Here is a 223,637-nt window from a genome sequence, read left to right on the forward strand (position 1 = left end):
GGGCCACCTTCAGCCAGGCCTCGATCGCCTGCGGCCAGCCGCGCGGATCGCCGACCGGATCCCCGTAGGCCATCGCCACCCCGTTGGCCACCCGGTAGAGCACGGCCGCGTCGTAAGCCGCCGACCAGCACGCCGACTTGTCGTGCCGCAGTGCGAAGTAGCCGAGCGAGTCGAGGTCCCCGAACTCGTCCAGCAGCGTGCGCAGCCGCAGTTCGTCCTCCGGCAGCAGGCGGGCCCGGCCGCGCGGCGAGCGGAAGAAGGCCCGCAGCACCTGGAGGAAGAACGCCACGCTGATGACGTTGATCAGCAGGTCGGTCCAGCCGGGAACGCTGATCTCCGGCAGGTCGACCAGCATGGAGACGGTGAAGATCCGCAGTACCGCGTAGCGGAAGCAGGCCGCCCAGTCCGCCGTCGGCGGATGGTCGGTCTGGTGCACCAGCACCGTGCCGAGCCCCGCCGCCACCACCCCGCCGAGCACCAGATAGGCCAGCCCGCGCGCGATGTTGCCGCGCTCCCCGCGCACCCGGCAGACCGGCTCGGCGATCAGCAGGGCGAGCGGCACCGCGGTGGTCAGCCCGGCCGAGGCCCAGTTGAACGGATGCGCCCGGACCTCCGGCACCACCCCCAACGCCAGCCAGTACAAAGCCGCGTTGCCGGTCGACAGCACCAGCGCCACGATCCACGCGGCCCGCTTGCGGCGCCGCAGCATCACCGCGAGCAGCGCGGCCAGTGCCGCCGCCGTGAAGCCCGCGGTCACCAGGAACGGAGTGAAGAAGTCCCCGCTGTTGGCCCGGTGCACCCGGTTGCGGAAGGGGGCGATCAGGCCCGCCACCACGTCGAAGGTGGCCGCCAGCCGCAGGTACCAGACCACCGCCGTGGCACACGGCGAACTCAGCGGGCGCACCCAGCGTTCCAGCCTGGACGGCCCCAGATCCGCGGTGGACGGCCGGGTGGGAAGTGCCTTGCGCACCATCTCGGCGGCCCTGACCTGCGGGCGCTCCAGATGCGGCGCACCGGCCAGCGCGTCGTACAGTCGGGTGCGCACCGCGTCCAGCCGCCGGTGCAACCGGGCGTCCCGCCGTTCCGCGCGGGCCAGTCGGCGCGGCCGGGAGTAGTAGCGCCAACGCGCCCACGGACTGGTCGGCCGGGCCAGCCGGATGGCGCCGATCACCGCCAGCGGCGGCAGCGGCACGCCCAGCAGCCCGGTCCACACCTTGCCCTTGAGCAGGCAGATCACCACGAACACCAGCAACACCGCGACGGTGCTGAGGTTGCTGACGGCCTGTGGGCCGGTGAACCCGGTGAACGGCACCCAGCCGAGCAGCAGCATGACGATCATCGCGACGGTGAGGATCACCGCGTCAACCGACTTGCGGCCCTCCTCGCTCCAGTACACGTCCTCCAGATGCAGCACCAGCGCGAACTCGTCCAGCACCAGGCCGCAGCCGACACCGAAGACGACCGCCAGCACGTTGCGGGCCAGCGACGAGTCCGGGCGGATGGTGAACGCCCCGACGCCGCCGAGCAGCATCATCGCCTGGCCGAACACCACATGGTGGATGTGGAGTCCGCCCGGCGCGACGTTCCCCGGCCACCAGCGCACCCCTCGCCGGATCATCCGCACGCTGAACCGGATGAACACGAACGAGCCGACGAGACCGGTCAGCAGCAGGAACAGCGGCTGCCGCCCGGTCCGTACGATCCGGGAGGTGTAGGCGTGCACCAACCACTGCCACATGGTTCCGTACCATCTCCCGTCCTGCCCGCGCGGCGCGAGCAGGCACCGTACGCCGGGGCCCTCCGGCGCGTCCAACCCGTCCGGTCGGGACTATCTCGTGCCGGTGAGTCGGGCGTACACCACCACGTTGCCGGTGTAGCTGTGGGTCTTCCTGGAGAATCCGCCGCCGCAGGTGATCAGCCGGATCTCGGGGGCCGGGGTGCCGGCGTACACCTTCTCGGTGGGGAAGCCCTCCTTCGCGTACACCTCGATGCCGTAGATGGTGAACACCGCGGTGCGGTGGTCGGCGCGGGCCACCTCGACGGTGTTGCCCTTGTGCAGCGAGCCGAGGTTGTAGAACACCGCGGGGCCCGCCATGGTGTCGACATGCCCGGCCAGCACCGCGGCGCCCAGGGCGCCGGGTTGGGCGCTGCCGGTGTACCAGCCCGCCAGGTTGCGGTCGCTGTCCGGCGGCACCTGAAGTTCGTGGTCGGCGCCGATGCCGAGGTTCATCAGCGGCGCGTCCACGTGGATGGCCGGGATGCGGACCCGCCGCGGCGCGGAGTTCGGCATCGGCGGGACGGTCGGCGTGGAGGAGACGGCGCCGTGCCGCCCCGGTGGCAGGCCGTCGGACGCCTTGGGAGCGGGCGGCTGGCTCGACTGCGATCCGTCGTGCATCAGCCACGCGCCCGCCAGCAGCGCCAGCAGCGCCGCGGCGACGGCCGGTTTCGAAGGGGCGCGACGCGGCTGCCGGCCGGCGGGCTCGGCGGGTCCTGCGGGCTCGAAGTCCTGGGAGCGTTCCATGGCGACCTCCGTGAATGGCTGCCTTGTCGGAATGTTCCAGGGTCCGGTGCGGGAATCCGGCATCTGACCCGTTATCTGACAGAGGATCACACAATCTGCCGAACGGTGCGCGGCGGACATACGTGGAACCCGTACGGAGCACGCCGGACCCGGATTGCTAGCGTGACCTGTGACTTCGATACGCGACCGGGCCCACGGCCCCTCTGACGGCCCGTCGGCCGACGACGCGCCGGACGCGGGTACCGTGCGGCCCCGGCTGTTCGCCGATCTGACGCCGTTGCGGACATCGACCGCGTACCGCCGTCTGTGGTTCGGCAACACGATCTCCTGGATGGGCCAGCAGATGACCGCGCTGGCGGTCTCGCTCCAGGTCTACGCGGTCACCCGGTCCACCTTCTGCGTCGGCCTGGTGGGCCTGTGCTCGCTGGTGCCGCTGGTGGCCTTCGGGCTCTACGGCGGCGCGGTCGCGGACACCGTCGACCGCCGCAAGCTGGGCCTGGCGAGCGCCGGCGGGGCCACCGCGCTGTCCGTCGCGCTGGCGGTGGCGGCGCTGGTGGGCTTCCACCATGTGTGGTTCCTGTACGCGATCGTGGCGGCGCAGGCGATCTGCTTCGCCGTGAACTCCACCGCCCGCAGTTCGATGGTCCCCCGGCTGCTGCCCGCCAGGGCACTGCCCGCGGCCAACGCGTTGCAGTCGCTGACCAGCAATCTCGGCCTGATGGCCGGGCCGTCGCTGGGCGGCCTGATCGTCGGCCTGTGGGGTTACCAGGCCGCGTACCTGATCGACGCGGCGGCCTTCACCGCCTCGCTCTACGCCATGTGGCGGCTGCCCGCCATCCGCCCCGACGGCGGGGGACGGCGCGCCTCGGTGCGTGACGGGCTGCGCTTCCTGGCCACCCGGCCCAATGTGCGGATGACGTTCTTCTCCGATCTGGCGGCCATGGTGCTGGCTCAGCCCCGGGCGCTGTTCCCGGCCGTGGCGGCGCTGTGGTTCGGCGGCGGTGCCCGGACCGTCGGCCTGCTGGTGGCGGCGCCCGCCATCGGCGCGGTGCTCGGCGGGTTGTTCTCCGGCTGGCTCGGCCGGGTCCGTCGGCACGGTCTGGCGATCCTGTGCGCGGTGGCGTCCTGGGGCGCGGCGGTGGCCGTCTTCGGGCTCACCCGGCAACTGTGGCTGGGGATGGTGTTCCTGGCGGTGGCGGGCTGCTCGGACACCGTCTCCATGGTGTTCCGCAGCACGATGTTGCAGGCGGCGACGCCGGACGAGATGCGCGGCCGGCTGCAGGGCGTCTTCGTCGTGGTGGTCGCGGGCGGGCCACGGCTCGGCGACTTCCTCGCCGGTTCCGTCGCCAACCTGGCCTCACCCACCGTGGCGGTGGTCGGTGGCGGCCTCGCCTGCGTGCTGGTGCTCGGCCTACTGGCCCTGCGCTGGCCGGGCTTCGCCCGCTACGACGCCCGAACGCCCCGGGCATAGGGCCGGGTTCGGCGGCGCCACGCCAACTGATCGCCCCGCGTGCCGAGTTCGCCATGGCGCATGAACAGGCGGATTACGGGCAGACGGTCATGGCAACCGCGGCCACTGGCCGTCGCGTCTGTGGGGGTGTGGCCGTATTTCCGTGGCCGCGCGCAACGAAGAGAAGAAGGCAGGGCAGCAACATGGGTATCGTCGGCTGGATCGTACTGGGACTGCTCGCCGGGGCGATAGCCAAGATCCTGCTGCCCGGACGCGATCCGGGCGGCCTCGTGGGTACCACGCTCACCGGTATCGCCGGTGCGTTCCTCGGCGGGTGGCTGTCCGCCAAGTTCCTGCACCGGCCCATTCCGCACCAGTTCTTCGACCTCAAGACCTGGGCGGCCGCCATCGCGGGCTCGCTGATCCTGCTGATCATCTACCGAGTCCTCTTCGGCAACTCCCGCGCACGGCGCTAGCCGCACGAGCCCTACGGGGTTCGGGGGCCTGCCCCCAACAAACGAACGCCGCGGTGGCGGGCGACCCTCATGGCGTGGCCCGGCGGCGCCGGACCCACAGCGGCCCAGCCCGGGGCCGCTCAGGCCTCCAGGCCCAGCATGTGCCGCAGGATGTCCCGCAGGGCCGTCCGCTCCGCGGCGGACAGCTGGGCCAGTGGCTCCCGGGCGAACTCCAGCGAGGAGCGCAGCCGCTCGTACGTCTGCCTGCCTTCCGCCGTCGCCGCGGCCAGCTTGACCCGCCGGTCGGCCGGATCCGGGCGGCGTTCGACCAGGCCGCGGGCCTCCAGGCGGTCCACGATCCCGGTGATGTTCGACGGCTCGCACTTGAGCTGTTCCGCTATCCGCCGCATCGGCAGCGGTTCGAGGGCGAGCAGCCCCAGCACCCGGGCCTGCGCGCCGGTGAGCTGGTGCTTGCTCGCCGCCGCGTCGTACTCCGAGTGGTAGCGGGAGACGACGGTGCCGATGAGGTCGACGACCTCCCGGGTCAGGGGATCGATACGTGCTGCCATGGCACCAGGGTACCCATTTACTTGACAACATGAAATATCCAGGAGCATGGTTTATTCAGAACCTGAACCTTTGCCATGGCGGCCACGCCGTGGCGGAAGGAGAGCACCCTCCATGTCCGCACTGCCCACGACCAGCCGCGAATGGCACCTGACCGCCCGCCCGCAGGGCTGGCCGAAGCCCACCGACTTCGCTCTGCGTGAGAGCGCGATCCCCGCGCTCGCCCCCGGTCAGGTGCTGGTCCGCAACCTCTACATGTCGGTCGACCCGTACATGCGCGGCCGGATGAACGACGTCAAGTCCTACACGCCGCCGTTCCAGCTCGACCAACCGATGGACGGCGGAGCCGTCGGTGTCGTGATCGCCTCCGAGGCCGAGGGCCTCAAGGTCGGCGACCACGTGCTGCACGGGCTCGGTTGGCGTGAGTACGCGGTGCTGGACGCCAAGCACACCACCACCGTCGACCCGGACGCCGCGCCGCTGTCCAAGTACCTCGGCGTCCTGGGCATGCCCGGGCTGACCGCCTACGCCGGACTGCTGCGGGTCGCCGCCTTCAAGGAGGGCGACGCGGTCTTCGTCTCCGGCGCCGCCGGTGCGGTGGGCAGCCTGGTCGGCCAGATCGCCAAGCTCAAGGGCGCCTCCCGGGTCATCGGCTCGGCCGGGTCGGACGAGAAGGTCAAGTCGCTGGTCGAGGAGCACGGCTTCGACGCGGCGTTCAACTACAAGAGCGGCCCGGTCGCCGAGCAGCTCAAGCAGGCCGCTCCGGACGGCATCGACGTGTACTTCGACAACGTCGGCGGCGAGCACCTGGAGGCCGCGATCAGCTCGCTCAACGTGCACGGCCGCGCCGCGATCTGCGGCATGATCGCGCAGTACAACGCGACCGAGCCGCCCGCCGCCCCGCGCAACCTGGCGCTGGTCATCGGCAAGCGACTGCGCCTCGAAGGGCTGCTGGTCGCCGACCACGGCGACCTGAAGGAGCAGTTCATCCAGGAGGTCGGCGGCTGGCTCCGGGAGGGCAAGGTGCACTCCCGGGAAACCGTGGTCAACGGCATCGACAGTGCCGTGGAGGCGTTCCTCGGCCTGCTGCGCGGCGACAACACCGGAAAGATGGTCGTCAAGCTCGCCGACTGACCCGGACGGCCGGGGGGGTGTCGCGCGGCGCCTGCCGCGCTCGCCTAGGCTCAGCACCAGACCGTCGCGACCGTGGGCGCGAGTCGCGGCGCACCACCAGGAGGATATTGCGCATGTCCATCCAGTCCATCGACGTGCTCTACACCGCCGTGGCGACCGCGGAGAACGGCCGGGACGGCCGGGTCTCCAGCGACGACGGCAAGCTTGATGTCGTGGTCAACCCGCCCAAGGAGATGGGCGGCAGCGGCGCCGGGACCAACCCGGAGCAGTTGTTCGCCGCCGGGTACAGCGCCTGCTTCCAGGGCGCGCTCGGCGTGGTCGCCCGCCAGGAGAAGGCGGACATCTCCGGCTCGACGGTGACCGCCAAGGTCGGCATCGGCAAGACCTCGGCGGGCGGCTTCGGCCTCCGGGTCGACATCTCGGCGTCCATTCCGAACGTCGACGCCGAGACCGCCAGGTCGCTGGTGGAGAAGGCGCACCAGGTGTGCCCGTACTCCAACGCTACGCGCGGCAACATCGAGGTGACCCTGTCCGTCGACTGACGGTCAACTCATCGCGCAGGTAAGGGGCGTGCTCCATGGAGCACGCCCCTTACCTGTTCAACCGTGCGCACCACGCCGGCCGGTTACAGGGTTCGCCTCCACACCCCTGCGGCCCCCCGCCCGGGCTCCGCGGCTGCGGCTGTGGCCGGGATCGTCATATCCGTGGCCTTGCGGCCATTGCCGGACGGCCGTGAGCATGGACGGGTGACACAGCGCCGCATCGTCTTCCTCGTCTATCCGGGGTTCCAGGTGTTGGACCTGACGGGGCCGCATGAGGTCTTCGGGCAGGCGGGGGGCTATGCGGTCGAGGTCGTCGCCTCCGGGGAGGGGGCGGTGCGGGCCAGCCACGGGGTCGAGGTCGTGCCCACAGGGACTGTCCAGCGGTGCGGGGGACCGCTGGACACCTTGGTGGTCGTCGGCGGCCCCGGGTACCGGGAGGCCGCTGACGACGCGGTGCTCATCGGCTGGCTGCGGCACGCCGCAGGCCGGGCCCGCCGCGTCGCCTCCGTGTGTACCGGCGCGTTCCCGCTCGCCCGGGCCGGGCTGCTGGACGGACGGCGCGCCGTCACCCACTGGGCGTACTGCGAACCGCTGGCCCGCGAGTACCCGGAAGTGACGGTCGCCCCGGACCACATCTTCGTGCGCGACGGTGACGTATGGACCTCCGCCGGAGTGACCGCCGGCATGGACATGGCGCTCGCCATGGTCGAGGAGGACCACGGGTCCGAGGTCTCCCGGACCATCGCCCGGCGACTGGTGATGTTCGTCCAACGCCCGGGCGGTCAGGCGCAGTTCAGCACCCAGCTCGCCGCGCAGCGGCCGACCCGCGAGCCGCTGCGCGAGCTTCAGGCCTGGGTCGCCGACCATCTCGCCGACGACCTGACGATCCGCGTGCTGGCCGAAAGGGCCGGTATGAGCGAACGCAACTTCACCCGGGTCTTCCGCGCCGAGACCGGCCGCACTCCGGCCGCCTACGTGGAGACCGTGCGGGTCGAGGCGGCCCGCGCGCTGCTGGAGACCACGGACATCACCGTCGACGCGATCGCCAGGGCCTGCGGCTTCGGCGCCGCCGAAACGCTGCACCGACGCTTCAAGCACACCCTCGGCGTCACCCCGAGCCAGTACCGGCAGCACTTCTCCACCGTCCGCTGAACCACCGCACAAGGAGCGCCCATGCGCATCGTCATCCCGGTCTTCGACGGTTTCACCGCACTCGACGCGATCGGCCCGTACGAGGTGCTGCACGGACTGCCGGACGCGCAGGTGGTCTTCGCCGCCGAGCGGCCGGGGCCGGTACGCCCCGACGGGGGCACCCCCGCGCTGCTCGCGGAGGCCGCGCTGGCTGACCTGGACTCCTGCGACGTCCTGCTGGTCCCCGGCGGTCCCGGCGCCCGCCGCCGACTCGACGACGAACCGCTGCTGGAGCAGATCCGCCGGCTGCACGAGCTGGCGCAGTGGACCACCTCGGTGTGCACCGGCTCGCTGCTGCTGGCCGCCGCCGGGCTGCTCAGGGGCCTGGAGGCCACCACCCACTGGAGCGCGGCGGCCGTCCTGGAGTCCTACGGCGCCACGTACACCCCGCGGCGCACCGTCTTCCAGGGCCGGATCGTCACCGCCGCCGGGGTCTCCTCCGGCATCGACATGGCCCTCGCCCTGGTGGAGCGCATCGCGGACCGCACCCACGCCGAGGCGTTGCAGCTGCTCATCGAGTACGACCCGCAGCCGCCGTTCGACGCGGGAGCACCCGACAAGGCGCCGCAGGCCGCCAAGGACCTGCTGGCCGAGTGGCGCCCGTACACCGCTACTCGCTGAACGCCCAGCCGGTCCACCGGTCGACGGCGACGACGACGACCGGTCCCTGCGGCAACCGGCCTTCGTACTGCGGGTACTTGGCGGCCAGCCGCTGGACCGGTTCGGTGCGGTCCTCGCCCTCGGCCAGGACGCGCGCGGTGCCGTCGGCCCGTACCCACCACAGGCGGCGCCACTCCTCCTCGTAGTGGTCCACCAGCAGCGAGACCTGGGGCGTGGCGCGGATGTTGTGCAGCCGCCGCAGGTCCTGGTGGCGCTTGGGCTTGTGGTCGACCGCCATGAACACCGTACGGTCGACCGCGGCGAAGACCGCCGGGACCAGATGCGGGCGGCCCCGCTCGTCGACCGTGGCCAGCCGCAGCACCCTGGCGGCGGCGAACCGGCGCCACGCCTCGTCCTCGGGCAGTCGCATGCCGTGAGGCTACCCGGCCCCGGCACGCCGGATCAGCTCCTGGTCACCCCGGCGTAGCCGAGCCGGGCCAGTCGCGCCTGCCCCTGTGCGCTGGGGTGGAACCAGTCCCAGGTACTCAACTCGCCCGTGCCGAAGGCGTATTGGAAGACCGCGCCGCCGTCGTACCGGCACAGCGGGTACCGTCCGCACACCTCGCCCAGCGCGCTGTTGTACGCCACCACCCTGTCCCGTACCGCCGCGCGTCGGGCCGTGGCGTCGGGACCGGTGTTGACGGCGTCGGCCAGCATCGACGGGCAGATGCCCAGCTTCCATATCTCCCTGCCCACCGGGTTCTGCCGCTCGACGGACCACAGCCGGAGCAGGTCGGGAACGCTGGAGACGTAGACCTCGGTCTTCGGCGAGGTGCGGCGCAGCGCCTCCATCGCCGCGGTGAACTGGTCCCGGAATTCGGCGACCGGCGTCATCCCGTCCATCGAGCGGGCGCAGGCGTCGTTGGCACCCATCAGCACCGTCACCAACTGGGGCCGCTGCCGCGCCGCCTGGGCCATCTGGTCGCGCAGCTCGGCCATTCGCGCACCGGTCCGCGCGAAGTTCCAGGAACCGCCCACGCGGGAGCCCCGCAGCCTTCCGGCCAGGCTGTCCACATCGGAGCGGGTGCCGGTCACCCAGGACACCTCGGGGCAGTCGGCCAGCAGGGAACAGGCGTCGAAGCCACGGGTGATGGAGTCGCCGAGTGCGGCCACCGACTCGGGGTGCGGGTTCCACGCGGGGGGCGGGTGCCCTGGCGGACTGCCGGGCGCGTGCGGCGGTCCCGAGCTGCCCGTTGCGCAGCCGGTGAGCAGCAGGACAGCGGCGGCGAGGACGGCCGTGACACCGCGTCCGGCCCACCGTCCGCGTGTCCTGCCGCGACCTTGGGCCTCTCGCATCGTTGTCCTCTCGGATGACCGGGTGATATCTGTCTGAGCCCGACGGTACGTCACCCTCGAAAGGACAGTGCACGGTAGCTTTTCCCTGACGGTTCTACCGGGCCGAAGTCGGCTCGGTGGCGAAGAGGTGGTCGACAGAGGTTTGGGTGCGAACGATCAGTTCTTGTCCCGTTTGCTAAAAATGGTGCAGAATGTCTGGTGCTGTCGCTATTGCGGAGCCACTGGATCGGGCGTGAGGCCGCTGGGGAAGGCGAACCTCGTCCCACACTGGAGGTCCCGGTGACGACACGTGGAGTTCTTTACGTGCACTCCGCACCCCGCGCGCTGTGCCCGCACGTTGAATGGGCTGTCGCGGGCGTGCTCGGTGTGCGCGTCAGCCTTGACTGGATCCGTCAGCCCGCCGCGCCCGGCACCTGGCGCGCCGAGTTCTCCTGGCATGGCGACCCCGGTACGGCGTCGAAGCTCGCCTCGGCGCTGCGGGGTTGGCATCTGCTGCGCTTCGAGGTGACCGCGGAACCCTGTGCCACCGCCGAGGGCGAGCGGTACAGCAGCACGCCGGAGCTCGGCATCTTCCACGCCGTGACCGGAATGCACGGCGACATCCTCATCCCGGAGGACCGGCTGCGCGCCGCACTGGCCAGGTCGATGCGGGGCGAGGCGGACCTGGAGGGCGAGGTCGCCAGGCTGCTCGGCAAGCCGTGGGACGACGAGTTGGAGCCGTTCCGGTACGCGGGCGAGGGCGCGCCGGTGCGCTGGTTGCACCAGGTGGTCTAACCACCGGGCTATGCCGTTGACCACGCACCGGCTCCAAGCCGTAGCGTGCTCAGCATGGCTGACACGATTTCAGTAGCGGTACTGGGTACCGGCACGATGGGCGCGCCGATGGCGCGCAACCTGCTCAGGGCCGGTCACACCGTACGGGTGTGGAACCGCACCCGCTCGCGCGCGGAGCCGCTCGCCGCGGACGGCGCCTATGTGGCCGACGATCCGGCCGACGCGGTGCGGGGGGTGGACGCCGTCCTGACCATCCTGCTGGACGGCCCCAGCGTCCTCGCCGCGATGCGGGAGGCCGCGCCCGAGCTTCGGCGCGGCGCGGTCTGGTTGCAGTCGAGCACCGTGGGGCCCGCGGCGCTGGCGCCGCTGGCCGAACTGGCGGCGGAGCACGGGGTGTACTTCGTGGACTCCCCGGTACTGGGCACCAAGGCCCCTGCCGAGCAGGGCCAGTTGCAGGTGCTGGCGGCCGGGCCGCAGGCGGCCAGGCCCGTCGCCGACCAGGTCTTCGACGCGATCGGCAGCCGTACGCTCTGGCTCGGCGAGGACGGCGCCGAGGGGGCGGCCAGCAAGCTCAAGCTGGTCTTCAACAACTGGGTGCTCACCGTGATCAACGGCACCGCGGAGACGCTGGCGCTCGCCAAGGGCCTTGGAGTCGACCCCCAGCGCTTCCTGGACGCACTGGAGGGCACCCTGCTGGACTCGGGCTACCTCCGGATGAAGGCCAAGGCCATCCTGAACGAGGACTACACGCCCAGCTTCACCGTCTCGGCGGCCATAAAGGACGCCCGGCTGATCACGGAGGCCGCCGAACAGGCCGGTGTACGGCTGGACTTGGCGCCCGCCGGAGTCGAGCGCCTGCGCCGCGCGGAGGCGCAGGGACACGGCGGCAAGGACGGCGCGGCGTCATACCTGGCGAGCTTCGAGGGCTAGCCGGGGCTGAGGGCACTGGAGGAGAAATCTCTCCCTACGCCAGCAGGCGGTCGAGAGCGCGCCTCGTACGGGCGGGGGCGCGCCGATCGCCGAAGAGTTGGATGGCTTGGTTCAAACCCATGTAGAGCCCGATGAGTTCGAAGGCGAGCTGCCGCGGGTCGGTGTCCCGTGGCAACTCGCCCGCTCGTACCGCGATCCGTAGGTCCACCACCAGGCGCCGCCGCCACATGCTGAACAGCCGGGCGATCGCCTCCCGTACCGGCCCCTCGCGGCCGTCGAACTCCACCGCCACCGTGGTGAACAGACAGCCGCCGGGGAACACCGCCCGCTCCCGCTCCAGATAGGTGATCCACCGCTCGCACACCGCGCGCAGCCGGGTCAGCCCCGGCCTGGCGTCGGCGGCCGGTTCCCACACCGAGGCGGTGAAGATCGCCGACGCCCTTTCCAGCGCGGCCAGTTGCAGCGCCTCCTTGCTGCCGAAGTGACCGAGCAGCCCGGACTTGCTGATGCCGAGGTCAGCGGCGAGCCGCCCGATGGTCAGCCCTTCCAGCCCCTCCAACGAGGCGAGCGCGACGCTGCGCTCCACGATCCGGTCCCGCGTTCTACGGGCTTCGGCGAAGGAATTGCGCGGGCTCATGCCCCTCATGGTATCCACCGCGGCATTTAACTTCCGATCGATCGGTCGCTATAGTCTGCGCAAACGATCACCGAAGCAGGGGGTAGACAACGTGACCGGAACCCGTATCGCCGCACTGGGCCACTACCAGCCCTCCCGCGTCCTCACCAACCACGACCTGGCGAAGATGGTCGACACCAGCGACGAGTGGATCCGCCAGCGCACCGGCATCGTGACGCGGCACATCGCGGATGAGGAGTCGGTCACCGACCTCGCAACGGCGGCCGGAGGCAAGGCCCTGGCCGCGGCAGGGCTGCGGCCCGACGAGATCGGCCTGGTCACCGTCGCCACCTGTAGCGCGATCGACCGCTGCCCGAGCATCGCCGCCCAGGTCGCGGGCCGCCTCGAAGTGCCGGGTGCGGTGGCGTTCGACCTCAACAACGGCTGCGCTGGCTTCGGCACGGCGCTGGCCACCGCCGACCACTCGGTACGGGCGGGCGCGGCCCGGCACGCCCTGGTGATCGGGGCCGAGAAGATGTCCGACGTCACGGACTGGACGGATCGCGGCACCTGCGTGCTGCTCGGCGACGGCGCCGGGGCAGCGGTGGTCAGTCGTGCCGACCGCGACGGCATCGGACCGGTCGTCTGGGGATCCGACCCGAGCCGTCGGGACGCGGTCCGCCTGGACGGCGAGTGGCAGCCGCGGTTCCGGCAGCAGGGCCAGACCGTCTTCCGCTGGGCCACCACCGAGCTGGCGCCACTCGCCCAGGAGGCGTGTCGCCGGGCTGGCTTCAGCCCGGCGGACCTGGTGGGCGTGGTCACCCACCAGGCCAACCTGCGCATCATCGAGGCCGTGGTACGGCAACTGGGCTTGCGGGACGAGGCGGTCGTCGCCCGCGACGTGGTGGAGTCCGGCAACACCTCAGCGGCGTCCGTGCCGTTGGCGCTCTCGAAGCTCGTAGAGCGCGGGGAGATCACCTCGGGTGGCCCCGTCCTCCTGCTCGCCTTCGGCGGCGGGCTGTCCTGGACGGCCCAGGTCGTCATGTGCCCTTGACGCCTTTCGGCGTTGGCCGTTCGGGGTACGGCCGGTTCGGCACCGCCGGACCACGCCGTTGTGGCCGCCCGCCGTCCGCGCCGGACTCTGCTACCGGCCGTGGTCGTTGGCTCGCCGACGCGGCGGCGTCTTCGTGCCAGCCGCCGCGACGGCGATAACCGCCACAGCGGAGAGCGGCGGCGCCGAAGGCGCCTCAGCTGGTGGCGGGAGCCGTGGCTTGGAGGCGTCGACGTCGCCTGAGAGCCCGGCGGCAGCGCTAGAGCGGGATGTTGCCGTGCGCTCCCCGGCGGGCCGGTGCCTCGTGGATGGCCCGCGCGATCGCGGAGCGGGTGGTGTCGGGGGAGACCACCTCGTCCACGACGCCGAGTTCCATCGCCTTGGGAAGGCCGCCCGCCACGATCTCGTGCTCCGCGGCCAGTTCGAGCTCGATCTGTTCCTTCAGCTCGTCGGGGACCTGGGCGAGCCGTCGCCGGTGCAGGATCCGCACCGCCGCCAGCGCGCCCATCACCGCGACCTGGGCCTGCGGCCAGGCCAGCACCCTGGTCGCGCCGAGGGCACGGGCGTTCATCGCGATGTACGCGCCCCCGTACGCCTTGCGGGTGACCAGGGTGACCCGCGGCACCACGCTCTCCCCGAACGCGTGCAGCAGCTTCGCACCACGGCGCACCACGCCGTCCCACTCCTGGCCGACGCCCGGCAGATAGCCGGGCACGTCCACCAGCACCACCAGCGGCACCCCGAACGCGTCACACATCCGCACGAAGCGCGCCGCCTTCTCCGCGGACAGCGAGTCCAGGCAACCGCCGAGCCGCAGCGGGTTGTTGGCGACCACACCGACCGCCTTGCCGCCCAGCCGGCCCAGTGAGGTGACGATGTTCGGCGCCCACTTCGGGTGCAGTTCGGTTCCGGGGGAGTCCAACACCCCGTCCACCAGCGGCCGTACGTCATAGGCGCGCCGCGCGGACTCCGGCAGCAGCCCGCCCAGCTCCCGGTCCTCGACCTGGTCGAGCCGCAACTCGCTCGGGCTGCCCAGGAGTTCGGCCAGCCAGCGGGCCCTGTCCAGCGCGTCCCGCTCGGAGTCGGCGAGCACATGCACCACGCCGGAGCGGCGGCCGTGCGGCTCCGGGCCGCCGAGCCGCGCCATGTCGACGCTCTCCCCGGTGACCGTACGCACCACCTCGGGGCCGGTGACGAAGATCCGGCCGTCCGGCCCCAGGACCACCACATCGGTCAGCGCGGGTCCGTACGCCGCGCCGCCGGCCGCCGGGCCCAGTACCACCGAGATCTGCGGAACCCGACCGGAGGCCAGGATCATCGCGTGGAAGACCCGCCCGACCGCGTCCAGCGAGCCGACGCCCTCCTGGAGCCGGGCGCCGCCCGAGTGGTAGATCCCGATGATCGGGCAGTTCTCGGCCACCGCCCGGTCATAGGCGCGAACCACATGGTCACAGCCCTCGGCGCCCATGGCACCGCCCTGCACGGTCGGGTCGGAGGCGAACGCCACCGCCTTCATCCCGTTGATCGTGCCGATCGCGGTGAGCATGCCCGACTCGTCGTAGGCCGAGACCTCCTGGTAGCCCTCCGGATCCAGCAGGGCCCGCAGACGCAGCCGCGGATTACGCGGATCACTGTCGCGGGCCTCGCTGGCCATCCGTTGGCCTCCTCGGGTCAGGGCGCGGGCGGACCTGGCGTCGCCGCCGGGGCCGCCCGGCCCTGCCGATCAGCTCTTGCGGAACGCCAGGACGACGTTGAGACCGCCGAAGCCGAACGAGTCATTGAGCGCGGCGATGCTGCCCTCCGGCAGGGCCCGCGGCTCAGCGCGCACGATGTCCGCGTCGACCTCGGGGTCGAGGTTGTCCACATTGATCGTCGGCGGAGCCAGACGGTTGTGCAACGCGAGAACGGTGGCCACCGTCTCCACACCGCCCGCACCACCGAGCAGATGGCCGGTCATCGACTTGGTGGCGGAGACCGCCATGTGGTCGACGTCGTCGCCGAAGACGGAACGCAGCGCCCGAAGCTCGCCGACGTCACCCAGCGGCGTCGAGGTGGCGTGCGCGTTGACGTGCACGATCTCCGCGGGCTTCAGGTCGGAGTTGTCCAGCAGGTTGCCGAACGCGTCGGCGATGCCGCGGCCGGTGGGCTCCGGCTGCGCGATGTGGTGGGCGTCGGCCGAGATGCCCTGGCCGATCGCCTCGCAGTACACCCGGGCACCGCGCCTGGCGGCGTGCTCGGCGGACTCCAGGACGACGATGCCCGAGCCCTCGCCCAGCACGAAGCCGTCGCGGGCCACGTCGTAGGGGCGGGAGGCGCCCTGCGGGTCGTCGTTGTTCTTCGACATCGCCATCATGTTGGCGAACGCGGCGATCGGCAGCGGGTGAACCGCCGCCTCCGTGCCGCCCGCCACGACCACGTCGGCGCGGCCGGTGCGGATCATCTCGATGGCGTAGCCGATCGCCTCGGCGCCCGAGGCACAGGCGCTGACCGGGGTGTGGGTACCGGCACGGGCGTTCAGCTCGATGCTGACGTTGGCCGACGGGCTGTTCGGCATCAGCATCGGCACGGTGTGCGGGGACACCTTGCGGAAGCCCTGCTCACGCAGGATGTCGTACTGGCCGAGCAGGGTCGTGACGCCGCCGATGCCGGAGGCCACCACGGTGCCCAGGCGGTCCGGGTCGACGGCGGAGTCGTCACCGGCCTTGCCGGTGAAGCCGGCGTCCGCCCATGCCTCACGCGCCGCGATCAGTGCGAACTGCGCGGAACGGTCCAGCCTGCGGGCGAGCGGCCGGGGCAGGATCTCAGCGGGCTCCACGGCGATCTCCGCCGCGATGCGGACCGGAAGGTCAGCGGCCCACTCCTGCTTCAGGGGCGCCACGCCGGAGCGTCCGGCGAGCAGCGCCTCCCAGGTCGATGCGCTGTCGCCACCCAAGGGTGTGGTTGCGCCGATACCGGTGACGACCACGGTGCGATTGGTCGGGTTCACTGGAATTCTTGTCTCCACGTATCGAGGGTGAAGGCAACGCGGGCGCCACTCCGGGGTGGCGACAGACGCGTCAACCTGCGGTCAATCAGGCCTGGTGGTCCAGGATGTACTTGGCGGCGTCGCCGACCGTCTTGAGGTTCTTCACGTCGTCGTCCGGGATCTTGACGTCGAAGCGCTCCTCGGCCGCGACGACGACCTCGACCATGGACAGCGAGTCGACGTCCAGGTCGTCGGTGAAGGACTTGTCCAGCTGCACGTCCTCGACCGGGATACCGGCGATCTCGTTGACGATCTCGGCGAGACCTTCGACGATCTCTTCCTGAGTGGCGGCCATCTGCGGCGCTCCTTCGATTTTCTACGGTGGTGATGACACGGGCTCGCGGAGTGCGAGACCGCGGGGATCTTGCCTAGGGGAGGGTAACGACAGCGGCTGCGTACACGAGACCCGCCCCGAACCCGATGACGAGTGCGGTGTCGCCGCTCTTGGCCTGGCCGGTCGCCAACAGCCGCTCCATGGCGAGCGGGATGGAGGCCGACGAGGTGTTGCCGGTGGTCTCGATGTCGCGGGCGACCGCGACGTGCTCCGGCAGCTTGAGTGCCTTGATCATCGAGTCGATGATCCGCATGTTGGCCTGGTGCGGGATGAACGCGTCCAGCTCATCCGCGGTGATACCGGCGGCGTCCAGCGCCTCCTGGGCGACCTTGGCCATCTCGTAGACCGCCCAGCGGAAGACCGCCTGGCCCTCCTGGGTGATCGCCGGGAAGCGGATGTCCTCCGGGCTGGCGGCCCGGTAGACGTCCCACGGCAGGGTCTGCTTGATGGTCTCGGCCTTGTCGCCCTCCGAGCCCCAGACCGTCGGGCCGATCGCGGGCACCTCGGACGGGCCCACCACGACCGCGCCCGCGCCGTCGCCGAACAGGAAGGCGGTGGCCCGGTCCTCCTTGTCGGTGAGGTCACTGAGCCGCTCGACGCCGATGACCAGCACGTACTTCGCCGAGCCCTCGGTCACCATGCCCTTGGCCAGCGTCAGCCCGTAGGTGAAGCCCGCGCAGCCCGCGGAGATGTCGAACGCCGGGGGCTTGCCCGCGCCGAGCCGGTGCGCGATCTCGGTGGCGATGGCCGGGGTCTGCTTGAAGTGCGACACCGTGGCGACCAGCACCGCGTCGACGTCCTCGGCGGTCAGACCGGCGTCCGCTATGGCCTTGCCCGCGGCCTCGATCGACATCTCGGCGACGGTCTCCTGCGGGTTCGCCCAGTGCCGGGTGGAGATGCCGGAGCGGGTGCGGATCCACTCGTCGGAGGAGTCGATGTACTTGAGGATCTCCTCGTTCGGCACCACGCGGGTCGGGCGGTAGCCGCCGACGCCGAGGATACGGGCGTACGGCGCGCCCTTGCTCGGCTTGATCTTCGCGGTCATGCTGTGGGGCTCCTCATCGGTTGGCCGATGTCCTGTCGGCTCGTCAGGTTCATTCGGCCGCGGGGTGGATGCGCAGCAGCGGCTGCCCGGGGGCGACCGGGTCGCCGTCCTCGACCAGCCATTCCACGACGGTGCCGCCGTGCTCGGCGGTGACCGCCTGCCGGTCGCGGTTGTTGGCGACGTGCGCCACCGTAGCGCCCGGCTCAAGTACGTCACCGGCCTTGACCGTCCCGGTGTCCACGGTGCCCTTGAACGGGGCCACCGCGAGCCGCCAGGTCGGGCCGTGCTCCAGCGGGTTGCCCGCCGGGTCACCGTGTTCGGCGATGATCTCGCGGGCCGCGTCGATGTCGTCCGGGGTCTTCAGCGCCAGCGTCCTGACGCCCGGCAGCGCCCGCTTGGCCAGCCCGGTGAGGGTGCCGGCGGGGGACACCTCGATCAGCGCGGTGACGCCGAGCGCCTTGAAGGTCTCCATGCACAGGTCCCAGCGGACCGGACCGGCGACCTGCTTGACCATTCGGCGGATGATCTCCGCGCCGCTGTGCACCACCTGGCCGTCGGCGTTGGAGACGTACCTGGTCCGCGGGTCGCGCACCGACACACCCGGCACCAGGGCCTCCAGCGTGGCGACCGCGGGCGCCATGTGGTGGGTGTGGAACGCGCCCGCCACCTGGAGCGGGCGCACCCGGGAGCCCTCGGGCTTGTCCTCGGCGAGCGCCGCGAGCTGCTCCATGGTTCCGGCGGCGACGATCTGGCCGGCGCCGTTCATGTTGGCGGGGGTGAGTCCGTGCGACTCCAGCTTGGCGACCACGTCCTGCGGGTCGCCGCCCAGCACCGCGGACATGCCGGTCTCGGTGACCGAGGCGGCCTGCGCCATGGCCAGGCCGCGCTGCCGTACCAGCACCATGGCGGACTCGGCGGTGATCACGCCGGCACCGGCGGCGGCGGTGATCTCGCCCACGCTGTGCCCGGCGACCGCGCCGACCAGGCGGCGTCCGTCGACCGGGTGCGGGAAGACCGAGAGGGCGGACACCAGTCCGGCGGCCACCAGCAGCGGCTGCGCCACGGCGGTGTCGCGGATCTCGTCCGCGGTGCCCTTGGTGCCGTAGTGCACGAGGTCGAGTCCGGCGACAGCGGACCACCAGTTCAACCGGTCGGCCACGCCCGGGAGTTCGAGCCAGGGACTGAGGAAGCCGGGCGTCTGGGCGCCCTGGCCGGGAGCTACGAGTACGAGCACCTTCACACTCTCTCTCGCGTCGGGTGGTCACCGCCGGTGAGGACAGGGACCAAGAACGGTCAGGCGATTTGTGGGTGTCCCACAAAAACTCAATCCTGGTGATTCACGCTTGAGAGTCGGCCGAGGATGAGGGCGATCCGTAGGGTGAACGCGGAGCGTACATCGGAAGGTGACCATCCCGTGACATCCGTCACACGTCGTAGCCGGTAGCGGACGGTGTTGGGATGAACGAACAACATCCGGGCCGCGCCTTCCAGCGATGACGCCTGTTCCAGGTAGACGCTGAGCGTCTCCAGCAGCGCCGAGCCCGCTTCCTCCAGTGGTCTGTAGATCTCCTCCACCAGTTGTTCACGGGCCGCGGGATCGCCCGCCATCGCCCGCTCCGGCAGCAGGTCGTCCGCGAGCACCGGCCGGGGGGCGTCGGGCCAGGCCGCGCACGCCTTGAGCCCGGCGGCGGCGGCCTGCGCGGAACGGGTGGCGGCCAGCAGGTCGCCCACCACGGGACCGGCCACCACCGGGCCCGCGGCGAACGGGCCGATGAGGTCCTTGGCGGTGCGGATCGGGTCGTCCGAGCCGCCCGCGACGACCACCAGGCGGTGCCCCAGCACCCCGGTCAGCACCTGCAGCTTGGCGTGCCGGGCGGCCCGGCGGATCGCCTCCACCGTCAACTCGCTGTCCCCGTCGGGTGCGGTGCCGAGGACCACGACCACCCGGTCGGGTGAGTTCCAGCCGAGCGCGGCGGCCCGGGACAGCACTCCCTCGTCCGCCTCACCGGACAGCACGGCGTTGACGACCAGCGACTCCAGCCGGGCGTCCCAGGCGCCGCGCGCCTCGGCGGCCTGGGCGTAGACCTGCGCGGTGGCGAACGCGATCTCCCGCGCGTAGACCAGCAGCGCCTCGCGCAGCACGGCCTCGTCGCCGGGGGCGGCGACCTCGTCGATCGCCGCTTCCATCACCTCGATGGTGGTGCGCACCATCTCCACGGTCTGCCGCAGCGAGATCGCCCGGGTCAGCTCGCGCGGCGCGGTACCGAACACATCCGTGCTGATGGCCTGCGGTGCTTCGGGGTGCCGGAACCACTCGGTGAAGGCGGCGATACCGGCCTGGGCGACCAGCCCGATCCAGGAACGGTTCTCCGGCGGCATCGCGCGGTACCACGGCAACTGCTCGTCCATGCGCGCGATCGCCGCGGCCGACAGTCTGCCGGAGGACTGCTCCAGGCGGCGCAGGGTGGCGCTGTGCGGGTGTTCGCTCCGCTGGGACTTCGGGGGTTGCGGGGAATGCGTGGACTCGGGCACGGGACAAGCCTGCCTTATCGCCTCCGGCGAGCGGAAAGCGGTACGCGGCCGGCCATGGGGGCCGGCCGCGGGGGCTTGCGCCCGGGGGCGCGGGGGGTGGCGGCTTGCGCCCGGGGGCGCGGGGAGCGACGGCTTGCGGTCGGGGCGCGGGGGTGGCGGCTTGCGCCCGGGGCGGGCGGGGGTGATGCGGCTTGCGCCGCGGGGGGCGACGGCTCGCGGTGGGGTGCGCTTGCGCGCGGAGCTGCTTGCTGTGCGGGTGCACTTGCGCGCGGGGGTGCTCGGGGTGCGATTGCGGTGCGTTGTGGGGTGCGGCGCCGTTGCGCCTGCGGCGGGCTGTTCCCACCCGCCCACCCCTTTTCGCCTGCGGCGGAGGTGGCGGGGGTCCGGGCGCGTGGATGCGTTACGGCGGTGCGGGTGCGCTCGCGGTGCGGGTGCGCTTACGTGCGGGTGCTCATGCGCGCGGGGTGCACTTGCGCGCGGGTCGCGGTGCGTTGTGGGGTGCGGCGCCGTTGCGCCTGCGGCGGGGTGTTCCTACCCGCTCGCCCCTTTCGCCTGCGGCGGAGGTGGCTGGGGGCCGGGCGCGTGGGTGTGTTACGGCGGCGCGGGGGCTGGGGAGCGCCGCCCGCCGCTCCTTCGGCCTCCTGGGCAGCGACGGAGAGTCACCGGAGGCGGGAAAGGGCGAGCGGGTGGGAACAGCTCGCCGCAGGCGAAGAAGCCCGCCGCAGGAGAGGGGGCGGGAGGGGCGTAGCGTGGGTGGGATGGGAGTGGTTTGGCGGGCGGGGGACCGGTATCCCGGCGGGGATGCCGCCCAGGGGATCGAGACGCGGCACGCGTTCTCCTTCGGGGGGCACTACGACCCGGAGAACGTGTCCTTCGGGCTGCTGCTCGCCTGCAACGAGGAGTACCTCGCCCCCAACGCCGGCTTCCCCCAACACCCGCACCGCGACGTGGAGATCGTCACCTGGGTCATCGAGGGTGAGCTGCGCCACGAGGACGACGCGGGGCACCGCGCCCTCGTCCGCGAGGGCGAGATCCAACGCCTGAGCGCCGGCACGGGCGTCCTGCACAGCGAACGCAACGCCTCCCCGGACAGACCGCTCAGGTTCCTCCAGATGTGGCTGCACCCCGCGGAGTTCGGCGCCCCGCCCGCGTACGAGATCACCCGCGGCCAGGACGTCAGCCCGCTGCGCCAGCCCGGCGCGCTGCTCGGCGTGCGCGCCGGGACCGCCCGGCTACCGGAAGCCCCGTTCGTGTACGTGCACGTCGTGCGCGGTCAACTCCGGCTGGACGGTGAGACGTTGGGGCCCGGGGACTCGGCGCGGATCAGCGACGCGGCCGGGCTCACCGCGTACTGCGACGGCCCGGCCGAGTACCTGGTCTGGGCGATGCACGGTGTGCCGCGCTACGGCTAGCCCAGCTCCGCAAGCACCGCGTCCGTCAGCGCGGGCCACAGCGGGTGCGCCCACTCGCCGAAGTCCCGGTCAGTGAGGCAGACGCACGCCGCGCCCGCGACCGGGTCCACCCACAGAAACGTCCCGGACTGCCCGAAGTGGCCGAACGTGCGTGGCGAGGACGAACCGCCCGTCCAGTGCGGGGACTTGTGGTTCCGGATCTCGAAGCCGAGGCCCCAGTCGTTGGGGTTCTGGTGCCCGTACCCGGGCAGTACACCCTTCAGCCCGGGGAAGGCGCCCGCCGTCGCCGCCGCGTGCGTCTGCGGCGCGATCAGCCGCGGGGTGAGCAACTCGGCGGCGAACCGGACCAGGTCGTCCACCGTGGAGACCGCGCCCCACGCCGGGGAGGCGGTCAGCTCGGTCGCTGCCATGCCCAGCGGCTCCAGCACCGCCTCGCGTAGATAGTCCGCGAACGCGATGTCGGTGGCCTTGGCGATGTGGTCGGCCAGCACCTCGAAGCCCGCGTTGGAGTACAGCCTGCGGGTGCCCGGCGCGGCCAGCACCTGGTGCTCGTTGAAAGCCAGCCCCGAGGCGTGCGCCAGCAGATGCCGTACCGACGAACCCTGCGGGCCCGCGGGCTCGTCCAGCTCGACCGCGCCCTCCTCGATCGCGACCAGTGCCGCGTACGCGGTGAGCGGCTTGGTGACCGAGGCGAGCCGGAAGCGGTGCCCCGTCGGTCCGTACGACCCGGCCACCCGGCCGTCCGCCCGGACCACGGCCGCCGCCGCGGTGGGTACCGGCCAGTTCTCCATCAACCGCAGACTCTCCATGACGGCGAGCGTACTTGCCCAGGCCAACGCCCATCCCAGGGCCCCGAGCGGCCGGGCTTGCCTAGAGTGCACTCAAAGTCTCTAGCGTGGACAACGTCGGGAGATCGAGAGGACGGCAGCCGGAGGGGTGTACGGCATGACGGTCGTGGAAACCGAACGGAACGCGCTGACCAGCTGCTTTGAGGTGATGGCCAGAACCCGCCCGCAGGGCCACGACCGCTACACGATCAGCGAGGTCGTCGCCTACACCGGGATGAGCGCCCACACCCTGCGCTGGTACGAGCGGATCGGCCTGATGCCGCACGTCGACCGCTCACACACCGGGCAGCGCCGCTACACGGACCGTGACCTGGACTGGCTGGATTTCGTCGGCAAGCTGCGGCTGACCGGAATGCCGGTGGCGGACATGGTCCGCTACGCCGAGCTGGTGCGCGAGGGCGACCACACCTACCCCGAGCGCCTGGAGCTGCTGGTGGCGCACCGAGAGGACGTACGCCGCCGGATCACGGAGCTGCGCGACACCCTCGACGTTCTCGACTACAAGATCGACTTGTATGCGGGCGCCACGCCGGCGCCGGAGAGGCACTGAGGTTTCATGAGCATCGAGAAGATCAGCACGGTGGCGCTCGGCACCAACGGCCCGCAGGTCGGTGTCCAGGGCCTCGGCTGCATGGGCATGAGCGAGTTCTACGGGGACACCGACGAGGCCGCGGCGCGGGACGCCCTGGACGCGGCGCTGGAGGCGGGTGTCACGCTGTTCGACACCGCCGACGTATACGGGTCCGGCGCGAACGAGGAGTTCATCGCCCCGTTCGTCAAGGCACACCGGGACGAGATCACCCTGGCCACCAAGTTCGCCATCGTCCGCAAGGCGGACGATCCGCACTACCGCGGCATCCGCAACGACCGGGCGTACGTCCGCGAGGCCGTCGAGGGCAGCCTGCGCCGTCTGGGCGTCGACGTGATCGACCTGTACTACATGCACCGCCGGGATCCGCAGGTGCCGTTGGCCGAATCCGTGGGCGCCATGGCCGAGTTGGTGGCCGAGGGCAAGGTCAGGTACCTGGGTCTGTCCGAGGTGACCGGCGCCGAACTGCGTGAGGCGCACGCGGTGCACCCGATCGCCGCGCTCCAGTCGGAGTGGTCGCTGTTCAGCCGTGACGTGGAGAAGTCCGCGGTGCCCGCCGCCGCCGAGCTGGGTGTGGCGTTGGTACCGTACTCGCCGCTCGGCCGGGGCTTCCTCGCCGGCGCGTTCGCGGACGCCTCGAAGGAGCTGTCCAGCGACGACTTCCGGAAGTTCCAGCCGCGCTTCACCGGCGACAACGCCAAGGCCAACGCCGAGCTGCTGGAGCCGGTGCGCCGGGTGGCCGCCGCCCACGGCGCCACGCTCGGCCAGATCGCGCTGGCCTGGGTGCAGCAGCAGGCTCGGGTGCGGGACCTGGCGGTGGTACCGATCCCGGGCACCCGCAAGCGGTCCAGGGTGCTGGAGAACACCGCCGCCACCCGGATCACGCTCAGTGACGAGGAACTGGCGCTGCTGGAGCCGATCGCGGGCAAGGTCGCGGGTGACCGCTACCCGGACATGTCCTCCACCTCCGCGGCGCGCGAGTAGCCAACCAGCGGAAGGCGGAAGGGTGTCGGGGAAACCCCGACACCCTTCCGCTTCTGCGTGCCGGTCAGGCCGCCGCGGCGCCCGCCCGGCACGAGGTGTCGCTTGTGGCGCAGCTCACCGACTCGTACTCGCCCAACGCTATGCGGGTGAAGTTCTTCAGGCTCTCCGTACCGGAGGCGAAGTACCCGGTGTGCTGCTGGGCGCCCGCCGCGGAGATCACCCGGGCGCCGAACGAACTGGAGACCGGGTCGGTGCCATGGCCGATGCCGGCGACCTCCAGATACGGAACGTCCTGGATCCAGTCGGTGTCGTCCCGCGTCGCCCACACGCGGGCCCGGGTGTGCAGCCCGGCGACATTCTCCGCGCGCATGCCGGGGCTGCCGTAGACGGTGATGTCCGTCACCTTCTGCTGCGGCAGCCGGGAGGCGGCCACCCCGCAGGTCACCGAACCGTAGGAGTGGCAGAACAGCTGGACGCTGGTGTTCTGCGGCAGTGCCCGGACCATGCCGTTGAGCCGGACCGCGCCCGCCTCGGCCATGGTGCCGGTGGAGGCGTCCAGGCCGACGCCCTCCGGCGTCGTGTAGTCCGCCCAGGCGATGACCGCGGTCCGGACCGACGGGTCGGTGGCCCGCTCGGAGTTGTAGAGCGCCTCGGCCATCCCGTCGGGGGTGGAGTACGGCTTGACGGACTTCTCGAACGAGAGGATGTCGGTGTCGACACCGGGCACCACAACGGCGGTGCGCTGTGCCGTCTCCAGGTCGCCGAAGACCTCGGCCACCCGGCCGCGTCCGCTCGGGTCGAACGCGAGGATCTGCCGTCCGGGGTCGTGTAGCGAGCCGAAGCGGTGCGCGAGCTGGAGCGCGGACTGGCGGCCCTCGGCGGTCAGGTCGGTGGCCTTCGAGCGCTTCAGCTGCCACTGCTCGGCCTCGCCCAGCGCCTGCTGGTTGGCCCGGTAGCGCAGTTCGACGGGGGCGCCGTTGAGGTTGCCGACGACCAGCGGATAGCGGTCGGCGAGTTGCCGCGCCTGCGCGTTGCTCAACGAGGCGAAGAACCGGGAGATGGTCGCCGTGCTGGCGGTGTCCGGGTTCGGCAGCCGGCGTCCGGCCACCGAGCCGTGCAGCCACGCGGACACCGCGGCGGCCCGCGGATCCTGCGGTGGCTTCTGGTGGCGCATGGCGGTCCAGCCACTCGTCGCCAGCAGCACGAAGACGACCATCACGGCCAACGCCGCTCTCCCCGGCGAGGTCAGGTCCTGCGCGATGACGCGCAGCCAGTACCAGCCGAGGGATCGAGGGGAGGAGGGAGCGCCGGCGCGCTCGTCGAAGAGATTCACCGGGGGCCACGATAGGAGAAAGACGGGCCCGACCGTGAATACGGTGACTCAGATCACGTTTATATCGGCCACAAGCGGCCGTTAGTGGCACAGGGGTGACAGGGACTCAGCGCGAGTGTGATGCTAAGCACCCGGCGCACGCCACCCGCCGGTGAGTGCCGGGCCGATCGTGTTGATGTGTTCTTCGACACTGCGCCGCATCTGTTCGACGCTGTCGTCGGCGCACTTCCCCCAGTGCCCGGACGCCGCCCGGATCACCCCGCCGAACGCCGCCACCAGCACCCGTGGGCGCAGGTCCAGCACCGGGTCCAGGCCCTCTCGCCGGGCGATCTCGGCGACGAGCCGCTGCTCCATCTCCGCCTGTCCGCGCATCCGTGCGGCCAGCAGCGCGGGGGTGGTCTCGACCACCTGGCACATCCGCATGTACAGGTCGAGCGGCACCACCTCGTGGATCGCGGTGCTGACGTCGTCCCAGGTGCTCAGCACCGCGTTGCGCAGCGCTTCCAACGGCGGCTCCGCGGCCGGGCGTTCGCGCAGCGCGGCCATGAAGTGGCCCTCGATCAGTTCCTCGACGGCGAGCGCCGCGTGCTCCTTGCTCTGGAAGTAGCGGAAGAAGGTGCGCTGCGAGACCTCCACCGACTCGGCGATCTCGTCCACCGTGGTGCCCTCGAACCCGCGGGTGGTGAACAGTTCCATCGCCGCCCGGGTGAGGGCGTCGCGGGTGCGCTGCTTCTTGCGCTCCCGTAGGCCGGAGGCGCCCGGAGCGGGCTGCGCCGTCGCCGTGATTCCTGTCATCCGCGGCCACCTCCTGTTCGTGTTGTGGCAGGTCACCATACCTGCGCCGTATCTGTCAGTTACCGGCAGGTGAACTCGTTTGTCAAATGTCAGCTGCTGACATAATCTCGCGCCCATGAGCCAAGCACCCCTTGTCACTGACCAGCTGGCGGACCAGATACCGCCGCCCAGAAGGTCGCTGCGCGGCCATCCCTGGCTGACCCTGTTCTCGGTCGCCATCGGCGTGATGATGGTGGCGCTGGACGCCACGATCGTCGCGGTCGCCAACCCGGCCATCCAGCAGCACCTCGGGGCCTCGCTCGCCGACGTGCAGTGGATCACCAACGGCTATCTGCTCGCGCTGGCCGTCGCACTGATCACCGCGGGCAAGCTCGGCGACCGGTTCGGCCACCGCCAGACGTTCCTGATCGGCATCACCGGATTCGCCCTCACCTCGGGCCTGATCGGCCTGTCCAGCAGCGTCGCCATGGTGATCGCGCTACGCGTCTTCCAGGGCCTGTTCGGCGCGTTGCTCCAGCCCGCCGCGCTCGGACTGCTGCGAGCCACCTTCCCGGCGGAGAAGCTGAACACCGCCATCGGAATCTGGGGTGCGGTCATCGGCGCCTCCACCGCCGCCGGGCCGATCATCGGCGGCCTGCTGGTGGAGCACGTCAACTGGCAGTCCGTGTTCTTCATCAACGTGCCGGTCGGCGCGATCGCGTTGGCGCTCGGCCTGCTGATCCTCAAGGACATCCGCGCGGAGAAGGCGCCCAAGTCCTTTGACATTCCCGGCATCCTGCTGCTGTCGGCCGGCATGTTCTGCCTGATCTGGGGTCTGATCAAGGCTCCCGCCTGGCACTGGAGCTCGTTGAGCACCTGGGCGTTCATCGGCGGGGCCGTTGTGCTGTTCGCGGTCTTCGCGGTGTGGGAGACCAGGTCCCGCGAACCGCTCATCCCGCTGGGACTGTTCCGCTCGGTGCCGTTGTCAGCGGGCACCGTCCTGATGGTGCTGATGGCGTTCGCCTTCATGGGCGGCCTGTTCTTCGTCACCTTCTACCTGCAGAACGTGCACGGCATGAGCCCGGTGTCCAGCGGCGTCCACCTGCTGCCGCTCACCGCGATGATGATCGTCGCCTCACCGGTGGCCGGTGCGCTGATCACCCGGTTCGGGCCGCGCATCCCGCTGGTCGGCGGCATGCTGTTCACCACCGCCGCCATGATCGGCATGTCCCGGCTGACCGCGGACAGCGGCACCGGCACCACCTCGCTGTGGTTCGCGCTGCTCGGTCTCGGACTCGCGCCGGTCATGGTGGGCGCCACCGAAGTCATCGTCGGCAACGCCCCGTTGGAGCTGTCCGGGGTGGCCGGCGGCCTTCAGCAGGCCGCGATGCAGGTCGGCGGCTCGCTGGGCACCGCCGTGCTCGGCGCGGTGATGGCGGCCAGGGTGGACAACCAGCTGCCGGGCCACTGGGCCGCCGCCGGGCTGCCCGCGCTGCCGCCCGCGCAGGCGAAGCAGGCCGCCGACGCGGTGGCCGTCGGCGTGGCGCCGGTACCGCCGCACGCGCCCGCCCCGCTGGCCGGCACCATCAGCCGCGTCGCACACGACACCTTCGTCTCCGGGATGGGCCTGTCCTTCACGGTGGCCGCGGTCGTCGCGGCGGTTGCCGCGGTGGTGGCCGTGTTCACCAAGCGGGGCTCCAACGCGGACGCCGCCGGCGGCGGGGTGCACATCTGACCGCCGAAGCCCAAAGAGCCCCGGCCAGCCGCCCGTTGAAGGGCGGCTGGCCGGGGCTCTCGCTTACGGGTGACGGTTACGCGTCACCGCCGGCGGCGCCGGGGTCGGCCGCGGCGACGTCGAGCAGCTGGTAGCGGTCGATCGCCTGCTTCAGCGCGGAGCGGTCGATCTTGCCCTCCTTGGCCAGCTCGGTCAGCACGGCGAGTACCACCGACTGCGCGTCGATGTGGAAGAACCGCCGCGCCGCGCCGCGGGTGTCGGCGAAGCCGAAGCCGTCCGCACCCAGCGACTGGTACGTACCCGGCACCCAGCGCGCGATCTGGTCCGGAACCGACCGCATCCAGTCGGACACGGCCACGAACGGACCCTCGGCGCCGGACAGCTTGCTCGTCACGTACGGAACGCGCTGCTCCTCCTCCGGGTGGAGCAGGTTGTGCTCCTCGGCGGCGACCGCGTCGCGGCGCAGCTCGTTCCAGGAGGTGGCGGACCACACGTCGGCCTTGACGTTCCACTCCTCGGCGAGGATCCGCTGCGCCTCGACCGCCCACGGCACCGCCACACCGGACGCCATGATCTGCGCCGGGATCGAACCGCCCTCGGCGGCCTTGTACCGGTACAGGCCCTTGAGGATGCCCTCGGCGTCCACGTTCTCCGGCTCGGCGGGCTGCTGGATCGGCTCGTTGTAGACGGTGAGGTAGTAGAAGACGTCCTCGCTGTCCGGGCCGTACATCCGGCGCAGACCGTCCTTGACGATGTGCGCGATCTCGAAGCCGAAGGCCGGGTCGTACGCGACACACGCCGGGTTGGTCGAGGCCAGCAGCTGCGAGTGGCCGTCGGCGTGCTGCAGACCCTCACCGGTCAGCGTGGTGCGACCGGCGGTCGCACCCAGCACGAAACCGCGAGCGAGCTGGTCGCCCATCTGCCAGAACTGGTCACCGGTGCGCTGGAACCCGAACATCGAGTAGAAGACGTAGACCGGGATCATGTGCTCGCCGTGCGTGGCGTACGCCGAGCCCGCGGCGATCAGCGAGGCGGTGCAGCCAGCCTCGGAGATGCCGTCGTGCAGCATCTGCCCGGTCGGCGACTCCTTGTACGCCAGCAGCAGCTCGCGGTCGACCGACTCGTAGGTCTGGCCCAGCGGGTTGTAGATCTTGGCGGACGGGAACAGCGAGTCCATGCCGAAGGTGCGGTACTCGTCCGGCGCGATCGGCACGAAGCGCTTGCCGATCTCCTTGTCCCGCATCAGGTCCTTGAGCAGTCGGACGAACGCCATGGTGGTGGCGATCGACTGCTGGCCGGAACCCTTCTTGACGGCCGCGTACGCCTTGTCGTCCGGCAGGTTCAGCGGCTTGGCGCGGACCACGCGGGTGGGCACGTAGCCGCCGTTCTCCTTGCGGCGGTCGTGCATGTACTGGATCTCTTCCGAGTTCCGGCCCGGGTGGTAGTACGGCGGCAGGCCGGACTCCAGCTCCTTGTCGGAGATCGGCAGGTGCAGCCGGTCACGGAACCGCTTGAGGTCCTCGACGGTCAGCTTCTTCATCTGGTGGGTCGCGTTGCGGCCCTCGAAGTTCGGGCCGAGGGTCCAGCCCTTGACGGTCTGCGCCAGGATGACGGTCGGCTGGCCCTTGTGCTCCTTGGCCGCCTTGTACGCCGCGTAGATCTTGCGGTGGTCGTGACCGCCACGGCCCAGGTGCAGGATCTGGTCGTCGGTCATGTTCTCGACCATGTTGCGCAGCCGGTGGTCGCCGCCGAAGAAGTGCTCGCGGATGTACGCGCCGGTCTCGGTGGCGTACGTCTGGAACTGGCCGTCCGGCGTCGAGTTGAGCTTGTTGACCAGCACGCCGTCCCGGTCCTGCGCCAGCAGCGGGTCCCAACTGCGGTCCCAGATCAGCTTGATGACGTTCCAGCCCGCGCCGCGGAAGACCGACTCAAGCTCCTGGATGATCTTGCCGTTGCCGCGCACCGGGCCGTCGAGCCGCTGCAGGTTGCAGTTGACGACGAAGGTCAGGTTGTCCAGGCCCTCACGGGCGGCCAGGGACAGCTGGCCGAGCGACTCCGGCTCGTCCATCTCGCCGTCGCCGAGGAACGCCCACACGTGCGAGTCGGCGGTGTCCGCGATGCCGCGCGCCTCCATGTAGCGGTTCATCCGGGCCTGGTAGATCGCGCCGAGCGGGCCGAGGCCCATCGAGACGGTCGGGAACTCCCAGAAGTCCGGCATCAGCCGCGGGTGCGGGTAGCTGGACAGGCCGTACGGGGCCTTGGACTTCTCCTGCCGGAAGGCGTCCAGCTGCTGCTCGGAGAGCCGGTCCAGCATGTAGGCGCGCGCGTAGATACCGGGGGAGGCGTGCCCCTGGAAGAAGATCTGGTCGCCGCCCTTGCCGTCGTCCTTGCCCCGGAAGAAGTGGTTGAAGCCCACGTCGTACAGCGAGGCGGAGGAGGCGAAGGTCGCGATGTGACCGCCGACGCCGATACCGGGGCGCTGGGCGCGTGACACCATGACGGCCGCGTTCCACCGGGTCGCGTTCAGGATCTTGCGCTCGATCTCCTCGTTACCGGGGAAGAACGGCTCGTCCTTGGTCGCGATGGTGTTGATGTAGTCCGTGCTCCGCATCTCCGGCACGGCGACACGCTTCTCGCGAGCGCGCTCGATGAGCCGCAGCATCAGGTAGCGGGCACGCTCACGGCCGCGTTCGTCAATAGCCGCGTCGAGCGAGTCGAGCCATTCCGCCGTCTCCTCGGGATCAAAGTCCGGGACCTGGCTGGGAAGGCCGCCAATGATGATCGGGTTGCGATCGGATCCGGAAGCCACGCTGTTCCTTCGCTACTAGGTAGTGCTCTGCTGTGTCGCGCCGCCTCCATCGTGTACCGCGGCTGGAGATCCGTCATCTCTACTGAGTGGTAACTACCACTTGGTGAGACGGGTCGAGACCCGCGACGGTTGGCGCAGTGGCGCGCGAGCGCCTCCGGTACGAGGCTGGGAGGGGGTACCTCCCATGCCGTTGAGGCCATGGGGGAGGGCGACGGGCGGGCCAAATCGCAACTCTACGCCCAGTCGGGGCGCGGTCGGACACCCGTCCCGGAAGCGGGCTTCCGTTCGGACCGCCCGGCCCCGATGCGACGTCCTAACGTCGCAACCCCGGCAAAACGCCGTGACAGGGGTCACAGACGGCGGTGCGATGTGAGGCGACACGTCAACGTTTGGGCGGGATCGGTAGCTGGGTACTTGCGCGATCCGCCCGCTGCGTGTGGACTACGGCCATCGCCCCGTACACGCGCGGGGCCGACAGACATCCCCAAGTCAGGAGGCAATCCGTGAGCGCGACCGCGGGCCACGCGGAGGAGCGGACCAACCCGGTGAGCCGGTTGGGTTTCGAGCCCGGACAGGTGGTCCTGGAGATCGGCTACGACGACGACGTCGATCACGAGCTCCGTGAGGGCATCGAGGCCATCATCGGACAGGATCTTGTCGACGAGGACTACGACGACGTGGCCGACGCCGTCCTGCTGTGGTTCCGTGACGAGGACGGCGACCTTACGGACGCCCTGGTGGACACCATCGGTCTGATGGACGACGACGGCGGTGTGGTGTGGCTGATGACCCCCAAGACCGGCCGTGACGGCCACGTCGAGCCCAGTGACATCAGCGAGGCGGCGAAGACCGCCGGCCTGTCCCAGGGCAAGAGCATCAGCGCCGCCAAGGACTGGACCGGCAGCCGACTGGTGGCCCCCAAGCGCTGAGCGCCCCGCCACCGCACCACCCACCCCGACGCATCCCGCGCGCCCCCGCCAGCCCACCGCTGCCGGGGGCGCGACGCGTCCCACCGCCCGCCGCCCTCGCCCAGGGCGGCGCCAGGCCCGCCCGTCACCCGCCGCCCTGGGCCAAGGCGCCGCCGGCCCCGATCACCGGCAGTGCGAGACTGTCCGTGCCGCCGCGCCACGAACGGCGCAACGGCACCGGTGAGACGCGCAAGCGAGATCGGAAGGGAAGCATCCATGGCCATTGAGGTCGGCTCCAAGGCCCCCGACTTCGAGCTGAAGAACCAGCACGGCGAGCTGGTCAGGCTCTCCGACTACAAGGGCGACAAGAACGTCGTCCTGCTGTTCTACCCGTTCGCCTTCACCGGCGTGTGCACCGGCGAGCTGTGCGCCCTGCGCGACGAGCTGCCCAAGTTCGTCAACGACGACGTCCAGCTGCTCGCGGTCTCCAACGACTCCCCGTTCAGCCTGCGGGTCTTCGCCGAGCAGGAGGGCCTGGAGTACCCGCTGCTGTCCGACTTCTGGCCGCACGGCGCCGCCAGCCGGGCGTACGGCGTCTTCGACGAGGAGAAGGGCTGCGCCGTGCGCGGCACCTTCATCATCGACAAGGAGGGCGTGGTCCGCTGGACCGTCGTCAACGCGCTGCCGGACGCCCGTGACCTGAACGAGTACACCAAGGCGCTCGCCGAGCTGTGACGTGTTCACGCGGCGTGCTTCGTGGCGCGCCGCGTGAGCGCTCCCCAGCCGGGGAACCGGTCACTAGGATCAGGGCGTTGATCCGGTTGTACGTATACGCACCAACGGGGGCAGCGCGCTCGACGTCCCCTCGGACCATTGGGAGGACTCGTGGGAGTCAGCCTCAGCAAGGGCGGCAACGTCTCGCTGACCAAGGAGGCGCCGAACCTCACGGCGGTGCAGGTCGGACTCGGCTGGGACGCCCGGACGACCACCGGCGCGGACTTCGACCTGGACGCCAGCGCGCTGCTGACGAACGCGTCCGGAAGGGTCCTCACCGACCAGCACTTCGTCTTCTACAACAACCTCAAGAGCCCGGACGGTTCGGTCGAGCACACCGGGGACAACCTCACCGGTGAGGGTGAGGGCGACGACGAGGTCATCAACGTCAACCTGGCGCTGGTGCCGCAGGACGTGGACCGGGTCGTCTTCCCGGTCTCGATCTACGACGCGGAGAACCGCCAGCAGAGCTTCGGCCAGGTGCGCAACGCCTACATACGGGTCGTCAACCAGGCCGACAACCGCGAGTTGGCGCGCTACGACCTGACCGAGGACGCCTCCACCGAGACCGCCATGGTCTTCGGTGAGCTGTACCGCAACAACGGCGAGTGGAAGTTCCGTGCCATCGGCCAGGGTTACGCGTCCGGCCTGCGCGGAATCGCCCAGGACTTCGGCGTCAACGTCTGACGCCACCTCGTCCGGCGCCGCGCACCGTGCCACCGCGGCGCCGGACCCGTGGGGGAACCAGAAGCATCGGGGAGGAACGAACCACATGGGTGTCACGCTCGCCAAGGGGGGCAATGTCTCCCTCAGCAAGGAAGCGCCGAACCTCACACGCGTCATGATCGGCCTCGGCTGGGAGGCCAGGTCGACCACCGGCGCGGACTTCGACCTGGACGCCAGCGCCCTGCTGTGCTCGGGCGGCCGGGTGCTGGGCGACGAGTACTTCGTCTTCTACAACAACCTCAAGAGTCCCGAGGGTTCGGTCGAGCACACCGGCGACGAACTGGTCGGGGGCAGCGGTGGCGACGACGAGACGATAGTCGTGGACCTCACCAAGGTTCCGGACCGCGTCGACAAGGTGGTCTTCCCCGTCTCGATCTACGACGCCGAGGTCCGCTCGCAGGCCTTCGGGCAGGTGCGCAACGCCTACATCCGGGTCGTCAACCAGGCCGACGACCGAGAGTTGGCGCGCTACGACCTGACCGAGGACGCCTCCACGGAGACCGCGATGATCTTCGGTGAGCTCTACCGGTACGGCGGTGAGTGGAAGTTCCGTGCGGTGGGCCAGGGGTACGCATCGGGCCTGCGGGGCATCGCCCTAGACTTTGGGGTCAACGTTTCGTAAAAATGCGTGCAGCCGCCTGCACCGGGACCGCCAAGGATTGGATTGCCAGTGCTCGTCAGAACGTTCGGCTGGTCATTTGCCATAACCGTCGCCGGGCTGGCGTTCGCGGGGATCCTTTGGGGCTGGCAGGGGCTCGCGGTCGTCGCGATTCTGTCGATCCTGGAGATCTCGCTCTCCTTCGACAACGCGGTGATCAACGCGGGAATCCTGCGGAAGATGAACGCCTTCTGGCAGAAGATCTTCCTCACCGTCGGCGTGCTGATCGCCGTCTTCGGCATGCGGCTGGTCTTCCCGGTCGTCGTCGTCGCCATCACCGCCAGGATCGGGCCGATCGAGGCGGTCAGGGTGGCGGTGAACGATCCGAACCGCTACGAGCACCTGGTCACCAGCGCCCATCCGGCGATCGCCGCGTTCGGCGGGGTGTTCCTGCTGATGATCTTCCTGGACTTCCTCTTCGAGGACCGGGACATCCACTGGATGGCCTGGCTGGAGCGGCCGCTCGCCAGGGTCGGCAAGCTGGAGACCCTCCCGGTGATCGTCGCCCTGGTGGCACTGCTGGTCGCCGCGACAACGGTGGCCACCTCGGTCCCGCTGCAGGGCGGCGGTACGGCCGACAAGTCGGCGACGGTGCTGCTGGCCGGGGTCGCCGGACTGGTGACATACCTCGTGGTGGGCGGCGTCTCCGGCTACTTCGAGGGGCGCCTGGAGGAGGACGCCGAAGGCGCCGAGGCTGACGCGGAGGACGGCGAGCCGTCGGCCGCCCCCGCGCGGAAGGGAGCCTCGGCGATCGGCCTGGCCGGTAAGGCCGCGCTCTTCATGTTCCTCTACCTGGAGGTCATCGACGCCTCGTTCTCCTTCGACGGTGTCATCGGGGCGTTCGCCATCACCAACGACATCTTCATGATGGCGCTCGGCCTCGGCATCGGTGCGATGTACATCCGCTCGCTCACCGTCTTCCTGGTGCGCAAGGGCACGTTGGACGACTACGTGTACCTGGAACACGGCGCGCACTACGCGATCGGCGCGCTCGCGGTCATCCTGCTCGTCACCATCGAGCACGAGGTCAACGAGGTCGTCACGGGTCTGGTGGGCGTCGTACTGATCCTCGCCTCGTTCCTGTCGTCCGTGGTACGCAACCGTCGACTCGGGGAAGGCTCCGAACAGTTGGAGGAACAGGCGGAGATCCCCTCGGGGGTCTGAGCCTGGACGTTGGCCACGGCAGGGGAGGGCTACATGGCTGGCGTATGGCAGTTCCTGCGGGGCGGGGACAAGTCACCCCAGTTCGACATGGGGATCGCGCACACGGTCACGCTGACCAAGCGGAACCAGGTCGTCTCGCTCAACCACCAGGGTTCGGCCCACGGCAACCTGCGGGTCAACCTCACCTGGTCGATGCGGACTTCGGACTTCAACGACATGAACCGCGAACGAGGCGGTCTGTTCCGCAAGCCGTTCGGTCTGTTCAGGCCGGAGTTGGTGCAGGCGCAGGGGCCCGCGATGGTCAACGTCGACCTCGACCTTGCCTGTATGTACGAGCTGGCGGACGGCAAGAAGGGGGTCGTCCAGCCGCTGGGCAACTTCCTGGGGTCTTTCAACGAGGCGCCGTACATACAGCTCAGCGGCGACGACCGGTTCGGGTCGGGCTCCGGCGAGACGATATACATCAACCTCGACCACAAGGACCAGTTGCGCAGGCTGCTGGTGTTCGTCTACATCTACGACGGCACCCCGGCCTTCGACCGCACGCACGCGGTCGTCACGCTCTACCCCAGCGCGGGCCCGAGTATCGAGATCGCCCTCACCGAGCGTGCCCCGGAAGCACGTTCCTGCGCGGTGGTGCTGATCGAGAACAACAAGGGCGAACTGACCGTGCGGCGCGAGGTGAAGTACGTCTACGGCTTCCAGTCCGAACTGGACCGGCTCTACGGCTGGGGCCTGCAGTGGGGCCGCGGCTACAAGTCCAAGATCTGAGCCTGGCGGCGCCCAACGGGCCGAGGTCTACCGTCCGTTCTGGAACTGCGGCCCCTGCGGCGGCAACGTGACCGCCGGAACGGTCGGCGCCGCCGCCTGCTGGGCGACGGTGGCCTGCTGCGGATATCCGTACGCCGGATGCGGCGGATAGCCGTAACCGCTCTGCTGCGCGGTGGCGGCAGGCTCAGCGGGTGGTGGGAAGCCATAGCCGCCGGGCTGTTGCGGATAGCCGTAAGGCGTCTGCGGATACCCGTAGCCGCCTGCCTGGGCCGCCGGTTGCTGCGGATAGCCGTAGGCGGGCTGGGAGTTGGGCATGGGCGGCACCAGGGGCGGCAGCGGAACGCTGGGCTCCGCGGACGCCGGGGCGGTCCCCGTACCCGTTGTCGCAGCGGAAGCCTCCGCCGGGGGCGGTGCGGCGGAGGGCGACGCGCCCGTCGGCTCGGGTGCCGCGGGCGCCTGAGCCTCCGCGTCGTCCACCGCGATGCCGAACTCCGTTGCCAGCCCCACCAGCCCGGTGGCGTACCCCTGCCCCAGCGCGCGGAACTTCCAGCCCGTACCGCGCCGGTACAGCTCACCGCAGATCATCGCGGTCTCGCCGCCGGTGTCCGGCGCGATGTCGAAGGCCGCTATGGGCTCCGCGTCCTCTTCCGCCGCGAGGTCGAGGAGCAGCAGCCGCAGCCCGGGAACGCTGCCGAACGTCCCGCCGTCCGCGGAGGCGGCCAGCACCACCCGGTCCACCGAGGGTTCGAGCCCGGCGAGTTCGACATCGACGCTGTCCGTCAGACCGCGCCCGTCGCGCCGCTTGGGGCGGTGCCTCACCAGACCGGACGGATGCCGCGGCTGGTTGTAGAAGACGAAGTCCGCGTCCGAGCGCACCCGTCCGTCGCCGCCCAGCAGCAGCGCCGAGGCGTCCACGTCGGGCACACCCGCGCCCGTGTTCCACCGCAGCACCGCCCGGACCGCGGACGCCTGAAGCGGGACGTTGGACCCCTTCACCATCGCGTGCGTCATACCGGTAATCCTGCCCTCCCGCCCCACGGCCGGACAACGCGGGTGCGTGCCGAACGTGGTTCCGGTGGCCGGTCAGCGATTGATGCGGAGCCGGTCACCTGTTGATGCGAATCTGACACCCGATGGTCAAGACTTTGCCAAGAGCCTGCGTGCGATGATCATCCACGCGCGGCAGGGCGACGATCCGCCAACCACCGCACACCAACTACCCGGGAGCTGTATGCGCCACCTTGGACCCGCCGCGCCACCCGCGCGGAACTCCGCGTTCCGCAACATCTCCGGTGACGAGCCCGCATGAGCACCGCCACCGCCGTCTGGACCGGCCGGTGGACCGCCGACCACCTCGGTGTCACGCTCACCGGCTCACCGGAACTGCCCAGGCTGCTCGGTCTCGCGGTACGGGTGAACGACAAGCGCGCCCACCTGCTGGTCTCCAACGTCCTGGGCAAGTACGTACCGCAGCGCCCGGACATCGTCTACGAGACCGGGCTGGCCCTCGGCCGCCGGGTGCTGGTGCTGCTCGGCGAGCAGAGCGCGTCGCGTGCAGTGGTCCTCGGCTACGCGGAGGCCGCGGCCGGGCTCGGCCAGTGCGTGGCGGACGGCCTCGGGTGCGCACCGTATCTGCACTCGACGCGTCGGCCGGTTCCCTCGGTCCCGCTCGTGGGGCGGTTCGAGGAGGAGCACAGCCACGCCGTACGCCATCTGCTGCTGCCCGCAGATCCGGAACTGCTTGCCGGAGGCGGCCCGTTGGTACTCGTGGACGACGAACTGACCACCGGGAGGACCCTGCTCAACACGGTGCGGGCACTGCACGCCCGCTATCCGCGCGAACGCTACGTGGTGGCCGCGCTGGCCGACCTGCGCGGCCCGCTGGACCGCGCCCGGCTGGAGGGCCACGCCGCCGAACTCGGCGTCCGCCTCGACGTGCTGGCACTCGCCACCGGCGAAGTTCGGCTACCCGCCGATGTGTTGACCCGTGCCGCGCACCTGGTGCGCCGCTACGGCACGGCGCCGCAGAGCACGGCCGCCTGGCCGCCGGGCACCGTGGCGCGCGTCGACCTCGGCTGGCCGCCCGGGCTGCCCGACGGCGGGCGGCACGGCTTCACGCCCCGGCACCGGGCCCTGCTCGAAGCGTCGCTACCAGGCATGGCGAAACGTCTCGGAAGCGCACTGCCGCGCGGTGCGCGCCGCGTACTGGTGCTCGGCTGCGAGGAGTTGATGTACACCCCGCTACAGCTGGCGGCGGCGCTTGACGCCGACGTCGACGGCGTGGAGGTGTACTTCTCGTCCACCACACGCTCCCCGGCACTCGCCGTTGACGACCCCGGCTACCCACTGCACACCCGTATCGCCTTCCCCACGCACGACAACCCGTTGGACGGTGCGGGTGAACGTTATGCCTACAACGTGGCGCCGAGCGCCCACGGTGTGCGACGCTTCGACGCGATCGCCGTCGTCGTGGACTCCGCTGGCGACACCCCTCGCCTGACGGCGCCCGACGGACTGCTGTCCCGGCTCGCAGCCCACACCGACCGGCTGCTGCTCGCCGCCATCCCCTCGTACGTACCCGAACGGCAGAACCACTCCCACCGGCACTCCACCTTCCCACGGAAGCACACCCCCCAACGGCAGGACCGGAACCATGCCCTGTGAACCCCTGCGCGGCCCGGCGTTCTCCAGCTACGCCCCCGACGAGGTCGGCTGGCTGCTCAAGGACCTCTCCGACGTGGCGCTCGAACGGCCGATCGAGGAGCGCGAGGAGGCGGTGCAGAACGGCGCGCACTACGCCGAGTCGCTGCCCGTCGAGTACCAGCCGAGCGCCGAGTACCAGCGGTTGTTCCGCACCGCGCTCGCCCGGTCCGCGGAGCGGATCGCCCGGGCCGTCGGCGTCGTCACCGAGACGGTGCTCAGCGAGCGCTCACCGGCCCCGGTACTGGTCTCACTGGCCCGCGCCGGAACGCCGGTCGGCGTACTGATGCGCCGCTGGGCGCAGCAGGCACACGCTCTGGAGCTGCCGCACTACGCCGTGTCGATCGTGCGCGGCCGGGGCATCGACACCACCGCGCTGCGCTGGATCGCGGAGCGGCATGATCCGACGGACGTGGTCTTCGTCGACGGCTGGACCGGCAAGGGCGCCATCTGCCGTGAACTCGGCGCCGCGCTCGCCGGGTTGCGGCGCTCCGGTTGGCACGAGGAGTTCGATCCGCGGCTCGCGGTGCTCGCCGACCCCGGCCGCTGTGTGGACACCTTCGGCACCCGCGAGGACTTCCTGATCCCCTCGGCCTGTCTGAACTCAACGGTGACGGGGCTGGTCTCACGTACCGTGCTGCGGCCGGACCTGATCGGGCCCGGCCAGTTCCACGGTGCCAAGTTCTACCGGGAGTTGGCGGACGTGGACGCCTCCGGGCTGTTCCTGGACACCGTGACGAAGCGTTTCGGCGATGTGGTGGACACCGTCGTCACCGAGGTCAAGGAGGCGGGCGAGCGGGACCGCACCCCCACCTGGGCGGGCTGGGCCGCGGTCCAGCGGATCAGCGCGGAGTACGGGATCGGCGAGGCCAACCTGGTCAAGCCCGGAGTCGGCGAGGCCACCCGGGTGCTGCTGCGCCGGGTGCCCTGGCGGATCCTGGTACAGCGCGACGCCGGGCCGGAGTTGGACCACATACGGCTGCTGGCCGACCAGCGCGGGGTGCCGGTCGAGGAGGTGGACGACGCGATCGGCCCGTACCGCTGCGTGGGCCTTGTGCACCCGAGGTACACCGCGGGGGCGGTCGGCGCGGACGGCAGGGCGGTGGTGCGCGGATGACGTTCACCCCCGGCGGTACGTTGATCGCGGCCGACCTCGACCGCACCCTCATCTACTCGGCACAGGCGCTCGCCCTCGCCATGCCCGACGACCAGGCGCCGCGGCTGCTGTGCGTGGAGGTGTGCCACGGCAGGCCGCTCAGCTACCTCACCGAGCGCGCCGCGGCGCTGCTGGCGGAGCTGGCCGCCGTCACCGAGTTCGTCCCCGTCACCACCCGCACCCGGCAGCAGTACCGCAGGGTGCATCTGCCGGGCACCGAACCGCGGTTCGCGATCTGCGCCAACGGCGGGCACATCCTGGTCGACGGCCGCACCGATCGGGACTGGCACCACCAGGTGCGGCGCTCACTGGAGTCGGTGTGCGCCTCGCTCGGCGAGGTGCTCGACCAGCTGACGCGGGCCGCCGACCGCGACTGGCTGCACAACGTACGGGTGGCCGAGGACCTGTTCGCCTACCTGGTGGTGGACCGGCAGCGGCTGCCGGAGGGCTGGTTGAAGGAGCTGTCCGGCTGGGCGGAGGCCCGCGGCTGGACCGTCTCGCTCCAGGGGCGCAAGGTCTACGCGGTGCCCAAGCCGCTGACCAAGTCCGCCGCCCTGGCCGAGGTGGTACGGCGCACCGGCGCGGCCCGGGTACTGGCCGCCGGGGACTCGCTGCTCGACACCGACCTGCTGCTCGCCGCCGACAAGGGCTGGCGCCCCGGGCACGGCGAACTCGCCGACGCCGGTTGGCAGGCCGCGCACGTCACCGCCCTCGACGCGGTCGGCGCCGCGGCGGGGGAGGGGATCCTCCGGCGGATGGCGGCGTGGGTGGAGGGCACGGGGTTATAGCACCACGTGGTGTACCCGGGACCTATGGCACCGGGTACACCACGCGGGTGCAGTTGGCCCTGGACCGCTCCACGCGTTCGGCGTTGGACCGCTCGCTGGCCGCGATGAACTCCCGCGCCTGCTCCCGCGTGCGGCCACCGCGCAGATGCCTGCGCAGCAACCGCTCCTCGCGCACCCTGGGCGGAGTGTCCACGTACCACAGCGCGTCCAGCAGTTCGCGCACCTCACACCAGCCCTCGCCGTCGTCGGCGAGGTAGTTGCCCTCGGTGATCACCAGCCGGGCGGTCGGCGGCACGACCAGACCGGCCGCGACCGGCTCCTCCAGCCGACGGTCGAAGTCCGGTACGTAGACCGGGTGTTGCGGTACGTTCCGTAGTCGCCGCAGCAGGTGTACATAGCCGTGGACATCAAAGGTGTCCGGAGCGCCCTTGCGCCCGCGCCGTCCCAGCCGGTCCAACTGCGCGGTGGACAAGTGAAATCCATCCATCGGGACATATCCCACCGAATCCACGCCAAGCCGCTGGGTCGCACCGCGCACCAGCCGCTGGGCCAGCGTCGACTTGCCCGCCGCGGGCGCACCCGCCAGCCCCAACAGCGCCCTGCGGCCTGCCATGCTGGGCACCAGGGCCACCGCCGCATCGATCAAGCTGTCAGAAACGGTCGACATGGCGTAACCCTACGCAACGGTAATCACGAGCGTGAACCACTGAGGAGCGTCTGGTGACCGAGAGCAAGAACCCGCCGCTAACGCCGGAACTCTACGCATACGTGCTGGAGCACAACCCGCCGCTCGACCCGGTCCAGCGCGAGCTGGTCGACTTCACCCACACCCGGTTCGCGGACGACGCCGGCCTGCAGACCGCGCAGGAGCAGGGACCGCTGCTGAGCTTCCTGGTACGGCTGGTCGGCGCCAGGCGGATCGTCGAGGTCGGCACCTTCACCGGCTTCTCCACGCTGTCCATGGCCCTGGCGCTGCCGGAGGACGGCCGGATCATCGCCTGCGACATCTCCGAGGAGTGGACCGCGGTGGGCCGCGAGGCCTGGGCGAAGGCGGGCGTCGCGGACCGCATCGACCTGCGGATCGCCCCCGCGCTTGACACCCTGCGCGCGCTGCCGGACGACGAGCCGTGGATCGACCTGTCGTTCCTCGACGCCGACAAGGAGAACTACCCGCTGTACTGGGAGGAGTTGGTGCGCCGCACCCGGCCCGGCGGTCTGCTGGTGGCGGACAACACCCTGCTGCACGGCTCGGTGGTGACCGACACCAGCAGCGACGGCCGGGCCGCCGCCATGCGGGCCTTCAACGAACTCGTGCTGACCGACGAACGCGTCGAGGCGGTACTGCTCACTGTTGCGGACGGAGTGACGTTGGCCCGGAGGACCGGGGCCTGACCTGCTGGCGCCCGGAGGCGGCCGCCTCGCGCGCCGCCTCCTCACGGGCAGCGCGCTCCGGGTTGCGCAGCCGCCAGTACGGGTTGTCGTGCGGCAGATGGCTGTGCACCCGCCCGTACATCCCGAACGTCATCAGCACCAGCCCGAACACAAAGCTGAACAGCACGTTCGGCATGCGGAACGCCAGGAAGTTGACCTTGGTGTCCAGCACCGCGAGGTTCACGAAGCCGCTGAGCACGAACAGCACGCCCAGCACCATGTTGAGGGTGGACGCGAAGTTGCGGCCGATGACCATCCCCACGAACAGCAGCGCGCCGATCACTATGGACAGCACGCTGAGCGCGCCGTTCGAGCTCAGCCCCGCGACCCGCTGGCCGTGCAGCGAGAAGAACCCGACGTGGTTGAGCAGGCCCAGGATCCCGAAGGCCACCAGCACGAGGCCCATCAGCCCCGCACCGATCCGGTACACCTGGCTGAGCCGGTGATCCACCGGCAGATGATCGTCCAGTTTCATGCCCGGCTCCTTGGGAGGATGCGGTTGCCAGCCCGCGCTCACGCGCCTCTTCCGCGCCGCTCACGCTGGTGCTGACTTCCAGCATCCGCCCATCCGGCCGGTGCGGCCAGCTCAGCCGCAGCAGCCGCCTCCGCAGCAGCCGCCACCCCCGCTACTGGGCGGCGTGGCCGCGGCGGCACCGGTCACCGCGACGGTGGAGAGCAGCTTGACTGTGTCCTCATGCCCGTCCGGGCAGCTCGCGGGTGCGGAGGACTCGGCCATCGGCCGGTTCAACTCGAACGTGGTGCCACAGGCGCGGCAACGGTACTCATAACGAGGCATGCCCGCAGGATAAACGGGTGGGCGGACGGGGAGAACCGCCGTTCAGCGGGCGCATACGAGGCCGAGGGCAAACGGGTGGGCGGGAAGCGAACCCCGCTCAACGGGCGCGGGCCCGCTCCTCACGGATGTTCGCGACGACCCGCTCCGCCACCCGCCGCACGGCGTCCATCTCGGTGAGGAACGCCCAGTAGTCCGGATGCCGCCCGGTGAGCCCCTCGACGGCGCGGTCCAGCCGCTCCACCGCCTCGTCCAGCGGCCGGGCGTGCCTGGGTTCGGGCGTCGTACGCCCCTGCATCACCAGCCGCTGCGCGTCCCGCAGCACGAACCGCGTCCTGTCGATCTCCGCCCGCGGATCCCGGCTGACCTCGTTGAGCCGCCGCAGCCGGTCACCGGCCGCCGCGACCGCCGCGTCGGAGTCGCCCAGCAGCTCCCGCACCGCGCTCAGCGCGGCGGTCGCGTCCGGCCACCGCTGCTCGTCCCGCGCGGCCTGCGCCTCGGCCAGCTTCCGCTCGGCGGCGGCCACCGCGGCCGCCGCCTCGTCCGGCACCTGCTGGAGGTCCTGCCAGCAGGCGACGCTGAACCTGCGGCGCAGCTCGCTCAGCGTGGGCCCGACCTGGGCGGCCCGGGTGGCCAGCGCCTGCGCCCTGGTACGCAGCGAGACCAGCCGCTTGTCGACCTCCGCCGCGCGCTGCGGCAAACGCTCCGCCTCGGCGCGGATCTCCTCGGCGGCCCGGCGGGTGTCATCGGCCCGCCGGATCGTCCCCTGCACGCCGTGCGCCGCCGCGCCCTGGTTGAGCTTGGTCAACTCCGGCCCCAGCGCGGCCAGTCGGGCGGCCAGGTCATCCGCGGCCAGACCCGAGGCGCGTACCGCGTCCAGTGCGTTGGCCGCCGCCAGCAGTGACTGGCGGGCCCGCTCCACGGCGGGCGCCAACCGGGCCAGCTCGTTCTCCGCCCGGGCAAGCACACCGCTCAGACCCTGCGCGAACCGGTCCAGCTCCGCCCGGGTCCTCAGGATGTCGTCCCTGGCCAGCGTGAACGCGTTGCGCGCCCGGGTCGCGGTGGCCAGGTCGAGGTCGACGGCGTCCAGGTCATGCGCGTCCACCGCCGCTATGTACCCGCTGCTGACCTGGTCGATCCGTCGGCCCAGGGACTCGAAGTCGCCGACGGCCTTGCGCCCGGCCGGGCTGCGGTCGACCGCGGTGATCGTCTCGATGGCGATGCGCAGTTCGCGCTGGGCGGTGTCCAACTCGTAGAACGCCTCGGCGGCGGCCTCCTTGGCCGCCTGCGCCTCGGCGCGATGGTTGTCCTCCCCGCGCCGCCACCACGAACGTGCCGTCGTCACATCCCTCTCCCGCTGGTCCGGCCGGGTACCGCGGACATCCTCCCACCCGGGACCGGCGGACACAGCTGCCGGGGCAGCCCAGCCCGCCCCGCGCCCCGCGCCGCAGCCGTTGCCGCTGTGCGCGGCGACCACGTGGCCGCAGGCCGGGTCCTGCGGTAGGTCGATGTGCGCAGGTGGCCCGCGGTGTACGCCGAGGATGGCGGTCGCGTCGAACCACCGCGTCACGCAGCCCCCAGCACCGGGCCTTCGCGCCCTCGGGATGCCCGGCGAGCGCCAGCCCGCCCCCACCATCACCAGCGCCCCAACGGACGCCACGGCCAGCGCGACGCTACGGCTTCGGGTGGACACGGGCTGCTCTCCATGGCTCGCGGGACGACCGCCCCCTCGCACCGATGAACCCGAGCCCCCAACATCGGCTGGCCCGCCCCCAACCCTTGGCTGGGCTTTCCCCGCCCCGTGATTTGTCGACCAGGGGCCAGGACAGGGTAATCTGTCCATCCCGCGCCGGTAGGACGCGAGGGCGCATAGCTCAGCGGTAGAGCGCTGCTCTTACAAAGCAGATGTCGGCGGTTCGAATCCGTCTGTGCCCACCGACTCACTTACACGATGAAGGCCCAGGTCAACCGGCATGTATCCGGAAGCCTGGGCCTTGATCGTTTCCCCTCGCGGGACCGGCGGGGGCCGGGCCGTGCCACTTACGTGCCAGATAGCTTGCCGCGCCCCCGCTTTGCCTGGCGGATCTGCTCGTCTACGTGGTCGGCGATGGCGTGGTCACGGCCGTTGACCAGGTGCTGGTAGATCAGCGCGGCACGCACCGACGAATGCCCCATGCGGTGCATGAGTTCACGGGTCGTGGCGCCACCGGTCGCGGCGAGGGTGTTGCCGGTGTGCCGGAGGTCGTGGAAGTGAACGTCCGACAGACCAGCGGCGCGCAGCGCAGGAAGCCACACCCGGCGGAAGTTGTTCCGACGCAGCCGTCCGCCGCGTTGGCCGACGAAGACCAGCCCGTTCCGGCCCGGTTCGGCGTACAGGTCGAGGTGAGTCGTCAACTCTTCGACCAGCGAGGCAGGAAAAGCCACGGACCGAATACCGGCGTTGCTTTTCGGCGTCTTGATGACCAAGCCCTCTGCCCTTGTCTCCGCTTGAGCCCGTCGCACAGAGATCGTACGGCGCTCCAGATCCACATCGTGACGCTGCAACGCCGCCAGTTCGCCGAATCGCAGGCCCGTGAACGCGGCGAGGAGCACCAGGACGCGGAAGCATGCGGGCACCTTGTCGGCTAGGCGGTAGACCTCCGGCACGGTGAGGTATGGCCGCTCGGCTGTCTTGGCCGCACCGGCACCCTTCACCCGGCACGGGTTGCGCTGGATCAGCCCGTCGTCCACGGCAGTGTTCATGATGGCGCGGAGAATCTGATAAGCCTTCACCACGGTCGTCTCGCCGATCCCTTTGTCGAGCAGTGCGGCACGCCACTGCCTGACGTGCGGCGTGGTGATCTTCGAGATGGGGGAGCGGTCGAAGGCCGGGAGGATGTGGAGCCGCAGGGCACTCTCGTTGCGCTCGCGGGTCGTTGCGGCGTAGCCACGCTCTTTGAGCCACGCCGTGGCGTATTCGCCGAAGGCGATCTCCTCATGTGGGTCCTGCCAGCGCCCCTCCACGATCTCGGCCTCTTTGCGCACAAGCCAGACCTCGGCGTCCCGTTGCGTCGGGAAGGTCTTGTCTGCGTTACGGAGCTGACCGTCCGGGCCCGGATAGCGAGCCTGGAAGCGCCCGGACGGAAGCCGTCGTACTGAGCCGAAGCGACGGCGCTTGCCACGTGCGTTGGGCATCAGGCCACCGCCCCGAAGCGTGCCCGGCTGATCGACACGGGCTGGACGGTGTTCGCTTCGATAAAGGCCCGCAGTGCAGCCTCAGGGATGCGGACGTGCCGACCGACCTTGACGAAGGTGATGCGCCGCTCGGCGATCAGGCGACGCGGGAACCGCTCGGAGGTGCCGAGCAGTTCGGCGACCTGGGCGACGGACAGGTACCGGTCAGCCATGGGTGGGTTCTCCTTCCGTTCCTGGGGAGGGCGCGATCGAAGCGGCGAGCCATTCTTCGCCGGGGGTGAGGCCGGTTCCGGCGAAGGTCCAGTGGGCGAGGACCAGCGTCGTCTCGCCGGTTTCGGCGTCCGTTGGCCGGTTGTCGGTGTCGCAGCGGGCCGTGATGGCTTGGGCGCGTCGCCATTCGGCGCGGGCGGTGCGGAGGGCGCCGAGGGTGGTGGAGTAGCGGCGGGTCTTGGTGGAGAAGTGGCCGCGGAAGCCGAGCATGTGCGCCCAGGCGCGGAGCCGGAGATCCTCCAACTCCCGCCGCCCGCCGAGCGCCCAGGCGGTGCGGATCATGCGTCGGGCGTGGTCGCTGATGGCGAGGCGGGCCAGCTCGGCGAGGAACTTGATCGGCCGATCCAGGGTGCCGGTCGCCGACTCGGCGCCCTTGGTGGCGTACTTGGCGATGTAGGCGGCGACCGCGCGATCGGTCAGCTCGGCTTGGCCGTTGAACTCGGCGCTGCGGATGGTGCGTACGTCGAGTTGGCGGCCGAAGGCGAAGACGTGTTGCCGCCCGTCAAGGACTGGGCCGGTGATGCGTGCGGTGGTAGCGGCGGCGCGGATGGCGTCGGTCAGCAGCTCGGCGGTGGCCCAGGCCGGGGGCGGGGTGGTGCCGCCGTCGGGGCCGTCGAGGCGGATGACGGCGTGGAAGTGGACCAGGCCGCGCCGCTGGTACTCGGCGACCTTCGCGAAGCTGACCCGGGCGTACCGGCGGAAGGCGCGTTGGGTCAGCCCTGCCCGCTTGGCGACCTCACGGCGCAGGTAGATGGAGAAGCGCCGCCACAGCGCACCGGCGTGGGCGTTCCAGAGAACCGCGGCTTCGTAGTCGTACGACTCCGGGTCGAGCGGCGTACCCAACTCCGGCGCGTCGGCAGGGTGGGCGGCTCCGCAGCGGCAGCGGCCGGAGTCCGGGCGGTTGTGGACTGGGCCGAAGCTGGGCGCGGTGAAGGTGGCGAAGACGCGGGGGTGTGTGGCGACTTGCTCAGGGGTGCCCTTGCCTCCGCGCAGTCCGGCGGTGATGAGCTGGTAGGTGTCGCGGCGGTAGACCTCGGCGCAGGCCGGGCAGCGGGTCACGCGGCGGTTGTTGCAGCGGACCAGGAGGTGACCGGCGGGAAGCTGGTCAGAGGCGATGTGGTGGAGGAGTGGGCCGATCTCGCCGGTGGCGGTGTCCAGCGCGTACTCGGAGCGGTGGCCGTCGAGGCGGATCGGGTTGGTGCAGCCGCCCAGGCCGGAGAGCTGGCGTACCAGCGCGGGCATGGTGCCGAGCGAGGCCAGCATGCCGAGTTCCGGCAGCGGGGGCGGGGTGGCCCGGGTGATGATGGTGATCTCCTTTGCGGCTCAGGTCGTGGAGGGGTGGGCTGCCGGGGCGGCGATGCTTGGCGGTATCGGGCCGCCCCGGCAGTTGTTGATCAGCGGTGGCGCGGGGTGCCGAGCAGGGAGCGCAGGACCACGGCGGCGACCGCCACGGACACGGCCCCGATGGCGACAGCGGTCACCAGGGCGGTCAGCACGATGCCGACCAGGACGACGGCGGCGACCGCACCGACGCCGAGCCCGACAACGGAGGCGATCCCGCGGGTCGGAGGCGCCGGGATGTGGGCGCAGGGGCAGGCCGACTCATGACCGTGCACCACGGCGGTTGTCGTGTGGGTGCGCGGCTCGGGAAGTGCGGGGTAGGTGGGTCGGAGCAGCATGGCGCTGGTCCTTTCAGCGGTGGGTGCCGTTGACGACGCCGACGCCCGTGCGGGTGCCGCTGTCGATGGCGGGGGCAAGGAAGGTGTGGGCGAGGTAGAAGCCGAACAGGGCGATCACGACGGCGACCCACAGGCGGATGTTCATGAACTTGATCGCGGCCCAGGCGACGACGCCGAGCACGACGACCAGGGGCAGGCTGACGGTCACTGGGGGCCTTTCAGCGGACGGGGCAGCGGTGGGTACGGGCCGCCAACTCGGCGGCGGCGCGGGAGTCGTAGTCGCAGGAGAAGCCGCAGCGCGGCGCGGTGCAGGCAGCGGTGTGCTTCTCGCGGCCTCGGCTGTCGTAGGCGGTGCCGACCTGGACCGGGCCGATGCAGACGACGTTGCGGAAGCGGCGGTTGGCGGACACGGGAGGACTCCTTTCAGAGCTGGGCGGCGATGGCTTCGGCGAGCGGCGCGGGGACGCCGAGCTGGGCGCGCAGGGTCGGGGTGTCGATGGACCGCCCGGTGCGTTCCTGGTGGGCGGTGGCGAGCTTGCGGGCGTGTTCGACCAGGGCGGCGGGTACCGCGGGCGTGGTCGGTTGGTCGGCCGGTTCCGGCGGTGCCGGAGCGGGAGTGCCGCCGTCCGCCTCGGCGCGAGGAGCCGTTTCTTCCTCGTCGGTCAGGTCCAACTGGGCTGTCAAGGCGGGCGGTTGGATGTGTCGAGGTGTCGTGGCGGTGTGCGCGAGGAGTGTTCCGCCGAGGAAGGCGACCGCGGGCCATCCGGCGACGAGGATGCGCAGCCAGGCCGGGACGGCGCCCAAGTCGAGAAGTCCGGCGGTGGCCACGTTCGCCCCGAGCGAGGCGGCAAGCGCGATCACGAACCAGCACCACCCGGCCGCCTTGGACGAGCCAGTTCGCAGCCGCCGCCAGGCCGCGACGAGTAGCAGGTCGACCGAGACCGGGTAGGCCCAGGCTTTCCAGCCGTTCTGTCCGGCCGCCGAGGCGATGTCGTGCAGGTGCGCGAAGGACAACGCGGCGGCGATGACCGCCTGGACGAGCACCGCGTCAACGCGGGCCAGGTGAGCGCGCATGGCGCGGCCTCCTTCCTGGTTCAGGCATGGCGGGGGTAGGGACGTGGCGTGAGGCGGTCACGCCGACCGTTGGAGGGGGAGGGGGTTAGTCGGTCACCGGTAGCGGCTTGACCAGCGACACCGGGCGGTCAACAGGCTTGACAGGCACGGCGGGCCGGAACGGATCAAGCGCGGGAATGTCCGGCACGAGGTGAGCCGTCTCGGCACACACCGCCGCAGCGTCGCCGAGCGACAGATACGGGGTGCGGATGCGGGACCAGCCGCCGGAGGTATCCCCAGCGACCGCCAGGCCAGGCGACTCGGGCGCGATGGCGCAGGCCGCGCCGACCGCTTCGGGTGCGATGTCGCCGAGCGCCATCTTGGCCGAGGCTTCGTCGTTCACCCGGTGGCAGACCCGACCGGTGAGCTGGGCGCGGAGCATCGTGGCACCCTTGCCCAACTCGGCACCGAACCGCTGACCGCACACCTCCAGGTAGATGCCTGCGGCACGGCCGAGTTGGGCGAGCCGGATGAGCTGGGTGACCATCTCGTCCCGCCGTTCCTCGTCCTTCTTCGTGGCGACCAGGAACAGCTCGGCCACCTCGTCCACCACCAGCACGACCGGTACGGGGCGTTCGGCCTCGGGCAGGCCCCAGATGTCCGAGGTGATCTCCTCATCCGGCGTACCCGGCGCGATGCCCTGCCGCGCCTTGATCAGGTCGTACCGGTCCTCCATCAACTCGACCAGCACCGGCAGCAGTTCAGCCGCCTGCTCCGGATCGGTCGTCAGCGCCGAGAGCCGAGGAGCGAACGGCGCCAACTCCACGCCCCGCTTGCAGTCGATCCCCACCAGCGCCACCGGTTGGGGAGCGAGCCCGGCGACCACGTGCCGCAGGAACATCGACTTGCCCGACAGCGTGGCACCGAGGGTGAGTTGGTGGGGTATCGCGCGGTAGTCCCGCACGAACGCCGTCGCGTCCTCCCGCAGCGCCACCGGCACCTTCAGGAAGCCGCCGCCGGTCTTGCGCGGCATGCGCACTTTCCGCAGCACATCGAACCCGACCAGCCGCAGCTCGACCACGCCCGGCTTGACCACGGTGACGTACACGGCGTGAACGCCCCAGGCGTGCCGCAGCCGTTCGGCCGAGGCCGCCACGTCCGCCGGTTCCTGCCCCGGAGCGAGCCGCAACCTCAGCCGCATCCCGGTCGAGGTCGGCCGGATCATCCCGCGCCGTGGCGGGACGGGCCGCACCTCCCGCCGGGTGGTCGCCTGAACCAGCAGAGCCCGGAGCCTGGACGGCTGGACGGTCAGCCCGCACGCGTCCATGGTCGAGCCGTACGAGCCCAGCAGCTTCGCCGTCGAGACCGGCAGGCCGAGCGTGCACCAGTAGGCGGCCGGGTGCCGGGCCCGGAGGTAGGCAGCCCCGCCACCGAACGCGGCGACCGGACCACCCACCTCCACCAACGTCATCAGATCGGACACGATCAGGCCCCCACCTCAGCCGGGAAGGAAGCCGGAGCCACCACCTCGGCCCGGTAGGCGATCCCGTGCCGCTGCTGACCGTTGAACGTCGACTCCCACGGCCGCGCCACCAGGCCCACGAGCGAGACCGGAGCCCCGACCGCCAGACCCTCGGTGATGCCCCGCTCGGGAACGGTGACCTTGATCAGCGAGGACTCGCCGCCCTCGATGTAGACCACGCCGAGCGTCATCAGCGTCTCGCCGGTGACCGCGTCGGTGGCGATCTCGCCCGACTGCCGGTCCTTGACCTTCTTCTCCGGAGCCTCGGTCAACAGGATCGTCGCCGCCGAGGTCTCCACACGGATGGAACGCACAGAACTACTCCCTTGCGCGCGCCCCTCGTCGTGAGGAGCGCAATTGCTGACGAATGCCTACGCAACGGGAGGTTGACCGCATACGGACTGGGCGCGATACGCTCTAGGAGCGTTGTGCCAACGACGCACCCGGCCTGAGTGGGCTGCCTCCCGCTCAGGCCACATTCATGTCTGTGGCCCTTATCGCTCGCGCCCCGGTGCAGGTCTGCCTTCCTGCTCCGGCGCGTTCGCATGCCCGCATCACCCACTCCGCCGGATGCGGAGGAGTCTGCCGACACTCACCACAGTAAGCCGTACTCCAAGTACTGTCTAGTACTTCATGTACTAGTCCGCACTTCCTGTACGCCCAACTCGCTTGCAAGCGACCGCAACTGATCCGACGGCGGCTGACTCATGGTCAGCAGGTCCGCCACGAGCTGCTTCACACTCGGCATGGCGCGGACCATCTCAGGCGAGAGCTGGCGGGCCTTCAGTAGCGCGGAGACAGCGCTGTCGACCTGCCGACGTTGGGCATGCGCACGCGCGATGTCGATCTGGAACCGTGTCTGTCGCTCGGAGGAGAGCACCGACGCGTCGATGCTCTCCGCGGCCCTGAGAGCCACTCCGGCGTCACCGAGATCGACGGCGACCGAGACCTCATGAAGCCCGACGTTGGTGGGACCGAACTCGGTGTTGTAGTCGTTGCGCCCGGAGCCAACCTGGTCAGCCATGCCCCGGGCGTCCCGCAGGTACGCGTACGCGGCCTCGGCGTCATTCGCCTTGGCTGCGGCTACTGCCCGCTGCAAGGTCAGTGCCCCGCGCAGGGCAACAGCTTCGACCTGCCCGGACTCCGCCAGGGGGCGAAGTGCGTCCGCGGCAGTCCCCGAGGCTTGGGCGGCCTGGTCGAAGTGGCGCGCACCGAGGAAGACGATGGACAGTCGGAACTCGCCGGCTGCCATCAACAACGGATCGTTGGCCCGTTCGGCGGCGACCACCGAGCGGTCAACGGCGATCCAGGCTGCCTCGGGCTCTCCCATGTTTGCCAGGGCGGCACTGCACGTGTGGTACATCGCGGCCAGCAGCCGGAAGAGCTCAGGCCGTTGTTTCTCCGGAGTCGATCGCGCGGCTCCTTCCAGCCTGGGGACCAGCCGTTCCAACAGGTCTGCCAAATCCGCGTACTTGGCCTGGTGCGTCAGTTCCCATGCGCGGTCGACCTCAGACCGAAGCGCAGGCACGTCCGGCGGCTCGTGGTGCCCGAGGATCGCCTTCAGAGAATGGGCGGCGCTCAGCACTAGGCGCAGGCGGCTGGCCCCCGGGGGCTCACCTTCGGCCACCGATGCCACAATCGGCGCTTCCGCCGCCAGTTCCGCCAAAGGCAGCTCGAGGACTTCAGCGACCTTTTCCAACACCGTCATACGGTCGATGCGGCGTACACCCCGCTCTACCTGGGACACCCAGGCTTCGGAACGGTCCAGCAGGCGAGCGAACTCTTTCTGTGAGAGCCCACGGCGCTTGCGGTTGAAGGCGATCTTGCGACCAAGCGCCTTCTCATAGTCAGTGCTCAACGTCCACACCCTTGCCGGACACGAAGTCCAAGCGATCGACCTCGGTTGAGGCAAGGTACTGCTCGCGCGCGGAGAGGAAGGCCTTCACGTAGTCCTTCGACTCGTGAGCTTCGAAGGCGTCCTTGTCCCGGTAGAGCTCGTAGAAGATGCGTTCCAGCGGGCGACCGTCAACCCGGTGCACCGTGTAGATCACCGTCCCGGGCTCGTTCGCGCGGATCTGTTCGCCGGTCCGCGCCACCAAGGAATCGAACTCGGCAGCCGCCGACTCGTCCTTGCACGTGAAGCGCACCATCAGCCCGAACATGCGGTTCCCCTCTCGATCGACGTCTCAGCTCAGCACCACACCTCGGCGTGAACGCTATGCGCCAGGCGACCCGCACGAAAAGTGCGATCCCGCACTCGGAGTACCCGCACACTCGGTACGGTGCTAGTACTAATTGTACGGCTCACTGCGATCCGCGTCAGCAGGACGAGGTAGTTGGCGCAGAAATCCGCAGGTCACCGAGATGGAGGCGGTCCATGCCCACGTACCGACGCACCTTTCCCGGGCGGCCGGAGGAGCTCCGCAATGTCCGCCAGTGGACGCGACACATCCTGAGCGGCAGTCCGCGTGTCGAGGACGCCGCCCTGGTTGTGACCGAGCTCGGTTCCAACGCCCTTCTCCACACCGCGAGCGGCGACGAGCCCGGCACCTTCCGTGTCTCGCTAGCCACGTCTGGCGGAGGCATCACGGTCTCGGTTGCCGACCTCGGAGCCGCGAAGAACGAGCCGAGCGTCCAGGACCCCGCCGAAGAGGACCCCCACGGCCGCGGGCTCGGGCTGGTCGTTGCTCTGGCTCAGCACGTCGACATCGACGGCGACGAGCACGGCCGCACGATCACCGCCTACTTGATGCCAGTGCCAGCTGAGCCGGTGATCGCGTGCTGACTCTCTTCAACTACTGGTGCGAAGCCGTCGCCCACGTAGGGGAGAGCGGAAGCGCCCACCTGCTGAGCACGCAACCGGCCAGCACGCCACGCCTGGCGCTGCGTTGGCTCCGCGGTCGCGTACGGGATGTCGCCGACCAACTCGACTCGGCGCCCGCTCGACCGGCCAGTCACTGGCTCGACGACCAGGTCGAGCACGAACGCGCCTTATCCGCACTAGCCGCAGGTGAGACGTACGCCTTCATCCTCGCCGACGACACCACCCGATACGTCCTGTCAGTCCGCCCTATAGGGACCGCACGATGAAGAACCCCGACCTCAACGTTCGCCGCGGCTACTGGTGCGAGTGCTGGACCACAAGCCCCACAACTGGCAGTGCTCCTGGTCTCTTTGCTTCGTTCGAAGCGGTCACCGCCACACAAGCTGTGCGATGGATCAGGGGGGTCCTACAGACTATTGTGTCGGCCCTTGAACCAGACGCAGCCGATCGAGCCTGGGCCTGGATGACCAGCGGCTACGTGGCTGCCATCGGCGACCTGGAGCGCGCCCAGCCATGCGCCGTCGCCGTCAGCCACGGCAGCACCCGCATCGAGTGGACCGCCCGCCCAGTGCTCTTTGTGGCACTGGCCCACCGCCAGGTTGGACAACTCCCAACCTGCGCAGAACAGTTCTGTGGCCACGTCAGGTGATGCCGCACTCGGCTCGCGTACGGTGAAACGACCAGCCAGCCGAGGGGAACCGAGGATCGTGAGCGCCCAACGCCCGCACTCTGTAAGCGTCGCCGGAGTCGTAGTCGACCACCAGGGCCGGGCTCTGCTCATACAGCGTCGGGACAACGGCCACTGGGAACCACCCGGCGGAGTCCTGGAGGCAGGGGAGACGATCACGGAAGCCCTCCGGCGCGAGGTGCTAGAGGAGACCGGGATCACGATCGAACTCCCGGCAACGCTCACAGGCGTCTACAAGAACATGACCGGCCTGGTGGTCGCCCTGGTCTTCCGATGCAAGGCGATGGGCGGCAGTCTCACGACCGGAGCGGAGACCCGGGCACTGCGCTGGGCCACCCGCGAAGAGGTACGCCAACTCGCCGACGAGGCATACGCGATCCGCGTCCTGGACGCACTCGACGCGGCATCCTCACCCGCCGTGCGTGCGCATGACGGCGTGAAGCTCGCCTAGCACTGGTTCGCCAGCCCCAGGCGCATGGCGAGTAACAACCTTCTCTACGGGTTCAAGGCGGCTCGCTCCGCTCCCCGCGCGCGGCCCGGCCCCCGGCCGGGCCTGCGCTCCTGTCTCCGCCCCGCTCCAGCCCGGCCGGCGCCCGTGCCGCGCGCACAGCGATCAGCCGCTTGCCGCCAGAGAAGGGGTACGTCGTGGCTGGGGCGGTCGGCTCCGCGATTTTAGGCAGCCACTTTGGCGCGAGCCTCGAAGATCACGGCCCCAACGTCGTGCTTTACCGGGCAGGTCCACTACCTGCCCGACGCGCCGCAAGCTTACGGGGCCGTGATCACTCGCGCCAAAGCAGCTCCAGCCCAAAATCGCTACGCCGACCTAGTGCGTCAACCACCCGACCTGCCGCCAAATAGCACGATTGAATGCGCCAGCTCACCACCGCTGCACCACTGAACTTGAGTGGGTGATATCAGGTCATCTGCCTGACAGTTGCAGGGAGGGTCCGGTAGATCTGGGCATTTTGGAATTATTCACGCCAATCCCTCACCCGAATCGCATTCGCGCAAGCCCTCAATTCGACGAGAAATCCAACGATCCAACCGACCAGTGCTATTTTCCGCGGCGACATATTCACCCGTCGGAAGAATTGCCAACTGGCATTTCTGCGTGATGAGCTTTAGGCTTTGCCCGGAGAAAGCGACAAGGCGGGTTTGCAACAAGCGGTTGCACACGTCGTTAAATTCCATGCCGCGAGACTCTAGCCATGACAGTATTTCAGTGTCATCATAACGGACTTCTTTCCCTTCACACAACCGCATGAGCAAAACAAATTCCTCCTTTCCGATAAACTCCGGACACCACTGCTCCGTCACCGGAATCTCGCTTAGCGCTCCATCGCCAAACTCATGCGATCGTACTTGCCAGCCCCTTCTTCCATCGACACGTGCAGCACGAAAGCTCAATAGGGTCCTTCCGACCTCCACCTCAAGATCTTCTCCCCACAATTCACGACCAAATCCATACATTTCATCCAGCCGCGTCCAAACGAACTCCAGTAGCAGCCTCAGTGGATTTGCTGATGTCGAGAAGTAAAATGGCCACCATCCATCGACCAGAGGTGCCATGAATGGCCGCCCATTGGTCTTCACGAGGGAATAGCTACCCGATATGATCAATTGAGGAAAACCCGTCGGGCCGAACCCCTTCTTCCCAATGTTCTGCTCAAGATAGTCGACCATTGACGATCGGAACGCCCGCTCACTCTTGAATCCGTGCATTCCAAGTATGACTCGAATCGCAGACACTTGCTCTAGGAGAAGCGCGTGAAATATAGCCTCCTCTTCGTACGGGAGAGCAGTGGGCCCTTCCACATCCCGAACGATTCTCCCCGTCATCTCGGAAAACGTTCTAGCGGACGGGGCCATGTTGCGATCAGGGTCGTCCAGTTCCTCGTCTTCACTTTGGTAATAAGAGTGCTCGATCGCGCTTACCGTCTTGAGCTGCGCGAACGCATCGCGAAGCTCAGCCGAGTGGAGGTTTTTCTTGACTTCGATGACGGCAATGATATCTTTAACATGCCATACGTACGAGTCGGTGTATGGCAGTTTCTCCCCCTCTCCCCGCACCACCATGCAGTCAAGTTGACCGGATAGGCATCCTCGGCCATCGCGAGCAAATCCGGATACCACCCGCAGCCCCAAGCCATCTGGAAGGGCGCGATTCAATATCTCGGAAGACAATCCCTCATACATGTCTCCAATGGTCGGAGCATGCTTTACGGGAGCATTATCGAGTTTAGGCAACTCATCTCGGAGAATGCCTGAAAGAAGGTCGGCAACTGTGCGAATCACTAGACGTCACCCCCAGCTTGATCTGCTTTACATGCCATCGGAACTGCCTAAGGTCACCCAAGTCGATCTGCGACACTGGTACCACCGTGCCCAAGCCCGGAGCTTATTTATTCACTCGCATCGGCTGCCACAAGAAGCTCTTGGATCAGCTCTTCTTCCGTGAGGATGCACTGCCGATTAAGCAGCGCCCGCACGGTGTGCGTCAAAATGCTCCAGGCTTCCAACCATGGATCGGCACCCTCTCTGGATTTCAGCTCACCCCCATGAGCCACCTTGGAGCGATCTCCGTAAGACCGCTTAGCTCTTTGGAAGAAATCCTGACGGTCTCCCAAAGAGGACTGAAGTTGGGCAAGATACAAAGCCAGGCGAAAGCTTACCTCGGATTGCACCTTAGGGAATATTGATTCGAGCCCAGTCCAGACATGCAAAAGCGACTGCCCGGTATCAGCAACAACCGGGCTGGACATCAGAACCCGCTCAATAAAGCGGCAGACTGGATATCTGCTCCGGAGATTGTTCCAACGGCCAACATCATCAACGACCTGGGCGAGCAAGTCAGGCGTGACTGTGCGAGCGAGTGCTTCCTTGCGGAATGCGGCCCCCGAAGCGTATGGAGCCGGCCACACTTCTACGCAGTCCGTAGCACTAGTGATCCCAGTGCGCATCCCCTCAGGTAGGAGCTCAAGTCCATGGCTAGACTTCCGCGAGCAAATCCCTGCATAGTCATTGATGGAATAGCTGGATACGAGTTGCACTGAGAACGGATGGAAGCCGCGGGCGTACATCACCACATGGAAAGCAAGGATCTTATCCCGTACATCATCGACAGAAGATGCAGAGACCGCAAGTTCCATATTGCAGCTCTTGAGAAGCAGATCTCCCGCCGTGTATGAGATATGCAACTTATGCTTGCTCTGCAGCTCCGCCCAATCGAAAATGCTGACGTCCCACTTCCGTGCTATAAACGCATAGTCGCCAGCCCAGACGGGCTCAGCGAGGTCATGTGGAATCAGCCCCGAAAGCGGCGCGTAATACCTACCCACATGCAGCCCTCCCCCCATCCGCATCGAAGCATTATGCGCCAGCTCAGGGACTCATGTCTGCCGACTTCCGTATTAAGGCTGGGGTGCGCGGGCATCCGTGTCGACCTGGTCCACGGCGACCATGGGACCGGCAGGCTCAGGCGGAGCTGTCCCCATCAACGTGAGCAAGCGTCAGAGATCGTCCCAGACCCGTGCCAGATCGTGCGGGGAACTACGGGGAGCGCCGGGAACGCGATCGGCGGTCAACGGGCGTCGACGCCTTTCCGCCGCAGGTCAGCAAGGTCCCCGCCTCTGCATCACCCAAGCTTCCCAAGCTGAGGGCGCCGTAGTGCAGCCGCACAGTGTGCTGTACAGCAGCCTCCCGCGCACCGGACGATGGCCGAGGTCAGCACCAGAACTCGGGCAGGAGACCGCATGGCTGACATGGAGGCGGCAGTCCGCGCTGTGTCGCGCCGCTCTGACTGCGTGTACTGGGTGCGGGAGTGGCCCGACGAGCCGACCTGGCGGGATCGGCTCCGCCGATGGGTGAACCCCGCGTCCTACCACTTCGACGGGACCGCGATCCCACCGGAACCTTGGGTGGACCGGCCCGCCGGCTACTACGAGCGAACAGGTTGGCGCATCCGAGCGGCCTACGTCCGATCCGACCTCGCTTTCGAGGTCGAGAACGTAGTCTGTGATCTATGTAAGATCGGCTGGGTTGAATCCCCTCACTCGTACGAGGGGTATAAGCGCTATGGCCTCGCGTCAGCCGCTCTCCGGTCCCTGCGCCGTCGGTACCCAGAAGTCCAATGGCACACGGGCGGCGGCCATTTCCGCGAGGCCGAGCCCTTCTGGAGTTCCGTCAGCGTCGGCGTGCCCGGCGGCTACACCCAGCGGCAAAGGTGTCGTCACGTGGAACCGTGGCGAGCACGGTGACCAGGTAACTCGTGATGGCAGTCCGTCTCAGTTTCCGTCTTATTCAGTCCCGTTCACGGTCGTTCAGGCGAGACCCGAAGCCGTCCACGTGCCTTCAGCCAGCCACCCATGAACCCAGGTGAACGCCCCTGCACGCACCCCCACACCCCACCAACACGGTTGGAAATGTTGGGCATGGCAGGTCGTGAGCCGGGGTGTTGAGTTCAGCTACAGGCTGTCGCGCTCGATCAGCGAGCCATCAGGCCCCATTGTGTAGAAGCGCGGCGGACCCATGGCCTCCATGGCCCTTCGCAGCTCTGCTTGCTTCTCGGCGGGATCAGGCCCGTTCGGGTCACGCACGCGAAATCCGTGGAGTTCAATGCGGTCAGCGTCGACGTCGTCGGGCTCCGGGCGGCCCTCCTGGATGAACCCGCAAAGCGCGCGCAGCGCGTCTTCACCGAGGCTCAGTGGGTGGAATGGCAGCGCGTACGGCGCTTGCTGCTCACCAGGCCAGGGAATGACGTCCGCAGGACGGTCACCATTCCAGTAGGGCAGTTCGAAGGGGAGCGGTTCGCCGATGTTCTCGATGATCCCGCTGTCCGGCGACAGGCTTAGGGAGCGAACGAGGCGCCCGTCTTCCCACACGGCGAACGCGAGGCAATCGACCACGCTGTGCATGGCATGCAAGACGAGGCTTCGGCCGACACTTGCCGCAACGAGATGCTCCGGAAGCCGCGACGGGAGGTCGTTCACTACCCGCCGATCGCAGACGATCTCCACGCCCGGCCAGCTGGCTGCGTAGACCATCCCATCCGGGGGGTACACGCCATCTGAAAGATTCGAGCCCGCACTCTCCTCGATCTGCCAGCCCGGGTAGAGACGCTGCATCATCGCGGACGTCCGCGCCAGGTCCGCCGTAGCCACCTGACGCAGTAGTGCCGGCACGTGGCCGTTGGCATACGCGAGCAGTCCCGTCTTGGCTCCCAATGTCCCTCCCCGAAGCACCACGTTCGATAGCGGTCGCACCATAGCCGCCCGCACTGACATCAGGACCGGCTCAGCCGACGCGGAGCGCCGGCCGGCCTACGGGCCGTCCGAGGCAGCTCACCACTACACGACAACAGCCGCCGACGACCACCCGACACCGGCGGCTCACGGCTGCGTGCCAGATCCGTGCCAGAACAGGCGGTCAGCCACGGTCAATGAGGGTGTCCGGGGTGCGGACACCGCGTCGTCGGCCAGATGGCAGTGTGCGCATGGTGACCGGCGAAGACGTCCCACCACAGACCACCAGGCTTACAAAGCAGATGTCGGCGGTTCGAATCCGTCTGTGCCCACCGAGAAGCAGCAGGTAAGTAAGCCCAACGGCCCAGGTCAGAGCAGTAGTTGACCTGGGCCCCACTGTTAGGCCTACCTTCTCCCCAACCTCTGACTACCCTCTCGCGAACCCTCCGTGACCCACCCCGTCTCCCGAATCTCTCCCAGGTGATCATGAAGTAGACGCAGGTCACGGCACACAAACGTGCGCCCCCCTCCGACTCGTCGGGCCGAAGCCGGGGCCAACCAATTCCAAGCCAGACACATCTGGGAGGGACGCTGCGGGGCAGCGTCCGGATTTTGCTACGTAGAAGCCACCGCCACCGTTCGTAGCCTTGCGTTTCCGTGACCGAGATCGCCGACGCGTGAATGGATCATCCGCCCCACCAGCGGATCGCAGACCACCTGCGGCGCCGCATCCGTTTCGGCGAATGGCCAGTTGGTCGACTGCTGCCGTCTTGGCGCGAACTGCAGGCCGCTACACCGTTGGTCAAGGCGCGATCCGCCTCGCGTTCGAGCAGCTCCGTTCGGAGGGACTCGTTACCCTCCGGCCGTGCGCACCCTGACGGACCCGGACGCTGACTGGCCGCACGGCCGCGGCGACGGCCAGTCGGGCACCTGCCGGGCCAGCGCAGATGCTTGCGGGCCGGCTCCAGGTTCCGGAGCGGCGCGCGTCTCACTTGGGAGAGGCGCGAGCTGTTGGATCCGGGTGGCCGTCCCGCGATGGTGGTGACCACCTGGCAGCGGGGCGTGCGGCAACACGACTACGTGGGTGTGCGGTGTGAGGTGTGCCCTCACGCGTTGACTGGCGAGGAGGCGACTCTGCTGGGCCTGGCGCGGGGTACGGTCGCGTTCCGTGTGGAGGGCTGCGCAGTGTCCGCAGTGTGGGCAGGGCGAGCCGAGGTGTGAACCGGGGGCAAGGGGCCATAGCGGCAGTAGCGGTTCGGGGTGGCGTGCTGCGGTGACGATGAGGAAGCCGACGATGGCGCTGGAGGCGAGGGCCAGGCTGCGGCGGACGGTTCGGCGCATGGTGGCCTCCGGCCAACAATCGTGCATTTGGGCATGCCGAAGGCCCCGACCGTCCAGCGGTTCGGGGCCTAGGGGTGGAGCTATGCGGCTACTTGATGGCCCACTGGCCGGTGGAGTTGGACATCCCAGAGTCCGGCGTGTACTGCACGCTGGCGACCTTCGACCCGGACGGAACCTGGAACACGACCCAACCGAGGCCCTTGTCGCCGGGTGCCAGTTTCAGGTCGGAGGTCATCATCGGGCCGTTGGTGATGCTGTTGACGATCGTCGCGGGGAATCGCTGTCCGGACGAGTCGGCGGCTTGGACGCAGTTGTCGGGGCTGTCTGAGTAGGTGTTGCTGCCGCTGTTGACGATCTGGATCTGTGCGGCGACCCAGGTCTTGCCTGGGTCGGGGCTCTCCATGCCGTCGCTGCTGGCGACGTTGGTGGACCACTTCGTGAGGGTGATGGTGAGCTTTTCGCCGGGGTTTTGCCCGGTGAGGGTGAGGGCGTCGCCGACGGTGGCGGTCTTGGCGGGGGTGCTGGGCTTAGCGGGGCTGCTGTTTGTGGCGGCGCCGCTGTAGGGGGTGCTGGTGATGGTGGTGCCGGTGGATCCGCAGGCTGTGAGTGCTGTGGCGAGTGCTGCGATGGTGATGGTGCTGGCGGCGAGGCGACGGCTCATGGGTCCCCCTTGGTGGTTCAGGCTTGAACCACCGATTCTGATGAGGTGTCGGCTACATGCCCGGGACTTGGCTAAGTCATGGCGTCAGCGTGACGGACTGGTGATGGTTCTGTGTTTCCTTAGGAGTGAACCCCGCCGGGCGCCCGCGTGACGGGCAGGGCGGCCCGTCGTGCCACGAGCGGGTCTCGCCAAGCCACGCCGCGGCGCCGCAGCGGGAGCACTGGTGGGGGATCGGCTGCCAACCGGCCTGCCTGACCGGGGCGTCGAGGGAGCGCCATTGTTCGGGGGTGCGGGCAGTCACTCGGACCTCACGTCCCCGCGTTGATGACAAGCACGTCCGTCCTGGGCTGTGGCCGGCACCTCGGAGTGCGGGCCAGGTCTTGAGGTCGTCGTGCCGACGCAGCGCGGAAGCGCCACTGTGGTCAGGTGTCCGGGCGCCGCTAGTCAGATCCCGATCTATGGCCTCCATCAGAACCACCAGGGGGCGCTCCCTTGCTTCCACTTCCGTGATGTCTGTTACTGTCCGGAAAATGATCAATGGGGGGAAGGAAGCGGCTCAGCGCGTTCTGCGACTCAACCGCCAGACCATCAACGTGGGTACGGCCTACCTGGCCGTCGTAACCGTGGCATTGGCCGCGGAAGTACTGCTCGGACTGCGGTATCTGATCGTCAGCTTTATAGCCGCCGGGATGCTCATGCTGATGGTCGGCGGCTACCTGGTGGTGCGCAACAACCTCGCCGCCTCTGAACTGGCGGAGAACTCAGGAGTGGCCGCACGCGCCGGGGCTTGGTTCTCGCTGACTTTCTTGTTTGCCCTGATCGCGATCGGCGGACTCGCCGGAGCCGGGGGTCAAGTACGGGACATCCTCGTCATGCGCTCGCGAACAGTCGCGGTGATCGACTCGTGCGACGGTTCCGGGAAGGGGGCCACCTGCTCCTACCACTGGACCATCGACGGCCGTACCCACAGCACCTACGACAACCGGATCACGGACCGGCCTACCGGCGACCGGGTGCGGGTGTGGTACACCCCGAGCGACCCGTCCTACGTTCTGCCCACCCCAGGAGGCGTCGTCCCCGTTTGGATCCCCAGCGGAACCGCACTCTTCGCGGGGTCCGTTGGGCTGTTCACACACGGGCGTCGAGAGCGCCGCACACGCCGGGAGTATGTCGCGGAAGTCAGTGCCCTGACCGCGTGAAAGAACCGGAGCCCGTGACATGCGAAAGCCCCATGCACGATCCGCGGGGCTGACGGCATCGGGTCAGGCTCGGAGGAAGCCATCTCCGTGAGAGCTGATGTGGGCCTCCAAGGCGCTGAGGGCGCTCTGAGTGGCCTCTGGTGTGCCGGAGTCGCGCCGCTCCGCGTAGTCGGCTGCGCCGAGCTTCCTCAGCAGGTCATTCCCTGCGCGCTGCTGCTGGGTGATGACCAGCCCGATGGGGGCGTTCTCATATCCCGCAAGGTACTTACGTGCCGGAATGTAGTCACCCACTTGTCGAGATCTTGGATGGGGTTTACGGCCGTCTTCTGTCGACGCCCATCCACCCCCGAGTGGGGTCCGCGGCTACATCGTTGGGTGCAGTGCCCCAAATCCCTCTGGCAACAAGCTTGTTCGCGTGTTTTTGTCGATCAAGGGTGAGGTCGGGGGAGAGGTGCATGGGCGCGGCGATTGAGGTGGACCGGCAGGGGGACTGGGTCGGCCGGACGGTGAAGGATCTGATCGCCTGGCTGGCTTGGCGGCCTGTCGCCCGGCCTGGGGACGTCATGATCGGGCACTCCTCCGCACTGCGGACCACTGTGTTCCTCTTGGTCGGTGCCGAGGTGCTGGTCGAAGGCATGATGGACATGTCGGTGATCCCGCCCGCCTTGCGGCCGTTCCACTACCTGTGGATGGCCCTGATGATCGATCTGTCCACCCTCTTCGCCGCGCTGACCAAGCGCAACCCGCATCGGCTCACCTCGGGCGCGCTGCACATCCGGGCCGGGCTGTACGACGAGATCGCCGTGCCGCTCAACACCATTCGTGCCGTTCGGCGGGAGATGCTTTCGGCCAAGGGGCGTGGGGTGCGGCAGGTACCAGACCGGGACGGGGACGTGATGTGCACCGTCGCCGGTTCCGCCGAGATCGCGGTGGATCTCATCGAGCCGATGGACTTGCGGTTGGCGAACGGCTCCCGACTGACTGCGCGGCGCCTCTACTTGGCGGCCGATGCCCCGGGCATCGCCCATCGGGAGCTGGCACACGCGGTGCGCAGGGCCAGCAGCGGATGAACGTGGCGGTGGCGCTTCGCCGTTCGCCGGGGCGTCAGCGGTAGTCCTCCGGGTGGGACTGCATCCAGGTGTTGATCCTGTCGCGGGTGCCGGTCAACAGTGCCTGGTGCTTCCTGAGATTGGGGAAGGAGGAATCGCCAGCCAGGGTCGTCCGCATCTGGTTGACCCATGCGAGGGGTTGTTTGAAGTGGGCGGGGCCCTCGGGACTGGCCTTCATGGAGGCGTCGAGGGCGTTGAGGTTGTCCAGTATTCGCTTCAGGAAGTACTCGCAGTTTCCCTCGGAGGCGGCGCAGCCGGGGTCGCTGTAGGTGGCCTGGAGTACGGCGAAGGCATCGCGGACCTCTGCGACTGGTACTACCGGTGCTGCTGAGGAACCCGTGGGGGATGGGCTAGTGCGGGTAGTGGCTGGGGCGGTGGACGGAGCGCTGGATGCCGTCCCCGCGCCAGAGGGATGGCCCGCTTCGGAGGGCTGGGCCGTACCAGAGGAGCATGCAGTCAGTGCTCCTACCAGGAGCACTGATGGGATCGCGATCCTGATGACTGGGCTGACGTGCATGACCATCCCCCCGGATACCGCTGAAGGGTGTTGATCATAGGTGGGGAGTGCCCGTTGTGTTGGCGGGCCGTGCCCGGTGGGGGTGGCTTAGCGCCAGTGGGCTGGGCGGGCGAGCGTGGGGGGAAGGTTCGTGGTGGCGTCGCCCCTGGCGGCGTTGAGTTGGGGCTGGGTGAGGAAGATGACGCCGTTGAGGTCGGCGCCGTGGAGGTTGGCGTCTCGGAGGTCAGCGCCGATGAGGTCGGCGGTTCTCAGATCGGCGCCGGTCAGGTCGGCGGCTATCAGGTAGGCACCCCGCAGGTTCGCGCCGCGTAGGTCGGCGCCCTTCAGCTGGGCGCCGATCAGGTCCGCGCCGCGGTGGTTCCTCTTGCGGCCGGGGACGTCCGCCCGTACCAGTTCGCTGGTGCGTAGCAGCAGGGCGTTGATGTCGGCGCGGTGTGCCGCGATGTCCAGGTCCGCGAGTTGTTCGGCGCTGTTCCGGGTGAGGCGGTCGGTGTTGTCCAGCGCGCGGCGCAGGTCGGCGTGGATGGGCCGGGTCTGCGGCAGCGTCAGTGCCTCGGTCAAGTACCAGAGCAGTTCATGGAGTTGGCGCATCACCGGGAACACGTCGAACATCTGCCGCGCGGTGTGCGGGGCCTGGCGCCAGTCCTGGCCGCCGAACGTGACCCGGGAGACCTTCTGGCCGGCGCCGAAGCAGTCGAAGACCGTACAGCCGGAGAAGCCCTTGTCGCGTAGGCGGGTGTGGATGCCGCAGCGGAAGTCGGCCTGGAGGTTCGTGCACGGCTGACCGGCGTCCTTGTCGACCGCGAAGTCGGCCGACCTGGCGAAGGGCAGGGCCACGCAGCACAGGGCGAAGCAGTTCGCGCAGTCGGCCTGTAGGTCGGTGGGCCGTGCTACGTGCTGCTGGGTCAAGGCGAGTTCCGTTTCCCGTGGCTCTGGATGCGCTGCATTCTCCCATGCCGCGAGGCGCTCCGACCGGGCGGCCAGACGCCTGACCGACCGGTCAGAGCGGTCGTCGTCAGTGGGCCTCAGCGGGTATCGCTGGTGGCCGGGCTGGTGTCAGGGCGCGGTGATCTCGGTGATCGCGGTCAGCTCGGTCAGGGAGTCGATGCGCCAGTCGGCGGCTGCCGCTTCGGGGGTGTCGGCCCACAAGTGGCCCCAGGGGCCGCGCCGGATGTGGGCGGTGCGTAGGCCCGCGGCCCGGGCGGGGGTGATGTCGACGGCGGGGTAGTCGCCGACGTAGACGGTGCGGTGTGGGGCGCGGCCGGTGAGGGCCATGACGTGGTCGAAGAACTTCCTGTGCGGTTTGGACACGCCCCATTCGCCGGAGGTGGCGATCGCGTCGGCGGGCAGATCGAGGGCGCGGAGCAACTCGGCTGCCCTGGCGGACTGGTTGCCCGCCACGAACACGCCGATCCGCCGCGCTCGCAGGGCGGAGAGGGTGGGACGGACGTCCGGGTAGAGGTCGGTCTCTGCGAGGTGTTCGCCGCGTCCGGCGGCTTCGCGGGCCGCGTACTCGGCGGGCGGGTCGATGCCAGGGCGCAGCAGACGGAGTGCGTCGGCGTTGTCGCGGCCCTGTGCGACGACCGCGCCGATCAGCGCGGAGAGGGTGTGGCGGGGGACGCCCAGCCAGTCCGCCCAGGCGGCCCAGTAGCGGTCGTCGTGGACCAGGGTCTCGCCGATGTCGAAGACGACGGCTTCGATCATGTCGCCCAAGTCTATTGCCTTTCCGGTGGATTTGGGGGTTGGGAGAGGGTGCGGTTGGCCTTTCGGCTTGCGCCGGGATGTGGGTCGTTGGGCTGGGGTGGGCTCGGCGCCGCGGGGCCAGCGCTGTGGGGGCGCTCGCCATTGCGGCGGGGAGAGAGATTCGCGGGTGCGGCGGGGTGGGCGCGCTCGGGTGCGCTCGGGGTCGCGTGGGCTGAGGCGGGCCTGGTGATCGCCGGGCCGCGCCGCGGGACGCTCGCCCCCGCGGTCGGGAGGTTTCGCGGGGGCCGGCAGCCCTCCGTCGCCCCCGCCGCTTCCGGACCCCCTGGGACGTGGGAAAATGGGGTCTTGAGGTGATCCCGGCACGATGCGCACGCTTCTGATCGACAACTACGACTCCTTCACCTACAACCTGGTGCACGGAATCGCCGCCGCTACCGGCCGGGAACCCGTTGTCATCCGCAACGACGATCCGCAATGGCGGATCGAACGGTTGGCGGAGTTCGACTGCGTGGTGATCTCCCCAGGCCCCGGCACCCCGGAGCGCGCGGCGGACTTCGGCATCTGCCGTGAGGTCATCGAGCGGTGCGAGCTGCCGCTGCTCGGCATCTGCCTGGGCCACCAGGGCCTCGCCGCCGGCTTCGGGGGCACCGTCGAGCGCGCCCCGGAACCGCGCCATGGCCGTACCTCGCCGGTGCTGCACACCGGAACCGGCATCTTCGAGGGCATCCCCTCCCCGTTCGAGGTGGTCCGGTACCACTCGCTCACCGTTACCGCGCTCCCGGACGAGCTGGAGGCCGTCGCCCACACCCCGGACGGGGTGCTGATGGGCATCCGGCATCGGCACCGGCCGATGTGGGGCCTGCAGTTCCACCCCGAGTCGATCTGCACCCAGTACGGCGACCGCCTGCTGCGCAACTTCGCGGAACTCGTACGGCGGCACCACGCACCCCGAGCGCTCCCGGTGCCCGCGCCCCGACCGGCGGCCGCCCCGACCGCACCGGCTGGGACCACCACTTACGAACTCCTGGTGGAGTCCATACCCACCCGCTGGGACGACGAGGCCGCCTACGACGTGGTCTTTCGTGATCGGCCGTACGCGTTCTGGCTGGACAGCAGCCGTCCCGACGCCGGAGCCGGACGCTTCTCGATCATGGGCGACGCCTCCGGGCCGCTCGCCCGGGTCGCCACCGCCGATGTGTGGACCGGCACCCTGACCGTGCACTCCAAGGACGGCGAGCACCTGGTCACCGGTGACTTCCTGGACTGGCTCGACCAGGACCTGCGGGCCACGGATCTGGCCACCCCCGACAGCCTGCCGCCGTGCGGCTTCGCGCTGGGCTGGGTCGGCTACCTCGGCTACGAGCTGAAGGCGCAGTGCGGCGGCCGCAAGGCGCACCGCTCGTCCGAGCCCGACGCCGTGATGGTCTTCGCCGACCGTGGCGTGGTCGTGGACCACGCCACCGGCACCACCCATCTGCTGGCCCTCGCCCGGCCCGGCACGCCCGGCCCCGCCCGGGCCTGGCTGGACGAGACCGCCGCGCTGCTCGGCGGGCTGACCGGCCGTACCGCCGTGCCCGTACCGCGGCCCGCCGCGCCGGACGCCGTCCGGCTGCGCCATGACCGGGACCGCTACCTGGAGTTGATCGGCATCGCGCAGGAGGAGATCGCGGCCGGTGAGACGTACGAGGTGTGCCTGACCAACATGGTCGAGGTGGAGGCGGTCGCCGACGCCTGGCAGTCGTACCGGCTGCTGCGGCAGGCGTCACCGGCGCCGTTCGGCGCGCTGTTGCAGTTCGACGGGGTCTCGGTGCTGAGTACTTCGCCGGAACGGTTCCTCAGCGTGACCGCCGACGGGCGCGCCGAGTCCCGTCCGATCAAGGGCACCCGGCCGCGCGGTGCGACCCCCGAGCGGGATGCCGCGCTGCGCCGGGAGTTGGCCACTGACGAGAAGGACCACTCCGAGAACCTGATGATCGTCGACCTGGTCCGCAACGACCTGGGCCGCTGTGCCGAGACCGGTTCGGTGGAGGCGCGCGATCTGTTCGAGGTGGAGACGTACGACACCGTGCACCAACTGGTCAGCACGGTAAGGGCGCGGCTGCGCGCCGACCGCACCGCCGTCGACTGCGTGCGTGCGGCGTTCCCCGGCGGGTCGATGACCGGTGCGCCCAAGATCCGGACCATGCGGATCATCGACCGGCTCGAGGAAGGCCCGCGCGGCGTCTACTCCGGCGCGATCGGCTACTTCTCGCTCACCGGCGCCGCCGACCTGAGCATCGTGATCCGTACCGCCGTGCTCACTCCCGGCCGGATCCGTTACGGCACCGGAGGTGCCATCGTCGCGCTGTCCGATCCCGAGCAGGAGTTCGAGGAGACCGCGGTCAAGGCCGCACCGCTGCTCGCGCTGACCGGCGGTGAGTTTCCGCAGCGCCACATGGCCCGCACCGCTCCGCACGGCCATTCCGACTGACCGCGCCCGGGGGGATGCCCGCCGCGACCGGGCCCGGTGGGACCGCCACTCGCTTAGCCGCGTAAGCACGGCTCCCGTGCGCCACCCGGCGTAGGGTCGGTCACGATCCTGCCCCGGTCATCTCGCGAGGAGGCGTCACCTTGGCCACCCCCAAGATCGCGGACCAGTTCATCTCCGTGCTGCGGCAAGAGGGAGTCGAGCGGATCTACGGCGTGGTGGGGGACAGCCTCAACCCGCTGGTCGACGCGGTCCGCCGCACCGACGGCATCGACTGGGTGCACGTACGCAACGAGGAGGCGGGCGCGTTCGCCGCGGCGGCCGAGGCGCAGATCACCGGGCGGCTCGCGGTGTGCGCGGGATCCTGCGGGCCCGGCAACACCCACCTGGTGCAGGGGCTGTACGACGCCCAGCGCAGTGCCGCCCCGGTGCTGGCCATCGCCTCGCACATCCCGGCCGGGCAGATCGGTACCGGCTACTTCCAGGAGACCCACCCCGAGAAGCTGTTCGCCGACGCCGCCGACTACTGCGAGTTGGTCTCCCAGCCGGAGCAGATGCCGCGCATCCTGCGGATCGCCGTCCAGCACGCGATCGCCACCCCGGGCGTCTCCGTGCTCGTGCTCCCCGGTGACATCGCCGACCGCCCCGCCGCCCATCCCACCGGGCGGCCCTCACCGCCGGCGGCGCCCGGTGTCGTCCACCCCGACGAGACCGCCGTCCGCACGCTGGCCGAGGCACTCAACGAGGCCGACAAGGTGGCCCTGTTCTGCGGGGCCGGGGTGCGCGACTCGCACACCGAGGTGATGCGGCTCGCCGAGGCGGTCAAGGCGCCGGTAGGCCACACGCTGCGCGGCAAGGAGTGGATCCAGTACGACAACCCGTACGACGTCGGCATGATCGGGCTGCTGGGCTACGGCGCCTGCCATGAGGCGCTGCACGAGGCCGATCTGACGCTGATGCTGGGCACCGACTTCCCGTACGACGCGTTCCTGCCGCAGGCGCACACCATCCAGGTCGACCGGGACGCCCGGAAGCTGGGCAAGCGCACCCCGCTGGAACTCGCCGTGCACGGGGATGTCGGGGTCACGCTGCGGGCGGTGCTGCCGTTGCTGGACGCCAAGCGGGACCGGCGCTTCCTCGACGACATGCTGCGCAAGCACGAACGGGCGCTGACCAAGGTGGTCGGCGCCTACACCCGCAACGTGGAAAGCCATCTGCCCATCCATCCCGAGTACCCGGCCAGTCTGCTGGACCAACTCGCCGCCGACGACGCGGTGTTCACCGTGGACACCGGGATGAACAACGTGTGGGCGGCGCGTTATCTGAGCCCCAACGGCCGCCGCCGGGTGATCGGTTCGTTCAGCCACGGCACGATGGCCAACGCGCTGCCGCACGCCATCGGCGCGGCCTTCGCCGATCCCGGACGGCAGATCGTCTCGCTCTCCGGAGACGGCGGGCTGAGCATGCTGCTCGGTGAGTTGATCACCGTGCGACAGCACGATCTGAACATCAAGACCGTGGTCTTCAACAACTCCTCGCTGGGCATGGTGAAGTTGGAGATGATGGTGGACGGGCTGCCGAGCTACCAGACCGACCATCCGCCGGTCGACTACACCAGCATCGCCCGTGGCGTCGGCATCCCGGCGGTGCGCGTGGAGCGGCCGGACGCCGTCCGCGACGCGCTCAGCGAGACACTGGACCGGCCGGGCCCGGCGCTGGTCGAGCTGATCACCGACCCCAACGCGCTGTCCATCCCGTCCCGGATCACCGCGGACCAGGTCAGGGGCTTCGCGCTCTCCGCGGGCCGCACCGTACTGGAGGGCGGGGTCGGCACGATGCTGGAGATGGCCCGCTCCAACCTGCGCAACATTCCCCGCCCCTGAGTACCGGTAACGTTCCCGAGTGGCGAAACAGCAAACGACCAGCACATTCGGGAGCACAGCGCGGTGAAGCGGCACCACGGGCGGAGCAGGTTCTACGGGGCGCTGGCGGGCGCGGTCACCCTGGCCGTGACCGCCGGCGGCTGCGGCGCGGCGCACTCCTCGTCCGACGCGGCACCGCCCTCGGCCGCCGTCGGCACGAGCGCGTCCGGCAGCGCACCGGCCGTGGACACGACGGCATGGCGCAAGTGGGGTCTGCCACCGCTGCCCGCCGCCCCGGAACCGCCCGCCGACAAGCCCGTCAAGCTCTCGGCCACCGGCACCGTTCCGGTGTTCGCGCACATCCCCACCACGCAGAAGGTCGTCTTCGTCACCCTCGACGACGGAGCGGAGAAGGACCCGAAGTTCATCGAGATGATGCGGGACCTGAAGGTGCCGATCACGATGTTCCTGATGAACGACGCCATCAAGGACGGCTACGGGTACTTCAAACCGCTGCAGGAAATGGGTAACCACATCCAGAACCACACCCTGCACCACCCGGTGATGAACACCGTCCCGCTGGCCCGCCAGAAGGAGGAGGTGTGCGGGGACCAGAAGATCCTCACCCACCAGTACGGCACCGCGCCGCTGTTGTTCCGGCCGCCGTACGGCGCGTACAACGCGAACACCAGGGCCGCGGTGGGCGAGTGCGGGCCCCGGGCGATCGTGTGGTGGCGCGAGTCGATGCAGATAAACGACATGCAGTACCAGGCCGGGGACCACAAGCTGCGCCCCGGCGACATCATCCTGGCCCACTTCCGCGGGCCCGGTGAGCTCAAGGGCACCACCATGACCGAGATGTTCGGCAACCTCCTCAAGCGGATCCAGGAACAAGGCTTCGCTGTCGCCCGCCTGGAGGACTACATCCAGGCGCCGTCGGCGTAGTGGCTGTGATGGGTTGTGGCGGTGGCGCGACCGCCGGTGCACGGCGTCGTGGTCGCTCGCCGTCGCGGCGGGGTCTGCTCGCCGCCGCGGCGCGGGTGGGCGTGTGATGCCGCGTTCGGCGCCGGTCCGGGCGGTCAGCCGGCTGACCAGGCTGAGCTGGGTGGACCTGCTGGTGGCCGGGGCGGTACTGGTCGGCCTGTACGTGGTGCTGCGGGTGGGCCGGGGTACGGCGGTGTCGTTCACCCCCAGCCGGACGGCGGCGGTCAGCACCGACCCGGCCAACCTGCCCTACTACGCTGCGCGCAGTCTGCTGCGGATGTTCGCCGCGCTGCTGGTGTCCACCGTCTTCTCGCTGCTGTACGCCCACACCGCGGCCCGCGGCAGGCGACTGCACCGGATCCTGATCCCGGCGCTGGACATCCTGCAGTCGGTACCCGTGCTCGGCTTCCTGACCATCGCCGTCACCGGCTTCACCGCCCTGTTCCCGGGTTCGCTGCTGGGTCTGGAGTGCGCCGCGATCTTCGCGATCTTCACCTCGCAGGCATGGAACATGACGTTCGGCTTCTACCAGTCGCTGATCACCCTGCCGCGTGAACTCGACGAGGTGTCACGGTCGTTGGGCTTCACCCGCTGGATGCGGTTCTGGCGCATCGAGCTGCCGTCCGGTGCCATCGGGCTGGTGTGGAACGGCATGATGAGCTTCGGCGGCGGCTGGTTCTTCCTGGTCGCCTCCGAGGCGATCAGCGTCTCCCACCACAGCTACGCGCTGCCGGGCGTGGGTTCGTACGCCGGGGCGGCGATCGCCGAGGGCGACTTGGGGAAGGTCGGCTGGGCGGTGCTGACCATGACCGTGATGGTGGTCGGCGTCAACTTCTTCTTCTGGCGGCCGCTGACCGCGTGGGCGGAGCGGTTCAAGAACGAGCAGGCGGAGGCCACCGAGGTACAGCGGTCGGTGGTGCTCGACCTGCTGCGCCGCTCGCACTGGCCCCGGCTGCTCGGCCGCGCGCTGGCGCCCGCCGCCCGGGCGGCGGGCCGGGCGGGTCGGGTGTTCGGGGTGGACGACCGCCCGCTGCTGGTACGCCCGGTACGCCGCAGGGCGGGCGACCTGGCCTTCGGGGCCGCCGCCACCGTGGTGATCGGCTGGGGCCTGTTCGACCTCGGCCGCTACCTCCGGCAGCACACCGGGCTGGGGGTGTTCGGCACGCCGCTGCTGCTCGGGCTGGCCACCCTGGGACGGGTGCTGGTGCTGCTGGTGGTGGCCACGGTGGTGTGGGTACCGGTCGGCGTGAAGATCGGCTTCTCTCCCCGACTGGCCCGGATCGCCCAGCCGTTGGTGCAGATCCTCGCCAGCTTCCCGGCCAACTTCCTCTTCCCGCTGGCCACTTGGTTCTTCCTGCGGACCGGGTTGAGCCTGAACGTCGGCGGCATCCTGCTGATGGCGCTGGGCGCCCAGTGGTACATCCTGTTCAACACCATCGCCGGTGCCATGGCCATCCCCACCGATCTGCGCGAGGCGATGGACGACCTCGGGGTGCGCGGCTGGCAGCGCTGGCGGCGGCTGGTCATCCCCGGCATCTTCCCGGCGTACGTCACCGGTGGCGTCACCGCCTCGGGCGGCGCCTGGAACGCCTCCATCGTCTCGGAGGTGGTCAGCTTCGGCGGCAGCACGCTGACCGCGACCGGGCTCGGCGCGTACATCGCGCACGCCACCGCGGCCGGCGACTACCCGCATCTGCTGGCCGGGGTCGCGGTGATGAGCCTGTACGTCGTCGCCCTCAACCGGCTTGTGTGGCGGCGGCTGTACCGGCTGGCGGAGACCCGGTACAGCATGGGGTGATCGGTGACGATGGAGGGGAGCGACACCGTACGTAAGGAGGCCGCGATGGCCGCGCCGAGTGCCTGTGGCGAGATCCTGCTGTCCGCCCGCGGGGTGACCAAGTCCTATGCGGGCGCCGACGGTGAGCTGCCGGTGCTGGCCGGTGTCGACCTGGACGTACGGGACGGCGAGGTGGTGGCGCTGCTGGGCAAGTCGGGTTCCGGCAAGTCCACGCTGCTGCGCTGCCTGGCCGGGCTCATCCCGGTGAGCTCCGGCACCGTCTCCTACCGTGGCAGGCCTCTGACCGGCACCAACCCCGGTACCGCGCTGGTGTTCCAGACGTTCGCGCTGCTGCCCTGGCTGACCGTCCGGCAGAACGTGGAGGTCGGCCTTGAGGCCCGCGGGGTCCCGCCCCGGGAGCGGGCCGAGGCCGCGGTCAAGGCGATCGACCTGATCGGCCTGGACGGCTTCGAGTCGGCGTTCCCCAAGGAGCTGTCCGGCGGCATGCGGCAACGGGTGGGGTTCGCCCGGGCGCTGGTGGTCGAGCCGGACGTGCTGATGATGGACGAGCCGTTCTCCGCCCTCGACGTGCTCACCGCGGAGAACCTGCGCGGTGAGTTGATGGAGCTGTGGGAGTCGGGGCAGTTCCCGACCCGGGCCATCGTGCTGGTGACCCACAACATCGAGGAGGCGGTGCTGATGGCGGACCGGGTCGTCGTCCTCGGCACCCATCCCGGCACCCTGCGGGCCGCGTTCCCGGTGCCGCTTGAGCGGCCCCGCGACCGGCACTCGGCGGCCTTCCAGGAGATGGTCGACACGCTGTACCAGACCATGACCGGGCGGCCGACGGACACGCTGCGGCCGAGGGGCCCGGTGCCCGCGGAGACGGGGGGCGGGCGGCGCACCATCGCCACCGCGCCGCTGCCGCGGGCCAGCGTGGACGGGCTGTCCGGGCTGGCCGAGATCCTCGCCCAGCACGACGGGCGCTGCGATCTGGCGGACCTCGCCGACGACCTGGGACTGGCGGTGGACGATCTGCTGCCGCTGGTCGACGCGTTGGAGGCGCTGGGCATGGCGTTCGTCGAGGACAACGACCTGCTGCTGACGCCGCGCGGGGTGGGGTTCGCGGGCGCCGATGTCCGGCAGTCGAAGAAGATCTTCGCGGAGGCGGTGTGGGATGTGCCGCTGGTGCGGTTGATCGCCACCAGTGTGCGCAAGTCCGCCGGCGGCCTGCTGCGGGACGGGTTCGTCCGGGACCTGCTCGCCCATCACTACACGAGCGAGCAGGTGGCCCAGCAACTGGAGACCGCCACCGACTGGGGCCGGTACGCGGAGCTGTACGAGTACGACGCCGGGCCGCGCCAGTTCGCCCGCGTCGACGGGTGATCCGGGCCTACGTCGGCCTGCGCACCGGGCGCAGGCCCACCGTCCTCGGCCAGCGCAGGGCGCGCGGGGCGGGGGCCGGTTCGGCGGCCGAGTCGGGGCCGGAGTCGCCCGGCCCGGTGCCGGAGTCACCGCTGGAGCCCGCGACCACCACGACCTCCTCCAGCAGCCCCCGGACGTGTTCGCCGGAGACGCGGTAGAAGATCCGGGTGCCGTCCCGGCGGGAGGCCACCAGGCCCGCCGTGCGCAGCTTCGCCAGGTGCTGCGAGACCGCGGCGACGTGGGCGCCGACCAGCTCCGCCAACCTGCCCACCGGCAGTTCCTGTTGGCTGAGCGCCCACAGCAGGCGGAAGCGCGTCGGGTCGGCCACCGCCTTCAGCACCGCGACCGCTTCCTCGACCCCGTCGCCATGCGGTCCGTCCGAACTCCGGCCATCCGATTCCCGTGACGAAGCTTGCGCGTCCATGCAAAGAGGTTAACCGGCCAACCCTGGGCTTCACGCGGCGTGGTGGGCCAGCTCATCGTGCGGATCGTGTGCACCGGCGCCCACGGGCGCGTGGTCGACGTGCACGGTGGCGCCCGTGAGCCTGGGCACCGCGTGGATCATGGCGTGCTCGGCCCGTACCGCGACCGCGTGGGCGGCGACCACGCTGAGTTCGGGGGCGACCACGATGTCGGCCTCGGCGCGCAGGGCGTGCCCGATCCACCGCATCCGGACGGCGCCCACCGCCCGTACCCCCTCGGCCCGGGCCAGTGCGGTCTCGGCCAGGTCGATCAGCGCCGGGTCGACCGAGTCCATCAGTCGCCGGTAGACCTCCCGCGCCGCGTCCCGCAGCACCAGCGCGATCGCCGCCGTGATCAGCAGGCCCACCACCGGGTCGGCCACCGGCCAGCCCAGCGCCGCACCGCCCGCGCCGAGCAGCACCGCGAGCGAGGTGAAGCCGTCGGTGCGGGCGTGCAGCCCGTCGGCGACCAGGGCGGCGGAACCGATCCTGCGCCCGGTGCGCATCCGGTAGCGGGCCACCAGCTCGTTGCCCGCGAAGCCGATCAGCGCCGCCGCCGCGACCGCGCCCGGATGAGACATCGCCCACGGATGGATCAGCCGGTCCACCGCCTGGTACCCGGCGAACAGCGAGGACGCGGCGATGGTCAGCACGATGGCGACGCCTGCCAGGTCCTCGGCGCGCCCGTAGCCGTACGGGTAGCGGCGGTTCGCCGCCCGCCGCCCGAGGACGAAGGCGATGCCGAGCGGTACGGCGGTCAGGGTGTCGGCGGCGTTGTGCACGGTGTCCCCGAGCAGCGCCACCGAGCCGGAGAGGGCCACCACCGCGGCCTGGAGCGCGGCGGTCAGCGCCAGTACCGCCAGGGAGATCCACAGGGTGCGCATCCCCTCGGCGGAGGCCTCCATCGCCTGGTCGACCTTGTCGGTCGTCGCGTGCGAGTGCGGTCGCAGGACATGGCCCACGCGGTGCCGTATGCCGGAGGTGTGGTGGTGATGGTGGCGGTGCTCATGCTCGCTCATGGGCATCTCCCGGGGCACGGTGGTGGACGCGGAGCGGTCCCATGCGCCATTGTGTGCGTATGAGTGCACGCATGCAACTATCAGCTGCGCATGGTTCGCATCCGCGCAACCCGAGCGCCGAGCAACTCACCCACGCCGCCACCGTGCTCGGGCTGCTGGCCGACCGCACCCGGCTGGCGCTGCTGCACTGCCTGTCGCAGGGCGAGGCGGACGTCAGCACACTCACCGCACGCTGCGGCGCCGCCCGTCCCGCGGTGAGCCAGCACCTGGCCAGACTGCGGCTGTCCGGCCTGGTCACCACCCGCAAGGAAGGCCGCCGGGTGATCTACGGGATGCCTGACGGGCACTTGCGGCGACTGGTCACCGAGGCGCTGAACTTCGCCGACCACCAACTCGGCGGAGCCCCTGCGCACGCCTGAGCGGCGTACCGACGCATCGCCGCGGCCTGCGTACACCCACCGGAGTACACACGTCAGCCCCCGGGCGCACGCCCGGCGGCCTGAGGTTCCGTCCGGCGGGGATCGTGCCGCTTGGCGCGGCCGCCTAGCGTGGTGGCGCAGCCGGACCCGTCTGGGGGAGGCGCACGCCGACGAGGAAGCAGCATGATCGAAGCCACCGCACTCACCAAACGCTACGGACCCAAGACCGCGGTCGAGGACCTCAGCTTCCAGGTCAAGCCCGGCGTGGTCACCGGCTTCCTCGGTCCGAACGGCGCCGGGAAGTCCACCACCATGCGAATGCTGCTCGGCCTCGACACCCCCACCTCCGGCAGCGCGCTGGTCAACGGCAGGAGCTACGCCGACCACGCGGCGCCGCTGCACGAGGTCGGCGCCATGCTGGAGGCCCGCGCGATCCACACCGGGCGCACCGCCTTCAACCACCTGCTGGCCCTCGCCGCCACGACCGGCATTCCGCGCTCGCGGGTGGACGAGGTGATCGAACTCGTCGGCCTCGCCGACGTGGCGCGCAAGCGGGCGGGCGGCTTCTCGCTCGGCATGGGCCAGCGACTCGGCATCGCCAGCGCCCTGCTCGGCGACCCGGCGACGGTGATCCTGGACGAGCCGGTCAACGGACTCGACCCCGAGGGTATTCTCTGGATCCGCAACCTGCTGAAGAGTCTCGCGGCCGAGGGGCGGACGGTGTTCGTCTCCTCCCACCTGATGAGCGAGATGGCGCTCACCGCCGAGCACCTGATCATCGTCGGCCGCGGTCGGCTGATCGCCGACACCTCGGTCGAGGAGTTCACCCAGCAGGCGTCCACCAACACCGTACGGGTCCGTACCCCCGACGCCGAGCGGCTGCGCGAGCGGCTGGCCGGGCCCGACGTGACGATCACCAGCGAGGAGGCCGGTGTGCTGACGGTCTCCGGGCTGAGCAGCGAGCAGATCGGCATCACCGCCGCCGAGCACCAGGTGGTGCTGTACGAACTGGCCACCCAGCAGGCCTCGCTGGAAGAGGCCTTCATGGAACTGACCCGGGACGCGGTGGAGTACCAGGCGGTCCCCTCCGCCACCCGCGCCAACGTGACCGAAGGAACCGCAGCATGAGCACCGCCCACCCGTCGCCCACCACCACCCTCAACGGTGGCCCTTCGGGCCTCGGCGCTGACTCCGCCCCCGCGCGCACGGGGAAGGTGACTCTGGGCCGGGTCCTGAACTCGGAGTGGATCAAGTTCCGTTCGCTGCGCTCCACTTACCTCACCCTGCTGATCGCGGTCGCCGCCATGATCGGCATCGCCCTGCTCGCCTGCTGGGCCGCCGCCAACCGCTGGAACCACCTGCCCATGGCCGAGCGGGCCGCCTTCGACGCCGCGGGCCGCAGCATCGACGGCTACGTCTTCGCACAGCTCGCCATCGGCGTGCTCGGGGTACTGGTGATCACCGGGGAGTACTCGACCGGCATGATCCGCGCCACCCTGTCCGCGGTGCCCAAGCGGCTTCCGGTGCTGTGGGCGAAGATGGCGGTGTTCGGCGGGGTGACCCTGGTGCTGGCATCCATCGCCTCGCTGCTGTCCTTCTTCGTCGGACAGTCGATGCTCGCCTCCCAGCACATCCAGACCACGCTGTCGGCGCCCGGTGTGCCCCGGGTGGTCTTCGGCACGGCGATCTACCTCACCCTGGTCGGGCTGTTCGGCGTCGCCATGGGCGCGGTGACCCGGTCCACGCCGGGCGGCATCGCCAGCGTCTTCGGCATGCTGTTCGTGCTGCCGCTGATCCTGCACGCGCTGCCGTCCTCCTGGGTCGACAACATCGGCCCGTACCTGCCGAGCAACGCCGGGCAGGCGCTGACCGTGCTGCACGCCGAACCCCACCAGCTCGCGCCATGGACCGGTGCCGGACTGTTCGCCGGTTACGTGGCCGTGACCGTGGTGATCGCGGCGGTGCTGCTCAAGCGGCGGGATGCGTGACGCGGTACGACCAAGTCCAGGGCCCCGGGGCGGAGTTGCCGCCCTGGGGCTCCGCCCTGCGCACGTTCGCCGGGCGTCACCCGGTGGTGGGCGACGCCCTGCTGACGGCGCTGCTGGCGCTGGTGGCCTCGGCGCCCATGCACCTCATGTTCGGCCGCCATCCGGAGCTGCTGTGCTACCAACTGGCGCTGCTGCTGCCGCTGGCCTGGCGGCGCCGCGCGCCACTCGTGGTCTTCGCCGTGATCTCCGCCGTCGCCCTCGTGCAGTGGCTGTACGCGGGGCGCGTACTGCCCGGCGACGTGGCGCTGCTGGTCGCCCTCTACACGGTGGCCGCGCACTGCCCCCGGCGCCGCACCCTGGCCGCCTCCGGGGTGATCGCGCTGGGCAACCTGCTGGCGGTGGTGCGCTGGTCGAGCCCGGAACGCGGCGCCAAGACGTTCGTCGGGCTGTGCGCGCTGGCCCTGGCCGCCGGGATGATCGGCGCCAACATGCGCAACCGCCGCGCGTACCTGGCCGCGCTGGAGGACCGCGCGGCGCGGCTGGAGCGCGAGCGCGACCAGCGCGCCCAACTCGCGGTGGCGGGCGAACGGGCCCGGATCGCCCGTGAGATGCACGACATCGTCACCCACAGCCTGTCGGTCATGGTGGCGCTCGCCGACGGGGCCGCCTTCGCCGCCACCCGCGCACCGGAGAAGTCCGCCGCGGCCATGGAGCAGGTCTCCGGCACCGGACGGCAGGCGCTCACCGACATGCGCCGCTTCCTCGGCGTGCTGCGCGCCGACGAACCCGACGCGCTGCGCCATCCGCAGCCCGGTATCGGCCAGTTGGACGGGCTGGCCGCCCAGGTCCGCGCGGTGGGGCTGCCGGTGCGGCTGCGGGTCGAAGGCGATGTGGCGTCGGTACCGGCGGCGGCCCAGTTGACCGTGTACCGGCTGGTTCAGGAGGCGCTGACCAACACCCTCAAGCACGCCGCCGCCGGTGCCCGCGCCTCGGTCCGCGTAAGCTGCCCCGGCGACCGGGTGGAGGTCGAGGTCCGCGACGACGGCCACCCCGTGCCGTCTTCCGGGGAGGGCGGGCACGGGATCGACGGGATGCGGGACCGGGTCGCCGCCTACGGCGGACAGGTCGAGGCCGGGCCGCTGCCCGGCGGGGGCTGGCGGGTGGCCGCCTGCCTGAAGCTGGAGGATCCGGAACCGGCGGACGTGGAAGGGGAGTCGTGACGATCGGAGTGCTGCTCGTCGACGACCAGCCGTTGATGCGGGTCGCGTTCAACCTGGTGCTGGAGTCACAGCCCGATCTGGCGGTGCTGGGCGAGGCGGGCGACGGTACGGAGGCGGTGCGGCTGGCCCGGCAACTGCGGCCGGACGTGGTGCTGATGGACGTACGGATGCCCGGCAAGGACGGCATCGAGGCGACCGAGGAGATCATCGCTGCCTGCCCGGACACCCGGGTGCTGATCCTGACCACCTTCGACCTCGACGAGTACGCCTTCGCCGGGCTGCGCGCGGGCGCCTCCGGCTTCCTGATCAAGAACGCGCTGCCGGAGGAACTGCTGGCGGCGATCCGCACCGTCGCCGCCGGTGACGCGGTGGTCTCGCCCCGGGTGACCCGTCGGCTGCTGGAGACCTGCGCGCACCAACTGCCCACGCCGGACGGCCCGGTGGACTCCCGTCTCGACCGACTGACCGCCCGCGAGCTGGAGATCCTCACCGAGGTGGCCAGGGGCAAGTCCAACGCGGAGATCGCCGCGGAGCTCCACCTGGCGGAGGCCACCGTGAAGACCCACCTCAGCCGGGTCCTGGTCAAGCTCGAACTGCGCGACCGGGTGCAGGCGGTGGTCTTCGCCTACGAGACCCGGCTGATCAAGCCGTCCTGAAGCACTTGGACCGAACATCGGACACGCACGGCAGTTGACCCGCTACGGTGTGTGTGCGAAAAGTGTACGAAGCGCTCGGCGGGGAATGGCGGAGCGAGGCGCGGGAGGGCCACATGGACAACACGCGATCGGGCGGCGACGCCGCGGGGCCGCACGACGACGATCCGGACAGTCATCTCGACCGGCTGCTGGCCCGGGCGCACAACGTGGCCGAGTTGGACCCGGCGCTGCTGCGGCGGCTGCGCGGCGCGCTGATGCACTGCGTGGACCTGCACTCGATGCGCTTCTCCAAGGGGCCGACCCGCACCCGCGGCCACCGCACCGTCAAGCACGTCTTCCTGCTGCCGGACGGCGGCAGCGCGACGCTGTGGGAGGTCGAGGACGACACCGGCGACGCCGACGCGGTGGTGCGCGAGTTGTTCACCAGCCAGGCGGCGGTGGAGCAGCGGCTGCGGGAGCGGTTCGCCGACTCCGTCTTCCCCGAATTCGACTTCGGCCAGGGGTGGTTGATCGCGGAGGTCCACTTCGACGTGCGCCGCGAGGGCCCGTACGGCGGTGCGGGTTTCGCCGAGGCGCGCCATGAGTACGCGCAGGACGACTTCCCCGATCCCGGGGGCAGGCCCGCGGATCCGGGGCCGTGGTGAGCTAGGCCTCGATGGAGACCGGGTCCTGCTCGCGCTCCCGGCGGAAGACGTACGCCGCGACGGCGCCCGCCCCGAACAGGGCGATCAGTGAGACCACGGTGGCCAGCCAGGTGGCGCCAAACCACTTGCCGCCCACGTAGCCGAGTCCCACGCCGTAGGCGGCCCAGGCCAGACCGGCCAGCGCGGACCAGGGGAGGAACTCGGCAGGGCGGCGGTGGGCCGCGCCCGCGCCCAGGCTCACCACGGAGCGCCCGGCGGGCGCGAACCGGGCCAGCACCACCAGTGCACCGCCGCCGCGCAGCAGTACCTGGCCCAGCCGCTCCTGCGCTGAGGACAGCCGCCGGGACCGCTCAAGGCGCCGGTCCAGCCAGTCACCGCCGCGGTACGCGAGCCGGTACGCCGCGAGGTCGCCCAGGCAGGACGCGGCGGACGCGCACAGCAGCAGTTCGACGACGTCCTGGAAGTCCTTGGCCCCGTTGGAGCCGGCCGTGCCCGCGGTGGCGGCGGATATCAGCAGCACGCCGCTGGGCAGCACCGGAAGGAAGACATCGAGCAGCACGGAGAGCCCGACCAGCAGGAGCGCCCATGGCGAGTCGACAAGTGAACCCACTCGATCGAGCACCGTCGTTTCTCCTGGTCCGCACGGACTGCCGGGGCGGGCGGTCTGCGCGCCACAGCCGTACAGCGTACGCGCGGGGCTCCGCGGTTGATCGCGCGGGGCGGCGTGACGTTGTTCTCATAAGGGACTCACAGCGACCGCCGGGTCGCCGTGAGTCCCACGCGGTTCGCCCGATCAGGCGGCGGCGACCCCGGCGGTACGCGTCCGCCGGGCGGTGAACAGCGACTCCAGCGCCCAGGCGCCCGGCCCGGTGAAGACGATCAGCAGGAACGCCCAGGAGTACAGCGCGGCGGGCTCGCCGCCGTTCTGCAGCGGCCACAGCGCCACCTTGGCGTGCACGGTGAAGTACGCGTACGCCATCGAGCCGGAGCTGATCAGCGCCGCCACCCGGGTGCCCAGGCCCAGCGCCACCAGCGCGCCGCCGACCAGCTGGATGACCGCGGCGTACCAGTACGGCCAGACGCCGGTGGCCACCGTGCCGCCGTGGGTGCCCGCGGCGCCGCCGAGTATGCCGAACAGGGAGGCGGCGCCGTGGCTGGCGAATATCACGCCGACCACGACCCGGAACAGTGCTAGGACATGGGGCTTGGCGGTCTCGGTGAAGGGCATGGGTTCTCCTGCGGTCGGTGGGGGGACGGAACCGAACAGGGTTCGAGATTAGGCGCTACTAACTAAATACTGCAAGTTTCAAGTATGTTGCCAAGGGGTGATCCGCCATACGGTGGGGCGGTGTTCGCCGCCGCCTCCTCCGCCACCCTGCTCCCCGTGAACAACACACTGGGCGTCGTCTTGGCCGCACTGCTCGTCGCGGCCACCACGGTGGCGTTCTACGCCCGTTTCAGGGATGACCGGGAGAACTATGCGCGCGCCATCGCCCTCGCCGGGCTGCGCGCGGTGGTCCAACTCGCCGCCGTCGCCCTGGTGATCGGCTGGGTGGTCCGCTATCTGCCCGCGCTGCTCGGCTTCGTCCTCGTGATGTACGCGGTCGCGGCCCGCACCGCGGGGCGCCGCATCACCCGCGACCGCACCTGGTGGTGGGCGGCCGCCCCGGTGGCCGCGGGCGCGCTGCCGGTGGTCGCCCTGCTGGTCGTGGTCGGCCTGGTGCCGCTCAAGGGCGTGGCGCTCATCCCCGTCGCCGGAATCCTCATCGGCGGCGCCCTGACCGCCACCGTGCTGGCCGGGCAGCGCGCGCTGGACGAGCTGCGCACCCGGCACGGGGAGGTGGAGGCCGGGTTGGCGATCGGACTGCTGGACCGGGAGGCGCGGCTGGAGATCGCCAGGCCGGCCGCCGCCACCGCGCTCGTCCCCGGACTGGACCAGACCAGGACCGTGGGCTTGGTCACGCTGCCCGGCGCCTTCGTCGGCATGCTCATCGGCGGCGCGTCACCCCTGAAGGCGGGCGTGGTCCAGCTGTTCGTGCTGATCGCGCTGCTCGCCGTGCAGGCGGTGGCGGTGACGGTGGTACTGGAACTGGTGGCCCGCGGTCTGCTCACCCGGGACGGGACCGGCAGGTGACCGGTTAGGCTGGTCCCCAGCAGAAGGGGAGTAGCTCAACGCCGGACCGTCGACATACTGCCGAACCGCGAGGTTTCGGCCGGCGCCCGGAGGCGGGTACGTCAGGTACGTACCGCGCCAGCGAGACCTTCGGCCGCAGTGTCCGACGCTGCCGTGCCGAAGCGACCCCTCTCCCCGAGGAAGCCCGGCGCGGCGCCTGAGTGCCCCAGGAGCCTCCACCCCGTGTTCAGCCTCACCGTCGCCGCGATCGTCTTCGGCGTTATCTTCGTGGCCGAGTTGCCCGACAAGACCGCGCTCGCCAGCCTGATGCTCGGCACCCGCTTCCGGGCGAGCCACGTCTTCTGCGGCATCGCCGCCGCCTTCGCGGTCCATGTGGTGATCGCCATCGCCGCCGGCAGCCTGCTGACGCTGCTGCCGCACCGCTGGGTGCAGGGCGTGGTGGGCCTGCTCTTCCTGGCGGGCGCGGCCATGATCCTCTGGCACAAGGACGAGGACGACGACGAGAGCGTCAACGCGCCCAGGGAACAGGGCTTCTGGCGGGTCGCGGGCAGCGGCTTCATGCTCATCCTGGTCGCCGAGTTCGGCGATCTGACCCAGATCATGACCGCCAACCTGGCCGCCCGCTACGGCAGTCCGCTCTCCGTCGGCGTGGGCGCGGTACTGGCGCTGTGGGCGGTCGCCGGGATCGGCATCGTCGGCGGCCGGGCGCTGATGCGGCGGGTGCCGCTGCCGCTGATCACCAAGGTCGCGGCGGCGGTGATGGTGGTGATGGCCGGGTTCAGCCTCTACGAGGCGATCGCCGGCTGACGTACGGGGGCGGCGGCACACGGACGGGTGTGCCGCCGCCGTTCGGCCGAGATGCGCCGCTCAGCCGATCCAGAGGGCGAAGCCGCCGTCCTCGGCGGCCTCCACCCGTATCTGGTCCAGGGTGTCGATGTGTGCGGTCACGTCCAGCGCGGCGGCCCGCGGCCCCACGCCGACCACCCGCATACCGGCGGCCAGGCCCGCGGTGACGCCCGCTTCCGAGTCCTCGAAGACCACGCAGTCCGCGGGGGCGAATCCCAGTTCGGCCGCGCCCTTGAGGAAGCCCTCGGGGTCGGGCTTGCTGGCGCTCACGCACTCCGCGGTGATCCGCACCCGGGGCATCGGCAGCCCCGCGGCCGTCATCCGGGCCCGGGCCAGGGCCGCGTCGGCGGAGGTCACCAGGGCGTGCGGCAGGTCGCGGAGCGCGGCCAGGAACGCGGGCGCGCCTGCGATCGGCACCACGCCCTCCGTGTCGGCGGTCTCCTGGGCCAGCATCCGGGCGTTGTCCGCGTGGTTCTCGGCCATCGGCCGGTCCGGCAGCAGCACGGCCATCGTCGCGTAGCCCTGGCGGCCGTGCACGACCTTCATCACCTCGGCCGGGTCAAGCCCGTGTTCGTCCGCCCAGCTCCGCCAGCAACGCTCCACCACCGCATCGGAGTTGACCAGCGTGCCGTCCATGTCGAGCAGCGCGGCCTTGAACACACCGATCGTCGTGGACATGCCGCACTCCTGGGGTCGGACGGGACGGGACAAGCGGCCCCGCCCGAAGGTCAGGGGTTGCGGGCGGGGCCACTTTGTTTTCCTACGATACAAAACCAGGTCCGCACCGCCAAACGGCGCAACGCCCATCCCGCAGCAACGGCGGAATCCGTCTGCTGGGCGCGACCCCCGAGGCGCCCGGACGTCAGCCCCCCACACACTTGCGCAGCGCCGCGATCAGCCCGTTGGCCCGGGCGTCACCATGGCCGATCATCCGGTTGGCGACGTAGCCGAAGCCGACGCCGAACTCGTCGTCACCGAAGCCGAACTGGCCGCCGGCCCCGTCGTTGCCGAAGCTGCGCGGGCCGAGCAGCGGGCGGAAGCGTGCGGAGTCCAGCATGAACCCGGTGCCCCAGCGCACCCCGAGGTCCGGGAACCCCGACCACGACACCCCGCCGGTCCGCTCCGCGAGGGCGTCGCTGAGGGTGTCCCGGGTGAGCAGCGGCGCCGCCCCGTCGAGCCCGGTGGCCGCCGCCGCGTACAGCCCGGCCAGGCCGCCGGCCGAGGAGACCGCGCCCGCCCCGGGGAACTCGGCGGTCAGCAGCGCGCGGGAGTTCCAGCCGTGCGGATGGTCGAGCCCGGGGAAGACCAGCGCGCCGTTCACCGTGACCGACCGGACGATCAGCGACTCGGCGTCCGGCATCGGAGGCCGCCCCTGCGCCTCGACGAGTCGGGCCAGCCGGTGCAACTCTCCCTCTGGCAGCCCGATCCAGGTGCGCAGACCCAGCTTGTCGCCGACGGCCTCACGGAAGTACGTGCCGGGGGTGCGGCCGGTGATCCGGCGGATCACCTCGCCGATGATCCAGCCGAAGGCGTGCGCGTGGTACTCGTGGGCGGTGCCGGGCTCCCACAGCGGTTCCTGCTCCTCAAGGGCGCGGATCGCCGGGGTCCACTCGGTGAGTTCCTGGAATGTCAACTTCCGGTCGAACAGCGGGATTCCGGCGCGGTGTGTGAGCACCATGCGCGATGTGATCCGCTCCTTGCCCCCCTGGGCGAACTCCGGCCAGTAGCGGGCCACCGGCGCGTCGAGGTCCAACTTCCCCTGCTGGGCGAGCAGATGGGCGCAGACGCTCACCACACCCTTGGCGCAGGAGAAGACCGGAACCACGGTGTCCCGCTCCCAGGGGCGGCCGGTGCGGTGGTCGGCGGTGCCGCCCCACAGGTCCACCACCTTGCGCCCGCCCACGAACACCGTGACGGCTGCGCCGAGTTCACGCCCTTCGGCGAAGTTGCGGTGGAACTCCTCCGCGACGGCTCCGAAGCCCTCGTCGACCCACCCGTTGTGATCCACCTGACATCCTCTTCCTCGCGCGGGGCGCACAGGCCCTCATCGGCCGTCGGCCCGGCCACGATAGGGACTGCCTCTGCCTGCTTCGAGCGATTTTCCGCAGCTCGGTGGCGCCCTCGGCGAAAACGACAGTGGCCCCACCCGCCGGTCAGGGGAAACGGGTGGAGCCACTTTGTTTCTCAAAGATACAAAAGAGTTCCGCGTCCCGCCAACGGCCCCGGTCAGCGTGGTCCGCTGCCGTTGCGGCCGGGTTCGGAAAGCGCGATCACCGCCGCGGGCGGTGACGGCCTGGGGCGGCGCGGCTCCCGCACGCCCGCGGGCGGTGGTCCGCCCGGTCCGCCGCGCAGTCCGGGCCGCGCCCGGCGGCGGGCCAGCAGCCGGGCCAGCACGAGCAGCGGGAGCACCGGCAGGAAGAGCAGCAGCCACGGCCTTCTGGTTCGGGTCATACGCCCACGGTGTGCCCTGGACCGGCACGAGCGAAAGGGTTACGAGGCCGACTCGGCCAGGTACTGCAACAGCCCGTACGTAAAGTGCGCGACGTGGCGGACGCCGGTCGCCGGGTCGGTGAAGGCGAGCCGCCAGCGTGTGGGCGCGTCGCCCTCCAGCGGCTGGGCGGGCGGGAAGGCGCGCGCCACCTCGTCGACCGTGCAGCACCACGGCGTGAGGTCGGCCGCGGTGCGCGGTACGGGTGCCGGGGCGCCGGGCGCCCGCACCAGCCACTCGTTCCACACCCGGCCGCCCGGGGCCACCATCACCTCGTACCGCAGGTCCGGCCACAGCGGCAGCGGCCACAGCAGCGCGCGGCAGCTCAGATCCCCGATCCGCCGCTCCTCGGCCGCCTCGGGGGCTCCGAGGACGGCCAGGTAGCGGCGCTCGCCGTGCGGGAAGGTACGCGAGCGGACCATCGCCTGCCAGCGGCGGTGCGCCTCACGCAGGTCGGCCCGGGTCGCGCCGAGGGTGCGCAGCGCGTCTTCCACCAGGCCGGGCTGGTGGTCCGCCATGCGCCGCAGCAGAACGAGTTGGAACTGGTCGGGGCCGAAGCCTGGGATTCCCACCCGCCCACCCTCCCACGCCCCGGGACCTCGCCCGGGGCCGCTGCCACGCCCAGCCGGGGGCGCCGCCCGGATCGCGGCGGCTTCGCGCCGCCGGGCTGCGGCGTGGGGGCGCCGCGGCGGGCTTCTCTTCGGGGCGAGCCTCCAAACCACCAGGGTGCCGGTGGCCGCCACGCCCCGGAGCGGCGCCCAACAGGCGGGGTGGGGCCAAGAGCGTGAGGATGGGCAAAGCGCCCGTAGCGATGTGCGAGGAGGCGTCCATGGCGCAGGACGACGCGGCAACCTTCCACGAATCCGCTGCTCGCCCGGCCGAGGGGCCGGGCGAGGGCCAGTCGCGGCGGACCATCCTGGTGGCGATGAGCGCGCTGCTCATGGGCCTGCTGCTCGCCGCGCTCGACCAGACCATCGTCTCCACCGCGCTGCCCACCATCGTCAGCGACCTGGGCGGAATGCGGCACCTGTCCTGGGTGGTCACCGCGTACCTGCTCGCCTCCACCGCCGCCACCCCGCTGTGGGGCAAGCTCGGCGACCAGTACGGGCGCAAGAAGCTGTTCCAGACCGCGATCGTCATCTTCCTGGCAGGGTCCGCGCTGTGCGGACTCGCCCAGAACATGGGCCAGTTGATCAGTTTCCGGGCCCTACAGGGCCTGGGCGGCGGCGGACTGATAGTGCTGTCCATGGCGATCGTCGGCGACATCGTGCCGCCCCGCGACCGCGGTCGCTACCAGGGGCTGTTCGGCGCGGTGTTCGGTGCCAGCAGCGTGCTCGGACCGCTGCTCGGCGGCCTGTTCGTGGACCACCTCACCTGGCGCTGGGTCTTCTACATCAACCTGCCGGTCGGCGTCGTCGCGCTCGCCGTCATCGCCGCCGTGCTGCACATCCCACGGCACCGCGCCAAGCACGTCATCGACTACGCGGGCACCGCCGTCATCGCCGCGGTGGCGACCTGCCTGGTACTGGTCGCCTCACTCGGCGGCACCACCTGGGCCTGGAGTTCGCCGCAGATCATCGGGCTCGCGGTGCTGGGTGCCGTACTGCTGGCGGTCTTCATCGCCATCGAGCGCAAGGCGGCGGAACCCGTACTTCCATTGCGGCTGTTCCGCAGCGGCACGTTCTCGTTGTGCTCGGTCATCGGTTTCGTCATCGGCTTCGCGATGTTCGGCGCCATGACCTTCCTGCCGACGTTCCTCCAGGTCGTGCACGGGGTCAGTCCCACGCTCTCCGGTGTGCACATGCTGCCGATGGTCCTCGGGCTGCTGATCGCGTCCACCGCCTCCGGCCAGATCGTCAGCCGTACCGGCCGGTACAAGGTGTTCCCGATCGCGGGCACCGCCGTGATCGTCGTCGGCCTGCTCCTGCTGCACCGGCTCACCGAGTTCAGCGGCACCCTGACGATGAGCGTGGACTTCTTCGTCTTCGGCTTCGGCCTCGGCCTGGTGATGCAGGTACTGGTGCTGGTGGTGCAGAACGCCGTCGGCTACGAGGACCTGGGCGTGGCCACCTCCGGGGCGACCTTCTTCCGGTCCATCGGCGCGTCGTTCGGCGTGGCGATCTTCGGCACCATCTTCGCCAACGAGCTTGCCAGCAAGCTGGGTTCGGCGCTGGTCGGAAAACCGGTGCCACCCGGCTTCGACCCCAAGCTGCTCCAGTCCGACCCGCACAGCATCGCCGCGCTGCCGCCGAGCACCAGGGCGGCGGTGCTGCACGCGTACTCCGGGGCGATCACCGATGTGTTCCTGTACGCGGTACCGGTGGCGGCGCTGGCCTTCGTACTGGCGTGGTTCCTGAAGGAGCAGCCGCTGCGCGGCTCGGTACGGGCTCCCGACGCCAGCGAGACCTACGCCTCCAACCCGGTCGAGCGGACCTCCCGCGAAGAGGTGGCCCGTGCCCTGTCCGCGCTGGGCACCAAGGAGGGCCGCCGCGACCTCTACCAGAAGATCACCGACCTGGCCGGACTCGATCTGCATCCCGCCTCCAGCTGGCTGCTGTTGCGGATCAACCGCTACGGGTCGGCCGCGCCGCAACTGCTGGCGGAGCGGGCGAGCGTTCCGCCGCACATCGTCTACCAGGCCGCCGCCGAGACGGAGTTGCGGCGGTTCACCCGTCGCGAGGGCCTGGTGCTGGTGCTCACCTCCGAGGGTCGCCGCGCCACGGAACGGCTGGTGGAGGCCCGCACGAAGGTACTGGCCGAACTCCTCGGCGACTGGTGGGATCCCAAGCACACCACGGGTGATCTGCACGATCTGCTCAGTAAGTTGAGCGGGCAGCTGTGTGGCGACGACCGCGACCGGCCTTCGGGCGGCCGGTCGTGGTCGCAGGAACGGGCGTCGTGATCCGAAGAGTTCAGACCGCGGCGGTGAGCAACCCTGACGGTGGAGAGCGACGGTGCCGGACCCACCGCGGTCAGAACCGCCTTACCGCCGGGCGAGCGCCTCCGCCTCCGCCTGAGTGGCGACCGCCGGCGGCGAGCCCGGAAGGGGCTTGCGGGCAGTCTCCGGCATGCAGGCCACCGCGATACCGCCGATGACGGCGGCGGCCATCATGTAGTACGCGGGCATCATCGGGTTGCCGGTCGCACTGATCAGCGCCGTGACCACCAGCGGCGTCGTACCGCCGAACAGCGACACGGAGATGTTGAAGCCGATCGACAGCGCCCCGTACCGGATCCGGGTGGGGAACAACGCGGGCAGCGCCGACGGCATCGCACCGGTGAAGCACACCAGCAGCAGGCCGAGCGCGGCCATGCCGACGTACACCCCCGCCAGGCTGCCCTGCCGGATCAACAGCAGCGCCGGGATGGACAGTACGAGGAAGCCCAGGCAGCCCAGTCCAATGACCGGCCGCCGCCCGAAGCGGTCGGAGAGCCTTCCGGCGAACGGCTGGACCGCCATCATCAGCACCATCACGACCAGCACCACCACAAGCCCGTGGCTGGCGTCGTAGTGCAGCTGCCCGGAGAGGTAGCTGGGCATGTACGACAGCAGCATGTAGTCGGTGACGTTGAACACCAGCACCAGCGCCACGCACAGCAGCATCGCGCGCCACTGGCCCACCAGGATCTCGCGCAACGTGCCCTTGCGCTTGGCTGACTGCTCGACCTGCTTGGCGCGGGCCTGCTGCTCCAACTGCGCGAACGCGGGCGTCTCTTCGAGCCTCAGCCGCAGGTAGAGGCCGATCAGTCCCAGCGGACCGGCGATCAGGAACGGAATCCGCCAGCCCCAGGAGAGCAGTTGGCCATGGCTGAGCAGCCCGGTCAGCACGGCCACCATGCCCGCGCCCGCCACGTAGCCGACCAGCGTGCCGAACTCAAGCCAGCTGCCCAGGAACCCGCGCCGCTTGTCCGGCGAGTACTCGGCGATGAAGGTGGACGCGCCACCGTACTCACCGCCGGTGGAGAAGCCCTGCACCAGCCGGGCGGCGAGCAGCAGCAGCGGCGCGCCGACGCCGATGGTGGCGTAGGACGGGATCAGGCCGATGGCGAAGGTGCCCGCGGCCATCATGATCATGGTGATGGCCAGCACCTTCTGCCGACCGATCCGGTCGCCGAGCGGGCCGAACACCATGCCGCCGACGGGGCGGACGAGGAAGGCCGCGGCGAACGCGCCGAAGGTGGACAGCAACTGCGCCGTGGGACTGCTGGAGGGGAAGAAGACCTCACCGAGGGTGACCGCGATGTAGCTGTAGACACCGAAGTCGAACCACTCCATGGCGTTGCCCAGCGCCGCGGCGCTGACCGCGCGCTTGACCATCCGCTGGTCGACGACGGTGACGTCCGGAGCGCTGCGGGGGCGTGTGGCCGCTTCCGTGCCGGTATATCGGGTGGCCGTGGTCACGCTGACTGCCTGCTTCCTGTCTCGGGGTTCCGAGGCCGGGTGGGACCGCGTGTCTCGGAAATGGCCGGACTTCGACCTTAGACAGTGCTGACAGGACGGTGGGCGAGCCCGCGGACACGGTGATGTTTACGGAAACCCCGCTCCGAACTGCGGAAACACAGAGTCGGCGGACGACTGACTGGTGATCTTTCGGTGAGCTTTGTCACCTCTTTATGTCGGATATGACGGACCTGGGTAGCAGCCAGTTACGTGTACGTGACACGTAGCTCCTTCACCCCGTTGAGCCAGGCGGAGCGCAGCCGTCGCGGTTCGCCGACGAGCCGGATGCCGGGGGAGCTGTCGGCGATGGCGTTGAAGATCAGGTCGATCTCCAGCCGGGCGAGGTTGGCGCCCAGGCAGAAGTGCGGCCCCCCGCCGCCGAAGCCGAGGTGTGGATTGGGGTCGCGGGTGATGTCGAACCGCTCGGGGGTGTCGAACACCTCGGGGTCGTTGTTGGCGGACGAGTAGAAGATGCCCACGCGCTGGCCGCGTTTCACCTCCTGACCGCCGAGCACGGTGTCGTGGGTCGCGGTGCGCTGGAACGACACCACGGGCGTGGCCCAGCGCACGATCTCGTCGGCGGCGGTCTTCGGCCTCTCGCTCTTGTACAGCTCCCACTGCTCGGGGTGGGCCAGCAGGGCGTGCATGCCGTGGGTGATGGCGTTGCGGGTGGTCTCGTTTCCGGCCACCGCCAGCAGCAGTACGAAGAAGCCGAACTCGTCGGTGCCCAGGTTGCCCTCGTCCTCGGCGGCGACCAGTGCGCTGACGATGTCCTTGGCCGGGCACTCCTTGCGGGCGGCGGCCAGGTTCATCGAGTAGGAGATCAGCTCCAGTGCCGAGTCGCGGCCGATCTCCTCGGTGATGGCCAGCTCCGGATCGTCGTAGCCGATCATCTTGTTCGACCAGTCGAAGATCCTGGCCCGGTCCTCCTGCGGTACGCCGATGAGTTCGGCGATGGCCTGGAGCGGCAGCTCCACGGCGATGTCGGTGACGAAGTCGCCGCTGCCCGCCCGAGTGGCCCGGGCGACGATCCGGCGGGCCCGCTCGCGCAGCGCGTCCTCCAGGGCGCGTATCGCGCGGGGGGTGAAGCCGCGCTGGACGATCTGGCGGACCCGGGTGTGCTCCGGCGGGTCCATGTTCAGCATGATCAGTTTCTGGACGTCTATCTGGTCGCGGGTCATCGACTCGTTGAACCGGATGATCGCGGTGTTGAGGTTGGAGGAGAAGGTCTCGGGCCTGGTGGAGACCTCCTTGACGTCCTGGTGCCGGGTGACGACCCAGTAGCCGTCGTCGTCGAAGCCCGCGATGTTGTGCCGCTGGGCGTTCCACCACACCGGTGCGGTGCCGCGCAGTGCGGCGAGTTCCGGCAGTGGAACCCGCTGGTGGTAGAGGTCGGGGTCGGTGAAGTCAAAGCCATCGGGCAGCGCGGGACAGGGCATCGGCGACTCCGTAACTGACGGCTCGTCAGATGGGCTGTAGAAGCTAGTGCCGGCCGCGTCAACTGGCAAGGGATCGCGCGGCATCCGTTACCCGCCATGAGCGCTCGTTGGCCTGCGTCGCCCCTTGCGCACCCGTACCGCGGGTAATACAACTGCGAGGAGAACTAGAACGCGTACTAGTTCCGCCGTGGGTTCCGGGCGCCGGGACGCCCGGAGCCGAGGAGAGGACGAGATTCATGGCCGCTGAACCCGTCATCGTCGAGGCAGTACGCACCCCCATAGGCAAGCGCGGCGGCGCGCTGAGCAACCTCCACCCCGCCTACCTGCTGGGCGAGACCTACCGCGAACTCCTCGCCCGCACCGGTATCCAGCCCGACTGCGTCGAGCAGATCGTCGGCGGAACCGTCACCCACGCCGGGGAGCAGTCGATGAACCCGGCCCGCAACGCCTGGCTGGCGATGGGGCTGCCGTACGAGACGGCGGCCACCACCGTGGACTGCCAGTGCGGCTCGTCCCAGCAGGCCAACCACATCGTCGCCAACATGGTCGCCAGCGGTGTGATCGACGTCGGCATCGGCTGCGGGGTGGAGGCGATGTCCCGGGTCCCGCTGGGCAGCGCCTCCAAGCACGGGCCCGGCAGGCCGTTCCCCGACGAGTGGAACGTCGACCTGCCCAACCAGTTCCAGGCCGCCGAACGCATCGCGAAGAGGCGCGGGTTGAGCCGGGAGCGGGTGGACGCGCTGGGCCTGCTGTCCCAGCGGCGGGCGGCCACGGCCTGGGCGGAGGAGCGCTTCAAGCGTGAGACCTATCCGGTCCAGGTGCCGACGACCGAGGAGGAACAGCTCGCGGGCGGCGGCATGTGGCGGCTGGTCGACCGGGACGAGGGCCTGCGCGACACCAGCGCGGAGGCGCTGGCGGGCCTGAAGCCGGTCATGCCGACCGCGGTGCACACCGCGGGCAACTCCTCGCAGATCTCCGACGGCGCGGCGGCGGTGATGTGGGCCAGCAAGCGGATGGCCCGGGCGCTACGGCTCAGGCCCCGGGCCAGGATCGTGGCTCAGGCCCTGGTCGGCGCCGATCCGCACTTCCACCTCGACGGGCCGATCGACGCCACCCGGGCGGTGCTGGGCAAGGCGGGCATGACGCTGCGGGACATCGACCTGGTCGAGATCAACGAGGCCTTCGCGTCGGTGGTGCTGTCCTGGGCCCAGGTCTTCGACGCCGACATGGACAAGGTCAACGTCAACGGCGGCGCGATCGCCCTGGGCCACCCGGTGGGCGCCACGGGAGCGCGGTTGATCACGACCGCACTCCATGAACTGGAGCGCACGGACCGGGAGTTCGCCCTGATCACCATGTGCGCGGGCGGCGCGCTGGCGGCGGGGACGATCATCCAGCGGTTGTAGGGATTCGGGGCTCGCCCCAAACAAGCCCCTCGCGGCATCTGCCCGCCCCGGCCACCGGCTGTCCGCTCACGGTGACCGGGGCGGAGCCATCGCATGTTCGCGCCCCGCGTCGGCGGGGCTGCCCGGCCTGGGAAGCACGCCCAGGCCGGGTCACTCACCGGCGACCTGTGTCCGAGCGTGGTCCGTGATCTCCCGGATCTCACGCACGGCGCGATCGAGCGCCTCGCGGTCCTCCGCGCCCTGAGCGGCCTGCTCCGCCGCATGGAGCCGCTGGGACGCCCGGGAAGCGTTCGATTTCGATCACGGTCGCCCATTTGAGCTGGAACATGTCGATGGGGCCGAAGCTGTTGTGCTGCGTGGCCATCGTGAAGACCGTGTCACGTTCGGCCGTCATCTCTGGCAGCCGGGAAGGCGCCACCTGGGCGAGGGCGGCTCGGAGGGCCGGGAACGTCTTCTCGGGTCTGGGGATGAGCGGCCCATCAGGCTCGGTAGGGTGCGCCGTCATGCTGTTCTCCCTGGGGTGCCCCCGGGCACCGTGCCCGCTTAGGCGATCAACTGGTCGAGGATTCCCGCCACCTCGGCCGGTCGCAGGAGAAACCCGGCATGGCTGGTGTCCATGGTGTGCACGTCATACGGGTTGTCAGGCGTCATCGCGTCGGCCTCGGCGATCAAACGGTCCTGCATCGCCACCGGAAGTGAACGGTCGCCGGTGAGCCGGATGTACGTGCGGGCGACCCTTCCCCAGGTGTCAGCGTGCCCCCGGGCGTCCGCCATCATCACGGCAAGGGACTCATCGGGCTGCAGGATGTTGAGGAAGGCGCGGAACTGCTCGTCGGTGCCGTCCGCCATAACGGCTGCCTTGAGAGCGGCGAGCAGATCGGGGTCAGCCGTGCGGTAGTTGGCCCGCCCGACGCCGAGTCCGGCCGGGTCGCCCACGTTCAACGCGTAGAGCGGCGCCAACAGGTTGTCGGCGAACTCGGGTTCCTGCATGTACTCGACGGGACTGGACCGCTGTACGCACGACCACGCGGATATGTACACAAGCCTGTCCACCAACTCGGGCACCGTGTTGCCCACTCCCGTGATGGTGGTCCCGCCAAGACTGGCGCCGACCAACACCACGGGCCCGTGCTGGGCGACTCGGCGGACGACATCAACCACCATGTCGACGTTGTCCCGCAGGGTGACCTTGGCCAACGTCGAAGGCTCGGCCGCCCACGCGTCGAGATCCTGCGGGGCCTGGTAGGCCACCGGGTACTGCGCGTCGAAGCCATGGCCCGGCAGATCGACGGCGAAGCTGCGGTGGCCGAGCAACGTGAGCTCCCGCTGGACCGGAGCCCACATGAACGAACTGGAGCCAGACCCGTGGACCAGCACAAACGTAGGACCGGCACGGTGAGTACTCATGATCCGGATCGTAACGATCACGCCGCGCCCCGGCCTCCGATTATTTGGCGGTGACTTGGCCGGGTGACGTCATTGGCGCCCCACTGCCGCCCCAACGATCGACAGCACGCCGTGCACCTCGCGTAGGTGGCGGCGGGCCAGGACCCGGTAGTCCACCTCCTTGCTCGGGTTCCGGTCCGATCGCGCTGTCCGCTCCGCGGTCTTCAGCCGCGTGCACTCCTCGCACGTCTCCTGGTACGGCAGGGCCGGAGTGGTCATCGTGCGACCTCCGCACCGCGCGCCCGGACACCGGCGAACCAACCGGGGATAGGCTCAAGCATGTTGACGCTCCTATGCGGCGTTGCCCACGCCCCGGGACCGTGACGGCGGTCGCCGGGGTCTTCGCGGCTGATGTGCGTTCCGTGATCGGATGCTTCCACAGCGTTTCCCTGTGCGCGTACGCTGAACAGGGGTTAGCTGGTGCCACAGATCAGCTGTCACCAAAGGGAGTTGCCCATGGGCCGTCGTAACGGTGCGGGCGGACCAGCTGCCACGTCCGGCGCCCTCTTCGGGGAAGTGCTGCGGGACGCCCGCGAACGGGCGGGTTGGAGCCAGGGCGATCTGGCCGCGAAGATCCCGTGCGACCGTTCGCTGATCACGCGCGTGGAGGCGGGCACACGCGTACCGCAGGAGGATTTCGCCAAGACGTGTGACGAACTGCTGGGCACCGAGGGTCTGTTACTTCGGCTGTGGCGCCGCATCGACTGGTATCCAACGGTGGAACACCCCGACTGGTTCAAGCGTCGCGCGTCGATGGACGCGGTGGCGGTGGCGCTGCGGGAGTACCAGACCCAGGTCATGCCTGGCTTGTTGCAGACCGATGCCTACGCGCGAGCCCTCTTCGCGCGCGTCGAGCCTGACGAAGAAGTCGTACAGGAACGGGTTACCGCCCGCCTGAGTCGACAGCAGCGCTTCCTCAGCGATGACGGACCGCTTTTCGTGGCGGTGCTCGACGAAAGCTCCATCCGGCGGGAGGTCGGGGGGCCAGCAGTGATGCGAGAGCAGTGCGAACACCTGCTGGCAGTCGGCAAGCGGTCGAACATTCGGATCCAGGTGGCGCCGTTCGGCCTCTTACACCTGCGCCCACCCAACACTTCCATGTCCCTGATCACGCTGCCGGACGGCCATGAGTGGGTGTACTCCGAGTCGTTGGACCGTGGGCACTTCAGTGATGATCCAGCTGTGATCGCCAAGCACGCCCGCACTTACGATCTACTGCGGGCCGACGCACTGTCGGCCCGTGACTCCGCCGCCATGATCAGCGAAGTGATGGAAGGGTATGGCAGGGATGACCAACTACGACCTGACCGCGGCGACTTGGCGCAAGTCCAGCTACAGCGGCGACAACGGCGGCAACTGCATAGAAATAGCCCCCGGTATCCCCGGCGTCGTCCCCGTGCGGGACAGTAAGGATCCGGGCGGTCCGGCCCTGATATTCGGCCTCGACGCATGGTCGGCGTTCGTGGCGGGGCTCAAGGCGGGGGACTTCCGGCCCGCCCGCTGAGGGGTTTTCCCCACCCACCCGCCCCTTTCGCAGGGCACCACAGGAGGGGGTGTGCCGGGGTGTCCCCGCAGGGTGGCGATCGAACTTCCCTGAAAGCCGCGTTACGGGTGCAGGGAGCCACCCGAGGAGTCACCCCGGCGCGCCCCCGACCCCACGCAAACCGTGCGCAACGGCAAGCAAAGGCCGAGGGCAATCGGGTGGGCGGGTGGGAAAAACGCTGAACCCCAAGGGGAGCGATCACCGCCCCGCCCGCCCAGCATCGCTGAACGCCACCGGAGCCTCGAACGCCGCCCGGCGAGTAGCACGCCGCAGCGCCTTCAGTACGGGCGCGCCCAGGGCGAGGGTGAGTACGGCGGTCACCGCCGCCCGTGGCAGGTCCCAACCCATGGACGTCGCAAGGCAGTAGGCGACGAAGTGCGCGAGGTTCTCCGCCAGCGGCGCGCCCGGCAGATAGCCGACCCCCGAGGACAGGCCGCCGATGTACGGCCAGCCCTGGAGGTTCATCACCGTGCCGTAGAGCAGCGAGGACACCACCCCGTACCCCGCCAGCATCACCAACTCGGCTCTCCCGCGCGGACGTTGCCACAGCAGTCCGGAACCCATGCCCACCCAGCCCATGCTGAGCATCTGGAACGGCATCCACGGTCCCACACCGCCGGTCAGCAGCGCGGAGGCGAACATCGACACCGCGCCCAGCACGAAGCCGAAGCCCGGACCGAGAACCCGGCCCGCCAGCACGATCAGGAAGAACATCGGCTCTATGCCCGCCGTCCCCGCGCCCAGCGGGCGCAGCGCCGCGCCCGCCGCCGCGAGCACCCCGAGCATCGCGATCGCCTTGGCGTCCAGCCCGGTGTCGGCGATCGACGCCACCACCACCGCCAGCAGCAGCGGCAGCAGCCCGGCGAACAGCCACGGCGCGTCAGCGCTGTGCGCCAGCCCGGAGCCGGGGTCGGCCAACAGCGGCCAGCCGAACGCCGCGAGACCGACCAGCGACAGCAGTGCGAGCGCCACCGCCGACCGCGGCCCGAGCCGAACCGGCCTGATGTGCTCCGCGCGCCTCATGCCCGCGCCTCGTCCGCCAGCGCCGCCGCGACCTGCGGAACCGTCAGCCACGGTCCCGGCTGGAGGATCTTCGCCACCTGCGGGGCGAAGGCGGGCGAGGAGACCACCACCTGCTCGGTACGGCCGTCGGCGACGACCTCACCGTCGGCGAGGATCACCACCCGGTGCGCCAGCTCCGCCGCCAACTCCACGTCATGCGTGGCCAGTACGATCGCGTGGCCGTCCGCCGCCAGCGCCCGCAGCCGGGTCACCAGCCGGGACTTGGCCGCGTAGTCGAGGCCCCGGGTCGGCTCGTCGAGCAGCAGCAGCGGTGGCCGGGCGGCCAGCACGACGGCCAGCGCCAGCGCCAGCCGCTGGCCCTCGGACAGGTCACGCGGATGCGTCTCGTCCGGTACGCCCGGAAGCAACTCCGTCACCAGCGCCCGGCAGGTGCCCGGCGCGGCGCCCGCGTCCTCGTCGGCGGCCGAGCACTCGGCCGCGACCGTGTCCGCGTACAGCAGATCGCGCGGCTCCTGCGGCACCAGCCCGACCCGCCGCACCAGTTCACGCGGCGCCGTGCGGTGCGGGACCACCCCGCCGACCCGTACCCCGCCGGAGGCGGGCTCGTGCAGACCGGTGAGCGTACCCAACAGGGTGGACTTCCCAGCGCCGTTGCGGCCCATCAGCGCCACCGTCTCACCCGGCCGAACCGTCAGGTCGATCCCGCGCAGCGCCTCGGCCCGGCCGCGCCGCACCGAAAGCCCGGACACCTCGGCGACCGGTGCCGTCTTCTGCGGCGGAACCACCGGCGTCGGCCCGCGGTCCGCCAACCGCTCGCGCAGCGGACGCGCCGCCCGCCGGGCGTCCCGTACCGACAGCGGCAGCGGTGACCAGCCCGCCAGCCTGCCCAAGCCGACGACCGGCGGGAACACCGGAGACGCCGCCATGATCTCGGCCGGATCCCCGATCACCGGGGGCATGCCCGGCTCGGCCAGCAGCACCACCTGGTCCGCGTACTGCACCACCCGCTCCAGCCGGTGCTCGGCGAGCAGCACCGTGGTGCCCAGGTCGTGCACCAGCCGCTGGAGCACGGCCAGCACCTCCTCGGCCGCCGCCGGGTCAAGGGCCGACGTGGGCTCGTCCAGCACCAGCACCTTCGGATGCACGGTGAGCACCGATCCGATCGCCACCCGCTGCCGCTGTCCGCCGGAGAGCGTGGCGATCGGCCGGTCCCGCAGCTCCGCCAGGCCCAGCAGGTCCAGCGTCTCCTCCACCCGCCGCCGCATCACGTCGGACGGCAGCCCCAACGACTCCATCCCGTAGGCGAGTTCGTACTCCACGGTGTCGGTGACGAAGTGCGCCACCGGGTCCTGGCCCACCGTGCCCACCACGTCGGCGAGTTCACGCGGCCGATGGGTGCGGGTGTCCCGGTCCGCCACGGTGACCCGGCCGTGCAGTGTCCCGCCGGTGAAGTGCGGCACCAGGCCGCTGACCGCGCCCAGCAACGTGGACTTGCCCACCCCGGACGGGCCGACCAGCAGGCACAGCTCGCCCTCCGGGACGGTCAGCTCGACGTCCCGCAGCGCGGGCCGCGGCGCGCCCGGATAGCTGACGGAGACGTTGTCGAAGCGGATCACCGCTCGGCTCCCTTCGAGTCGGGCCGCGGGTCGCGGCGCGGCGCCGGTGCCACGACCGCGGGCAGCAGCCCGAGCAACACCGCCGCCGCGGGCCACAACGGCAACGTCGGCGCACTCAGCGGTACCACCGGCGGGTTCAGCGCGGCCGGTTCACTGGCCGCGGCGTGGATCAGCAGTGCGGCGACGGCCACCCCGGAGGCGGTGACCAGCCAGGCCCGGGCGCCCCAGTGGTCCGGCCGGTACCGGGTGCGTACGCTGCGCCGGCCGCCCAGCCACAGCCCGGCCAGCGCCGCCGCGAGGCCCAGCACCAGCACCGGCAGGCCGAAGCCCGCGCCCTGCGCCGCCAGCAGCCCGTACGTTCCCGCGCACACCCCGAGCAGTCCGCCCAGCGTCAGCGCGGCGGTCAACCGCCTTACCCGGGGCGGGACTTCGGCGGTACGACCGTAGCCGCGAGCGTCCATCGCCGCCGCCAGCGCCACCGAGCGCTCCAACGCCCCCTCCAGCACCGGCAGTCCCACCTGGAGCAGCGCCTTGAAGCCCCGGTCGGCGCGACCACGCATCCGCCGTGCGGCGCGCAGCCGTTGCACATCGGCCACCAGGTTCGGGGCGAACGTCATCGCCACCACCACCGCGACCCCCGCCTCGTACAGCGCCGCGGGCAGCGACTTGAGCAGCCGCGCCGGATTGGCCAGCGCGTTCGCCGCGCCCACGCACACCAGCAGGGTGGCCAGCTTCAACCCGTCGCACAGTGCGAACACCACCTGCTCGGCCCGCACCGGACCGCCGAGCCGCACCCCTTGCGCCCAGTGCGGCAACGGGACCTCCGGCAGCCGGAACAGCACATGGGTGCCCGGGATCGGCGAGCCCAGCAGGACCGCGAAAACGACCCGCAACGTCAGCACCAGCAGCCCGAGCTTGAGGAACGCACCGTACGAGCGGGCCCACGGCGCGTCGGTCCGGCGGACCGCCACCACATAGCCCGCCACCGCGACCAGAAGCAGGAGCAGCAGTGGATTGCTGGTGCGCGACGCGGCCGTCGCCAGGCCCAGCGCCCACAGCCACCAGGCGCCCGCGTGCAGCGCGTTGGAGCGGGTCGCCGCGGGCTGCCGCAACCAGCCGCGCGGCCCCGTCACCCGGACCGCCGCCTACGGGACTGCCAGACGGCGCCCGCGCCCAGCGCGACGACCACGGCGACGCCCGCGAACAGGCCGAGTGAGGGGCCGCCGCCCGACGCCTTGGGCCGCGCGGCGGCGGACGGCTCCGGACCGCGCCGCGGACTGGAGCCGACCTGCTCCCCGCAACCCGACTGCGGATAACCGGCGATCGCGCACACCAGCCCCGCCGAGCTGTAGCGCAGCGGCTTGGCCACCGCCGCCAACGCGTCGGCGGCACTGGCGTCCTGCGGCACCTGGGCGCACGCGGTGTGCGCGGGCGGTGGGGTGGCGCCGTTCGGGGCGTCGGCCGCAGTGCCGAAGTCCAGTACCAGCGCGACCCGCTTCATGCCGGGCCTGGTCTCGGTGTGGGCGCAGATCGTGCCGAACTCCGCACCGCCCCGCGGCTTCGCCGCGCTCGCCGAGTCCGCGCTGACCGCGAACCGCCAGCCCTCGACGTCGCCGTCGGACGGCCTGGCCATAGCGGGCCCGGTCCGCGCGTACGACCAGGAGCCGCCGTCACGCTCCCAGAACGACCAGTAACGGTAGCCCTCGGCCTGCGCCGGGGGCGCGGCGAACAGCACCGTCGCCGCCAGCAGCGGCACGGCCAGCACTCTTCGCATCAGACCTGCTTCTTGTTGCGCATGCTGAACGCCCAGCCGATGCCGATGCCCGCGACCAGACCGGCGCCCACGATCCACCACGCCGACGCGCCGCCGCCACCGCTGTCCTTGTGGTCCTCGGAAGCCGAGGGCGACGTGGACTCCTCGGGCCGCGGGCCGGTGTTGACCAGCTGCTGCACGAGGTCGTTGCCCGCGAAGTCGTGCGGGCTGGCGCCGGTCGCGGCGGACGCCAGGATCAGCGAGCCCAGAGCGGCCGGGTCGCCCTTGGCCCACCCGGCGGCGTTCTTCGTCAGCCAGGTGTACGGCTTCTTCGCCGCTTCCAGGTGGTTGCCCGAGGCCAGCGCCAGTACCGCGTCGGCCGTGGTGCCGTAGTCCGGGGTCTTCTGGGTGGAGCCCGGCTGGGCGGTGGTCAGGTGGTCGCCGTTCGCGGAGAGCGTGGTGGCGAGGTACGCGGAGGCGGCGTCGGCGGCGGTGGCCGGATCGTTCGCCTTCTGCGCCGCAGAGCAGTCGAACCCCTTCGGGTCGGTGTTCTTCGCGGGCGCGCCGATCACATACCCCTTGCCGAGCGCCGCGAAGGCCGCGTCCGCGGTCGCCTTGTCGTTGGGGGCGAGCGTGCCGGACTTGTCCGGCTGGTAGGCGAACGCTCCGCGCTGCGCGTCCTGCGCGCCCTTGGTGCCGCAGCCGATCTGGAACGACAACAGCGCGTCGTAGGGCGACTTGCCGCCCCTGGTCACGCTCGCCACGTCCTCGCCGGGGGCGGTCAGCGCACCGATCACCACGGCCGTGGAGTTGGCGTCGCTGGGCGTGCCCGGCTGGTAGCCCCAGCCGCCGTCGCTGTTCTGCATCGACTTCAGCCAGTGCACGGCCTTGCTCACGGTGGTCCCGTGCCCGCCGACCGCCGCCAGCGCCTGGACGGCGACCGCGGTCGAGTTGGTGTCCTCGGTCTTCGGGGCGCACGACGTGTCCGGGTTGGCCCGGTAGGTGGCGAAGCCGCCGTCGGCGCACTGCTGCCCGACCAGCCAGTCCACGGCCTCCTTGGCCGGGGTGACCTTCACCGTGCTCAGCGCCAGCAGCGCGGTGGACTGCCGCCACACCCCGTTGTACGTGGGGTCCGCGCCGCCGTACAGGCCGACGGGCAGGCTGGACGTCGACGGGGACGGCGCCGCCGCGCCGAGGAGCGCGACGGCGGCCAGTGCGGCGGCGCACCGCGCGAGCGCGGCCGGACGCGGCCTGCGTGAGGGGGCCATGAGTCGGTTGCCTTTCGATGAGCGGAGCGCAGCCGGAGCCCGGCGCCGCGCGGGCGGCGCCGGGCTCCGGCTCCGTATACCTCGACGGTGCCGGGGGTCGCGCGCAGCCGCGCCACCACCGGGAGCCGCTCGCGTACGCACGGGCACTCCGGCTGAGCGGACACTCCGTGAGCGTCCGCGTCACGGTTGCGGGTCAGCGCCGGAATTGCACCGGCTTTCCCCGTTCGTACGCGGATGAAATTGTCCCGCCTACTTTACGCGGACCCGAGAGGGGCTCCTCGCCTGGCCGTGGGCTCGCTACGCCGCCGCGTACCTCACCGGGTGGGAACCGGCCACCGGCTCCGCCAAGCCCAACTTGACCAGCCGCCGCAGGTGGGCTTCGGCCTCGGCCACCGCGATGTTGCGCGAGCGGTGCGGAAGCTCGTCCCAGGCGCGGTTCCAGCGCATGCTCTCCGCGAGCTGCCACGGGGTCGACGGCCGAACCGCGAGCAGCGCCCGCAGATCGGCCAGCCGCTCCGCGTGGTGCGCCAGCAACTCCCGTACCCGGTCCGGCGCACCGGCGAAGGCGTGCTGGTGTGCCGGGAGCACCTCGGCCGGGTCAAGCCGTGCGATCCGCTCCAGCGAGTCCAGGTAGTCCCCCAGGGGATCGCTGGCCGTCCCGTCCTCGGGGTCCTCGTACAGTCCGATGTGCGGGGTGATGCCGGGCAGCAGATGGTCGCCGGAGAACAGCCGCCGCCCCTCCTCCAGATGCAGGCAGACGTGGCCGGGCGTGTGCCCCGGCGTCCAGATCGCCCGCAGCCGCCGCCCGGGCGCGTCCACCAGCTCACCGGGCACGATCTGCCGGTCCGGAAGCGCGGGACGCTCCCCGGGCGGTACTCGCCCCCGCCCGGCGGCGCGCGCGGTGCGCAGCGGTACGAGGTGCTCGTCGGGTGCGCCCGCCGCGGCGAGCTTGTCGAGCAGGTAGTCCAGCCACAGTCGCGCCGGGGCCTCGCGGGTCCGCCGTACGACGGCGGTGTCCGCCGGATGCATCGCCAGCCACGCCCCCGACGCCTCCCGCACCCGCCCGGACAGCCCGTGGTGATCGGGATGATGATGGGTGAGCAGCACGCCGTACACCTCGCCGACCGAAGTCCCGCACTCCGCGAGCCCGTTCACCAACGCGTCCCAGGAATCCGGGTCATCCCACCCGGTGTCCACGAGCACCGGCCCGCGATCGGTGTCAAGAAGGTGAACGAGGGTGTACCCCAGCGGATTGTCCGGTATGGGCACCTGGACGCTCCACACCCCACCGCCGTGGTCGGTCACCATGGGTCCCCCCGAGGTCGTCCGCATGGCCCACTATAACTAGAACGGGTTTCAGGGTTCCTCTTCAAGCTCCCCCATTCCCCGGGAAGTTGCAGGGGGGACCTCCCGACCGCGCTCGCCGTGGACTCCTCCGCCCGCAGCTGGTACCAGTACCTGAAAGGCCGTCAGAAAACGCGGAGGCTTCCGGTCATGACCGAGCTGATCGAGCACGGGCAGCTGTTCGTCGGTGGCGAGTTGGTCGAGCCGTTGGGCGCGGGGGTCATCGAAGTGGTCTCGCCGCACAGCGAGCGGATCATCGGGCGGGTGCCGCATGCCTCGCGGGGAGATGTGGATCGCGCGGTGGGCGTGGCGCGGCGGGCGTTCGACGAGGGGGAGTGGCCGCGTACGCCGTTGGCGGAGCGGATCGCGGTGGTGACCCGGATCAAGGACGCGATCACCGCGCGGCACGAGGAGTTCGCCCGGCTCATCAGCGCGCAGAACGGCTCACCGTACTCATGGAGCGTCCTGGCGCAGGCGCTCGGTGCGGTGATGGTGTGGGACGCGGCGATCACCGTCGCCCGTGACTTCCGTTACGAGGAGCGCCGGGCGGGCGTCCTCGGCCCGCTGCTGGTGCGGCGGGAACCCGTCGGCGTGGTCGCCGCCGTCGTACCGTGGAACGTGCCGCAGTTCGTGGCCGCCGCCAAGCTCGGCCCCGCGCTGCTCAGCGGCTGTACGGCGATCCTCAAGCCGTCCCCCGAGTCCCCGCTGGACGCCTACCTGCTGGCGGAGATCGCCGCCGAGGCGGGACTGCCCGAGGGGGTGTTGTCCGTACTTCCGGCCGACCGCGAGGTCAGCGAGTACCTCGTCGGGCACCCCGGCGTCGACAAGGTCTCCTTCACCGGATCCGTCGCCGCGGGCAAGCGGGTGATGGAGGTCGCCGCACGCCATCTCACCCGCGTCACCCTGGAGTTGGGCGGCAAGTCCGCCGCCGTCATCCTGCCCGACGCGGACCTGGAGGCGGCCGTCGCCGGGATCGTGCCCAACGCCTGGATGAACAACGGCCAGGCGTGCGTGGCGCAGACCCGGATCCTGGCGCCCCGAGAGCACTACGACGAGATCGCCGAGCGGCTCGCGGCGGCGGCCGGTGCGCTCGTCGTCGGCGATCCGCTCGACCCGGCCACCCAGGTCGGCCCGCTCGTCGCCCGCCGCCAGCAGCAGCGCTCCTTCGAATACATCGCCCTCGGCCAGCGGGAAGGCGCCAAGGTGCTGACCGGCGGCGGCCGTCCGGCGTCCCAGCAGCACGGCTGGTACGTCGAGCCGACGCTGTTCGGCGAGGTCGGCAACGGCATGCGGATCGCCCGCGAGGAGATCTTCGGGCCGGTCGTCTGCCTGCTGCCGTACACGGACGAGGAAGAGGCGGTACGGATCGCCAACGACTCCGACTACGGCCTGTCCGGCAGCGTCTGGACCTCCGACGTGGCACACGGCATCGACATCGCCCGCCGGGTGCGCACCGGTACGTACTCGGTGAACACGTTCAGCCTCGACATGCTGGGTCCGTTCGGCGGCTACAAGAACTCGGGAGTCGGGCGGGAGTTCGGACCGGAGGGGTACTCGGAGTACCTGGAGCACAAGACGATCCACCTTCCGGCCGGATGGGAGGGGTGAGCGCCGATGGGCGAGCGCTGGCACGTGGCGGTGGACCGCTCGGTGTGCATCGGCTCCGGCCTGTGCGCGGGCACGGCGCCCACCGCGTTCACCCTTGACTCGGCCCGGCAGTCCCATCCGACGGCGACCGAGACCGACGCCGGCGACTCGCTGCTGGCGGCGGCCGAGGGCTGCCCGGTGGAGGCGATCACCGTCACCCGCGCCGGGACGGGGGAGCCGGTCTTCCCGCCGGACGAGTAACCCTGTGTGGGCAGGCCCCACACCGTGCATTCCTCACGGCCGCTTCGTGACAGACGTGACTGTTCCGGCCCTTGGTTCGCATGGAAATCTCAACCCCACGCGGACCAAGGGGGAGCGATGGACAAGCGGTACGAGGTCTTCTGTTCTGGCTGACAGACACTTCTACGAGACCACCGCCCGCCCTGCCACCTCCGGCGCCCGGACCGCCGCCCGCTTCGAGCACCTCAAGCCTGGACTCGGTCACCGAACTCCAGATCAGCCAGGCGCTGGCACACGACGTGCCCGCCCGCACCCGGATGCTGATCGCCCACCGCGCCTCCACCGCGGCCCGCGCGGACCTCGTCGCCTGGCTGGAAGGCGGCAGGCTGCGGGCACTGGCGCCACACCGCGAGCTGTGGCAACTGGCCGAGTACCGGGCCGTGTTCGACGGCTCACCGGCGGAGGGGACGGCCGATGCCGACGGATGAACTGGCCCTGCACGGCCTGCGCTTCCTCCGCGCGCGCTGGCGGGTACTGCTGGCGCTCGCCGGATGGTCGCTGCTGGAGGCGGGCCAGACGTTCCTCGGCGGCTACGCCCTCGCCCGGGCCCTGGACGACGGGTTCCTCGCCCACCGCACGGCGGTCGGGCTGTACTGGCTGGCCGCCGCCGCGGTGGGTATCGCCTTCGGCGCGATCGGCACCGGGCGGTCCTTCCTGGGCGTCGCCGGACTCGCCGAGCCGCTGCGGGACGCCCTGGTGACCCGGGTGGTGAGGGGCAGCCTCCGGGACGCGGCGGCCCAACCGCACCGGGCGGACACCTCGGTGGTCTCCCGGCTCACCCAGCAGGTGGAGATCGCCAGGGACAGCTTCGCGGGACTGGTGATGGTCGCGCGGTCCTTCTTCTTCACGGCACTTGGCGCGCTGATCGGACTGCTCTCCCTCTCCGGCGCGCTGCTGCTCGTGGTGGCCCCGCCGCTGGTGCTGGGGCTGGCGGTGTTCGCGCTGTCGTTGCGCCCGATGGCACGCGGGCAGCGGGCGTTCCTCACCGCCGACGAGGCCCTCGCGGACGCGGTGGGGGAGACCGCGGCAGGACTGCGGGACGTGGTCGCCTGCGGAGCCGAGGACCACGCGGAACAACGGATCCGGTCCCGCGTCGACGCCGAGTACGCGGCGGCCCGGGTACTGGCCCGATGGGGCATGGTGCGGGTCGCGGCACTCGGCGTGGGCGGGCGGCTGCCGGTCCTGCTGTTGCTGGTGGCGGCGCCGTGGCTGCTCGGCCACGGGGTGACCGCGGGCGCGCTGGTCGGCGCTATGACCTATGTGACGCAGTCACTGCTGCCCGCGCTGCAGAGCCTGGTACAGGGCTTTGGCGGCGCGGGGGGCCCGGGTGACGGTGGTGCTGCGGGCGTTGCTCCGGGGCGGTGACGGGCCGGTGCCGGAGGCCCGCCCCGCCGCTGCCAGCGGCGAGGCCCCGGGTGCGGCCGTGGAGTTGAGGGGGGTCAGCTTCGGGTACGGCGCGCCCGGCGGGACGGCTCGTCTCGTCCTCGACGACCTCGACCTCGTCCTTCCGGCGGGATCCCACACTGGCCGTCGTCGGCCCGAGCGGCATCGGCAGGTCGACGCTGGCCGGCCTGATCTCGGGCCTGCTGGAGCCGTGCACCGGTGAGGTGCTGGTGAACGGTGAGGCCGCTGGAGCGAAGGAGTCGCGCGTCCTCATCCCGCAGGAGGCGTACGTCTTCTCCGGCACCGTGCGCGACAACCTCCGCTATCTCTGCCCGGATCCGGTGCCCGACGACACGCTGCCGCAGGCGGCCGAGGCGGTCGGTGCCGCCCAACTCATGAGCCAACTCGGCGGTTTGGACGCACCGCCGACCGCGCTGTCCGCCGGTGAGCGGCAACTGCTGGCGCTGGCCCGCGCGTACGCGTCCCCGGCGCGCCTGATCCTGTTGGACGAGCGACCTGCCACACCTGGACGCGGCGGCCGAGGCGCGCGCCGAGCGGGCCTTCGCGGCACGGCCCGGCGGCACACTGATCGTGATCGCACACCGCATCAGTTCGGCCCGCCGTGCGGACCTGGTGCTGGTGATGGACGGTGCGCGGGCGATGTGCGGCAGCCACCGGGAACTGCTGGACCGCTCGGGGCTCTACCGCGACCTGGTGGGGCACTGGGACGCCGCGGGCGCGCGGTCACAGCCACCCCGCGCCCTGGGATATCCGGATGGCGTCAACGCGGTTGCGGGCACCGGTCTTGCGGTTGATGGCGGCCATGTAGTTCCGCACCGTGCCGTGGCACAGGTGCAGCCTGCGGGCGATCTCGGACACCGAGGCGCCCTCGGCGGCGAGTGACAGCACGCTCAACTCCCGTTTGGTCAACGGGGTGTCGGCGGCGTGGAGCAGGTCGAGGGCGAGTGCGCTGTCGACGAATCGTTCCCCCTGGGCAACCTGCCGGATCGCCCGCAACAGGCTCTCGGGAGCCGCCCTTGTTGACGAACCCCAGGGCGCGGGCCGGTGATGCCCGGCGCAGCAGGCCCGGTCTGCTGGCGGTGGCGAGCACCACTAACGCGGACAGGTCCGGCAGGCCGGGCAGGGTACACGAGCGGGTGGTACCGCTGGTCGTGGTGAGCGCCGTGGAGCCGGGACACTCCACGTCGACCACGCACACATGTGGCGACGACGAGCGGGCCGCGGCTCTGAAGTCCCGCCAGCTGGTCGTGGATACGTCTAGGTCGCCGTCCCGGGCGAGCAGGGCGGCCAGCGCCGACCGCAACAGGTGGGTGTCGGCTGAGACCTTGGGTATGGGATTCGGTCAAGGCGAAGCGCCACCGGCGCGCGCCGTTACCGCACCGTAAGCTCCCCCCCTGGGGTCCACCGCGCGGCCGGAAAGGTGTTCCGTCACTCGCTGGCGGTCAGGTCGATCAGCCGGCACACCGTCTCGATGTCGATCTTCACCTGAGCGATGGACGCCCGCCCGGACAACCAGGTGACCAGCGCCGAGTGCCAGGTGTGCTCGATGACCCGCACGGCGGAGAGCTGTTCGGCGGTCGGCGGACCGGGCAGCCGCATCGCGTCCAGGATGATCGCCGTGGTGAGTCGGGAGACGGTGTCCACCTCGGGGCTGACCGAGCGATCGGCGAAGGTCAGCGCCCTGAGCATGGCGTCGGCCAACTGCGGCTCGCGCTGCAACGCGCGGAACGCCCGCATCAACGTCTCGGCCACCCGTGCGGACGGGGCCTGCGCGGCGGGTGGGCGCTTGCGCAGCGTCTCGTGCATCTGCTGCAACTGGTCCTGCATGGTGGCGACCAGCAGGTGCACCTTGGACGGGAAGTAGCGGTACAGCGTGCCCAGGGCGACCTGGGAGTTCTCGGCGACCTCCCGCATCTGCACGGCGTCGAAGCCGCCACGGCTGGCGAGTTGGGCACTGGCGTGCAGGATGCGGCGACGGCGGGCTTCCTGACGTTCGGTCAGGGGCGGAGAGGCCGGTTTCTGTTCTGTGGCCATTTGTCCCATTCCGTGGAGTCCGTTCGCGAGGCGCGGCGCACTGGGGCGGTGTGCGCATGATGGCAGGATGCCGAGCCGTGGCGCGAATCACCTGATGCGCCCCTGGCGGTCGCACTGGCTGCCGGTAGATTCGGGGTTCGTTGGACGAGCGAGTCTGAAACTTGTTCTAGATTAGCGCGACCGGTTACGCTCCGGCTGAACTGCAGTGAGAAGGGGGCCGTGAGTGACGACTGAGGCCGCTCCGGTGGTCGGGCCTGCATCGCTCGCACCCCCCGCGCGGGACGCTGGCGAAAGGCCGCTGCGCATCGCGCTGCTGACCTACAAGGGCAACCCCTTCTGCGGCGGCCAGGGCGTCTACGTGCGCCATCTCTCCCGTGAGCTGGCCCGCCTCGGCCACACCGTCGAAGTCATCGGCGCCCAGCCGTACCCGGTGCTCGACCAGGCACCGGAACCGGGTCGGCTGACCCTCACCGAACTGCCCAGCCTGGACCTCTACCGGCAGCCCGACCCGTTCCGCACCCCCAGGCGCGACGAGATCCGGGACTGGATCGACGCCCTTGAGGTCGGCACCATGTGGACCGGCGGATTCCCCGAGCCGCTGACCTTCTCGCTGCGCGTACGCCGCCATCTGGCCGGGCGTTGCGGTGAGTTCGACGTCGTACACGACAACCAGACGCTGGGCTACGGCCTGTTGGGCATGGAGCGGATCGGCCTGCCGCTGGTGACCACCATCCACCACCCGATCACCGTCGACCGCCGACTGGAACTGGACGCCGCGCCGAACTGGAAGCGGCGGCTTTCGGTCCGGCGCTGGTACGGGTTCACCCAGATGCAGAAACGTGTCGCCAGGCGGCTGCCGTCGGTGCTGACCGTCTCCGGCTCATCCCGCCACGAGATCATCGAGGACCTCGGGGTCCACGCGGACCGCATCCACGTGGTCCCCATCGGCGCCGACACCCGCCTGTTCTCCCCGGATCCGTCGGTACCGGAGATCCCCGGCCGGATCGTCACCACCTCAAGCGCCGACGTGCCGCTCAAGGGCCTGGTCCATCTGATCGAGGCACTGGCCGTGGTCCGCCGAGAGCACCCGCACGCCCACCTCGTCGTGGTCGGCAAGCGCCCGGAGAAGGGTCCGGTCGCCACCGCCATCGAACGGCACCGGCTGGGCGGCGCCGTGGAGTTCGTCAAGGGCATCAGCGACGCCGAACTGGTGGATCTGGTGCGCGGGGCGCAGATCTCCTGCGTGCCCTCGCTCTACGAGGGCTTCTCACTGCCCGCCGCCGAGGCGATGGCCACCGGCACCCCGCTGGTCGCCACCACCGGCGGTGCCATCCCCGAGGTGGCCGGTCCGGACGGAGAGACCTGCCTCGCCGTACCGCCCGGCGACCCGGAGGCGCTGGCCGGTGCGCTGGCCAGACTGCTGGGCGACGCGCGGCTGCGCGTCCGGCTCGGCGCCGCGGGGCGGGACCGGGTACTGGCCCGGTTCACCTGGGAACAGGCGGCGCGCGGAACCGTGGAGCGCTACCGCGCGGCGATCTCCCAGAGCAGGAGTTCTTCCGGGGCAAGTCCCCGTACGCCCAAGTGAAAGCAGAGTCCTCGTGCTGACCGTCGACTTCTCCCGCTTCCCGCTCGCCCCCGGCGACCGGGTCCTCGACCTCGGATGCGGCGCGGGGCGCCACGCCTTCGAGTGCTACCGGCGCGGCGCCAACGTCGTGGCCCTCGACCGCAACGGTGAGGAGATCCGCGAGGTCGCCAAGTGGTTCGCGGCCATGAAGGAGGCCGGGGAGGCACCGGCGGGCGCCTCGGCCGTCGCCATGGAGGGCGACGCGCTCCAACTGCCTTTCCCCGACGACAGTTTCGATGTCGTCATCATCTCCGAGGTCATGGAGCACATCCCGGACGACAAGGGCGTACTCGCCGAGATGGTACGGGTGCTGCGGCCCGGCGGCCGGATAGCCGTCACCGTGCCGCGCTGGCTGCCGGAGAAGATCTGCTGGGCGCTGTCGGACGCCTACCACGAGGTGGAGGGCGGTCACATCCGCATCTACCGCGGCGACGAACTGCTGGCCAAGATGCGCGAGGCGGGACTGAAACCGTACGGCACCCACCACGCGCACGGACTGCACAGCCCGTACTGGTGGCTCAAGTGCGCGTTCGGCGTGGACAACGACCAGGCACTGCCGGTCAAGGCGTACCACAAGCTGCTTGTCTGGGACATCATGAAGAAACCGCTGGCCACCCGGGTCGCCGAGCAGGCGCTCAACCCGCTGATCGGCAAGAGCTTCGTGGCGTACGCGACCAAGCCGCACGAGCCCGGCGGGGCGACTGTCCGCGACGCGCGCGCGGCTGCCGGTCGGCAGTCGGAGGACGACGGGAACCTTCGCCGCGCGGGCGGAGAAGCGGACGCAAAGGCGCGCGCGTGACGAGTCCCGGGCGCACCGAGCACCTGGTCCTGCCAGGCGTGCTCTCGGCCGAGCAGGCGGCGCAGACGGTGGCCGGGATCCTGGCGGTGCAAAGGCCGGACGGCGCCATACCCTGGTTCACCGGCGGGCACCTGGACCCCTGGGACCACGTCGAGGCCGCCATGGCCCTGGACGCGGCCGGGGAACACGCCAGCGCCGCCGCCGCGTACCGCTGGCTGGCCGACAACCAGAACCCGGACGGCTCCTGGTACGCCGCCTATGTGGACGGCGTACCGACGGACCGCGGCCGGGAGACCAACTTCTGCGCCTACATCGCGGTGGGCGTCTGGCACCACTATCTGACCACCGGCGACGAGGCGTTCGTCGACCAGATGTGGCCGCACCTGTTCGCGGCCGTCGAGTTCGTGCTGGCGCTGCAACTGCCCGGCGGCCAGATAGCGTGGCGGCGCGACGAGGACGGCGGCCACCCCGGCGAGGCGCTGCTCACCGGCTGCTCGTCCGTCTACCAGGCGCTGCGCTGCGCCCTGGCGGTGGCCGAGCTACGCGAAGATCCGCAGCCCGACTGGGAGTTGGCGACCGGGCGGCTGGCGCACGCGATCCGGCACCATCCCGAGCGGTTCTTGGACAAGAGCCACTACTCGATGGACTGGTACTACCCGGTGCTGGGCGGCGCGTTGCGCGGTCCGGCGGCCAAGGAGCGGATAGAGGCCCGCTGGGACGAGTTCGTGGTCCCCGGTCTCGGGGTGCGCTGCGTACTGCCCAACCCCTGGGTGACCGGCGGCGAGAGCGCCGAACTCGCTTTGGCGCTGTGGGCGATGGGGGAGTCCGACCGGGCGGTGGAGATCCTCAGGTCCATCCAGCACCTGCGGGCCGAGGACGGCATGTACTGGACCGGCTACGTCTTCGAGGACTCGGCGGTCTGGCCCGAGGAGAAGACCGCCTGGACCGCGGGGGCGCTGCTGCTGGCTGTCGCCGCGCTCGGCGGGGACGAGGCCACCACCGCCGTCTTCGACGGCGAACGGCTGCCGCTCGGCTTCACCGAGCCCTCGGACGGCTGCTGTTGACGGGTCGGTAGGCTGGCCGCGTACTCGCCTTCCGAGGGCCTTCGAGAACGGGGTAGCGGCATGGCCGAACTGGACCACGACACCTACTGTTCGCACATCGTCGACGAGACCGACCGGCTGCGGGAGGCGCTGCGCGGCGCCGACCTGAGCACCACGGTGCCCACCTGCCCGGAGTGGGACCTGCGCGAGCTGGCCACGCACCTCAGCGGTGCGCACCGGCTCGCGGAGGAGGTGGTGCGCACCCGGGCACTTGAGTACGACATCAAGGAGGCGATCGCCCGCCGGGAGCAGGCACCGGAGGACCCGGCCGAGCTGGACCGCTGGCTCGGCGAGGGCGCCGAGGCACTGGCGAAGGCGCTGCGCGCGGCGGGCCCGGACGTCGAGGTGTGGAGCTGGAGTCCCGTCCAGCGGACCTCCTTCTACGCCCGGCGGATGGCGCTGGAGACGCTGATCCACCGCGCGGACGCCTTCCTCACCGTCGGCCGCCCGTACCAGGCGGACGGCGAGCTGGCGGCCGACGCCGTCGACGAGTTGCTCCAGCTCCTCACCTGGCCGCAAGCCCTGGCGTTCCGGCCGAAGCTGGCCGAACTGCGTGGCGCCGGGGAGACGATCCATCTGCACGCCACCGACACCCCGGCCGAGTTGGCCGCCGAGTGGCTGATCGAGCGGCAGCCGGACGGCGTCGCCTGGCGGCGCGAGCACGGCAAGGGCGACGTGGCACTGCGCGGCCCGCTCACCGAGGTGCTGCTGGCCTTCTACCGGCGGCTGCCGCTGGACGACGAACGTCTCGAAGTACTGGGCGACCAGGCGCTGTTGGAGCACTGGTTGCAACTCACCGCCCTGTGACGCCGTCAGGTGCTCGCGGGACTGGGAGGGTCTAGGAGTTCAGTTCCGCGAGCACCCTCAGCGTCGTCGGATCAGGCGCCGTCACCAGGAGGTCGGTGACCGGACCGCGGCGCCACAACTCCAGGCGCTCGGCGATCCGTTGCCGTGGCCCGACGAGCGAGATCTCGTCGGCGAACGTGTCCGGCACGGCGGCCACCGCCTCTTCGCGCCGCCCGGCGAGGAACAGCTCCTGGATCCGCCGGGCCTGCTCCTCGAACCCCATACGGGCCATCAGATCGGCGTGGAAGTTGCGGGACCTGGCGCCCATGCCGCCGATGTAGAAGCCGAGCGTCAGCTTCACCGCGGCCAGCGCCTCCGCCGGATCGTCGCAGACCTGGGCCCGTACCATCGGCGCCACCATGAACCCCTCGGGCGCCTTCGCCAGCGAGGGCTGGTAGACGTCGGTGCGCAGCGGCGACCAGTACAACGGAAGCCAACCGTCCGCGATCCGCGTGGTCTGTGCGATGTTCTTCGGCCCCTCCGCGCCGAGCAGCACCGGCAGATCGGCGCGGAGCGGATGGGTGACCGACTTCAGCGCCCTGCCGAGTCCCGTACCGTCCGGGCCCTGGTACGGCAGGCCGTGGTAGTCGCCGCGCAGCCGCACGGGCGCGGTGCGGCGCAGCGCTTGGCGGACGACGTCGACGTACTCGCGGGTGGCGGTCAGCGGACTGCGCGGGAACGGGCGGCCGTACCAGCCCTCGACGACCTGCGGCCCGGACAGTCCGAGGCCCAGCATCATCCGGCCGCCGGAGAGGTGGTCCAGGGTGAGCGCGTGCATCGCGGTCGCGGTGGGGGAGCGGGCGGCCATCTGCGCCACCGCCGTGCCCAGTCGGATGCGGGAGGTGTGGGCGGCGATCCAGGTCAGCGGCGTGAAGGCGTCCGAGCCCCAGGACTCGGCGGTCCACACCGAGTGGTAGCCCAGCCGTTCGGCCTCGACGGCGAGGTCGAGATGCCGGGGGTCGGGGCCGCGCCCCCAGTAGCCGAGTGCCAGGCCTAGCCGCATCGCCTTCCCCCTCACCACTTCTGACGCCCCGTCAGAAACGGTACGGTCGGTGCCCGCGCGACGCAACGGCCCCCGCCGAACCGGAAGTTCGACAGGGGCCGCTCTGCGCTGTTCGGCGGAAGCGTTTCAGCCGCGCTGGATGCCCGTGGTGTCCTGGAGCACCCCGCGCCGTCCGTCCTGGGTCTGCGCGACCAGCGCGGCACCGCGCTGGTCCACCGCGAGGTACCAGGTGCCCGGCGTCAGTTCGGCGACCGGGGTCGGCGAACCGTCCTCCGGGTAGATCGGCCGCGGCACCGGCACCGCGAACCAGAACGGTGCGAACTCCACGCCGCCGCCGGACGGTGCCTGAGCGGCCGCCGCGGGCTGACCGCCGCCGAGCGGGGCACCCGGCTGCTGCGACTGGTCGGCGTACGGCTGCTGCCCAGCGGGGTAGCCGTAACCGTGGGACTGCTCCGTACCGTAAGGCTGGCCACCGAAGGGCTGGCCGCCGTAGGGCTGGGCCGGGGCCGGCTTGGGGGCGCTGACCAGGGCGGCCTTCAGCGCCGGGACGCGCGGCGTGACGATGGCGACGGCGGCCATCGCCGCGGTGGCCACGAAGCCGAGGATGGCGCCGATGCCCGGGCTCACGCCCTGGCCGCCGCCCATCAGGGCCCACAGCGCGCTCCACGCGGCGAACACCGCCAGTGCGGTGCCCCACTGGTCCAGGGTGAGCCCCGCGGGCTTGCGGCCCTCGGGCAGGAAGCGGGCGCCGACGATCAGGGCCGCGGCGATTATCCCGGCCAGGAAGATCGACGGAAGCACGGGGAACAGCGACGACTTCCACGCGTTCGGCATCGTGACCTGGCCACACAGGTTGCCGCAGTCGCTTACCGAGAAGAAGTCCAGGAATGACGCGATGAGCAGCAGCGCCGCTGCACCGATCACCGCGCCGTCGCCTCGGGTGAGGGAGCGGATGTTCACGTAGTGGTCCTTTGTCAGTTCGGTGTCGTCGCTGTCGCCGGTACGCGCAGCGCGCTCCGCTCGGCAAGGCGGAGTGCGGGGGGCACCCATGGTACGGGTGTGGCGGCCCGCTGGTCAGCGGGGACGGTTGGCGGACCCTAGCCGCCCGCGCCGGTGCGGCGCAGCACGCGCAGCGAACCGGTCACCGAGACCTCCGTGAACGCCCCCGAATCCAGGGCGCGTTGGTAGACGCGGTACGGAGCCTGGCCGCCGTCGGCCGGGTCGGGGAACACATCGTGGATGACCAGCAGGCCGCCCTGGGCGACGTGCGGGGCCCAGCCCTCGTAGTCCGCGGTGGCGTGCTCGTCGGTGTGGCCACCGTCGATGAAGACCAGGCCGAGCGGGGTCTGCCACAGCGCGGCGACGCGCGGTGACCGGCCGACCACTGCGACCACATGCTCCTCAAGGCCCGCCGCGCGCAGCGTACGGCGGAACGTCGGCAGCGTGTCCATCGCCCCGACCTCCGGGTCGACCAGCTCCGGGTCGTGGTACTCCCAGCCGGGCTGCTGCTCCTCGCTGCCGCGGTGGTGGTCGACGGTCACCGCGGTGAGCCCGGCGTCCCGGGCCGCGGCGGCGAGCAGGATCGTGGAACGGCCGCAGTATGTGCCGATCTCCAGAAGCGGCAGGCCGAGCGGCGCCGCCTCGGTCGCGGCCGCGTACAGGGCCAGGCCCTCGTCGAGAGGCATGAAGCCCTTGGCCGCCTGGAAGGCGGCGATCGTGTCGGGGCCGGGCTGCGAGGGCGCCTGCGGCTGGGTGGCGGTCATGAGGGCCATCGTGCACCATCGCCAGCGGCGCACTTCGGGTGGGTGGCGCCGCCGGCCTGCAGCGCTGTCGTCTCCCGTCCCTTCCGGTTACAGCCAACCGTTGGTGCGCGCGGCGCGTACCGCTTCCATGCGGTTGCGCGTCGAGGTCTTCCCGATCGCCGACGACAGGTAGTTGCGGACGGTGGACGTCGACAGATGGAGCCTGGCCGCGATGTCGGTGACCGTCGCGCCGTCCGCTGCCGCGTTCAGGGCGTCGCGCTCACGGGTGGTGAGCGGGTTGGGGCCCGCGCTGAGCGCGACGGCGGCCAGGGTGGGGTCGACCACCCGTTCTCCGGCGAGCACCCGCCGGATCGCGGCCGCCAGTTCCTCGACAGGGCCGTCCTTGACCAGGAAGCCGCTCGCCCCGGCCTCCATCGCGCGCCGCAGATACCCGGGGCGGCCGAACGTGGTGAGGATCAGCACCTGGCACCGCGGCAGCGCCAGCCGCAGGTCCGCCGCCGCGTCCAGACCGCTGCGGCCCGGCAACTCGATGTCGAGCAGTGCCACGTCGGGGCGCACCTCCCTGGCGGTGGGCACGATGGCGTCCCCGTCCGAGACCTGCGCGACGACCTCGATGTCGTCCTCAAGCCCCAGCAGCAGCGCCAGCGCGCCACGCATCATGCGCTGGTCCTCGGCCAGGAGGACCTTGATGGACTTCGCGGGATGCTGCTCGGTCATGGGCAGATCGTATGGCGGCGGTGCTCATGGCCTCGCGAAGTGGTCCTCCTCCACGGGCAGTTCGGCTGTCAGCTGGAAGCCGCGGCGGGGCGCCGGGCCCGCGCTCAGGGAGCCACCCGCCATGGTGAGGCGCTCGGTCAGGCCCTTCAGGCCGTTGCCCCCGGTCGAGGCGCCGGCGGCCTCGCCGCTGCCGTCGCCGTCGTCGCTGATGCGCAGGACCGCGCGGTCGCCGCCGGTGTCCAGCTCTATCCGGCAGGACGACGCCCGGCTGTGCCGTACGACGTTCGTCACGCCTTCCCGCACCACCCAGCCCATCAGCGCCTCGGTCTGCGGAGGCAGCGGTGGGCCCGACTCATGGACGGTGGCCTGTATGCCGGAGGCGTCCAACGCGGAGCGGGCGCGGTCGAGTTCGGTCGCCAGGCTGCCGTCGCGGTAGCCGGATACCGCCTCCCGTATCTCGGTGAGCGCCTGGCGGCTCACCGACTCGATGTCGGACGCGTGGCTGAGCGCGGCGTCCAGGTCGCGCGGCGCCAGACGGCGCACCGCCTCCGCCTTCACCGCCACCACCGACATGGTGTGACCGAGCAGATCGTGCAGGTCCCGGGAGAAGCGCAGCCGCTCCTGGCTGACCGCGGTCCGGGCCAACTCCTGCCTGGTGGTGCGCAGTTGGGCGATGACCTGGTGGAGTGAGAGGACCGCGGCGGTCACCAGTCCGGACAGGAGGGTTCCGTACGCGGTGCCGGCGGAGTCCCAGAAGTCGCCACTGTGGAACCCGGATATCACCCCGTCGGAGGCGGACAGAGCGACCAGCGCCATGCCCAGTTGTCTGCCGCCCAGCGCCGCCCCGCAGGCCAGCGAGAGCATGATGAACAGCAGAAGCCAGCTGTGCCCGAACGGGATGGCGGTCGCATAGGTGAGCGCGGCGAGCACCAGCAGCAGACAGCGCGATCGCCGCCCGTCCTTGAGGCTCTCGTCGAACGCCGCCCTGACCGCCATCACATAGACCACGGCGAACAGGGCGAGCGCGGGGTAGGCCAGCCAAGCCGGTCCGACCCGGCCGTGCGCCACATCGGCGCCCGGTGCGATCAGCATCGTCAGCCAGGGGACCATAGCGGCGGCGGTGGGCGCCTTGAGCTTCTCTATGTACCTGTCCAGTTCGGCGCCCCGCAGGTGCCGCATCTCATGCGCGTCGAGCAGTCCCTGTTGGCGGTGCTCCCTGCGGCAACGCCATCGCTCCCGGGCGGCCCGAAACCCTTCGCCGGCCCATGTCCACTCATTCCCCCGTGTCCCCGTCATCGTCCTTCGTCCGTTCTGGTCGTGCTGGTCGAATTCCATGATGGAGGTGCGCCGGGCCGCGCGTCATCGGGGGATCGGTTGCCGATCGGCGCCGGAAGGCTGATTGGCGCCTCATCCTCCGGGGCGCCGAAGATCCGCCCATCGGCTGACTGTGCGTCAAGTATTCCCTGTGAAACCGTGATGCGTTATACAGACCCCATCGACTAGAACGCGTTCTACGTGTTGCCAGGCGATGGCCCTGAACGACCCCGGCGCGGCCGACGGTGCGGACGGTCGCGCCGGGGTCCCGACCGACCGTCCGTTTCTCCGGGGCCGCCGCCCCGGACCGCCGTGAGGAGCCGCGCAGATGCCGATCGACGTCGCCCGGGCCACCGCCGCCGAGGCCCGCAGCACCGAACTCACCTGGGGACACAAGGACGTCCAGCTCTACCACCTGGGCATCGGCGCGGGCGTCCCCGCCACGGACGCCGACGAACTGCGGTACACGCTGGAGAGCAGACTGCACGTACTGCCCAGCTTCGCCACCGTCGCGGGCGGCGGTATGGCCGTCGCCGGCGGCATGGCCGCACCCGGCATCGACGTCGACCTGGCCGCCGTGCTGCACGGCGGGCAGAGCGTCGAACTGCACCGGCCGATCCCGGTCAGCGGCAGGGCGGTTCAGCAGTCCAGGGTCGCCGCGGTGTACGACAAGGGGAAGGCCGCCGTCATCGTGCTGCGCTCCGACGCGGCGGACGCGGACGGACCGTTGTGGACCTGCGACACCCAGATCTACGTCCGAGGCGAGGGCGGCTTCGGCGGCGAGCGCGGCCCATCCGTCCGCCTCGACCCGCCGCGACGTGAACCCGACCGGATCGTGGAGCGCACCACCAGGCCGGACCAGGCGCTGCTCTACCGGCTCTCCGGCGACTGGAACCCGCTGCACGCCGACCCGGAGTTCGCCAAGCTGGCGGGATTCGACCGGCCGATCCTGCACGGGCTGTGCTCCTACGGCATCGTGCTCAAGGCCGTGGTGGACACCGTGCTCGGCGGAGAGGTCGCCCGGGTGACCTCCTACGCCACCCGGTTCGCCGGGATCTTCTTCCCCGGCGAGACGCTGCGCATCCGGATGTGGGCTGAGGAGGGGCGCGTCCAGGTGTCGGCCACCGCCGTGGAACGGGAGGACGCCCCGGTGCTCACCGACACCGTCATCCAGCACTCGTAGCGAAGGGACGCGTCATGCGTGCGGCCGTACAACGGGAGATCGGACAGGACAAGCTCGAAGTCGTGGACGACGCCGAGGCGGTGGGATTCGGCCCCGGCAAGGTACGTCTGCGGATCAAGGCCACCGGACTGTGTCACTCCGACCTGTCGGCGATGAACGGCGTGCTGCCGCAGCCCGCCCCGTTCATCCCGGGGCACGAGGGCGCGGGCGAGATCGTGGAGGTCGGCGAGGGCGTCGACCGACTCAAGGCGGGAGACCGGGTGCTTGTCTGCTGGCTGCCCGCCTGCGGCCAGTGCCCGTCGTGCCAGCGCGGCCAGACCCATCTGTGCCTCACCGGGTTCCTCAACGCGGCCACTCCCAACTACCGCTGCGCCTCCGGGGATGTGTTCGGCTTCGCCGGAACCGGCACGTTCGCCGAGGAACTTGTGGTGGACGCCGCGTGCGCGGTACCGATCCCGGACGATGTGCCCTACGAGATCGCCGCGCTCATCGGCTGCGGGGTCACCACCGGAATCGGCGCCGCGCTCAACACCGCGAAGGTGCGGGCCGGTTCGTCGGTCGCCGTGCTCGGCTGCGGTGGCGTCGGCATCTCCGTCATCCAGGGTGCGCGGGCCGCCGGTGCCGCCGAGATCGTCGCCGTCGACCCGGTCGCGGCGCGCCGCGAGGGCGCGGTGCGGTTCGGGGCCACCGAGGCGGTCGGCCCGGAGGAGTTGGCCGACGCCAGGAACCGGCTCACCAGTGGTGAGGGCTTCGACTACGTCTTCGAGGTCGTCGGCCGCTCCGACACCGCCCGTACCGCGTACGAGACCACCCGGCGCGGCGGCACGCTCTGCGTCGTGGGGGCGGGCGCGATGGACGACTTCCTCAAGATCAACATGTTTGAGCTGTTCTTCGACGAGAAGCGCATCCTGCCGTCGCTCTACGGAGGCGGCGATGTGCTGCGCTCCTACCAGCGGGTGATCAGGCTGTGGCGCGCCGGGCGGATCGATCTGGCCGGGTTGATCACCCACCGGGTGCGGTTGGAAGAGGTCAATGAGGCGGTGCGGCAGATGCGCAGCGGTGAGGCGCTCAGGACATCCATCACTGTGTGAGCCGCCCGCCCTGTTCGTCCCGCGCACATCGGAGGTGGAGGTATGGCCGTGTTGAACGGCAGGACCGCGATCGTCACCGGCGCGGGACGCGGTCTCGGCCGCGCCGAGGCACTGGAACTGGCCAGACTGGGCGCGAGGGTCGTGGTCAACGACTTCGGACAGCCCGGCCGGGACGGCACGGGGGAGGCGTCGGCCGCCCCCGCCGACCAGGTCGTGGCCGAGATCGTCGCGGCGGGCGGCGAGGCGGTGGCCCACCACGGCGACGTGGCGGACTTCGAGCAGGCCCGGGAGCTGGTCCAAATAGCCCTGGACACCTACGGATCGCTGGACATCCTGGTCAACAACGCGGGCATCCTGCGCGACCGGATGGTCTTCTCGATGTCCGAGGACGAGTGGGACTCGGTGATCCGGGTCCATCTCAAGGGCCACTTCAACATGGTCCGCTTCGTGGCGGCGCACTGGCGGGAACGCGCCAAGGCCTCCGGTGGCGCGGTGTACGGGCGAATCGTCAACACCTCGTCCGAGGCGTTCGTCGCCGGGTCGGCGGGGCAGCCCAACTACGCCGCCGCGAAGGGCGGGATCATCGGGCTGACGACGTCGAGCGCGCTGGCGCTGCGCAAGTACGGGGTGACGGTCAACGCGATCTGCCCGCGGGCCCGCACGCGGATGACGCGGGACGTGTTCGAGGGGTTCGCGGCTCCAGCGGAAGGGGTGGATCCGCTGGCGCCCGAGCATGTCGCTCCGCTGGTCGGCTATCTGGCCGGGCCCGCCGCGCAGCGGGTCAACGGGCAGGTGCTGGTGGTGCACGGCGGCATGGTCGCCGTACTGGACCGACCGCGCGTCGCCGCGCGGTTCGACACGGGCAAGGAGGTCTTCTCCTACGAGGAACTGGAGGATCTGCTCACGCCGTACTTTGCCGGGAGGGATCCGGAGGAGACGTTCGCGGCCCCCGAGATCTTGGGCCTCAAGCACTCGGTGCGGGGCTAGGCGCTTTTGGGGCGAGCCCCCCGACCCTCAAGGGGCTGAGGGCCCGCCCCAAGCGTCACGCGTCGTGGTCCGGGCGTCGGTGCTTGCCATGAGCCGGGACGGAGTCCTCTTCCACGGGGGCGGCGGAGCCGCGGTGCCGTCCCCCCTCGGCCCCCAGGGCGGCCGCCTGTTGGGCGCGGTCGTCGGTGCTTTCGGTACGGGCTTCGGGCATCAGAACTTTCTCCGTCGGGATCGCTTAAGGAGATGGCGAATTGGGGCGGAAGCGTACACAACACGCTTATCACGGCCGCCCGTTAACCTCGCGCTACCCACCGGTGGCCGGGTCGACACGGCCGTACGGCCCCTGATCAAGTCTAACGGCGGACAAGATCCATCGGCCAAGCCCCCTACCGTACCGCGGCGAGCGGCGCCTGCTGCAGCGGAAGTACCCGGCTGACCGGAGCCGTGGGTGGTGGCTCGCTCGGCTCCGGCCGCGGCGGCCGCGGCAACGGGCTCACCAGTGCCTCGGAGATGATGTCCCGCACCCCGTAGGGCTGATCCGGGCGCGCGAACGGCAGCCGCAGCGTGCCGTTCGCCGACCACCACGCGCACCCGACCAGCCAGCCCGGCGGTGTGGGCAGCGGCCACAGAGTCCGAGCCGACGGCCGCCACAGCACGGCGCGGTTGAGGATCCGCAGCACCACCGCACACGCCTCGGGCATCAGCAACTGCCCCGGCTGGATGGCGAGCGGCTCGATGGCCGCGGTGCGGTCCGGCTCCCGCAGGCAGTCGGGGAACCGCACCGGCCGTCTGCTGTCCAGCACGCCCCAGCCCAACCGGTCGGTGCCCGGCGCGTTGCTGCGGACCAGCAGTAGTTTGCTGTCCGGATCGGCGAGCAGCAGCCGGTCGTCGCTCTCCTCGGTGATCTGCAGCAGCGGACTGACCGTCCCGGTGTCCAGGTCGACCGCGATGGTCTTGGTGCGCCCCTGGTGGGTGCGGTCCAGGGCGAGCATCCGGCCGGTGCGGTCCAGCCAGACCCCGCCGGTGCACCGGCCGTCGATCTCCGCGCGCTGCTCCAGACCCGGCCCGCCGTGCACCAGCCACACGGTGGACCTGCCGTCCGCGTGCACCAGCGCGTAGACGGTGCCGCAGGGCAGCGCGGGCAGCAGCCGTACCGACTCGCCGTGCAGGAAGCCCACCGGCAGCTCACCGGTGCCCGGGCCGGTGGGGTAGATCAGTGCCAGATCGTGCCGGTCGGCGCCGCGGCGGCGGATCAGCACCCGGCCGTCGGGCAGCGGCAGCACCTGGGAGTCCGCCGCCTCCGGCCGCTGCCCGGGCAGTGGCACCGTGTACGGCTCGGGGCCGCTCAGCGTCCAGCGTTCCGGAAACCAGCCGGTGCCGTCCGGGTCCCCGCCCTGGGCGAGGCAGGCGGCGTAAGAGCCGTCCGCCGCGATGTTGAATCCCGAGCGCCGTGTGGTAGCGGACGCCGCTGAGGTCTCTGTGGCGCAGGCCGTCATGTTCCGCGTCACCTCCGGCTCAGAAGCTAGTTTTCGTACTTCCAGCCGAACAACGCGAGTTGAAATGCTTCACACATAAGGGTGGCTGTCTCCCGGTTCGCCGTGGATCGGAAACCGTCGTGTGCTGTGCCCCGTGACCGAGTCCAGGTAAGGTTCCCCTTACCTGCCCGCCGCGCGGTCCGGCGGGCTCGCCGCTCGGCCCGGCGAAGCAGCAGATGAACGGACCCCTCGGGGGATCCGGGGAGCACGGGCGGGAGGTAACCTTCCACCCGTGCCCAAACTGTCCGATGTGATCGACGCCCTCGAAACCCTCTGGCCCCCGCAACGGGCTGAGCAGTGGGACGCCGTGGGCCTGGTCTGCGGGGATCCGGACGCCGAGGTGCGCCGGGTGCTGTTCGCCGTCGACCCGGTCCAGGAGGTCGCCGACGAGGCGGTACGCATGGGAGCCGACCTGCTGGTCACCCACCATCCGCTCTATCTGCGCGGCACCACGACGGTCGCCGCCAGCGGGTTCAAGGGCCGGGTGGTGCACGGTCTGATCAAGAACGATATCGCCCTGCACGTCGCGCACACCAACGCCGACCGGGCCGACCCCGGCGTCTCGGACGCGCTCGCCGCGGCCGTCGGGCTGCGCATCAGCGGGCCGCTGGTGCCCGACCCGGAGGACCCCGCGGGCCGCCGCGGCCTCGGCCGGATCGGCGAGCTGCCGGCGCCGCTGCCGCTGGCCGAGTTCGCCGCCCGGGCCGCCCGTGCGCTCCCTGCCACCGCCACCGGGCTGCGGGTGGCCGGTGACCCGGAACGGCAGATCCGTACCGTCGCGGTGTGCGGCGGCTCCGGTGACAGCCTCTTCGAAGAGGTGCGGCGCGCCGGAGTCGACGCCTACCTCACCGCCGACCTGCGCCACCACCCCGCCTCCGAGGCCCAACAGCACGGCGGGCCCGCGCTGTTGGACGCCGCGCACTGGGCCACCGAGTGGCCCTGGTGCGAGCAGGCCGCCGCGGAGCTGGACGAGATCTCCGACCGGCACGGCTGGGCGCTGCGTACGCATGTGTCGCGCCAGGTCACCGACCCGTGGACGCTCCACGCGCCGAGCACAGACCAACCGTCCCCCATCACTAGCCCAGGAGCTTCCGCTTGAAAGCCGCGCCCGCCGACCAGATCCGACTTCTCGAAGTCCAGGCCCTCGACTCGCGTCTCGGGCAGCTGGACCACAAGCGCAAGAACCTCCCGGAGCACGCCGAGATCGAGCGGCTGAGCGCCGACGCCGCGCAGGTGCGCGACCTGCTGGTGGCCGCCAGGACCGAGGAGAGCGACACCGCTCGCGAGCAGACCAAGGCCGAGCAGGACGTGGACCAGGTGCGCCAGCGCGCCGCCCGCGACCAGCAGCGCCTGGACTCCGGTGCGGTCGCCTCGCCCAAGGATCTGGAGAACCTCCAGCGCGAGATCGCCTCGCTCGCCAAGCGCCAGGGGGACCTGGAGGACGTGGTGCTCGAGGTCATGGAGCGCCGCGAGGCCGCCCAGGCCCGCGCCGCCGAGCTGGAGCAGCGGCTGGCCGCCGTGCAGTCCAAGGTCACCGAGGCGGAGGCGCGCCGCAACAGCACCCTGGAGGAGCTCGACGCCGAGGGCTTCACCGCCGCCAAGGAGCGCGAGGTGATCGCCGGTTCGGTCCCCGACGAGCTGCTCAAGCTCTACGACAAGCTGCGCGGCCAGTTCGGCGGCGTGGGCGCGGCCAAGCTCTACCAGAAGCGCTGCGAGGGCTGCCGACTAGAGCTGAACATCACCGAGTTGAACGAGGTGCGCGCCGCCCCCGCCGACGAGGTCGTACGGTGCGAGAACTGCCGCCGGATCCTGGTCCGTACCCCCGACTCCGGTCTGTGACGGTCGAGATGGCGAAGTTCGTCGTAGAGGCGGACGGCGGGTCCCGGGGCAACCCGGGGCCCGCGGGCTACGGCGCGGTCGTCATCGACGCGGCCACCGGCGAGACGCTCGCCGAGCGTGCCGAGTACCTGGGCACCGCCACCAACAACGTCGCCGAGTACAAGGGCCTGATCGCCGGGCTGCGCGCCGCACGGGAGTTGGACCCGGAGGCGACGGTTCATGTGCGGATGGACTCCAAGCTCGTCGTCGAGCAGATGACGGGCCGCTGGAAGGTCAAGCACCCCGACATGCGGCCGCTCGCCGCGGAGGCGCAGACGATCTTCCCGCCCGGCCGGGTGACGTACGAGTGGATCCCCCGTTCCCGCAACAAGCAGGCGGACCGGCTCGCCAACGAGGCGATGGACGCGGGCAAGGCGGGCAGGCAGTGGGAGCCCAAGCCCTCGGCCGTGGGCACGCCCCCGTTGGACGGCGAGCGGACCGCCGAGGCCGCCGCCGCGGTCCCGCCGCCGGTCGGCTGGGCCGCGGACCTCGGCTCGCCCACCACGTTCGTCCTGCTACGGCACGGGGAGACGCCGCTCACGCCCGAGAAGCGGTTCTCCGGCAGTGGCGGCGCGGACCCCGAGCTGTCGGAGAAGGGCCACTGGCAGGCGCGGCGCTGCGCCGAGGTGCTGGCGGCACGAGGCAGCGTCCAGGCCGTCGTCAGCTCACCGCTGACCCGCTGCAGGCAGACCGCCGAGACGGTGGCGGCCCGGCTCGGACTCGACGTACGGGTCGAAGAGGGCCTGCGCGAAGCGGACTTCGGGGCGTGGGAGGGACTGACCTTCGCCGAGGTCCAGGAGCGCTACCCGGACGACCTCAACGCCTGGTTGGCGTCCGCGAAGGCCCAACCGACCGGTGGCGGCGAGAGTTTCGCGACGGTGGCCCGCAGGGTGGCGGTCACCCGCGACCGGCTGATCGCCCGCTACGCGGGCCGTACGGTGCTGCTGGTCACGCATGTCACGCCGGTCAAGTCCCTGGTGCGGCTGGCGCTGGGCGCCCCGCCCGAGTCGCTGTTCCGGATGGAGATCTCGGCGGCCTCGCTGTCAGCGGTGGCGTACTACTCGGACGGCAACGCCTCACTGCGCCTGCTCAACGACACGGGGCATCTGCGCGGTTAGGCGAGCAAGCCCCCGACGCCACCGGGGAGTCGGGGGCCGAAGCCCGCGGCCTGCCGGGCCAGCCGTTCGACGCGGCCCCAGTCCTTCGCGCGAAGGGCATCCTGCGGCAGCATCCAACTCCCGCCCACACAGCCCACATTGGGCAGTGCCAGATAGCGGGGGGCGCGCTCGGCGTCGATGCCTCCCGTCGGGCAGAAGCGTGCCCCGGGGAACGGCGATGCCAGTGACCTCAGATAGGCCGTGCCCCCGGCCGCCTCCGCGGGGAAGAACTTCATCTCCGTCACCCCGCGCTCCAGCAGCGCCACCACCTCCGACGTGGTGGACACCCCCGGCAGGTACGGCACCCCGGAGTCGCGCATCGCGGTCAGCAGCCGGTCGGTCCAGCCCGGGCTGACCAGGAAGCGTGCCCCGGCCGCCACCGCGGCCCCGACGTGCCCCGGGGTGAGCAGCGTCCCCGCGCCGACCGTGGCCCGCGGCACCTCGGCGGCGATGCGCCGGATGGCCCCCAGCGCGGCGGGCGTGCGCAGCGTGATCTCGATCGCCGACAGCCCGCCCGCCACCAGCGCGCGGGCCAGCGGTACCGCGTCGTCACCGTCCTCCAGGACCACGACCGGGATGACGGGGGCCAGGTCAAGCACGGATTCCATGGCCGTCATCGTGCGGGCTGACTACGCAGAGCGCAACGATCGTTGCGGAGAATGCAACAGGTTCGCGCGGGGACGGGCTCCCGGCACTTCGCTCCACTGAAACGCGATATAGCGCTTGACGTCTGTCGCGATAGCCATAATATGAATAGTGCGACTGTGAATACAGCGCGTCTCCCATGCCGCGACCCCGAAGGACCCGCCATGCCCACCTCGCCCCCGCGCGTCATCGTCATCGGAGCCGGATTCGGCGGGCTGTGCCTCGCGCACGGCCTGAAGCGGGCCGGAATCGCCGTGGACGTCTACGAGCGCGACCGCACCCGCGCCGACGGCCTGCACGGCTACCGCGTCGGCATCGACCCCGACGGCGCCCGCGCGCTCAAGGCCAGCCTGCCGCCCGACCTGTTCGACACCTTCGCCGCCACCTGCGCCCGTCCGCCGCGCCGCCTCACGATGGTCAGCGAGAAGCTGCGCACCACCCTGGACATCCCGTTCGACCCCGGCAGCGATCCGGCCGAAAGCGAGCACTCAGTAAGCCGCATGACCCTGCGTCAGGTACTGCTGACCGGACTTGAGGACACCGTGCACTTCGACAAGGCCTTCACCCACTACCAGCAGCACGACGACGGCACGGTCACCGCCCACTTCGCGGACGGCGGTTCGGCGACGGGCGACCTGCTGGTGGCCGCCGACGGCGCCAACTCCCGTGTGCGCAGGCAGTATCTGCCGCACGCCCAGGTGCTGGACTCCGGCATCATCGGCCTGACCGCCAAGGTGCCGCTCACCGACGCGACGCGCGACCTCCTCCCGGAGCACGTCCGGATGGGCGTCGGCCTGGTCATGGCGCCCAGGGGCTTCGGCGGAATCCTGCACACCATGGAGTTCAAGTGGGACCGCGACGGCACCCTCAAACACGACGTCGGCGGCAACGACGCCGAGTTGATCTCCCGCTGGCCCGGCCTGCTCTACGACAACACCCGCGACTACATCAACTGGGCCATCTGGGCGGCCAAGGGCAAGTTCCCCGCGGACGTGCTGACCCGGCGCGGCCGGGACGTGGCCGACCTCGCGCTACGGCTCACCCCCGGCTGGCACCCCAACCTGCGGCGGCTGATGGACCTTTCCGACGACTCCTCCGCGTTCGCCATCAACATCCGCACCTCGGTCCCCGTCGCCCCCTGGCGGCCCAGCCCGGTCACGCTGCTCGGTGACGCCATCCACACCATGACCCCCGGCCAGGGCGTCGGTGCCAACACCGCGCTGCGCGACGCCGTACTGCTGTGCCGCAAGCTCACCGCCCACCGCGACGGTCAACTGCCGCTGCTGGAGGCCGTCGGCGAGTACGAGACGCGGATGCGCGACTACGGGTACCGGGCGGTGCTCGCCTCCCGGGAACGGATGAACGCCGAAGCCCTCATCCACAAGCCGTACATCGGCCGTGCGGCGCTCGGGCTGCAGCGGACCATGCTGCGCACGGTGAACCACACACCGCCGCTGAAGCGGAAGTTCACGGCACAGATGGCGGGCACCCGGGGGAGCGGCCGCGAGGAGTGAGGCCGCTACGGCGGGCGCGCCCGTTGCCGCATACGATGCGCACCAGGCGCCGCCCGCCACCGCCGTGCACGACGAGAGAAGCCCCCCGATGCCCTCCGAACCCCGCCGCTCACCGCTGGCCATGGCCGTACTGCTGCTGCTCGGCATCGAGCCGCTGCACCCGTACGGGCTGCGGCAGCGCATCCACGAGTGGGACAAGGACCGGGTGGTCAACGTCAGCCAGCGCAACTCCGTCTACCAGACCGTCGACCGGCTGGAGCGCGCCGGACTGATCACCGCGGTGGAGACCGCCCAGCAGGACAACCGCCCGGACAAGACCCTCTACCGCACCACCGAGGAGGGCGACGCGGTCGCCCGGCGCTGGCTGCTGGACCTGCTGGCCGAACCCGTGGACGAGTACCCCGCCTTCCCCGCGGCCCTGGCGTTCCTCGGCGCGCTGCCCCGGCAGACCGCGCTGGAGGCGTTGCGGGAGCGCGCCGAGACGCTGCGGCGGACCATCGAGCGCGAGGACGCCGAGGTCGAGGCGGGGATCGCGGCACTGCCCGGCGGGCTGGACCGCATCAACGTGGTCGAGTACGACTACCTGCGGACCATGCGGGCCGCGGAGCTGGCCTGGCTGCGGGACCTGATCGACGAACTCACACCTCGGTGACCAGCACGTCCAGCCTGTCCGGCGCCGGGGTCTCCACGGTGAACCCCAAGTCCCTCAGCGCCACGGCGAGTTCGGCCGGGTCGCGGGGCGTCGCGCCGTCGGTCAGCAGCGCCCGTACCAGCCGCCCCTTGGTGGCCTTGTTGAAGTGGCTCACCACACTGCGCTTCTCCACCCCGTCCACGGTGCGCACCTGGAGCACCCGGACCGTCGCCGTCCGCCTGGCCAGCTCGCCCTTCGGCTTCCACGCGGTGGCGTACGCGGCGGAGCGCAGGTCCAGCACCAGCCCGTCGCCCGCCACCTGCGGCAGCGCCTCGGCCATGGGCGCACGCCAGTAGCCGCCCAGCGCGCCGAGCCCAGGCAGCTTGACCCCCATGGAACAGCGGTACGAAGGGACCGGGTCGTCGATGCGCAGCGCGCCCCACAGCCCGGAGAAGACCAGCAGCGTGTCGCGCGCCCGGCGGGCGGCGCCCGCGTCCAGGGTGGACAGCCCCAGCGCGTCGTAGAGCACCCCGGTGTACAACTCCCCGGCGGGCATCGTCGGCGCGGACCGCAGCCCGGCGTTCTTGGCCACCTCGCCGCGCAGTTTCGCGCCGAGGCCCAGCACGTCCAGCGCCTTCTCCGGGTCCCCGGAGCAGAGCCCGACCAGCTCGTCCAGCACCGTGCGCCGGGCCTCGGTCAGCCCCGGCAGCGACAGCGACCCCAGCTCCAGCGCGGCCCCGGAGCCCTGCTGGGACTTCCCCTCGGACGGCGGCAGCAGGACGAGCACGGCACATCTCCCTCGTACGTCACGACGTCACACCCTGGAGCAGCATAGGCGGCTCTGGTCGGCACCTCGTCCGGCCTCCACTACGATGTAGGTACGGCAGACGAGCCGAGCGGGCGGTCGCGTCGGAACCCCTGGTTCCGCCGAGGAACGTCCGGGCTCCACAGGGCAAGGTGGTGGGTAACGCCCACCCGGGGTGACCCGCGGGACAGTGCCACAGAAAACAGACCGCCGGGCGCCGAAAGGCACCCGGTAAGGGTGAAACGGTGGTGTAAGAGACCACCAGCGTCCAGGGTGACCTGGACGGCTAGGTAAACCCCACCTGGAGCAAGGTCAAGAAGGGGCCGTCGCGAGACGGCCCTGCGCGGATGTTCGAGGGCGGCCCGCCCGAGTCCGCGGGTAGACCGCACGAGGTCAGCGGCAACGCTGACCCTAGATGGATGACCGCCACCCGGCGGGCCGCGAGGCCCCCGGGCACAGAACCCGGCGTACAGCTCGGCTCGTCTGCCGCTCCTCGTCGGGCTGGTCGGGAGGCTGAACACCAGTGGCCGTTGAGTTCGGCCTCGCCGTGCCGATGGGGCCGCTCATCACCCAGTCCCGGTGCGGCTGATGACCGCTCAGGACCCGAATGCGTTCCTGTTCCACCGGTCCGCTCCGTAGCCGGGCTTCGAGCGCGGCGAAGACGGCCGGGGCGGCACCGCTGATCCCGACGGCCGTCTCGCCTCACGTGGGCGGACCGCACGCTATCCGTGCTGTTCCCGCAGTTCCTGTTCGCCCTCCGCCGGGCCGGCGCCGCGCTCCTCCCGGGCCGCCCACGGGGGCGGGGTGCGATCGGCCTCGGCCATCAGCTGGTCGAAGGTCTTGGCTTCGGTTCCCGGTATTCGGGCTTTGTCCCCGGTGCGCATCCTGTCGTTCCTCCATGGGCGTGAAGCGGAAGGCCGCTCCAAACATGCACCGCCCCACCATCCGGCGCTCGTTTGAGTGCTCCGAACGGGGGATCCCGGCGGGCGTCACCCCCGCCCGATGTACGGCATGGTGGTGGCCATCACCGTCGCGAACTGCACGTTCGCCGCCAGGGGCAGGGAGGCCATGTGCAGCACGGTGCGCGCGACGTCGGCCGCGTCCATCACCGGCTCGGCCAGCACGCTGCCGTTGGCCTGCTCGATGCCGGTGGCCATCCGGGCGGTCATCTCGGTGGCCGCGTTGCCGATGTCGATCTGCCCGCAGGCGATCCGGTAGGGGCGGCCGTCCAGGGACAGCGACCGGGTCAGGCCCGTGATGGCGTGCTTGGTGGCGGTGTACGCGATGCTCTTGGGGCGGGGTACGTGGGCCGAGATCGAGCCGTTGTTGATGATCCGTCCGCCCTGCGGCCGCTGGTGGCGCATCGTGCGGAAGGCGGCCTGGGCGCACAGGAACGCGCCGTTGAGGTTGACGTCGACCACCTCGCGCCACCGCTCGTACGGCAGCTCGTCCACCGGGATCGGCGGGGTGCCGCTCCCGGCGTTGTTGAACAGCAGGCCCAGCGGGCCGAACCGCTCCCGTACGGCCTCGAACAGCGCGTCCACCTGCTCGGGGACCGTCACGTCCGTCGGGAGCACCGCCAGCGGCGCGCCCTCGTCCGCCAGTCGCGCCGTCTCCCGCAGTGCCTCCTCGCGGCGTCCCGCCAGCGCCACCGACCAGCCCGCCCCGGCCAGCGCCAGCGCCACCGCACGGCCGATGCCGGACCCGGCGCCGGTCACCACGGCAACCTTCTGGATTTCGCTCATGCCCCCGCAGGGTAGGGGGTGGGACGATCGACCACGCACCCCTGCCCGTCACACATCCCAAACGGAGGGAGCAGGCCGAATGCCGACCGCCGACCCGCTGTCGCACAAGGAGATCGAGGACCAGCTCGCGGAACTGCCCGGTTGGGAGGCGGCGCCGGACGACTCCCGGATCACGCGGACGTACCATCTCGCGCATCTGCCCGCCGCGATCTTCGCCGTGCACATCGCCCGTATCCAGGAGGAGTTGAACCACCACTCGGATCTGACACTGGGCTACAACACGCTCGCGGTGTCGATCGCCACTCATGAGGCGGGTGGACGGATCACCGCAAAGGACTTCGAACTGGCCCGCCGCATCGCCCGGATCGCGCCGGAGCACGGGGCGGAGTGACCGGAGTAACCAACGTCACGGGTTGAACCGGAATCCCGGGCGGCCGACCGGTGTTGCAACCACCCATGGACCCCAGGATGACGGAGCCCGGCGCGGCCGGGGACATGGAGCGTGACACCCCGCCCGACTCTCGAATACCGCGAAATGCCGGGCATTTCGCCTCGCCCGGGCGTGCTGAGGTCCTGACCGGCAATGCCGAGGCATCGCCCGGACACTCCGCGTCCCCCCGGGCCCAGCGCCGCACCGGCCTCCTCGTCACCCTCGTCCTCGGCGGCCTCACCGCGCTGCCCCCGCTGTCGATGGACATGTACCTGCCGTCGCTGCCCGCGGTCACCACCGCGTTGCGCAGTCCGGCGGCGACGGTCCAGCTCACGCTCACCGCGTGCCTGCTCGGCATGGCTCTGGGCCAGCTGGCCGTCGGACCGATGAGCGACAAGTGGGGGCGGCGGCGCCCGCTGCTCATCGGCATGGTGGTGTACGTGCTCGCCACCGCGGTCTGCGCCTTCGCGCCGAACGTTGAACTCCTCGTGGGCTTCAGGCTGTTGCAGGGGCTCGCCGGCGCCGCGGGCATCGTCATCGCCCGCGCCGTGGTGCGCGACCTGTACGACGGCGTGGCGATGGCGCGGTTCTTCTCCACCCTGATGCTGGTCTCCGGCGTCGCCCCGATCATCGCCCCCTTGATCGGCGGCCAGATCCTGCGCTTCACCGACTGGCGCGGGGTCTTCGTCGTGCTCACCGCCGTCGGCACGCTGCTCACCGTGCTGGTGCTGCGCCAGCTTCCCGAGACGCTGCCCGCCGAGCGGCGGCACGACGGCGGGCTGGGGCAGGCGCTGCGCACCATGCGCGGGCTGCTCGGTGACCGGGTGTTCACCGGCTACCTGCTGGCGGGCAGCTTCGCCTTCGCCGCGCTGTTCGCGTACATCTCCGCTTCGTCGTTCGTCATCCAGGACATCTACGGCGCCTCGCCGCAGACGTTCAGCCTGCTGTTCGGGCTGAACTCCGTCGGCCTGGTGGGGGTCGGCCAGTTCAACGGCAAGGTACTGGTCGGCCGGGTGCCGCTGGACCGGGCGCTGGGCGTGGGGCTCGCGGTGATCGTCGTGGCGGCGGTGGGGCTGCTGCTGATGACCTGCGGGGTCTTCGGCCCGGTGGGGCTGGTGCCGGTGGCGGTCGCGCTGTTCGTGCTGATGTCCGCGATGGGGCTGGCGATGCCGAACACCAACGCCCAGGCACTGATGCGCACCCCGAACGCCGCGGGCTCGGCGTCCGCGCTGCTGGGTACCGGCCAGTTCCTCATCGGCGCGGTCGCCTCGCCGCTGGTCGGGATCGCGGGCGGGCACACGGCGGTGCCCATGGCGCTGGTCCAGGTGAGTTGCGCGGTGCTGGCGATCGGCTGCTTCCTGGCGCTGTGCCGCCCCTGGCGCGGGGCCGCGGCTACTGTCGCGGAGTGACCGAAGACGACGCGTCCGCCGGGCTGCTACGACAGCTGCGGGCGGCCACCGAGCCGGCGCCGGTGCACCCCTGGTGCGCGGGCGCCGTGGTGCTCGCGGGGTGCGGCCGGGACGTCGTGCTCCACGAGGCGGTCGGCTGGGCGCTGCGCTACTCCGGGTACGACGCACAGGCCGACCGGGGCGTGGAACTGCCGCGCGAGCGGTGGATCCCGATGCGCCGGGACACCGTCTTCGATCTGGCGTCGCTCACCAAGCCGTTCACCGCGATCGCGGCGCTCCAGGCGATCGAGCGCGGCACCATCGCGCTGGACGGGCAACTGGGCGCCTACGTGCCGCGGTTGACCGCCGCCGCGGACCACCGGATCACCGTACGGCAGCTGCTCACCCACACCTCGGGACTCCGTGCCGAACTGCCGCTGTACGAGTACCGCGGCCCCGAGCGGCGGTTGGCGCGGCTGGCCGAGGAGGAGCCGCTCACCGAGCCGGGCAGCACGTACCGCTACTCCGACCTCAACCCGCTGCTGCTGCAACACGTGCTGGAGCGCACCACCGGCCGCTCGCTGGCGCGGCTGGTACGGGACGGGATCACCCGGCCGCTGGGCATGACCTCGACCCGCTACTGCCCGCCGCCGTCCTGGCGGCCACGGATCGCCGCCACCGAGGACCAGCGCCGCCCGTGGGGGAGGCTGGATCGCGGGCTGGTGCACGGTGTGGTGCACGACGAGAACGCGTACGCGATGGGCGGGGTCGCCGGTCACGCCGGACTGTTCTCCACCGCCGCCGACCTCGGCGCGCTGTGCCGTGCGCTGCTGGACGGCGGCGCGGGCGTCCTCGCCCCGGCGTCGGTGCGGCTGATGCTGACGGACGCGGGGATCCCAGGGCGATCGCAGGGGCTGGGGTTCGAGCTGGGACAGCCGTGGTTCATGGGGGAGTTGGCCGGGCCGCGTACCGCGGGGCACACCGGGTTCACCGGTACCAGCCTGGTGGTCGACTTCGACTCGGGCCGCTATGTGGTGCTGCTCGCCAACGCCGTCCACCCGGTCAGGACCTGGCGCCAGGGCAACGCGCCACGGGCTGATGCCGCGACGTGGCTGGCCCGATATGGACACGGCTCACCCCGGTCAAGAGTTGGCAACGATTGTCATAATGTCACTCAAGGGCTTGGTGGTGAAAATCGTTTCCAGTAATCTGGGGGCCAGCCCAGTGTTGAGGAGCGTTCCGCGTCATGACCCCTGCGATATCCCGTCCCGCCCGACTCGCCCGTATCGCCGCCGGCGGTCTAGTGGTCGCGGCCCTCGCCGCGACCAGTGCCTGCGCCACTTCCTCACCGAAGTCCAGCGGCGGCGGCGCCAGCGGCAACGCGTCGGGCGGCAAGGTGATCAACGTCGTGGCGGCGGAGAACTTCTGGGGCAGCATCGCCACCCAGCTCGGCGGCAGCCACGTCAAGGTGACCAGCATCATCACCAACCCGGCCACCGACCCGCACGACTACGAGCCGACCGCCGCCGACGCCCGTACCGTCAGCGGCGCCCAGTACGCGATCGTCAACGGCATCGGCTACGACTCCTGGGCCGACAAGCTGCTCGCCTCCAACCCCGGCACCGGCCGCACCGAACTCAAGGTCGGCGACCTGGTCGGCATCAAGCCCGGCGGCAACCCGCACCGCTGGTACTCGCCGGACAACGTCCACCAGGTCATCGAGAAGATCACCGCCGACTACAAGAAGATCGACCCGGCCAACGCCGCCTACTTCGACCAGCAGAAGAACGACTTCGAGAACAAGTCCCTGGGCGAGTACAGCCAGTTGATCTCGCAGATCAAGTCCAAGTACGCGGGCACCCCGATCGGCGCCTCCGAGTCCATCGTCACCCCGCTCGCCGAGGGCCTCGGGCTGAAGATGCTCACCCCCGAGTCCTTCCTCGACGCGATCAGCGAGGGCACCGACCCCACCGCGCAGGACAAGGCCACCATCGACCAGCAGATCAAGAACAAGCAGATCAAGGTCTACGTCTACAACAGCCAGAACTCCACGCCTGACATCCAGGCCCAGGTCAACGCGGCCAAGGCGGCCGGGATACCGGTCACCACCGTCACAGAGACGCTCGACCCCGCGGGTGACACCTTCCAGCAGTGGCAGGTCGGGGAGTTGAAGGGCATCGAGCAGGCGCTGGCCAAGGCAACCGGTAAGTGAGGGTGAGTGAGATGACGGCGGTGACCTCCGGCATACCCGCGCAGACCCGTGCCGAGCCCACCACGGGGCCCGTGCTGCAGTTGCGTGACGCGGGCGTGCGGGTCGGCGGACGGACCCTGTGGTCAGGTGTCCAACTGTCCATCGGAGCAGGTGAGTTCACCGCCGTCCTCGGCCCCAACGGGGTCGGCAAGTCCACCCTGATCAAGGCCGTGCTCGGCCTGCAGCCGCTCGCCGAGGGCGAGATACGGGTGCTCGGCCAGGCGCCCGGCCAGGCCGGACGCCGGGTCGGCTACCTGCCGCAGCGTCGCAACTTCGACGCCTCACTGCGCATCCGGGGCACCGACATCGTGGGCCTGGGACTGGACGGCGACCGCTGGGGCGTGCCGCTGCCGGTGCCGGAACGATTCAGCCCGCGGCGGCGCGCTGCCCGCGCCCGGATCGAAGAGGTCATCGAGCTCGTCGGAGCCACGAAGTACGCGCACCGGCCCATCGGCCAGTGCTCCGGTGGTGAACAGCAGCGGCTGCTGATCGCCCAGGCGCTGTGCCGCAGGCCGGAGATCCTGCTGCTGGACGAGCCGCTGGACAGTCTCGACCTGCCCAACCAGGCGGCCGTGGCGGCCCTGATCGGCCGGATCTGCAGCGTGGAGGGCGTCTCGGTGATCATGGTGGCGCATGACGTCAACCCGATCCTGAGCTACCTCGACCGGGTCGTCTACCTCGCCGAGGGCGGCGCTGCCACCGGCACCCCGCAGGAGGTCATCACCTCCGAGACGCTGACCCGGCTGTACGGCACGCCGGTCGAGGTGCTGCGCACCTCCGACGGACGGCTGGTGGTGGTCGGCCAGCCCGAGGCACCCGCGCGCCACAGCGACCGGCATGAGCCGACGGCCCCTGCGGAGTCGACGGGGGAGGGGTCGGGCCGTGCCGCTGGCTGACGCGGTGACCACTTCCTGGTCATGGAACCTGCTCACCGACTTCCAGGTGATGTGGTCCTACCCGTTCATGGTCAACGCCTTCCGGGCCGGGGCCGTCATCGCCGTGCTCGCCGCCGCCGTCGGCTGGTTCGTGGTGCTGCGCAGGCAGACCTTCGCCGCGCACACCCTCTCGGTGGTCGGCTTCCCGGGTGCGTCCGGGGCGGTACTGGTCGGAGTCGCCGCCGGATACGGCTACTTCGCGTTCTGCGTGGGCGCCGCCGTCCTCATCGCGATGCTGCCCGGCTCGGGGAAGGGCCGGGGCGAGGAGTCGGCGCTCACCGGGACCATCCAGGCGTTCCTTCTCGCCTGCGGATTCCTCTTCGTCGCCCTGTACAAGGGATTCCTCAACGGGGTGAACTCGCTGCTGTTCGGCAGCTTCCTGGGCATCACCAGCAGCCAGGTGCTGCTGCTCACCGCGGTCGCGGCGGTCGTGCTGTGCGTACTGGCCGTCATCGGGCGGCCGTTGCTGTTCGCCTCCGTGGACGAGTCGGTGGCCGCGGCGCGCGGACTGCCGGTACGTGCGCTGTCCACCGTCTTCCTGGTGCTGCTCGGCGCGGCCACCGCCGAGGCCAGCCAGATCACCGGCTCGCTGCTGGTCTTCGCGCTGCTGGTGCTGCCCGCCGCGACCGCCCAGGTGCTCACGCCCCGCCCCGGGTTGAGCCTGGTGCTGGCCATGTTCATCGGTCTGGCGGTGACCTGGCTCGGGCTGGCCGTGGCGTACTTCTCGCCGTACCCGGTCGGCTTCTACGTCACGACCTTCGCCTTCGGCGGTTACGTACTGGCCCGGCTGGTGGCCGTCGCCCGGCAGGCGTCGCTGGTGCGGCGCGGCCCGCTGTTGAGGAGTGCCGCATGAGCGCCTTCGCGCACCCCTTCTTCCTGCACGCCCTGCTGGCCGGTACGGCGATCGCCGCCGCGGCCGGTCTCGCCGGGTACTTCCTGGTACTGCGGGCCCAGGTGTTCACCGGGGACGCGCTCAGCCACACGGCGTTCACCGGTGCGCTGGCGGCACTGGCGATCGGCTGGGACCTGCGGATCGGACTGTTCGCCACCACCATCGGGGTGGCGGTGCTGCTTGGGTTCCTCGGGCGCCGGGGACGGTCGGACGACGTGGCCATCGGCGGTGTCTTCTCGTGGATCCTCGGGCTCGGGGTCTTCTTCCTGACGCTCTACACCACGACCCGGTCGACGGCCAACGGCGGGGCCGGGGTGAGCGTGCTGTTCGGGTCGATCTTCGGGTTGTCCGCGTCGTCCGCGTGGACGGCGGTGGGGGTGGCCGCGGTGCTGTGCGTGGCGTTGCTGGCCGTCGCACGGCCGTTGCTGTTCGCCTCGGTCGACGAGTCGGTGGCCGCCGCGCGCGGGGTGCCGGTGCGGGCGCTTTCGCTGGTCTTCCTCGCCCTTGTCGGGGCGTGTGCGGCGGAGGCCACGCAGGCGGTGGGCTCGCTGCTGCTGCTCGGGCTGCTGGCGGCTCCGGCGGGGGCCGCGCAGCGGCTCACGGACTCGCCGTACCGGGCGCTGGGACTTTCCGCCGCGCTGGCGGTGGCGGAGATGTGGGCGGGGCTCGCGGTCGGGTACGCGGTACCCAACGTCCCGCCCAGCTTCGGCGTCATCGCCGCCGGGGCGCTGGTCTACGGGCTGACGTTCGTACGGCTGCCCCGACCGACCCGCGCGCTGCCGGTGGGCTGAGACGGCGCTGCTGTTTGGGGTTCGCCCGCCCGCCCACCCGTTTGCCGTCGGCCTTCGCTTGCCGTTGCGCACGGGCGGTGCGCGGTGCGCTCTCCGCTGCGCTGCGGGTGTTTTTGTACCCACCCCACCCGCCCTTCTCGCAGCTACCGGCGCGCCCCCGACCCACGACCAACCGTGCGCAACGGCAGTCAAAGGCCGAGGGCAATCGGGTGGGCGGGTGGGTAGAAAAGACCCGCAGCGCAGCCACGCACCGCACCCCAAGCCCGCCGTGCGCAACGGCACGCAAAGGCCGACGGCGATCGGGCGGGTGGGCGGGGCACCGCCCGTGCCCGACCGGGCCAACCGGAACATAGGGTGGGGGCGTGAACGCCCCCGTCCCCGTACCCGCTGCGACCGAGAACGACCTGCGCGCCGCCCTGCGTGACCGCCTGCACGCGGTGCCCAGCGACGCCCCGCGCCAGACCGCCGCGGCCGTCGAGCGGCTGATCGCCCACTACCGTGGCCGTACGCCCACCGACAGCCCGGTACTGCGGGACCGGGCCGACGTCGCCGCGTACGCCGCGTACCGGATGCCCGCCACGTTCGAGGCGGTGCGGTCGGCGCTCGCCGCCTTCCGCGCACGGGCGGGCGAGTGGTCGCCGAAGACCCATGTCGACATCGGCGGCGGCACCGGCGCCGCCACCTGGGCCGTGGCCGACGCCTGGCCGGCGGCCGGGCACTCCACGACCGTCCTGGACTGGGCCCAGCCAGCCCTGGACCTCGGGCGCGCCCTGGCCGCCGAGGCCCCGCACCCGTCCCTGTGCCAGGCGCAGTGGCACCGCCAGCCGATCGGCGGCGCCCTCACGCTCCCGCCCAGCGACCTGGTCACCATCAGCTACGTGCTCGGCGAACTCACCGAGTCCGACCGGGAGTCGGTGGTCGCCACGGCCGCCCGCGCCGCCCGCGCCGTGCTCGTGGTGGAACCCGGCACCCCCGACGGCTACCGCCGGATCCTCCGCGCCCGCCAGCAACTCGTCGACGAGGGGCTGGGCGTCGTCGCACCCTGCCCGCACAACGGAGAGTGCCCGGTGCAGGACCCCGACTGGTGCCACTTCGCCGCCCGGGTCAACCGCTCCTCGCTGCACCGCCAGGTCAAGGGCGGCTCCCTGCCGTACGAGGACGAGAAGTTCAGCTACGTCGCCGCGATGCGCGACCCCGTGCTCCCGGCGGCCAGCCGGGTGGTGCGCCATCCGCAGATCCGCAAGGGCCAGGTCCTGCTGGACCTGTGCACCCGCGACGAGGGGCTGCGCCGTACCACGGTCTCCAAGCGGCACGGCGACCTCTACCGCGCCGCCCGGGACGCGGAGTGGGGCGACGCCTGGCCGCCGCTAGCGGCCGAGGACTGACATCGCCGCGTTGTGACCGGGTATCCCGCTCACGCCCCCGCCGCGCACCGCGCCCGCGCCGCACAGCAGGACGTTGCGGTGCGCGGTCTCCACACCCCAACGGCCTGTCTCCGGTGTGGCGTACGGCCAGGACAGGTCGCGGTGGAAGATGTGCCCGCCCGGAAGCGCGACCTCCCGTTCCAGGTCGAGCGGTGACTTGGCCTCGATGCACGGTTGTCCCTCGGCGTCCAGCGCCAGGCACTCCTCGATCGGCTCGGCGAGCACCGCGTCCAACTGCGCCAGCGTGGCCTTGAGTAGCGCCTCCTTGGTTCCGGTGGGGTCGGAGGCGAACAGCCGCCCGGGGGCCAGCAGTCCGAACAGGGTGAGCGTGTGCCAGCCGCGGGCGGCCAGTTCGGGGGAGAGGATGGACGGGTCGGTCAGCGAGTGGCAGTAGATCTCCGAGGGCGGCGCGGTGGGCAGCGCGCCACCGGCCGTCTGCCGGTACGCGTCCGCCAGGTTGCGGTAGCCCTCGGCGATGTGGAACGTGCCGGAGAACGCCGCACGGGGGTCAACCGCCGTGTCCCGCAACCGCGGTAGTCGCCGCAGCAGCATGTTGACCTTGAGCTGCGACCCCTCCGGCTTCGCCGGAGCCGGCTCGTCCAGCAGTTCGGCGAGCGCGTGTGGGGAGACCGCGGCCAGTACGTGCCGGGTCTCCACCTGCCCTGTGGCGAAGCGGACTTCGGCCCGGGTGCCGTCGGTGGTGATGCCGGTCGCCGTACAGCCGGTGACGATCTCGGCCCCGGCCGCGCGGGCCGCGTCGGCGAGCGCGTCGGTCAACGCGCCCATGCCGCCCACCGGAACGTTCCAGTCCCCGGTGCCGCCGCCGATCACGTGGTACAGGAAACAGCGGTTCTGCACCAGCGACGGATCGTGGGCGTGGCTGTACGTGCCGATCAGGGCGTCGGTGAGGACGACACCGCGTACCAGGTCGTCGGTGAAGGCCGACTCCACGGTCTCGCCCAGCGGGCGCTCGAACAGCGCCTGCCATGCGTCCGGTTCGTCCACCGCCCGGGCCAACTCGGCGCGCGACGGCAGCGGTTCGGTGAGCGTCGGGAAGACACGCTCGGCGACCCGGCTCGTCATTCCGTAGAACCGCTGCCACGCCGCGAAGTCGCGGTCGGATCCGGTGAGTTGGACGAAGCCCTCCCGGGTGGCCGCCGGATCGCCGCCGTCCACCAGCAGTCCGCCACCGCGCCGGTCCGGGGTGTACGAGGAGATCCGCCGCCGCCGTACCGTGAACCGCAGCCCCAGATCCCTGACGATCTTCTGGGGCAGCAGGCTGACCAGGTAGGAGTAGCGGGACAGCCGTGCCTCCACGCCCGGATAGGCCCGGGCGGACACGGCCGCCCCGCCGGTCACCGGCAGTCGCTCCAGCACCAGCACCGAGCGCCCGGCGCGCGCCAGGTACGCGGCGGCGGTCAGCCCGTTGTGGCCGCCGCCGACGATGACCGCGTCGTAGCAGGGGTGGTCCGGCACTCCGCTCATCCGCGCGGCTCCCTTGTTCGGGTCTCGACCGTTCAGCCTCTCGACCCGAACGTACCTCCGCTCAGCAGCGCAGTTCCATGGTCGCGCACTTCACGCTGCCGCCCGCCTTGTGCAGTTCGGACACATCGACGCCGATGGGCTCGAAGCCGCGGTCGCGCAGCGGTTGGAACAGGCCGGTGGCGGCGAGCGGCAGCAGCACATGGCGTCCGTCGCTGACCGCGTTGAGGCCCAGCGCCGCCGCGTCCTCCTCGGTGGCGATCAGCGCGTCCGGGAACAGCCGGGCCAGCACCGCCTGGCTGCCGGGGGAGAACGCCTCCGGGTAGTACATGATCTCGTCGCCGTCCAGCACGCCCAGCGCGGTGTCCAGGTGGTAGTAGCGCGGGTCCACCAGTTCCAGGCCGATCACCGGGCGGCCGAAGAACTCCTGCACCTCGGCCCTGACCTGCGGGCTGCTGCGGAATCCGGCGCCCGCCAGGATCCATGACGCGGTGGCGGTGAAGTCGCCCTCGCCCTCGTTGATGTGCTCGGGTTCGTGGATCTCGGTGAAGCCCTGATCCCGGAACCAGGCGAGGTGTGCGGGCGCTTCGCCTCTTCGTTCGGCGTTGGCGAACTTGGCGCCGAACACCCGACCGTCGATGACCGTGGCACCGTTGGCGGCGAACACCATGTCCGGCAGGCCGGGCACCGGTTCGAGCACCTCGACCCGGTGGCCCAGTGACAGATAGCGGTCCCGCAGGTCCTCCCACTGGAAGAGGGCGATCGCGGGGTCCACCGGCTTGTCCGGATCCATCCATGGATTGATGGAGTAGCTGACCCGGTAGTGGTTCGGTGGGCACATCAGATAACGCCGGGGCGTGGCGACACGTTCTGGGCGCAAGGCGGGCTCCTCGCCGTTGAGGCTCCGATGGGCGCTCGGCTGGGCCCCGGGGCGGCCCCCGGGAAACGCAGCCGCGCACAAATGGTCCACCCGGAGGGCGCGAAAAACACCGATCCGTTCGGGTGGTTCTTTTCGCGCCCCCGTGCGCAATTGCCTTACCCGCGCGCCGGGTTACCCGGCGAAGGTCAAGGCGAGGTCCGCGAAGACCGCGCTGTTCAGGGTGAACGCGTGTCTGCACTCGTCGACCACCCGGTGCCGCTCCGGCTCGTCCACCGGCAGCGCGTCGAGTAGTTCGCGGTACTCCCGCTTGAAGGCGGCGGGGTTGCCGATGCCCTCGAAGACGTAGAACCGCACGCCGTCGCCCTTGCGTTGGAAGCCCCAGGTGCGTTCCGCGATGCCCCGGATGACCTGGCCGCCGGACAGGTCGCCGAGGTAGCGGGTGTAGTGGTGGGCGACGTAGCCCGCGGGCCAGGCCGCGGCGACCTCGGCGACGCGGTCGCAGTACGCGGCCGTGGCGGGCAGCGGCGAGGCCGCGGTGCGCCAGTCGGCTCCGCGCAGATGCTCCAGGTCCCGTTCGAGTTCGGCCACCCGCAGCAACTCGGGGCGTATGAACGGGCCGGCGACCGGGTCGGCGGCCAGCCGGTCGGCCGTCTGCTCCAACGCGCGGTAGACGAACCACAGTTGCTCGGTGTAGCGGACGTACGCCTCCACGCCCAGCCGCCCGCCGAGCAGGTCGGCCATGAACGCGGACTCCTCGGCCTCGGTGTGCTGGGCGTGTGTCGCGGAGCGGATGAGATCGGAGAAGCGGGCGAACTGGGTGGCGGTCACACGGGCCTCCATCGGCTACGGCGCGGCTGCGGCGCGCTGGCGGCGCCGCGAGGACGGCGCCCACCGCACGACTTGCCGACATGCTGTCGGGAAAGGCTATACCCGCCCGTGATCCATTCGGAATCGCTCATCCGGGGGACCTGAGAGGATTCGGCCATTTACCGCGCCGCGACCGCACGTCCGTCACACCACGCACATCGCCCCCGCTGACGCCACCCCGCGTTCACGCGGCCGACGCGCAGGGAGCAGGATGGACAGTGCATCCGGCGAAACACCCACCGACGAGAGGGGTTCTATGGAACGCAGGGGCAGGATGTCCGAGTGGCTGCGCCGCCGCCCACGCTCCACGGGCGACAGGCCCCGTGCCTCCGCCCGCGCCGCCACCCCGGACCGGGACGCGCTCCTCCTCGGTGCCGCAGCGGCGTCGTTCCCGGTGGCACCGGCCGCCCACCCGTCCGGCTTCAGCTGTTCCTGCGACCGGATCGGCTGTCCCACGCCGGGCATGCACCCGGTCTCGTTCGCCTGGCAGACCCAGGCCACCACCGACCCCGAGCAGATCACCCGCTGGCTGGCCGCCCAGCCGCTGGCCAACTTCATCACCGCCACCGGCGCCAACCACGACGTACTGGACGTACCCGCCGCCGCGGGCGGGATCGCGCTGCGCCGACTGGACGCGGAGGGTGTGCCGGCCGGCCCGGTGGCGCGCTACGGCGCCGACCGGATGCTGTTCTTCACCGCCACCCGGGCCCCGGCGGACGAGGACGAGTGGTGGCCGTGCGAGCTCGACTGCCATCCGGAGACCCTCGACGAGCACCCCGGGCTGCGCTGGCACTGCCGCGGCAGCTATGTGCTGCTGCCGCCGTCCCGGCTGCCGGACGGCTCGGTGGTGGACTGGGTCCGCCCGCCGGACCTGCCGCTGCCGGACCCGCTGCCGCTGCTCGCGGTGCTGACCGACGCGTGCGCCCAGGTCGCCACCGAGGCGCGGCCGGAGGCGGCCGGCGGCTGGCTCTCGGGCGGCCGGTAGGCGCCGTCCGTGCGCCCCGCCGAGGCGGCGTCCTAGGCGCCGCTGGCCGAAACCAGCCCCTCGATGCGGTTGAGGAAGACCACCTTCGCGCCCGCATCCGACCGCGCGGGCACCTTCACGACCTGCTCCGCCACCTTGTACAGCGTCACCGACCTGTTCGGGGTGCCGGTCAGCAGCGCGTTAACGTTCGGATCCTTGATCACCACCGGCCCCTTGGCCACCGTCTGCTTCATCTCGTGACGCGTGGTGAAGAACACCAGTGCTCCGCCGTCCCGCAGCCGCAGGGCCACCGGGGCGTACTGCACCGGGTCCGCGGGCTCGTCCGCGAACTGTGTCACCACCTGAGAGGTCGGCGCGTACTGGGTGCGGCGCTGGGCGCGCAGCCCGGAGGTCTGGCTGCCCTGGGCGAACGCCGTGGAGCCCTTGTCGCCCTGCTGGAGGTACGCGGTGTACCGGGCGCCCAACTCGCCCGGCTGGACCAGCAGGTCGGTTCCGCCGACCGGCACCGGCACCGCGTAGCCCTGGCCGTCGGTGGCGAAGTCCGGCAACTGGCCGGGCGCCAGCACCGACAGGTACGACGCCCGCCAGGCGTCCTTCACGCTGTCCCGGGTGAAGACCAGCAACCAGCGGTCGCGGTCCCGGCTGTTGGCGGTGTCCGCGACGAACCACTTCGGCCAGCCGCGCTCCCGTGGGATCAGGAAGCGGGTGTCACTGAACCGCAGCGGCTGGTAACCGGGGTTCCCCGAGGGGCTGTTGACGTGCCGGGCCTTGATCCCGGCACCGTCGATGGCGCCCAACGCGCCCGTCTCCACCTGGGCGTTCAGCGACGGGTCCAGCTTGCTGTCGGCGTCGTTGACCACCTGGGCGAAGTGGTCGAGGGCGGCCGGGGCGTCGGCCTTGCCGACCGCCGGGACGACCGCGTCCGCGCCGTGCACGGTGACGCAGCCCGTCGCCGTGCACGCCAGTAGGGCCAGCGCCGCCAGGCTGGACAGCCTGCGGCGCGGCCGTATGGGCAGCGGGGCACGCGCGGTCATGGCGGACGGCTCCTTAGTGTGTTCGCGATCGGCCGCAAACACTACCGGGACCGCCCCGCGCCCCGGCCGTCGGAGGCGGTACGGCGCCCACACCCTGCTGCCGCGGCTACGGCAGCGTCAACACCTCGGCGCCGGTGTCGGTCACCACCAGCGTGTGCTCGAACTGGGCGGTGCGCTTGCGGTCCTTGGTGACCACCGTCCAGCCGTCCTCCCAGATGTCGTAGTCGTACGTGCCCAGGGTGAGCATCGGCTCGATCGTGAAGGTCATGCCGGGCTGGATCACGGTGGTCGCCCGCGGGTCGTCGTAGTGCGGGATGATCAGCCCGGAGTGGAACGAGGAGTTGATCCCGTGACCGGTGAAGTCCCGCACCACGCCGTAGCCGAAGCGCTTGGCGTACGACTCGATGACCCGGCCGATGATGTTGATCTGGCGGCCCGGCCTGACCGCCTTGATCGCCCGGTTCAGCGACTCCCGGGTGCGCTCCACCAGCAGCCGTGACTCCTCGTCGACCTCGCCGCACAGGTAGGTGGCGTTGGTGTCACCGTGCACCCCGTGGATGTAGGCGGTCACGTCGAGGTTGACGATGTCGCCGTCGCGCAGTTCCGTGGAGTCCGGGATGCCGTGGCAGATGACCTCGTTGAGCGAGGTGCAGATGGACTTGGGGAAGCCGCGGTAGCCCAGGTCCGACGGATAGGCCTGGTGGTCGCACATGTACTCGTGCGCGATCCGGTCGAGTTCGTCGGTGGTGGTCCCGGGCTTGATCGCCTTGGCGGCCTCCGCCATCGCCTGGGCGGCGATGCGGGAGGCGACCCGCATCTTCTCGATCGTCTCGGTGTCCTGCACCTCCGGTCCGGTGTACGGCGTGGGCGCGGGCTTGCCCACGTACTCCGGGCGCGGGATCGACGCGGGCACTCGGCGGGTCGGCGAAAGCGTGCCGGGAACGAGAAGCGACTGGCCAGACATGCCAGTGAGTGTATCGGCGCCGCACAATCGAAGCTGCGGCCGCACGGTATCTCCGCCGAGGGGTGGCGATGGGCGGCCGGGGGGAACGATTGGCGGACAGGGAAACACCAGGGGCCCGGGGGTTGGCCCCGGCAGAACGCGGTAGGAGTGCGGCATGGCTCTGTTCAGACGCAAGAAGGCGACCGGCAAACCGGGCGAGTGGTACTACTGCCTCAGGGACCACAAGGTCGAGGAGGGGCCGGAATGTCCCGCGCTGGAACGGCTCGGCCCGTACCCGACCGCGGCCGAGGCCGCGCGGGCCATCGACATCGCGGAGGAGCGCAACGAGGAGTGGGAGCAGGACCCGCGCTGGAACGACCAGGGCGGCTCCGCACCCCGCGGCACCGGCAGCTGAGCCACGCCGCCGCGCGCGACCCGGCCCCCGTACCGCCGCGGTGCCGGGTCGGCTGGCAGGATCGCCGGTATGACTACTGATGCGAACACCCCTGACAGCGGCGCCGCCGCGGCGAAGCCCGCGGCCAAGGACCCCTGGGACCTGCCGGACGTCTCCGGTCTGGTCGTGGGCGTGCTGGGCGGCACCGGCGACCAGGGGCGCGGTCTCGCGTACCGGCTGGCGAAGGCCGGGCAGCAGGTGATCGTCGGTTCCCGCAGCACCGAGCGGGCGCGCACCGCCGCCGAGGAGCTGGGCCTGGGCGTACGCGGTCTGGACAACGCGGAGTGCGCGCGGGCCAGTGACGTCGTGATCATCGCGGTGCCGTGGGAAGGGCACGCCAAGACGCTGGAGGCGCTGCGCGAGGAGTTGGCGGGCAAGCTGGTCGTCGACTGCGTCAACCCGCTGGGCTTCGACAAGAAGGGCGCGTACGCGCTGAAGCCGGAGGAGGGCAGCGCCGCCGAGCAGGCCGCCGCGCTGCTGCCCGACTCGCGGGTCACCGCCGCCTTCCACCACCTGTCCGCGGTGCTGCTCCAGGACCCGGCCGTGGAGCGGATCGACACCGACGTGATGGTGCTGGGCGACAGCCGCGCGGACACCGACGTCGTGCAGGCGCTTGCGGCGCGGATCCCGGGCATGCGCGGGGTGTTCGCCGGGCGGTTGCGCAACGCCCACCAGGTGGAGTCCCTGGTGGCCAACCTGATCTCGGTGAACCGCCGGTACAAGGCGCACGCGGGACTGCGCGTCACCGACGTCTAGCCGACGTCGCGGCGCGGGGGGCATGGGTCAGAATGGGGTGAGTCGTCACCGGCCGTTGACCCGAGGAGCCCCGCCCATGCCCCGCCTCGCGCTGTTCGCCATCGCCGTCTGCGTGCTCGCCGTAGCCGCCGCCGTCGTCTCCTTCGTGCAGGGCAGCTTCCTGGGCGTCGTCTGGGTGCTGATGGCGGGCGTCTCCAGCAACATGGCGTGGTTCTACCTGCGCAGGGCGAAGGCCGCCCGGGCCGCCGCGGAGCCGGTCAGCCAGTAGGGGAGCCCTTCCAGAACTGGAAGAGGCGGTAGCCGTACGCCGAGTACACGTCCGGGATGTGGAAGGCGCGCATGATCGCGTCGATGACGTCCCAGAACACGGTGTTGATCTCGGGGATCCACAGGCAGCCGAAGACCGCGATCAGCCCGAACGGGGCGTACGGCTCGACCTGGCGGCGCACCTTGTACGACAGCCACGGCTCGATGACGCCGTAGCCGTCCAGCCCCGGCACCGGCAGGAAGTTGAGGATCGCCGCGGTCAGCTGGAGCATCGCCAGGAACGCGAACGCGGCCAGGAACGGCGTCGGCGCCCAGTCCAGCCCGCCGAGGGTGAACGGCAGCATCAGGGCGAGCGCGAAGGCGGCGTTGGTCAGCGGTCCCGCCGCCGAGATCAGGCTGTGCCTCCAGCGGCCGCTGATCCGGCCGCGCTCGATGAACACCGCGCCGCCAGGCAGCCCGATGCCGCCCAGGATGACGAAGACCACCGGCAGCACGATGCTCAGCGCCGCATGGGTGTACCGCAGCGGGTTCAGGGTCAGATAGCCCTTGGCGCCCACCGTGATGTCGCCGCCGTGCAGTGCGGAACGGGCGTGTGCGTACTCGTGCAGGCACAGCGAGACGATCCAGCCGGAGACCACGAACAGGAAGACCGCGAAGCCGGTGTTGGCCGCGAACCCGTGCCACACCGCCCACCCGGCGACGAGCATGATCGCGACCAGCCCGAGGAACACGGGTGAGACCTGTCGGTCGTGACGGGTGGTTGCGGTGGCCATGCGCGAAGCTCCATCGGGTCCGGGACGTGATCGGTTCCCGACCGTACAGGCCGATCCGGCCGCGTGTTGTGTCCGGCACCTCGGAAACGTCCGGTCATGGGGTTCGGTTCCATGACCGGACGCGTGGCCGCCGCCGGACAGGCGTCAGGTGCGGTCGCGGAACTTCGCCACCGCCAGCGGGGCGGTGACCAGGGTGATGCCCGCCGCCCAGGCCAGGGTGAGCAGCGCCGAATGGGCGACCGGCCCGCCGTTGACCAGGCTCCGGTTGGCGTCGGCGAGCGCCGACAGCGGATTGACCTTGGTGAAGGCCTGCAGCCAGCCAGGCATGGTGGTCGGCTTGGCGAAGATCGAGCTGCCGAACTGCAGCGGCATCAGCACCAGCATGCCCAGCCCCTGCACCGCCTGCGCCGTCTTCACGGTCAGCCCCAGCAGGATGAAGATCCACATCAGCGAGGCGCCGAAGACCAGCCCCAGGCCGACCGCGGCGAGCAGGTGCAGCACCGAGGTCTCGATGGTCAGCCCCAGAACGAAGCCCATCACCAGCAGGAGCGTGGTGGCGACCAGCATCCGGCCGATCTCCACCACGATCTTCGCGATCAGCACCGAGGAGCGCGCTATCGGCATGGTCCGGAACCGGTCCATCACCCCGGTCTTGAAGTCGTCGTTGATGCCCGAGCCGACCGCCATGGCGATGTTCATGCCCATCATCGCCATCAGCCCCGGGATCACGTAGTTGACGTAGGCGTGCTGGTTTCCGGCGACCGCGCCGCCGAAGACGTAGACGAACAGCAGGGTGAAGATCACGGGCATCAGCAGGACGTCGAACATCGACTCCGGGTCCTGCTTGATCCGCATCAGGTTGCGGCGCGCCAGCGCCCCGATGTGCCGCAGGTTGGCCCGCAGCCCGATGCGGCCATCGTGTGCGGCGGTCACAGTGCTCACGCCCACCGGTCGCCCGTCGCCGACCTCAACCGGGACACTTCGCTTCGCTGTCATGCTCCGACTTCCTCGAACTCGCTGGACCGCGCGGCCTTCTGGCCGGTGAGGGCCAGGAACACCTCGTCCAGACTGGGCAGATGGGTGCCGATACCGGCGATGGAGAAGCCGCGCGCCCCCAACAGCGCAACGATGGCGGTCAGTTGCTCGTCGCTGATGACGGGTACGTGCACCGTGCCGTCGGCCTCGTCGGCGGTCGCCCCCGTGATGCCGTCCAGCCCGGCCTGGGCCAACGCGGCCAGCATCCGCGGCAGTTCGGCGCGGTCGCCGGGGGTGATCCGCAGGGTGCGGCCGCCGACCTTCGCCTTCAGCTCGTCGATCCGGCCCTCGGCGATCACCCGGCCGCGGTCGATCACCGTCAACTCGTCGGCGAGCTGCTCGGCCTCCTCCATGTACTGCGTGGTCAGCAGCACGGTGGCGCCGTCGGCCACCATCCGCTGGACCTCCTCCCACACCTCGTTGCGGGTGCGCGGATCGAGCCCGGTGGTGGGCTCGTCCAGGTAGAGCACCGCGGGGCGGCCGATCATGCTGGCGGCGAGGTCGAGCCGTCGGCGCATACCGCCCGAGTAGTTCATCGCCGGACGCCGGGCCGCGTCGGTCAGCGAGAAGCGCTCCAGCAGCTCGTCCGCGCGGGACCTGGCGTCCTTCCGGGACAGGTCGAGCAACCGCCCGATCATGTACAGGTTCTCCCGGCCGGACAGCTTCTCGTCCACCGACGCGTACTGGCCGGTCAGCCCGATCACCCGGCGCAGCTGCCGGGGCTGGGTCAGCACGTCGTGCCCCGCGACCCGGGCGGTCCCGGCGTCCGGCCTGATCAGAGTGGACAGGATCCGTACCAGGGTGGTCTTCCCGGCACCGTTCGGGCCGAGCACGCCCAGTACGGTGCCCTGGGACACCTCAAGATCCACTCCGTCGAGGGCTTTCGTCTCGCCGAAGCGCTTGGCCAGGCCCCGTACTTCCACGGCTTTGCCGCCGCCACTGGTCGTCGTCTTGAGCGGTTTCATGCGACCACGGTCGCCGACGCCACCGACAGGGCGCTGACAGGCCGCTGACAGGCTCGCCTGCCGCGGGCCAAGCGGGTCAAAGGGACGGCGGTGGGCGCGGCCCCCACGCTCCCGGCTAAGCCTTCACCGAGATCAGCCGTTGGCCCTGGGAGGTGATGACGTCGAACCGGGAGATGTCGGACGGGGACATCGAGGTGGAGCCCTTGAGGTCGAGCGGCTGCGGATGCTCGTCGGTGCCGTAGCCCTGGCCGGAGACCGTCCAACTGGCGATGGTGTCCTGGCGGCCGTCCTTGCCGACCACCACCAGATGGCAGGTGCGCGGCCCGTAGACGTAGGACAGCCGCAGGTCGATCTGGGTGCCCCAGGGCTTGCCGGTCAGCCCGACGATGGCCGACGCCCCGCTCACGGGGTCGGTCGCGGCGCGCTGGAACGCCGCGGCCTGCACACCGGTCACCGCGGGCTGCCCCTGGCTGGCCAGCACGGCCGCGGTCGGACCGGCGACGATCAGTACCGCGGCGGCCACCGCCGCCAGCCACCGGCGGCGCACCCTGGTCCTGCGCTGCGCCGCCACCTCGCCCAGCAGCCGGTCCAGCATCGCCTCGCTCGGCGGCTCGGGTGCGCCCGCGCTCCCGAGTTCCGCCAACACCGGGACCAGGCCGCCGAGTTCGTCCAACCGCGTGGCGCAGACGTCGCACTCGGCGAGGTGCCGCTCGAACCGGTCCATCTCGGCGTCGTCCAGCACGCCGAGCAGATACGCGCCGACGTCGATGTGCGGGTCGGGCCGTGCGTACTCGGTCACGAGGTCACTCCTCTCTCCTCCAGTGCGTTCCGCAGACTGCGCAGCGCGTAGTAGATCCGGGACCGTACGGTGCCCGGCGGCACCCCGAGCACCTTGGCGGTCTCGTTGGTGTCCCGGCCCCTGAAGTACGTCTCCACCAGCACCTGGCGATGGGCGGGCGTCAGGTCGCCCATCGCGTCGGAGATGGTCATCAGCCGTAGCGCGCGGTCGAGTTCGTCGTCGGCGGGCACCTGCTCCAGGTCGGCGCCGCCCTCCTCGACCGGGCGGGCGAGCCGGCCGCGGTGCGCGTCGATGACCACCCGGCGGGCGACGGTCACCAGCCACGGCCGCAGGCCGCGTCCGCTCGGGTCCAGGTGCGAGGCGCTGCGCCAGGCCCGCAGCAGGGTCTCCTGCACCACGTCCTCGGCGAGGTAGCGGTCTCCGGCGACCAGGCGCAGCACATAGGCCATCAGCGGACCCGCGTGATCGCGGTAGAGCGCCCGCATCAGTTCCTCCTCCGAGCCGTGGCCCGGGAAGCGGTGGCGTTCCACGCTGGCATCCTCGCGCAGGCCCGGCCCGCGGTCGACCTGAAGCACGAGTGGGGCCACCTCCTGTATGTCACCGTGGGTTCATCAGGACATACGGGAGGTGGCCCGGCTTTGCTCAACGGCTAGTGGAAGCTGTGCTCCGCCGCCGGGTACGCCCCGTCGACCACCTCGTCGGCGAACGACCTGGCCGCGTCGCCGAGCACCTCACGCAGCCGTGCGTACTGCTTGACGAAGCGCGGCAGCCGCCCGCCGGTCATCCCCGCCATGTCGGTCCACACCAGCACCTGCGCGTCACAGTCCGGGCCCGCACCGATGCCGACGGTGGGCACGTGCAGCATCGTGGTGACCTCCGCGGCCAGCTCGGCCGGTACCAGCTCCAGCACCACCGCGAAGGCGCCCGCGTCCTGCACCGCCTTGGCGTCCCGCAGCAACTGCTGGGCGGCCTCCTCGCCCCGGCCCTGCACCGGGTAGCCGCCGAACGCGTTCACCGACTGCGGGGTCAGGCCGATGTGCGCCATCACCGGGATGCCGGAGGAGACCAGCAGCTCGATCTGGTGCGCCGAGCGCTCGCCGCCCTCCAGCTTCACCGCGCCCACCCCGGCCTCCTTGACCAGCCGGGTGGCGTTGCGCAGCGCCTGCGTCGGGCCCTCCTGGTAGGAGCCGAACGGCAGGTCGCCGACGATCAGCGCGCGGCTGGTGCCGCGTACCACGGCGGCGGACAGCATGGTGATCTCGTCCATGGTGACCGGGACCGTGCTGTCGTAGCCGAGGTGACAGTTGCCCATGGAGTCGCCGACCAGCAGCACCGGAATGCCCGCCTCGTCGAAGACAGAGGCGGTCATGGCGTCGTACGCGGTGAGCATCGGCCACTTCTCGCCGCGCTGCTTGGCCGCGGCGATGTCCCTCACGGTGATGCGGCGGGTGCCCGTTCCTCCGTACAGCGCCTTGCTGCTGTCGGATTGCTTTTGGGCAGCCTCAACGTGCGTCATGGAAAGGCTCCTGTTCATGTCTCGAAGCGCCCTGACGGCGTCTCCGGATCGCCTCCATGCTGACATGCCGCGGCGGTGGCCGAAAGGCCGGTGCCCCGTTCTTCCACCGCCCGGCTTTGCCCGCCATTTACGATACGAGACGGATTCGTATCGTAAGCGCGTCTAGCGTGGAACCCATGCCCGCAGATGACGCTGCTGTGACATCGTCCACCCCGCGGATCCCCGAAGCGGTGCACCGCCGCCGCTGGGCCATTCTGGCCGTGCTGCTGCTCAGCCTGCTCGTCGTCGTGCTCGACAACTCGATCCTCAACGTGGCGATGAAGACCATCGCCCAGCCCGAGCCCACCGGCCTGGGCGCCACCCAGAGCCAGTTGGAGTGGGCGATCAACGCCTACACGCTGGTCTTCGCCGGGCTGCTGTTCACCGCCGGGCTGCTGGGTGACCGGCTGGGCCGCAAGAAGGTGCTGCTGTTCGGCATGCTGGTGTTCGGCACCGGTTCCGTGCTCTCGGCGGAGGCGAGCTCAGCGGTCCAACTCATCGGATTCCGCGCGGTGATGGGGCTCGGCGCGGCGTTCGTCATGCCGTCCACGCTCGCCATCATCATGAACGTCTTCGAACGCGAGGAGCAGCCCAAGGCCATCGGCATCTGGACCGGCTCGGTGGGCTTCGCCATCGCGCTCGGCCCGATCGCCGGTGGGCTGCTGCTCCAGCACTTCTGGTGGGGCTCGGTCTTCTTCGTCAACGTGCCGATCGTGCTGGCCGCACTGATCGCGATGTCGTTCCTGGTCCCCGACTCCAGGGACCCGCACCCCGGGCGGCTGGACCCGCTGGGCGTGCTGCTGTCCGTCATCGGCCTGGTGCTGCTGGTCTACGGGATCATCAAGGGCGGCCAGTTGGCCGACTTCGGCGCGCCCAGGTCGTGGGCGGCCATACTGGGCGGGCTCGCCGTGCTCACCCTCTTCGTGCTGTACGAGCGGCGCAGCAGCCATCCCGCCTTCGACGTCGGGTACTTCCGCGACCGGCGGTTCTCCGCCTCGGTGGTCACCATCGGCCTGGTGTTCTTCGCGTTGATGGGCGTGACGTTCTTCTTCGTCTTCTACACCCAGAGCGTGCGCGGGTTCAGCCCGTTGCAGTCGGGGCTGCTGCTGCTTCCGCTGGCCGCCGCGCAGATCATCTTCGCGCCGCGGGCCCGGCTGGTGGTCAACCGGTTCGGCGCCCGCGCGGTGTGCACCGGGGGCATGCTGCTGACCTCGGTGGCGTTCCTGGGCTTCCTGCTGCTGGGGCGGTCGACTCCGGTGTGGGTACTGGAAGTCGTGTTCTTCGTGATGGGTACGGCGATGGCGCACGTCATGCCGCCCGCCACCGTCATGATCATGTCGTCGCTGCCGCGTGAGAAGGCCGGTTCCGGGTCCGCGGTGAACAACACCTTCCGGCAGGTGGGCGGCGCGGTCGGAGTCGCCGTGCTGGGCTCGGTGCTGTCCACCGTCTACCGCCACAGCATCCGCGGCGAGCTCGCCGCGGTGCCCGGACTGCCGGCGCACGTACAGCACACGGCGGGCGAGTCCGTCGAGGCCACCTTGGGGGTGGCGCAGCAGTTGGGGCCGGTGGGCCAGGCGCTGGTCGGCCCGGCCGACAACGCGTTCATCCACGCCATGCACGCCACGGCCGTCGGATCGGCGGCCGTCGCCTTCCTGGGCGCCGCGGTGGCCTGGCTGTTCCTGCCGCACGGCGACGCCGTGCGGCCACCGTCCGCCGAACCGGAGAGGTCGGCGGCGCGGAGCGGGGGATGAGGACGCGCACCATGGCCACCGGGCGGGGCCGTCCGCGCAGCGCGGCGGCGGACAGCTCGATCGTGGAGACGGTGCTGCGGCTGCTGGAGGAGGGCGTGACGCTCGGCGAGCTGTCCATGGAGCGCATCGCCCGCTCGGCCGGAGTCGGCAAGGCCACCGTCTACCGCCGGTGGGCCAACAAGGACGCCCTGCTGGTGGACGTCGTGCGGGCGGTTGACGAACCGCTGCCGCCGCTGGCCGGGGCGTCGGTGCGCGACGACCTGGTGGCGCTGCTGGAGGCGATGCGCCAGGGCGCGCTGGCCAAACGCTCCTCGGCGGTGCTGCGCAACGTCATCGGCCACCTCCAGCACAGCCCCGAGCTGTGGCGGCAGTACCACGACACGGTGGTACGCACCCGCCGCGAGGCGATGTACGCGGTGCTGCGGCGCGGGGTGCGCACCGGGGAGATCCGCGACGACCTCGACGTACGGCTGCTCGTGGACCTGATCGCCGGGCCGATGCTGGCCCGTGCGCTGCTGTACGAGCGGGCGCCGATGGAGGACGGGCTGGCGGAGCGGATCGTGGACGCCGTACTCGACGGGGTACGCCCCGTTCACCAGGACTGACCTGGGCCGTTCGCGCGGTCCTGAGCGCGGTGCGGTGCCCGGAACGTATCGGGAATGTGCTGGTTCGGCTGCCGAATATGCGCATCGTGTCACAGGAGCCGAAGCAGCGCCGTGGACGGAAACCACCGTGTCATCCGGTCCGTCCCTCAGATGAGCGCCGTACCCCGTCCGCCCCTAGGGTCGGAAGCACGGACCCTCGCCCCTCGGGGGCGACCGCGGTTCGGCGCGTACACACAGGCACGCGGACAGGTGAGGACCCATGGCCCAGGCGGACACGGCGCACGGTGAGCGCGACGAGCACGAGACACGCCCGAGCCGACCCGCGATCCACTGGCGGGACGCGGGCACCTGGCGGCGCGGCTGGGTGATCGCCGCGATCGCGCTGGTCGTCGGGCTGCTGATGTTCTTCCACTCCAGCGTTCCCAACAGCGTCGGCAACCTGGGCAGCCTGTTCGAGACGTTCCTGCCCTGGACGGGGCTCGTGGTGCCGGTGCTGCTCGCCTTCGCCCTGGTACGGCGCTCGGCGGTGGCGCTGGCCGCGCTACTGGTGCCCGCGGTGGTGTGGGTGAACCTGTTCGGCGGATTGCTGACCGGCAAGTCGTCCGGCGGTGGCAACCTCACCGTCGTCAGCCACAACGTGAACGCCGGCAACCCGGACCCGGCCGCCACCGCCAAGGACATCGCGGGCTCGGGCGCCGACATCGTCGCGCTGGAGGAACTGGCAGGCAACGCGCTCCCCGTCTACGAGCGGGGCCTGGCGGACACCTACCGCTACCACGAGGTGGAGGGCACGGTCGCGGTGTGGAGCAAGTACCCGCTCAGCGACACCCGGCCGGTGGACATCCAGCTCGGCTGGGTCCGGGCGCTGCGCACCACGGTGGCCACGCCTCAGGGCCCGGTGGCGGTCTACGTGGCGCACATGCCGTCGGTCCGGGTGCGGCTGGACAGCGGGTTCACCGCCGGGCAGCGGGACCGCAGTGCGGCGGCCCTGGGGGACGCGATAGCTCGGGAGCCGCAGCGGAGGGTGATTCTGCTCGGGGACCTCAACGGGACGATGAACGACCGGAGTCTGTCGCCGATCACCGCGCAGATGCGCTCCGCGCAGGGCGCGGCGGGAGACGGGTTCGGCTTCACCTGGCCCGCGTCGTTTCCCATGGCGCGGATCGACCAGATCATGGTGCGGGGGATTGCGCCTGCCCGCTCCTGGGTGCTGCCGGCCACTGGCAGCGATCACCTGCCGGTGGCGGCGACCCTGCGGGTGGGCTAGCGGGGGTCTCTCCTCCTGCTAGCCCGTGTGCCGTCAGCCCTGGCCCGCCGCGGAAGGGGCCGGGGGGCCGCCGCCCCCGGAAAGGCAACTACGTGCCCCGAGGGGGCGTCAGCCCCGTTCCCGCCAGCGGTTGGTGATCGGGAGGCGGCGGTCCTTGCCGAAGCCCTTGGCGGTGATCTTCGTGCCCGGCGGGTACTGCCGCCGCTTGTACTCGGCCGTGTCGACCAGTCGGACGATCCGTTCCACCAGCTCCTCGTCGAAGCCCGCGGCCACGATCTGCGCGCGGCCCTGGTCCTGCTCCACGTACCGGTCCAGGATCACGTCCAGTACGTCGTAGTCCGGCAGCGAGTCGGTGTCGACCTGGCCCGGCCGCAGCTCCGCGCTCGGCGGCTTGACGATGGAGTTCTCCGGGATCGGCGGAACCTGACCGCGCTCGGCGGCGGCCGCGTTACGCCACTTCGCCAGCTCCCACACCTTGGTCTTGAAGACGTCCTTGATCGGCGCGAAGCCGCCCACCGCGTCCCCGTAGAGCGTCGAATAGCCGCACGCCAGCTCGGACTTGTTGCCCGGCGCCAGCACCAGGTGACCCTCCTGGTTGGAGATCCCCATCAGCGTCGTACCGCGCAGCCGCGCCTGGAGGTTCTCCTCGGCCAGCCCCGACAGGTGCAGTGAGGCCATGAAGGCGTCGAACATCGGGCCGATCGGCACGGTCCGGAAGTTCAGCCCGGTGCGCCGCGCCAACTCCGCCGCGTCGCCCTTGGAGTGATCGGAGGAGTAGCGGGACGGCATCGACACGCCGTACACGTGCTGCGCGCCGATCGCGTCACACGCGATGGCCGCCACCAGCGCCGAGTCGATACCGCCGGAGAGCCCGACCAGAACGCTGCGGAAACCGTTCTTCGTGAGATAGGCGCGCAGCCCCACGACCAGTGCCGTGTAGATCTCCTCGTCGTCACCCAGCCGTGGCGCCTGCTCCCCGGGCACCTGCGGCTCGTACGGAGCAAGCGGCTCCGCCGAGATCGTCCGGTGCTCGATGACCAGACCGTCGTCCACCGTGCCCGAGGGGACCGCGCCGGCGGCGGGCAGTTCCAGGTCGACCAGTACGCAGCCCTCCTCGAACTGCGGCGCACGGGTGATCACTTCACCCTCAGCCGACACCACGATCGAGTCGCCGTCGAAGACCAACTCGTCCTGCCCGCCGGTCATCGCGAGGTACGCGAGCGTGCAGCCCGCCTCCTGCGCGCGCTTGCGCACCAGGTCGAGCCGGGTGTCGTCCTTGGCGACCTCGTACGGGGAGGCGTTGACGGACAGCAGCAGCCCGGCCCCGGCGGTACGGGTGGCGGGCACCCGCCCGCCGTCCTGCCACAGGTCCTCGCAGATCGCCAGCGCCACGTCGATGCCGCGCACCCGGATCACCGGCAGCGTGTCGCCGGGCACGAAGTAGCGGAACTCGTCGAACACGCCGTAGTTGGGCAGGTGGTGTTTGGCGAACGACAGCACCACGCCGCCGCGGTGCAGCACCGCCGCCGCGTTCTGCGGCGCGCCCGCCGGCTGGCCGTACCGCGGCTCGGCCTTCTCGCTGCGGTCCAGGTAGCCCACCACCACCGGGACCTCGCCGAGCCCCTCGGCGGCGAGCCGCGTCGCCAGCGCGGTCAGCGCGGAGCGAGACGCCTCCACGAACGACGCGCGCAGCGCGAGGTCCTCGACCGGATAACCGGTCAGCGCCATCTCGGGGAAGGCGACCAGATTCGCCCCCTGGTCGGCCGCGTGCCGTGTCCAGCGCACTATCGCGTCCGAGTTGCCGGAGATGTCACCGACGCAGGAGTCGATCTGATTGAGGGCGAGACGAAGTTGAGGCACGGCCCCAGCGTAATCGTCTGTTCGACGCTATGGGGCCCGCGGGGCGCGTCGGCTGGCTCACACCCTGCGGGCCCAGGGCGGCTACCGCCGGTAGCCCAGTAGCGCCATCATGCCGCTCTCCGCGTGGTAGACGTTGTGGCAGTGGATCATCCACAACCCCGGATTGTCCGCGTCGAACTCGACGTCCAGGGTCTGCCGGGGCAGCACTATCGCGGTGTCCTTGCGCGGTCCGCCGTTGGGCAGGGCGAAGGCGTGCCCGTGCAGATGGACCGGATGCCACATGGCGGTGTCGTTGCGGAACGACAGCCGCACGCGGTCGCCGGAGCGCACCGGAATCCGTCGCGCGGGGTCATACCTCTCCCCGTTGAAGCCCCAGTCGTACTTCGCCATACCGCCGGTCAGCCGCAGGGCGACGGTGGTGTCCGGCCGTTTGGCGGGCAGCGCCACGCAGGGCGCGGCGCGCAACCTCCCCGCGGTCAGCGGTGCCCGGTCCAGTTCCGCCGGGCGTGCGTCCTTCCCGGGCGCCTCGCCGGTGGCGGTGCGCAGCACGGCCCGCGCTACCGCGTTCTTTCCCTCCGCCAGCGCGACCAGCGGGAACACCCCGTCGCCCGCGGTGAGCAGGACGTCGTAGCGCTCGCCCATACCCAGCAGCAGCGAGTCCGCCGTGGTGTGGGCGACCGGCAGGCCGTCGGCGTGGGTGACGGTCATGCGGTGACCGCCGAGGGCGACGCGGAAGGCGGTGTCGCCGCCCGCGTTGATGAGCCGGATGCGCAGCCGCTCGCCCGGTTTGGCGGTGAAGGTCTGCGGGTCATCCGCGATACGGCCGTTGACCAGGTAGTACGGGTACGCGACATCGCCCGCGTCGCCGCCGAGCAGGCCGCTGGTCGCACCCATCAGCATGCGGCTCGGGCCGGGAGCGGAGAAGCCCATGGCGCCCATACCTGGCATGTCGGACATGCCGTCGCGGTCGTCGCCGCCGGTGCCGTGGCCGCCGGAGCCGCCATGCCCGCCGGTGCCGTGGCCGCCGTTGCCGGGGCCGCCATGCCCGCCGGTGCCGTGGCCGCCGTTGCCGGGGCCGCCATGCCCGCCGGTGCCGTGGCCGCCGTGCGTCCCCGACGACATCCCGCCGAGCACGGCGTCCGGCGTGGAACCGTCCACGCCGTCGACCCAGTCGTCCAGCACGACCACCCACTCCCTGTCGTACCGGAGCGGTTCCTTCGGGTCCTCGACGATCAGCGGCGCGTACAGGCCGCGGTCCTGCTGCACGCCGGTGTGCGGGTGCAGCCAGTACGTGCCCGGGTGCGGCACCGTGAAGCGGTAGGCGAACCGGGCGCCGGGGGCGACCGCCCGCTGGGTGACGTCGGGGACGCCGTCCATGTCGTTGCGTAGCGTCAGGCCGTGCCAGTGTGCCGTGGTGGGCTCGGGAAGGTGGTTGACCAGCAGGGCCTCAAGGGTGTCGCCCGCGGTGACGCGGATCTCCCGGCCGGGGAGTTGACCGCCGTAGCTCCAGCTGCGGACCTTCGGGCCGCCCAGGTCCAGCGTCGACTCGGTTGCGGTGAGCCGTACTTGGCGCAGCGGACCGCTGCCGCGCCGCCGCTCGGCGGCGGCGACCTGCGGGCCGTCGGGGGAGACGAATCCGTCGGCCGACGGGCCGTGCCGCCCCGGGCCGGAGGACGAGCAGGCGGCGAGCAGCCCGGTTCCGGCCAGGCCGAGACCCGCGCCGAGCATGGCGCGGCGGGTGTAAGTGCGCATGGGGAGTGCACCTCGTGGTGTCGATGGATGTGCATACGGGTGGTGGCATGCGGCCGCGCGGAAGCGGCCGATGACGGGACCTATATGCGCGACACCGACAGACGGGCGAGGGACAGCGATATGAGCGGCGGCGGCACGGGCCGCGCCCCCGTGAGACGTGTGCGCAACGCGGCCAGTGCGACGCCCGCACCCGTCTCGGCCAACCCCAGCGCCAGCCCGAGGACGGCGAGCAGCGCGCTGCCCCACGCGCCGAGCACGGCGAGGCAGACCGACAACGGGTCCATGGAATGGGCGGGTTGAGGGTGCCGATCGTGACCGGGGGAGGGAGCCTGCGCGGCCGGGGCCGCGGCGGACGGCGGCGCGGGGCGCCCGGGTGCCGCGACCGGCGCCGTCGGGCCCGACTCAGCCGCCTGGACCGTCTCACCCGCCGGGACCGACGCCGCCGCCGGGACCGACTCCGCCGCCGCGGACATCCCCGGCATTGCGGGCATCGCTGGGTGCCCGATGGTGTGCATGGTGAAGATCCCGAACAGCAGGGCGGCGAACAGCAGCAGTCGGCGGACCATCGCACACCCCCCTGGTGTCTCCTGGGTAACTCCTGCCACGCGGGCAGCACCTTCGACAAAGAACCCTACACACCGCCACTGACAACGGCTCAGTCCCGGAATGCGTCCCTCGCGCCACCGCCCGACGATGGAGCCAGAGCGCGACGAACGGACATCCATGGCGCCATCCCCGCACCGCCGCCGACGGCCGGGCCGCGACTGCCCTGCCCCGGTCCTGGTCACGTCCGTGCCGTTGCTGCTCGGAGCCGCCGCCTACACCGCCTGGGTGCTGGAAGTCGTCCTCGCCACCGGGCTCGACCCGCTCCAGGCGTATCTCAGCGAACTGGCCGCCGTGGACCAACCGCTCGGTGGCCTGTTCCGTGCCACCGACCTGCTGGCGGGCCTCGCCGTGCTCATCGGATCGTGCTGCGGGCTCCTGTTGCTGCCGCGCCGCCGCTGGGCCACCACGGGCTGGGCCGCACTGGCGGTGTTCGGCGCCGCCACCGCGGTGGACTCTCGGCTGCCGCTGAGCTGCGCCCCGACCCGGGACGAGAGCTGCGCCGCCCGCGAGACGGCGGGGCTGGTCCCCGCCACGCACACCGCGCATGCGGTGAGCAGCACGACCGCCGTGCTCGCCGCCCTCACCGCGCTGGTGACGCTCACCCATGCGGCCCGGCGGTACGGCTGGCCGCCCCCGCTGCGCACTCTCGGGCCACCGCTGGTATGCGCCGAACTGGCCGCCACCGCATGGGCGTTGGGCGCCACGGCCGCTTTCCAGACCGGGCGCGGCACCTGGTCGCTGGGGGCGGGGCAGCGGCTCCAGACGCTGCTGGTCGCCGTCTGGATCGGCGCGCTGGCCGTCTCCGTGTCCCGCCAACCGACACCCCCGCCGCCATGACCGCCCGCGCCCACCCCGTGCCGGGCGCCGCGCCGCCCGGCTGGATCCTGCGCGTCGGCGGCGTGCCGCTGCACGTACTGCGCGAGGGCGCGGGACCGGTCTGCGTGCTCAGCGGTGGGCTGGGGCTGAGCTGGTTCGACTGGGACGCGGTGATCCCACTGCTCACCCCGCACCGCACGGTGGTGCGGTTCGACCGCCCCGGCTACGGGCTCAGCGCCCCGCCGGTCGCGGCACCCACCGCCGCCACCGAGGCGGAACGGATCCGGCGGGTGCTGGACGCGCTCGGGTTGCACGGACCGTGCACCGTCGCCGGGCACTCGCTGGCGGGCTTCCACGCCGAGGCCTTCGCCCGGCTCTACCCCGAGCGCACCGCCGCCCTGCTGCTGGTGGACGCCAGTGTCGAGGAGGCACCCCGCACGCCCACGGCCAGCGGGCTGCGCACCGCCGCCGCCCGGGCACTGGCCACCGCGCTGACCGCCGCCGCCGTACCGTACGCACTCGGGCCGACCGGACGCCGACTGCTGTGGAGTGCCACCACGCTGGACGGCCGCGACCCGGCCCCCACGCCACTGGTGCGGCGTACCTACCGCACCGGCCGGATGCTGCGCGCCGCCCTGCTGGAGAACACCCGCTATCCGGACATGGCCGACGAGATCCGCGAGCTGCGCGCCCGCCGGCCACTGCCCGCGGTACCGGTGACCGTGCTGGCCGCGTACGACGGCAGTGGCTCGCGCCGGGCGCTGCACTGGCTGCGACGGCAGCTGTTGCTGGCCAACGTGCTCGGCGCCCGGTTCAAGATCGTCACTCCGTCGGGGCACCTGATCATGATCGACCGGCCGCGGGCGGTGGCCTCCGCACTGCTCGACCCGGGAATTCCCCTGGGGAGGGTGCGTACCTGAAGTGCCGGTGCGTGTTCCACAATGGCCGTGAGGGCGTGACGCTGCGTGTAACGCGTCGGAAACCCTCCTCGGTGATACTGGTGTGCCCTGGGCAGCGCTCCGCTACAGTGCGCCGATCCCGGCGAGCAAGCCGTCTGACCTGCCCGTCCGACCTGCGAGGATAGAGCCCATGGATAAGCAGCAGGAATTCGTGCTCCGCACGCTGGAGGAGCGCGACATCCGGTTCGTCCGGCTGTGGTTCACCGATGTGCTGGGCTTCCTGAAGTCCGTCGCGGTGGCGCCCGCCGAGCTTGAGCAGGCGTTCGACGAGGGCATCGGCTTCGATGGATCCGCGATCGAGGGCTTCGCCCGGGTCTACGAGTCCGACATGCTGGCCAAGCCCGATCCGGGGACCTTCCAGATCCTGCCGTGGCGCGCCGAGTCCCCCGGCACGGCCCGGATGTTCTGCGACATCCTCATGCCGGACGGCTCCCCGTCGTACGCGGACCCGCGCTACGTGCTCAAGCGGACCCTGTCCAAGACCTCCGACCTCGGGTTCACCTTCTACACCCACCCGGAGATCGAGTTCTTCCTGCTGAAGGACAAGCCGTCGGACGGCACCCCACCGACCCCCGCCGACTCCTCGGGCTACTTCGACCACACCCCGCAGCACGTCGGCCAGGACTTCCGGCGACAGGCCATCACCATGCTGGAGTCCATGGGCATCTCGGTGGAGTTCTCCCACCACGAGGGTGCGCCCGGCCAGCAGGAGATCGACCTGCGGTACGCGGACGCGCTGTCCACGGCCGACAACATCATGACGTTCCGGCTGGTGATGAAGCAGGTCGCGCTGGAGCAGGGGGTGCAGGCCACCTTCATGCCCAAGCCGTTCTCCGAGTACCCCGGTTCCGGGATGCACACCCACCTGTCCCTCTTCGAGGGCGACCGCAACGCGTTCCACGAGTCCGGCGCCGAGTACCAACTGTCCAAGGTGGGCCGCTCGTTCATCGCCGGACTGCTGCACCACGCCGGTGAGATCTCCGCGGTCACCAACCAGTGGGTCAACTCCTACAAGCGCATCTGGGGCGGTTCCCAGCGCACCGCGGGCGCGGGCGGCGAGGCGCCCTCGTACATCTGCTGGGGCCACAACAACCGCTCCGCCCTCATTCGGGTCCCGATGTACAAGCCCGGCAAGACCGTCTCCACCCGCGTCGAGGTCCGCTCCATCGACTCCGGCGCCAACCCCTACCTGACCTACGCGGTGCTGCTGGCCGCCGGCCTCAAGGGAGTTGAGGAGGGCTACGAACTCCCGGCGGGCGCCGACGACGACGTCTGGGCCCTCTCCGACGCCGAACGCCGCGCCCTGGGCATCGAACCCCTCCCGCAGAACCTCGGCGAGGCCATCACCCTGATGGAACGCAGCGAACTCGTCGCCGAGACACTCGGGGAGCATGTCTTCGACTTCTTCCTCCGCAACAAGAAGCAGGAGTGGGAGGAGTACCGGTCGGAGGTCACGCCGTTCGAACTGCGGAACCTGCTGCCGGTGCTGTAGGGCAGGTCACAGTCGGCTTTTTCGGCTGTAGCGGCTACCGGAGACAGCAGTCCGGGCCGGTACGGGGGCCGTCCTGCTACCGCGGCAACCGGGTCGAGTTGAGGGGCCGTCCCCTTCGGGGACGGCCGCTCGGCGTTCGGCGCGCACCGCTCTTGTGAGGGATACCGGCAAACCGCTCGTGCGGGGGATCTTCACGCGGCTGGTGGATGGGACTCTGTGACCGTCGAGAAGACCGTCGAAGGGGAACGTGATGATCCACCGTCCAGGAATCCGCCTGCTCAGTGCCGCCGCCGCGGGCGCCGCCGCGCTGCTGTCCGCCTGCTCCGGGCTGGCGCCGGACCAGCACCGCGAGGTCAGCTACGCGGTGAGCGCCCCGGTGCACAGGCTGGTCATCGAGGGCCACACCGGGGAGGTACGGGTGACGGGTGGCGGCTCCACGGTCAGCGTGACCGAGAGACAGAACTACAAGAGCGCCCCGCCGCACACCACGCACACCACCACCGACGGCACGCTGACCCTCGGCTACGACTGCCATGACTGCGGGGTCGACTACGACGTGCGGGTTCCGACCGGTACGACGGTCGCCGTCACCGCGAACACGGGCGATGTGTCGATCACCTCGATAGGCGGCCCGGTGACGGCGAGCACCGACACCGGAACGGTCACCGGCGACCAACTCGCCACCAGCCAGGCGCACCTGACGTCCGAGACCAGCGATGTGCGGGCGACGTTCACCCACGCCCCGGCCACCGTCTACGCCACCTCCCAGACCGGCAGCGTCGAGGTCACCGTCCCGCGCGGCACACCGTACGCGGTCCAGGCCAGCTCGCAGACCGGAAAGGTCCACATCGGCGTCCCACGGGCCGACAACAACTCGCACACCATCACGGCGAAGGCCGAGACCGGCGACGTGACGGTCCGTACGGCCTGAACGTCCGCTTGCGTGCGGGGAGTTGACGGCAGCGACTGCCCGCATGCCGCCGTCAGCGGTGGACATCGGCCTCGCGCTGCCCGGGGTGGTGGTGGCTGTGCTGTCCGTGCCGCGTCGCGGCATGCCCTCGATCGTGACCCTCGCGTTCGCCGCCGTGATCACCGAGGCGCTGTCCGTCACGGCCTCCACCCGCAGCCGCCGCGTTCCGCGTGCATGCCGGTCAGGTTCGCGCCGCCGCCCACCAGCGAGTTGATGTACGGGGCGGAGGAGTTGCCGATGACCTGGCCGTACCCGTTGTTCTCCAGCACCACCACGATGACGTGGTCGGCGTGTCGGTGGCCGCCCGTGCCGCGGGCAGTGACACGGCGGACGTGAGGGCGGTGAGGGCACGGCGAGACGTACGAAGATCGGGGCTGGGAAGTTCGGGCCCCGTGTCTGTGGGGAAGTACCGGGGCTGTGCGTGCGGGGCTCCGTCAGACTGGGAGCGGAGCGCCGTCCGGTCCGTGCTCGGACGGTGAGGATCTGGGGAACGCTATGGATACGGCCGAGGCGGCCGAAGGACGACGGTTACGTACCAGCCGCAGCCCGCGACGGATACGCTCGCGGCGGACACGGCGAACGATCAAAGCGCGCGACGACGGCACCCGCGTCCCGGAGCCACCAGGAGGAGAAGCCCATGCTGGAAGGGCGGCGCAGCAGCACGTTCAGCAAGCTGCTGCGGCACGGGTTCACCGACCCGGACGCGGCCGAGCGGCTGCTCGAAGGCCCGGAGTTGTCGTCGGTGCGCGACGATTCGGTGCTGCTCGACGCGCTGGGTGCGACGGCCGACCCCGATCTGGCGCTGCGCGGTCTGGTGCGGCTGGCCGAGGCGCAGGAGCCCACCGAACGGCACGCGCTGCTGGACACGCTGACCGGATCCAAACCGCTGCGCGACCGGCTGCTCGGGGTGCTCGGCGCCTCCGAGGCGCTCGGCGACCACCTGGCCCGGCACCCGCACGACTGGCACGCGCTGGTGACCTACGAGTCGACCGATCTGCACCCGGGCGTCGAGGAGTTCGAAGCCGGGCTGCGCAAGGGCATGGCGGACGTCGCCCCCGCCACATCAGAGGACGCGCTGCGCGCCGCGTACCGCCGCTGCCTGCTGGCGATCGCCGCCCGCGACGTCTGCGGCACCAGCGACCTCGCCGAGACCGCCGCCGAACTCGCCGACCTGGCCACCGCCACCCTGCGTGCCGCCCTCGCCATCGCCGAGAGCGAGCAGCCCGCCGACGCCGCCGCCTGCCGGCTCGCGGTGATCGCCATGGGCAAGGCGGGCGGCCGGGAGCTGAACTACGAGTCCGACGTCGACGTGATCTTCGTCGCCGAGACCCCGGAAGGCGGCGACGAGGGCAAGGCGCTCCAGGCGGCCACCCGGCTCGCCGCCCGCATGATGCGGGTCTGCTCGGCGACCACCGCCGAGGGCACCATCTGGGAGGTCGACGCCAACCTGCGCCCCGAGGGCAAGAACGGCCCGCTGGTGCGCACCCTCAGCAGCCATCTCGCGTACTACCGGCGGTGGGCCAAGACCTGGGAGTTCCAGGCACTGCTCAAGGCCCGCCCGGTCGCGGGCGACGAGGCCCTGGGCCAGGACTACGTCGACGCGGTGGCACCGATGGTCTGGCAGGCCGCCGAGCGCGAGCACTTCGTCACCGACGTTCAGCAGATGCGCCGCCGCGTGGTGGACAACATCCCCGCGGCGCACCTCGACCGCGAACTCAAACTCGGCCCGGGCGGCCTGCGCGACGTCGAATTCGCCGTGCAGCTACTGCAGTTGGTGCACGGCCGCACCGACCCCGCGCTGCGCAGCGGCACCACGCTGACCGCGCTGAGCCAGCTCGCCGAGGGCGGTTACGTGGGCCGCGCCGACGCCGCCGCGCTGGACGCCGCGTACCGGTTCCTGCGCTCGATGGAACACCGCATACAGCTCCACAAGCTGCGCCGCACCCATCTGGTGCCGGAGGACGAGGCCGATCTGCGTCGGCTCGGCAGATCGCTGGGCTTCCGCTCCGACCCGGTGGCCGAACTGCAGCGGGAGTGGCGGCGGCACTCCGTCGAGGTGCGACGGCTGCACGAGAAGCTGTTCTACCGCCCGCTGCTGGACGCCTTCGCGCAGCTCGAACCCGGTGCCGCCCGGCTCAGCCCGGACGCCGCCCGGCAGCGCCTGGAGGCGCTCGGATACGCGGATCCGGCCTCCGCGCTGCGCCACCTGGAGGCGCTGGCCTCCGGCGTCAGCCGCAAGGCGGCGATCCAGCGCACCCTGCTGCCGGTGCTGCTCGGCTGGTTCGCCGACTCCGCCGACCCGGACGCCGGTCTGCTGAACTTCCGCAAGGTCTCCGACGCCCTGGGCCGCACCCCGTGGTACCTGCGGCTGCTGCGCGACGAGGGCGCCGCCGCCGAGAACCTGGCCCGGGTGCTTTCCGCCGGTCGGCTCGCCCCCGACCTGCTGCTGCGCGCCCCCGAGGCGGTCGCCCTGCTCGGCGACCCCGAGGGGCTGCGGCCACGCGCCCTGCCCGCCCTGGAGCAGGAGGTGCTGGCCGCCGCCAAGCGCGCCGACACCGCTGAGGCCGCGGTCACCGTGGTGCGCGGGGTGCGCCGCCGCGAGTTGTTCCGTACCGCCGCCGCCGACCTGACCGGCGGCTTCCACCCGGAGGTCGATCCGGGCGCCGCCGTGGACGCGGTCGGTACCGCCATCTCCGACCTGACCACCGCCACCCTCGCCGGCGCCCTGCGGGCCGCCGTGGACGCCGTGGGCGCGGGGGAGCCGCTGCCGACCCGGATCGCGGTGATCGGCATGGGCCGCTTCGGCGGGCGCGAGCTGGGCTACGGATCCGACGCGGACGTGCTCTTCGTCCACGACCCGCAGCCGGGCGCCGAGGAGCACGAGGCCGCCAAGGCCGCGCTGAAGGTCGCCAACGAGCTGCGCAGGCTGCTGCAGATCCCCACCACCGACCCGCCGCTGGTGGTGGACGCCGACCTGCGTCCCGAGGGCAAGAGCGGCCCGCTGGTGCGTTCGCTGGCCTCGTACGCCGCGTACTACCGGCGCTGGTCGCTGGTGTGGGAGAGCCACGCGCTGCTGCGCGCCGCACCGGTGGCCGGGGACGCCGAACTGGGCGCTCGGTTCATCGAGCTGATCGACCCGCTGCGCTACCCCGCCGAGGGGCTGGGGGAGGAGGCGGTGCGCGACATCCGGCGGCTGAAGGCCCGTATGGAGGCCGAGCGGCTGCCGCGCGGCGCCGACCCCACCACACACACCAAGCTCGGCCGCGGCGGGCTGTCCGACGTGGAATGGACGGTCCAGCTGTTCCAGCTGCGGCACGGCTGGGTCGAGCCCGGCCTGCGCACCACCCGTACCCGCGAGGCGCTGGCCGCCGCGTGCGCGGCCGGTCTGGTCGACGCCGAGGACGCCGCCGTGCTGGACGAGGCGTGGGTACTGGCGACCCGGGTGCGCAACGCGGTCATGCTGGTCCGCGGCCGCCCCGGAGACACCTTCCCCAGCGACGGCCGGGAACTGGCCGCCGTCGGCCGCTACCTCGGGTACGGCCCCGGCCAGGTGGGCGCCATGCTGGACGACTACCGCCGGATCACCAGGAGGGCGCGGGCGGTCGTGGAGCGGCTGTTCTACGAGTACGAGGGGTGAGGCCCCGGTTATCCGACGGCCTTCACCGGCGCCGCTGACACATACCGCGGCAGCCGGTAGGTCAGCCGTCCGTACACCGCGAAGGAGACGGTGAACCCTATGCCGAGGCAGACGACTCCGCCGAGCGCGTCCAGCCAGAAGTGGTTGGCGGTGGAGATGATCACCACGAGCGTCGCCACCGGGTAGAGCACCCCCAGCACCCGTACCCACACTGGGCGGGCCAGCGTCGCGATGGTGATGCCGCACCACAGCGACCAGCCGATGTGCATCGACGGCATCGCCGCGAACTGGTTGGACACATGCGCCAGATCACCCGACGCCATCGAACCCCAGGTGTGGTGCACCGCGACGGTGTCGATGAAACCGGGGCCGCCGCGCATCAGCCGTGGCGGCGCCAACGGGAAGAAGTAGAAGCCCACCAGCGCGATCCCGGTGGTCGCGAAGATGGTGAGCCGGGCCGACGCGTACCGCCCCGGATGTCTGCGGAACAGCCAGACGAGCACCCCGATCGTCATGATGAAGTGCAGCGTCGCGTAGTAGTAGTTCATCCCCACGATCAGCCACGTCACCGAGTTGATGGCGTGGTTGATGTGCTGTTCCACGGCGACGCCGAGGCTCTGCTCCAAGTGCCAGACCTGGAGCGCGTGATGCATCGCGGACTTCTCCTGCTCCGGCACCGCGTTGCGTACCAGCGAGTACACCCAGTAGCTGACGCCGATCAGCGCGATCTCGAACCACAGCCGCGGTCTACGGGGTTTGCGGAACCGGGAGATCAGCGTGTGCCGCACCTCCGTGCGGCGGTCCTCCCGCGCTGTTCCATCGACGTCGATGGAACCGGTGGAGCGCGGAGGGACGGCCGTACGGCCTTCCAGGATCTTCGCTGTCGGTTCCCCCATAGGCGGACAGTCTGCCAGATGCTCTGGAGTCACAGATCATCCCCTGGTCGGGTCTTCGACATCCCCAGTACGCCTCAGGTCCGACTGCCGGTACGGTTCGGACCCGTACGGCCCGGAGGCGACAAATCGGAAAGCGCGCGCGGTCGTGGGAACCTACGAGGCCGATTTGATCATGTTCCCATACCGCCGAACGGGTGAAAAAACGGGTGCCGCGGGCGTGGCTCACACACCCCACCACGCCGCCGTGTCGTCAGGCAGCGCCACGCGTCCGCCCGCCGCCCGTACGTCCGCGCTGGCCAGCAGCAGCTGCCCCGGCACCGGCATGGACACAGGACGCCCGGTCAGGTTGACGGTGCACACGAGGCCGCCCTGATCGCTGTCCCGACGGAACGCCAGCACGCCCCCGGGGGCGTCCAGCCAGCTCACCCCGTCTCCCGCGCCCAGCGCCGGATGCCGGGCGCGCACCGCCAGCGCCGAGCGGTAGAACTCCAGCGTCGACCCCGGGTCGCCGGTCTGCGCCTCGACGCTCAGCTTCGCCCAGGACTCCGGCTGCGGCAGCCAACTCGGGCCGCCCGGCAGCGGCCCGAAGCCGTACGGCGGCGCGCTGCCCGACCATGGGATCGGCACCCGGCAGCCGTCCCGGGTACCGTCCTGACCGCTGCCGCGGAAAAAGGCCGGATCCTGCCGTACCTCGTCCGGCAGCTCGGTCACCTCCGGCAGTCCCAACTCCTCACCCTGGTACAGGTACGCGGAGCCGGGCAGCGCCAGCATCAGCAGGGTCGCCGCCCGCGCCCGGCACAGTCCCCGCGCCGGATCGCCCATCGCCAGCCGCGTGGTGTGCCGCACCACGTCGTGGTTGGACAGCACCCAGGTGGCGGGTGCGCCGACCGCGCCCATCGCGGCGAGCGAGTCCTCGATCACCCGGCGCAGCTCCTCCGCGTCCCAACCCGCGGTCAGGTACGTGAAGTTGAACGCCTGGTGCAGCTCGTCCGGGCGCAGGTACAGCGCGCTGCGCCGCACCGTCGGCGTCCACGCCTCGGCCACCGCGATCCGCTCTCCCGGGTAACCGTCCAGGATCCGGCGCCAGTCGCGGTAGATCTCGTGCACCCCGTCCTGGTCGAAGAACGGCAGCACCTGGTTGCCCAGCAGCTTCACCTGCTCGGTGTGCCCGATGTCCGGCAGACCGGGCGCCTTCACCAGCCCGTGCGCCACGTCGACCCGGAAGCCGTCCACCCCGAGGTCCAGCCAGAACCGCAGGATCGACCGGAACTCCTCGCGCACCGCGGGGTGTTCCCAGTTGAAGTCGGGCTGCTGCGGGGCGAACAGATGCAGGTACCACTCGCCGGGCGAGCCGTCCGGCTCCGTCACCCGGGTCCAGGCGGGCCCGCCGAAGATGGACTCCCAGTCGTTCGGCGGCAGTTGGCCGTCCGCGCCCTTGCCGGGACGGAAGTGGAACCGCTGCCGGGTCGCCGAGCCGGGCCCCTCGCGCAGCGCCCGGCGGAACCACTCGTGCTGGTCGGAACAGTGGTTGGGCACCACGTCCACGATCACCCGCAGCCCCAACGCGTGCGCCTCCCGCACCAGGTCGTCGGCGTCGGCGAGGGTGCCGAACGCCGGGTCAACGGCGCGGTAGTCCGCCACGTCGTACCCGCCGTCGGCCTGTGGCGAGGCGTAGAACGGCGACAGCCACACCGCGTCGACGCCCAGCGCCTTCAGATACGGCAACCGGGACCGGACACCGGGCAGATCGCCCGTGCCGTCACCGTCCGAGTCGGCGAAACTACGCGGATACACCTGGTAGATGACCGCGTCACGCCACCAGTCGGAGCGTTGCGCGCGGTCGGAGCGGCGGGGTGACGGGCAGACGGCGTCGGCGAGATGCTGGCTGGTCATGGATTCGGCTGGACCTCCGGGTGGCGCGGCCAGGGGCTACGTCAGTGCGGCGAGGGTACTGCCGTCCGGCAGCCTGCCGCTCAACTCCGGGTGGCTGGTGGGCCTGGCGGGCAGCACCAGGGTGTGGCCGTCCGAGGCGCCGCCCAGACCAGCCGCGGTGATCGAGCCGACCTCCGGGCTGCCCGCCGCCACCAGGTACCAGTGGCCGGTGGGGGACTTCCACAGCACGCCCGACAGCACACCCGGCGCCATCGGGCCGCAGGCCGCGGTGGACCGCCCGTGCGCGGCGATGGTGGCCGGGGTGCCCGGCGCGGTGCCGGGCGGCACGAACTGCACCGAGACGTGGTCGGCGCCGGACCAGGAGTCTGCTCGCGTGCACAGCCAGTTCGCGGTACCGGCGTCGTCCGGCAGCCGTTGGTCGGCGAACTGCCAGTTCCCCACGGTACGTACGCCCTGACCGCGGTCCGCGGCGAGTCGGCAGGCGGCGTGTGCCCAGTCGCCCAGCGCCTGCGCGTCGTCGGCCTCGCCCTGCCTGGCGCCGGGCCCGGCGGCATGGGTGAGATGGACGGGGATCAGCTCCGCCAGGTCGGTCAGCAGGAACGGCTGCTGGTCGGGGGCGTTCGCGCTGGGGGTGAACTGCATCGCGGTCCACGACGAGTCGGCGGTGCCGCACGACCCGTCGGCGGCGGGCACCGGCACCGGGTCGGTGACACCGTCCGACGAGCGCTTCAGCGGCCGTGGCGCCGCATCCGGTTTGAGCAGGTTCCGCAACTGCGTGCGGTCGATCCACGGGGCGGTCAGATAGCGGGCGTTGCCGTCCGTGGACCTGGCGACCACCACCGCTGACGCGTTCGCCGCGGACGCCCCGTCGACCCGGGCGAAGTCCAGCACCGGCGCACCGCCGCCGTCCGCGGGCTCGGCGTACCGCACCAGCCGCAGCCCGTCGTAGAGCAGCACCACGCCCGCGCCGTCCACGTCCCCCGCGAACAGCAGCTGCGGTGCGGTGACCGGCGGAGTCTGCGCGGTGCCCGGGGTGGCGGACACGTGTACCGCGGAACCCGGCCGCGCCCAGACGTCGAGCGCGCGCTGCAGCAGTCCCCGGTCGTCGGTACGGTCGCCGCGGGCGGGCCAGGACGCGAAGTCCAGCCGGGAGGTGCGGGTCCAGGCGCCGGCGTCCGCCCGCACCACCGACGCCGGGTTCAACATCCGGTTGAGCGCGGCCTGTTGCGGCCCCAGCGGCCCGGCCGCCCCGAAACCGCTGCCGCCGCCGTCTCCCGGCACGCCGAGCAGCGCGGCGGCGACGGTCGCCGCCGCGGCGACCGCCGCACCGGCCCGGGCGTGCTGCCGCCTGCGCATCAGGTCGGTCGGCCGGGCGTGCACCACACAGGGGTCGAACTCGCTGTCGGCCAGCGTGCGGAAGTCCACCGTCCGGGCGGCCGTGGACGCGTCGTGCACGGCCCTGCGCGGCCCGGCCACCCCGGCCGCCGCCAGCAGCGCCGCGGTCCGCTCCTCGTCCAGGCCCTCGACGGCGCGCAGCGCGTACGCGGCCCGGGCCGGGGCGTCCAGCTCGGACAGGGCGCGGTCCAGATCGAGGTCGTCCAGGTCGCCGGTGCGCGGGAACAGCCGCAGCCCGATCACCTGCGGCGGCAGCGGAGCGGCCACCAGGGCGTTGCGCCCCCAACGCCGCCATCCCGCCTGCCGTTTGCCGTAGGCCAGCGCGCCGCGCAGCACCTCGCCTCGCACCAGGGCGTACGCCGGGTCCTCGCCCTCGGCGGCCCCGGTCACCGGCCGCCGGGTACGCGGCAGCGCCCGCTGCGCCAGCCGGTGCGCGAGCAGCACCCGTCGGTGCCGCCCGAGGGCGGCGGGCAGCGTGACGTACGCGATCCGCACCAGCCGCGGATAGTGCTCGACCAGCGCCGCCTCGGCGTCGTCCACCTCGACCGGCTCGGCTTCTACGGCGTCGGCCACGGTTGCCTGCTGCGTATCCACGTCCCGTCAAACGAGCCGTCCAGACGTTGGTCACCGTGATCGTTTACCGGGGGGCTCGCGTTCCGGCCAGTGCCGGTCCGGCTGACTCGCCGCGGATTCCGGCGGGGGCCGGCGGATGCCCGCCCGCGAGTCCGATGACCAGCGCGGCGAGGTGTCCCACGTCCACGAACCCGGGCGCCCGCCGCAGCAACGGCCGTACGCCGAGGGCCAACAGGCCCGTCACGGCGGCCGCGCGCAGCGCGGGACGCCGGATGCTCGCGGCGTGCCGGGCCACTACGGCGCCCAGGCCGTAGCTGGGTCCCACGTCGACCGCCCCGGCCGTTCGCGGCGACGCGCCGACGGACCGCAGGCCGCCGTACACCAGCAGGCTCGCGCCGATGTGCCCCAGCGCGAAGACCCCCGCCGTGCGGCGCGCGCCCCAGGCGGTCTCCGCCCGGCCCAGTGCCCCGACCAGCAGCGCGGCGAACGCCGGGCCCGGCGTCTGCTCGGTGAGGAAGGCGCTGGTCACCAGGGTGTGCCAGCGACCGGCGCGGAGGTTGTCGACGTTGGTGGAATGGGCGCGCAGCAACCGCTCGCGTCGCGCGGGGGCCATGCGGCCCACCCCGTACGCGCCGATCCCCAGCGCGCCCGCGTACGTCGCCGTGACCCAGGGCAGACGGGAGCGTGATGACCTCATCGGTCCATCATCGGTGATCTTCGCGGAACCGTTTCCGCCCCGATCGCACTCTCCAGTTGTCGGGAACGGAACCCCAAGTCGCCGCAGGAGGACGCCGAATGACCGTGGAGACCCGCAGACCCCGGCGCTCGCGGCCGAGCACCGCAACGATGATGATGCTGGGCACGCTGGTGTCCCGGGCCACCGGTCTGATCCGCATCATGCTGCAGGGCGCGGCTTTGGGCACCGGGCTGCTGGCGACCACCTACGGCGCCGCCAACTCGGTGCCGACCAGCATCTACTTCCTGCTGATCGGTGGCGCCCTGAACTCCGTGCTGGTGCCGCAACTGGTCCGGGCCCGCACCGAACACCCCGACGGCGGGCGGGCGTTCGAGCAGCGGATGGTCACCCTGGTGCTGTGCGTGCTGTCCGCCGGCACCGCGCTCGCCGTGTGGGCGGCGCCGCAGATCGTCAGCGTCTATATGCGGGACACCCCGCACCACCACGAGGCCTTCCAACTCACCGTGGTCCTCGCCCGGTTCCTGCTGCCGCAGGTCTTCTTCTACGGGCTGTTCTTCATGCTCGGCCAGGTCCTCAACGCCCGCGGCAGATTCGGGGCGATGACCTGGACCCCGGTTCTGAACAACGTCGTGCTGATCACCATGTTCGGCCTCTACCTGAGCATGGTGGCGGTTCCGGAGGACCCCAGCGACGTCACCCCCGCCGACGTGCGGCTGCTCGGCGTCGGCACCACCATCGGCATCGTCCTACAGGCGGTCGCCCTCATCCCGTACGTCCGCGAGTCCGGATTCCGGTTCCGGCCGCGCTTCGACTGGCGGGGGGCCGGGCTGCGCAAGAGCGTGGCGGCGGCCCGCTGGACGCTGCTGTTCCTGCTGGCCAACCAGGTGGCGATGACCGTGGTCAGCAACTACGCCATCGCCGCCGACACCCGGCTGCCGAAGGCGGGCGTGGGCAACACCGCCTACACCTATGCGCAGAGCCTGTGGACGATGCCGCAGTCCATCGTCACCGTCTCCGTCGTCACCGCGCTGCTGCCGCACATGAGCCGCGCGGTCGCCGAACGGCGGCTGGACGACGTACGCCTCGGGCTGTCCCACGCGCTGCGGGTCACCGGGGTGGTCATCGTGCCCGCCGCGTTCTTCTTCGTGGCGTTCGGCCCGCAACTGGCCGAGCTGGCCTTCGCGCACGGCAACGCCACCGCCGCCGAGACCCTGCCCTGCGGCCACATGCTCCAGGCGCTGGGCCTCGGCCTGGTCCCGTTCTCCGCCCAGTACCTGCTGCTGCGCGGCTTCTACGCCTTCGAGGACACCCGCACCCCCTTCTGGACCGCGGTGCTGATCTCCGCGGTGAACATCGCGCTGGCCACCGTCTGCCACTGGCTGCTGCCGGTGCGCTGGGCGGTGACCGGGATGGCGGCCGGGTACGCCCTCTCGTACGGCGTCGGGCTGCTGGTCACCGCCGCGCTGCTGCGCCGCCGCCTGGAGGGGCGGCTGGACGGGAAGCGGCTGCTGCGCACCTACGGCAAGCTCGGCGCCGCCGCGCTGGCCGCGGCCGCCGCGGGGTGGGCGGCCGGGCACACCGCGTCCGCCACTTCCCCGGTGCTCGAACTGGCCGTGGGCGGTGCGGTGATGGCGGCGCTGTTCCTGTTCATCGCCCGGGTGCTGCGGGTCGGCGAGCTGAACAGCCTGAAGGGCGCGGTGCGTTGACCCGCTTTGTCGACCCGCTACCGGGGGGACGGCGAGCGAAGGCCCCGGGAGACCACGGAGGTCCGCTGGTAGTGCTGCATCTCCTCGATGTCGCCGATGTACGGGCGGATCTCCGCGAGGAACCCGCGGAAGTAGGGTCCGCCGCGGAACCCCCGCTCGTGCTCCTCCACCGAGGCCCACTCGATGCGCAGCACATAGCGTTCGGGCTCCTCCACACCCTGCATCAGCTCGTAGCCCAGGCACTGCGGGGCCAGATCGAGTTGTTCGGCCGCGGCCGTGTACGCCTTCTCGAAGGCGATGCGGCGCTCGTGGTCCGCGATGCGGTAGCGGATGTACTCGACGATCATCGAGGTCCCCTTCTCGCTGATTCACCCGGGGTCGGCCAGCGCGGTCGGCAAACACCCCCTCATCAGGACGTTACGGCCATCCGGCGCCGCCGTCGCCCGGGCGCGCGGTCCTTTTTGCGGCTGGCACACCAAATAGGCCAGTAAGCTCCGGCGCACGCCCTTGCGCCGGGTGACCGGCATGAACCGGGCCAGGCCACGCCGCCGCCTCCCGGACCAGGCAGAACCGGGTGGCCCGCGGGGCCGGACGTAGATCCGCCGACCGCGCACCCCGTCCCCGGCGTCGCGGAAGGTGTCGCCGAGCCCGAGTGCCTCGCGCGCGGCCGCGTCGAGGTCCGTGACACCGATGTCATGGTGGAACTGCTGGGGTTGCTCCGGATCGGCCCCGCGCGGCGGTCGCCGGTCGGCGGCCCGCTGGAAGGCGGGCACCGCGCCGGAGGGGGTGGGTGGGGTGGCCCAGTCACCGCCCCCGGCCCAGCGCGGGTCGGGACGGTTCGCCTCGCCGCCGAGCAACTGCTGGTGGACGCGGACGAGTTACGTCACGTCGGACAGTCCGGTACCACGCAACTTGCGGTTCGCCGATCAACGGCTCGCTCCTTCGCGGGGCACCCCCAGCCCCCGGCCTGGGCCGTACCCGAGGAATCCGAGGTTCCGGTAACGGGGTAAAAAGCGCACAATGGACATGCGGCCCCGCGCCGCGAGGCGCGGTCCAGTTGTGTGCGCAGTGAAGGAGATGAGTCGTATGGCCGACGTCTCACGCCACCACGCAGGTGATCTTTCGCAGCACCCCGATGTGCACGAGATGCGGGAGCGCTACGCCCGCGTGGAAGCCGGGCGGAAGGAGGTGGCCGTTGACGGGCTGGTCCTCCTGGCGGGTCTGTGGTGCGCCATCTCGGCATGGACGGTCCACTTCAACACGACCCGTCCTGACCTCATGATCAACAACCTCATCATCGGCCTCGCCGTCGCCGTGATCGGCCTCGGCCTCACCATGGCACCGGCCCGGATGCAGGGCCTTACCTGGGCCGCGGCCGCGATGGGGATCTGGCTGATCATCTCGCCCTGGGTGGTCACCCGCGCGCCCAACGCCGGAGTGATCTGGAGCAACGTCGTCGTCGGCGCGGTCATCTGCCTGTTGGGCCTGGTAGCCGCAGGGACGGTGATGCGGGGCAAGGAGCCTGTTACGGCTGCACGCTGAGCCAATGGCCGCCCCCGCCCGCGGGGGCGGCCCTTCCGGGCTCAAAGTGACTGCGGGGGAAGCGCGGTTGGGCCGGGTGGCGCCTTCCCTGCGCGTCGGTGGGAATGACGGGGGCCTGACGGCCGGTTCCTCCGCCACGCGCGCCACGCGGTCCCCTGAAACGCGGCGAGGGCCGCCACCCTGTACGGGCGGCGGCCCTCGCCGTCGTGTCGTCGCGCCGCGACCGAGGGGCTTAGATGTCGAAGAACTGATGTGGTGGAGCGGCCACCTCAGGTGTTCGTTCGAGCTGCCGCCGTGAGCAGCGCGGATGCCGTCGTTGGTTGTCGTCATTGGTCATCTTTGGGTGCCGTCGGACGGCCCAGGGACGGCCCGGCCGAAACTCCGTGCCCGTTGTCAGTGGCTGCTCCTAAGGTGCAGCTATGCATAAGGGGGCCATCGACCGCGAAGCGGTGCTCAAGACGCTGGACGAGTACGACCGGATGGGGCGCGAGGCGTTCCTGGCTGCATACGGCTACGGAGAGGCTCGGTCCTACCTGCTCGTCCACGAGGGCAAGGAATACGACTCCAAGGCCGTGGCGGGCGTGGCGCACCGACACGTACACGGCAGAGCGCTCAAGCCGGACGAGTTCAGCGGAGGCCGAGACCACGCAGCCAGGTGGCTCAGGGATTTGGGCTTCCAGGTGAAGTCCGTACGTAACCCCGACTGGGCCCGTGACGAGTTGATCCTCGCTTGCGCCCTGGTCGCCAAGAACGACTGGCGAGGACTCGACGCGGGCGACCTCAGGGTGGTGGAGCTGTCCCGGCTTCTACAGCTCATGCCCGTCCACGCTCAGGCGGAGCGCAACGAGACCTTCCGCAACCCCAATGGCGTTGCGCGCAAGACGTTCGACATCGCCACTCGGCATCCCGACTACCGCGGCAGGCCCACCAACGGGGGCGCGTTGGACCGGGTAGTCCTGCAAGACTTCCTCGACCGTCCCGCGGAGATGGAGAACTCCGCCCGCCTCCTCCGTGAGGGCATCGCCTCTGGTGAACTGACGGCCACTGCGCCCGTGAGCGACGATGAGATGGACGACTACAGTGCGCCGGAGGGGCGGCTTCTCCTGCGGAAGCACGTTGCTCGCGAGCGAAACAGAGGGCTCCGTAAACGGAAAATTGACGCAGTCCTCAAGCAAGGGGGGACCCTCGCCTGTGAAGCATGCGGGTTCGACTTTGAGCGGCAGTACGGGGAGCGCGGTGCGGGCTACATCGAATGCCACCACGTAGTGCCGCTCCATGAAGCGGGTGAGGGTCGGACGAAGCTCGCGGACCTTGCCCTCATCTGCGCGAACTGCCACCGCATGATCCATCGACAGGCGCCGTGGCCGACGCCGAAGCAGTTGCGGGAAGTAATCGAAGCGCGGCGATAAGAGCCGCAGAAACGTCACACGCTGGTTTTTTGGGCGACAGGCCCCGGCGCTGCCAGGGGCCTGCCGCGAGTGTTCTGGTCACGCCAAAGCGTCGGCTACTTCGCTCATGCTTGACGTGATCGCGTCCGCGCCAGCGGCGCGGAGTGCCTCGTGCTTGTGGGGTTTGTTAGCGAAGCCGATGGCCTTCGTGCGGGCGGCGTGGGCAGCCTCGATGTCCGTCACAGAATCACCGAGCAGCGCACAATCTTCGGCACGCACGCCGAGCGCTTGAACCGCCCGGCGCACCGAATAAGGGTGGGGCTTCATGCGTTCCGGCTGATGCTCGGGGCGCCCCACGATCACGTGGATATGAGAAAGCAACCCATGTCGGTCGAGAAATGCCCGCGCGCATTGCTCCGAGTTGTTGCTCACGATGGCTACGCCACGGCCGGAAGCATAAGCCGTCTGAATCGCGCTGCTGGCTCCGCTGGTCGGATCCCCAGCTACCGCTACGGCCTCTATCTCCCTCTCCTGAAGTGTGCGTTCGGTAGCCAGCACCAGCCCCCTGCCGCCTTGCTGTGACAGCCTGAGAATCTCCAGAGGGTCCTCGATTCCCTCGGCCTTCGCACCGAGCGTCGGGTCATACTCGGCCACGGTCTGGCTCAACTCACGGGCGACCAACGTTGCCGGTAGGCCACGGAACACGTGGCAGATGGGTCCGTCGAAGTCGAACAGTACCCCTGACGACGAGGTAAGTGCCGACGCCAGGCTGTTAGTGCCCGTATCAGTGCCCATCAGGGTCGTAATCCCTTCCGATGGAGTTCCATACGCTGTCGAACCACATCTGAGCCTGTTCGACTTGTTGTGCACCGCTTGATGGATCCTGGTCGTTTACCGAGTAGTGAAACAGGGTTGCGTCTACTCCAAGCAGGTCGAAGAAATCTACGGTTTCGCCCTGAATGCTGGCCTTGTTGGGGCGCACCGGATAGTACCCGAAGAACGCGTCTTGCTTGTTGATGACGTATAGCTTGAAGAACTGACTCCCGCTGTGAACTCGGGCCTGAACTTGCGTTTCCTTAACCAGGCCGAGGTGGCCAAGCTCATTTACGGAATTCATAACTCCGCGAATTGAGCTTGCCGTGATTTCGCGGGCCCGAGTTCGTAGGCGAGGGTCATCTTCGCAGTCCGCCCGGAGTACCGGGACTGCCTGCGGAACAGACATGTCAGGGACGAGAATCCGAACGTTGACGCTCGCGGGAGTGAGCCGCCCTACTCGGATCTTGTCGAGTGGCTCCTGCAGCGCACCACGAAGGGTTTCGCTGGAAAAGCCAGCAAAGTCGATGGACACGTGCTCCTCAGAGAACGCCTGCTCCACGTAGGGCCTGAGACCGGCAGGCCGCTCTGTCCGGTTACGCACGAACACGCCGCTGCCCTTGCGGGACACGACGAGCCCTTCGTCTTCAAGGTCACGTAGCGCCCGCTGAATGGTGGCCCTGGCAAATCCATACAGCTGGGTGAGCTCCTTCTGCGATGGCAGCTTGTCTCCGGGCGCCAGCTTCCGGGTGCGGATCGCCGCACTGAGGCTGCTTGCCACCTGCTCGTACGGCGGCCGGTCGTCGTCGGGGTCCAGTGGCTCAGGCAGGAAGGTCATGGCTTCGATGCTACGCGGCGAACCCCCAATCAGGACAGTCACCTCAGTCAGGCGTTGACATGGCTAGTCACGTCGTCCTACATTCTTCTCGTGGCCGACCTGGCTAGCCAGGGCAGTCACCAGAGAAACGCTGCACGTCAGAGCGGTCTTTACGGCTGCTCCCATGCACGGGGCGGGGACGCTGCAATCCCGCTAAAGGCCAGGTGGAACAGGGCTTCGGCCCGTACTGGCGAGGTGGCCCGGTGACCGCGAGCAACGGCCGGAGAGTGGGGACTCGGTCCCCCTTGCAGTGCAACTCCCAGTGAATCGACAGCAGAAGGGCGCTTCTGGTGCTCCAACGACATTGATGGGCGCCGCCGTGGTCAACCACATGGCGGCGCCTCCTGACATCGCAGCGGCTAGGGCTGCTGCCGGTTGCCTCCTCCGCCCGTCCGGTTCCGTGCACTGCGCGGGGGCCGTACGGGCGGAGTTGTGGGGAGCCGGATGTACCGACTTCAACGGCGCGCGGCCCCGGTGTTGCACCACCGGGGCCGCTGTTTGGGGCCGTTCCTGGTGAAGGGAGCACGACCCGTGAGGGACATCGGTGCACTTCAGGCGGTTGTTACCGCCGATGAGTTCGGCCGCGAGCCGTCGGCCGCGGAGCTGGACACGATCGAGCGTGAGATGCCCGTCATCCTGGCGGAAGTCGATCTGCTCGACGCGCAGATCACCACCTTGGACCGCACGCCGACCGAGGTGGATGCGCGGCGTATCCGCCGGGCGCGTAACCGGGTGCTGGCCGCCCGGCGAGACCTGGCCAACCGTACGGGCGGCGCGAGCCTGCCGGGAGGTGCGGCGTGAAGTGCAGCGCACGTCTGACCAACAGCTTCATCGGCGAGTGGGAGCTGTACGTCGTCACCGACGGTACGAGCCTGGACTGGCCCGAGCACTCCTTTGAGCGGACCGCACCAGTGCCCACCTTGCAGGAACGGACGGATGCACTGGCCCTGCTCGGCTACTGCGCCGCGGACGACGCCGTGTGGGAGTGGCAGGAGATTCCCAGCGGCGTCATGGACCGTGTGGAGCTGCTGGCGTCGTTGGACGTTCAGCCGATGGGCGGTGCGGCATGAACGCCAAGACCGTGCTCCCCGCCGTGGCGATGACGGGCGTGTCCATGGTGCTCACCCTGGCCATGGTCGTGATGTGGCTGGGCGCGGCAGTGCCGTGGCCGGTCGCCCTGGTCGTCGGTCTGGGGATCGATGGCGGGTGGCTGGCCACTCTCGCTTACGAGCGCCGTCTGGCCGCGCAGGGTGACCACAACCGTGCCGTAACCGGTGTCGGCTGGTGCTTCGGCCTGGTCGCGGCCGGTGTCTTGGTCGCGCACGCGCTCACCGCCGGGCACTCCGGCGGCGCGTGGCTGGCCGTCGCGTGGATGCCGATCGCGGCTAAGGCCCTGTGGCTGGTGCACGGGCTGTGGGAGCGCACCGCGCTCACCCCGGCGGCGCTGGGCGTCATCCGGGGTATCCAGCAGGAGGCCCGGGACGAAGCGGCCGTGGCCCGCGCCCGACTCCGGGCGGAGGCGGCCACCGAGGAGACCCGGCTTGCGGCCGTGACGGGGGCCGGTGCCCGCGTCGCACGCGTCCAGGCCAAGACCGCTCAAACGCTTTCGAAGGCGTGGTCGACGCTGGAGACGGCACGGGCGGGCGAGGAGACCGCCAGGGCGCTGACCAGCGTGACGGCCCGCGTCACGCCCGGTGTCGCACACCGTTGGGAACTGCCGGTCTGGGGCCCCACGCAGCCGGTTGCGCCGCTGACCCTGGGGACCGGGCCAACGCTCACCGACGAGGCGCTGGACGCGCTGGTTGACGAGATCCGTCACAGCGAGTCGCCCGCCTTGTCCTACCGGGAGATGGCCACGCGGTTCCGCGCGGCCGGTCACTCCGCCTCTGAGGTCCGTCTTCGGGCTGCGTGGAAGCGCGTGGCGGTGTGATGGGGGCGCTGCCGGTATTCCGGTGGCGCCTGGCCCCGGATGGATACGCCACGCGCCGACAACTGCGGGTGCGTGATCTGCGCCCCGGAGGTCAGGACGTGGCGGCCGAGTTGCAGCGTCCGCGCCGCGGTCGCGGGCCGCTGGTCGCCTACCTCTACCGCATCGACCAGGCCAAACCGGTGCGGCCCATGACAGACGCGAAGTGGGCGGCGCTGGCCAAAGCCAACGCCGCCCGCCGTACCTGCCCGCGGTGCCGCCGTGATGCCGGATACGTCATTCCCACCTCGATCGGGATGTGCGTGTCCTGCGCCGACCCCGAAGAACAGCGCGCCGCCTGAACACCCCACCCACGCCAAGGAGTTCTGTCATGCCCAGCAACAACCACGCCGTGACGTACGAGTGGAGCGCCGAACTGACTATCAGCGGTGAGCCGATGTGGGCCACCGGCACGTCCAGCGGGCCGGAGGGCTACAGCGTCGATGACGCCTACCGCGACGCCTGCGACGCCATGGCTCAGCTGGGGCTTGGGCACTTCCCCGGCAGTTTCGTCATTCGGCCCGTCCAGGGCTGATCTCAGCGCGGGGCCCGGTCTCAACCGACCAAAGCAGCGGCCGGGCCCCGCTCCCTCCAAACATCTGTGGAAGGAAGCTCAGTGAACCACGAGGATGAGAACGAACTGTTCAAGCGACTCGAAGCCGACCTGGCCACCGAGCCGGGCGCTGAGGTAGTCGACCTGGACAAGGCACGGTCGGCCCGGACCGAGTCGCCCGACTCCATCACCGACTCGACAGCCGACTCCGAGCCGGGTCGGTCGGGTGGCGAGTCGGATGCCCCGGCCGATCGCGTGCTGGTCGACCAGCCGACCGCCCCGGCCGGTCCGGGCTATCTGGGTCGGCTGCTCAGCGCGAAGCGCCGTGCGGTCGTCCCGGAGTGGCTGAAGTCCACGGCGGAGTTGAAGACCGCTACCGGCTGGGTGGCGCGCCACTACGCGCACGTGGCCGGGTATCACGGGCTGCGTGCCCCGGTCTACGCCGCCCGCCTCACCCTGCAAGCACCCTCCGGCGCCGCCAAGTTCATCGGCGGCATGATGCGGTGGATGGCCGACCGTGAGGGCGACCCGGTCCGCGCCGCCGCCGTTCGCCGTGAGGACGCGGCCGAGTACCTGAAGCTGTCGCGGCAGCGGGATGGTCGGGTCCGACTGCGGACCCTGGTCGCGGTGCTGGCCCTGTTCGTCGGAGTCGGGGCGGCGCTGGCCATCTACGTACTCGCCCCCGGCTGGCTTCAGGCCCTCTCGGTGAGCGCGGTGGTCATGGCGCTGGGCTACGCGGGCCGTAAGGCCGATGACCCGGTCATCCACCGGGCGGTGGAGCTGCCCAAGGCGACCAAGCTCACCTCTGACATCGTGCTGCGCGCGCTCGGTGCGCTGGGCATCCCGGCCATCAACTCCGCGCAGGCCAAAGGGCGGGACGGGTTCGAGTTCACCGCCCCCATCACCCGCGACGGTCCCGGTTGGCGGGCGGAGGGCAACCTCCCGTACGGCGTGACCGTCACCGACATCATCGAACGGCGCGAACGTCTCGCGTCCGGTCTGCGGCGCCCGCTGGGCTGTGTGTGGCCAGAGGCGGTTCCGGATGAGCACACCGGGCACCTGGTGCTGTGGGTGGGGGATCAGGACATGTCCCGCGCCAAGCAACCGGCGTGGCCGCTGCTGAAGTCCGGCAGCGTGGACCTGTTCAAGCCGGTCGCTTACGGCACCGACCAGCGCGGGCGCTGGGTCGAAGCGACGCTGATGTACATCGCGGGCGTCATCGGCGCGATCCCGCGCATGGGCAAGACGTTCCTGCTCCGCCTGCTGCTGCTGATCGCGGCGCTGGACCCGCGGGCGGAGCTGCACACCTACGACATGAAGGGCACCGGCGATCTGGACCCGGTCGGCAACGCCGTCTCCCACCGGCATGCCGCAGGGGACGATGACGAGTCGATCGTGTACTGCCTGAACGACTGCCGGGCGCTGCGCGAGGAGTTGCGGCGGCGCACGAAGGTGATTCGCTCGCTGCCGCGGGACATCTGCCCGGAGTCGAAGGTGACCAGCGCCCTTGCAGACAAGCGTTCGCTGGGGCTGCACCCGATCGTGTTCGCGGTGGATGAGTGCCAAGTGCTCTTCGAGCACGCCGAGCACGGCAAGGAGTTCGAGGAGATCATCACCGACCTGGTCAAGCGGGGACCTGCGACCGGCATCGTGGTCCTGCTGGCCACGCAGCGCCCCGATGCCAAGGCGCTGCCCACGGGCATTTCCGCGAACGCGTCGGCCCGCTGGTGCCTGAAGGTCATGGGTCAGTTGGAAAACGACATGGTGCTGGGCACCTCCGCGTACAAGCGCGGGGTGCGGGCGACCATGTTCGCCTGGGCCGACAAGGGCATTCACTACTTCGTCGGTGAAGGCTCCGACGCCCGGATCGTGCGCTCCATCTACGTCGACGGCCGCGACGCCGAAGCCATCGGCGCCCGCGCCCGCAAGATGCGCGAGACCGCTGGAACCCTGTCCGGGCATGCGCTTGGCGAAGCGCCGGAGGTCACGGCCGTGGCGTACGACCTGCTCGCCGACATCCTTGCCGTCATCCCCGCCGACGAGCCGAAGGTGTGGTCCGAGACCGTCGTTGCCCGGCTGGCCGATCTGCGGCCGGAGGTCTACGACGGATGGGACCCCGAAGCGCTCGCCACGGCGCTCAAGCCACACCTGATCTCCACCATCCAGGTCGGTCGCCGGGTGAACGGCAAGGTCGTCAACCGGCGCGGTGTCGACCGCTCCCACATCACTGCTGCGGTTGCGGAGCGTGACGGAAAGCGGGACGCGGGCTGACCGTCCGGGGCCGCTAGCGCTAGCGGCACACCCCGCTAACGTTAGCGGCCCCGCTAGCGCCCCAAACCCGCTCTGATCAGGCCGCTAGCGGATAGCGGCCCACCTGTGCAAACCCCTTGAAACCTGCCTGGGAGGGCCCGTCATGACCCCTGCCCTGCTCGCTATCACACTGCTCATCGGCATAACACTCTGTTACGCAGCTGTGTGTGCTGCCTCGCCGTTCGGCAACTGCCGCAAGTGCCGCGGCTTCGGCTTCGCGACCACCACCGACCGCAAAGGCCGCCTCAAGCGCGGCAAGCCGTGCCGCCGCTGCGACGCCACCGGCAAGCGCATCCGCATAGGCCGCTGGCTGTTCAACCGCGCCGCCCGCATCCACCACGACGGCACCCGCTGAACCCCCTGCTCCCGCCACCGATCGGAGCACCCCGCCAATGACAGTCACCTTCTCCGCCGTGGTCCTGCTGGGCATCGCGGCGTTCCTCGCCCTGAAGATGCGCTCCGCCAAGGCCGGGGCCGCCGTCGTGCTGTTCCTCTTCGGCTTCTTCGCCGCCCACAGCAGCGCCGCCGGAGCCATCAACGGCATGTGCCAGTCCTTCGCCCACTTCCTCGCCCACCTGCGCGCCTAACCAGGAGGCTCACCGTGAACGAACCCACCGCCCACCGCCGCCCTACCGGGCCCGACACAACGGCCTTACAGGTCCACCGCCCCGCCCCGATCACGCCCGCGCACCCCGCGCTGCTCGCGTCCGTCCAGCCCGCCAACATCCCGGCCGTGGCGAGCGTCGTCCTGCCGGACGGACGAGTCGTCACCGGCTACGCCATCGAACCCGCCAAGCCCGAACCCGTCGCGGTCAAGCCCATGGTCTCCCGCGCGGCGGTGAACGTCGCCCTCGGCGGCATCGGGTTCGGCGCCATCTGCGGCGGGCTGTTCTTGCTGACTGCGTTCCTCGCCGCCCTCACCGCCTTCATCCACGCGCTCATCATCCTCACCGCCGTCATCTTCGGCGGCTGGGTCGCCGTCCAGGTCTTCGGCCACCACCCCGGCGGCAGCGGGACGACGGTTCACATCCGCAAAGCCGTCATCAAGCGCAACCACTTCCACGGCTGAAAGGAAGCCATGTTCGAGATCCGCGTCATCTGCGACCCGATCGACACCGACCGTATCGTCGCCGCGCTGGACAGCACGTTCGCGACCGGCACGGTGGCGACTGTCTGCCCCACCCGCGACGGCAAGCGGCACCGCCTGTACGTCACCGCTGACCACCGCCCCGAGCCGGGATCGTGGCCGACGCCGGAGCAGGCATACGCGAACGCGCCGAGCATCGTCCAGGAGATCGGCTGGACCGCCCGCACCCTCGCCGAGACCGAGTGCTTCACGGAGTTGGACCGCGAGTTCTACCTGCGCAAGGCCGCACTGCTGGACCGCATCGCGCTCCTGGACGAGCCCGACGAACCCGGCGACGCCACCGAGGCAGCCGAAGCCACGGCCTTGGTTCTGCTCGACACCGACAAGAGCGCGGGCGGCCGGTACCACGGCCGGGGGTACTGGCCCGAACACCCCGTGGCCGAGGCCAACCCCCGCGGCTACGTCCGTCAGGAATACGCCCAGTGGTGGGCGAGGGAAGGCCGTGACCAGCACCGCGCGGCCCGGCTCGCAGCAGGCCAGTGCCCCAACTGCGCCTGGCCTCAGCACCAGTGCAACTGCGCTGACCACCCCGACGCCTGACTACGCCCGGGACGGCCGCCACGTCTCGCCAAAGAACCGCGGCCGTCCCGGCTCCCCAGAACTCATCACAGAACTGGAGGTCTCCAGCATGACCCATGCTCCCCGTTCCGCGCTGCTCCGCGCGGCGCTGGACGCTGCCGACCAAGGGTGGCCTGTCATCCCGCTACGCCCCGGCGGGAAAGCCCCCGCCCTCCACGGTGAGCGCCACTGCCCCGGAACCGGCGAGTGCACCGACGGGCACCGCACGTTCGAGCAGCGAGCCACCCTCGCCCCCGAGCGCATCGAACGCTGCTGGGCGACTGGCCCGTTCAACGTCGGCATCGCCACCGGCCCCGCCGGGCTGCTGGTCATCGACCTCGACACACTCAAGCCCAAGGACACAAAGGGCACGCCTGACGGCGTGACGAGCTTCTTGGCGCTCTGCGAGCGCGCCGGACAGCCCCTCCCCACCACCCGCCGCATCCGGACTCCCAGCGGTGGACAGCACCTGTACTTCACCGCCCCGCCCGGCGTCAGACTGCACAACACCGCGGGGACCCTCGCCCCGAAGATCGACACCCGAGCGTGGGGCGGGCAAGTCGTCGCACCCGGCAGCACCACGCCATACGGCCCGTACACGGTCCTGGACGACTCGCCCGTTGCAGACCTACCCGAATGGCTCCAACACGCCCTGACGGCCCCACAGAGGCCAGCGGCGGCCCCGGTCTTGCCGATGCCCACCCGCAGTCGCAGCCGGTACGCCGCCGTCGTCCTTGACCGCGAGGCAGCCGCGGTCGCCGCTACAGCCGAGGGCGGCCGTAACGCCGAACTACTGCGCGCCGTACGGGCGGTGGGCCGGTTCGTGGCCTGGCACGACCTCGACCGCGCCACCGTAGAAGCGGCTTTTCAGGCCGCGGGCGAGACGGCGGGACTGCCAGCGTCCGAGTGCCGCGCCACGATCCGCAGCGCCCTGGACTGGTCCATCCGCACCGCCCGGCCCCGGGAGACGGCATGACCACCAGCCCTTCCCGCCCCGCCCTGAAAAGCATCCCCACCTGCGACCGGCCCAGCACCGCCGAACCGACCGGCGGTACCCCCGGCCATAGCGCGCTGAAGAACGCCGCCCGTCAGGGCGTCCGATCTGCTCTGCGTCCTGACCCGCACCCGGCCACCCCGCCCCGCGGGGACGGACGCACCCCGGTCGCCTGGCTCCACGTCACCGCACCGTCCGACCGGCAAGCGATCCCGTCGGCCACCTCGTGGTGCCAGTGCGGCCGGTACCGCACCGCCACCGGCCGCACCAACGTGCTCCGGCTGGTCGAAGCCCACACCGCCCACCGCGAGCACTGCCCACTCCGCAACCCCACCGAGAGGAGGAACGCCGCATGACCGAGCCGGAAGAACTACCCGCCCCGTCCAACCCCATGGCCGTCGCGCGACGACTCCTCCCCGACTGGCAGACCCCCGATGGGAACCTGCTGTGCCGACGCTGGCGCGGCTCATGGATGCGCTGGACCGGTACCTGCTGGCGCGAGCTGGACGACCAGCAGATGCGAGCCTCGCTCTACAAGCGGCTGGAGCACGCCACCTACACCGCAGGCACCGACAAGGACGGACAGCCGGACATCCGAGACTGGGCCCCCACGAAGCAGAAGATCAGCAACCTGCTAGACGCGCTGGGCGCCATCACCCTGCTACCCACAGACGTTGACGCCCCGGCCTGGATCGACCAGCAGGCAGACGAGCATGACCACAGCCCGATCGTGGCCTGCCGTAACGGGCTGCTGCGCATCCGGGACCGGGCCCTGCTCCCGCACGGCCCAGGATTCTTCAACCTCGTCTCCGTGCCCTACGCCTACGACCCACAAGCCACCGCCCCCACCTGGGAACGCTTCCTGCGGCAGATCTGGCCCGACGACCAGCCCGCCATCGACGCGTTGCAGGAGTGGTTCGGCTACGTCCTATCCGGCCGCACCGACCAGCAAAAGATCCTGCTCATCAAAGGTCCGTCACGGTCCGGGAAGGGCACCATCGCCCGCGTCCTGAAAGAACTGGTCGGACGCGAGAACCTCGCCGGACCCACCCTGGCCGGACTCGGCAGCAACTTCGGCTTGTCGTCCCTGCTGGGCAAGCCGCTCGCGGTCATCTCCGACGCGCGCCTGTCCGGCAACGACGGCGGACAGGTCGTGGAACGGCTACTGACCATCTCCGGTGAAGACACCATCGACATCGACCGCAAGTACCGCGACCCGTGGACAGGCAAGCTGCCCACCCGGCTGATGATCCTCACCAACGAGCTGCCGAACTTCGGCGACTCCTCCGGGGTGATAGCCCGCCGGTTCGTCGTGCTCAACATGACCGTCTCCTGGCTCGGCAAGGAAGACACCGGCTTGACCGACAAGTTGGCAGCGCAGATGCCCGGCATCCTCAACTGGGCACTGGACGGCCTGGCCCGGCTGGAGCACACCGGCCGGATCACCGAACCACCCTCCAGCCGGGAAGCGGTCATCACCATGCAAGACACCGCCTCCCCGACCAGCGCGTTCGTCCGCGAACGCTGCACCACCGGCCCCACATGCAGCGTGCCCGTGGACACGCTGTGGGCCATCTGGCGGGAGTGGGCCGAGGACAACGGCGTGCGCGCCGTCGGCACGAAGCAGATGCTCGGCCGCAACCTGCAATCCGTCGTCCCCCAGCTCCGCCGGACACGGCCCCGAGACCAGTACGGCCGGCAGGTGCCCACCTACAACGGGATCACCCTCAACCAGTCCGAACCACATTTGTCTGAGCCGTGACTCAGCGCGACTCAATGCCCTGCCGACCCGCTCTGAGTCGCGATGAGTCGCTTCTCAGAGCAATGTGGCTCCAACTCTGGAGGACGCAGTGAAGCCGCCCCGTGTCCCGGAGGAGACCAATCCCAGAGCCACCCTCCGCGGTGGACTCCCGGACCGGTACCTCACCCCTGACGACATAGCCGAACTATTCGACGTGCCCAAAGAGACCGTCTACCAGTGGCGTAAGAAGCGCACCGGTCCGCCCGGATTCCGCATCGGCAAGCACATCCGCTACGACCCCGTCGCCGTAAGTAACTGGACCACCAAACGTATGGCCGAGGACGCCGCCGTCTAGCACCTGCCGTCATCAAGGGCCAGGTGCAGCCAAGTCGCTGCACCTGGCCCTTTTCGTGCTCACACTGCCCCTGAGAGGAACTGCTGTGGCAGGCCACATCCAAGACCGTTGGTTCAAGACCGAGACCGGACCCGATGGCAAGACCCGGCGGGTCAAGACTGACCGATACGGCACCGGCATGCGCTACCGCGCCCGGTACGTGGCGCCGGACGGGAGTGAACGCAGCCGCTCATTCCCTGACAAGCAAAAGCGCCTCGCCGAAGCCTGGCTGACGCAGATTGCCGCCGACATGACCCGCGGCCAATACGTTGACCCGTCTGCGGGGAAGGTGACGTTCCAGCAATTCGCCACACAGTGGCTCGCGTCGCAGACGACGGACCCCGCCACCATCGTGGCCATGGAGCTCCGGCTTAGGCTGCACGCCTTCCCGCACATCGGGTCGCGTTCACTGAGCGCTTTCCAGCCTGGTCACATCCGCACCTGGGCCCGGGTGCTGAAGGACTCCGGCATGGCGTCCTCGTACCAGCGCGTCATCTTCGCGAACGTCTCCGCCGTGTTCGGGGCGGCTATGGATGACGGCATCATTGCCCGAAACCCGTGCCGGGCTGGCTCAGTAAGAGCTCCGAAGCTGGACGCCCGGAAGCTCAAGCCATGGACCCGTGAGCGGGTGCTTGCTGTCCAAGACGGGCTGCCGGAGCAATACGCCACGACTGTGGACGTGGGCGCCGGTTGCGGACTTCGCCAAGGCGAGATCTTCGGACTCGCCGTGGATGAAGTCGACTTCCTCGCGGGCGTCGTCCACGTCGTCCGGCAGGTCAAGATGGTTGGCTCGCACTTGGTGTTCGCCCCGCCCAAGGGCGGGAAGCTGCGTGACGTGCCGCTGCCCGACGTGGTGTCGTACGCGCTTGCCGCACACATCACCAAGCGTCCGCCCATCGATGTCACGCTGCCGTGGAAGACGCCGGACGGGCCGCCGGTCACCGCCACGCTGATTTTCTACTCGCGCGAGCGTAAGGCGCTGAACCGGAACTACTTCAATATGTATCTGTGGAAGCCCGCATTGGTCTCCGCAGGCGTCATCCCGCAGCGTCAGCCGGGGGAGCGGTTCAAGCAATCGCGCGAGCACGGCATGCACGCGCTGCGGCACTACTACGCGTCGGTGCTGCTGGACGCGGGGGAGAACATCAAGGCCCTGGCCGAGTACCTCGGTCACTCGGATCCCGGCTTCACGCTGCGCACGTACACGCACCTGATGCCCAACAGCCAGGACCGCGCCCGCAAGGCTATCGACGCCGCGTTCGGCGTAGCGGTGGGAGACGACGGCGATGGCGGCGAGGCGATGGCCGCCGCCTGACTCCAGCCGCAGAAAGGGCCGTCGGCCGTGCCCTTCCGGTAGTGGAAGGACACGGCCGACGGCCCACAGACGGCCCAGGGGAGCGAAAACCCGCTCTGACCTGCGGCGATCTTAGATGTCGAAGTACAGCTCGAACTCGTGCGGGTGCGGGCGCAGTTGCATCGGGGCGATTTCGTTGGTGCGCTTGTAGTCGATCCAGGTTTCGATCAGGTCCGAGGTGAACACGCCGCCCTGGAGCAGGTATTCGTGGTCGGCCTCCAGGGCGTCCAGGACGGCCGGGAGGGAGGTCGGGACCTGGGGGACGTTGGCGTGCTCCTCGGGGGCCAGCTCGTAGAGGTCCTTGTCGACCGGCTCGGCGGGCTCGATCTTGTTCTTGATGCCGTCGAGACCGGCCAGCAGCAGGGCCGAGAAGGCCAGGTACGGGTTGCTGGACGGGTCGGGGGCGCGGAACTCGATGCGCTTCGCCTTGGGGTTGGCACCGGTGATCGGGATGCGGATGGCGGCGGAGCGGTTGCGCTGCGAGTAGACCAGGTTGACCGGGGCCTCGAAGCCCGGGACCAGGCGGTGGTAGGAGTTCACCGTCGGGTTGGTGAAGGCCAGCAGCGACGGGGCGTGCTTGAGGATGCCACCGATGTAGTAGCGGGCGGTGTCCGACAGGCCCGCGTAGCCCTGCTCGTCGTAGAACAGGGGCTCGCCCGCGTTCCACAGCGACTGGTGGCAGTGCATGCCCGAGCCGTTGTCGCCGAAGATCGGCTTCGGCATGAAGGTCGCGGTCTTGCCGTTGCGCCAGGCCACGTTCTTGACGATGTACTTGAACAGCATCAGGTCGTCGGCGGCGGCCAGCAGCGTGTTGAACTTGTAGTTGATCTCCGCCTGGCCCGCGGTGCCCACCTCGTGGTGCTGGCGCTCGACCTTCAGGCCCGCCTTGTTCAGCTCCAGCGAGATCTCGGCGCGCAGGTCGGCGAAGTGGTCCACCGGCGGGGCCGGGAAGTAGCCGCCCTTGTAGCGGACCTTGTAGCCGCGGTTGTCCTCCAGCGCACCGGTGTTCCAGGCGCCCGCCTCGGAGTCGATGTGGTAGAAGGACTCGTTCGACTTGGTCTCGAAGCGCACGCTGTCGAAGACGTAGAACTCCGCCTCCGGGCCGAAGTACGCGGTGTCCGCGATACCGGTGGAGGCCAGGTATGCCTCGGCCTTCTTCGCCACGTTCCGCGGGTCACGGCTGTACTGCTCGCCGGTGATCGGGTCGTGGATGAAGAAGTTGATGTTGAGGGTCTTGTCCCGGCGGAACGGGTCGACCCGGGCCGTGGACAGGTCGGCGCGCAGCGCCATGTCGGACTCGTGGATGGCCTGGAAGCCGCGGATCGAGGAGCCGTCGAACATCAGGTCCTCGGCGGGGTCGAACGCCTCCACCGGCACCGTGAAGTGCTGCATGATGCCGGGCAGGTCGCAGAACCGGACATCGACGAACTTGACGTCCTCGTCCCGCAGGAACTTCTTGGCCTCGTCGGCGTTCTGGAACATCCAACTCCTCCTCGGCCCGGCCTGGCGTGGCTCGGGGCTTGCTGGTCCGTGCGACCAGTGCGGTGGCGCACGCTGGTCCCGACGATATGGATCCGGCATTTCTCAAGGATGACCCATTTGTTTCGCAGACGTTAACCGACGCCTGCGGTGCCCGTGGGGCCAGCGTTGGGCGCATGGCCGGGGGCAGTACCTTGGACGGGTGGACAAACGGGAAGCTTTGGGATCGTGGATCTCCGGCCCGCGTGCGGCGGCCGAGCAGATGGGCGCCGACTTCGGCTACCGGGGCAAGCGCCTGGGGCTGCCCCAGGAGGGGCCCGGCTCCATCGCGCCGGTGGGCCGGCGGATCGCGGCGCTGTGCGTCGACTGGGCGCTGTGCCTGCTGATCGCGTACGGGCTGCTGGCCCACGGCAGCACGCAGGCGGCCAGCAACTGGACCTTCGCCCTGTTCGGGGTGCTCAGCCTGCTCACCCTGGCAACGGTCGGCTGCACCCCGGGCAAGCGCCTGCTGGGCCTGCGGGTGGTCCGTGAGGACGGCGGGCGGCTGGGCGTCGGAGCGGTGGTGCTGCGCACCGTGCTGCTGCTCCTGGTCGTTCCGGCGGCGATCTGGGACCGGGACAGCCGAGGACTGCACGACAAGGCGGCGCGCGCCGTACAGGTGCGGATCTAGCGCGCCGCGGCCGAAACGGGCGCATAGGCGAAAGGGGTTCGGGGCATTCGCCCCGAACCCCTTTGACGTCCGCTTCGGCGTCCGCGGTGTCAGCGCATCTTGCCGTTCCTGGGCATCCGCGCGTTCTTCGGCATCGGCCCCTTCGGGATCGGCATGTTGCTCATCAGGTCGCCCAGCGCCTTGAGCCGGTCGTTGATCTCGGTGACCTTCTGGCCGGGCAGCACCCGCGGCAGCTTGAGCAGTGTGGTGCGGATCTTCTTCAGCGAGACCTCGCCCTCGCCGCTGCCGACGATGATGTCGGTGACCGGGGCCTCCACGGCGACCCGCGCCATCCTCTTCTTCTCCGCGGCCAGCAGGGCCTTGACCCGGTTCGGGTTGCCCTCGCCGACCAGCACGATCCCGGCCCGGCCGACCGCGCGGTGCACCAGGTCCTGGTTGCGGTTCATCGCCACCGCGGGCGTCACCGTCCAGCCGCGTCCGATGTTCTCCAGCACCGCCGCCGCGGCGCCCGGCTGGTTCTCCATCTGGCCGAAGGCGGCCCGCTCGGCTCGGCGGCCGAAGACGATCGCCATCGCGAGGAAGGCCAGCAGGAAGCCCAGGATGCCCGCGTAGACGGGGTGACCGATCAAGAAGCCGACGGCGAGGAGCACACCGAAGGTCACGATGCCCACACCCGCCACGACAAGACCGACCTTGGGGTCGACCCGCCGGGTCATCTTGTAGGTCAGGCCGATCTGCTTCAGCCGCCCGGGGTTCTCAGATTTCTCCCTCGCCATGCCGCACAGGATACGTGGCTCGAACGGCTGAGGCGCCACCGGATGGTGGCGCCTGAGCAACTCAGCCGTCGGCCCCGTCCCGTCCCGATGTGGTGAGGGTCTCCAGTACGTGCTGAGCCTCGCGCCGGTCCTTGGCGCGCCTGCGGTCCTCCAGTACCGCCGTCCAGGCGTTGCGCCGGGCGGTCTGCTGGCCGCCGCGCAACAAGAACGCCTCCACGGCGCGCAGGGCGCCGGTGACGGATGTGGTGGTAGCGGCGGTAGAGCTCGCATGTGCATGCGCGGGGTGCGCCTGCATGGTCGGTCTCCCTCGGGCCGGAAGGAACGCAGGACTGTGCTCGTACTGCTGGGTGCTCGTGCCTGTGGGGCGCGTATCTGACTGGGTTCGGAGGCTCGAACCCAGGATCACCACATTGTGTTACCAGTCGGTGACGGACGGGTCAAACGGTCGTGAAACCCTGGCACGGCCTTTACGCCTGCCGACCCCGGCCCTGACGCACGCGCCGCGACGGCGTCAGACGGCCTGCGTCGCCGTGGCCGAGAGCGCCGCCTCGCGGGCCTCGATCGCCTGCTGGTACAGCCGACCCGCGCGGTACGAGGAGCGCACCAGCGGACCGGACATGACGCCCGCGTAGCCGATCTCCTCGGCCTCTTCCTTGAGCTCGATGAACTCGGCGGGCTTCACCCAGCGCTCCACCGGGTGGTGCCGCAGGCTCGGCCGCAGGTACTGCGTGATGGTGATCAGCTCGCACCCGGCGTCGTACAGGTCCTGCAGCGCCTCGCTGATCTCCTCGCGGGTCTCGCCCATGCCCAGGATCAGGTTGGACTTGGTGACCAGGCCCGCCTCGCGCGCCTTGGTGATCACCTCAAGGGAGCGCTCGTAGCGGAAGCCGGGCCGGATCCGCTTGAAGATCCGCGGCACCGTCTCCACGTTGTGTGCCAGCACCTCGGGACGGGACGAGAAGACCTCGGCGAGCTGTTCCGGAACCGCGTTGAAGTCCGGGATCAGCAGCTCGACCTTGGTGCGGCCGGCCTCGCGGTCCGCGGTCATCGCGTGGATCTGACGCACCGTCTCGGCGTACAGCCAGGCCCCGCCGTCCTCCAGGTCGTCACGGGCGACGCCGGTGATGGTGGCGTAGTTGAGGTCCATGGTGACCACCGACTCGCCGACCCGGCGCGGCTCGTCGCGGTCCAGCGCCTGCGGCTTGCCGGTGTCGATCTGGCAGAAGTCGCAGCGCCGGGTGCACTGGTCGCCGCCGATGAGGAAGGTCGCCTCGCGGTCCTCCCAGCACTCGTAGATGTTCGGGCAGCCCGCTTCCTGGCAGACGGTGTGCAGGCCCTCCCGCTTCACCAGGCTGTGCAGCTCGGTGTACTCGGGGCCCATCTTCGCCCGGGTCTTGATCCACTCGGGCTTGCGCTCGATGGGGGTCTGGCTGTTGCGGACCTCCAGGCGCAGCAGCTTGCGTCCGTCGGGTGCGACTGCGGACACGGCGGGCTCCCTGTGACTTCGATTCTTCGGCGTACACCAGGGTACGCCCGTTGTTTACACGCCTTCCGCCCTAGGGAACCCGCGACCTCGCGGGCGCATTCCCCTGAACAGAAGGGCTCATACCGCGCGCGGCAGCGGTGCCGCCGAGGTCAGCACCTCATGCAGGTGCTTCTCCACCACGGGCAGCAGTTCGGTCACCGCGACCTCGCGGCCCAGCTCGTTGGAGAGCGAGGTGACACCGGCGTCCCGGATGCCGCAAGGCACGATCCGGTCGAACCAGGTGTTGTCCGGATTGCAGTTGATCGCGAAGCCGTGCATCGTCACGCCTTTGGCGACCCGGATGCCGATGGCGGCCAGCTTGCGGTCCTCCCGGCGCTGGCCCGCGTTGGACGGTGCGTACTCGGGGCCGTTGAGCCGGGGGTCGAACTCCTCGTCGTGCAGCCGGGGGTCGAAGTCCAGGGTCAGCCCCGGCACCGCCGGGCGCTCCTCCACCGGGTCGCCGAGCACCCACACCCCGCTGCGGCCCTCGACGCGGGTGGTCTCCAGGCCGAACTCGGCGCAGGCCCGGATCAGCGCCTCCTCCAGCCGCCGTACGTGGGCGACCACGTCGACCGGGCGCGGCAGCTTCAGGATCGGGTAGCCGACCAGCTGGCCGGGTCCGTGCCAGGTGATCTTGCCGCCGCGGTCCACGTCCACCACCGGGGTGCCGTCCAGCGGGCGCTCGTTCTCGGCCGTGCGGCGTCCCGCCGTGTAGACCGGTGGATGCTCCAGCAGCAGGCAGGTGTCCGGGACCTCGTCCGCGAAGCGGGCGGCGTGCACCCGGCGCTGCTCCTGCCAGGCCTCCTGGTACTCGACTGCGTCCGGCCCGAATCCCAGGTGGACGAAGCGCAGGTCACTCACAGCGGCTCCTCAGGTTTTGGCTCATGGCGCCGTAAGCAACTGTACGGCTGGGGTGCCGATGGCTGAGAAGCGGCTGCCGCTTTTACCACGCCAACCCGGGCGGAGGGATGGATTCCGGGGTGGTGCACCGGAGTGGTTCACCCATTTCGGCGAATGTGGGGCAGGTACGGCGAAGAGGGCGGTGCGGACAGTTACATTCGCGCCGTTCCCGGCGCTAGGCGACGTAGCGAGCGCCGGGCTCAAGCACCGCCTGAGCACCGCACGACACCAGCTCCGCACCACCGTCCACCACGCACCACCCAGACCGCCCGCCCACCGCGTACCGCCATCCCTCCGAGGAGGGGACCGCACAGCACATGACGGATCGAACCACGCAGCGCCCACCCAACCGCCAGCTGGCCCAACTCATCGCCGAGGCGGGATTCTCCAACGCGGGCCTGGCCCGCCGGGTCGACCAGCTCGGCGTCGAGCACGGCCTGGACCTGCGCTACGACAAGACCTCGGTGACCCGCTGGCTACGCGGCCAACAGCCACGCGGCACCACCCCGGCGCTGATCGCCGAGGTCTTCACCCGCCGCCTGGGCCGGCGGCTGTCCGCCCAGGACCTCGGCCTGGACGCCTGCGCCCCGGTGTACGCCGGGCTTGAGTTCGCGGCCACACCGGAGGAGGCGGTGGACATCGTCAGCGGGCTGTGGCGCAAGGACACCGGCAGCCAGGCCGAACTCCGCAGGATCGCCTTCACCCCGGCCGGACTGGTCGTGCCCAGCAGGGACTGGCTGATCGGCCGTCCCGACGACCGGGTCGCCCGGGGCCCGGGCAGTGGCCACGACACCACGCCCGACGGTCCGCAGCTGTCGGCCAGGGTCCCGGCACAGACCCGTGGCCGCCAGGGAGCGGGCGGGCGCGGCGGACCGGCCCGTGAGCCGGGGCGCAGGGTGAGCGCGGGGGACGTCCACGCGCTGCGCTCGGTGGGCGAGCTGTTCCGCTCGCTGGACCACGCGTACGGCGGCGGCCACGCCCGGCAGGCCCTGGTGCGGTACCTGGAGCACGAGGCGGAGCCGATGCTGCGCGGCAGCTACGGGGAGGCGCTCGGCCGACGGCTGTTCGCCGCCGCCGCCGACCTGACCCGGCTGGCCGGCTGGACGTCCTACGACATCGGCGCGCACGGGCTGGCCCAGCGGTACTTCGTGCAGTCGCTTCGGCTCGCCCAGGCCGCCGCCGACCGGGTCTACGGCGGATACGTGCTGGTCACCATGAGCCGCCAGGCGGTCTACCTGGGCCACGGCCGGGAGGCCATCCAGCTCGCCCGGGTCGCCCAGCAGGGCGTGGGAACCGGCGCGCCCCCGGTCGTCCAGGCGCTGCTGCACGCTGCGGAGGCGCGCGGACACGGGCTGCTCGGCGACGCACGGGCGTGCGCCGCCTCGCTGGCCCGAGCCGAGCGGGCCCTGGAGGCGGCACGCGCGGGCGACGAGGCGCCGTACTGGGCGCGGTTCTTCGACGAGGCCCAGCTCGCCGACGAGTTCGCCCACTGCCACCGCGACCTTCAGCAGTACCGGGCGGCCGCCCAGCACGCCGAGCGCTCGCTGCAACTGCGCGGGATGGCCTACGCGCGCAGCCGGGTGTTCTGCCGCACCGTGCTGGCCACCGCCCGGCTGGGCCTCGGCGAGTTGGAGCAGGCCTGCACCCTCGCCTCGGAGGCGCTGCAACAGGCCTCCGAGATGCGGTCGGTACGGGCGCTGGAGTACGTACGGGACTTCGGCCGCCGCGTCGAGCCGTACCGGGACGCGCCACCGGTGCGGGCGTTCCACGAGCGCGCCGCGTCGCTCGGCGTCCCGATGGGCTGACCTGCGGGGCGGGCCGTATACGACGTACGGCCCGCCCCGCGCGGTCAGGCCACCGCCGGCAGGTCGCGGGCGGTGTCGCCGTACCCCGGGCGGATTCCGAAGTCCCGCATCACGTGGTGCGCGGCGCGTCGGCCGGAGAACAGCGCGCCCTGCACCGTGCTGGTGTCACGGTGGTCGCCGCACACGTACAGCCCGCACAGCACCCGCACCGGGCGCCGTACGTCATGCGGCGGCGGCATCGCGGGAACCGCGTCCGGGTCATGGTGGACGGCGAGCAGTTCCCAGCGCCGGGTGTCCGTGCCGTACAGCTCGGCCAGGTGCGGGCGGACGGCGGCGTCCACGTCGGACGGGGGCGGGCCGAGCACGGTCGAGGTGATCAGGGTGCGCCCGGTGGGCGCCCGGGAGGGGTCGACGGCGCTGGCGACCATGGTGTGCGCCACCGGACCGCGCCGCTCGGTGTCCAGCACCAGCAGCGGCTCGCGCGCGGGCGCCCGGTCGGCGGCGTGGTGCACCACCGTCACCGGGTGGAACCCGGGCAGCCGCAGGCCCGGCAGCAACGCCGCCGCGTCCCGCGCGCCGGTGGCCACCACGGCCGCGCGGCACGGGAGTTCACCGTCGTCGGCGGTGCTCACGGCGTTCGCCGCGACGGCGGTGGCGCGCACCCCGAGCCGTACGGTGCCGGACGGCAGCGCCGCCGCGAGCAGTTCCGGAACCGCAGCCGCGCCCCCTGCCGGCAGCCCGAGCCGTCCGCGTGCGTAACCGCGCAGCACCAGATCCGCACAGTGGCTGGAGGTGACCAGCCGCGGGTCGTGCAGCAGCGCGGTCAGCAGCGGTCGCAGGAAGCCGTGCACCACCCGGGGCGGCAGGCCGCGGGCGGCCAGCGCGGTGGCCGTGGTGGTCTCCGGCCGGGCCAGCAGCCGGTCGGTGGAGGCCAGGGCGAGCCTGCTGAGGGCGGCGTTCAGCCGCGCCTTGTCCAGGGCGCCGCGCGGATGGACGGTGCGATGGCCGCGGCCCGCCGGGGGCCAGGTGCCCGGTGGGCCCACGGTCGGCGAGACCGGCAGCAGCCGCAGCGCGCTCAGACCGGGGGTGCGGCGCAGTTCGGGATAGGAGGTGTTCAGCAGCTGGCTCCCGCGGTCCAGGCGGAAGCCGCCGACGGTCTCGGTGGCCATCCGCCCGCCCACGCGGGGGGTGGCTTCCAGCACGGTGACGGTGACCCCCGCGCTGATCAGATGGTGTGCGGCGGACAGGCCGGCCAGGCCTGCGCCGATGATGACAACGTCCGTGTGGGATGCGTGGAACGGCACGGTGCCCCTCCCCGGGGTCGGATTAGGCTCCCCGCTGACGCGGCGGCGGGTGCCGCGCGCCGCGCTGGATGGGTCATGCCCGTATCCGCCCGGTCCAATACCGGCAGTTTCTCCTGGAGTTGACGACATTCGACGCCAGAAGGTGTCGCAAAGCGGCCAACTCCGTTCAGAATGTGGTTAGTTGAATGCAGCCCACCGGACACCGCCGGGCCACGCCGGTGCCCGGAGATGTCCGGGCCAACGGTCACCGCTCATCGGCGAGCGCCGCGCGGATCGACTGGTCGATCTCCGGGAGCGCGAACGCGAAGCCGGATTCCAACAGGCGTCGGGGGACGACGCGTTGACTGCTCAGTACGTCCTGGGCGAACTCGCCCAGGGCGATCCGCAGCGCCGGCGCGGGCACCGCCGCCAGCGTCGGGCGGTGCAGCACCCGGCCCATCGCCGCCGTCACCTCCCGGTTGGTGACCGGCTCCGGAGCCGTCAGGTTCACCGGCCCGGACAGTCCCGGGGTGTCGATGAGGTACCGCAGCGCCGCGATGTGGTCATGCAGCGCGATGAAGCTCCAGTACTGCCGTCCGCTGCCCAGCCGCCCGCCGAGCCCGGCCTTGAACAGCGGGAACAGCCTGCCCCAGGCCCCACCGCCGCGCGCCACCACCAGGCCGGTACGGGCGATGGCGGTCCGCACGCCGGCCGCGCCGGCCGCCGCGGTGGCCTGCTCCCACTCCTGGCACACCTCGGCCAGGAACCCGGTGCCCGGCGGCGTCGACTCGTCCACCACACGGTCGCCGGTGTCCCCGTAGATCCCGATCGCCGATCCGCTGACCAGCACCTTCGGCCGCGGATCCAGCTTGGCCACGGCATCGGCTACCGCCTCGGTGCCGAGCACCCGGCTGTCCCGGATCTCCTGCTTGTACGCCTCCGTCCAACGGTGGTCGCCCACTCCGGCGCCCGCGAGGTGGACCACCGCCTCGCACCCGGCCAGCCCACCGAGGTCCACGTACCGCCGCTTGGGATCCCAGCGGACCTCACGCGGGGCGGTGGGCTCGCGGCGCACCAGACGGAGCACCTGGTGCCCGTCGGCGAGCAGGGAGCGGACAAGCGCGGAACCGATAAGCCCTGAAGCACCGGTGACTGCGATACGCATGGGGACATCCTGCCCGCTGACCCGGCGCGGAATAACGCAGTGACACCCCTGTCCGGCGATGGCACAGTGCCCCCGTGTCCCAGACGCGCATCCGACCCGCGACGGCCGACGACGACTCCGCCCTGTCCGGCCTCGACCTGCGGATCTGGTCGCCGCTGCACGCGGTGACGCCCCGGCCGGAACCGGGCGGCCACTTCTTCGACGAGCGGCACCGCCCCGATCAGGTCCTGGTCGCGGAGACCGACGGCCGGGTGGCCGGATACGTACGGGTGGTCCCGCCGACCCCGCTGGCGTCCAACGCCCACGTCCGGCAGATCCAGGGGCTGGCCGTCGACGACTGGGCGCGCGGTCGCGGCGTCGCCAGGGCGCTGCTTCAGGCCGCCTGTCACACCGCCCGTGCCCAGGGCGCCCGCCGCCTCACCCTGCGGGTGCTCGGCCACAACACCCCGGCCCGCCGGTTGTACGAGACGGCGGGCTTCGTGGTGGAAGGTGTGCTGCGGGAGGAGTTCCTCCTCGACGGCGGGTACGTGGACGACGTACTGATGGCACGGAACCTGCGGTAGCGCCTGGGGCGCGGGTCAGCCGTTGAAGCGCTGCCACAACTTGGGGAAGCGCGCCGAGACCTGGTCCGGGTCGTCGAAGTCGAGTTGCTCGCCCTCCGGCTTGATGGGCTGCTCCAGGTCCAGGTCCGGCAGCCGTTCCCCGGTCAGCTGCTCGTACGCCTCGTCGGCGGCGTACCCCAGATCCTCGGCGTAGCCGTCCGCTTCCTCGTCGAAGTCCTCCAGCAGCGTGGCGAGGTCGTCCGGGTCGCTGTGCAGCGCGCCCTCGAAGACCCGCCGCCCCTGCCCGATCAGCCAGCAGCGCCAAGCGGAGAACGCGTCCTCGTCGGCGCCGCCGAGCATGATGTCGGCCGCGCCCCACATGTCCCAGCGGTAGGCGCGGCGGAAGCGGGTCTCGAAGTGCCGGGCGAAGTCCTGCACGGCCTCGGGGTCGAGCCGGGTCAGCCGGTCGACCACCAGGTCCGCCTGCTCGTCGGGGTCGCCTCCGGCGTCCGCGCGGGCGCCGTCGATGATCTCCCAGAACTCCGTTTCGTCCATCACCGCTCCAGCATCCTGGCTGTCGCCCCGGCACGCACGCGGAGTACCCCGGATGCGTCCGTGTCGTTACGCGGCACCGATCTCGTAGGAAAACCCGACAGGAGGTGTCGGGTATCGCTGCGAGGGTCGGTGGAGCGTTCACGGCGAGGAGCACAGGAGGTCGAAGATGGGCAACGGTCCGCTGAGCGGCAAGGTCGCGCTGGTGGCGGGAGCGACCCGGGGGGCGAGCCGGGCGATGGCGGTGGAACTCGGCCGGTGCGGGGCGACGGTGTACGTCACCGGCCGGACGACCCGGGAGCGGCGAAGCGAGGTGAACCGGCCGGAGACCATCGAGGAGACGGCCGAACTGGTGACCGCGGCGGGCGGCACGGGGATCGCCGTGCCCACGGACCACCTCCAGCCGCAGGAGGTGCGGGCGCTGGTGGAGCGGATGGACCGGACGCACGGGCGACTGGACGTACTGGTGAACGGGGTGTGGGGCGGTGACCGTCTACTGGAGTTCGGCAAGAAGGCCTGGGAGCTGCGGCTGGCGGACGGGCTGCGGATGCTGCGGCTCGGCGTGGAGGCGCATCTGGTCACCAGCCACCTCGCGCTGCCGCTGCTGATCCGGCGGTCCGGTGGGCTGGTGGTCGAAGTGACCGACGGGACGGCCGACTTCAACCGCAGGTACCGGGAGAACCTCTTCTTCGACCTGGCCAAGAACGCTCCGCACCGGATTGCGTTCGGCCTCGCCGAGGAACTGGCGGAGTACGGCGGTACGGCCGTCTCCCTCACGCCAGGGTTCCTGCGGTCGGAGGAGATGCTGGACCACTTCGGCGTGCGCGAGCGGAACTGGCGCGACGCGGTCGCCGTGGACCCGCACTTCGCCGTTGCCGAGTCTCCGGTGTACGTGGGACGGGCGGTCGCGGCCCTGGCCACCGACCCGGACGTGAGCCGCTGGTCCGGGCACTCGGTTTCGAGCGGCCAGCTGGCCAGGGAGTACGGCTTCACGGATGTGGACGGCTCCCGCCCGGACGCGTTCGGGTATTTCCGGGATGTGGTCTTCGGGGGGAAGGCGGGGTCGGCGGACGACTACCGGTAGACGGCGGGCCTTCACCGCGACGGTGCGACGGGCGGAGCCCGGCGGTGTCCAGCCCGCGGCGGCCCCGGCGGTGAGCCGATCGCCTCAGTGCCGGTAGAGGCCGGCCGCCCGCGCCGCCGCCCGGGCGAACCGTCGTCGTAGCTCCGCGGGCGCCGTGACCTCCGCCTCGGGCCCGAGGGCGAGCAGCTGCTCGTACGCCACATCGAGGCTCTCCACCGGCAGGCGCACCGTCACCCATCCGCCCTCCGGCTCCCCGCCCGCCGCCAGTGCCGACCGGGCCGCCGCCCGGTCGGTCACGTACGGAAGCCTGCGCGCGCCGTCCGGCGACAACCGCAGCACCACCTCGTCCCGCAGGATCGAGCGGGCGAACTCCGCCGCCCGACGGGCCCAGAAGTCCGGCAGGTCGAACTCCGCGTCCCGCTCGAAGCGTTCACCGCAGGGGGAGACCGAGACCACGCGGTCCACCCGGTACACCCGGAACTGTTCCGCCGAGCGCGCCACCAAGTACCACACGCCCGCCTTGAGCACCAGACCGTACGGCTCCAACTCCCGTACGACCTCGGCGCTCTGGCGCCGGTACGTGACGCGGATGCGCCGGTCGTCCCAGACCGCCTCCGCGACAGGCGGCAACTCCGCCGGGGTGCGCGGCTCCTGGTACCAGGCGGGCGCGTCGAGGTGGAAGCGCTGGGCCGCCGAGCGCGAAGCGTCCCGCAGCTCCGGCAGCAGTGCCGCCGACACCTTCAGCCGGGCGGCCGAGGCGGCGTCCGCCAGCCCCATCGCGCGCAGCGCACCCGGCACTCCGGACAGGAACAGTGCCTCGGCCTCGTCCCGGCCGAGCCCGGTCAGCCGGGTGCGGTAGCCGCCCACCAGGCGGTAGCCGCCGGTCCTGCCGCGGTCGGCGTAGACCGGCACGCCCGACTCGGACAGCGCGAGCACATCGCGTCCGACCGTCCGCTGCGAGACCTCAAGCGCCGCCGCCAGCTCGGCCGCCGTCATCGACTCGCGCGACTGCAACAGCAGCACCAGATGGATCAGCCGCGCCGCCCGCATCCATGCCTCCCCGTACCGGAACCCGCGTACCGGCCACCGCCCGCCGGAAAGGGTGCGCCCCCGGTCCCAGCAGCGGGATCGGGGGCACACCGGTGCGACTACCGGGACTTACAGCCCCAGGTCGCCCTCGAACTCACCGGCCTCCAGGCGGGCCTTGACGTCCGACAGGTAGCGGGCGGCGTCCGCGCCGTCGACCAGCTGGTGGTCGTACGACAGGGTCAGGTAGACCATGTCGCGGATGGCGATGGTCTCGCCCAGCTCCGGGTGGTCGATCACGACCGGGCGGCGCACGGTGGCACCGATGCCCAACTCGGCCACCTGCGGGTAGTTCACGATGATCGTGTCGAACAGCGCACCGCGCGAACCGGTGTTGCTGATCGTGAACGTGCCGCCGGACATGTCGTCCGGGCTCAGGCCACCGGTGCGCACCTTGCCGGCCAGCTCGGCGGTCTTCTTGGCGATACCGGCGATGTTCAGGTCACCGGCGCCCTTGATGACCGGGACCATCAGGCCCTTCTCCGAGTCCACCGCGATGCCGATGTTCTCGACGTCGTGGTAGGTGATGGTGCCGTCGTCGTTGATCTTGGCGTTGATCGACGGGTGGGCCTTCAGCGCCTCGGCCGCGGCCTTGACGAAGAACGGCATCGGGGAGAGCTTGACGCCCTCACGAGCCAGGAAGGACTCCTTGGCCCGCGTCCGCAGCTTCATGATCCGGGTGACGTCGACCTCGACGACGGAGGACAGCTGCGCCTGGTTGTGCAGCGCCTTCATCATGTTCTCGGCGATGACCTTGCGGATCCGCGACATCTTGACCGTCTGGCCGCGCAGCGGGGACGGCGCGGCCGCGGCGGCGGTCTTGGCGGCCGGGGCAGCCGCCGGGGCGGCCTGAGCGGCGGCCTTGGCGGTCTCGGCGGCGGACAGCACGTCCTGCTTGCGGATCCGGCCACCGACGCCGGTGCCCTTCAACGTGGACAGGTCCACACCGTGCTCGGCGGCGAGCTTACGGACCAGCGGGGTCACGTAGGCACCCTCGGCCTCGGCGGTCGCCGGGGCGGCGGGGGCCGGAGCGGCCGGAGCCGGGGCGGCGGGGGCCGGAGCGGCCGGAGCCGGGGCGGCGGGGGCCGGAGCCGGGGCAGCCGGGGCCGGAGCGGCGGCCGGGGCAGGGGCCGGAGCCGGAGCGGGGGCCGGAGCCGGGGCGGCGGCCGGGGCCGGGGCTTCCTGGGCCGGGGCCGGAGCCGGAGCCGGGGCCGGGGCCGGAGCCGGGGCCGGGGCGGCCGGGGCGGGGGCGGCGGCCTGAGTGGCGCCCGCGGCACCGATCACGGCGAGCTTGGCGCCGACCTCGGCGGTCTCGTCCTCGCCGACCACGATCTCCAGCAGGGTGCCGGAGACCGGCGCCGGGATCTCGGTGTCGACCTTGTCGGTGGAGACCTCGAGCAGCGGCTCGTCGGCCTCGACCGACTCGCCGACCTGCTTCAGCCAGCGGGTGACGGTGCCCTCGGTCACCGACTCACCGAGCGCGGGCAGGACGACGTCGGTGCCCTCGGCACCACCCGCGGGAGCGGCGGCCGGAGCCGGAGCGGCCGGAGCCTCGGCGGCCGGAGCCGGGGCGGCGGCGGGGGCGGGCTCGGGCTGGGCGGCCGGGGCCGGGGCAGCGGCGGGCGCGCCGGTGCCGTCGTCGATCACGGCCAGCTCGGCGCCGACCTCGACCGTCTCGTCCTCGGCCACCTTGATGGAGGTGAGGATGCCGGCAGCGGGGGCCGGGATCTCGGTGTCGACCTTGTCGGTCGAGACCTCGAGCAGCGGCTCGTCGGCCTCGACACGCTCACCCTCGGCCTTCAGCCAGCGGGTGACGGTGCCCTCGGTCACGCTCTCACCGAGCGCCGGCAGGGTTACGGAAACCGCCATGGTTTCGGTTGCTCCTAACGATCTGTGCGGATTGCGGGCGTGTCGAGGGGTTAGTCGTGCGAGTGCAGCGGCTTGCCCGCGAGCGCCAAGTGGGCCTCACCGAGCGCCTCGTTCTGCGTCGGGTGCGCGTGGATGAGCTGCGCGACCTCGGAGGGCAGCGCCTCCCAGTTGTAGATCAGCTGAGCCTCGCCAACCTGCTCGCCCATCCGGTCACCGACCATGTGGACGCCGACCACGGCACCGTCCCGGACCTGGACGAGCTTGATCTCGCCCGCGGTCTTGAGGATCTTGCTCTTGCCGTTGCCCGCCAGGTTGTACTTCAGGGTGACGACCTTGTCGGCCCCGTACAGTTCCTTGGCCTTGGCCTCGGACAGACCCATCGAGGCGACCTCGGGGTGGCAGTACGTGACACGCGGCACGCCGTCGTAGTCGATCGGCACGACCTTGAGACCGGCCAGCCGCTCGGCCACCAGCATGCCCTCGGCGAAGCCGACGTGCGCGAGCTGGAGGGTCGGGACGAGGTCACCGACGGCGGAGATGGTCGGCACGTTGGTGCGCATGTACTCGTCCACCAGGACATAGCCGCGGTCCATCGCGACCCCGGCCTCCTCGTAGCCCAGGCCCTGCGAGACCGGCCCGCGGCCGACGGCGACGAGCAGCAGCTCGGCCTCGAAGGTCTTGCCGTTCTCCAGCGAGACCTTGACACCGTCGGCGGTGTACTCGACGCCCGAGAAACGGGAGCCGAGGGAGAAGTTTATGCCGCGCTTGCGGAAGGCCCGCTCCAGCAGCTTGGAGCTGTTCTCGTCCTCAACCGGGACCAGGTGGGGGAGGGCCTCGATGATGGTGACGTCCGAGCCGAACGACTTCCACGCGGAGGCGAACTCGACGCCGATGACACCGCCGCCCAGGATGATCGCGGACTTCGGCACCCGGTCCAGGACCAGCGCGTGGTCCGAGGAGATGACGCGCTCGCCGTCGATGTTCAGACCCGGCAGCGACTTCGGCACCGAGCCGGTCGCCAGCAGGACGTGACGGCCGGTGTAGCGCTGGCCGTTCACGTCGACGGAGGTGGGGGAGGACAGGCGGCCCTCGCCGGTCACATACGTGACCTTGCGGCTGGCCACCAGGCCCTGCAGGCCCTTGTACAGGCCGGAGATCACGTCGTCCTTGTACTTGTGCACACCGGCGATGTCGATGCCCTCGAAGGAGGCCTTGACACCGAACTGGGCACTTTCCCGAGCCTGGTCGGCGATCTCACCGGCGTGCAGCAGAGCCTTGGTGGGGATGCAGCCGCGGTGCAGACAAGTACCGCCGAGCTTGTCCTTCTCGATCAGGGCGACGTCCAGGCCCAGCTGAGCCGCGCGCAGCGCCGCGGCGTAGCCGCCGCTTCCACCGCCGAGGATCACTAGGTCGAAAACGGTGCTGGCGTCGTTCGCCACGTCACGTCCTCCATGCATGGGTACGCCGGAGCCGGTCCTACGTGACCGGGCGGCGGCTTTATGTTCGGCCGCTTGTTTAAACGCTTGTTCAAAATGGGCCCTGTCGTGCCGGTACAACATCTTCGCACTTGTTGACGGCTGCTGGGACGCGGGGCCGGGGTGTACGAGCGCTGTACGTGCACAGGCCATGTGCTACTGGTGAGTAGGCGACCGGATTTCGTTGAGGGCGAACGGCAAGGCCCCGGGCCGTAGCCCGGGGCCGTGGCTGAGCGTTGGCCGATCCGTTAGAGGATCGTTCCCTCGGCCGCCTGCTCGGCCAGCCGCACCAGGGTCCGCACGCCGGTGCCGGTACCGCCCTTGGGGGTGTAGCCGAACGGCGCGCCCTCGTGGAACGCGGGACCCGCGATGTCCAGGTGGGCCCAGGTGATGCCCTCGCCGACGAACTCCTTCAGGAACAGTCCGGCCACCAGGCCGCCGCCCATCCGGTCGCCCATGTTCGCGATGTCGGCGACCGGGGAGTCCATGCCCTTGCGCAGCTCGGCGGGGAGCGGCATGGGCCAGGACGGCTCGCCGGCCTCCTCGGCGATGCCGTGGATGGCGGTGCGGAAGTCGTCGTCGTTGGCCATGATCCCGAAGTGCCGGTGGCCGAGTGCCAGCACCATCGCGCCGGTCAGCGTGGCCACGTCGACGATCGCGTCCGGGTTCTCCTCCGAGGCGCGGGTGATGGCGTCGGCGAGTACCAGGCGGCCCTCGGCGTCGGTGTTGAGCACCTCGACGGTCTTGCCCGAGTACATCCTCAGCACGTCACCCGGCCGGGTGGCGGTGCCCGACGGCATGTTCTCGGCGAGCGCCAGCCAGCCGGTGACGTTGGTCTCGACGCCGAGCTTCGCGGCGGCGACCACCGCGGCGAAGACGGCGGCGGCGCCGGACATGTCGCACTTCATGGTCTCGTTGTGACCGGCGGGCTTGAGCGAGATGCCGCCCGAGTCGTACGTGATGCCCTTGCCGACGAAGGCGACGTGCTTCTTCGCCTTGGGGTTGGTGTACGCGACCTTCACCAGGCGCGGCGGGTTGGCCGACCCCTGGCCGACGCCCATGATGCCGCCGTAGCCGCCCTTGACCAGCGCCTTCTCGTCCAGCACCTCGACCTTGAGGCCGTGCTCCTTGGCGGCCTGCTGGACGGCGGCGGCGAACGACTTCGGGAACAGGTCGTTCGACGGCATGTTGATCAGGTCACGCGCCCGGTTGACCTCTTCGGCCAGCGCGATGGCGCGGGCGGCGGCGGCCTTGAACGCCTTGTCCCGCGGCTTGCCGCCGAGCAGGGCGACCTCGGCGAGCGGCTCCTTGACGCCGTTGCCGTTCTTCTTGTCGCCGTTGCCCCGGTAGGCGTTGTACGCGTACGCGCCGAGCAGCGCGCCCTCGGCCACCGCCTCGGCGTCCGCGACCTCGGCGGCCGGGAGCGCGAACGCGGCCTTCTTCGAGCCCGCCAGCGCACGGGCGGCGGCGCCCGCGGCCCGGCGCAGCGCCTCGGCGGCGTAGCCGTCTCCCTTGGTGGGCGCGTCGCCCAGGCCGACCGCCAGCACGACCGGGGCCTTGACACCAGTCGGCGCCGGCAGCTTCGTCACCTCGCCCTCGGCGCCGGTGGCGCCCAGGGTCTCCAGGGTGGCGGCCAGCTTGCCGTTGAAGGCCTCGTCCACCGCCTCTGCGCCGGGAGCGACCACGGGCCCCTTGGACCCCTTGGCCACGCCGACCACGACGGCGTCCGCACGCAACGCTGCGGCGGAGGATGTGCTGAGAGTCAGTGCAGTCACGGTGTTGAAGTTCCTCTTCCGTCGAGGTCCGTTGCCTCAACGGCGTCGTTGCCGGTGAGGTGCCGACGGGGCGTTCCGCCCCGTACGGCTTCTCGTGAGCCTACGCCCGTGATACGGCGCCAGTCCGCTTCGGCCCAGCACGAACCGCTCGCGGCGACTGGTCGTACCGCCGGGACTTGATCTCCCGGAGAAAGTCCCGGATACGCATGTGGTGGTGGTCGGCGCTCAGTTCTATGCAGTTGTTGCCGCCACCGCCACAGGATGACGACTTCTGCCGAGCGGGCTCGGACATGCCCGTTCCTCTCACCGGTCGCGGGCGGTGGACCAGATGAGGTCCCGGGACTTGTCGGGAGGCAGCGCGGAGCGTTCCATCAGGTCCAGTGGCGACCGGTAGTTGGCGAGTGGGGTGGGGAGTCTGCGAAGTACGCACCGTATGCCGTGTCGAGCGGCCCGGTGTCCAAATCCCCCGCGACCCCCGCGCACCGGGGACGGGGATCGAAAGGGGCCCCCTGCGATCCCTCCTGACCCGCCACGGCCTGCCGCAACTCATCAACAAGGCATCCCGTTGACGTCAGAACTGACAACACAGTGACTTTGAACTGGCGCCACCCTCCCTACGCGTCAGCGTTTGTGACGCCAATCCGGACCTCCCAACCGCCCGTGTCCCGGGGTGTGGCGGTGCATTTCGCTACTGGCTTCTGCGTACGGAGTTTCGTCAAGAGTCGAAGTGGGCTCGAGAGCTCAACGCAGAGTTGAGAAGGTAACAATAGGGCCGTCGTCCGTGTTGACCACCCGGACGTCGAACCGCTTATCCGGGAATGAGTTCATAAGAGCTGCCGACCAGCAGCGGGATAGGGCTTCCGCCACGCCCTGCAGAGCCCTGTTGTCTTCGGCCGTGTCCTCGCAGTCAATGACCTGCCAAAGCTTCAACTGATTGAGCGTTGCCTCGATACGCCCAAGGTCTCCATTAAGATGCTCGCGCCAGGTCTCGAAATTATTTTCATTGTACACGCGAGACCACAATACGCACCCCCCCACCTCTTTGAAGTCTGGCCAAAAGACTTGCGCCGCAGCAAGCCACACGGCCAGGCTGGAGTGCTGGGTCAGGAAGTCGATAGAGTCTACGTCTCCGCGCACTCCCTCCACCCATGATCGAATTTCTGGATAATCTTCTGGTTTCATGCGTCTCACCTGGGAAGTTCGTCGGGGCGAGCTGGTCTTGGCATCTTGTCCCAAGTGTAAAATACCTGTCCCGTTTTCGGGTTCACGTTCTGATGCATTTCGAGCACATGGGGAGCTGGAATCCCGCCGTGTGGGGCGGAGTCAGGGTCCACGTCAACACGCTTGACTGGAACCCCGTTGTCGTCGTAGACGGCGTAAGCAGTCACAGTGCCATCCTCTTTGCGTCGCACCAGGATTTCGTCTGGCCCTGCGCTCTTGGGGAATCTCCCGCTCACCTGTCGGGCATTCGAGAGATCTATCCCGGTTGGACACGATTGGAGGCCAAGGGGGTCGATCAGGTTATGTGGGTCGCTGACGTATGCGTAGTTGTTGTCGGCTGGTTCGAGGCCGAGAGGGTCAGGTGTGAGGTATCGAGATGTTTCGGAGTCGTAGTAGCGGAAGTAATTGTAGTTCAGGCCCGTTTCGGGGTCGTGGTACTGGCCGGGGAAGCGCAGAGGGCAGTCGACATTGGTCTCGTCTGTTGTTGGGGCTGGGAGTTGGGTGCCCCAGAGGGTCGTGCGGATTTGCCAGGTGACTGCTCCGTCAGGCGTGACCAGTTCCGTGGGGGTGCCTGCCAGGTCCGTCACCACCGAGTGGAAGGTGGCCGGCTCGCCCAGGCGGGCGATCAGGGAACCGGGGGCGGTCGGCTTCTCGCGGTCGGTTTGGGATAGGGGGCGGTGGGAGCCCGGCGCGTAGTCCCACGTTGCGGTGTGGCCACCGTCTGCGGTTTGTTCTGCTACGCGGGTGCCGTCCCACGTGAACGTGGTTTCCTCGGCAACCGAGCCGTCGTCCGTCAAGCGGCGCTTCGCTGTGCGGCGGCCCAGTGGGTCGTATACGTAGTGCCAGCGTTCGCCGTCAGGCGTGACGGCGGCCGTCAGGCGGTCCTCGGCGTTCCATGAGAACAGCCACGTGCGCTTCTGGCCGTTGAGGAGTCTGCGGGACTTGCGGACCAGGCGGCCCTGGGCGTCGTGTTCGTAGGTCGTGCGGCCTGCGCGGCGGATCAGTGTTCCGGTGAACTCGCGCTCGCCCGCGGCCTGGTGGGCTGGGGCCTCCGCGTGGGTTAGGTTGCCTGCTTCGTCGTAGGCGTAGGTTTCGGACCAGCCGTGGGCCGTGACCGCCGTGACTCGGCCGGTCTTGTTGAGGGTGAAGTGCCGCGTGCCGGAAGTCAGTTCGCGGATCTCGGTCAGCAGGCCGTCGGGGCGGTAGGCGTAGGTGCGGTGTTGGAGGAGGACGTCCGCAGCGGTTGCCTTGAGGGTCTGGGTGGTCAGGCGGTCGTTGCTGTCCCACGTCTGGGTCAGGTGGACGCCTTCGCCGATGCGGCGTTCGACCTCGCGGCCCGCCGCGTCGTACGTGAAGGCCAACTCCCCGGCGTCCGTGCGGAGTTCGGTTGGGCGGCCCGCCGCGTCGTAGGTCCAGTGGGAGACCGTACCGCCCGGCGTGGTGCGCTCCGTGCGGCGGCCCGCGGCATCGTACGTGTACCGCATCGCACGGCCGTTGGTGGTTTCCGACAGCACGCGGCCCAGCGCGTCGCGCTGCCACACCACCTCCGTGTCGGGGTTGACGGCGCGCAGCAGGTGGCCGGACGCGTCATACGCGAACGTGGTCCGCGTGCCGTCGTCCGCCAGCGTGGCCGTAGTGCGGCCGAGCGTGTCCCGAGTGAACGCCAACGTCTCGCCCGCGCCGTTCGTGCGGGCCAGCAGTTGTCCGGCCGCGTCGTGGGCGTACGCCAGCCTGCGGCCGTTGAAGTCGGTCTCCGCCACCAGGCGGCCCGCCGCGTCGTACTCGTACGACCACGTCAGGCCCTGCGGGTTGGTCACGCCCGTCAGGCGCAACTCCGTGTCGTACGCGAAGTCGTAGACCGTGCCGTCAGGGTCCCTGCGGGACGACGGCAGGTCGAAGTGGGTGCTGGTGTGGCGAGTGGTGTTGCCTGCCGGATCGGTGTGTGAGACGAGGTTGCCCTCACCGTCCCATTGCCACTCCTCACGCGCGCCGTCCGGCTGTTCGCGCCACGCGGGCTTGCCTTCCGGGGTCCAGCCCATGCGGCTGGTGTGCCCCAGGGGATCGGTGACCTGAGTGACGCGGCCGAATATGTCCCGCTGGACCGTGGTGCTATTGCCCAGCGGGTCCGTGACGGATATCGGCAGGCCCGCCGCGTCGCATTCAACCCGTTGGACATGCCCGAGCGGGTCGGTGATGGACGTGACGTGGCCGGACGCGTCGTACGCGTAAACGGTTTCCGCCCCCGTCGGGTCCACCGTCGCCAGCAGGTTGCCGTCGGGGTCGTAGGTGTGGCGCCAGACCGCGCCGCCCGGCTCGGTGACCTCCACCGGGAGGTTCAGCGCGTTGTACGCGGCCTGTCCGGTGGAACCGTCAGGCAGGGTGATCCCCACCAGGTTGCCCGCCTCGTCGTACGCGTAACGCGTCGTGCGGCCAAGGGGGTCGGTGACCGACAGGCGGTGTTGGCCGTTTGGGTCCCACACGGTGGTGGTCGTATGGCCGAGGGGGTCGGTCTCGGCCACCACCCGGCACGCCTCGTTGTAGCGGTAAGTGCTGGTCGCGCCAAGCGAGTTGGTGTACGTGTTCGTCCGCGTCCGGTCGTCGTACGTGAAGGCGCCGGACATGAAGCCGTCCGAGCCCTGCGTGCGTACCACTCGGCCGTGTTCGTCGTAGACATACGTGAACGCGGTTCCGTTGCGGTCGGTCCAGGAGGTGATCCGGCCGTCCGGGTCGTAGGTGAAACGCAGCGGTGTGCCGCTGGAGTTGGTGACCTCGGTCAGGTTGCCCGCGTCGTCGTATCCGTAACGCACCAGGACCGTGTCCAGGAGCCGTAGGGCGGTGACGCGCCCGCCGTGTGTGTCCACGGCGATGTCGTAGCCGCCGGAATGGCGGATACCGGTGGGGATCCCGGACGCGGTGCGGTCGATGTCGATGCGGTGGCCGTTTCGGTCCTCGACGGACTTCAGCGGCAGGTCGACGGCCTCGTGCGGGTCGACCGACGTGGGGTGGGTGAAGGTGCGCACCACGCCGGTGGCCGGGTCCGTGACGGTCATCACGCCATCCGGTCGCCCGTCCCAGGTCAACGCCAGTCGTGGACCCCGCTCGGGCAGTACCGGCTGACCCGGCCGTGGTACGGGGTAGACCAGCCGCTTGCCGTCGGTGGCGGCGAACACCACGCCCTGGGCGTCGAGTTGCAGCCGTTCGTCCAGCGTCGAGGCCCATGAGCGGCCGAACCATCCGCCCGCGCGGTACGACGACAGATGCGTCCGCTCGATCACCAGCGGAAGCTGACCGGGCAGGGAGACGTCGGTCTGCGGCAGGAACATCGTGCCGGTCGCGATGTCGACCGGGTCATTGCACGCCTCGACCGAGTCGGTGGGGCGTGCGTTCGCGGGCAGTTCGGCGTCGTCGGGGCGGATCGGGTCGGACGGTGGCTTCTCCATGTCCAGACTCGGCGGCTCGCGCAGCCCGCCCAGTCCGTCCAGGTCGGTCGGCAGACCGGACAGCAGCGACGGGTCCAGTCCGCCGCCGAACAGCCGGGGGAACATCCCCGCTTCGACCGCCGCCTTCGTCGCGCCGCCCGCGGCGCCGAAGAGGGCGCCGGAGACCATGCCGTCCTTGGCGGCGGAGTTCAGCTCGTCCAGGCTGAAGTGGTCCTGCAGGCCGAACGCCATCTGCAACGGCTGCGCCACGGCCGCGTCGACGGCCACCGACTCCACACCGCCGAACGCCGCCGACGCCACCGCCGTACCCAGCACATCGGCGGCGACCGCCGACAGCTCCAGCCCGATGGCTCCGGCGGCCTCGATCACCGCATCGGCGGCGGCCGCCGCCGCGCCGGACAGCGCGCCACCAGTCGCCATCGCCACGCCGATCGCGGCGGCCAGGACCGCGATGTCGATCTCGATCCGGTGCTCGATCTTCTTCCGGGCCTTCTCGATGCCGTCCGCGTAGTTCTCCAGCATCTCGGCCATATGCGTGGACGCCTTGGCGACGTCGTCCAACCAGCCCTTGCCCCCCGGGCCGTGGTAGCGGTGCCAGAACTCGGCGTACGCGTCGATCGCCTCGCCCTTGTTGTTGTGGACCAGCGCCGCCGACCTGCCGTTCGTCGCGGTGCACACCGGACCCACGGCCTTGCCGAACCCACGCCAGGCGTCCGCCGCCTGACGCAGCTTGCCGGGATCACCCTTCGGCCAGGGCATCCCCATGTGCTTGGCGAGCCACCCCGCACAGTCCTCGATGCTCGGCAGGCCGAGGAAACTCACTTGCCGCCCTTACCGTCACCGTGCTCCAGCCCGGCCGCCTTCTTGAACATGGCCGCCACCTGGTGGTCGTTGCCAGAGTGGCCGTCAGCCATGTCCTTGAACGCCTCGGAGATGCTCTCCAACCCCTGCACCAGGATGCCGACCGCCTTTTCGACCGACGTCCGGCTGGGACCGTACGAGGCGTGGAACTGCTTACCGGAGTCGTCGTCGCCCCACGGCGAACCCAGCTCGTCCAGCTTCTTCTTCAGCGTCGCCGCGGCCTGGCCGAGGGCCCTGCTCTGGTCGTGGAACGTGGGCGCCGACGACTTCAGGTCAGCCGTCGATATGTGCAGGTCCGGTGGAGTGCCGCCCACGGTTCCCCCTGGTGGTCGCTGGTGTGAGCCATCCGACCCTACTAGAGCGGGAGTTGACCCCCGGCGGCCCGCGTCACCACACCCCCAGCACCACCAGCACCGCCGTGACGGCCGTCTCGCACAGGGCGCCGAAGACATCGCCGGTGACGCCGTGGAGGCGGGAGCGGCAGCGGCGCAGGAGGAGTTCGGAGGCGGTCAGGGCGAGGGCCGTCGCCAGGGCGTAGTGGGCGGCGGCGTACGGGCCGAAGAGGGCGCCAACTGCCGCCGCCGCCAAGGTGGTCAGGGCGGCCAGCAGCCAGGCGGTGCGGGGCGGGACGGTGCCCGCGACGGTGCGGCCCAGGCCGTCCTCACGGGCGGCGGGGACGCCGTCGCGGCAGGCGAGGGTCATCGCGGTGCGGCCGGTCAGGGCGGCGACGGCGATCGCGGTGGCCGCCTCGGGCCAGCCTGACGCGTAGAGCCGGGCCAGTGCCGCGACCTGGGCGAGCAGCACCAGGACCAGGGTGAGCACACCGAACGGGCCGATGTCCGACTGCTTCATGATGCGCAGCGCGTCGGCGGCCGGTTTGCCGCTGCCCAGGCCGTCCGCGGTGTCGGCCAGACCGTCCAGGTGCAGCCCGCGGGTGAGGGCGGCGGGTACGGCGACCGTGGCGACGGCGGCCAGCAGTGGGTTACCGCCCAGCAGCAACGGGCCGCCGAGCGCGGCGGCGGTGAGGCCGAGGGCCAGGCCGACCAGCGGCGCGCACAGCATTCCGGCCCGACCGGCCGTACGGTCCCAGCGCCTGACCCGTACCGGCAGTACGGTCAGCGTGCCGAAGGCGAACCGCGGTCCGTCGTCGATCGCCACACGTCCCCCAAACCGATACAGCCCACGTCGGAGGAACGCTACAGCCTGGCCGGTGGGCGTCCTTCGGCCGGGCGGTCGGTACGGCGTTTGCGGCGGCGGCGCACCGCGTCGTCCACCAGGCACCAGCCGACCGCCGTCAGGATCGCGGCCAGGTGCTCCCAGCCCGCGAGGTTCGGCCACAGTGCCGCCTCCACCACCATCGACCCGGCCACCACTCCCGCCGTCCACCACGCCCGGTACCGCCAGGCGACGCAGACCGCGAGCGCCACCACCGCCGCGGACGGGCCGGTGTCCCGGATGAAGGCGTCGATCGGCGCCAGGCCGAGCACCGCGTGCGGTCCTCGGGAGACGCCCCAACGCGCGTAGGTCGTACCGGCCAGCGTGGACAGGTACGCGATGCCGACGGTGCGGGCCTTGCCGAGGGTGATCTCGGCGATGCCGAACACCACCAGCACCTGGGCGAGCGCTCCCCACACCGGCAGGTCGAGGGCGGGCACGAACAGCGACAGCGGGGTGCGCAGCAGCGCCTTCCACCACAGCAGCGTCGCGCTGACCACCCCGGACCGGTTCACCAGGTCGTCGCCCCAGGCGGTGTGCTGCACCAGTTGCAGTACGGAGATCAGCACCACGGCGGCGATCGTCAGCGGAATCGCCCGCCATCTCCTGCGTACCGAGGCGATGCGCAGGTCGGCGACGAGCGCGCCCCACTCGCGGTACGCGGCGCGGCGCAGCCACGCTTCGGCAGTACTCACAGCGTTCCCGCGCCGGTACGGGCCGGGCGGCAGGCCTGGCGTACGGTGCGCATCGCCCGCCCCTCCACGGTGAAACCGGCGGCCCTCAACGCGTTCGTGCCCCCCTCGCGGGTAGATCGTTCCACCCTTCTCGCCCGGACCCGGCACGGCGGGCGTACGGCCGTGCGGGCAGGGCTGCTCGGGCCGCGGCATGGTCGGGCCGGGCCACGTTTCAGGGTCTCCGATCGGATCGCCGGAGGCCAGAGCCTCTCCGCGGGGCCCTCTCCGCGCGATGGCCGAATCGCGGGTGATCGCAGTCATGATGTTGATGACGACATTCACCCGGTCCGCGGTTGTGAAGAACGCCGAACGTGTTCGCCGGGATCCTGACCGTCCCGGGGGCGGGAACGCCCGGGACGGTTCGGTGTACGCCATACGGAGCGATCCCATGAACAGCGATCTTATGTCGCGATTGACGGGGTTTGCTCGGGAATTAGCTTTCTGCCGCGACGACCTGGGCTGCGATGCCCATGGCACGACGCCCCCGGGTGCTACGGCTCGGGGGTGGGCTCCGGCTGGCCCGGCAGCTCGGCGGCCAGCGCCGCCGCGGCCTTGAGCAGCGGCACCGCGAGGAGTGCGCCGGTGCCCTCGCCGAGCCGGACGCCGTGGTCGAGCAGCGGTTCTATGGACAGCCGGTCCAGTGCCTTGGCCTGCCCGGGCTCGCCCGACGACTGGCCCGCCAGCCACCAGTCGGGCGCCCGGAACGCCACCCGCTGCGCGGCCAGCGCACACGCCGCCGAGACCACACCGTCGAGCACCACCGGCAGCTTGCGCACCGCGCACTGCAGCAGGAACCCGGTGGCCGCCGCGAGGTCCGCGCCGCCCACCGTGGCCAGCAGCTTCAACGGGTCGCCGAGCACCGGCCGGGCCCGGCGCAGCGCGTCGCGGATCGCCCCGCACTTGCGCATCCAGGCCAGGTCGTCGATCCCCGAACCGCGACCGGTCACCACGGACGCGTCCGTGCCGCACAGCGCCGCGATCAGCACCCCCGCGGGTGTGGTGCCGCCGACGCTCAGATCGCCCAGCACCAGCAGGTCGGTGCCGGAGTCCGCCTCCTCGTCGGCGATCGCCATGCCGGCGCGGAACGCCTGCTCGGCCTCCGCCTCGGTCAGCGCGTCCTCGACGTCGATGAGCCCGGAGCCGCGCCGTACCCGGTGCCGTACCACCTCGGCGGGCAGTTCGCCGGGGTCGCAGTCCACGGCCATGTCGACGACGCGTACCTGGGCTCCGTACGTGCGGGCCAGGACGTTCACCGCGGCCTCGTCCGCGAGAACCGAGCGCACCAGGGTGCCGGCGGTGCCCGGGGGGCGTGCGGAGACGTTTCGCTCGGCGATGCCGTGGTCCCCGGCGAACAGGATCACGCGGGCCCGCTCGATCGGCCTCGCCGGTGCGCGGCCCTGTACGGAGGCCAGCCAGTCGCCCAGGTCTTCCAGCTTTCCGAGCTTTCCGGCGGTGGCCGTACGGGCGCGGAGCGCTTTGGAGTCGTGCCGGAGCGCCGGTTCGGGGCGGTCGATCAGCGCGGCGAAGTCGTCTAGGTCCAGGGGGCTCACGACTCGCACCTTACCGGTGAGGTTGCCGTGACGGTGATGTACGGGCGCCGACGTCAGCGCGGGCGGCCTAGCGCAGCGTCACCGCCAGGCCCGCCACGACCAGTAGCACGCGCTCCGACTCGGCCGCGACGGCCGCGTTCAACCGGCCCAACTCGTCGCGGAACCGGCGGCCTGACGCCGTGGCGGGAACCACACCGGAGCCGACCTCGTTGCTGACCGCCACCACCGTACGGCGGGTCTCCCGCCAGGCGGCGGTCAACTCGGCCACTCGCAGGGCGAGTTGGCGGCGGCCGCCGGACGCCCATCGCCGCTCGTCCCACGCACCGACCGCGTCCATCGCGTCGGTCAGCCACAGCGCCAGGCAGTCGATGAGCAGCGGCGGCCCGTCCGTGTTCAGCAGCGGCAGCAGGTCGCAGGTCTCCTCGGTGCGCCAGCTGGCCGGGCGCCGCTCCCGGTGCAGATGGACCCGGGCCGCCCAGTCCGGGTCGTCCTCCCGGATGCCGCCGGTGGCCACGTAGACCACGCCGGGGAAGGCGGAGAGCCGCCGCTCGGCCTCCGCCGACTTGCCGGACCGCGCGCCGCCCAGCACCAGCGTGCGGCGCGGGATGTCCGGTACGGACTCGTACGCGCCGACCACCAGCGCACTGCCGTCCGGCACCGCCCGGGCGCCGTCCGCGCTGAGCCTGCGGTGCAGTTCCGGTTCCGGCGCGGCGTCGTGGCCGACGTGGACGGCGATCACATCGGTGGTGGGGCCCACCGCGCCCGCGGCGCGCAGCCGGGCCAGGGCGTCGGGGCGGCGGGTCACGTCGAGCAGCACCATGTCGTACGGGACCGGGCGGTCGCGTCCGTTGCCGAGACCGGCGGGAGCGGCGCCCGCGGGCAGATACAGCAGGCGGTGCCCGGCGGGTCCGGTCACCTCGTATCCGGTGCCCGGCGCGTCCAGCGGCAACGCGCGGACCCGGTGGCCGGAAAGCAGCGTCAGCTGCTCGCCGTCCGGCACCCGGCCGGGGGCGGGCAGGCCGGCCGGCAGGTCGACCGGCGGCCCGGCCTGGGGGTGCGTCAGCAGGACCTGGCGTACGCCGCCGAGCGAGCGTCCGGCGCGGGCGGCGGCCAGCGCCGGGCCGGGCGTCAGGTCGAGCAGCAGTACTCCGTCGACCAGCAGCGAGGCAGGGTTGCGGGCGCCGGCGCCGAGCGCGGCGGCGCAGGCCGCGCAGGGGCAGCCGGACTGCGGCAGGCCCTCGGGCCCACCCGTGCCCAGCAGCGTGATCTCCATGCGGACATCGTCGCGTACGACGCCTGGCCGGTCGCGCACCGCCCCGCCTGGCGGTGTGGCTGACCGGCGGCGGTGATCTCCGTTAACCTGCGCGGACAGGACGGAGAGGGGCTTGGCATGGCATGGACGTGGCGGTTCGAGAAGACGGACGGCACGGAGGCCGTACCGGCGGTGGAACCCGAGGAGTTCAGCACCCAGGGCGACGCGGAGTCCTGGATCGGCGAGGAGTGGAAGACGCTGCTGGACGGCGGGGTGGACCAGGTGCGGCTCTTCGAGGACGGTACGGAGGTGTACCCGGCGCCGATGAGTCTGCATGCGGGCAGCTAGCGCCGGGCTTGCCTGAATCCCTGGGGCGCGGTCGGTTCGGCACCGCGGGGCTGCGCTCGGCGGCATCTTTCGGGGGCAAGCCCTCAGACCCCAGCACCGGCGTTGTCAGGGGCGCTCGCCCCCAACTCCTGTGCGGTTGAGGTCGGTTGGGGGGAACGCCTACAACGCCTGGGCGGTTGAGGCCGGTTGGGGGCCGCCCCCAACGCCGCCGGAGCCGTGGGTGCTGGGGGCGACCCCCAGCACCCAGGTCGCCGGTAGGCGTCAGAGCTGGCCCAGGGTCACCTGGGTCGTGCGCGGCTGGCCGTCGCGTTCGTAGGTGACGCTGGTCTTGTCGCCGGGTTTGAAGACGGCCAGGGTCTCGGAGAGGGACGCGTCCGTGGTGATGGGGACGTCGTCCACCTTGGTGATGATGTCGCCTGGGCGCAGGCCTGCCTTGTCCGCCGCGCCCCCGGGGGTGACGGTGACCACTACGACGCCCACGGGTTCGAGGTTGCTGTTCAGCACGGTGCGTACGGAGACGTTGAGCGCGGCCTTGCCGGAGGCGGTCACCTTGCCGCTCCTGATGAGCTGGCGCGCGATGTTGTTCACCGTGGAGACCGGGATGGCGAACCCGATGCCGGGCGCCGTACCGCCGCCCAACTCCGGTTCGGTGGCCGCCAGCGTGGGGATGCCGATCACCTGACCGGAGAGGTTGACCAGCGCACCGCCGCTGTTGCCGGGGTTGATCGCGGCCGAGGTCTGCACCATGTTCACGATGGTGGTGCCCGTGCCGCCGTTGCCGCCCTCGTTGACGGTGCGTCCGACGGCCGACACGATGCCCTGGGTCACGCTGCTGGACAGGCCCAGCGGATTGCCCATGGCCAGGGTGATCTGGCCGACGGCCACCTTCGAGGCGTCGCCGAACGCGGCCGGTCTGAGGTCGCCGGGCGGGTTGGCCAGTTTGATGACCGCCAGGTCGTCGGCCGGGTAGCTGCCCACCAGGTCGGCCTTCAGCGTGCTCTTGCCGGTGGCGAGGGTGACCTGGAAGTTCCTGGCGTTGCCGACGACATGGGCGTTGGTGACGATGTCGCCCTTGGTGTCGTACACCACGCCCGAGCCGAGGCCCGCGCTGGTGGTGATCTGGACGACGGACGGCAGGACGTTCTTGACCACCCGTTCGTAGTCGTCCTGAAGGCTGTTGCTCACCGTGGGAGCGGGACCCGCGCCCGGACCGTTCGACCTGGACGCCGCCGTTGAGGTCTTCGCCGCGCCGGAGCAGCCGGCGAGCAGCGCCACCGCGCACACGGCCGCCAGCAGCGGTCGGACCGCCGAGCGCCGACCGGCAGATCCCCCCAATCCGGGCATACGTGATCCACTCATGCCCGGAGTGTCCCTTTTATCGGTTTATCAAGCGAGTATCTCCGCGCCCGTGCCGCGCGTGTCGGACCCCGCTCAATCCCGTACCCCGCACAGGTGCAGCAGCGCGGCCACCGCGCGGTACGGGTCGGTTCGCCCGGCCCGTACCTCCACGGCCAGCAGCCGGTCCAGGTCCGGAACATCGCTGGCCTTGGTCTCGTCCGGCGCGGTGTCGGTGAACACCCGCACCCCGTACCAGGCGTGCAGCGGCGCGCCGATCGCCGACAGGGTCGCGGTGAGCGTCTCCCGTCGGTCGGCCCGCGCGGTCAGTCCCAGTCGGTTGGTGTACCCGGTGGCGTCGAACGCCGCCAGCGCGCCCTCCCAGTCGCCGGACAGCCCGCGCCGCATCGCCAGCGCGTCCCCGTTGCGCACCAGCAGCGACAGCAACCCGCCGGGCGCCAGCACCCGGGCCAGACCGGCCAGCAGCGCGTCCGGATCCGCCACGTACATCAACACCCCGTGGCAGAGCACCACGTCGAAGCTGCCCGCGTCGAAGTACCGGCCGGTCTCCCGGCCGTCGCCCTCGACCAGCCGGACCCGCTCCCGTATGCCCTCCGGCTCCACCGACAGCGCCGCGCGGGCCGTCTCCAGCATCGCCGGATCCGACTCCACACCGGTCACCTCGTGGCCGCCACGGGCCAGCCGCAGTGCCTGGGTGCCCTGGCCGAGCCCGACGTCGAGCACCCGCAGCCGGCGTCCCACCGGGAACCGCGCGGTGATCTGCTCATCGAGCTGCCGCGCCACCAACTCCTGCCGCACGGCGTTGCGCAGGCCGCCGAGACCCGCCAGCCAGGCTTCCGCCCCGCCGGAAAACCCGCTGCTCAGATCTGCTCACCGCGCTTGACCTGCGGCTTGGGCAGTCGCATCCGGCGCATCTGGAGCGTGCGCATCAGCGCGTAGGCGACCGCGCCGCGCAGGTTCTCACTGGGGAAGCGCTGGCGCAGTACCTTCTTCAACCGGAAGGCGGTGAACGCCGACTGGAGCACGATCAGCACGATCAGCAGCAGCCACAGCAGCAGCGAGATGTCCTTGACGTTCATGCTGGGGAACATGCTCAGCACGAGGATGACCACCGCGAGCGGCAGGAACAGCTCGGCGACGTGGTACCGGGTGTCCACGTAGTTCCGGCACAGCTTGCGCACCGGTCCCTTGTCGCGCACCGGCAGATAGCGCTCGTCACCGCTGGCCAGCGCCTCGCGCTGCTTCGCCATCTCGACCCGGCGGGCCTCCCGGGCCTGCTTGGCGGCGGCCTTGCGGTCGCCGGGCACGGTGACGCGCTGGCGGCGCTGCGTCTGCGCCTCGTTGCGCTTGGGCGTGGGGCGGCCCTTCGGGGCCTGCGGGTCGCGGCGCTGGTCGACCGGTTCTGCGGTCACCATCGGGGTCGCGGCCTGCTCATCCTTGGAACGACGTCGGAACACAAGGCCCAAGGGTACGTGCTGCCGGGACCGGTCCCCACCCCCACGTGCCAGCCCGGCACCGCCACCTACTCCTTGGGCGGGATGCGCTCGGTGCGTGATCGTCCCTCAGGATGAGCGCATCCGCCGCCGAACGGTGCGGTAATGGAAGCGGGGCCCGTACTGTAGGGGTCAACAGAGGTGCCGGAGCAAGTCGCAGAAGGGGGCGCGCCAGGCCCATGAGCGGTGTCATGAAGCGGATGGGGATGATCTTCCGCGCGAAGGCCAACAAGGCCCTGGACCGGGCCGAGGACCCGCGCGAGACGCTTGACTACTCGTACCAGAAGCAGCTTGAGCTGCTGCAGAAGGTACGTCGTGGCGTCGCGGACGTGGCCACGTCGCGTAAGCGGCTCGAGCTGCAGCTCACCGGCTTGCAGCAGCAGTCGTCCAAGCTTGAGGACCAGAGCCGCAAGGCGCTGGCGCTCGGCCGTGAGGACCTGGCGCGCGAGGCGCTGACCCGGCGTGCCGCGCTCCAGCAGCAGGTCACCGACCTGGAGACGCAGCACCAGACGTTGCAGGGTGAGGAGGAGAAGCTCACTCTCGCGGCGCAGCGGCTGCAGGCCAAGGTGGACGCCTTCCGCACCAAGAAGGAGACCATCAAGGCCACCTACACGGCCGCCCAGGCGCAGACCAAGATCGGCGAGGCGTTCTCCGGGATCTCCGAGGAGATGGGCGACGTCGGCCTGGCCATCCAGCGGGCCGAGGACAAGACCGCGCAGATGCAGGCGCGCGCCGGTGCCATCGACGAACTGCTGGCCTCGGGTGCGCTGGACGACCCGAGCGGGCTGGCCAAGGACGACATCTCGGCGGAGCTGGACCGGCTCTCCGGCGGTTCCGACGTCGAGCTGGAGCTGCAGCGGATGAAGGCCGAGCTGGCCGGCGGCAGCAGCGGTCAGCAGGCCATCGAGGGCAACAAGGCCGGCCAGGCCAACCACCAGCAGCCGCAGGACCAGCCGCGCCTCGACAAGAACTGAGCGTCCGCGCGCACCTCGAAGGGAGACCGTCATGATCGTACGGATCATGGGGGAGGGCCAGGTGAGGCTGGCCGACAGCCACTTCGTCGAGCTGAACAAGCTGGACGACGAGCTGTTGGGCGCCATGGAGAGTGGCGACGAGACGGAGTTCCGGCGCACCCTCGGCGCGCTGCTGGACGCCGTGCGGCGGCTCGGTGAGCCGCTGGCGGATGACGCACTGGAGCCGTCCGAGCTGATCCTGCCCGCCCCGGACGCCTCCCTGGAGGAGGTACGGGAGATGCTCGCCGACGACGGGCTGATCCCTGGATAACCGGCACCCCCAGCACCACCGGGCGCCCTGGTCCCACCCGTCACGGGGCCAGGGCGCCCGTGCTGTGCGGCCCGGCCGATGCCCGTACCGTGTGGTGGCGTGACCCTCCTCGCCCGATCGCGCCACTGGGCGCGGGCACATCCGCTCGCCGTGGACGGCGCTCTGGCGGCGGTCGTCCTCGGGCTGATCCTGGTCAGCTCGGTGGCCGGGCCGCCCGCGCACCAGTACCGGGCGGATCCGGCCAACGTCACCCTGGCGGTGCTGGCCTGTGCCGCACTGGTGGTGCGGCGCCGCTTTCCGCGCTCGGCGCTGGCCTTCACCAGTGCCGCCGCCGCGCTCGGCTTCGTCGCCGACCGGACCTCGCGCTCCGCGCCGGTGGTGGTGACCGTCTTCCTGGCGCTGTTCACCGTCGCCGCCCGCACCGACCGGCCCACCACCTGGCGGGTGGGCGCCGCCACCTGCGCGGCGCTGACCGCGGTGTCCATGCGCTACGGGCCCGCGCCCTGGTACAGCCAGGAACACCTCGCCGTCTTCGCCTGGACCGGGATGGCCGCCGCGGGCGGTGACGCGGTGCGCAGCCGCCGCGCCTACGTCGCCGCGATCGAGGAGCGCGCGGTACGAGCCGAGCGCACCCGCGAGGAGGAGGCGCGCCGCCGGGTCGCCGAGGAACGGATGCGCATCGCCCGGG

General features: G+C 70.8%; 218 protein-coding genes, 1 tRNA gene, 1 other RNA gene, 4 pseudogenes and 1 riboswitch (2 of these 225 running past the window's edge). Of the genes and pseudogenes, 108 read left to right on the plus strand and 116 right to left on the minus strand.

The features are described 5' to 3' along the window. Window positions 1–1,738, minus strand: partial view of a phosphatidylglycerol lysyltransferase domain-containing protein gene (locus O5O46_RS05565; RefSeq protein ID WP_269854102.1) — the 5' portion only. 809 nt of this gene lie to the left of the window's left edge; only the first 1,738 of its 2,547 coding nucleotides appear in the window; it begins with the start codon at window positions 1,736–1,738; its stop codon lies off the left edge, out of view. Window positions 1,739–1,828: 90 nt separating this feature from the next. After that, window positions 1,829–2,521: a class F sortase gene (locus tag O5O46_RS05570; RefSeq protein ID WP_313879555.1), complete on the minus strand. Its 693-nt coding sequence runs from the start codon at window positions 2,519–2,521 to the stop codon at window positions 1,829–1,831. A 178-nt stretch (window positions 2,522–2,699) separates the two neighbouring features. On the opposite strand from O5O46_RS05570, the gene O5O46_RS05575 reads away from it, so the two are divergent. Further along, entirely contained in the window at window positions 2,700–3,992 is a 1,293-nt protein-coding gene (locus O5O46_RS05575; protein ID WP_443072425.1) for an MFS transporter, read from the plus strand. A 182-nt stretch (window positions 3,993–4,174) separates the two neighbouring features. Beyond that, window positions 4,175–4,447, plus strand: coding sequence for a GlsB/YeaQ/YmgE family stress response membrane protein (locus O5O46_RS05580; RefSeq protein ID WP_269854103.1), 273 nt, complete (start codon window positions 4,175–4,177; stop codon window positions 4,445–4,447). Window positions 4,448–4,566: 119 nt separating this feature from the next. Here the strand turns inward: O5O46_RS05580 and O5O46_RS05585 are convergent, their stop codons facing one another. Continuing rightward, window positions 4,567–4,995: a MarR family winged helix-turn-helix transcriptional regulator gene (locus O5O46_RS05585; protein ID WP_269854104.1), complete on the minus strand. Its 429-nt coding sequence runs from the start codon at window positions 4,993–4,995 to the stop codon at window positions 4,567–4,569. 112 nt (window positions 4,996–5,107) lie between these two features. Here O5O46_RS05585 and O5O46_RS05590 point away from each other — a divergent pair, with 112 nt between their 5' ends. From O5O46_RS05590 to O5O46_RS05605, 4 genes are all read left to right on the plus strand, one after another. Then, window positions 5,108–6,127, plus strand: a complete 1,020-nt coding sequence (locus O5O46_RS05590) for an NADP-dependent oxidoreductase (RefSeq protein ID WP_269854105.1) — start codon at window positions 5,108–5,110, stop codon at window positions 6,125–6,127. A gap of 113 nt (window positions 6,128–6,240) precedes the next feature. Beyond that, window positions 6,241–6,669: an organic hydroperoxide resistance protein gene (locus tag O5O46_RS05595; protein WP_269854106.1), complete on the plus strand. Its 429-nt coding sequence runs from the start codon at window positions 6,241–6,243 to the stop codon at window positions 6,667–6,669. A gap of 204 nt (window positions 6,670–6,873) precedes the next feature. Then, window positions 6,874–7,821: a GlxA family transcriptional regulator gene (locus O5O46_RS05600; protein ID WP_269854107.1), complete on the plus strand. Its 948-nt coding sequence runs from the start codon at window positions 6,874–6,876 to the stop codon at window positions 7,819–7,821. A gap of 21 nt (window positions 7,822–7,842) precedes the next feature. After that, the gene (locus tag O5O46_RS05605; protein ID WP_269854108.1) at window positions 7,843–8,481 is read left to right on the plus strand and encodes a DJ-1/PfpI family protein; all 639 of its coding nucleotides are present in this window, start codon (window positions 7,843–7,845) and stop codon (window positions 8,479–8,481) included. Here the strand turns inward: O5O46_RS05605 and O5O46_RS05610 are convergent. Together O5O46_RS05610 and O5O46_RS05615 are read right to left on the minus strand one after the other, a co-directional pair. Beyond that, window positions 8,471–8,890 (minus strand): TIGR03668 family PPOX class F420-dependent oxidoreductase, encoded by a 420-nt coding sequence (locus O5O46_RS05610; RefSeq protein ID WP_269854109.1) that lies wholly within the window; start codon window positions 8,888–8,890, stop codon window positions 8,471–8,473. The genes O5O46_RS05605 and O5O46_RS05610 overlap by 11 nt on opposite strands. A 32-nt stretch (window positions 8,891–8,922) precedes the next feature. Further along, a complete protein-coding gene (locus O5O46_RS05615; RefSeq protein WP_269854110.1) occupies window positions 8,923–9,816 on the minus strand; it encodes an SGNH/GDSL hydrolase family protein in 894 nt (297 codons plus the stop codon). Between the two features lie 279 nt (window positions 9,817–10,095). On the opposite strand from O5O46_RS05615, the gene O5O46_RS05620 reads away from it, so the two are divergent. Both O5O46_RS05620 and O5O46_RS05625 read left to right on the plus strand, forming a co-directional pair. Beyond that, entirely contained in the window at window positions 10,096–10,590 is a 495-nt protein-coding gene (locus O5O46_RS05620; RefSeq protein ID WP_269854111.1) for a DUF3145 domain-containing protein, read from the plus strand. Window positions 10,591–10,644: 54 nt separating this feature from the next. Further along, window positions 10,645–11,520: an NAD(P)-dependent oxidoreductase gene (locus O5O46_RS05625; RefSeq protein ID WP_269854112.1), complete on the plus strand. Its 876-nt coding sequence runs from the start codon at window positions 10,645–10,647 to the stop codon at window positions 11,518–11,520. Between the two features lie 34 nt (window positions 11,521–11,554). On the opposite strand, the gene O5O46_RS05630 is transcribed toward O5O46_RS05625, so the two are convergent. Further along, on the minus strand, window positions 11,555–12,157 hold the full coding sequence (locus O5O46_RS05630; RefSeq protein WP_269854113.1) for a TetR/AcrR family transcriptional regulator: 603 nt from the start codon (window positions 12,155–12,157) through the stop codon (window positions 11,555–11,557). 91 nt (window positions 12,158–12,248) lie between these two features. Here O5O46_RS05630 and O5O46_RS05635 point away from each other — a divergent pair, with 91 nt between their 5' ends. Further along, window positions 12,249–13,190 carry a beta-ketoacyl-ACP synthase III gene (locus tag O5O46_RS05635; protein WP_269854114.1) on the plus strand — a complete coding sequence of 314 codons (942 nt, stop codon included), beginning with the start codon at window positions 12,249–12,251 and terminating at the stop codon, window positions 13,188–13,190. Between the two features lie 256 nt (window positions 13,191–13,446). On the opposite strand, the gene O5O46_RS05640 is transcribed toward O5O46_RS05635, so the two are convergent. The 7 genes and pseudogenes from O5O46_RS05640 to O5O46_RS05670 all read right to left on the minus strand — a co-directional run bounded on the left by O5O46_RS05640 (window position 13,447) and on the right by O5O46_RS05670 (window position 20,123). Further along, window positions 13,447–14,841: an acyl-CoA carboxylase subunit beta gene (locus O5O46_RS05640; protein ID WP_269854115.1), complete on the minus strand. Its 1,395-nt coding sequence runs from the start codon at window positions 14,839–14,841 to the stop codon at window positions 13,447–13,449. 69 nt (window positions 14,842–14,910) lie between these two features. Then, window positions 14,911–16,173, minus strand: coding sequence for a beta-ketoacyl-ACP synthase II (fabF, locus tag O5O46_RS05645; protein ID WP_269854116.1), 1,263 nt, complete (start codon window positions 16,171–16,173; stop codon window positions 14,911–14,913). Between the two features lie 85 nt (window positions 16,174–16,258). Continuing rightward, on the minus strand, window positions 16,259–16,507 hold the full coding sequence (locus O5O46_RS05650; RefSeq protein WP_269854117.1) for an acyl carrier protein: 249 nt from the start codon (window positions 16,505–16,507) through the stop codon (window positions 16,259–16,261). A 73-nt stretch (window positions 16,508–16,580) separates the two neighbouring features. Then, complete coding sequence (locus tag O5O46_RS05655; RefSeq protein WP_269854118.1) at window positions 16,581–17,591, minus strand: ketoacyl-ACP synthase III; 1,011 nt, start codon at window positions 17,589–17,591, stop codon at window positions 16,581–16,583. Between the two features lie 49 nt (window positions 17,592–17,640). Beyond that, entirely contained in the window at window positions 17,641–17,853 is a 213-nt protein-coding gene (locus O5O46_RS05660; RefSeq protein ID WP_269854580.1) for a biotin/lipoyl-containing protein, read from the minus strand. A gap of 39 nt (window positions 17,854–17,892) precedes the next feature. Beyond that, a pseudogene (locus O5O46_RS05665) lies at window positions 17,893–18,825 on the minus strand (ACP S-malonyltransferase); the annotation flags it as partial. 89 nt (window positions 18,826–18,914) lie between these two features. Continuing rightward, window positions 18,915–20,123 carry a PucR family transcriptional regulator gene (locus tag O5O46_RS05670; protein WP_269854119.1) on the minus strand — a complete coding sequence of 403 codons (1,209 nt, stop codon included), beginning with the start codon at window positions 20,121–20,123 and terminating at the stop codon, window positions 18,915–18,917. Between the two features lie 758 nt (window positions 20,124–20,881). Here O5O46_RS05670 and O5O46_RS05675 point away from each other — a divergent pair. After that, window positions 20,882–21,535, plus strand: coding sequence for a pirin family protein (locus O5O46_RS05675; RefSeq protein ID WP_269854120.1), 654 nt, complete (start codon window positions 20,882–20,884; stop codon window positions 21,533–21,535). On the opposite strand, the gene O5O46_RS05680 is transcribed toward O5O46_RS05675, so the two are convergent. Then, on the minus strand, window positions 21,532–22,344 hold the full coding sequence (locus O5O46_RS05680; RefSeq protein ID WP_269854121.1) for a serine hydrolase domain-containing protein: 813 nt from the start codon (window positions 22,342–22,344) through the stop codon (window positions 21,532–21,534). The two genes, O5O46_RS05675 and O5O46_RS05680, sit on opposite strands and share 4 nt — an antisense overlap. 136 nt (window positions 22,345–22,480) lie before the next feature. On the opposite strand from O5O46_RS05680, the gene O5O46_RS05685 reads away from it, so the two are divergent. Together O5O46_RS05685 and O5O46_RS05690 are read left to right on the plus strand one after the other, a co-directional pair. Further along, a complete protein-coding gene (locus O5O46_RS05685; protein ID WP_443072400.1) occupies window positions 22,481–22,933 on the plus strand; it encodes a MerR family transcriptional regulator in 453 nt (150 codons plus the stop codon). A 6-nt stretch (window positions 22,934–22,939) separates the two neighbouring features. Beyond that, the gene (locus O5O46_RS05690; RefSeq protein ID WP_269854122.1) at window positions 22,940–23,956 is read left to right on the plus strand and encodes an aldo/keto reductase; all 1,017 of its coding nucleotides are present in this window, start codon (window positions 22,940–22,942) and stop codon (window positions 23,954–23,956) included. Between the two features lie 64 nt (window positions 23,957–24,020). Here O5O46_RS05690 and O5O46_RS05695 read toward each other — a convergent pair whose 3' ends face one another. Continuing rightward, window positions 24,021–25,289 (minus strand): alpha/beta hydrolase, encoded by a 1,269-nt coding sequence (locus O5O46_RS05695; protein ID WP_269854123.1) that lies wholly within the window; start codon window positions 25,287–25,289, stop codon window positions 24,021–24,023. Between the two features lie 123 nt (window positions 25,290–25,412). Then, window positions 25,413–26,084 (minus strand): TetR family transcriptional regulator, encoded by a 672-nt coding sequence (locus O5O46_RS05700; RefSeq protein ID WP_269854124.1) that lies wholly within the window; start codon window positions 26,082–26,084, stop codon window positions 25,413–25,415. 115 nt (window positions 26,085–26,199) lie between these two features. Here O5O46_RS05700 and O5O46_RS05705 point away from each other — a divergent pair, with 115 nt between their 5' ends. After that, complete coding sequence (locus O5O46_RS05705) at window positions 26,200–27,798, plus strand: MFS transporter (RefSeq protein ID WP_269854125.1); 1,599 nt, start codon at window positions 26,200–26,202, stop codon at window positions 27,796–27,798. 76 nt (window positions 27,799–27,874) lie between these two features. Here the strand turns inward: O5O46_RS05705 and aceE are convergent, their stop codons facing one another. Beyond that, window positions 27,875–30,607 (minus strand): pyruvate dehydrogenase (acetyl-transferring), homodimeric type, encoded by a 2,733-nt coding sequence (gene aceE, locus O5O46_RS05710; RefSeq protein WP_269854126.1) that lies wholly within the window; start codon window positions 30,605–30,607, stop codon window positions 27,875–27,877. Between the two features lie 503 nt (window positions 30,608–31,110). On the opposite strand from aceE, the gene O5O46_RS05715 reads away from it, so the two are divergent. From O5O46_RS05715 to O5O46_RS05740, 6 genes are all read left to right on the plus strand, one after another. After that, window positions 31,111–31,536 (plus strand): DUF3052 domain-containing protein, encoded by a 426-nt coding sequence (locus O5O46_RS05715; protein ID WP_269854127.1) that lies wholly within the window; start codon window positions 31,111–31,113, stop codon window positions 31,534–31,536. 255 nt (window positions 31,537–31,791) lie between these two features. Next, complete coding sequence (locus tag O5O46_RS05720; RefSeq protein ID WP_269854128.1) at window positions 31,792–32,250, plus strand: peroxiredoxin; 459 nt, start codon at window positions 31,792–31,794, stop codon at window positions 32,248–32,250. A 150-nt stretch (window positions 32,251–32,400) separates the two neighbouring features. After that, window positions 32,401–32,976 (plus strand): TerD family protein, encoded by a 576-nt coding sequence (locus O5O46_RS05725; protein ID WP_269854129.1) that lies wholly within the window; start codon window positions 32,401–32,403, stop codon window positions 32,974–32,976. An 85-nt stretch (window positions 32,977–33,061) separates the two neighbouring features. After that, window positions 33,062–33,637: a TerD family protein gene (locus O5O46_RS05730; protein WP_269854130.1), complete on the plus strand. Its 576-nt coding sequence runs from the start codon at window positions 33,062–33,064 to the stop codon at window positions 33,635–33,637. 48 nt (window positions 33,638–33,685) lie between these two features. Further along, window positions 33,686–34,837, plus strand: a complete 1,152-nt coding sequence (locus O5O46_RS05735) for a DUF475 domain-containing protein (RefSeq protein WP_269854131.1) — start codon at window positions 33,686–33,688, stop codon at window positions 34,835–34,837. Between the two features lie 33 nt (window positions 34,838–34,870). Then, window positions 34,871–35,608 (plus strand): TerD family protein, encoded by a 738-nt coding sequence (locus O5O46_RS05740; RefSeq protein ID WP_269854132.1) that lies wholly within the window; start codon window positions 34,871–34,873, stop codon window positions 35,606–35,608. Window positions 35,609–35,635: 27 nt separating this feature from the next. Here O5O46_RS05740 and O5O46_RS05745 read toward each other — a convergent pair whose 3' ends face one another. Next, window positions 35,636–36,619 carry a TerD family protein gene (locus O5O46_RS05745; protein WP_269854133.1) on the minus strand — a complete coding sequence of 328 codons (984 nt, stop codon included), beginning with the start codon at window positions 36,617–36,619 and terminating at the stop codon, window positions 35,636–35,638. 294 nt (window positions 36,620–36,913) lie between these two features. Here O5O46_RS05745 and O5O46_RS05750 point away from each other — a divergent pair. Next, a pseudogene (locus O5O46_RS05750) lies at window positions 36,914–39,425 on the plus strand (phosphoribosyltransferase). Continuing rightward, window positions 39,422–40,252: an HAD family hydrolase gene (locus O5O46_RS05755; RefSeq protein WP_269854134.1), complete on the plus strand. Its 831-nt coding sequence runs from the start codon at window positions 39,422–39,424 to the stop codon at window positions 40,250–40,252. The pseudogene O5O46_RS05750 and the gene O5O46_RS05755 overlap by 4 nt, the downstream one beginning before the upstream one ends. Before the next feature lie 22 nt (window positions 40,253–40,274). On the opposite strand, the gene O5O46_RS05760 is transcribed toward O5O46_RS05755, so the two are convergent. Continuing rightward, a complete protein-coding gene (locus O5O46_RS05760; protein WP_269854135.1) occupies window positions 40,275–40,919 on the minus strand; it encodes a nucleoside/nucleotide kinase family protein in 645 nt (214 codons plus the stop codon). 53 nt (window positions 40,920–40,972) lie between these two features. Between O5O46_RS05760 and O5O46_RS05765 the strand changes: the two genes are divergently transcribed. Further along, window positions 40,973–41,644 (plus strand): O-methyltransferase, encoded by a 672-nt coding sequence (locus O5O46_RS05765; protein ID WP_269854136.1) that lies wholly within the window; start codon window positions 40,973–40,975, stop codon window positions 41,642–41,644. On the opposite strand, the gene O5O46_RS05770 is transcribed toward O5O46_RS05765, so the two are convergent. The 3 genes from O5O46_RS05770 to O5O46_RS05780 all read right to left on the minus strand — a co-directional run bounded on the left by O5O46_RS05770 (window position 41,598) and on the right by O5O46_RS05780 (window position 43,821). After that, complete coding sequence (locus O5O46_RS05770; protein WP_269854137.1) at window positions 41,598–42,158, minus strand: DUF4383 domain-containing protein; 561 nt, start codon at window positions 42,156–42,158, stop codon at window positions 41,598–41,600. The two genes, O5O46_RS05765 and O5O46_RS05770, sit on opposite strands and share 47 nt — an antisense overlap. Window positions 42,159–42,269: 111 nt before the next feature. Further along, window positions 42,270–42,479 carry an FmdB family zinc ribbon protein gene (locus O5O46_RS05775; protein WP_269854138.1) on the minus strand — a complete coding sequence of 70 codons (210 nt, stop codon included), beginning with the start codon at window positions 42,477–42,479 and terminating at the stop codon, window positions 42,270–42,272. Between the two features lie 97 nt (window positions 42,480–42,576). Further along, window positions 42,577–43,821: a hypothetical protein gene (locus O5O46_RS05780; RefSeq protein WP_269854582.1), complete on the minus strand. Its 1,245-nt coding sequence runs from the start codon at window positions 43,819–43,821 to the stop codon at window positions 42,577–42,579. 518 nt (window positions 43,822–44,339) lie between these two features. Between O5O46_RS05780 and O5O46_RS05785 the strand changes: the two genes are divergently transcribed. Then, window positions 44,340–44,411: transfer RNA gene (locus O5O46_RS05785), tRNA-Val, on the plus strand. A 105-nt stretch (window positions 44,412–44,516) separates the two neighbouring features. Here the strand turns inward: O5O46_RS05785 and O5O46_RS05790 are convergent. From O5O46_RS05790 to O5O46_RS05840, 11 genes are all read right to left on the minus strand, one after another. After that, window positions 44,517–45,650 carry a tyrosine-type recombinase/integrase gene (locus O5O46_RS05790; protein ID WP_269854139.1) on the minus strand — a complete coding sequence of 378 codons (1,134 nt, stop codon included), beginning with the start codon at window positions 45,648–45,650 and terminating at the stop codon, window positions 44,517–44,519. Next, window positions 45,650–45,862: a helix-turn-helix domain-containing protein gene (locus tag O5O46_RS05795; RefSeq protein WP_269854140.1), complete on the minus strand. Its 213-nt coding sequence runs from the start codon at window positions 45,860–45,862 to the stop codon at window positions 45,650–45,652. The genes O5O46_RS05790 and O5O46_RS05795 overlap by 1 nt, the downstream gene beginning before the upstream one ends. Continuing rightward, entirely contained in the window at window positions 45,855–47,183 is a 1,329-nt protein-coding gene (locus O5O46_RS05800) for a replication initiator (protein WP_269854141.1), read from the minus strand. The genes O5O46_RS05795 and O5O46_RS05800 overlap by 8 nt, the downstream gene beginning before the upstream one ends. 131 nt (window positions 47,184–47,314) lie before the next feature. Beyond that, complete coding sequence (locus O5O46_RS05805; protein ID WP_269854142.1) at window positions 47,315–47,599, minus strand: hypothetical protein; 285 nt, start codon at window positions 47,597–47,599, stop codon at window positions 47,315–47,317. 13 nt (window positions 47,600–47,612) lie between these two features. Further along, on the minus strand, window positions 47,613–47,807 hold the full coding sequence (locus O5O46_RS05810; RefSeq protein ID WP_269854143.1) for a hypothetical protein: 195 nt from the start codon (window positions 47,805–47,807) through the stop codon (window positions 47,613–47,615). A 10-nt stretch (window positions 47,808–47,817) separates the two neighbouring features. Then, window positions 47,818–48,009, minus strand: a complete 192-nt coding sequence (locus tag O5O46_RS05815; RefSeq protein ID WP_269854144.1) for a mobile element transfer protein — start codon at window positions 48,007–48,009, stop codon at window positions 47,818–47,820. Between the two features lie 13 nt (window positions 48,010–48,022). After that, entirely contained in the window at window positions 48,023–48,673 is a 651-nt protein-coding gene (locus tag O5O46_RS05820) for a DUF2637 domain-containing protein (protein WP_269854145.1), read from the minus strand. Between the two features lie 85 nt (window positions 48,674–48,758). Beyond that, a complete protein-coding gene (locus tag O5O46_RS05825) occupies window positions 48,759–50,135 on the minus strand; it encodes an FtsK/SpoIIIE domain-containing protein (protein WP_269854146.1) in 1,377 nt (458 codons plus the stop codon). 2 nt (window positions 50,136–50,137) lie between these two features. After that, window positions 50,138–50,488 (minus strand): SCO3933 family regulatory protein, encoded by a 351-nt coding sequence (locus O5O46_RS05830; protein WP_269854147.1) that lies wholly within the window; start codon window positions 50,486–50,488, stop codon window positions 50,138–50,140. A gap of 317 nt (window positions 50,489–50,805) precedes the next feature. After that, window positions 50,806–52,041, minus strand: coding sequence for a helix-turn-helix domain-containing protein (locus tag O5O46_RS05835; protein ID WP_443072401.1), 1,236 nt, complete (start codon window positions 52,039–52,041; stop codon window positions 50,806–50,808). Then, window positions 52,022–52,336: a putative quinol monooxygenase gene (locus O5O46_RS05840; RefSeq protein WP_269854149.1), complete on the minus strand. Its 315-nt coding sequence runs from the start codon at window positions 52,334–52,336 to the stop codon at window positions 52,022–52,024. The genes O5O46_RS05835 and O5O46_RS05840 overlap by 20 nt, the downstream gene beginning before the upstream one ends. A gap of 215 nt (window positions 52,337–52,551) precedes the next feature. On the opposite strand from O5O46_RS05840, the gene O5O46_RS05845 reads away from it, so the two are divergent. From O5O46_RS05845 to O5O46_RS05860, 3 genes are all read left to right on the plus strand, one after another. Further along, window positions 52,552–52,959: an ATP-binding protein gene (locus O5O46_RS05845; protein ID WP_269854150.1), complete on the plus strand. Its 408-nt coding sequence runs from the start codon at window positions 52,552–52,554 to the stop codon at window positions 52,957–52,959. Continuing rightward, window positions 52,953–53,264, plus strand: coding sequence for a hypothetical protein (locus tag O5O46_RS05850; RefSeq protein WP_269854151.1), 312 nt, complete (start codon window positions 52,953–52,955; stop codon window positions 53,262–53,264). Before O5O46_RS05845 ends, O5O46_RS05850 begins: the two co-directional genes overlap by 7 nt. Before the next feature lie 441 nt (window positions 53,265–53,705). Next, window positions 53,706–54,137, plus strand: a complete 432-nt coding sequence (locus tag O5O46_RS05860) for an NUDIX hydrolase (RefSeq protein WP_269854153.1) — start codon at window positions 53,706–53,708, stop codon at window positions 54,135–54,137. A gap of 524 nt (window positions 54,138–54,661) precedes the next feature. On the opposite strand, the gene O5O46_RS05865 is transcribed toward O5O46_RS05860, so the two are convergent. The 4 genes from O5O46_RS05865 to O5O46_RS05880 form a co-directional block, all read right to left on the minus strand. Continuing rightward, window positions 54,662–55,981: a DUF6602 domain-containing protein gene (locus O5O46_RS05865; protein ID WP_333482334.1), complete on the minus strand. Its 1,320-nt coding sequence runs from the start codon at window positions 55,979–55,981 to the stop codon at window positions 54,662–54,664. Between the two features lie 107 nt (window positions 55,982–56,088). Next, window positions 56,089–57,024: a HEPN domain-containing protein gene (locus tag O5O46_RS05870; protein WP_269854155.1), complete on the minus strand. Its 936-nt coding sequence runs from the start codon at window positions 57,022–57,024 to the stop codon at window positions 56,089–56,091. Between the two features lie 1,125 nt (window positions 57,025–58,149). Further along, complete coding sequence (locus tag O5O46_RS05875) at window positions 58,150–58,908, minus strand: DUF6928 family protein (RefSeq protein ID WP_269854156.1); 759 nt, start codon at window positions 58,906–58,908, stop codon at window positions 58,150–58,152. Window positions 58,909–60,355: 1,447 nt separating this feature from the next. Further along, window positions 60,356–60,928 carry a DUF4352 domain-containing protein gene (locus O5O46_RS05880; RefSeq protein ID WP_269854157.1) on the minus strand — a complete coding sequence of 191 codons (573 nt, stop codon included), beginning with the start codon at window positions 60,926–60,928 and terminating at the stop codon, window positions 60,356–60,358. Window positions 60,929–61,458: 530 nt separating this feature from the next. Here O5O46_RS05880 and O5O46_RS05885 point away from each other — a divergent pair. Then, entirely contained in the window at window positions 61,459–62,127 is a 669-nt protein-coding gene (locus O5O46_RS05885; RefSeq protein WP_269854158.1) for a DUF3592 domain-containing protein, read from the plus strand. Between the two features lie 455 nt (window positions 62,128–62,582). Further along, a complete protein-coding gene (locus tag O5O46_RS05890; RefSeq protein ID WP_269854159.1) occupies window positions 62,583–63,197 on the plus strand; it encodes a hypothetical protein in 615 nt (204 codons plus the stop codon). Window positions 63,198–63,231: 34 nt separating this feature from the next. Here the strand turns inward: O5O46_RS05890 and O5O46_RS05895 are convergent, their stop codons facing one another. From O5O46_RS05895 to O5O46_RS05905, 3 genes are all read right to left on the minus strand, one after another. Continuing rightward, complete coding sequence (locus O5O46_RS05895) at window positions 63,232–63,354, minus strand: hypothetical protein (RefSeq protein ID WP_269854160.1); 123 nt, start codon at window positions 63,352–63,354, stop codon at window positions 63,232–63,234. A 486-nt stretch (window positions 63,355–63,840) separates the two neighbouring features. Further along, window positions 63,841–64,662 carry a pentapeptide repeat-containing protein gene (locus O5O46_RS05900; RefSeq protein ID WP_269854161.1) on the minus strand — a complete coding sequence of 274 codons (822 nt, stop codon included), beginning with the start codon at window positions 64,660–64,662 and terminating at the stop codon, window positions 63,841–63,843. 147 nt (window positions 64,663–64,809) lie between these two features. Beyond that, window positions 64,810–65,457, minus strand: coding sequence for an HAD family hydrolase (locus tag O5O46_RS05905; RefSeq protein WP_269854162.1), 648 nt, complete (start codon window positions 65,455–65,457; stop codon window positions 64,810–64,812). A 364-nt stretch (window positions 65,458–65,821) separates the two neighbouring features. On the opposite strand from O5O46_RS05905, the gene pabB reads away from it, so the two are divergent. The 5 genes from pabB (at window position 65,822) to O5O46_RS05930 (ending at window position 73,933) form a co-directional block, all read left to right on the plus strand. Then, window positions 65,822–67,927 (plus strand): aminodeoxychorismate synthase component I, encoded by a 2,106-nt coding sequence (gene pabB / locus O5O46_RS05910; RefSeq protein ID WP_269854163.1) that lies wholly within the window; start codon window positions 65,822–65,824, stop codon window positions 67,925–67,927. A 140-nt stretch (window positions 67,928–68,067) separates the two neighbouring features. After that, the gene (locus O5O46_RS05915) at window positions 68,068–69,807 is read left to right on the plus strand and encodes a pyruvate dehydrogenase (RefSeq protein WP_269854164.1); all 1,740 of its coding nucleotides are present in this window, start codon (window positions 68,068–68,070) and stop codon (window positions 69,805–69,807) included. A gap of 63 nt (window positions 69,808–69,870) precedes the next feature. Then, the gene (locus O5O46_RS05920) at window positions 69,871–70,731 is read left to right on the plus strand and encodes a polysaccharide deacetylase family protein (protein ID WP_269854165.1); all 861 of its coding nucleotides are present in this window, start codon (window positions 69,871–69,873) and stop codon (window positions 70,729–70,731) included. Window positions 70,732–70,837: 106 nt separating this feature from the next. Then, window positions 70,838–72,568, plus strand: a complete 1,731-nt coding sequence (locus O5O46_RS05925; RefSeq protein WP_269854166.1) for an ABC transporter permease — start codon at window positions 70,838–70,840, stop codon at window positions 72,566–72,568. Window positions 72,569–72,613: 45 nt separating this feature from the next. Then, on the plus strand, window positions 72,614–73,933 hold the full coding sequence (locus O5O46_RS05930; RefSeq protein ID WP_269854167.1) for an ABC transporter ATP-binding protein: 1,320 nt from the start codon (window positions 72,614–72,616) through the stop codon (window positions 73,931–73,933). Between the two features lie 7 nt (window positions 73,934–73,940). Here O5O46_RS05930 and O5O46_RS05935 read toward each other — a convergent pair whose 3' ends face one another. Then, window positions 73,941–74,396, minus strand: a complete 456-nt coding sequence (locus O5O46_RS05935; protein ID WP_269854168.1) for an ArsR/SmtB family transcription factor — start codon at window positions 74,394–74,396, stop codon at window positions 73,941–73,943. A gap of 30 nt (window positions 74,397–74,426) precedes the next feature. After that, complete coding sequence (locus tag O5O46_RS05940) at window positions 74,427–75,452, minus strand: cation diffusion facilitator family transporter (protein ID WP_269854169.1); 1,026 nt, start codon at window positions 75,450–75,452, stop codon at window positions 74,427–74,429. A 59-nt stretch (window positions 75,453–75,511) separates the two neighbouring features. On the opposite strand from O5O46_RS05940, the gene O5O46_RS05945 reads away from it, so the two are divergent. The 6 genes from O5O46_RS05945 (at window position 75,512) to O5O46_RS05970 (ending at window position 80,379) form a co-directional block, all read left to right on the plus strand. Next, window positions 75,512–75,871, plus strand: a complete 360-nt coding sequence (locus O5O46_RS05945; protein WP_269854170.1) for an ArsR/SmtB family transcription factor — start codon at window positions 75,512–75,514, stop codon at window positions 75,869–75,871. 183 nt (window positions 75,872–76,054) lie between these two features. Further along, window positions 76,055–76,999, plus strand: coding sequence for an ATP-binding cassette domain-containing protein (locus O5O46_RS05950; RefSeq protein ID WP_269854171.1), 945 nt, complete (start codon window positions 76,055–76,057; stop codon window positions 76,997–76,999). Next, on the plus strand, window positions 76,996–77,859 hold the full coding sequence (locus O5O46_RS05955) for an ABC transporter permease (RefSeq protein WP_269854172.1): 864 nt from the start codon (window positions 76,996–76,998) through the stop codon (window positions 77,857–77,859). The genes O5O46_RS05950 and O5O46_RS05955 overlap by 4 nt, the downstream gene beginning before the upstream one ends. After that, window positions 77,856–79,079, plus strand: a complete 1,224-nt coding sequence (locus O5O46_RS05960) for a sensor histidine kinase (protein ID WP_269854173.1) — start codon at window positions 77,856–77,858, stop codon at window positions 79,077–79,079. Before O5O46_RS05955 ends, O5O46_RS05960 begins: the two co-directional genes overlap by 4 nt. Then, complete coding sequence (locus tag O5O46_RS05965) at window positions 79,076–79,735, plus strand: response regulator (protein WP_269854174.1); 660 nt, start codon at window positions 79,076–79,078, stop codon at window positions 79,733–79,735. The genes O5O46_RS05960 and O5O46_RS05965 overlap by 4 nt, the downstream gene beginning before the upstream one ends. A gap of 113 nt (window positions 79,736–79,848) precedes the next feature. Continuing rightward, window positions 79,849–80,379, plus strand: a complete 531-nt coding sequence (locus tag O5O46_RS05970) for a DUF6227 family protein (RefSeq protein WP_269854175.1) — start codon at window positions 79,849–79,851, stop codon at window positions 80,377–80,379. Between the two features lies 1 nt (window position 80,380). Here the strand turns inward: O5O46_RS05970 and O5O46_RS05975 are convergent, their stop codons facing one another. Both O5O46_RS05975 and O5O46_RS05980 read right to left on the minus strand, forming a co-directional pair. Then, window positions 80,381–81,001, minus strand: coding sequence for a DedA family protein (locus O5O46_RS05975; RefSeq protein ID WP_269854176.1), 621 nt, complete (start codon window positions 80,999–81,001; stop codon window positions 80,381–80,383). 171 nt (window positions 81,002–81,172) lie between these two features. Further along, window positions 81,173–81,607 carry a DoxX family protein gene (locus tag O5O46_RS05980; protein ID WP_269854177.1) on the minus strand — a complete coding sequence of 145 codons (435 nt, stop codon included), beginning with the start codon at window positions 81,605–81,607 and terminating at the stop codon, window positions 81,173–81,175. Window positions 81,608–81,691: 84 nt separating this feature from the next. On the opposite strand from O5O46_RS05980, the gene O5O46_RS05985 reads away from it, so the two are divergent. Both O5O46_RS05985 and O5O46_RS05990 read left to right on the plus strand, forming a co-directional pair. Next, window positions 81,692–82,513 (plus strand): ABC transporter permease, encoded by an 822-nt coding sequence (locus tag O5O46_RS05985; RefSeq protein WP_269854178.1) that lies wholly within the window; start codon window positions 81,692–81,694, stop codon window positions 82,511–82,513. Window positions 82,514–82,735: 222 nt separating this feature from the next. After that, a complete protein-coding gene (locus O5O46_RS05990; protein WP_269854179.1) occupies window positions 82,736–83,320 on the plus strand; it encodes a TMEM165/GDT1 family protein in 585 nt (194 codons plus the stop codon). 60 nt (window positions 83,321–83,380) lie between these two features. On the opposite strand, the gene O5O46_RS05995 is transcribed toward O5O46_RS05990, so the two are convergent. The 4 genes from O5O46_RS05995 to O5O46_RS06010 form a co-directional block, all read right to left on the minus strand. Then, window positions 83,381–84,037, minus strand: a complete 657-nt coding sequence (locus O5O46_RS05995; RefSeq protein WP_269854180.1) for an HAD-IA family hydrolase — start codon at window positions 84,035–84,037, stop codon at window positions 83,381–83,383. Window positions 84,038–84,221: 184 nt separating this feature from the next. Continuing rightward, window positions 84,222–85,367 carry a serine hydrolase domain-containing protein gene (locus O5O46_RS06000; protein WP_269854181.1) on the minus strand — a complete coding sequence of 382 codons (1,146 nt, stop codon included), beginning with the start codon at window positions 85,365–85,367 and terminating at the stop codon, window positions 84,222–84,224. A 218-nt stretch (window positions 85,368–85,585) separates the two neighbouring features. After that, window positions 85,586–85,810, minus strand: coding sequence for a hypothetical protein (locus O5O46_RS06005; RefSeq protein WP_269854182.1), 225 nt, complete (start codon window positions 85,808–85,810; stop codon window positions 85,586–85,588). Between the two features lie 39 nt (window positions 85,811–85,849). Further along, on the minus strand, window positions 85,850–86,365 hold the full coding sequence (locus O5O46_RS06010) for a hypothetical protein (protein ID WP_269854583.1): 516 nt from the start codon (window positions 86,363–86,365) through the stop codon (window positions 85,850–85,852). A gap of 311 nt (window positions 86,366–86,676) precedes the next feature. On the opposite strand from O5O46_RS06010, the gene O5O46_RS06015 reads away from it, so the two are divergent. After that, window positions 86,677–88,749 (plus strand): MFS transporter, encoded by a 2,073-nt coding sequence (locus O5O46_RS06015; protein WP_269854183.1) that lies wholly within the window; start codon window positions 86,677–86,679, stop codon window positions 88,747–88,749. Between the two features lie 81 nt (window positions 88,750–88,830). Here the strand turns inward: O5O46_RS06015 and proP are convergent, their stop codons facing one another. Together proP and O5O46_RS06025 are read right to left on the minus strand one after the other, a co-directional pair. Continuing rightward, window positions 88,831–90,249, minus strand: coding sequence for a glycine betaine/L-proline transporter ProP (gene proP, locus O5O46_RS06020; protein ID WP_269854184.1), 1,419 nt, complete (start codon window positions 90,247–90,249; stop codon window positions 88,831–88,833). A 245-nt stretch (window positions 90,250–90,494) separates the two neighbouring features. Further along, a complete protein-coding gene (locus O5O46_RS06025; protein ID WP_269854185.1) occupies window positions 90,495–91,727 on the minus strand; it encodes a cytochrome P450 in 1,233 nt (410 codons plus the stop codon). 236 nt (window positions 91,728–91,963) lie between these two features. Between O5O46_RS06025 and O5O46_RS06030 the strand changes: the two genes are divergently transcribed. After that, window positions 91,964–93,133 (plus strand): steroid 3-ketoacyl-CoA thiolase, encoded by a 1,170-nt coding sequence (locus O5O46_RS06030; protein ID WP_269854186.1) that lies wholly within the window; start codon window positions 91,964–91,966, stop codon window positions 93,131–93,133. A 543-nt stretch (window positions 93,134–93,676) separates the two neighbouring features. Here O5O46_RS06030 and O5O46_RS06035 read toward each other — a convergent pair. Together O5O46_RS06035 and O5O46_RS06040 are read right to left on the minus strand one after the other, a co-directional pair. Further along, window positions 93,677–94,540, minus strand: coding sequence for an alpha/beta fold hydrolase (locus tag O5O46_RS06035; protein WP_269854187.1), 864 nt, complete (start codon window positions 94,538–94,540; stop codon window positions 93,677–93,679). 69 nt (window positions 94,541–94,609) lie between these two features. Next, complete coding sequence (locus O5O46_RS06040) at window positions 94,610–94,798, minus strand: hypothetical protein (protein WP_269854188.1); 189 nt, start codon at window positions 94,796–94,798, stop codon at window positions 94,610–94,612. Between the two features lie 237 nt (window positions 94,799–95,035). Between O5O46_RS06040 and O5O46_RS06045 the strand changes: the two genes are divergently transcribed. Next, window positions 95,036–95,989: a helix-turn-helix domain-containing protein gene (locus tag O5O46_RS06045; RefSeq protein WP_269854189.1), complete on the plus strand. Its 954-nt coding sequence runs from the start codon at window positions 95,036–95,038 to the stop codon at window positions 95,987–95,989. After that, window positions 95,946–96,083: a DUF397 domain-containing protein gene (locus tag O5O46_RS06050; RefSeq protein WP_269854584.1), complete on the plus strand. Its 138-nt coding sequence runs from the start codon at window positions 95,946–95,948 to the stop codon at window positions 96,081–96,083. The genes O5O46_RS06045 and O5O46_RS06050 overlap by 44 nt, the downstream gene beginning before the upstream one ends. A 237-nt stretch (window positions 96,084–96,320) precedes the next feature. Here O5O46_RS06050 and O5O46_RS06055 read toward each other — a convergent pair whose 3' ends face one another. The 6 genes from O5O46_RS06055 to O5O46_RS06080 all read right to left on the minus strand — a co-directional run bounded on the left by O5O46_RS06055 (window position 96,321) and on the right by O5O46_RS06080 (window position 103,114). After that, a complete protein-coding gene (locus O5O46_RS06055) occupies window positions 96,321–97,145 on the minus strand; it encodes an ECF transporter S component (protein ID WP_269854190.1) in 825 nt (274 codons plus the stop codon). Then, a complete protein-coding gene (locus O5O46_RS06060) occupies window positions 97,142–98,761 on the minus strand; it encodes an ABC transporter ATP-binding protein (RefSeq protein WP_269854191.1) in 1,620 nt (539 codons plus the stop codon). The genes O5O46_RS06055 and O5O46_RS06060 overlap by 4 nt, the downstream gene beginning before the upstream one ends. Next, on the minus strand, window positions 98,758–99,894 hold the full coding sequence (locus O5O46_RS06065; protein ID WP_269854192.1) for a CbiQ family ECF transporter T component: 1,137 nt from the start codon (window positions 99,892–99,894) through the stop codon (window positions 98,758–98,760). Before O5O46_RS06065 ends, O5O46_RS06060 begins: the two co-directional genes overlap by 4 nt. After that, a complete protein-coding gene (locus tag O5O46_RS06070; RefSeq protein ID WP_269854193.1) occupies window positions 99,891–100,535 on the minus strand; it encodes an SCO2322 family protein in 645 nt (214 codons plus the stop codon). Before O5O46_RS06070 ends, O5O46_RS06065 begins: the two co-directional genes overlap by 4 nt. Continuing rightward, window positions 100,535–101,782: a prenyltransferase/squalene oxidase repeat-containing protein gene (locus O5O46_RS06075; RefSeq protein ID WP_269854194.1), complete on the minus strand. Its 1,248-nt coding sequence runs from the start codon at window positions 101,780–101,782 to the stop codon at window positions 100,535–100,537. Before O5O46_RS06075 ends, O5O46_RS06070 begins: the two co-directional genes overlap by 1 nt. 121 nt (window positions 101,783–101,903) lie before the next feature. Beyond that, window positions 101,904–102,059: riboswitch (cobalamin riboswitch) on the minus strand. Window positions 102,060–102,079: 20 nt separating this feature from the next. Then, entirely contained in the window at window positions 102,080–103,114 is a 1,035-nt protein-coding gene (locus O5O46_RS06080) for an MBL fold metallo-hydrolase (protein WP_269854195.1), read from the minus strand. Between the two features lie 162 nt (window positions 103,115–103,276). On the opposite strand from O5O46_RS06080, the gene O5O46_RS06085 reads away from it, so the two are divergent. The 4 genes and pseudogenes from O5O46_RS06085 to O5O46_RS06100 all read left to right on the plus strand — a co-directional run. Continuing rightward, window positions 103,277–104,734: an aldehyde dehydrogenase gene (locus O5O46_RS06085; protein WP_269854196.1), complete on the plus strand. Its 1,458-nt coding sequence runs from the start codon at window positions 103,277–103,279 to the stop codon at window positions 104,732–104,734. A 6-nt stretch (window positions 104,735–104,740) separates the two neighbouring features. Continuing rightward, window positions 104,741–104,974 carry a ferredoxin gene (locus O5O46_RS06090; RefSeq protein WP_269854197.1) on the plus strand — a complete coding sequence of 78 codons (234 nt, stop codon included), beginning with the start codon at window positions 104,741–104,743 and terminating at the stop codon, window positions 104,972–104,974. Window positions 104,975–105,252: 278 nt separating this feature from the next. Then, window positions 105,253–105,441 carry a hypothetical protein gene (locus O5O46_RS06095; protein ID WP_443072403.1) on the plus strand — a complete coding sequence of 63 codons (189 nt, stop codon included), beginning with the start codon at window positions 105,253–105,255 and terminating at the stop codon, window positions 105,439–105,441. After that, window positions 105,428–107,152, plus strand: a pseudogene (locus tag O5O46_RS06100) (ATP-binding cassette domain-containing protein); the annotation flags it as partial. The gene O5O46_RS06095 and the pseudogene O5O46_RS06100, both read left to right, overlap by 14 nt. On the opposite strand, the pseudogene O5O46_RS06105 reads toward O5O46_RS06100, so the two are convergent. Then, window positions 107,141–107,720: pseudogene (locus tag O5O46_RS06105) on the minus strand (LuxR C-terminal-related transcriptional regulator). The pseudogenes O5O46_RS06100 and O5O46_RS06105 overlap by 12 nt on opposite strands. A 125-nt stretch (window positions 107,721–107,845) precedes the next feature. Next, a complete protein-coding gene (locus tag O5O46_RS06110; RefSeq protein WP_269854198.1) occupies window positions 107,846–108,451 on the minus strand; it encodes a TetR family transcriptional regulator in 606 nt (201 codons plus the stop codon). Between the two features lie 223 nt (window positions 108,452–108,674). Here O5O46_RS06110 and O5O46_RS06115 point away from each other — a divergent pair, with 223 nt between their 5' ends. Genes O5O46_RS06115 through O5O46_RS06130 form a run of 4 tightly spaced genes read left to right on the plus strand, consistent with a single transcriptional unit; the run spans window position 108,675 to window position 112,784 of the window. Next, window positions 108,675–110,036, plus strand: coding sequence for a glycosyltransferase family 4 protein (locus O5O46_RS06115; RefSeq protein ID WP_443072405.1), 1,362 nt, complete (start codon window positions 108,675–108,677; stop codon window positions 110,034–110,036). 13 nt (window positions 110,037–110,049) lie between these two features. After that, a complete protein-coding gene (locus O5O46_RS06120; RefSeq protein WP_269854199.1) occupies window positions 110,050–110,874 on the plus strand; it encodes a class I SAM-dependent methyltransferase in 825 nt (274 codons plus the stop codon). Next, window positions 110,871–111,938 (plus strand): prenyltransferase, encoded by a 1,068-nt coding sequence (locus O5O46_RS06125; RefSeq protein WP_269854200.1) that lies wholly within the window; start codon window positions 110,871–110,873, stop codon window positions 111,936–111,938. Before O5O46_RS06120 ends, O5O46_RS06125 begins: the two co-directional genes overlap by 4 nt. 60 nt (window positions 111,939–111,998) lie before the next feature. Further along, window positions 111,999–112,784: a maleylpyruvate isomerase family mycothiol-dependent enzyme gene (locus O5O46_RS06130; protein WP_269854201.1), complete on the plus strand. Its 786-nt coding sequence runs from the start codon at window positions 111,999–112,001 to the stop codon at window positions 112,782–112,784. A gap of 31 nt (window positions 112,785–112,815) precedes the next feature. Here O5O46_RS06130 and O5O46_RS06135 read toward each other — a convergent pair whose 3' ends face one another. The 5 genes from O5O46_RS06135 to O5O46_RS06155 all read right to left on the minus strand — a co-directional run bounded on the left by O5O46_RS06135 (window position 112,816) and on the right by O5O46_RS06155 (window position 117,485). Then, window positions 112,816–113,826 carry an LLM class F420-dependent oxidoreductase gene (locus O5O46_RS06135; protein ID WP_269854202.1) on the minus strand — a complete coding sequence of 337 codons (1,011 nt, stop codon included), beginning with the start codon at window positions 113,824–113,826 and terminating at the stop codon, window positions 112,816–112,818. Between the two features lie 126 nt (window positions 113,827–113,952). Further along, entirely contained in the window at window positions 113,953–114,786 is an 834-nt protein-coding gene (locus O5O46_RS06140; RefSeq protein ID WP_269854203.1) for a DUF5336 domain-containing protein, read from the minus strand. Between the two features lie 137 nt (window positions 114,787–114,923). Continuing rightward, window positions 114,924–115,589 (minus strand): class I SAM-dependent methyltransferase, encoded by a 666-nt coding sequence (locus O5O46_RS06145; RefSeq protein ID WP_269854204.1) that lies wholly within the window; start codon window positions 115,587–115,589, stop codon window positions 114,924–114,926. Between the two features lie 87 nt (window positions 115,590–115,676). Next, the gene (locus O5O46_RS06150) at window positions 115,677–116,306 is read right to left on the minus strand and encodes a response regulator transcription factor (protein ID WP_269854205.1); all 630 of its coding nucleotides are present in this window, start codon (window positions 116,304–116,306) and stop codon (window positions 115,677–115,679) included. A gap of 24 nt (window positions 116,307–116,330) precedes the next feature. Then, the gene (locus O5O46_RS06155; protein ID WP_269854206.1) at window positions 116,331–117,485 is read right to left on the minus strand and encodes a sensor histidine kinase; all 1,155 of its coding nucleotides are present in this window, start codon (window positions 117,483–117,485) and stop codon (window positions 116,331–116,333) included. Between the two features lie 463 nt (window positions 117,486–117,948). On the opposite strand from O5O46_RS06155, the gene O5O46_RS06160 reads away from it, so the two are divergent. The 3 genes from O5O46_RS06160 to O5O46_RS06170 are packed head-to-tail and all read left to right on the plus strand — an operon-like array spanning window position 117,949 to window position 120,881. After that, window positions 117,949–118,803 carry a MaoC/PaaZ C-terminal domain-containing protein gene (locus O5O46_RS06160; protein ID WP_269854207.1) on the plus strand — a complete coding sequence of 285 codons (855 nt, stop codon included), beginning with the start codon at window positions 117,949–117,951 and terminating at the stop codon, window positions 118,801–118,803. A 14-nt stretch (window positions 118,804–118,817) separates the two neighbouring features. Continuing rightward, window positions 118,818–119,894 carry a Zn-dependent alcohol dehydrogenase gene (locus tag O5O46_RS06165; RefSeq protein ID WP_269854208.1) on the plus strand — a complete coding sequence of 359 codons (1,077 nt, stop codon included), beginning with the start codon at window positions 118,818–118,820 and terminating at the stop codon, window positions 119,892–119,894. Window positions 119,895–119,936: 42 nt separating this feature from the next. After that, window positions 119,937–120,881, plus strand: coding sequence for a 3-oxoacyl-ACP reductase (locus tag O5O46_RS06170; protein ID WP_269854209.1), 945 nt, complete (start codon window positions 119,937–119,939; stop codon window positions 120,879–120,881). A gap of 55 nt (window positions 120,882–120,936) precedes the next feature. Here O5O46_RS06170 and O5O46_RS06175 read toward each other — a convergent pair whose 3' ends face one another. After that, complete coding sequence (locus O5O46_RS06175; protein WP_269854210.1) at window positions 120,937–121,092, minus strand: hypothetical protein; 156 nt, start codon at window positions 121,090–121,092, stop codon at window positions 120,937–120,939. A 175-nt stretch (window positions 121,093–121,267) separates the two neighbouring features. Further along, window positions 121,268–122,377: a hypothetical protein gene (locus O5O46_RS06180; protein WP_269854211.1), complete on the minus strand. Its 1,110-nt coding sequence runs from the start codon at window positions 122,375–122,377 to the stop codon at window positions 121,268–121,270. A 271-nt stretch (window positions 122,378–122,648) separates the two neighbouring features. Here O5O46_RS06180 and O5O46_RS06185 point away from each other — a divergent pair, with 271 nt between their 5' ends. The 3 genes from O5O46_RS06185 to O5O46_RS06195 are packed head-to-tail and all read left to right on the plus strand — an operon-like array spanning window position 122,649 to window position 125,412. Beyond that, window positions 122,649–123,515, plus strand: a complete 867-nt coding sequence (locus O5O46_RS06185) for a Nif3-like dinuclear metal center hexameric protein (protein WP_269854212.1) — start codon at window positions 122,649–122,651, stop codon at window positions 123,513–123,515. Continuing rightward, window positions 123,512–124,255, plus strand: coding sequence for a zinc ribbon domain-containing protein (locus O5O46_RS06190; protein ID WP_269854213.1), 744 nt, complete (start codon window positions 123,512–123,514; stop codon window positions 124,253–124,255). Before O5O46_RS06185 ends, O5O46_RS06190 begins: the two co-directional genes overlap by 4 nt. 8 nt (window positions 124,256–124,263) lie before the next feature. Continuing rightward, window positions 124,264–125,412: a bifunctional RNase H/acid phosphatase gene (locus O5O46_RS06195; RefSeq protein WP_269854586.1), complete on the plus strand. Its 1,149-nt coding sequence runs from the start codon at window positions 124,264–124,266 to the stop codon at window positions 125,410–125,412. On the opposite strand, the gene eda is transcribed toward O5O46_RS06195, so the two are convergent. Then, complete coding sequence (gene eda / locus O5O46_RS06200; protein ID WP_333482335.1) at window positions 125,409–126,068, minus strand: bifunctional 4-hydroxy-2-oxoglutarate aldolase/2-dehydro-3-deoxy-phosphogluconate aldolase; 660 nt, start codon at window positions 126,066–126,068, stop codon at window positions 125,409–125,411. The two genes, O5O46_RS06195 and eda, sit on opposite strands and share 4 nt — an antisense overlap. Before the next feature lie 192 nt (window positions 126,069–126,260). Between eda and O5O46_RS06205 the strand changes: the two genes are divergently transcribed. Both O5O46_RS06205 and O5O46_RS06210 read left to right on the plus strand, forming a co-directional pair. Beyond that, window positions 126,261–127,610: an FAD-dependent oxidoreductase gene (locus O5O46_RS06205; protein ID WP_269854215.1), complete on the plus strand. Its 1,350-nt coding sequence runs from the start codon at window positions 126,261–126,263 to the stop codon at window positions 127,608–127,610. Window positions 127,611–127,698: 88 nt separating this feature from the next. Continuing rightward, window positions 127,699–128,262 carry a PadR family transcriptional regulator gene (locus tag O5O46_RS06210; protein ID WP_269854216.1) on the plus strand — a complete coding sequence of 188 codons (564 nt, stop codon included), beginning with the start codon at window positions 127,699–127,701 and terminating at the stop codon, window positions 128,260–128,262. Here O5O46_RS06210 and yaaA read toward each other — a convergent pair. Then, the gene (yaaA, locus tag O5O46_RS06215) at window positions 128,249–129,028 is read right to left on the minus strand and encodes a peroxide stress protein YaaA (protein ID WP_269854217.1); all 780 of its coding nucleotides are present in this window, start codon (window positions 129,026–129,028) and stop codon (window positions 128,249–128,251) included. The two genes, O5O46_RS06210 and yaaA, sit on opposite strands and share 14 nt — an antisense overlap. A 101-nt stretch (window positions 129,029–129,129) precedes the next feature. Between yaaA and rnpB the strand changes: the two genes are divergently transcribed. After that, window positions 129,130–129,532: RNase P RNA component class A (gene rnpB / locus O5O46_RS06220), an RNA gene on the plus strand. A gap of 236 nt (window positions 129,533–129,768) precedes the next feature. Here the strand turns inward: rnpB and O5O46_RS06225 are convergent. Next, window positions 129,769–129,930, minus strand: coding sequence for a hypothetical protein (locus tag O5O46_RS06225; protein WP_269854218.1), 162 nt, complete (start codon window positions 129,928–129,930; stop codon window positions 129,769–129,771). Between the two features lie 105 nt (window positions 129,931–130,035). Then, the gene (locus tag O5O46_RS06230) at window positions 130,036–130,791 is read right to left on the minus strand and encodes an SDR family oxidoreductase (RefSeq protein ID WP_269854219.1); all 756 of its coding nucleotides are present in this window, start codon (window positions 130,789–130,791) and stop codon (window positions 130,036–130,038) included. Between the two features lie 79 nt (window positions 130,792–130,870). Between O5O46_RS06230 and O5O46_RS06235 the strand changes: the two genes are divergently transcribed. From O5O46_RS06235 to O5O46_RS06270, 8 genes are all read left to right on the plus strand, one after another. Beyond that, a complete protein-coding gene (locus O5O46_RS06235) occupies window positions 130,871–131,182 on the plus strand; it encodes a 4a-hydroxytetrahydrobiopterin dehydratase (RefSeq protein WP_269854220.1) in 312 nt (103 codons plus the stop codon). A gap of 77 nt (window positions 131,183–131,259) precedes the next feature. Further along, on the plus strand, window positions 131,260–132,630 hold the full coding sequence (locus O5O46_RS06240) for a Bcr/CflA family multidrug efflux MFS transporter (protein WP_269854221.1): 1,371 nt from the start codon (window positions 131,260–131,262) through the stop codon (window positions 132,628–132,630). Next, window positions 132,627–133,817 carry a serine hydrolase domain-containing protein gene (locus tag O5O46_RS06245; RefSeq protein ID WP_269854222.1) on the plus strand — a complete coding sequence of 397 codons (1,191 nt, stop codon included), beginning with the start codon at window positions 132,627–132,629 and terminating at the stop codon, window positions 133,815–133,817. The genes O5O46_RS06240 and O5O46_RS06245 overlap by 4 nt, the downstream gene beginning before the upstream one ends. Window positions 133,818–133,855: 38 nt before the next feature. Beyond that, window positions 133,856–134,821: a metal ABC transporter solute-binding protein, Zn/Mn family gene (locus tag O5O46_RS06250; protein WP_269854223.1), complete on the plus strand. Its 966-nt coding sequence runs from the start codon at window positions 133,856–133,858 to the stop codon at window positions 134,819–134,821. A gap of 11 nt (window positions 134,822–134,832) precedes the next feature. Next, window positions 134,833–135,756 carry a metal ABC transporter ATP-binding protein gene (locus O5O46_RS06255; RefSeq protein WP_333482336.1) on the plus strand — a complete coding sequence of 308 codons (924 nt, stop codon included), beginning with the start codon at window positions 134,833–134,835 and terminating at the stop codon, window positions 135,754–135,756. After that, window positions 135,743–136,648, plus strand: a complete 906-nt coding sequence (locus O5O46_RS06260; RefSeq protein ID WP_269854224.1) for a metal ABC transporter permease — start codon at window positions 135,743–135,745, stop codon at window positions 136,646–136,648. The genes O5O46_RS06255 and O5O46_RS06260 overlap by 14 nt, the downstream gene beginning before the upstream one ends. Beyond that, entirely contained in the window at window positions 136,645–137,478 is an 834-nt protein-coding gene (locus O5O46_RS06265; RefSeq protein ID WP_269854225.1) for a metal ABC transporter permease, read from the plus strand. The genes O5O46_RS06260 and O5O46_RS06265 overlap by 4 nt, the downstream gene beginning before the upstream one ends. Window positions 137,479–137,840: 362 nt before the next feature. Then, window positions 137,841–138,863 carry a small ribosomal subunit Rsm22 family protein gene (locus O5O46_RS06270; protein ID WP_269854226.1) on the plus strand — a complete coding sequence of 341 codons (1,023 nt, stop codon included), beginning with the start codon at window positions 137,841–137,843 and terminating at the stop codon, window positions 138,861–138,863. Here the strand turns inward: O5O46_RS06270 and O5O46_RS06275 are convergent. From O5O46_RS06275 to O5O46_RS06285, 3 genes are all read right to left on the minus strand, one after another. Then, window positions 138,846–140,387, minus strand: a complete 1,542-nt coding sequence (locus O5O46_RS06275) for a phytoene desaturase family protein (protein WP_269854227.1) — start codon at window positions 140,385–140,387, stop codon at window positions 138,846–138,848. The genes O5O46_RS06270 and O5O46_RS06275 overlap by 18 nt on opposite strands. A gap of 61 nt (window positions 140,388–140,448) precedes the next feature. Further along, complete coding sequence (gene ddaH / locus O5O46_RS06280; RefSeq protein ID WP_333482337.1) at window positions 140,449–141,264, minus strand: dimethylargininase; 816 nt, start codon at window positions 141,262–141,264, stop codon at window positions 140,449–140,451. Window positions 141,265–141,435: 171 nt separating this feature from the next. Beyond that, a complete protein-coding gene (locus O5O46_RS06285; RefSeq protein ID WP_269854228.1) occupies window positions 141,436–142,104 on the minus strand; it encodes a biliverdin-producing heme oxygenase in 669 nt (222 codons plus the stop codon). A gap of 283 nt (window positions 142,105–142,387) precedes the next feature. Between O5O46_RS06285 and O5O46_RS06290 the strand changes: the two genes are divergently transcribed. Further along, complete coding sequence (locus O5O46_RS06290; RefSeq protein WP_269854229.1) at window positions 142,388–143,116, plus strand: bifunctional DNA primase/polymerase; 729 nt, start codon at window positions 142,388–142,390, stop codon at window positions 143,114–143,116. 32 nt (window positions 143,117–143,148) lie between these two features. On the opposite strand, the gene O5O46_RS06295 is transcribed toward O5O46_RS06290, so the two are convergent. Continuing rightward, a complete protein-coding gene (locus tag O5O46_RS06295; RefSeq protein ID WP_269854230.1) occupies window positions 143,149–144,150 on the minus strand; it encodes a hypothetical protein in 1,002 nt (333 codons plus the stop codon). 106 nt (window positions 144,151–144,256) lie between these two features. Beyond that, complete coding sequence (gene map / locus O5O46_RS06300; protein ID WP_269854231.1) at window positions 144,257–145,114, minus strand: type I methionyl aminopeptidase; 858 nt, start codon at window positions 145,112–145,114, stop codon at window positions 144,257–144,259. Between the two features lie 154 nt (window positions 145,115–145,268). Here map and O5O46_RS06305 point away from each other — a divergent pair, with 154 nt between their 5' ends. The 3 genes from O5O46_RS06305 to O5O46_RS06315 all read left to right on the plus strand — a co-directional run bounded on the left by O5O46_RS06305 (window position 145,269) and on the right by O5O46_RS06315 (window position 146,571). After that, entirely contained in the window at window positions 145,269–145,508 is a 240-nt protein-coding gene (locus O5O46_RS06305) for a hypothetical protein (protein WP_269854232.1), read from the plus strand. Window positions 145,509–145,577: 69 nt separating this feature from the next. Next, window positions 145,578–146,303: an NADPH-dependent F420 reductase gene (gene npdG / locus O5O46_RS06310; RefSeq protein ID WP_269854233.1), complete on the plus strand. Its 726-nt coding sequence runs from the start codon at window positions 145,578–145,580 to the stop codon at window positions 146,301–146,303. 76 nt (window positions 146,304–146,379) lie between these two features. After that, window positions 146,380–146,571 carry a hypothetical protein gene (locus tag O5O46_RS06315; RefSeq protein ID WP_269854234.1) on the plus strand — a complete coding sequence of 64 codons (192 nt, stop codon included), beginning with the start codon at window positions 146,380–146,382 and terminating at the stop codon, window positions 146,569–146,571. On the opposite strand, the gene O5O46_RS06320 is transcribed toward O5O46_RS06315, so the two are convergent. The 6 genes from O5O46_RS06320 to panB form a co-directional block, all read right to left on the minus strand. Then, on the minus strand, window positions 146,561–147,343 hold the full coding sequence (locus O5O46_RS06320) for a site-2 protease family protein (protein WP_269854235.1): 783 nt from the start codon (window positions 147,341–147,343) through the stop codon (window positions 146,561–146,563). The genes O5O46_RS06315 and O5O46_RS06320 overlap by 11 nt on opposite strands. Before the next feature lie 144 nt (window positions 147,344–147,487). After that, entirely contained in the window at window positions 147,488–148,339 is an 852-nt protein-coding gene (locus O5O46_RS06325; protein WP_269854236.1) for an ABC transporter permease, read from the minus strand. Continuing rightward, window positions 148,336–149,343 carry an ATP-binding cassette domain-containing protein gene (locus O5O46_RS06330; protein ID WP_269854237.1) on the minus strand — a complete coding sequence of 336 codons (1,008 nt, stop codon included), beginning with the start codon at window positions 149,341–149,343 and terminating at the stop codon, window positions 148,336–148,338. The genes O5O46_RS06325 and O5O46_RS06330 overlap by 4 nt, the downstream gene beginning before the upstream one ends. 115 nt (window positions 149,344–149,458) lie before the next feature. Then, window positions 149,459–150,142 (minus strand): zf-HC2 domain-containing protein, encoded by a 684-nt coding sequence (locus O5O46_RS06335; RefSeq protein WP_269854238.1) that lies wholly within the window; start codon window positions 150,140–150,142, stop codon window positions 149,459–149,461. Continuing rightward, window positions 150,139–150,690, minus strand: coding sequence for a sigma-70 family RNA polymerase sigma factor (locus O5O46_RS06340; protein WP_269854589.1), 552 nt, complete (start codon window positions 150,688–150,690; stop codon window positions 150,139–150,141). The genes O5O46_RS06335 and O5O46_RS06340 overlap by 4 nt, the downstream gene beginning before the upstream one ends. Before the next feature lie 101 nt (window positions 150,691–150,791). Next, on the minus strand, window positions 150,792–151,658 hold the full coding sequence (gene panB / locus O5O46_RS06345; RefSeq protein ID WP_269854239.1) for a 3-methyl-2-oxobutanoate hydroxymethyltransferase: 867 nt from the start codon (window positions 151,656–151,658) through the stop codon (window positions 150,792–150,794). Between the two features lie 176 nt (window positions 151,659–151,834). Between panB and O5O46_RS06350 the strand changes: the two genes are divergently transcribed. The 3 genes from O5O46_RS06350 to O5O46_RS06360 all read left to right on the plus strand — a co-directional run bounded on the left by O5O46_RS06350 (window position 151,835) and on the right by O5O46_RS06360 (window position 155,320). Continuing rightward, the gene (locus O5O46_RS06350; RefSeq protein ID WP_269854240.1) at window positions 151,835–153,448 is read left to right on the plus strand and encodes an MFS transporter; all 1,614 of its coding nucleotides are present in this window, start codon (window positions 151,835–151,837) and stop codon (window positions 153,446–153,448) included. Continuing rightward, window positions 153,445–154,053 carry a TetR/AcrR family transcriptional regulator gene (locus tag O5O46_RS06355; protein WP_269854241.1) on the plus strand — a complete coding sequence of 203 codons (609 nt, stop codon included), beginning with the start codon at window positions 153,445–153,447 and terminating at the stop codon, window positions 154,051–154,053. The genes O5O46_RS06350 and O5O46_RS06355 overlap by 4 nt, the downstream gene beginning before the upstream one ends. 259 nt (window positions 154,054–154,312) lie before the next feature. Then, window positions 154,313–155,320, plus strand: a complete 1,008-nt coding sequence (locus O5O46_RS06360; protein ID WP_269854242.1) for an endonuclease/exonuclease/phosphatase family protein — start codon at window positions 154,313–154,315, stop codon at window positions 155,318–155,320. Between the two features lie 108 nt (window positions 155,321–155,428). On the opposite strand, the gene O5O46_RS06365 is transcribed toward O5O46_RS06360, so the two are convergent. From O5O46_RS06365 to O5O46_RS06375, 3 genes are all read right to left on the minus strand, one after another. Further along, the gene (locus O5O46_RS06365) at window positions 155,429–157,180 is read right to left on the minus strand and encodes an NAD+ synthase (protein WP_269854243.1); all 1,752 of its coding nucleotides are present in this window, start codon (window positions 157,178–157,180) and stop codon (window positions 155,429–155,431) included. Window positions 157,181–157,261: 81 nt separating this feature from the next. Further along, entirely contained in the window at window positions 157,262–158,932 is a 1,671-nt protein-coding gene (locus O5O46_RS06370; RefSeq protein ID WP_269854244.1) for a multicopper oxidase family protein, read from the minus strand. An 80-nt stretch (window positions 158,933–159,012) separates the two neighbouring features. After that, window positions 159,013–159,537 (minus strand): hypothetical protein, encoded by a 525-nt coding sequence (locus tag O5O46_RS06375; protein ID WP_333482338.1) that lies wholly within the window; start codon window positions 159,535–159,537, stop codon window positions 159,013–159,015. 118 nt (window positions 159,538–159,655) lie between these two features. Here O5O46_RS06375 and O5O46_RS06380 point away from each other — a divergent pair, with 118 nt between their 5' ends. From O5O46_RS06380 to O5O46_RS06395, 4 genes are all read left to right on the plus strand, one after another. Continuing rightward, a complete protein-coding gene (locus O5O46_RS06380) occupies window positions 159,656–160,375 on the plus strand; it encodes a DUF998 domain-containing protein (protein WP_269854245.1) in 720 nt (239 codons plus the stop codon). Further along, the gene (locus O5O46_RS06385) at window positions 160,372–161,274 is read left to right on the plus strand and encodes an alpha/beta fold hydrolase (protein WP_269854246.1); all 903 of its coding nucleotides are present in this window, start codon (window positions 160,372–160,374) and stop codon (window positions 161,272–161,274) included. Before O5O46_RS06380 ends, O5O46_RS06385 begins: the two co-directional genes overlap by 4 nt. A 169-nt stretch (window positions 161,275–161,443) precedes the next feature. After that, window positions 161,444–162,805: a type I glutamate--ammonia ligase gene (glnA, locus tag O5O46_RS06390; protein ID WP_269854247.1), complete on the plus strand. Its 1,362-nt coding sequence runs from the start codon at window positions 161,444–161,446 to the stop codon at window positions 162,803–162,805. Between the two features lie 250 nt (window positions 162,806–163,055). Next, on the plus strand, window positions 163,056–163,736 hold the full coding sequence (locus O5O46_RS06395) for a DUF4097 family beta strand repeat-containing protein (protein ID WP_269854248.1): 681 nt from the start codon (window positions 163,056–163,058) through the stop codon (window positions 163,734–163,736). Window positions 163,737–163,912: 176 nt separating this feature from the next. On the opposite strand, the gene O5O46_RS06400 is transcribed toward O5O46_RS06395, so the two are convergent. Further along, window positions 163,913–164,050 (minus strand): hypothetical protein, encoded by a 138-nt coding sequence (locus O5O46_RS06400; protein WP_333482339.1) that lies wholly within the window; start codon window positions 164,048–164,050, stop codon window positions 163,913–163,915. 362 nt (window positions 164,051–164,412) lie between these two features. Between O5O46_RS06400 and O5O46_RS06405 the strand changes: the two genes are divergently transcribed. Continuing rightward, the gene (locus O5O46_RS06405) at window positions 164,413–167,412 is read left to right on the plus strand and encodes a bifunctional [glutamine synthetase] adenylyltransferase/[glutamine synthetase]-adenylyl-L-tyrosine phosphorylase (RefSeq protein ID WP_269854249.1); all 3,000 of its coding nucleotides are present in this window, start codon (window positions 164,413–164,415) and stop codon (window positions 167,410–167,412) included. An 8-nt stretch (window positions 167,413–167,420) separates the two neighbouring features. Here O5O46_RS06405 and O5O46_RS06410 read toward each other — a convergent pair whose 3' ends face one another. The 4 genes from O5O46_RS06410 to O5O46_RS06425 form a co-directional block, all read right to left on the minus strand. Then, on the minus strand, window positions 167,421–168,308 hold the full coding sequence (locus tag O5O46_RS06410) for a phosphatase PAP2 family protein (RefSeq protein WP_269854250.1): 888 nt from the start codon (window positions 168,306–168,308) through the stop codon (window positions 167,421–167,423). A gap of 222 nt (window positions 168,309–168,530) precedes the next feature. Then, window positions 168,531–170,201 carry a glycoside hydrolase family 13 protein gene (locus O5O46_RS06415; RefSeq protein WP_269854251.1) on the minus strand — a complete coding sequence of 557 codons (1,671 nt, stop codon included), beginning with the start codon at window positions 170,199–170,201 and terminating at the stop codon, window positions 168,531–168,533. A gap of 36 nt (window positions 170,202–170,237) precedes the next feature. Continuing rightward, window positions 170,238–172,169: a hypothetical protein gene (locus tag O5O46_RS06420; protein WP_269854252.1), complete on the minus strand. Its 1,932-nt coding sequence runs from the start codon at window positions 172,167–172,169 to the stop codon at window positions 170,238–170,240. Window positions 172,170–172,233: 64 nt separating this feature from the next. Continuing rightward, window positions 172,234–172,866 carry a rhomboid-like protein gene (locus tag O5O46_RS06425; protein WP_269854253.1) on the minus strand — a complete coding sequence of 211 codons (633 nt, stop codon included), beginning with the start codon at window positions 172,864–172,866 and terminating at the stop codon, window positions 172,234–172,236. Window positions 172,867–172,964: 98 nt separating this feature from the next. On the opposite strand from O5O46_RS06425, the gene murJ reads away from it, so the two are divergent. Next, window positions 172,965–174,572 carry a murein biosynthesis integral membrane protein MurJ gene (murJ, locus tag O5O46_RS06430; RefSeq protein WP_269854254.1) on the plus strand — a complete coding sequence of 536 codons (1,608 nt, stop codon included), beginning with the start codon at window positions 172,965–172,967 and terminating at the stop codon, window positions 174,570–174,572. 17 nt (window positions 174,573–174,589) lie between these two features. On the opposite strand, the gene O5O46_RS06435 is transcribed toward murJ, so the two are convergent. Next, complete coding sequence (locus O5O46_RS06435) at window positions 174,590–174,919, minus strand: antibiotic biosynthesis monooxygenase family protein (RefSeq protein WP_269854255.1); 330 nt, start codon at window positions 174,917–174,919, stop codon at window positions 174,590–174,592. 21 nt (window positions 174,920–174,940) lie between these two features. Next, window positions 174,941–175,429 carry a VOC family protein gene (locus O5O46_RS35295; RefSeq protein ID WP_333482340.1) on the minus strand — a complete coding sequence of 163 codons (489 nt, stop codon included), beginning with the start codon at window positions 175,427–175,429 and terminating at the stop codon, window positions 174,941–174,943. Between the two features lie 229 nt (window positions 175,430–175,658). Between O5O46_RS35295 and O5O46_RS06445 the strand changes: the two genes are divergently transcribed. After that, complete coding sequence (locus O5O46_RS06445) at window positions 175,659–176,114, plus strand: SPW repeat protein (protein ID WP_269854256.1); 456 nt, start codon at window positions 175,659–175,661, stop codon at window positions 176,112–176,114. A 419-nt stretch (window positions 176,115–176,533) separates the two neighbouring features. Then, on the plus strand, window positions 176,534–177,523 hold the full coding sequence (locus tag O5O46_RS06450) for an HNH endonuclease (protein ID WP_269854257.1): 990 nt from the start codon (window positions 176,534–176,536) through the stop codon (window positions 177,521–177,523). 78 nt (window positions 177,524–177,601) lie between these two features. Here the strand turns inward: O5O46_RS06450 and O5O46_RS06455 are convergent, their stop codons facing one another. Both O5O46_RS06455 and O5O46_RS06460 read right to left on the minus strand, forming a co-directional pair. Continuing rightward, the gene (locus O5O46_RS06455) at window positions 177,602–178,297 is read right to left on the minus strand and encodes an HAD family hydrolase (RefSeq protein WP_269854258.1); all 696 of its coding nucleotides are present in this window, start codon (window positions 178,295–178,297) and stop codon (window positions 177,602–177,604) included. Next, window positions 178,287–179,153 carry a winged helix-turn-helix domain-containing protein gene (locus O5O46_RS06460; RefSeq protein ID WP_269854259.1) on the minus strand — a complete coding sequence of 289 codons (867 nt, stop codon included), beginning with the start codon at window positions 179,151–179,153 and terminating at the stop codon, window positions 178,287–178,289. The genes O5O46_RS06455 and O5O46_RS06460 overlap by 11 nt, the downstream gene beginning before the upstream one ends. Window positions 179,154–179,723: 570 nt before the next feature. Here O5O46_RS06460 and O5O46_RS06465 point away from each other — a divergent pair. The 15 genes from O5O46_RS06465 (at window position 179,724) to O5O46_RS06535 (ending at window position 190,170) form a co-directional block, all read left to right on the plus strand. After that, complete coding sequence (locus O5O46_RS06465; protein ID WP_269854260.1) at window positions 179,724–179,993, plus strand: DUF6284 family protein; 270 nt, start codon at window positions 179,724–179,726, stop codon at window positions 179,991–179,993. After that, window positions 179,990–180,262, plus strand: a complete 273-nt coding sequence (locus tag O5O46_RS06470) for a DUF6303 family protein (RefSeq protein ID WP_269854261.1) — start codon at window positions 179,990–179,992, stop codon at window positions 180,260–180,262. The genes O5O46_RS06465 and O5O46_RS06470 overlap by 4 nt, the downstream gene beginning before the upstream one ends. Further along, complete coding sequence (locus O5O46_RS06475) at window positions 180,259–181,122, plus strand: protein spdB (protein WP_269854262.1); 864 nt, start codon at window positions 180,259–180,261, stop codon at window positions 181,120–181,122. The genes O5O46_RS06470 and O5O46_RS06475 overlap by 4 nt, the downstream gene beginning before the upstream one ends. Then, window positions 181,122–181,460 carry an RRQRL motif-containing zinc-binding protein gene (locus O5O46_RS06480; protein WP_269854263.1) on the plus strand — a complete coding sequence of 113 codons (339 nt, stop codon included), beginning with the start codon at window positions 181,122–181,124 and terminating at the stop codon, window positions 181,458–181,460. The genes O5O46_RS06475 and O5O46_RS06480 overlap by 1 nt, the downstream gene beginning before the upstream one ends. 29 nt (window positions 181,461–181,489) lie before the next feature. After that, entirely contained in the window at window positions 181,490–181,693 is a 204-nt protein-coding gene (locus O5O46_RS06485; RefSeq protein WP_269854264.1) for a hypothetical protein, read from the plus strand. Between the two features lie 81 nt (window positions 181,694–181,774). After that, window positions 181,775–183,982, plus strand: coding sequence for a cell division protein FtsK (locus tag O5O46_RS06490; RefSeq protein ID WP_269854265.1), 2,208 nt, complete (start codon window positions 181,775–181,777; stop codon window positions 183,980–183,982). Between the two features lie 142 nt (window positions 183,983–184,124). After that, complete coding sequence (locus O5O46_RS06495) at window positions 184,125–184,376, plus strand: hypothetical protein (RefSeq protein WP_269854266.1); 252 nt, start codon at window positions 184,125–184,127, stop codon at window positions 184,374–184,376. Window positions 184,377–184,413: 37 nt separating this feature from the next. Further along, window positions 184,414–184,608, plus strand: coding sequence for a hypothetical protein (locus O5O46_RS06500; protein WP_269854267.1), 195 nt, complete (start codon window positions 184,414–184,416; stop codon window positions 184,606–184,608). Between the two features lie 14 nt (window positions 184,609–184,622). Next, window positions 184,623–185,090 (plus strand): hypothetical protein, encoded by a 468-nt coding sequence (locus O5O46_RS06505; RefSeq protein WP_269854268.1) that lies wholly within the window; start codon window positions 184,623–184,625, stop codon window positions 185,088–185,090. 9 nt (window positions 185,091–185,099) lie between these two features. Then, window positions 185,100–185,708 carry a hypothetical protein gene (locus tag O5O46_RS06510; RefSeq protein ID WP_269854269.1) on the plus strand — a complete coding sequence of 203 codons (609 nt, stop codon included), beginning with the start codon at window positions 185,100–185,102 and terminating at the stop codon, window positions 185,706–185,708. A gap of 88 nt (window positions 185,709–185,796) precedes the next feature. Beyond that, window positions 185,797–186,702, plus strand: a complete 906-nt coding sequence (locus O5O46_RS06515; protein ID WP_269854270.1) for a bifunctional DNA primase/polymerase — start codon at window positions 185,797–185,799, stop codon at window positions 186,700–186,702. Next, window positions 186,699–187,076 carry a hypothetical protein gene (locus O5O46_RS06520; protein ID WP_269854271.1) on the plus strand — a complete coding sequence of 126 codons (378 nt, stop codon included), beginning with the start codon at window positions 186,699–186,701 and terminating at the stop codon, window positions 187,074–187,076. Before O5O46_RS06515 ends, O5O46_RS06520 begins: the two co-directional genes overlap by 4 nt. Continuing rightward, window positions 187,073–188,482, plus strand: coding sequence for a DNA primase family protein (locus tag O5O46_RS06525; protein WP_269854272.1), 1,410 nt, complete (start codon window positions 187,073–187,075; stop codon window positions 188,480–188,482). The genes O5O46_RS06520 and O5O46_RS06525 overlap by 4 nt, the downstream gene beginning before the upstream one ends. Window positions 188,483–188,570: 88 nt before the next feature. Beyond that, window positions 188,571–188,816 carry a helix-turn-helix domain-containing protein gene (locus O5O46_RS06530; protein WP_269854273.1) on the plus strand — a complete coding sequence of 82 codons (246 nt, stop codon included), beginning with the start codon at window positions 188,571–188,573 and terminating at the stop codon, window positions 188,814–188,816. An 85-nt stretch (window positions 188,817–188,901) separates the two neighbouring features. Then, window positions 188,902–190,170 (plus strand): tyrosine-type recombinase/integrase, encoded by a 1,269-nt coding sequence (locus O5O46_RS06535; RefSeq protein ID WP_269854274.1) that lies wholly within the window; start codon window positions 188,902–188,904, stop codon window positions 190,168–190,170. Window positions 190,171–190,281: 111 nt separating this feature from the next. Here O5O46_RS06535 and glnA (O5O46_RS06540) read toward each other — a convergent pair whose 3' ends face one another. After that, the gene (gene glnA, locus O5O46_RS06540) at window positions 190,282–191,691 is read right to left on the minus strand and encodes a type I glutamate--ammonia ligase (protein WP_269854275.1); all 1,410 of its coding nucleotides are present in this window, start codon (window positions 191,689–191,691) and stop codon (window positions 190,282–190,284) included. A 199-nt stretch (window positions 191,692–191,890) separates the two neighbouring features. Between glnA (O5O46_RS06540) and O5O46_RS06545 the strand changes: the two genes are divergently transcribed. After that, window positions 191,891–192,358, plus strand: coding sequence for an RDD family protein (locus tag O5O46_RS06545; RefSeq protein WP_269854276.1), 468 nt, complete (start codon window positions 191,891–191,893; stop codon window positions 192,356–192,358). A gap of 89 nt (window positions 192,359–192,447) precedes the next feature. On the opposite strand, the gene O5O46_RS06550 is transcribed toward O5O46_RS06545, so the two are convergent. From O5O46_RS06550 to lipB, 4 genes are all read right to left on the minus strand, one after another. Next, the gene (locus O5O46_RS06550; protein WP_269854277.1) at window positions 192,448–193,134 is read right to left on the minus strand and encodes a DUF4191 domain-containing protein; all 687 of its coding nucleotides are present in this window, start codon (window positions 193,132–193,134) and stop codon (window positions 192,448–192,450) included. Between the two features lie 61 nt (window positions 193,135–193,195). Next, the gene (locus O5O46_RS06555) at window positions 193,196–193,429 is read right to left on the minus strand and encodes an SCO2195 family GlnR-regulated protein (protein WP_269854278.1); all 234 of its coding nucleotides are present in this window, start codon (window positions 193,427–193,429) and stop codon (window positions 193,196–193,198) included. A gap of 216 nt (window positions 193,430–193,645) precedes the next feature. Next, the gene (gene lipA / locus O5O46_RS06560) at window positions 193,646–194,620 is read right to left on the minus strand and encodes a lipoyl synthase (RefSeq protein WP_269854279.1); all 975 of its coding nucleotides are present in this window, start codon (window positions 194,618–194,620) and stop codon (window positions 193,646–193,648) included. Window positions 194,621–194,737: 117 nt separating this feature from the next. Beyond that, entirely contained in the window at window positions 194,738–195,520 is a 783-nt protein-coding gene (lipB, locus tag O5O46_RS06565) for a lipoyl(octanoyl) transferase LipB (RefSeq protein WP_269854280.1), read from the minus strand. A gap of 356 nt (window positions 195,521–195,876) precedes the next feature. Between lipB and O5O46_RS06570 the strand changes: the two genes are divergently transcribed. After that, window positions 195,877–197,364, plus strand: a complete 1,488-nt coding sequence (locus tag O5O46_RS06570; RefSeq protein ID WP_269854281.1) for a regulator — start codon at window positions 195,877–195,879, stop codon at window positions 197,362–197,364. 44 nt (window positions 197,365–197,408) lie between these two features. Here the strand turns inward: O5O46_RS06570 and O5O46_RS06575 are convergent, their stop codons facing one another. Next, window positions 197,409–198,668 carry an NAD(P)/FAD-dependent oxidoreductase gene (locus tag O5O46_RS06575; RefSeq protein ID WP_269854282.1) on the minus strand — a complete coding sequence of 420 codons (1,260 nt, stop codon included), beginning with the start codon at window positions 198,666–198,668 and terminating at the stop codon, window positions 197,409–197,411. Between the two features lie 244 nt (window positions 198,669–198,912). Then, window positions 198,913–199,812 (minus strand): TIGR01777 family oxidoreductase, encoded by a 900-nt coding sequence (locus tag O5O46_RS06580; RefSeq protein WP_269854283.1) that lies wholly within the window; start codon window positions 199,810–199,812, stop codon window positions 198,913–198,915. 74 nt (window positions 199,813–199,886) lie between these two features. Here O5O46_RS06580 and O5O46_RS06585 point away from each other — a divergent pair, with 74 nt between their 5' ends. Next, window positions 199,887–200,375, plus strand: a complete 489-nt coding sequence (locus O5O46_RS06585) for a GNAT family N-acetyltransferase (RefSeq protein ID WP_269854284.1) — start codon at window positions 199,887–199,889, stop codon at window positions 200,373–200,375. A 15-nt stretch (window positions 200,376–200,390) separates the two neighbouring features. Here O5O46_RS06585 and O5O46_RS06590 read toward each other — a convergent pair whose 3' ends face one another. Next, window positions 200,391–200,909: a DUF4240 domain-containing protein gene (locus O5O46_RS06590; protein WP_269854285.1), complete on the minus strand. Its 519-nt coding sequence runs from the start codon at window positions 200,907–200,909 to the stop codon at window positions 200,391–200,393. A 166-nt stretch (window positions 200,910–201,075) separates the two neighbouring features. On the opposite strand from O5O46_RS06590, the gene O5O46_RS06595 reads away from it, so the two are divergent. Further along, window positions 201,076–201,990: an SDR family oxidoreductase gene (locus tag O5O46_RS06595; protein ID WP_269854286.1), complete on the plus strand. Its 915-nt coding sequence runs from the start codon at window positions 201,076–201,078 to the stop codon at window positions 201,988–201,990. A gap of 84 nt (window positions 201,991–202,074) precedes the next feature. Here the strand turns inward: O5O46_RS06595 and O5O46_RS06600 are convergent, their stop codons facing one another. The 11 genes from O5O46_RS06600 to O5O46_RS06655 all read right to left on the minus strand — a co-directional run bounded on the left by O5O46_RS06600 (window position 202,075) and on the right by O5O46_RS06655 (window position 218,489). After that, the gene (locus O5O46_RS06600) at window positions 202,075–203,040 is read right to left on the minus strand and encodes a helix-turn-helix transcriptional regulator (RefSeq protein WP_269854287.1); all 966 of its coding nucleotides are present in this window, start codon (window positions 203,038–203,040) and stop codon (window positions 202,075–202,077) included. A 108-nt stretch (window positions 203,041–203,148) separates the two neighbouring features. After that, window positions 203,149–204,945: a 2-oxoglutarate dehydrogenase, E2 component, dihydrolipoamide succinyltransferase gene (sucB, locus tag O5O46_RS06605; protein ID WP_269854288.1), complete on the minus strand. Its 1,797-nt coding sequence runs from the start codon at window positions 204,943–204,945 to the stop codon at window positions 203,149–203,151. A gap of 50 nt (window positions 204,946–204,995) precedes the next feature. Continuing rightward, window positions 204,996–206,384 carry a dihydrolipoyl dehydrogenase gene (gene lpdA, locus O5O46_RS06610; RefSeq protein WP_269854289.1) on the minus strand — a complete coding sequence of 463 codons (1,389 nt, stop codon included), beginning with the start codon at window positions 206,382–206,384 and terminating at the stop codon, window positions 204,996–204,998. A gap of 284 nt (window positions 206,385–206,668) precedes the next feature. Then, complete coding sequence (locus O5O46_RS06615) at window positions 206,669–208,195, minus strand: leucyl aminopeptidase (RefSeq protein WP_269854290.1); 1,527 nt, start codon at window positions 208,193–208,195, stop codon at window positions 206,669–206,671. 741 nt (window positions 208,196–208,936) lie between these two features. Next, on the minus strand, window positions 208,937–209,377 hold the full coding sequence (locus O5O46_RS06625) for a hypothetical protein (RefSeq protein ID WP_269854292.1): 441 nt from the start codon (window positions 209,375–209,377) through the stop codon (window positions 208,937–208,939). A gap of 5 nt (window positions 209,378–209,382) precedes the next feature. Further along, on the minus strand, window positions 209,383–213,678 hold the full coding sequence (locus O5O46_RS06630) for a DUF6531 domain-containing protein (RefSeq protein ID WP_269854293.1): 4,296 nt from the start codon (window positions 213,676–213,678) through the stop codon (window positions 209,383–209,385). Continuing rightward, window positions 213,675–214,031 (minus strand): WXG100 family type VII secretion target, encoded by a 357-nt coding sequence (locus tag O5O46_RS06635; protein ID WP_269854294.1) that lies wholly within the window; start codon window positions 214,029–214,031, stop codon window positions 213,675–213,677. The genes O5O46_RS06630 and O5O46_RS06635 overlap by 4 nt, the downstream gene beginning before the upstream one ends. A gap of 73 nt (window positions 214,032–214,104) precedes the next feature. Continuing rightward, window positions 214,105–214,875, minus strand: a complete 771-nt coding sequence (locus O5O46_RS06640; RefSeq protein ID WP_333482341.1) for an adenosylcobinamide-GDP ribazoletransferase — start codon at window positions 214,873–214,875, stop codon at window positions 214,105–214,107. A 38-nt stretch (window positions 214,876–214,913) separates the two neighbouring features. Next, a complete protein-coding gene (locus O5O46_RS06645; protein ID WP_269854295.1) occupies window positions 214,914–215,627 on the minus strand; it encodes a hypothetical protein in 714 nt (237 codons plus the stop codon). Window positions 215,628–216,157: 530 nt separating this feature from the next. Further along, window positions 216,158–217,216 carry a nicotinate-nucleotide--dimethylbenzimidazole phosphoribosyltransferase gene (gene cobT, locus O5O46_RS06650; RefSeq protein WP_269854296.1) on the minus strand — a complete coding sequence of 353 codons (1,059 nt, stop codon included), beginning with the start codon at window positions 217,214–217,216 and terminating at the stop codon, window positions 216,158–216,160. Between the two features lie 67 nt (window positions 217,217–217,283). Further along, complete coding sequence (locus O5O46_RS06655) at window positions 217,284–218,489, minus strand: bifunctional adenosylcobinamide kinase/adenosylcobinamide-phosphate guanylyltransferase (RefSeq protein ID WP_269854297.1); 1,206 nt, start codon at window positions 218,487–218,489, stop codon at window positions 217,284–217,286. A gap of 117 nt (window positions 218,490–218,606) precedes the next feature. Here O5O46_RS06655 and O5O46_RS06660 point away from each other — a divergent pair, with 117 nt between their 5' ends. Beyond that, complete coding sequence (locus O5O46_RS06660) at window positions 218,607–218,816, plus strand: hypothetical protein (protein ID WP_269854298.1); 210 nt, start codon at window positions 218,607–218,609, stop codon at window positions 218,814–218,816. Window positions 218,817–219,077: 261 nt separating this feature from the next. Here the strand turns inward: O5O46_RS06660 and O5O46_RS06665 are convergent, their stop codons facing one another. The 3 genes from O5O46_RS06665 to O5O46_RS06675 form a co-directional block, all read right to left on the minus strand. Continuing rightward, a complete protein-coding gene (locus O5O46_RS06665) occupies window positions 219,078–220,175 on the minus strand; it encodes a S1C family serine protease (protein ID WP_269854299.1) in 1,098 nt (365 codons plus the stop codon). Between the two features lie 72 nt (window positions 220,176–220,247). Next, window positions 220,248–220,958 (minus strand): class I SAM-dependent methyltransferase, encoded by a 711-nt coding sequence (locus tag O5O46_RS06670; RefSeq protein WP_269854592.1) that lies wholly within the window; start codon window positions 220,956–220,958, stop codon window positions 220,248–220,250. A 74-nt stretch (window positions 220,959–221,032) separates the two neighbouring features. Then, window positions 221,033–221,629 (minus strand): DUF3043 domain-containing protein, encoded by a 597-nt coding sequence (locus O5O46_RS06675; protein WP_269854300.1) that lies wholly within the window; start codon window positions 221,627–221,629, stop codon window positions 221,033–221,035. A gap of 215 nt (window positions 221,630–221,844) precedes the next feature. Here O5O46_RS06675 and O5O46_RS06680 point away from each other — a divergent pair, with 215 nt between their 5' ends. From O5O46_RS06680 to O5O46_RS06690, 3 genes are all read left to right on the plus strand, one after another. Beyond that, the gene (locus O5O46_RS06680; RefSeq protein WP_269854301.1) at window positions 221,845–222,639 is read left to right on the plus strand and encodes a PspA/IM30 family protein; all 795 of its coding nucleotides are present in this window, start codon (window positions 221,845–221,847) and stop codon (window positions 222,637–222,639) included. 31 nt (window positions 222,640–222,670) lie between these two features. Then, window positions 222,671–222,949, plus strand: coding sequence for a PspA-associated protein PspAA (gene pspAA, locus O5O46_RS06685; protein WP_269854302.1), 279 nt, complete (start codon window positions 222,671–222,673; stop codon window positions 222,947–222,949). 78 nt (window positions 222,950–223,027) lie between these two features. Further along, window positions 223,028–223,637: the beginning of a sensor histidine kinase gene (locus O5O46_RS06690; RefSeq protein ID WP_443072410.1), read on the plus strand. The gene runs 662 nt beyond the window's last position; 610 of the gene's 1,272 nt are visible here — the first part of the coding sequence; the start codon lies at window positions 223,028–223,030; the stop codon falls past the right edge of the window.

Origin of the sequence: Streptomyces sp. RPT161, assembly GCF_027533845.1 — a bacterium.
Lineage (GTDB): Bacteria > Actinomycetota > Actinomycetes > Streptomycetales > Streptomycetaceae > Streptantibioticus_A > Streptantibioticus_A silvisoli_A.

Excerpts from the sequence above, each read along its gene's own strand:
- O5O46_RS06130 (WP_269854201.1), top strand. The coding sequence starts at position 111,999 with ATGGCCGAACTGGACCACGACACCTACTGTTCGCACATCGTCGACGAG.
- O5O46_RS06230 (WP_269854219.1), bottom strand. The coding sequence starts at position 130,791 with ATGAGCGAAATCCAGAAGGTTGCCGTGGTGACCGGCGCCGGGTCCGGC.
- O5O46_RS06155 (WP_269854206.1), bottom strand. The coding sequence starts at position 117,485 with ATGCGGCACCTGCGGGGCGCCGAACTGGACAGGTACATAGAGAAGCTC.
- O5O46_RS06320 (WP_269854235.1), bottom strand. The coding sequence starts at position 147,343 with ATGGCCACCGCAACCACCCGTCACGACCGACAGGTCTCACCCGTGTTC.
- murJ (WP_269854254.1), top strand. The coding sequence starts at position 172,965 with ATGACCGTGGAGACCCGCAGACCCCGGCGCTCGCGGCCGAGCACCGCA.
- O5O46_RS05980 (WP_269854177.1), bottom strand. The coding sequence starts at position 81,607 with ATGCCCTTCACCGAGACCGCCAAGCCCCATGTCCTAGCACTGTTCCGG.
- O5O46_RS05675 (WP_269854120.1), top strand. The coding sequence starts at position 20,882 with ATGGGAGTGGTTTGGCGGGCGGGGGACCGGTATCCCGGCGGGGATGCC.
- O5O46_RS06625 (WP_269854292.1), bottom strand. The coding sequence starts at position 209,377 with ATGAAACCAGAAGATTATCCAGAAATTCGATCATGGGTGGAGGGAGTG.
- O5O46_RS06030 (WP_269854186.1), top strand. The coding sequence starts at position 91,964 with ATGGCCGCTGAACCCGTCATCGTCGAGGCAGTACGCACCCCCATAGGC.
- O5O46_RS05770 (WP_269854137.1), bottom strand. The coding sequence starts at position 42,158 with ATGAAACTGGACGATCATCTGCCGGTGGATCACCGGCTCAGCCAGGTG.
- O5O46_RS06110 (WP_269854198.1), bottom strand. The coding sequence starts at position 108,451 with ATGGCCACAGAACAGAAACCGGCCTCTCCGCCCCTGACCGAACGTCAG.
- O5O46_RS06285 (WP_269854228.1), bottom strand. The coding sequence starts at position 142,104 with ATGGAGGCCCGTGTGACCGCCACCCAGTTCGCCCGCTTCTCCGATCTC.
- O5O46_RS06480 (WP_269854263.1), top strand. The coding sequence starts at position 181,122 with ATGGGGGCGCTGCCGGTATTCCGGTGGCGCCTGGCCCCGGATGGATAC.
- O5O46_RS06570 (WP_269854281.1), top strand. The coding sequence starts at position 195,877 with ATGACGGATCGAACCACGCAGCGCCCACCCAACCGCCAGCTGGCCCAA.
- O5O46_RS06600 (WP_269854287.1), bottom strand. The coding sequence starts at position 203,040 with ATGCGGGCGGCGCGGCTGATCCATCTGGTGCTGCTGTTGCAGTCGCGC.
- O5O46_RS06070 (WP_269854193.1), bottom strand. The coding sequence starts at position 100,535 with ATGCGAAGAGTGCTGGCCGTGCCGCTGCTGGCGGCGACGGTGCTGTTC.
- O5O46_RS05610 (WP_269854109.1), bottom strand. The coding sequence starts at position 8,890 with ATGCGACTGCCCGAGGACGAGGCGTGGCGCCGGTTCGCCGCCGCCAGG.
- O5O46_RS06350 (WP_269854240.1), top strand. The coding sequence starts at position 151,835 with ATGCCCGCAGATGACGCTGCTGTGACATCGTCCACCCCGCGGATCCCC.
- O5O46_RS06380 (WP_269854245.1), top strand. The coding sequence starts at position 159,656 with ATGGCGCCATCCCCGCACCGCCGCCGACGGCCGGGCCGCGACTGCCCT.
- O5O46_RS06005 (WP_269854182.1), bottom strand. The coding sequence starts at position 85,810 with ATGACCCGAACCAGAAGGCCGTGGCTGCTGCTCTTCCTGCCGGTGCTC.
- O5O46_RS05790 (WP_269854139.1), bottom strand. The coding sequence starts at position 45,650 with ATGCCCAACGCACGTGGCAAGCGCCGTCGCTTCGGCTCAGTACGACGG.
- O5O46_RS05740 (WP_269854132.1), top strand. The coding sequence starts at position 34,871 with ATGGCTGGCGTATGGCAGTTCCTGCGGGGCGGGGACAAGTCACCCCAG.
- O5O46_RS05655 (WP_269854118.1), bottom strand. The coding sequence starts at position 17,591 with ATGACCGCGAAGATCAAGCCGAGCAAGGGCGCGCCGTACGCCCGTATC.
- O5O46_RS05935 (WP_269854168.1), bottom strand. The coding sequence starts at position 74,396 with ATGGACGCGCAAGCTTCGTCACGGGAATCGGATGGCCGGAGTTCGGAC.
- O5O46_RS05995 (WP_269854180.1), bottom strand. The coding sequence starts at position 84,037 with ATGTCCACGACGATCGGTGTGTTCAAGGCCGCGCTGCTCGACATGGAC.
- O5O46_RS06275 (WP_269854227.1), bottom strand. The coding sequence starts at position 140,387 with ATGAGCGGAGTGCCGGACCACCCCTGCTACGACGCGGTCATCGTCGGC.
- panB (WP_269854239.1), bottom strand. The coding sequence starts at position 151,658 with ATGACGCACGTTGAGGCTGCCCAAAAGCAATCCGACAGCAGCAAGGCG.
- pspAA (WP_269854302.1), top strand. The coding sequence starts at position 222,671 with ATGATCGTACGGATCATGGGGGAGGGCCAGGTGAGGCTGGCCGACAGC.
- O5O46_RS06495 (WP_269854266.1), top strand. The coding sequence starts at position 184,125 with ATGACCCCTGCCCTGCTCGCTATCACACTGCTCATCGGCATAACACTC.
- O5O46_RS05895 (WP_269854160.1), bottom strand. The coding sequence starts at position 63,354 with ATGCGGACGACCCTGGCTGGCGATTCCTCCTTCCCCAATCTCAGGAAG.
- O5O46_RS06080 (WP_269854195.1), bottom strand. The coding sequence starts at position 103,114 with ATGCGGACGACCTCGGGGGGACCCATGGTGACCGACCACGGCGGTGGG.
- O5O46_RS05880 (WP_269854157.1), bottom strand. The coding sequence starts at position 60,928 with ATGAGCCGTCGCCTCGCCGCCAGCACCATCACCATCGCAGCACTCGCC.
- glnA (WP_269854275.1), bottom strand. The coding sequence starts at position 191,691 with ATGTTCCAGAACGCCGACGAGGCCAAGAAGTTCCTGCGGGACGAGGAC.
- O5O46_RS06360 (WP_269854242.1), top strand. The coding sequence starts at position 154,313 with ATGGCCCAGGCGGACACGGCGCACGGTGAGCGCGACGAGCACGAGACA.
- O5O46_RS05805 (WP_269854142.1), bottom strand. The coding sequence starts at position 47,599 with ATGCTGCTCCGACCCACCTACCCCGCACTTCCCGAGCCGCGCACCCAC.
- O5O46_RS06680 (WP_269854301.1), top strand. The coding sequence starts at position 221,845 with ATGAGCGGTGTCATGAAGCGGATGGGGATGATCTTCCGCGCGAAGGCC.
- O5O46_RS06395 (WP_269854248.1), top strand. The coding sequence starts at position 163,056 with ATGATCCACCGTCCAGGAATCCGCCTGCTCAGTGCCGCCGCCGCGGGC.
- O5O46_RS05970 (WP_269854175.1), top strand. The coding sequence starts at position 79,849 with ATGGACAACACGCGATCGGGCGGCGACGCCGCGGGGCCGCACGACGAC.
- O5O46_RS06425 (WP_269854253.1), bottom strand. The coding sequence starts at position 172,866 with ATGAGGTCATCACGCTCCCGTCTGCCCTGGGTCACGGCGACGTACGCG.
- O5O46_RS05745 (WP_269854133.1), bottom strand. The coding sequence starts at position 36,619 with ATGACGCACGCGATGGTGAAGGGGTCCAACGTCCCGCTTCAGGCGTCC.
- O5O46_RS06040 (WP_269854188.1), bottom strand. The coding sequence starts at position 94,798 with ATGACCACTCCGGCCCTGCCGTACCAGGAGACGTGCGAGGAGTGCACG.
- O5O46_RS05840 (WP_269854149.1), bottom strand. The coding sequence starts at position 52,336 with ATGTTCGGGCTGATGGTGCGCTTCACGTGCAAGGACGAGTCGGCGGCT.
- O5O46_RS05985 (WP_269854178.1), top strand. The coding sequence starts at position 81,692 with ATGTTGCCAAGGGGTGATCCGCCATACGGTGGGGCGGTGTTCGCCGCC.
- O5O46_RS06660 (WP_269854298.1), top strand. The coding sequence starts at position 218,607 with ATGGCATGGACGTGGCGGTTCGAGAAGACGGACGGCACGGAGGCCGTA.
- O5O46_RS05945 (WP_269854170.1), top strand. The coding sequence starts at position 75,512 with ATGAGTGCACGCATGCAACTATCAGCTGCGCATGGTTCGCATCCGCGC.
- O5O46_RS06045 (WP_269854189.1), top strand. The coding sequence starts at position 95,036 with ATGGGCCGTCGTAACGGTGCGGGCGGACCAGCTGCCACGTCCGGCGCC.
- O5O46_RS06655 (WP_269854297.1), bottom strand. The coding sequence starts at position 218,489 with ATGGAGATCACGCTGCTGGGCACGGGTGGGCCCGAGGGCCTGCCGCAG.
- O5O46_RS05730 (WP_269854130.1), top strand. The coding sequence starts at position 33,062 with ATGGGTGTCACGCTCGCCAAGGGGGGCAATGTCTCCCTCAGCAAGGAA.
- O5O46_RS06225 (WP_269854218.1), bottom strand. The coding sequence starts at position 129,930 with ATGCGCACCGGGGACAAAGCCCGAATACCGGGAACCGAAGCCAAGACC.
- O5O46_RS06520 (WP_269854271.1), top strand. The coding sequence starts at position 186,699 with ATGACCACCAGCCCTTCCCGCCCCGCCCTGAAAAGCATCCCCACCTGC.
- O5O46_RS06305 (WP_269854232.1), top strand. The coding sequence starts at position 145,269 with ATGGCTCTGTTCAGACGCAAGAAGGCGACCGGCAAACCGGGCGAGTGG.
- O5O46_RS06235 (WP_269854220.1), top strand. The coding sequence starts at position 130,871 with ATGCCGACCGCCGACCCGCTGTCGCACAAGGAGATCGAGGACCAGCTC.
- O5O46_RS06595 (WP_269854286.1), top strand. The coding sequence starts at position 201,076 with ATGGGCAACGGTCCGCTGAGCGGCAAGGTCGCGCTGGTGGCGGGAGCG.
- O5O46_RS06485 (WP_269854264.1), top strand. The coding sequence starts at position 181,490 with ATGCCCAGCAACAACCACGCCGTGACGTACGAGTGGAGCGCCGAACTG.
- map (WP_269854231.1), bottom strand. The coding sequence starts at position 145,114 with ATGTCTGGCCAGTCGCTTCTCGTTCCCGGCACGCTTTCGCCGACCCGC.
- O5O46_RS06500 (WP_269854267.1), top strand. The coding sequence starts at position 184,414 with ATGACAGTCACCTTCTCCGCCGTGGTCCTGCTGGGCATCGCGGCGTTC.
- sucB (WP_269854288.1), bottom strand. The coding sequence starts at position 204,945 with ATGGCGGTTTCCGTAACCCTGCCGGCGCTCGGTGAGAGCGTGACCGAG.
- glnA (WP_269854247.1), top strand. The coding sequence starts at position 161,444 with ATGGATAAGCAGCAGGAATTCGTGCTCCGCACGCTGGAGGAGCGCGAC.
- O5O46_RS05680 (WP_269854121.1), bottom strand. The coding sequence starts at position 22,344 with ATGGAGAGTCTGCGGTTGATGGAGAACTGGCCGGTACCCACCGCGGCG.
- O5O46_RS05585 (WP_269854104.1), bottom strand. The coding sequence starts at position 4,995 with ATGGCAGCACGTATCGATCCCCTGACCCGGGAGGTCGTCGACCTCATC.
- O5O46_RS05615 (WP_269854110.1), bottom strand. The coding sequence starts at position 9,816 with ATGCGAGAGGCCCAAGGTCGCGGCAGGACACGCGGACGGTGGGCCGGA.
- O5O46_RS06165 (WP_269854208.1), top strand. The coding sequence starts at position 118,818 with ATGCGTGCGGCCGTACAACGGGAGATCGGACAGGACAAGCTCGAAGTC.
- O5O46_RS05950 (WP_269854171.1), top strand. The coding sequence starts at position 76,055 with ATGATCGAAGCCACCGCACTCACCAAACGCTACGGACCCAAGACCGCG.
- O5O46_RS05800 (WP_269854141.1), bottom strand. The coding sequence starts at position 47,183 with ATGCTGGCCTCGCTCGGCACCATGCCCGCGCTGGTACGCCAGCTCTCC.
- O5O46_RS05755 (WP_269854134.1), top strand. The coding sequence starts at position 39,422 with ATGACGTTCACCCCCGGCGGTACGTTGATCGCGGCCGACCTCGACCGC.
- O5O46_RS06325 (WP_269854236.1), bottom strand. The coding sequence starts at position 148,339 with ATGACAGCGAAGCGAAGTGTCCCGGTTGAGGTCGGCGACGGGCGACCG.
- O5O46_RS06460 (WP_269854259.1), bottom strand. The coding sequence starts at position 179,153 with ATGACCTTCCTGCCTGAGCCACTGGACCCCGACGACGACCGGCCGCCG.
- O5O46_RS06150 (WP_269854205.1), bottom strand. The coding sequence starts at position 116,306 with ATGACCGAGCAGCATCCCGCGAAGTCCATCAAGGTCCTCCTGGCCGAG.
- O5O46_RS06370 (WP_269854244.1), bottom strand. The coding sequence starts at position 158,932 with ATGCGCACTTACACCCGCCGCGCCATGCTCGGCGCGGGTCTCGGCCTG.
- O5O46_RS06555 (WP_269854278.1), bottom strand. The coding sequence starts at position 193,429 with ATGCAGGCGCACCCCGCGCATGCACATGCGAGCTCTACCGCCGCTACC.
- O5O46_RS06290 (WP_269854229.1), top strand. The coding sequence starts at position 142,388 with ATGGAACGCAGGGGCAGGATGTCCGAGTGGCTGCGCCGCCGCCCACGC.
- O5O46_RS05845 (WP_269854150.1), top strand. The coding sequence starts at position 52,552 with ATGCCCACGTACCGACGCACCTTTCCCGGGCGGCCGGAGGAGCTCCGC.
- O5O46_RS05775 (WP_269854138.1), bottom strand. The coding sequence starts at position 42,479 with ATGCCTCGTTATGAGTACCGTTGCCGCGCCTGTGGCACCACGTTCGAG.
- O5O46_RS05820 (WP_269854145.1), bottom strand. The coding sequence starts at position 48,673 with ATGCGCGCTCACCTGGCCCGCGTTGACGCGGTGCTCGTCCAGGCGGTC.
- O5O46_RS06450 (WP_269854257.1), top strand. The coding sequence starts at position 176,534 with ATGCATAAGGGGGCCATCGACCGCGAAGCGGTGCTCAAGACGCTGGAC.
- O5O46_RS06315 (WP_269854234.1), top strand. The coding sequence starts at position 146,380 with ATGCCCCGCCTCGCGCTGTTCGCCATCGCCGTCTGCGTGCTCGCCGTA.
- O5O46_RS06550 (WP_269854277.1), bottom strand. The coding sequence starts at position 193,134 with ATGGCGAGGGAGAAATCTGAGAACCCCGGGCGGCTGAAGCAGATCGGC.
- O5O46_RS06475 (WP_269854262.1), top strand. The coding sequence starts at position 180,259 with ATGAACGCCAAGACCGTGCTCCCCGCCGTGGCGATGACGGGCGTGTCC.
- O5O46_RS06665 (WP_269854299.1), bottom strand. The coding sequence starts at position 220,175 with ATGAGTGGATCACGTATGCCCGGATTGGGGGGATCTGCCGGTCGGCGC.
- O5O46_RS05885 (WP_269854158.1), top strand. The coding sequence starts at position 61,459 with ATGATCAATGGGGGGAAGGAAGCGGCTCAGCGCGTTCTGCGACTCAAC.
- O5O46_RS06410 (WP_269854250.1), bottom strand. The coding sequence starts at position 168,308 with ATGGGGGAACCGACAGCGAAGATCCTGGAAGGCCGTACGGCCGTCCCT.
- O5O46_RS06135 (WP_269854202.1), bottom strand. The coding sequence starts at position 113,826 with ATGCGGCTAGGCCTGGCACTCGGCTACTGGGGGCGCGGCCCCGACCCC.
- O5O46_RS05595 (WP_269854106.1), top strand. The coding sequence starts at position 6,241 with ATGTCCATCCAGTCCATCGACGTGCTCTACACCGCCGTGGCGACCGCG.
- O5O46_RS06240 (WP_269854221.1), top strand. The coding sequence starts at position 131,260 with ATGACGGAGCCCGGCGCGGCCGGGGACATGGAGCGTGACACCCCGCCC.
- O5O46_RS05685 (WP_443072400.1), top strand. The coding sequence starts at position 22,481 with ATGACGGTCGTGGAAACCGAACGGAACGCGCTGACCAGCTGCTTTGAG.
- O5O46_RS06445 (WP_269854256.1), top strand. The coding sequence starts at position 175,659 with ATGGCCGACGTCTCACGCCACCACGCAGGTGATCTTTCGCAGCACCCC.
- O5O46_RS06265 (WP_269854225.1), top strand. The coding sequence starts at position 136,645 with ATGAGCGCCTTCGCGCACCCCTTCTTCCTGCACGCCCTGCTGGCCGGT.
- O5O46_RS05940 (WP_269854169.1), bottom strand. The coding sequence starts at position 75,452 with ATGAGCGAGCATGAGCACCGCCACCATCACCACCACACCTCCGGCATA.
- O5O46_RS06085 (WP_269854196.1), top strand. The coding sequence starts at position 103,277 with ATGACCGAGCTGATCGAGCACGGGCAGCTGTTCGTCGGTGGCGAGTTG.
- O5O46_RS06025 (WP_269854185.1), bottom strand. The coding sequence starts at position 91,727 with ATGCCCTGTCCCGCGCTGCCCGATGGCTTTGACTTCACCGACCCCGAC.
- O5O46_RS05700 (WP_269854124.1), bottom strand. The coding sequence starts at position 26,084 with ATGACAGGAATCACGGCGACGGCGCAGCCCGCTCCGGGCGCCTCCGGC.
- O5O46_RS05640 (WP_269854115.1), bottom strand. The coding sequence starts at position 14,841 with ATGGCCAGCGAGGCCCGCGACAGTGATCCGCGTAATCCGCGGCTGCGT.
- O5O46_RS05590 (WP_269854105.1), top strand. The coding sequence starts at position 5,108 with ATGTCCGCACTGCCCACGACCAGCCGCGAATGGCACCTGACCGCCCGC.
- O5O46_RS05580 (WP_269854103.1), top strand. The coding sequence starts at position 4,175 with ATGGGTATCGTCGGCTGGATCGTACTGGGACTGCTCGCCGGGGCGATA.
- O5O46_RS06170 (WP_269854209.1), top strand. The coding sequence starts at position 119,937 with ATGGCCGTGTTGAACGGCAGGACCGCGATCGTCACCGGCGCGGGACGC.
- O5O46_RS05955 (WP_269854172.1), top strand. The coding sequence starts at position 76,996 with ATGAGCACCGCCCACCCGTCGCCCACCACCACCCTCAACGGTGGCCCT.
- O5O46_RS06015 (WP_269854183.1), top strand. The coding sequence starts at position 86,677 with ATGGCGCAGGACGACGCGGCAACCTTCCACGAATCCGCTGCTCGCCCG.
- O5O46_RS05720 (WP_269854128.1), top strand. The coding sequence starts at position 31,792 with ATGGCCATTGAGGTCGGCTCCAAGGCCCCCGACTTCGAGCTGAAGAAC.
- O5O46_RS05890 (WP_269854159.1), top strand. The coding sequence starts at position 62,583 with ATGGGCGCGGCGATTGAGGTGGACCGGCAGGGGGACTGGGTCGGCCGG.
- O5O46_RS05925 (WP_269854166.1), top strand. The coding sequence starts at position 70,838 with ATGCCGCGTTCGGCGCCGGTCCGGGCGGTCAGCCGGCTGACCAGGCTG.
- O5O46_RS06175 (WP_269854210.1), bottom strand. The coding sequence starts at position 121,092 with ATGCCCGAAGCCCGTACCGAAAGCACCGACGACCGCGCCCAACAGGCG.
- O5O46_RS06180 (WP_269854211.1), bottom strand. The coding sequence starts at position 122,377 with ATGACGGCCTGCGCCACAGAGACCTCAGCGGCGTCCGCTACCACACGG.
- O5O46_RS06205 (WP_269854215.1), top strand. The coding sequence starts at position 126,261 with ATGCCCACCTCGCCCCCGCGCGTCATCGTCATCGGAGCCGGATTCGGC.
- O5O46_RS06255 (WP_333482336.1), top strand. The coding sequence starts at position 134,833 with ATGACGGCGGTGACCTCCGGCATACCCGCGCAGACCCGTGCCGAGCCC.
- O5O46_RS05760 (WP_269854135.1), bottom strand. The coding sequence starts at position 40,919 with ATGTCGACCGTTTCTGACAGCTTGATCGATGCGGCGGTGGCCCTGGTG.
- O5O46_RS05625 (WP_269854112.1), top strand. The coding sequence starts at position 10,645 with ATGGCTGACACGATTTCAGTAGCGGTACTGGGTACCGGCACGATGGGC.
- O5O46_RS05650 (WP_269854117.1), bottom strand. The coding sequence starts at position 16,507 with ATGGCCGCCACTCAGGAAGAGATCGTCGAAGGTCTCGCCGAGATCGTC.
- O5O46_RS06510 (WP_269854269.1), top strand. The coding sequence starts at position 185,100 with ATGTTCGAGATCCGCGTCATCTGCGACCCGATCGACACCGACCGTATC.
- O5O46_RS06160 (WP_269854207.1), top strand. The coding sequence starts at position 117,949 with ATGCCGATCGACGTCGCCCGGGCCACCGCCGCCGAGGCCCGCAGCACC.
- O5O46_RS05570 (WP_313879555.1), bottom strand. The coding sequence starts at position 2,521 with ATGGAACGCTCCCAGGACTTCGAGCCCGCAGGACCCGCCGAGCCCGCC.
- O5O46_RS06210 (WP_269854216.1), top strand. The coding sequence starts at position 127,699 with ATGCCCTCCGAACCCCGCCGCTCACCGCTGGCCATGGCCGTACTGCTG.
- O5O46_RS05605 (WP_269854108.1), top strand. The coding sequence starts at position 7,843 with ATGCGCATCGTCATCCCGGTCTTCGACGGTTTCACCGCACTCGACGCG.
- O5O46_RS05705 (WP_269854125.1), top strand. The coding sequence starts at position 26,200 with ATGAGCCAAGCACCCCTTGTCACTGACCAGCTGGCGGACCAGATACCG.
- O5O46_RS05930 (WP_269854167.1), top strand. The coding sequence starts at position 72,614 with ATGGCCGCGCCGAGTGCCTGTGGCGAGATCCTGCTGTCCGCCCGCGGG.
- O5O46_RS06330 (WP_269854237.1), bottom strand. The coding sequence starts at position 149,343 with ATGAAACCGCTCAAGACGACGACCAGTGGCGGCGGCAAAGCCGTGGAA.
- O5O46_RS06515 (WP_269854270.1), top strand. The coding sequence starts at position 185,797 with ATGACCCATGCTCCCCGTTCCGCGCTGCTCCGCGCGGCGCTGGACGCT.
- O5O46_RS06415 (WP_269854251.1), bottom strand. The coding sequence starts at position 170,201 with ATGACCAGCCAGCATCTCGCCGACGCCGTCTGCCCGTCACCCCGCCGC.
- O5O46_RS05905 (WP_269854162.1), bottom strand. The coding sequence starts at position 65,457 with ATGATCGAAGCCGTCGTCTTCGACATCGGCGAGACCCTGGTCCACGAC.
- O5O46_RS05690 (WP_269854122.1), top strand. The coding sequence starts at position 22,940 with ATGAGCATCGAGAAGATCAGCACGGTGGCGCTCGGCACCAACGGCCCG.
- O5O46_RS06075 (WP_269854194.1), bottom strand. The coding sequence starts at position 101,782 with ATGGCCCCCTCACGCAGGCCGCGTCCGGCCGCGCTCGCGCGGTGCGCC.
- O5O46_RS06295 (WP_269854230.1), bottom strand. The coding sequence starts at position 144,150 with ATGACCGCGCGTGCCCCGCTGCCCATACGGCCGCGCCGCAGGCTGTCC.
- O5O46_RS06010 (WP_269854583.1), bottom strand. The coding sequence starts at position 86,365 with ATGGCGGACCACCAGCCCGGCCTGGTGGAAGACGCGCTGCGCACCCTC.
- O5O46_RS06250 (WP_269854223.1), top strand. The coding sequence starts at position 133,856 with ATGACCCCTGCGATATCCCGTCCCGCCCGACTCGCCCGTATCGCCGCC.
- O5O46_RS06385 (WP_269854246.1), top strand. The coding sequence starts at position 160,372 with ATGACCGCCCGCGCCCACCCCGTGCCGGGCGCCGCGCCGCCCGGCTGG.
- O5O46_RS06525 (WP_269854272.1), top strand. The coding sequence starts at position 187,073 with ATGACCGAGCCGGAAGAACTACCCGCCCCGTCCAACCCCATGGCCGTC.
- O5O46_RS06145 (WP_269854204.1), bottom strand. The coding sequence starts at position 115,589 with ATGACCGCCACCCAGCCGCAGGCGCCCTCGCAGCCCGGCCCCGACACG.
- O5O46_RS06055 (WP_269854190.1), bottom strand. The coding sequence starts at position 97,145 with ATGAGGCGCGCGGAGCACATCAGGCCGGTTCGGCTCGGGCCGCGGTCG.
- O5O46_RS06435 (WP_269854255.1), bottom strand. The coding sequence starts at position 174,919 with ATGATCGTCGAGTACATCCGCTACCGCATCGCGGACCACGAGCGCCGC.
- eda (WP_333482335.1), bottom strand. The coding sequence starts at position 126,068 with ATGACGGCCATGGAATCCGTGCTTGACCTGGCCCCCGTCATCCCGGTC.
- npdG (WP_269854233.1), top strand. The coding sequence starts at position 145,578 with ATGACTACTGATGCGAACACCCCTGACAGCGGCGCCGCCGCGGCGAAG.
- O5O46_RS05795 (WP_269854140.1), bottom strand. The coding sequence starts at position 45,862 with ATGGCTGACCGGTACCTGTCCGTCGCCCAGGTCGCCGAACTGCTCGGC.
- O5O46_RS06580 (WP_269854283.1), bottom strand. The coding sequence starts at position 199,812 with ATGCGTATCGCAGTCACCGGTGCTTCAGGGCTTATCGGTTCCGCGCTT.
- O5O46_RS06455 (WP_269854258.1), bottom strand. The coding sequence starts at position 178,297 with ATGGGCACTGATACGGGCACTAACAGCCTGGCGTCGGCACTTACCTCG.
- O5O46_RS06035 (WP_269854187.1), bottom strand. The coding sequence starts at position 94,540 with ATGAGTACTCACCGTGCCGGTCCTACGTTTGTGCTGGTCCACGGGTCT.
- O5O46_RS05630 (WP_269854113.1), bottom strand. The coding sequence starts at position 12,157 with ATGAGCCCGCGCAATTCCTTCGCCGAAGCCCGTAGAACGCGGGACCGG.
- O5O46_RS06590 (WP_269854285.1), bottom strand. The coding sequence starts at position 200,909 with ATGGACGAAACGGAGTTCTGGGAGATCATCGACGGCGCCCGCGCGGAC.
- O5O46_RS06355 (WP_269854241.1), top strand. The coding sequence starts at position 153,445 with ATGAGGACGCGCACCATGGCCACCGGGCGGGGCCGTCCGCGCAGCGCG.
- pabB (WP_269854163.1), top strand. The coding sequence starts at position 65,822 with ATGCGCACGCTTCTGATCGACAACTACGACTCCTTCACCTACAACCTG.
- O5O46_RS06195 (WP_269854586.1), top strand. The coding sequence starts at position 124,264 with ATGGCGAAGTTCGTCGTAGAGGCGGACGGCGGGTCCCGGGGCAACCCG.
- O5O46_RS06405 (WP_269854249.1), top strand. The coding sequence starts at position 164,413 with ATGCTGGAAGGGCGGCGCAGCAGCACGTTCAGCAAGCTGCTGCGGCAC.
- O5O46_RS06090 (WP_269854197.1), top strand. The coding sequence starts at position 104,741 with ATGGGCGAGCGCTGGCACGTGGCGGTGGACCGCTCGGTGTGCATCGGC.